Below are 227,156 nucleotides of genomic sequence, written 5' to 3' on the forward strand. Positions count from 1 at the left end.
CGCCTGGGAGGAGATGACCACGTCGTCGCCGTCGGTGCCGACCCAGACGACCGAGGTCTGCGGACCGCCGCCGGGGTTGAGAGTGGCGAGAACGCCGAGGTTGGGAGCCTTGAGGAGTCTCCGGGCGCTGTCGCTGAGAGGGATGCTCATGATCGGCAGCATAGAACCCAGGGACCACGCCGCGCCGATGACGCCCTGACCTGGGACGTCGTCAGCCGGTGGTGACGGTGAGGCCGCGGATCTCGTAGCCGCCGATCTCGTCCTTGAAGCCGACCGTGGGCGCCGCCGCCATCCGGATCCCCGGCAGCGCGAAGAGCCGGGTGAGGAAGACGTCCGTCTCCAGGATGGCGATGCCCGCGCCGGGACACCGGTGCGGGCCGTCGCCGAAGGAGAGCACCGCCGGCCCGGCGCCGGCGTCGAGGTCCCGGCCGGGGCACGCGGACAGCGCCCCGGAACCCACCGCCCGGGGGTCGGCGTTCACCTCGTCGACGAGCAGTTCGATCACCTCGCCCGCGGGAACCGTGACCTGCCCGGGGAGTTCGAGGTCCGCGGTGGTGCGCCGCCGCAGCCGCGCCACCGCTGGGTCGAGCCGCAGGAGTTCGTGCAGCACGGCCAGCCGTTCCGGCTCCCCGGCCTTCCGGTAGCGGTCGAGCAGCGCCTCGTCGGTGAACAGCTGCCACGCGGCGACGCAGATGAACTCCCGCGTCGTCACCATCCCCGCCGCGGCGAACGTCAGGCACTCGCCGAGGATCTCGGCGTCGGTGCATCCTTCGGCGATGAGATGGGAGATGAGGTCGTCACGCGGCTCACGGCGGCGCGGCCGGACGGCGGGGCGGACGTCGGCCAGGTAGATGCTGCCCCAGCTGTGGATCTGCCGTCCCATCCAGTAGATCCCGCTCAGGCTGGTGAAACCGGGTCTGCCGAACTTCTCCGGGAAGAAGCGCTCCAGCCTGCGGCGGATGCCCGGCCTGCTCTCGGTGAGTCCGACGACCGCACCGGCCACCCCGATCGCCATGCCGAAGCTCAGATCGGACAGCTGCGCCGAGCCGTCCGCGCGCAGCCTGGCGAGCTGGCGGTCGGCGATGTCCGCCATCAGTCCGCGGTAGTGCTCGTCCACGCGGCGCGGCGTGAAGTAGCGCGCGGTCTGCCGCCGGTGCTCGCGGTGCTCGGGGCCGTCGCGGTAGAGGACGGGCCGGCGGATCCCGGCGGGCGCCTTGTCCACCGTCTCGACGCCCAGCCCGGCCTGCACGGTGGCGTCGGCGCGCAGCACGGCCCGCGCCTCGGCGAAGCCGCGCACCTGCCAGGTGCCGTCGGCGGCCCGGCTGACCGGGCAGGTCCCGGGGGCGGCGGTCCGCCTGATCTTGCGGGCGTCGTCCATCACCTGATGCGACTCCTGTCTCGGCGTCTGAGCACACGGATATCACCGCATCGGATCGTGAACAAGGGCCGGTCGCCGCCCAGGCGGCGGGGGTTGACCTCAACCGAGGTTGAGATCGCACGATGGCGGCCGAGCGCGGTGTCACCGGCGTGCCCGGCCTGGTGGTCGACGGCCGCCCACCGGTTCCGGGCGTGCGGCCGGTCGCGGACCTGCGACGGCTGCTGGACGACGGGTCGCTCAGTTCGGGACGATGACGGCGCGGCCGGTGAGCTCGCCGTTCTCCAGACGGTGGTAGGCCTCCACGGCCTGGTCCAGCGGGAACGTGGTGACCTCCGCCCGGATCAGCCCGCGTGCCGCGAGGTCGAGCACCTCGCTCAGCTCCGGCCTGGTGCCCCAGTACGTCGACTGCACCGACACCTCGTACGGCGGCGAGCCGAACGTCACCGGCAGTGCGCCCCCGGCGATGCCGACGATGGTGATGTCACCGAGCATCCGCGCGATGGCGCCCGCCAGGGCCAGCGTCTCCTGCGCGCCCACGCAGTCGATGATCACGTCGGCGCCCCGGCCGCCGGTGGCCTCGCGGATCTCGCCGGCGGCCCGCTCGCCCGGCGCGACCGCCTGGTCGGCGCCGTGCCGCAGGGCGCTCTCCCGGGCCTGCTCGCGGGTGTCGACGACGATCACCCGGGTGGCCGTGGTCGCCTTGAGGATCTGCACCGCCAGGTGCCCGAGGCCGCCCGCGCCGATCACCACGGCGGTGCTGCCCGGCGGCAGCTTGGCCCAGGACCGGCGCACGGCGTGGTAGGGCGTCAGCGCGGCGTCGGTCAGCGGGGCCGCCGCCACCGGGTCGAGCCCGTCGGGCAGCGGCACCAGGAACCGGGCGTCGGGCACGAGCATGAACTCGGCCATGCCGCCGTCGAGGCCCAGCCCGCCGCCGCCGGCGGGCACCGGCGCGCCCGCCGGGTTCTCGCAGTAGGTCTCGACGCCGAGCCGGCACCGCTCGCAGACGCCGCACCCCCACGGCCCGTAGACGGCCACGGCCGTGCCGGGCTCCAGGCCGGTGACGCCGTCGCCGACGGCGTGCACCCAGCCGGCGTTCTCGTGGCCGAGGGTGAAAGGCGGCGCCCAGGGCAGGCCGCCCGTGAAGTCACGCATCAGGTGCAGGTCGGAATGGCAGGCGCCGGCTCCGCCCACCTTGATCACCACCTGCCCCGGACCCGGCTCCGGATCGGGCACCTCGACCAGTTCGGGCTCCGACTTCCAGGCCGGCAACCGCAACGCGCGCATCAACGCCACCTCCTGTCAGCCCTTCTACCCGTGATCACGCCGTGTGTAGCGCGGCGTGATCACGGAGGGTCAGCCCGCGGACCAGCCGCCGTCGACCGGCATGATCGCGCCGTTGACGAACGAGGCCGCGTCGGAGGCGAGGAACAGGGCGGCGTCGGCCATCTGCTCGGGCTGGGCCAGCTGGTCGCCGAGCGCCAGCACCGGGCTCAGCCGGGCGGCGCCGGCCTGGTCGAACGTCGCCCCGTCGGCGATGTTGGTGAGGGTGGCGCCGGGCAGGACGGCGTTGCAGCGGACGCCGTCCTTGGCGTGCGCCCAGGCCACGCTCCGGGTCAGGCCGACGACGCCGTGCTTGGACGCGGTGTAGGCGGCGCCCGCCGCGCCGCCGCGGATGCCGGCCTCCGAGGCGATGTTGACGATCGAGCCGCGCCTCTGGCCGAGCATGTGCGGCAGCACCGCGCGGGTGACCAGGAACGTGCCGGTCAGGTTGACGCGCAGGACGCGGTCCCACAGCTCCGGCGGGATCTCGGCGGGCAGGGCCATCGTGTCGATGATCCCGGCGTTGTTGAAGAGCGCGTCGATCCGGCCGTACGTGTCGATCGCGGTCCGTACGAGCGCGGTGACCGCGGCCTCGTCGGCGATGTCCGCGGTCACGGCGACGGCGGGGCCGTCCGGCGCCGAGCCGTTGATCTCCTTGGCCGTCTGCGCGGCGCGTTCGGGGTCGAGGTCGCCGACGACGACGCGGCCTCCGGCGGCGGCGAAGGCGACGGCGATCGCCCGGCCGATCCCGGAGCCCGCGCCCGTGACGAGGGCGACGCGGTCGTCGAAGGTGGTCACAGGGGCCGTCCTCTCGTCCGACACTAACCGGACAATATTGTCCGGTTGTTACGATAGCCGCCATGCCAGCCGAGCGTCGACCCAATCGCGGACCCAGCGCCGCGGCCGCGAACCGGGCGGCGCTCATCGCGGCGGCGCGCGAGGTCTTCGCCGGAGCGGGTTACGACGCGCCGCTCAACATGGTCGCCCGCGCGGCCGGCGTCGGGCAGGGCAGCCTCTACCGGCACTTCCCCGACCGGGTCAGCCTCGCGCTCGCCGTGTTCGAGGACAGCCTGGCCGAGCTCGAGGCGCTCGCCGCCCGGCCCGACGCCACCCTCGACGACGTGCTCGCCCTGATCACCGAGCAGTCCATCGCCTCCACCGCGTTCGTCAGGATGGTGACCGTGCCGACGCAGCCCGACGAGCGCATCCTCGACGTGCGCGAGCGCGTCGCCGGGCTGCTGGCCGGCCGGCTGCCCGAGGCGCGCCGGGCCGGCCGGATCCGCGAGGACGTGACGGCCGGCGACCTCATCATGGCCGTCGGCATGGTCGCCCTCCTGCTCGCCGAGATCCCGGCGCGGGAGCGCCCCGCGACCGCCGAGCGGATGTGGGCCCTGCTGCGCCGGGGCATCGAGCCCTGAGCGGTGGCCCGGCCGTCAGCGGGTGGCGGCGTGGCGCGCGGCCAGATAGCCGAAGACGACGGCCGGCGCGATCGTCGAGCCGGGGCCCGGATAGGTGCGGCCCATCACCGACGCCGTCGTGTTGCCCGCCGCGTACAGCCCGGCGATGACCGAGCCGTCCTCGCGCAGCACCCGCCCGTGCTCGTCGGTGAGCAGACCGCCCTTGGTGCCCAGGTCGCCGGGATACACCCGGATGGCACGGAACGGCCCTTTCTCCAGCGGGCCCAGGTTCGGGTTGGGCTTGACGCGCGGGTCGCCGTAGTAGTTGTCGTAGGCCGTGCGGCCCCGGCCGAAGTCCTCGTCGACACCGGTGCGGGTGAAGCCGTTGAACCGTTCGACGGTGGCGCGCAGCCGCTCCGGACGCATGTCGATCCTCTTCGCCAGCTCCTCCAGCGACGGGGCCTCCATGAGCAGGCCGGCCCGCGCCCACTCCTTCTTGCGGCCGAGCAGGGTGGTGTTCAGGTAGCGCCGCGCGTGGCGGGCCTCGGTGATCAGCCACATCGGCCCCGGCACGTCGTGCTGGAGCATGTGGTGCCCCAGGTCGACGTACGACTCCGACTCGTTGGCGAAGCGGTCGCCGTTCGCGTCCACCCTGATCCCGAAGGGCATGGACCGCTCGGCCAGCATGAAGTGGGCGCCGCCTTCAGGGCCGAGCGCGCTCCCGCCCCACCAGGCGTCGTCCATCAGCGCCAGCGCGCCGCCCGCGCGGGCGCCGGCCTCGATGGCCGTGCCCAGGTCGCCTTCCGGCGCGGAGGAGTAGCCGGGGATGCCGTGGTGCTTCTCGCGCCACTCCCGGTTGTGGGCGAAGCCGCCGGAGCCGAGCACCACGCCGCGACGGGCGCGGACCCTGCGCCGGCTGCCGTCCTTGTCCACCACGGCGCCCACCACCGCGCCGTCCTCCACGATCAGCTCGACGACCGGGGACGAGAGCCAGACCGGCGTCTGCTGCGTACGGACGATGTGCATGAGCGAGCTCACCAGCGCGCCGCCGAGGCCGACGGGCCGCTTGCCGCTCGCGTACGCGCCGATCGAGCGGAAGACGAACCGCGCGCCCCGCACGAAACCGGAGGGCGTGGACCAGGCGCGGGCCAGCAGCCACACGTCGTCCGTCATGAGGGGGAGCGGGATGCCGTCCTTGGCCCGCGAGGAGGCGTACCAGTCGCCGAGCAGTCTGGTGTCGAAGCCGGCGACCTCCAGCGAGCGGCCGATCTTGCCGCCGGGCCGGTCCGGGTAGTAGTCGGGGTAGTCGGCGGACCTGCGCCAGCGGACGCCCTTGCGGCCGAGGAACCGCACGACCTCCGGGCCGGTGCGGACGAACGCCTTCCTGCGCTCCGGCGACGAGGCCGGCCCGGCGTCGCCGATGACGTCGTCCATGTACGTCAGGGCCTCTTCGGCGGAGTCACGGACGCCGTCCCGGATCATCAGCGGGTTCGCCGGCACCCACAGGCCGCCGCCGGAGACGGCCGTGGTGCCGCCCCACTTCGGGGTGCTCTCGACCATCAGCACGTCCAGGCCCTGGTCCGCGGCGGCGATCGCGGCGGTCAGCCCCGCCGCGCCCGTGCCCGCGACGAGGACGTCCACGAGGTAGTCCCACTGGTCGGTCATCCGGTCCTCCTGCGATCGCCCGTACCGGACATCACTGTCCGGTACGGGTCAGTCTGCGCGATCGCCGAGCGCGGAGTCAAACAGTGGCGGGCCACCGTGGAGCATGGCCGTCAGCCCAGCCGCGCCACCTCCTCCGCGCTCAGCTCCAGGGACGCGGCGGCGGCCGAGTCGCGGATCGACTCCGGCCGGCTGGAACCCGGGATCGGGACGACCACGGGACTGCGGGCCAGCTCCCAGGCGAGGCAGACCTGCTGCGGGGAGACGCCGCGAGCCTCGGCGACCTCGGCGAAGGCGGCGCGCAGCTCGCCCGTGCGGCCGATGCCGCCCAGCGGCGACCAGGGCAGGAACGCCAGGCCCAGCTCGGCGCACACGTCGATCTCCGGCTCGCTGGACCGGAAGCGCGGCGAGTACTGGTTCTGCACGCTCACCAGCCGCTCGCCCAGGATGGCGTGGGCGAGCCTGATCTGCTCCGGGTTCGCGTTGGAGATCCCGGCCATCTGGATCTTCCCCGCGTCGTGCAGGTCCTTCAGCGCGCCGATGGACTCCTCGTACGGGACCTTCGGGTCCGGCCGGTGGTGCTGGTAGAGCCCGATGCTGTCGACGCCCAGGGCCTTGAGCGAGCGGTCGCAGGCCCGCTTGAGATGGCCGGGGCTGCCGTCGACGTCCCAGCCGCCGCCCGGCGTGCGCACGTGCCCGCCCTTCGTCGCGACGAGCACCTCACCCGGGTCGCCCGGCCACAGCGACAGCGCGCGGGCGACCAGCCGCTCGTTGTGCCCGGGGTCGTCGTGGACGGGCGTGTAGGCGTCGGCCGTGTCGATCAGTGTCAGGCCGGCGTCCAGGGCGGCGAGGACGGTGCGGACGGACTGGTCCGCGTCGGGCATATGGCCGGCCACCGACATGGGCATCGCCCCGAGCCCGATGGCGCTCACCCTGCGGCTTCCGATGGTACGAGTCTGCATACGACCAGCTTGTCGGCTGGAGCGGGCTCCAGGTCAAGCGACGCCCCCGGCCGCTCATCCTGGTCAGGGCGATGCGTACCGTAGCGAGCATGTCCAAGCTGAGCAGGTGTCACCTTCAGGTCCCGCCGAAGCCGGGAGCACCGGCATGACCGCGCTGGACGGGCTGCTGGTCGCCGACTTCAGCAGGGTGCTGGCGGGACCGTACGCCACGATGCTCCTGGCCGACCTCGGGGCCGACGTGGTCAAGGTCGAACGGCCCGGCGCGGGCGACGACACCCGCCACTGGGGCCCGCCGCACGCCCCCGGCGGCGAGGCCACGTACTATCTCGCCGTCAACCGCAACAAGCGGTCGATCGCCCTCGACCTGCGCGACGAGGCCGGACTGGAGGTCGCGCGGGCCCTGGCGGCCCGCGCCGACGTGCTGGTGGAGAACTTCAAGCCGGGCACCATGGACCGGCTCGGCCTCGGCCACGAGACGCTGCGCGTGCTCAACCCCGGCCTCGTCTACTGCTCGGTCACCGGGTTCGGGTCGGGCGAAGGGGCCGGGCTGCCCGGCTACGACCTGATCGCGCAGGCCGTCGGCGGGCTGATGAGCGTCACCGGCGAGCCCGGCGGGGAGGGCACGAAGGCGGGCGTCGCCGTGGTCGACGTGATCACCGGCCTGCACGCCGCGCTCGGCGTCCTCGCGGCGCTGCGCCACCGCGACCGGACCGGCGAGGGCCAGCGGGTCGAGGTCTCGCTGCTGTCGTCCCTGCTGTCGGCGCTGGCCAACCACTCCTCCGCGTACGCCGCCGCCGGGGTCGTGCCGAAGGCCATGGGCAACCGGCATCCGAGCGTCGTCCCGTACGAGGTGTTCCAGGCCGCGGACCGGCCGATCGTCATCGCGGCGGGCAACGACCGGCAGTTCCGGGCCCTGTGCGCGGTGCTGGAGCGGCCCGACCTGGCCGGCGACGAGAAGTACGCCACCAACGCCGGCCGGGTCGCCGCCCGCGACCGGCTCGTCGGCGAGCTGAACAAGGCGCTCGCCGCGCGCACCGCCGACGAGTGGTTCGGCCTGCTCACCGCCGCCGGCGTGCCGTGCGGGCCGATCAACGACCTGGCCGCCGCCTTCGCCCTGGCCGAGGACCTCGGACTGGAACCCGCGGTGGAGATCGACGGCGTCGGCCAGGTCGCCAACCCCATCCGCCTCAGCGCCACCCCGCCCTCCTACCGGCTGCCGCCCCCGGCCCTCGGACAGGACGGAACGTGGGTCCGCGAAATCCTGGGAAGATGAGCGCGGATCACGACGCCGCGCGCCGGCTGTTCTTGGCCTACTGTGCATCCCAAGGGAGCCCTGAACGACAAGGGCCCGGATCGACGCGCCCGACACGGAGGATGACGTCCGCGAATGAGCACGCAGACGCAGGAGCAGCTCGGCCCCTACTGGCTGATCAGGAAGATCGGCGAAGGCGGCATGGGGACGGTGCACCTCGGTCTCGACCATGCGGGCCGGGAAGTGGCGGTGAAGGAACTGCACCAGCACGTGCGGGCCGACCTCAAGGCCGGCGACCGGCTGTCGCGTGAGGTGGACGCGATGCGGCGGGTCCGCAGCCGGCACGTCGCCCAGCTGATCGACGCCGAACTCGCGGGTCAGCGCCCGTACGTGGTGACCCAGTTCGCCCCCGGCCGCACACTGGAGGACACCGTGCTGACCCGAGGGCCGCTGGAGGCGCGCGAGGTCGTCGGCCTGGCCGTCGGGCTGTGCCGGGCGCTGGTCGACATCCACGCGGCCGGCGTGATCCACCGCGATCTCAAGCCGTCCAACGTCATCATGGTCGACGGTCGGCCGCTGGTCATCGACTTCGGCATCGCGCACCTGGTGGACGCGGTCAGGCTGACGCGGACGGGCATGTTCGTCGGCACGCCCGGCTTCCTCGCGCCGGAGATCATCCGGGGCACGCGCATCACCCAGGCGGCCGACGTGCACGCGCTGGCCTCGACGGTGTTCTTCGCCGCCACCGGCCGGCCGCCGTTCGGCACGGGACCGTTCGAGGCGGTCTGCTACAACACCATGGAAGGACGGGCACGGCTCGACCTGGCCCCCGCCTGGCTGCGCGGCTGGCTGGCGCGGGCGCTGGAGATCGACCCGGCGGCCCGGCCCGGCGCCCGCGAACTGCTGCGCACGGCGGAAGCCCTCGACCCGGCCGCCGCGCCCCTGCCGGACCGCACCTTGACGCTGAACACCGTCTCCGACCTGCTCCCACCCGTCCAGTACGCGTCCGCGCCGGCCAGGGAACGGGCCCACCCGCCGACCCGCCACCTCGACCAGCCACAGGACCAGCCACAGGACCAGCCACAGGACCAGCGGCGTGACCGGTCGCGTGACGGCGGCCCTTCGCCGTCGCAGCCCTTCGACCTCCGGCGGTTCCTGGCAGGCAGCGACTTCGTCGGCGTGCTCGCCCTCGTGACGCTGATGTGCGTGACCATCATCAACCCGGTCACCGCGGGCATGGCGGTGGCGGCGCTCGCGCTGGGGCTGCGCGCCGCGGACCACTTCCTCGGCCCGGACCGGCGCACGCCGGCCAGAGCCGCCCTCGTGGCGCTGGGCCACACGCTCCTCGCCCTCGCGTTCGGCATGACCGCCGCGATCCTCCTGCACCGGGTGGGCCCGCTGAGCGCCACCGACGTCGACTCCCTGGCCGCGGGCGCCTTCACCCTGGGCCTGTTCGTCCTGCCGGGCGCCGGCCCGGTACGGCGATCCGCCTCACGCGCCCTCGCCCGCCTGCTGCCCGGCCACCGCGCGATCGTGGTGTCGTCCGCCGTGATGGGACCGATCGCGCTGATCTCCCTCATCGCGGTCCTGCTCCCGCGGTGAAGCAGGGTCATGGACGCTCCGGCACAGCTCAGGCCGGCAGCCGGGCGCACTCGGCGACGCGGGCGGCCAGCTCACCGAACGCCACGGCGTCCGGTGTGATCATCCGCAGCCGCGCCAGCGAGATCCTCGTCCGGCTGCCCAGAGCCGTGTCCAGCGCCGCGGTCGGCGTGACGTAGAACTCCCACTGATCCAGGTTGAGCGGGTCGACCGTCTTCTTGTCGGTGTGGTGGAGCAAGCAGAAGACGTACACGCCGCTGGGCCGGTGAGGCTCGGCAGCCACGACGTCTGTCGTCGCATCCCAGCCTCTGGCGGGGGCGACGTCGAACCCGATGCGCGACAGCCGCTGCTGGCTCCACGACTGCACATACGCCGCCGACTTGACCTCAACGGCAGGCCCGTCGGGGAGCCGCAGGTCGACCGCGTCCCACTCCGTGCGGACGTCCTCGCCGAGTTTCAAGGCGGAGGCGACGATGTACTCGGCGAGGACGCCACGCAGCCTGTTGCTCATCACGTCAGAGCACGCCCATGCCCAGAAGTCGGCAAGAGTGGGACCCGCCGCCGCCCCGTTCACGATGAACGGCTCACTGCCCGACTTGCGGGTAACGGGGAGAGCGTCGAGTGACAATCCGCCGGGTCACCGCCGTGCGCGCGAGGATCGGTCAGCGGCCCGATCATGTCCAGGAAGTCCACGAACGAGCCCGGCCAGCCATGGCAGAGGATCAGCGGCAGCGCATCCGGCTCGGGTGAGCGAACGTTCAGGAAGTGGATGTCCTGGCCGCCGATCGTGGTCACGAACTGCGGGTGCTCGTTCAGCGTCTTCTCCTGCGCGCGCCAGTCGAAGCCGTTCGCCCAGTAGACCGCCAGTTCCTGGAGGTAGTCCACAGGAACGCCGCGCTCCCACCCAGTTTCACGGATCTGCCGGGGCCAGCGGGTGCGAGTGAGACGATCCCGCAGGTCCTCCAGTTCGGACTGCGGGATGTCGACACGGAACGGCCGAAATGTCGGTGTTGTTATCCATGCCGGAGAAGCTAGGAGCGATACAGGAACTTCACGTTCCTACATCCGGAGGCCCGCGACCGACAGGAACTCCCACAGACTCGGATGGCCTATGGAGGGTCTGATCATCTCGAGGTCGTGCTCCGCCGGGATTCAGCCGAGATCAAGACACGCCCTCTAAGCTCGCCCCCATGCGAAAAGTGAGCGTGGCGCTGACAGCGTTGCTGGTCCTGACTGGATGTGGGCAGCGTGCCGGCGACAGCGGCCTGATGGACGCGATGGCCGCCGTCTCCGGCGATGGACCTGCCGCCGCGTACTTCGAGTACGGCGAACCGGCTTGGTGGCGTGACCTGGGTGTCAAGGCGGGTGCCGGCGAGGCTCGCCGCTGGTTGAGCGCGGCGAGCTCCGGACTGGGCGGCCTCGCCGTTGTCGCGGAGGCCCTGCCGGAGGCCACGGGTGTGACCCCTGGCGCCAGTACGCGGGCGATCTCGATCGGCCTGCCTCCGCGGCAGGCGTTCCGGTTCGACGGTGACGTCGATGCGGACGCCGTACGCGAGAAGCTGACCGCCCTCGGCGCCAAGCCTCGTGAGATGGGCGGCCACGAAGGGCTCTCGTTCTTCCCCGGCGCTGAGATGGACCCGTCCCGGGCGATCGTTCCCGGCGTGACCAACCAGCTCAACCAGGTGGTGGTCACCGACTCCCTGGTGGCCGCGGCCTCGACCCCCGACGTGCTCACGACCGCCCTGGGCGGGGCGCCCGCACTGGCCGACAAACCGGAGTACGCGGCCATGGCCGCCTGTCTGGGCGACGTCGCCGCGGCCACCATGATGACCCCGTCACCTGCCGGCGGGGCCGTCACGCTGTACGGCGTGGGGCTGCGTCGTCCGGCCGGCCTGAACGACCGGCCCGTCAACGTCATCTGCGTGCTGCCGGCGGCATCGGCCGCCGCCGGCGTCGAACGCGCCCTGACGACCCGCCTCACCCCGACAGGGAGTATGAGCAACGGCCGGACATGGGGAGAGCACGCTCCGGAGATCACGCACGACCGGGTCAGCTCGGACGATCACACCGTGCTGCGGGCCGTCCTGACCCTGAACGGCACCACGAACGCGATGCTCGCCAACCACATGCTCATCCGGGGCGACCTCCAGGCCCTGACGGCCCCGTGAGGCGAGTGGCCACGGTGAGCACCGGCCACCTGTGACCATCGGCCGCGGAACGGTCCGCACCGCTCAGTCCAGCCAGCGGCCGACGCCGCGCACCGTGACTTCGAGCAGCTCCGCCGGATCGTCCGGGTCCGGATAGTAGATGATCATAGTTGTGCCGGCAGGGAGCAGGAGTTTGACAGCCTGGACGCATCCCGCCACGGCCTGCCGCCGCTGGTCAGGTCCGGTGCCGTCGATCGGCACCGCGTCACAGACGCCGCCCGGGTTGTCCATGACGAGCCGGAGCGTGTTCTCGCGCAGCGCCACTTCCCGCGTGGCGACGCGATAGGCGAGCTGCGTCTCCAGGTGCCAGGCCGGAGGCGCGACCGGCAGGCCGAACTCCTGCCGGTACAGCAGGCCGAGGCGGTGTTCGAGGGCGGCGAGGTCGTCGTGCAGCCCGCTCTCGACGGTGTACCGGGCCCACTTCTCCAGGTCGCTGTCCGGCGGCAGGGTCGCGATCGGCAGTCCGCTCGCGTCGAGCACCCGTCCGGACGCGTCGACGAGGTAGCCCTGGTTGTTCAGTAGTTTGATCGAATCACTCACCTCTCTCAGCTGCGACGCGGCATCGGCGTACGGGCACTGCCCGCCGTCCTGGACGCATCCGATCGGAAGGGTGCGCAGCAGCGATGTCGCCAGCTCGGATTCGTGCAGCGCCGAGAGGATGGTGCGGTCCGACAGGTGTTCGCGCAGGTACATCGTCCCCAGGACCGAGTTGTACTCGGCGAATCGAAGCTCCTCGGGGACGAGCGACTCCACGAAGGTCCCCTTCCACTGGCTCGAGTACTTGTCCCAGTCCGGTTCCTCGGTCAGCTCCAGGGCTCCGGTGATGCAGTCCGAGAACGCCTTGCTTCCGCGTGCGGCGGCTTTCCCCGCGGCGTTCTTGCACTGGTTGATCAACGACAGCTGGGAGGCGCCGTTGAGCAGGTCCAGGCCGGTCAGAGCCATGTACTCCTCGGCGAGACGGTGGGTCTCGGTCTCCCGGTCGGCGATCCCTCGTGCCGCGAAGTAGAAGAGCGGGCTGAGGACGACGGACATGCAGGCGTCCTGGGCCTTGCCGACGAACTGCTTCTTGCAGTGCTCGATGCGGTCCTTGGCGTAACCGTCCGGGTCGTGGAGCGGGCCCTTGGGGTCGTTGAGGATCTTCTCGACGTGGGCGTTGCAGTCGTGGTAACCGGGCAGGCCGTCCTCGGGCCCCCACTCGCAGTGTCCGTACCACTCGGCTTTGAGCTCGTCGAGGCGCTGTTCGGCCTGTTCCCGATAGTGGTCGAACACTTCGGCGGCGATGCGCGCCGCCTCGGACGCGCTCTTGCCGGCCGCGAGCTGCGCGGCGTACGCGGTGTCGTAGGCGGCGTAGGCGCCGGCGGCGTCCTGTGCCGCGGAGACGGCCGAGGCGCGGGCCCACCGTGCCGAGAGGGACGCCTTCCTGGCCGATTGGTGGGCCTGCTGGGCCGCGGCCGCGGCGGTGCGGACGGCCTGCGCGGCCCGTTCGGCGGACGTGGCGGCGTCGCGCGCGTGGGCGACGGCCTCGGTCGCGAACGTCCGCGCCCGCTCGGCCGCCCGGCCGGCTTCGTTCGCGTACCCGATGGCCTCCTCCGCCGAATCGCGGGCCTCCGCCGCCGCGGCCTGCGCGGTGCGCGCGAAGTCGACGGCACGCTGCGCGATCTGTGAGGTCTCGATCATCAAGGACGTGGCGATGTAGTTGTGCGTCGCGGTCGCGTAGTCGCGTTCGGCCGCACGGTGCCGGCCCACCTCCAGGAAGTCGGCCTGCATCGCGGTCGTGCCGGCGAGAGCGATCTGCGCGCCGTTGCGCACCTCGGTGCCGTGGGAGTCGTCTCCGGCGATCGCGCCGACCTTCGAGCGGACGTCGATCGTGTACGCGGTGTTGTGCTTCACCTCCAGGAACTCCTCGAGAGCGTCCGGATCTTCCGAGCGCAGGGCGATGTTCGCCGCCTCCTCGGTCTGGGCGTGGCCGGCGTCGCGGGCCTCGGCGAGGATCCGGCCGACCTGCTCCCGCTGTTCGGCTGCCCGCTCCGGGTAGTCGGGGTCGTCGAGGAACGCGATGACGTCCGGCCACCCGCCGTCGAGGGCGTTCTGGGCGGCGGCTCTCATGGCCGGGGTGCCGGTGACCATGAGACCTGTCAGGGTCGTGCGGTCGTCCTGCTCTTCCGCGGCTGCCAGACCGGTCCTGGCGAACGCGACGGCGAGGACGTCCTCGTCCTCGCCGAGAGCCTCCATGGCCGCCGAACTGGTCCACGTGCCGGGCACCGTCGCGAAGTACCGGGCCACCTGCCGCGCCTTGCGGGCCGCCGTCGCGGTGCCGGTGCCGGGGTCGGCGGCCTCGGCGATCAGGGCGTCGATCTCGGGGGTGTGATAGCGGCCGATCGGCACTCCGAAACCGCGAGCGTCCCCCAGGCGGGCCCGGGCGGATTCCTGGCTGATGTGCCGGGCGAAGGACAACTCGAGGTCGAGCTCGTTCTTGAGTCGTTCGGCGTCCGCCTCACGTGCCGCCTTGTACACGATCTGGGCCGTCTCGGCCGCCCGCAACGCGTCCTCGGCCGCGCGGTAGGCGTTGTTCGCGTGCTGTGTCGCCAGCTCGGCCGCGTTGACGGCGCTGCCCGCGTGCTGGGCCGCGCTCGCCGCGGCGCTCGCGGCCGCTTCCGCGTAGGACACCGCGCGCGTCGCGGCGTCGCGCGCCTTGCGGGCCGCGTCCTTGGCGATGTCCGCCTGACGCACCGTCTCCTCGGTGGCTCGCTTCGCCCGTGCCGCGCTCGCGCCCGCGCGCGAGGCCGCCGCGAACGCGGCCTTGGCCTCGGCGCTCGCCTCTCCCGCGTAACGGCCGGCGGCCTCGGCCGCGCGGCCGGCGGCCTCGGTGTTCGCCCGCGCCGAATCGGCGGCGGCGACCGCGGCGTACGCCTGCTGCGTCACGGCGGTGATCTGGTCGATGGGGGAGAGCCAGGCGGAGATCTGCGGGCCGATCTGCTGCATGACCCGGTTGTGGTTGGCCGCCGCGGCGGCGGCGTCGGCGTCCAGCTCGGCCGCGGCCGCGGCCGCCCACGCCTCGTCGGACTTCGTGTGCGCCCGCGCCGCCGCGGTCGCGGCGCGTCCCGCGGCACCGGCCGCCGCCCGCGCGGCCTCCGCGGCCGCGCGGGCGGCCCGTACGGCGACGTGGGACGCGGCCACGGCACGGTCGGCGGCCTCAGCCGCGCGCCGGGCCTGACGCTTGGCCTCCGCCGACTCCTGCCCGGCCAGCGCGGCCAGGCGTTCGGCCTCCTGCGCGTCGGTCTTGGCCGCCGCGGCCTCGGCTTTCGCACGCTCGGCCTGCGCGACCGCGGAGACCGTCTCGAACGCCGCGCGGCGGGTCGCCTCTGTGGCACTGGCCCGCAGGTCGTTCAACGTCTGGCTCTCGTTGTCCCTGGCCTGGGCCACGCCCCAGTCGATCTGGACGAATCTCTCCTGCATCTCCAGGCTGCCGTCCTGGAGCGCCCGATTCGCCGCGGCCTGCACCTGCGGGCCGCCGTCGGCCATCGCGCGGTTGACCACGGCGCGAAGGTCGAGCTTGTACGGCAGCCGCCAGCCCGACTCGATGAACTGCCCCATGGCCGTGCGTGAACCGTTGCGCAGCACCGTGTTCGCGGCGGCCGTGACCTCCGGTCCGCCGGCCGCCTTCATCTCGTTCACGCTGGCGCGCAGGTCGATCTCCCGGGCGGTCTCCCAGCCGCCGTCAAGGAATCTCGCCACGGCGTCGGAGTCGTCCGAGACCAGGGCGGCGTTGGCGGAGGCGGCGACCTCGGGCCCGCCGCGGGCCTTGATGCGGCCGACCTGTTCACGATCGTCCTGGGCCGCGAGCCGGGGAAGCGCGGCGAGCACAGCGCAGATCGCCGCTCTGTCCCCGAGCAGGGCCTGCTCAGCGGCCGGACGCACGTTCACGCCGCCCGTGACCCACGCTTCCAGAACCATTTGACGTTCGCACACCGGGTCGGCGGGCGGGTCCGCCACCGCGGCCCGGGTGATCGGGCTGCCTGTGAGAAGCAACGCGAGCACGGTGCCGATGACCCCTGCCGTCCGCCAGGGAGTCCTGTCGCGTAACGCTTGAATCGTATTCACTTCCACCATTTCCGGTCGATGTGGTCAATGCCTGGGCTGAACGGCCGGCCGCGTGTCCGCCGCCGGCCGGCCGTCCAGTTCTCAGCTGACGACCCGCAGCTCCAGGAGGGTCTCTCGGCAGTTGTCGGGATAGTCCGGGTGACTCTCGTCGCAGGTGGTATCCGTACGCCCGAACTGCTCGCTCTCGTCCCGCTCGACGCGCTTGGTGCGTTCCGTTCCGGAAGACTCGTTCACGACTGTCGCGTCCACGTCATGGCCGGCCCCGGGCGAGCGGCCGTCTCCCTGGACCTCATAGACGTTCGGGATCCGGAGCTTCACCCATCCTCCGGAGCCGAGGACCTTGAAGCAGACCGCCGTCACGCCGAGGTGCGGCTCGCCGATCTCGCTCTCACCGTTCAGCAGTCCCGGGAACACCTTGACCACGCCGACCCCGTTCTCCGGGGAGGAGGTGCACGAGACCCAGATGATCCCGCCGTTGCCGGAGATCAGCTCGAAGTTCTTCGCCTCGGCCTCGTCCGTGCCCCAATCGACCTGGCCGGAGGTGCCCGCGAACGCGTGCCGGAAGTCCTCGGGATAGGCGAACCTCTCCACGATGGAGTCCGGGCCGAGGGCGGGCGACACGGTGACCGGGGTGACCGCCGAATGCGGCAGGGTCCGTCCCGCGACGTAGGTGATCTGGTCGCCCGGCCGGTAGAGGAACAGATGACTCTGCCCGCCGGTGCTCCTGTAGTCGAAGGCGATGATGCGGTCCTTCGCCATCTCCAGGTCGTAGCCGCCGATGCCGGCCGAGCTGTGGAACACCGCGGCGAAGGAGTTGCCGACGCCGTGTTTCAGGATCCACGCCGTCTTCCCGCCGGGTCGGTAGAGCAGCAGATGGTCCAGTTTCCCCGTGTGCTCGTAGTCGAAGGCGATGACCCTGTCCGCCGTACTCTGCAGGTTGTAGCCGCCGATGCCGGCCGAGCTGTGGAAGACGGCTCTGAACGTGTTGCCGGGACCGTGTTCGAGGATCCAGGCCGTGTGCCCGCCCGGACGGTAGAGCATCAGGTGGTCCTGCCTGCCCGAACTCGTGTAGTCGAAGGCGATGACGCGGTCCCGGGCGTCCTTCAGGTTATAGCCGCCGATCCCGCCGTCGGCCGTGGCGTAGACGGGCGTGAACGTGGCGCCACCGCCGTGCTTGAGCACGCTGGCCATCCCGGTCCCCGGCCGGTACAACAGCAGATGGTCCAGTTTCCCCGTGTGCTCGTAGTCGAAGGCGATGACCTGGTCCTCGGCGCTCTGCAGGTCGTAGCCGCCGATGCCGGCCGAGCTGTGGAAGACGGCTCTGAACGTGTTGCCGGGACCGTGTTCGAGAATCCAGGCCGTGTTCCCGCCCGGACGGTAGAGCAGCAGATGATCCAGCTTCCCGGAGCCCTTGTGGTCGAAGGCGATGATGCGGTCCCGGCCGTCCTTCAGGTCATAGCCGCCGATCCCGGTGGTCGAGGAGTAGACCGGGGTGTAGGAGCCGTTCGCGTTCCGCTTGACGATGAAGACGATCCCCGAGCCGGGGCGGTAGAGCACCAGGTGATCGAGCTTTCCCGCATGCTCGTAGTCGAACGCCACCACCTGGTCGCGGTTGTCCTTCAGGTCGTATCCGCCGATCCCGGTCAGGCTTTGCGCGTACCGGGTGAAGGACGTGGCGGGCTCGACCGCGACCGAGCGGATCCAGCTCGTCAGATCGTCCACCCGCACGGCGTCGCCGCCGCGGGTGCCGTCGGCGGCCGCGCCGAGGCAGCCCCCCTGTCCCGAGCGGGAGCCGATCCCGACGAGCTCCGGACGGCTTCCGCTCGTGCGGAGCACGGGCGCCCCCGCGTCGCCCTGACAGGCGCTCACGTCGCCGCCGTCCGCCCCGGTCCAGCCGAACGAACCGGCGGCCACGTTCCCGGCCACGACCGGCGCGGCGTGCGGCCGGCGCGGCGCCCACTCCTCAGCGGTCCGGCCGTGGCCGGCGACCCGCAGCGCGTCCCCCGGGGCGGGAGCGGTGGCGCCGATCGTGACAGGCGCGACCTCGGGCACCCGCAACGCCAGCTTGACCAGCACGACATCCCGGTCGCGGTGCGGGTGGATCCACTCCACGGGCAGCACCCGCCCGCCCGGACCGGACAGGCCCGTCCCGCCGACCGTCACCGTCGTCGCGGTCCTCGGCGCCCCGCTCGTGACGGACTGTCCCTGAGTGGCGAAACAACCGGCGGCGGTGATCACCCACTGCGGGCTGATCAGAGCTCCGCTGCAGCTGTGAGCCTCGCCCACGTTCACCTTCGCCACGAAGCCCCAGGTGCCGTCGGCGACGGGGTCTCCGCCTTTCACCGCCTGGGCCGGCGCCGCCCAGAGCGCCGTGGAGACCACCATCAGGAGTGAGAGGGCGGTGATGGGTAATGACCGGATCATTCGCTGGAGGTTCACGGCACGAGTGTGCGAGTAGAGACCTGGGTGAACCAGGGCATTCACCGGGCATCAAGCGGACATTCGCCAGGTGACGCGGAGCCGCCGGCGCTCTCGGCCACCGGCCTCAGCCCGTCCCGGGCGCCACCGGCCTCAGCCCGTCCCGGGCGCCAGCGGAAGCCGCATCACCAGGCGAGCGCCGCCGGGCTGGTCGGCGGCGTACAGGTCGCCCCCGTACGCCTGGGCGATCTCCCGGCCGATCGCCAGGCCGAAGCCGGACCCGCCGGGGTCCCGCGTGCGCGCGTCGAGGCCCCGGTACGCGCGCTGGAAGATCTTCTCCCGGTCCTCCGGCGCGATGCCGGCCCCGTCGTCGACGACCTCCAGGAAGGCGAACGGCGGCTCGGTCCGGACGAGGATCTCGATCCTGCTCGTGGTGTGCCGTTCGGCGTTGGCGACGAGGTTGGACAGCACCCGGGCGAGCCTGACCCGCGAGGCCCGGACGACCACGCCGGAGTCCAGCCGGGTGATCACCTCCGCGCTCGGCGGGTGCGTCTCCAGTTCCTCCATGACCAGGCGGGCCAGGTCCACGCGGTCGGTCACCGGCGGCGTCGCCGTGTAGAGGCGGGCCAGGACCAGCAGGTCGGCGACGATGTCGTCGAGCCGTTCGACGTCGCGGCGCAGCTTGTGCAGGACCGGACGCAGGTCCGCCTCCGGCTCGGTGAGCGCGACCTCCAGCTCCGTCATCAGCCCGGTGATCGGGTTGCGCAGGTCGTGCGTGGCGTCGAACAGGAACCGCTGCTGGTGCTCGATGGCCTCGTGCAGCGCCGACACGGTCCGCTGCTCCTGCCGGTACGCGCGTTTCAGCCGGGTGCTGAGCTCCAGCAGGTCGCGGGCGCGGTGGTGGAGACGCGTCTCCGGGTCGCCGTGCTCGTCGACCGGCGGCGTGCCCTCCAGCAGGGGCGTGACGTCCTCGGCCCAGCAGACGATCCAGCTCAGCTCGCCGTCCCGGCCGAACACCGGCACGTGCACCAGCGTCCAGTAGCGTTCCTCGTACGCGCCCCGCCGGCCGGACTCGACGTCGTGCCGCAGCAGCGGGACGACGTCCACGGTCCCGGTGCGCGCCACGTGCTCCAGCGAGGCGCGCAGGGTTTCCACGAAGGCCGAGGGACTGGAGAAGGCGGTCAGGACGGACCGCCCGATCACGTCCGGCCGGCTGAGGTGGGTGGTCCTCAGGCAGGCGTCGTTGACCGCCACGATGGTCAGATCCGGCGTCACCACCGTGCAGGGCGTCGGCGTCGCGTTGAACACCGCCGCGTAGTCGAGCGCGTCCCCCATCAGACATCCTCCGCACCCTCACCTACCCCGAAATGCCGCTTAACCTGCGGAAACACGGGGAACCGGCCGGCGGGCGCCTCCTCCGGGCGCGAGAGGGCGCGAGAGGGCGGGGGAGAACGGCGGCGGCTACGCCTCCTGGATCTCGATCGCGGCCCCCGGGCAGACGGCGGCCGCCTCGCGGACCACGGCGTGCCGCCCCTCGTCAGGCTCGGCGTTCAGCAGGACGACGATGCCGTCCTCCTCGCGCTGGTCGAACACCTCCGGCGCGAGCAGCACGCACTGACCGGCGCCGCAGCAGCGGTCCTCGTCGACGATGACCTTCATGGCGGGCTTCCTCTCTCGGATTCGGGATCACCAGCGGACCGGGACCGTGCGCAGGCCGCCGACGGCCAGCCCTTCCACGCGCTCCAGCTCCGCCGGGCTCACGGCCAGCTCCAGCGACGGCAGCCTGCGCAGCAGCACCTCCAGCACGACCTGCAGCTCGGTGCGGGCCAGCGCCTGGCCCAGGCAGGAGTGCGCGCCGGCGCCGAACGCCAGGTGCGGGTTGGGCTTGCGGGCCAGGTCCATCTCGTCGGCCGCGTCGAAGACGCTCTCGTCGCGGTTGGCCGCGGCCATGCTGCACACCACGGTGGTGCCGCGCGGCAGCGCCGTGCCGCCGACCTCGATCCCCTCGGACAGGTAACGCGGCAGGCCGAAGCCGGAGTTGGCGTCCATGCGCAGCGACTCCTCCACCGCGGTACGGATCAGCGACGGGTCCTCCAGCAGCCGCTCCCACCGGGTGCGGTCGGCCAGCAGCATGGCGACCATCTTGCCGATCATGTTGGCCGTGGTCTCGTGCCCGGCCACCAGCAGCCCCATCCCGGTGACCAGCACCTGGAGCTCCGACAGCCCGCCCTCCTCGGGGCCGCCGGCCGCGATCAGCTCGCTCAGCAGGTCGTCGCCCGGCTCGGCGCGCTTGGCCGCGAGGTGGGCCGACATGTACTGGAAGAACTCGTGCTGGGCCGCGTCGATCTCGGCCTTCTCGTAGCGGGTCAGGTTGAGCAACGTGTCGGACCAGTACGAGAACCGCTCCCGGTCCTCGGCGGGCACGCCCAGCATGTCGCAGATCACGTACACCGGCAGCGGGAAGCCCAGGTCGGCCCGCAGGTCGCCGGGCGCGCCCCGCTTGACCATGTCGTCGACGAGCCGCTCGGCGATCTCCGCCATCGCGGGCCGCAGCGCGGCCATCCGCTTGGCGGTGAACCACTTGCCGACCAGGCGCCGCCAGTGCAGGTGCTCCTCGCCGCCGTCGGGGAGGATCTGCGCCATCTCGCTGTTGAACAGCCCGCCGTCGTCGGTGGCCGACAGCCGGGCGGCGTCGGGCGCGGTGAGCAGCCGGGTGAAGCGCGGGTCGGCGAGCACCTGCTTGACGTCCTCGTGCCTGGTCAGCAGCGTCGCCTGGTCACCGCTGGGCAGCTTCACGCGGGCCACCGGGCACTCGCCGCGCAGCTCGGCCCACTCCGCGGGCGGCTCCAGCGCCGCGTCGCTGGGGATGGGGTAGCTCAGATCCTGCTTCATTCGGCTTCTCCTCTGTGGGGATGGTTCCGTTCAGGCGAGTTCCCGCTGTCTCAGCTGGATGACGGTCCTTTCCCTCGTCTTCCTTCGCACGTTACCCTACAGATGTAGGAAAACCTTCAAATGTAGCCAGAAAGAACAGTGGAAGCCGTGGCTCTGCCCTCTGCCAACGTCCCCGGCGACCGCCGGGTGCGCCGCACCCAGGCCGCCCTGGCCCGCGCGATCATTCAGCTCGTCGAGGAGCGCGACCTGCCCCGCGTCACCGTCGCCGACGTGGCCGTGCGCGCCGGAGTGAGCCGCTCGACCTTCTACGACCACTACCGCGACGTCCACGAGCTGGCCGAGGCCGCCTGCACCGCGATGATCGACACCCTGATCGAGTCCCTGCCCAGCCCGCACCCCGGCACGGCCGACCCCGGGCCGGAGGCGATCCGGTCACTGGAGGAGTTCTTCACCAGCCTGGCCGAGCACGCCGGCCTCTACCGCGCCCTGCTCGGCCCGCAGGGCAGCGCCCGCGTCTGCGACCACATCCGCCGCCGCATCATCTCGGCCATCCAGAAGCACCTGCAGCCGCCCACGCCCCCGGGGGACGACCGCGTCGACGTCGCCGCGGCCTTCACCGCCGGGGCGCTCATCGGCGTGGCCGCCGACTGGCTCCAGCGCGGCTGCCACCGCACCCCCGCCGACATGGCCGCCCTGACCTGGCCGCTGGTCCGCGCCCTCCAGCCGCTGTACGTCCCGGAGCGCGCCGGTCAGGAGGAGTCGGGCCGGGCCCGCCACAGCAGGTAGACGAAGTACGGCGTGCCGATCAACGCCGTCACCAGCCCCGCCGGCACCTGCGCCGGAGCGATCACCGTACGGCCGAGCGTGTCGGCCAGGCTGACCAGCAGCGCGCCGAGCAGCGCGGCGACCGGCAGCACCCGGTTGTGGTGCGCCCCGACCAGGGCGCGCGCCGCGTGCGGGGCGACCAGCCCGACGAAGCCGACGACCCCCACCGCCGACACGGCCGTGGACGTGAGCAGCACCGCGCAGGCGAGCGCGGTCAGCCGCACCGGCTCCAGCGGCACGCCCAGGATCCGCGGCGTGTCCTCGTCCAGCGACAGCAGGTCGAGGTCCCGGCGCAGCCAGGCCAGCAGCGGCACCGTGACCACGAGCGCCAGCGCCACCGGGATGAGCTGCGCCGGCACGCGCCCGTACGTGGAGCCGGAAAGCCAGGTCAGCGCCTTGGCCGTGTTCCACGGGTCGGACAGCACGATGATCAGGACGATGATGGACGTGCACGCGTACTGCACGCCGACCCCGATCAGCACCAGCCGGTCCGAGCTCAGCCCGCCACGCCACGACAGCCCGTAGACCACGGCGAAGGCGATCAGCGCGCCCGCGCCCGCCGCCGCCGACATCGTCCAGATCCCGGCCATCGGCACCACGGTGAGCAGCGTGATCGCGCCGATCCCCGCCCCGGCCGTCACGCCCAGCACGCCGGGCTCGGCCAGCGGGTTGCGGCACACGGCCTGCACCGCGGCCCCCGCCACGGCCAGCGCCACCCCGGCCAGCGCGGCGGCCGCGACCCGGGGCCACCGCTGGTCGAGCACGAACGTCAGCGCCCGCCCACTGCGCCCCTGCAGCCAGTTGACCACGTCGCCGGTCAGCAGCCACCGGTCACCACCGAGCAGCCCCAGCACCAGCGCCCCCACCAGGAGCACGACACCGGTCGCGACCACGGCCAGGAAGGCCCCCCGCGACCGCGACGCGCCCGTGCGCGCCTCCGGCGGCCGCCGGGTCGGCCCCGCGTCACGGTAACGACGCGCCAGCCAGATCATCACCGCCGCGCCGAACACGGTGGTCACCACGCCCGGCGGCACCTCCACCCCCGCCTGCGCGCCCAGCACGGCCCGCAGCGCGATGTCGGACCCCAGCACGACCAGCACGCCGACCAGCCCCGCCAGCGGCAGCATCGTCCGGCTCCTGTGCAGCCCGGGGATCGACCGGGGGAGCAGCCGCACGATCACCGGCGCGCACAGCCCGACGAACCCGATCGGCCCCGCGATCGTCACCGCCGACGCCGCCAGCAGCACCGCCAGCATGGTCAGCCACAGGCGCAGCCGAGGCACGTTCACGCCGAGCACGGTGGCGGTGTCGTCGCCCAGGCCGAGGATGTCCAGCCGCGGCCCGGCCAGCACCGCCACGACCAGCGCCACCGCGATCACCGGCCCGAGCTGCGTGACCGCGTTCAGATCGGTCTGGACGAGCGAGCCGCTGCCCCACGCGAACAGCCCGGTCGTCTCCTGCTCGAACAGGATCATGAGCAGGTTCGTCAGCGAGCTGAACGCCAGCGCGGTGGCCGTCCCGGCCAGGATCAGCCGCGTCGTCCCCGTACGCCCGCCCGACGACAGCGCCAGCACCAGCGCGGCGGCGGCCAGACCGCCGATCAGCGCCAGCGCGCCGGAGACCGGCACCGGCAGCGCCAGCCCGAGCACGCTGCCCGCGACGACCGCCAGGTAGGCGCCCGCGCTGACGGCCAGCGTGTCAGGCGAGGCCATCGCGTTGCGCGCGATCGCCTGCAGCAGCGCGCCCGCCACGCCCAGCGCGACGCCCACGCAGACCCCGGCCAGCAGCCGCGGCAGCCGCGAGGCCAGCAGCACCCGGGCCGCCTCGTCGCTGCCTCCGAACGGCAGCGCCAGCAGGTCGAACGCGCCGACCGAGGAGGTGCCCTGCGTCACGTGCACGGCGGCCACCAGGACGACGGCCGCCAAGGCCAGGAGAAAGACCCCGGCGGTGCCCAGCCGCCGCAGCGGCGTGTCGGGCACCGCCGAGGTCAGGACTTCGGTGCTCAACCGGTGAACGCCTTGACCAGCGCGTCGGCGTACTGCTGGGCGGAGAGCGGCCCGCCGAACGTCCAGATGCCGTCGGGCATCCGGGTGACCTGCTGCTTCTCCACGAACGGCAGCGACTTCCAGATGGCGTTCTTGGCCAGGCCGTCGGCGAAGACGTCCTCGTCGTCGGAGGCGTTGTAGAAGAAGCGGGTGTCGGGGTCCTTGAGCACGGTCAGGCCCTCGACGTCGGTGGTGCCCAGGCCCCACTGCTTGTCGACCTCGCCCTTCCAGGCGTTCTCCAGCCCGAGCCGGCCGCCGATCTCGGACACCAGCGAACCCTTCCCGAACAGGCGGATCGAGATCGAGCTGCCCTGCTTCCACCCGTCGGCCATCACGAACGGCTTGCCGGCGCCGCCCGCGGCCTCGATCTTCGCCTTGCCGTCGGCCAGCGCCGCGTCGAAGTCGCTCAGCAGCTTGGCGCCCTCGTCGCTCTTGCCGACCGCCGTCGCGATCATGTCGACGTCCTCGCGCATCCGCTCCAGGTTGCGCGTGGCGTCGCTGCCCTTGGCCACCAGCACCGGCACGAACTTCTCCAGCTGCGCGGCCAGCTCGACGTCATCGGACTCCATGACCACCAGGTCCGGGTCGAGCGCGCTGATCGAGTCGACGCTGGGCTCCTGCCGCATGCCGACGTCCTGCACCGAGGGGTCGAGCTTGACGGCGGTGTCCCAGACGGCGAACCCCTTCACGTCGGCCGCGCCCACCGGCATGACGCCCAGGCCGGCCAGGATCTCGGTCTCGGCCCACTCCAGGCTCACGACCCGGGTCGCCGGCTGGTCGAGCTTGATCTCCTTACCCCGGCTGTCGGTCACGGTCACGGGACCCGCCGACGGCTCCGCGCTCGCCGGCGCCGCCTGCTCGGGTACGGGTGCTTCGGTCGTGCCGCAGGCGGCGAGAAGGGCGATGGCCGCGATGGCCGTCAGGGCACTGCGCATGGTGGTTCCTGTCATGTCGTTGCGTGAACGGTCTTGCTGTGCCGGCCGATCGGCCGGGTGGTCACGGTCCCGCTCACCGGGTCATGGCTGACCTCGATGCGGATCCCGTACGTGTCACTGAGCAGGTCCTCGGTGAGGACCCGCGCGGGCGGCCCGTCGGCGCGGACCCGCCCCTGATGGAGCAGGACGACGTGGTCGGCGATCTCGGCGGCCTGGTTGAGGTCGTGCAGGACGACCCCGATCGCCACGCCGTGCTCGTCGGCCAGGTCGCGCATCAGCTCCAGCAGCTCCACCTGATAGCGGAGGTCGAGGAACGTGGTGGGCTCGTCCAGCAGCAGGACGCCGGTGTCCTGCGCCAGGCAGGTGGCGAGCCAGACGCGCTGCAGCTCGCCGCCGGACAGCTCGTCGACCGGCCGCTCGGCCATCGCCGTCACGCCGGTCAGCTCCATCGCCCGCGCCACAGCGGCGGCCCCGTCAGGATCCGCCGCCTTCCAGCGCTTCCGGTACGGGTGCCGCCCGTACCCGACGACGTCCGACACCCGCACCCCGCCGGGGGTGGGCCGGCTCTGCGCCAGCAGCGTCACCCGGCAGGCGAAGTCGCGCGCCGACAGCCCCAGCGCGTCGGCGCCGTCGCCGAGCGTCACCGCGCCGCTGTCGGGCCGGTGCAGCCGGGCGAGCGCCCGCAGCAGCGTGGACTTGCCACTGCCGTTGGGGCCCACCAGCGCGGTCACCAGGCCCGGCCGCAGGGTGATCCGGCCGTCGTGCACCACGGTGGCGCCGTGATAGCTGAGGCACAGCTCCGCCCCGCGGAGGGAGATCTCCTCGGTCATGGGAATAAGGTTAGGCTAACCTTGCTGGTCGCGATAGGGCGGGATGCCCTTTACGTAGTGTGACGCCCGCCGCATCACACCAGACCGGCTCGGCATACCGGCCCCATGACCTTGGAGAGCGGCTACCAAGGAGAAGCCGCGGCCCCGGTGTGGCCCGCCGGCAGCAAGCCGGTGATGCGGCAGGGGAAGCGCGGCGTCGAGGTGCCCTACGCCGGGACGATCCTCGAAGGCGAGCGTCTGTACGGGGACTCGCACGCTCCCCACACCGCTGACGGCTTCGACCACCTCGACCTGCCTGATGCATGCGTTCCGCCAAACCGCGCCTACGTCTTCATCACCCCGGACCAGCCGGGCCGCGATCGACCAGGCCCTCGGCCAGGGCACCGATCCGGAGCTGATCCGGCCAGAAGGGTCCTGACAGGCGACTTTGGAAATCCAGGTCAATGGCCAGGTGTTGGTATCAGCCTAAACCCCTTTTAAACGGCACTGGCCCCCGCCGGCGCAGGGATATCCCGGAGTAACGGCGATCTACGACTGAAGGATCCGAAAGAGCGAAAATCAGGTTCACATGGATCCTAGTGCAATTCAGGTTCGAGAAGCGGGCGGCCCAAGGAAGGCTTGCAGAGCATTATCGTCGAGAGGGGCGGGCGGTTCAGTGATGAGAGAATAGTCAGCTAACTCGCGCCCTCCCAGGATGAGGTCATCCGACAACTCGGCTCCCGAAAGGTGTCCCAAAAGCACTAGAGCTGATTCGCGCCGGCTTGTCTGCCATGCGAGGTCAGCCATGTGGGTGTCAAGAGCGTCAACCGCCCAGCCGATGCGTCTTGACTCTCGCCTGGGATCGAACGCGAAGGCTAGCCGATTATCACTCACATATGCAACAATCCTGCGCCAGCCGTGCCATCCTGGAATCTTCCCGCTTTGCCAACAGGCCACCATTGCCTCATGGCCTGCACTGGCAATTTTTGCCAACGTCTCCGGTTGGGCGCCCAGACAGCCGTCATTAACCTCTGAGACCAAAACGCCCTGACCCCAATCGCTCACAGTCGCAAGGCGAGGGTCTTCCGACCAGTCGCTTCGAGTGATGCCATCAGAGATGGGTTCGTATGCGTCCGGCCTCAACTTATGTGCGCCGATCAGCCTTCCTGTCTCTGCCGAGCTCGCACCGATGACGTAAAGCAAGCACGCTTGTTCGAGAGACTCTGCTCGGACATTCATCGCGGTGGTTCTTTCTATGTCTAGGCTGAGGTGCGGAAGCATAGACCCCGACCTCACGGAACCTACTCGAATCCCGGCAACTTACCGTGGTCGTGGGAATAAGGTTGTCAACCTTGCTGATCGCCCTACAAGGGATGCTCTTTGTGAAGCCTTCTCACGGACCAGACCGGCTCGGCATACCGGCCCCATGACGACCTCCGCGAGATGAACCTGGGCACCCATCGAACCCGTACTCCTCGCTGACCGATCCAGGCGGCGAGGTATCGTTTGCGGTCCTTCGCGTAGTAGAACGTGCGCGTCGCGGTCATCGATCCGCGGGTGTACAGCGCGATGTCACCTCTGCGGCTGGATGTCCAGTTCGTCCACGACCTTGACGTCGATCTGGATCTCGCTGTCTGCCGGAAGCGTGGACCTGGCACCTCGCCGAGATCCTGCCTGACCTCCTGCAGGGTCGTCTCCGCTTCGACCTCGATGCTGACGGTGCCCTTCTCCGCGTCGAACGACGCGCCCACGTCGCCTGCCCCCGGCCGCCCGGTCAGGGCTTTCAACGCCTTGGTACGCGCCGCCTCCACCTCTCGCTCGGAGATTGGTCAGGAGCGCGGCCTCCGATAGTGAGGTCAGCGGCCGGGGCGGAGCTACCGCATCAGGCGCTTTCTCGACGATCGACAGCAACTTGGACGGACCGTCCGCAACAACCTCACGGCCAGCCAGGTGACTCATCAACTGGTTGGCCAGGTGAATCTGCTCTTCAGGGTTTTTAGCGTGGCGAAGGCGCGGGCAGCAGCTTGTCCGACGAACCGGCCAAGTAGGTGAGCGACCTCCTCACCATCCACCTGCGTGGTCTCCACGAGATGACCAGCCTGACGCCAGAGGTCCGCTTGTTCCTGAAGCCTCCGGGTGAGTAGGGAGTCGTACAGGCCGGCGACCGGGGTGTCGTGCACGGGCGGATGCCTCCAGTGAGGGTCTTGCTAGGGGCGTTGGCCAGTCTGGCGTTCGTCCCCGCCTCACGCAATGCCTCATAGCAGTAGCTCCAATGAGACATATGGATTGCGACAAGACGGTCATATGTGGACGAATGAGATAATTTCCTGATTTGGTTAGACTCTGCCTGATTACTAGAACCTTGCGAAAAGTGGACCAGGAGGAGGTAGACTGTCCGGGATAAGGGGAAAGGCGGGAGCATGAGCGACCAGGACGAGGCGGACATTCGCATCTCTCAACTTGAAACGCAGTGGGGTGACGTTGAAGACGATGAGGAGCCGGTGGCGCCCGACGCCGTCTCACAGGCAGTGGTCACGGACACCGACTGGACAGCTGAAACGATCCTGAGTCAGTTGCGCCGGGGAAACATACAGCTGAATCCGAGGTTTCAGCGAAGAGATGCATGGGACCTTAAACGGAAAAGCCGGTTCATCGAGTCGCTGATTCTTGGCCTCCCCATACCTCAGTTGGTCCTTGCCGAGGATAAGAGGCGGCGAGGCTCATTCTTGGTCTTGGATGGCAAACAAAGACTTCTCGCGCTTCGCCAGTTCGCAGAGGGGTCGTCCTTTGCTGCACATGCGGAGGAGGAATTCCGCAAGTTCAGCCTTCGAGGCCTGGATGTGCGGACTGATCTCAATAGGCAGACGCTGGCGAAAATGGAGAATGATGCTGCCCGCGTGGAAGATCTGAATTCCTTTCTCAATCAAACCGTCCGCACTGTAGTGGTTCGGGCATGGCCGAATGAGGAATTTCTAAACCTGGTCTTCCTGCGCCTGAATACTGGTAGCGTAAGCCTATCCCCGCAAGAACTACGGCAGGCGCTTCACCCTGGCGAGTTTACCGACTTCCTTGATGACTACGCGAGCGAAAGCACTTCTCTCCAGAAGGCCCTGAAGCTCAGTGGCCCAGACTTCCGTATGCGAGACGTCGAGATCCTGTTGAGGTACTTCGCCTTCTCCTATTATCTACCAGAGTATCGAGGTGACCTTAAGAAATTCCTCGATGGGACGACGGAGAAGCTTAACGAGAAGTGGCCTGCAGAGGCAGCTGGGATCCGTGACGCAGCACTGCAGTGTGATCTCGCGATTGATAGCACAGTAGCTATCTTTGGTTCTGATGCCTTTCATAGGTGGGATAAAGACCATTACGAGAACCGCTTCAACAGGGCGATATTCGATGTGATGACTTATTACTTCTCCTCGCCATCGGTTCGGTCCGCTGCACAAGCACGAGCCGCTGACGTTAGAGAGGCTTTCCAGGACCTCTGTGATTCGGATATGGAATTTGTCAAGACAGTACAAAGTACCACGAAATCTATAAGTGCAACTCAGTATCGACTCCAGAAGTGGGGAGAAGCGATCGCGCCGGTTGTCGGCGAGGGGAATGTGCGTATTCCCTACTTGAGCGGCGATGAAAGAATCATTTTCAGGGAAAGCTGATGTCGTCCCCTCGATTTCAAACTCTTTCTGCGCGCCTCCTAGAATTACGTAGCAACCTTCTCCCAGAAGAGTTCGATCCAACTGGTCTGTACACAGTTCAGGTTCATGAGAGTGCGAGGGCGTTTCGCTTGCTCGCTCATGCCGAATTTGAGGCGTTCATCGAGGATCGGGCGCAGCAGATCGTCACACGTGCTGTTAGCGAGTGGCTGGGTCAGGGCACTATTCGGCCAAGCTTGCTTGCCTTGGTTGCTTTTGAGAGTAGTTTAGGCTGGAAAGAGACGACCATTCTTTCTGCTGGCGAGAGGCAAAAGAAGGCTCCTGACCTTTCCCAGCGAATCGATGCTGCACGAAAGACATATCTTCATTATGTTATTATGCAGAATAACGGCATTAAGGAAAAAAATTTACTGCGCATTCTTCTTCCGCTGGGAGTGCGAGAAGAAGACATCGATGAGCAGTGGCTGAGCGCTCTGGAGGCATGGGCGACAGCTAGAGGAGAACTGGCGCATAAATCAGGCAAGCCCCAGAAGCTGCTGGACCCTCAGGTGGAATTCATCACAGTACAAGAATTGCAAGATGGATTTAGAGGAATCGATGAGCTGCTCGACCTTTTGTGAGCTTCGCGATGGTGGTTACGGCGGAACCTATCTCTCTCGAGAATGGACGATGAGGAGGCCGGCGCAGGGAAGACGGTCGCGCACTTACAGCAGCGGCCGACCTTCACGTAGCTCAGTCTCCTCGCGCATCTCCCACACCGGCACGTCGGCGGACAGTTCTCCGGCTCTACCTTCCAGCCAGGCAGCGACCAAGAACCAATCTCCATGTCTTGATACAGCAGCCGGCGCAGATCGTCGTCGATGAGAATGTCGGTTACTCAGATGTGATCAGGCCGGTCACGTATCCCACCACTCAGGGCTCGCCTACGGTGCGCTGGATAAACTTGCCTCTCCTGTGAGGATCGAGTACCACATCGTCTCGGCCGCGCATCGTGACCAGGGTCCGGCGTAGGCGACTCGTGGAGGAGTGGTTTGGTACGTACGGCGAATCACGTACATCCCGCCGGACGCAAGCAACTCGTACACGATCGTTTGACACGAGCAGGTGTAGTCCAGCACCCGCGACCGAAACGGCCGCTCGGCCGTCCAGTCGAGCGGCATCGTCGGCAAGCCGACGCGTCCGGGCGGATGCGGGGCGAGCTGTGGGCAGTCCCAGTCGTCCGGGTCGATCATGACACCTCGCCCAGCATGGCCCAGACGATCTTTCCGCCTGTCTTCGGCCACCGATACCCCCAGGTGATCGCCAGAGTGTCGATCACGAGCAGCCCTCGGCCGCCGATTGCCTCCGCGTCCGGCCGGCACAGTTGCGGAGGACGCCGGCAGCAGTCCCAGACCTCCAGGACGACTCCACCGGCTGCCCGGTGGAGTCCTATCCGGACCCTCCGATAGGAGCTGGCGAGCATCCCGTACGCCTCAATCTCGTCCTCGCTTGGGTTTGAAGCCTTGATGCCGTTCGTGACCAACTCGCTGATCACGAGTTGGGCGTCGTCGATGAGGGTGTCGCGTCCCCAGTCCGTCAGCACGCACACCACATATCTACGAGCGAGAGACACCGCGATCGGGTGGACCGGCAGCTCCGTGTAGTTCTGTCGGGTCGCCAACGGGTTCGCGTTCATGCCGACCTCCCGTGACAGGCAGTGCGTCTAGTACGACTGCGTGAACTCTCAGCATGAGCTTCTGGAGCGTTCTGCAGGGCCTTTACCTGGCCTAATCCGGCGACGGAAGTAGACACGAGAATCCTGATGGACGTCATGCCTCCGTAGTTGTACTGTCACACTCAGTATGGACTTGGCAGGGTCTCAGCGACGTGTCTATGAGGAGTGGCGTGGACAACGGCATCAGTGACCAGATGTCTCCTCGGGCGCGCTTCGCGGCGGACCTGACGCGCCGCCGCAAGGAGGCGGGGATATCCCAGACTGCTTTGAGCAGCAGGGTTCGATGCCATACCTCACTGATCAGCCACGTCGAGCGAGGGCGTCGGGCTCCCACGGTGGAGTTCGCGGCGGCATTGGATCGCGCCTTTCAACTCGACGGACACTTCGTGGACCTGTTCATGCAGATTTCGCATTCCCCGACCCTCGGCTGGTTCGCCCGCTGGGTGGAGGAGATCGAGCCCCAGGCCGCCATCCTGCAGTCGTGGGACCCGCTCGTGATCCCCGGCCTGCTGCAGACGCCCGAGTACGCGCGGGCCATCTTCGCCACTACGGTCCCGGTCGAGCAGGTCGAGGAACGAGTCCAGGTCCGGATGCGGCGCATGGAGATCTTCGATGTCCCGAGCCCTCCGGTTTTCCTTGCCATCATCGACGAAAGCGTGCTGCACCGCCCTATAGGTGGTCCAAAGGTTCTCGCCGAACAACTCCGTCAGCTGCTGGAACGCGTACAGGATTCACGAATCACTGTCCAAGTAGTGCCTACCGCGACCGGTTGCGCGGCTGGCATGATGAGCGCGTTCGCGCTGGCACGGCTACGCGACGGAACGGAAGTCGTATCGGCCGATTCCGTGCTATCGGGTCTGGTCACCGGCGACCATGACTCAGTCGTACGCCTCAAAATGAGGTACGACACCATCAGAGCGGACGCCTACCCACAAGCAATGTCACTGCAGGTCATAGAGGATGCGGTAAGGAAATGGACTCCGTGAATCTCGAAAATGCGGAATGGCGCAAAGCGACTGCCAGCGGCGACAACGGACAGTGCGTGGAAGTGGCGACCAACCTTCCCGGTGTCGTCGCCGTACGAGACAGCAAGAACCCCCACGGCCCGGCGCTGGTCTTCACCCCTGGCGAGTGGAGGGCGTTCGTCGGCGGCGTTCGGGACGGCGAGTTCGACCTGGCCTGACCTCGGTCGGCTCCTGGAAGCTCGACCAGGCCCACGTCAACTCCAGTCCCGCGCCCCAGCGGGTCGCGTAGGCCCTGGTCGCGACTTCAAGGGGCCGGCGTCACGGGGCGCGATTCACGCCACGATCATCATTCCGCGTGGAGCCGCGCCAGGTGGTAGTCGAGCAACGCCGCGACCCCCTCGGGTGTGTAGTGCCCGACCAGGGTGGTGTTCACGATGCCCTGCGCGAACGCGTACAGGATGCTCGCTTCCTTCTCCGCATCCAGGTGGGCGGCGAGCTGCCCGGCGGTCTGGGCGGCCCTGATCTGCTCGGCGAAGAGGGACAGCAGGGCCGGCACCCCGAGCCGCATCGCCGCCGCCTGGTCGTCGTCCACCACCGAGCTCGCCTGGAATGCCAGCCCGATGCGGTTCAGGTAGCTGCGCTCCTCGTCCAGTGGCAGCAGCTCCAGCACGATCGCCCGCAGCACGTCGAGCGGTGTGGACTGGCGCGCTGCCACGGCCGCCACCCGGTCCCCGATCCAGACCGCGATGCGCTCCAGGGCCAGCAAGAGCATCTGGTCCTTCGTGGTGACGTAGTACTGCACCGTCCCCATGGACATCCCGGCCTCGGCGGCGACCTCTCTCAGGCTGACGCGCTCCATGCCCTTGTCGTGGATGACGCGGTGCACGGCTTCGGCGATGTGCCGCCGCCGGGCGTCGTGGTCGACGATTTTCGGCATACCCCGCCACTTTCTCATGCACTCGCATGATAAAGTCTTTATCATGCGAGTGCATGATAACCGAGGATGACGGAGGTCCGGATGCGGGTTGTGATCATCGGGGTCGGCACGTACGGGGACGTGGCGCCGTACACCGGGCTGGGTGCGCGGTTACGCGAGGCCGGCCGGGCACGAGGTGACCATCGCCGCGCACGAGCCGTACGCGAAGCTGGTGACCGATGGTGGCCTGGAGCATCTGCCACTTCCCGGGGACCCGCTCACCGCGCTGACCGGCCGCTTGTCCATCAGCGCCTTCAAGGAGTACGGCGAGCAACTCGTGGAGGGCCTGGCCGGGATCGCCGAGCGGGACGCCGACCTGCTGCTGCTCGGCGTGGCGGGCGCGCCGGGCCTTCACGTCGCCGAGGCGATGGGCGTGCCGAGTATGGGAGTGCACCTGCAGCCGATCGAGCCTACGGGGGACTTTCCGCCGGTCCTGAGCCTCTTCCAACGGTCGCTCGGGCGATGGGGGAACCGCAGGGCGGCCCGGCTCGCGTTCGAGTCGCCCGTCGCGGGCCCGGTGCTCGTCGGGTTGAGTACGAAGATGCGGGCCCGGCTTGGGTTGCCCCCGACGACCCCTCGTACCCTCTACCGGCGCCGGGAGAGCACGCGCTGGCCGGTCTTCCACGGGGTCAGCCCGCTGGTGGTGCCGCGCCCGGCCGACTGGCGGCCGGGACTGGAAATCACGGGTTACTGGTGGCCGCTCCGGCCGCGGGGCTGGCAGCCGGATCCGGTGCTGCGCGACTTCCTGACATCGGGGCCCGCACCGGCCTTCGTCGGCTTCGGCAGCCTGGCGGGCGCGCGGGCCGAGAAGTACACGGAGCTAGCCGTGCGGGCGCTGCGGCGGGCCGGGTTGCGCGGCGTGTTGCAGACCGGCCTGCGGGGGCGCATGTCGGATGACGTGCTGGGGGTCGGCGACGTGCCGCACGACTGGTTGTTCCCCCGGGTGACCGCCGTCGCCCACCACTGCGGCGGCGGCACCACCGCGGCCGGGGTGCGGGCGGGCGTGCCGGCCGTGGCCGTGCCGGTCATGAATGACCAGCCGTTCTGGGCGTCCAGGCTGATGGCGCTCGGAGTGGCTCCGGCCGCGATCCCGTTCCGCCGCCTGACGCCCGCACGACTGGCCGCCGCGCTCTCCGCAGCGGTCACCGACCCGGCCTACCGGCAGCGGGCCCAAGCCCTCTCGGCCCGGGTCTCGGCGGAGGACGGCGCGGCGCCCGTCGTCGAGGCGGTGAACCGGCTCCGAGAATGACCGAGGGCCGCGCCCATGACGCTTTCTGGCGCCGATGACGGCTCGGCTGACGTACGGCCATCAAGGACGCCCAGAACACCCGCCCTGTGACCGACGGCCACCCGCTCACCATGAGCTCTGGCTACGGCGTCACAGCCCGATGTTGGCCTTGTCGCCCATGTACGAGCCCGCCTCCGGCCATCCCTCCTGGGCCAGCTCCACGAACCGCGAGCCGAACCCCAGCCCCGGCAGCTCGACCAGCGGCACGAAACGCACACCCCGGATCCGGTTGGTGTCGACGCCTTCGGTGACGACCCCCAGGGTGCCGCCGACGCGGATGACCTCGAACGTCATGTGGACGACGTGGAGGCCGCCATCCGGAAAGTGGTCGCACACGTACAGCAGCCGGCCCACCTCCACATCCAGCCCGGTCTCCTCGCGCATCTCCCGTACCAGCGCGTCGGCCAGAGGCTCGCCCGCCTCGACCCGCCCGCCGGGCAGCGTCCAGGAACGGGCGTCGGTGTCCTGATCCAGCAGGAGGATCCGTTCGTCCTCGATGAGGATGCCGGTGACTCGTACGACGATCATCCGAGCACCCTGGTCGACGCCCGCCTGCCGACCAGCAGCAGCAATCCGATGGCGGCCAGGATGCCGACGGCGATGGCCGGGACGAGCGCCCCGAAGCCCAGCCCGGCCGCCACCAGGCCGAACAGCGGCGGGCCGAGCAGTGATCCGAGGCTGCCCGCCTGGGCGACCACGCCGTTGCCGACGTCCGCGTGGTCGAGGCGCTCCAGCACCAGCGGCAGGGCGGCGAAGCCGAGGGCGCCCAGGAACCCGTTCTCGATGGAGACGATCGCCGCGCCCGCCAGCGCGGCTGACGGCGAACCGTGGTCGCCGAACAGGATCCAGGCGGCCGGGAGGGTGAGCAGCCCGGTCAGCGCCAGGGCGCCGACCGGGATGCCCCGGCGGAGCAGGACTCCCACGGCCAGCCCGCCGAGCGCGCTGAGCACGGAGATCGCCGAGGTCAGGGCGCCCGCGGCGGCGGCCGAGTAGCCCTGCTGCTCGATGAGGAGCGTGGGCAGGAGGACGATCACCGGGAGGGTCACCAGGATGGCCAGGCAGAAGGCCGCGGCGAGCACCAGCGGCCACCACAGCGCCCCGGCCCGGGGGCGCGGGCCGGCCGCCTGCCGTCCGGGCCCCCGCGGCAGTCGCGCCCAGAGGACCAGCGCCATCGCCAGCGTCAGACCGGCGACCAGCGCGATCCAGCCGCGCCAGCCCAGAGCGGAAGCCAGCGCGCCGCCCGCGAGCGTGCTCGCCCCGAGTCCCACCGGGACGAACGTGGCCCAGATCGACAGGGCGGTGCCCCGGTCGCGTCCGGTGGCCAGGCGGACGACCAGCGCCGGACAGGTGATGATGATCAGGAGATACCCGATGCCTTCGGCGAACCGGGCGGCCAGCAACCAGCCGAAATCGGGCGCGGCCACGCTCGCCGCGCTCGCCGCCGCGGTCAGGGCGAGGCCCGCGACCAGCGATCGCTCCGCGCCGACGCGGCGTACGAGGTAGCCGGCGGGCAGACCGGCGGCGGCGCCGACGCCGACGACGGCCGAGATCACCCACCCCAGCTGCGACAGCGACAGCCCGAGCTCGCCCGCGACCTCCGGCCCGACCGGGGAGAACTTGCCGAAGCTCATCGCCGCGACGACCCCGCCGAGGTAGATGACGGCGATCGTCAGCCACGGGGTGCGCCGTGCGGACTCCCCGGCCGGCTCCGACGTGTCCGGCATCGAGGGAGAGTCCATCGGGCTCCTTCGCGTCGTCGCGGCACGTCTCCACGTCGATCATGGCTGTGTCGGTTGTCCGGTTCAACCTGTTTGCCGGTAGAGGTGATGATCTGACGGAAGGTCGGTGCGGCAGAACGGCCGGGGTGAACATCGTCGGTTCATTACCGGTACGCGGTGATGCTCCGGGTACGTCCGTGGAATGAAAGCCATCAACGTGTGTTTCGGCATAGATGTGGACGCCGTGGCCGGCTGGATCGGCTCGTACGGCGGGCAGGACTCGCCGAACGACATCCAGCGGGGCGTCTTCGCGGCTGAGGTGGGGACGCCGCGGCTGCTGCGGTTGTTCGCCCGGGAAGGCATCAGGACGAGCTGGTTCGTACCAGGGCATTCGCTGGAGTCGTTCCCCGAGCAGATGGGGAAGATCGTCGAGGCGGGGCATGACGTCGGCGCCCACGGCTACATGCACGAGAACCCGGTCGCGATGTCCGCCCAGCAGGAGGAGGACGTGCTCGCGCGCAGCGTCGAGCTGCTCGACAAGCTGCTCGGCGTCAAGCCGAGCGGGTACGTCGCGCCGTGGTGGGAGATGTCGGAGCGCACCATCGACCTGCTGCTCCGCTACGGGTTCACGTACGACCATTCGCAGTCGTACCGGGACTTCCAGCCCTTCTACGCCCGCCGCGGCGAGAAGTGGACGCGCATCGACTACGACCAGGACGCCTCCACCTGGATGAAGCCGCTGGTCCACGGCGAGGAGGTGGACCTGGTCGAGTTCTCCGCGAACTGGTATCTCGACGACCTGCCGCCGATGATGTTCATCAAGAGGTCGCCGAACAGCCACGGCTTCGTGAACCCGCGCGATCTCGAGGTGCAGTGGCGCGACCAGTTCGACTGGGTCTACCGCGAGCTCGACTACGCGGTCTTCCCCATCACGCTGCACCCCGACGTGAGCGGCCGGCCGCAGGTGCTGCTCATGCTGGAACGGCTGATCCAGCACATGCGCGGGCACAAGGGGGTGCGGTTCATGTCGCTCGCCGAGGCGGAGAAGGACTTCCGGGCCCGTTTCCCGTTCGAGGGGAAGGCGCGTCCGATCGACGTCCATTGAGCCGGGGGGGCTGTGCCGGGCGCGCCGCGGGTGAGCGGGGCGCCCGGCGGTGGTCAGGACGTCGGCGCGGGGGTCGCCGGCGCCTGGTCGGGGCCCTGGTCGGGGCCGTGGTCGGGGCCGTGGTCGTGGCCGTGGTGGCCGCGCTTCTCGCCCTTCTCGGCCTTGTCGTGCGGGCCGTGGGGGCCGCGCTCGGCGAACGCCGTCAGGTCACGGATCGCGACGGCGGTGGCCGTGCCGCCCTCCACCGTGGCCCTGACGCCGACCTTCTGGCCTGCCTTCAGCGCGTCGATCTTCGCGTCGCGGTTGATCCTGGTGTCGGCGTTGACCGCGTAGTCCCTGGTGTAGCCGTCCTCGCTCTTGACCGTGACCGAGTCCTGGCCGACGGCCGTGACCTCGCCGTACTGGGTGGCGAGGGTCAGGTACGTGCCGTCCTCGCCGGGCACCACGAACTCGCCGTGGAGGCCGAAGCCCATGGGCGGGCCGCCCCAGCCGCGGCGGTCCTTCCTGTCGGCCTTCTCGCCGGACCGGTCCTCGGACGGCGTGTCCGACGGGGTCGCGCTGCTGGTGGCAGTGGGGGTGGGAGTGGCGGACGGCGGGGTCGAGAGCACGGCCGCGGTGGCGACGCCGCCGCCCGTGACGACGACGAGGCCGGTGGCGGCGGCGAGCAGCAGGGATCGGGGGAAGCGGCGCCGGGGCGACTCCTTCTTCGCACTCTGAGCGGCGTCGAATCCGTCTGGTCCAGTGGTCATCCTTGTTCCTCCCCGAAGGTGTGTACTACCACAAGGATGCATACGGTTACTTAAAGCTGCGATAAGTGTGTTTGTGCAGCTCAAGCTAGGCGAGCTGGGAACGCCTCAGTGGGATCGGGCGTAACGGAGGATCGCCGCGCCCGCGAAATAGGCCGCCAGGGCCGGGACCGGCAGGCCGGTGAGACCGTGGTCGCCGGGGCCGCCCACGGCGGCGGCGAGCAGGCCCGCCAGCACGCCCGCCATCCCGGCGCAGGCCGGCACGACCGGCGAGCGGCGCGGATCGGGCCGCGGGCCGGCGCGCTGCTCCACCGGCCCGAACACCGCCACCAGGGCCGCCAGGAACAGGGCCAGCACGAGCAGCCACGGCACCCGCCACGCCAGCCAGGCCGGCGAGCCCGGCGGCGGCTCCGGCAGCACGCCCGTCGGATACAGCGCCAGCACGCCGAGGAGCGCGGCCGTCATGTGCCACAGGAACGCCGTCATGATGACGGAGTTGACGGCCACCACGACGGTCCACGGGCCAGAGCGCCGCAGCCACCGGTTGGCCGGCTCGCGCACCCACAGGGCCAGCCCGGTCTGGGCGGCGGCCAGCGCCATCAGGGCCAGGGTGGGCGGGGCGGTGTTCTGCATCTCCTCGCCCGCGGCCGCCACCATGCTGATCGGATAGGGCCCGGCCACCGTCAGCGCCACCAGGGCGGCGAACCCGCCCAGGGCCAGCGCCGGCCCCGTGCCCCGCCAGGCCGTCAGCCGCCCGTCCTGCCAGGAGAACCCGAGCTGGTAGACGGCCAGCCAGGCCAGCAGGTAGCTCGCGTACCCGGCTTGGCTGACCCCCGTGGACAGCCGGGCCGCGTCACCCACGCCGACGAGCACGGTCAGCAGGAGCGGCACGTACAGCCCGTACCTGCGGTGCAGGCCGTACATGAACGGGGTGAGCGACACCACCGCCAGGTAGGCGACGAGGAACCAGAGCGGGATCGCCGCCAGCCAGACGGCGGTGCCGATCAGCCCGGGATCGACCCCCGCCGCCCGCGCCGTCACGGCACCCGCGGCGAGCACGGCGAGCAGGCAGGTGGTCGGCCGGACGAGCCGGTCCGTACGGCCCAGCACCCAGCTCACGGCGGTGCCGCCACGGCCCCTGTGGGCGTCGAGCGAGGCCGCCCCGGCGAACCCGCCGACCAGGAAGAAGATCGGCATCACCTGGAACAGCCAGGTCAGCCACCGCGTCCACGGCGCCACGTCCAGCACGCTGCCGCCCCGGAAACCGCCGTCGTACGTCACGTACACGGCGAGCCAGTGGCCCGTGATCACGGTGACGATGGCGACCGCACGCAGCAGATCGGCCTGGCGATCCCGGTGCGCCGGGGTCTCCTCGGCCAGCTTGCTGATCCGCCGCAGCGCTCGCATGGCCGACGACCTACCCCGTGGGCTGTGCTGTCACGCCGACGGAGTCCGGGGCGCTTCTCGGAGACGGTGCGCGGGGTGAGGCCGCTCGCGGGACGTCGCTCAGGAGCCGAGCGCGTGCCCCGTCGTCGCGTCGACGTGGTCGGGGATCTCGTCATGACGGTCGCCGACCGAGGGGGTCCCCGTGGGCTCGAACATGAGGATCTCGGCGCCGGCGGGAGCGGCCGGCTTGTGCTCCGTGCCGCGGGGGACGGTGAACACCGCGCCCTCGGGGAGCAGGACCGTGCGCTCCCCGCCGGGCTCGCGCAAGGAGATGCGCAGCTCTCCGTGGAGCACCAGGAAGAACTCGTCGGTGTCGTCGTGGACGTGCCAGATGTGCTCGCCCTCGACCTTGGCGACGCGTACGTCGTAGTCGTTGACGCGCGTGACGACGCGAGGGCTCCACAGGGCGTCGAAGGAGGCCAGGGCGTCGCCGAGGGCGATGGGTTCCTTGCTCATGCCGCACATCCTGGTCCGCCCGGCACACCCGGCGTGAGTGCTAGGAATAGCACATGTCGCAAGGATCCTCGCACGCTGCCCCCGCCGCGGGCCCGCACCGGGTCGTCGTGATCGTGGACGAGAACTCCAACCCCTTCGAGCTGGGCTGCGCGACCGAGGTCTTCGGCCTGCGCAGGCCCGAGCTCGGACGCGATCTCTACGACTTCCGCCTGTGCTCCCCCGAGCCGCGCACGCTGATGAGGGACGGGTTCTTCACCGTCACGGGCGTCGCCGGCCTGGAGGCGGCCGAAACGGCGGACACGTTGATCGTCCCGAACCGTCCCGACGTCGAGGTGCCCCGCAGAACCGCCGTGCTCGACGCCGTCCGGCGGGCGCACGCGCGCGGCGCGCGGCTGGTCGGCTTCTGCAGCGGCGCCTTCACCCTGGCCGAGTCCGGGGTCCTCGACGGGCGCCGGGCCACCGCGCACTGGCAGTGGGCGGACGCCTTCCGGGCCCGCTTCCCCTCCGTCCGGCTCGAAACCGACGTGCTGTTCGTGGACGACGGCGACATCCTCACGGCCGCGGGCAGCGCGGCCGCGCTCGACCTGGGTCTGCACCTCGTCCGGCGCGACCACGGCGCGGAGGTCGCCAACGCGGTGAGCCGCCGGCTCGTCTTCGCCGCCCACCGCGACGGCGGGCAACGGCAGTTCGTGGAGCGGCCGGTGCCCGAGCTGCGGGACGAGTCCCTGGCACCCGTCCTCGCCTGGGCCCAGGAGCGTCTGGACGGCCCGCTCACGGTGACCGGCCTCGCGGCGCACGCCTCGGTCAGCCCGGCGACGCTGCACCGCCGGTTCCAGGCGCAGCTGGGCACCACGCCGCTGGCGTGGCTCACGGGGGAACGGCTCGCCCTGGCGTGCCGGCTGATCGAGCGGGGCGAGTCGAGCTTCGAGAACGTCGCGCGGCACAGCGGGCTGGGCACCGCCGCCAACCTGCGTGCGCTGATGCGTCGCAAGATCGGGCTCACTCCGTTGGAGTACCGGCGCCGGTTCGGTCCGCGGACCGGCCTGCCCTCTCCATCGGGGACATGAGGACCCCGGCAACGCCCAGTCGATCCAGCCCACGGTGGGTGGGCCGGATCGCGGGGGCGTGAGCTCATGGCCGCTCGTCGGGCGGGGGAGCGAACTGGCCGAAGCGGACATTGCGGGTCCGGTCCCCGTAGGGCGGCTGAGGGCCGCTCTGCGGAGGCGCGGGGGGTCCGTACGGGCCGCCGCCGTGTTCGGGGGCGCCGTGGGGGCCTCCGTACTGACCGTTGCTTCCGTACTGGCCGCCTCCGTACTGGCTGCCTCCGTACTGACCGTTGCTCCCGTACTGGCCGCCCCCGTACTGGCTGTTCCCGTACGGGGAAGCGCCGTGCTGAGGAGTGCCGGGGTGGGGAGCGCCTGGGTGGCCGCTCGCGGGCTGGTCCGCGCCGTACGGTGCGCCGTGGTGCGGGGAGGACCCGTACGGGGCGTGCGGCGGGTGCTGGCCAGGGGCGGCGGGCAGCTGGTGCATCGGGTACGGCGACACCGGGGCGTAGCCGCCGCCCGGTCCCGGGGAAGGCGGGCCCTGACGCCTGCGGCCGCGCAGGACCTTGACCAGGATCAGCGCGATCACCAGGGCGACCAGCACGCCGGCTCCGATCAGCACCCACAGGAGGATCGGCCTGGGCGACTGGTCCTTGCCCGCGGAGATCGCCTGCTGAGACTCGGAGATGTACTTGGCCACGTACGGGTGGTTCGGGAACAGCGCCTGCACCTCGCGGAACTTGGGCAGCGCGTCCTCGTAGTAGTGCCGGAAGAAGTCGTTCAGCGCCTCGTTGTACCGGGTGGTGGTGAGGGCCTGGGCCGGCTTGACGTTCTTCTCGCCGAGCTTCTCCTTGACGATGCTGACCGGCAGGACGAAGCTCTCGTTCTCCGACGCCTCGCCGCCTTCGCTGACCGTGCCGGCGATCAGCATGCCGATGACCTTGCCGTCCTTGCTGAACACCGGGCCGCCGGAGTTGCCGTGGTAGGAGGGCGCCTGGGTCTGGATGTACGGCACGCCGGTCTGCGTGGCCCGCGTGGCGTTGTACGGGCCCTCGGTCAGCGCGGGCTCCAGCCTCGACTCCAGGCTGAAGAACGCCGTGTTGGTGACCAGACCGGGGAAGCCGCTGATGTAGAGGGTGTCGCCGGTCCGCACGTCGCCGTCATTGCCGAGCGGCACCGTGGGCAGGTTCTGCTGCCCGTTGACCTTGAGCAGCGCGAAGTCCTTGCCGGGGTAGTTCTCGCCCACCGACACCAGCTCGGCCGGGACCGCCTTGGCGGTCTTGTCCACGCCGCCGCCGGGCAGGCTCTGGAGCACCGTGAGGCTCTGCTGCAGGTTGCGGATCTTCATGTGGTTCGTGTTGAACGTGACGAAGATCTGCTGCGCGAGCTTGAGGATCTCCTCGTCGGTCTCGATGCCCTGCAGGCCGCTGACGATCCCCTGGGCGTCCTCCTGGTTGAACTTGGCGAGCGCCTGCCGGGCGAACGTCTGCGCGAGCTCCGTCTCGCCGAGCTGGACGCAGTGCGCGCCGGTGACCATGTAGCCGTCGGGGGTCACCCACCAGCCCGTGCACATGCCGCCGACCTCGGCCTCGACCGTGCGCTCAGGGGCGCTCACGCCCAGGTAGGTGTCCACGTCGGCGGCGATCCGCTGGAAGATCCACTTGGCGATGCTGCGCTCGTCCGCGGAGATCTTGCCGGAGGTGACGGCGTCCGTGGCCTGCTGGACGAGCCGGTTGAACGCGGCCTGGTTGAGCACGCTGGACGGCACGGCCACCGTGCCGGTGTAGGTGAGGCTGGTCAGCTGCACGGCGGGCTGGGTACGGGCGGCGAGCCAGGTGCCGACCGGGATGTCGGGGCGTTCGTCGGCCCCCTCGTCGGCGGCGGCCGGCAGGGCCGGCATCGTGACCGCCATGATGACCGCCGCGACCGCAGCGATCCACTTCTTCCTACGTTTTCCACTCACAACGGGCCATGGTGTGGGACGGCTCTTGTACCTGACTTGGAGCCGAATGGCACCTTATGTCCCCAGCGTGACGGCCTCGGGCCCCGGAGGCGGACGGGGCCGATGGGCTCGCGTGACGCGGCCCGCGGGGGTGCCGGATACTATCCGGCGGTCACGTGGTGACCGTCCGGTCGCGTAGCAGGAAATGGCCGACGCCGTTGGCGTGCAGGTAGGCGTGGAACTTCAGCGCCTTGGACTCGGCCGTCCTGTCCGTGGTGACGATCGTGGTGACCACATAGTTCTTCGACGGGTGCGTGAGGATCTGCCCGTACGCGAACGTGCGGAAGGTCATGTCCCGGCGCGTGTTCACCGCGGACGAGTCCAGCTTCGCCAGCCGCGCGGCCGCGGCCTTGGCGGCCTTCTCCGAGGGGAACGCCATCGCGACCTGCACCGCCTTGAGATGCCCCCGGTAGGCCGTGTAGGCGACCTGGATGGCCCGCCGGCACTTGTTCCCTGCCAGCACGCCGCGGCCGTCGACCGGATCGCACGTCTCGTACGTCCAGCCGCCGACCTTCTTGGCCGAGAACCGGACGCCCTCCCACTCGAACCGCCAGTCGTCGAACTCGGTGTGCGCGATCCCCGATCCCGCCTCGGGGCGGGCGGAGGCGGACGGTGAGTCCGTGGGCTCGGCGGCCGGCGTCCCGTCGTCCGTGGGCTGGTCCTGCGCCGGCTCGTCGGACTGCCAGGGCGCCGACGTGGGGAGCGAGGGCTTGGTACGGGGCTCGGCGGGCGCGGATCCGGCGCCGGTGGCGTTGACGTAGGAGACCACGCCGACCGCGCCCCCGCCCAGCAGCGCCACGGCCAGGCCGACGGACAGCCCGACGACCAGGCCGGTGCCGCGCCTCGGCCGCGGATCGAAGTCCTGCGGACCCGCGCCCACCCCGAACCGGTCCTGCCAGTGCCGCGAATCCCGCGGGTCCGCCCAGGACCGCGGGCCCGGCCAAGGTTGCGGGCCCGGCTGGTCGGTCCAGGGCTGCGGCTGGTCGGGCCACGCTTGCGGATGGCGCTGGTCGGTCCAGGGCTGCGGGTCTGTCTGGTCCGGCCACGGCTGCGGGTCCGGCTCGTCCGGCCAGGGCCGGGGGTCCTGCCGGTGCCGCGGGTCCGGCCAGACCTGGGAGTCGGGCCGGGGCGGCGGGTTCCGCGGCTCTTCCCACGCCTGCCGGGCGAGGGGGTTGCGCGGGGCCTCCCCGGCGTACGGGTTCTGGTAGGAGCCGGGTCGCCGGTCGACGTCGGACGGCGGGCCTCCCTGTCTCGGCTGCGGCCCGTTCTCCGGACGGCCGGGTCCCGGCGGTGACTGCTGTGCCTGGCCCCACGGCTCTTCGCGGTGGGGCTGTCGAGGGTCGGTCATCGCCCCATTGTGAGAGGGCGCATTGCCACGATTAAGACGACGTTGGAGAAGAGCATGAGAATGAACCCTCGCCTTCCTCTCCTGCGTATCCTGCCTGCCGTGCCGGTTGGCTCCACGAATAGTCGAGGCTGACGTGTTCGTGATCCCGGCGTGCCGGCGCGGGCCGGGCGGCCTGTCAGGTCTGGAAAGGTTTGGCTAACCTTATTCGGGAGCCGGTCGTCTCGTCGGCTAAGGCTGATGAGATCCTGGGCCGGGCCGCTCCCCGACGCCCGCACCCCCGCTGGTCCCCACGCAACCAGGAGAGACGTTGTCCGACAACCCCTTCCCCGATGAGAACGGCGTGCGGCAGACCCAGGGGCGGAAGGGCCCGCGCGAGAGCCCGGCCACCGGGCGGTGACCCGGCCCATGACCGGCCGGCGGGTCCTGTGGCGGGCGCTGACCCGCAACCGCCGGCGGCTGAGCGCCGGCACCGCCCTGATCAGCCTGCACCAGGTCTGCGAGTCGCTGGTGCCGATCCTCATCGGGGTGATCGTCGACCAGGCCATCGCCCCCGGCGACGGCGGCGCGCTGGCGATCTGGGTGGCGGCCCTGGCCGCGCTGTTCACGGCGCTGACCATGTGCTACCGCTTCGGCGCCCGCCAGCTCATGATCGCCATCGCGGACGAGGCGCACACCCTGCGCGTCGAGGTCGCGTCCAAGATCATGCATCCGCGCGGCATCAGGACCGACCGGCGGGCCGGCGACCTGCTCACCGTCGCCATCAACGACACCGGCAACACCTCCTACCTGCTCGACCACGTACCGCGCGTCGCGGGCGCGCTCACCGCGACCACGGTGAGCGCCGTCGCACTGCTCGTGATCGACCTCCAGCTCGGGCTCGCCGTGCTGCTCGGGACGCCCGTGGTGCTCCTCGTGCTGCAGGCGGCCACCCCGCTCATCACCAAGCGGGTGGCCGAGCAGCAGGAACTCGCCGGCGAGGCCACCTCGCTGGCAGCCAACCTGGTCAGCGGGGCCCGCCCGCTGCGCGGCATCGGCGCGGAGCGGGCGGCGGCCCGCCGCTACGACGAGGTCAGCGGGCGCTCCCTGCGGGCGGCCGTGCGCGCGGCCCGCACCCAGGGCTGGTACCTGGCCGCCTCCACCTCCGGCGGCGCGCTGCTGGCGTGCGGGGTCGCGATCCTGGCCGGGTGGTTCGCCCTCAACGGGCGGATCACGGTCGGCGAGCTCATCACCGTCATCGGGCTCGCGCAGTTCCTGATGGAGCCCATCGGCCTGCTCGCCGTCGTGCCCAGCTGGGTCGCCGACGCCAGGGCCTCCGCCGACCGCGTCGCCGGGGTGCTGGGCGCCCCGCCGCTGCTGCCCGAAGGTACGGAGGAGGTCGCCGGTCCTCCCGGCCTGGAGCTGCGGGGGTTCCGGTACGGCCCGCTGGACGGGGTCGACCTGCACGTGCGCCCCGGCGAGTTCGTCGGCGTGGTGACGCACCGCGCCGCCGACGGGGAGGCGCTCGTCAAGGTGCTGGCCGGGCAGGTGGCGCCGGAGGAGTACGAGGGCGAGGTCCTCGTCGGCGGCACCCCGCTGGCGCGGCTCGACCCGGCCGGCGCCCGCGCGGCGATGCTGGTGGAACCTCACCTCACGGACCTGTTCACCGGGACCGTCGAGGAGAACGTCACCGCCGGCGGGCCGCTGGACGAGGCCGCGCTGGCGGCCTCGGCGGCCGGTGAGGTCGTCTCCGCCCACCCGGCCGGCCTCGCGCACGTGGTCTCCGAGCGCGGCGCCGGCCTGTCCGGCGGGCAGCGGCAGCGCCTGGCGCTGGCCCGCGCGCTGACGGCGCGCCCGCCGATCCTCGTGATGCACGACCCGACCACCGCCGTCGACGCGGTGACCGAGCACGAGATCGCCCGAGGGCTGCGCGACCTCCGTCGCGCCGGGGAGTTCACCACCGTGGTGGTGACCAGCAGTCCGGCGCTGCTCGCCATGACGGACCGGGTCGTGGTCCTCGACGACGGCCGGGTCGCAGCCGAGGGGACGCACGCCGGGCTGGCCGTCACCGACGACGACTACAACCGGGCGGTGCTGCGATGACGACCTCCGACAAGTCGCCCGACCCCGGCGCGGGGGGCGGGGGTGACAGGCTGCCGGTCGCCGACGCGCGCAGGACGTGGGCGTGGCTGCGCCGGGAGCTGCGCGCGCGGTGGGTGGCGGCCACGCTCGCCGTGCTGGTGGGCGCCGTGGGCGCCGCCGCGTCGGTGGTGCCCGTGTACGTGCTCGGCACGCTCGTCGACCTGGTCGACGAGGGCGCTCCGGGGTCGGCGATCGTCCCCGTCGCGCTGGTGATCCTGGCCGGGGCGCTCATCGGCGGGCTGGCCACCGGTCCGGCCATGTACCTGGTCAGCCGCGTGTGCGAGCAGATGCTGGCGGACCTGCGGGAGCGTACGGTGGCGCGGGCGTTGTCGCTGCCCGTGACGGCCTTGGAACGGTTCGGCAAGGGAGACCTGCTGTCGCGGGTGAGCACCGACACGGCCGCGATCGGCAAGGCGGCCTCCACCGTCGTGCCCGCCATGATCTCCTCGTTCCTGCTGGGCGTGGTCAGCGTCGGCGCGATGGCGGGGCTCGACTGGCGGCTCGGGCTGGCCGGCGCGGTCGCGATCCCGCTCTACGCCCTGGGGCTGCGCTGGTACCTGCCGAGGGCCGCGCCGAAGTACGCCGCGGAGCGCCGGGCGGTCGCGGACAACTCGCAGCTGCTGGTGGAGAGCATGCAGGGGGTGCGCACCGTGCAGGCGTACCGGCTGGAGGGGCGGCGGCTGCACCGCATCGGCGGCGCCTCCCGCGAGGTGCACGACATCAGCGTGTCGGTCTTCACGCTGTTCACCCGGTTCGTCGGGAGGGTCAACCGGGCGGAGTTCTTCGGCCTGGCCGCGATCCTGGTGACCGGTTTCTTCCTGGTCCGTCAGGGGTCCGTGACCGTGGGGGAGAGCGCCGCGGCGGCGGTCCTGTTCCACCGGCTGTTCAACCCGATCGGCATGCTGCTGTTCACCTTCGACGAGATCCAGGCGGCGGGGGCGAGCCTGGCCAGGCTCGTCGGCGTCATCGACCTCGATCCCGGCGCGGACCGGGCTGAGCCGGCCGCCCGCCCGGTCAGGCGGTCGACGGCCGCGCGGGCGCGGAGCGCCGGGCACGCGCGGATCGCGTCCACCGCCCGCCCGGCCGGGCCCCGCGACGCCTCGCTGGAGCTGAGCGACGTCCACTTCAGCTACGACGGCTCGCCCGAGGTGCTGCACGGGGTGTCCATCAGCCTGGCCGCCGGGTCGCGGGTCGCGCTGGTCGGATCGACCGGCGCGGGCAAGTCCACCATCGCGGCGATCGCCGCGGGCATCCTGACGCCCGGCAGCGGCGCCGTACGCGTCGGAGGCGTCGAGCTCGCCCCCGACCGCCTGCGCGAGCACGTCGCGATCATCACGCAGGAGGTCCACGTCTTCGCCGGGCCGCTCATCGAGGACCTGCGCCTGGCGCGGCCGGACGCCTCGCCGGAGGAGGCCGCCGCCGCGCTGGCGGCCGTCGGCGCCCTGGAGTGGGTGACCGCCCTGCCCGGCGGCCTCGACACGGTGGTCGGCGAGGGCGGTCACGAGCTCACCACGGCCCAGGTCCAGCAGCTCGCGCTCGCCCGCCTGATGCTCGTGGACCCCCCGATCGCCATCCTGGACGAGGCCACCGCGGAGGCGGGCAGCCTGGGCGCCCGTACCCTGGAGGAGTCCGCCGCCGCGGCCACCCGGGGGCGCACCACCCTGATCGTCGCCCACCGCCTGACCCAGGCGGCCTCCGCCGACCGGGTGATCGTCCTGGAGCACGGCCGGATCGTGGAGCAGGGCGGGCACGCGGAGCTGGTCGCCGCCGGCGGCCGGTACGCGGAGCTCTGGCGGGCCTGGGAGGCGCGCACCCCGGCGTCCTCACCACGTCAGGCGGTGACGGGGATCGACCTCACCCGCGCCCTGCCTGAGAAGTGAGCATGGCTCACAGAAGGGCCGTCCGCGGGTGCCGCTGCTGCTGGGAGCGCTCCCAACCGTCGTCCTAACAGAAGCGAAGATGGCGATGAAAAGGTTGACTAGCCTGTCAGTTCGCGCCTAGCGTTCCTTGTGGGAGCGCTCCCGTGATCTTGTCATCGGAGAGCGTGAACAGCTCGATGCTGAACCCCTTCGCAGGCGATGGTGCCGATCGAGGTGCACGGTTCCCTCTCTCGTCCCTCTCTCGCCCGGACGACGGGTGTCCTTCCCGCACTATGAGGAGTAAGTGTCATGGCTGTGCTCGGCGTGCTCGAAAACGAGGTCATGCGGTTGTGGTCCGAGATCCTCGGCGTGGAGGTCACGTCCCCAGACCAGGACTTCTTCGAGCTGGGCGGCCAGTCGCTGGCGATGGTCCAGTTCCTGGCCACGGTGGAGGACGAGTTCCGGGTCGAGCTGCCGGTGGAGGTGCTCTTCGTCGAAGGGCTGACGGTCGCCGAGGCCGCGCGCGCGATCGAGGAGGGCTCCCGGGCCGGCGCCTCGGCCGGGGAGGGCTCTTGACCACCGTCGTCATGGTCACCCACGGCACGCACGGCGACGTGCTGCCGTTCGTGGGCCTGGGACGCATCCTGCGGGGGCGGGGGCACCGGGTGGAGATCCTCACCCATGCCCCCTTCGAGGGAGTGGCCCGGCGCGAAGGGCTGGAGTTCACGGCCATCGACACGGAGCGTGAGTACGAGCGGTACCTGGCCGACACGCCGATGCTGCTCGGCGCCGGCATGCAACGCTGGCGGCGGTTCTACGACGCCACCGGGCTGTTCGACCAGATCCGGTTCGAGTGCCAGGTGCTCAAGACCCGGCACGTGCCGGGGGAGACGGTGTTCGTGGGCCGCCACACCACGGCGATCTCGACGCTCTTCGCCGGCGAGCTGCTGGCCGTGCCGACCGCGTGGGTCGCGGTGACGCCGGTGCAGTACATGTCCGAGCGTCCCGCCGTGCACATGTACCGGGAGACCATGAGCGACCGCCTCGACGCCGTGCGCGCGACGCTCGGGCTGGCGCCGGTCGACGACTGGGCCTCCTGGTTCACCTCGGCCCAGCTCCACCTCGGCCTCTGGCCCGAGTGGTTCGACCGGGCCGGGATCGCCGCGCCGTCGCGGGCGCGCCTGACCGGGGCCCCGTACGGCGACGACACCTTCCAGGGCGCGGTCCCGCCGGAGGCCGAGCGCCTGCTCGACCAGGGCGCGGTGATCGTGACGGGCGGCACCGGCCGCATGATCCACGAGCGGTTCTACCCGGCCGCCGTGGCCGCCTGCGCGGCCGCGGGGGTGCCCGCCCTGGTCGTGGCCAGACACCGGGACCTGGTGCCCGACCCGCTGCCGCCGGGCATCTCCTGGTTCCCGCACCTGCCCTTCCACCAGGTCATGGGGCGGGCGCGGGCGGTGCTGCACCACGGCGGCATCGGCACCGTCGTCAGGGCCGTGGCGGCGGGGGTGCCGCAGGTCCTGCTGGCGCACGGTTTCGACCGTTCTGACAACGGCATGCGCCTGGCCCGGCTCAAGCTCGGGTCCTGGCTGCCCGAGCGGCGCTGGACGCCGGAGGAGATCGTCCCCCTGCTGCGCGCCGCCCTGAGCGACGACGGCTACGGCGAGCGGGTGGCCCCGTACGCGCTGGCCGCGCGGCCCGGGCTGCGGGCGGCCGCCGAGGCCGTCGAAGAACTGCTGAACGTCTGACCGCTACCTTCGGAGTTGAGCCATGCCTGTATTGGGAGCGCTCCCAAACGTGGTGCAGTTATTCCGGCGCCAGGCGGCGAGCACCCCTGACCGGGTCGCGATCGTCGCCGGCGCCGAGCGCCTGACCTACGCCGAGCTGGACGCCGCCGCGGACCGGCTGGCCGCCCGGCTCGCCGCGGCCGGCGCGGGCCCCGGCGCCCTCGTGGGGATCTGCGCCGCCAAGTCGGCGGCCTGCGTCACCGCGATGCTCGCCGTCCTGCGGACCGGCGCCGCCTACCTGCCGCTCGACCCCGGCCACCCGGCGGCCCGCGTCGAACTCGTCCTGACGGACTCGGGCGCGCACCTGCTGCTGACCGACGGCGACCCCGTCACCACCGCGGTCCCGGTGGTACGGCTGGACGAGGAGCACCCCCCGGCCCCGCCCTTCCCCGCCGTCCCTCCGGACCCCGCCGCCCCGGCGTACGTGATCTACACCTCGGGCTCGACCGGCCGCCCCAAGGGGGTCGTCGTGCCGCACCGGGCGCTGGCCAACCTGCTCACCGGGATGCGCGCCCTGACCGGCTCTTCGGAGGACGACGTCTGGCTCTCGGCCGCCTCGCTCACCTTCGACATGTCCGTGCCCGAGCTCTACCTGCCGCTCGTGACCGGGGGCCGGCTCGTCCTGCTCGACCCCAAGGCCGCGATCCTCGGCAAACGGCTCGCCGCGCTGATCGAGCGGGAGGGCGTCACCCACATGCAGGCGACCCCGTCGGGCTGGCGGGTCCTGCTGTACGCCGGGTTCCGCGACCCGCGGCTGACCGCGCTGATCGGCGGCGAGGCGCTGCCCGCGGCCCTGGCCAGGGAACTGCGGCCCAGGGTCGGACGGCTCGTCAACATGTACGGCCCGACCGAGGCGGCCGTCTGGGCCACCTCGTGGGAGGTGCCGCCGGAACCGGAGACGATCTCGATCGGCGACCCGCTGCACGGCGCGAGCGTGCACGTCGTGGACGACCGGCTGAACGAGGTGACCCAGGGCGAGCTCGCCATCGGCGGCGTGGGCGTGGCCAGCGGCTACCTCGGCCGCCCCGCCCTGACCGCCGAACGCTTCGTCCCCGACCCGTACGGCGAGCCAGGAAGCAGGTTGTACCTGACCGGCGACGTGGTGCGGCGCACCGGCGCCGGGCTGGAGTTCCTGCGCCGGGCCGACACCCAGGTGAAGGTGCGCGGCTACCGGGTCGAGCTCGGCGAGGTGGAGGCCGCCATGGACGCCCTGCCCGGCGTGGGGCAGTCCGTGGCGGCGGTGTCCGGCGACGCCCTGGTGGCGTTCGTCGTCGGCGACTGCCCGGACCTGCGCGGCCGGCTGGCCGAGGTCCTTCCCTCGTACATGGTCCCGACCAGGGTGGTCCCTCTGGACGCCCTGCCGCTCACCCCCAACGGAAAGATCGATCGGCGCGCTCTTGAGGAGACCCTGTGAGTGACGTGCTGGTGGTGGTCAACCACGAGGAGCAGTACTCCATCTGGCCCGCGGGCCGCGAGCTGCCGCCCGGCTGGCGGGCCGGCGGCTTCGCCGGGACCCGTGAGGAGTGCCTGGCGCACATCGAGACGGTGTGGACCGACATGCGCCCCCTGAGCGCGCGCGGCGGGAGGTGACGCGGACATGGAGCCCACCGTGGAGCCCACCGCGAGCCCCGAGGCCGTCATCGTGGGAGCGGGCCTGGCCGGCCCGCTGCTCGCGAGCCTGATCGCCCGGCGCGGACACCGGGTCGACCTGGTCGAAGGCCGCCCCGACCCGCGCGCCACCCGCCACCACGGCGGCCGGTCCATCAACCTCGGCATGTCGGCGCGGGCCATCGCCGCCCTGCGCGAGGTCGGCCTGTGGGAGGAGGCGCGCCGGCTGTCCGTGCCGATGCGCGGGCGCATGGTGCACACCGCCGGCGGCAGGTCGTCGGTCCACCCCTACGGCAAGGACCCGTCCCAGATCCTGCACTCCATCAGCCGGGAGGCGCTGGCCCGCCTGCTGGTCGAGCACGCGGAGAAGCAGCCCGGCGTGCGGCTGCGCTTCGACTCCCGGTGCGTGGCCGTCGACCGGGACCGCGCCCGCGTCACCCTGGCGGACGGCGACGAGCTCGCCGCGGACTTCGTGGTCGGTGCCGACGGCGCGTCCTCGATCGTCAGGACCGAGATGCAGCGCGGCCTGCCGGCCGCCTTCAGCCGCGAGTACCTCGAATGGGGGTACAAGGAGATCACCATCCACCCCCTGTCCGACGGCGCGCCCGCGGTGCCGCTGGAGGCGCTGCACATCTGGCCGGGCGAGCGCGGCCTCGGCGTGGCCCACCCCAACATCGACAACAGCCTGACCTGCACGCTCTTCCTGCCCCGCGACGAGCCGCCGGACCCCGTGTCCGAGGCGTTCCCGCACCTGGCGGAGCTGGTGCCCGACCTGGACGAGCAGGCGGACGCCGCGCCGATGAGCCACCTCACGACCGTGCGCACCGCGCCGTGGCACCACCGGGACAAGGCGGTCCTCGTCGGCGACGCCGCCCACGCCGTCTACCCCTTCTACGGCCAGGGCATGAACGCCTCCTTCGAGGACTGCCTGGTCCTCGACGGCATGCTGGCCCGGCACCCGCACGACCGGGAGGCCGCCTTCGCGGCCTACGAGCGCGCCCGCAAACCGCACACCGACGTGCTGGCCGAGCTGTCCGCGCAGAACTTCCTGGAACTGCGCGACGGCATGCGCTCTCCCGTACGCCTGGCCAGGAAGCGGCTGGACCTGCTGCTGCACAAGGCGTTCCCCGGCACCTGGGTGCCGCTGTACACGCTCGTCTCGCACACCACCGTGCCCTACGGCGAGGCGCTGCGCCGCGCCCGGCGCCAGGACCGGGTGGCCGCCGCACTGGCCGCGACCGGTGCCGGCCTGGGTATCGCCGGCCTGCTCGCCGCGCTGGGGCGGCGCCACCGGAGGAACCCCCGATGATCACACATCCGCACGACGACGCCCTCGTCCTGTTCGACCCGGTCGACCTGGAGCAGGACCCCGCCCCCCACCCCTTCGTCGGCGAGCACCGGGCCGACCTGCTGGCCGTCGTCGCGTGGGCGCGCGCCTACCTGTGCCGGCCGCATCCGGACCTGGGCCGGGTGGGCCCGGTGTGCCCGTACGCGCAGACGTCGCTGGACCGCTCGGCCTTCCGGCTGGCCGTCCGGCCGGGCGGCGGCCACTCCGTCGAGTCGCTGAGCGGCCTGCTGGCGCCCTACCGCGACTGGTTCCTCGACCTCGCGCCCCGGGGGAGGCCCGGCTCCCACTCGGCGACGATCCTCGTCCTGCTGCCCGGCATGCGCGACGCCCGGGAGGTGGTCGACGCCGCCCAGCGCGAGCTCAAGGACGCCTACGTGGCCCACGGCCTGATGATCGGCGAGTTCCACGACGGGCCGCCGGACAAGGCCGGGCTGTGGAACCCCGACTTCCGCCCGCTGCGGAGCCCGGTGCCGATGCTGGTGATCAGGCACATGGTGCCGACCGACCTGCCGTTCCTGATCTTCGAGGAGGCGCACCTGGCCGCGTACCGGGACCTGTTCGGCGAGCAGGTGCCGGGCCATCTGCGCAACCTGGTGGCCAAGCCGTGACCGCCCCCGGCTTCCCGCTGACACCCGCCCAGGAACGGCTCTGGTTCCTGCACGAGGCCGGCGCGTCCGGCTACCAGGTGAGGGACGGGCACCGGCTGCGCGGCCCGCTCGACCCCGGCCGTCTCGCCGCGGCGCTGAACCGCCTGGCCGCCCGGCACGAGGCGCTGCGCACCCGGCTGGCCGACGGCGGGGACGGCCGCCCGGTCCAGATCGTGGACGACGAGGCCCGCGTGGACCTGGAGGTCGCCGAGGTCCGCGGCGAGGCCGAGGCGCGCGCGGTGTGCGACGCGTTCGTGGCCAGGCCGTTCGACCTGGGGCGGGCACCGCTCCTGCGGGCGCTGCTCGTCCGGCTGGCCCCGGACGACCACGTGCTCGTCCTCTGCCTGCACCACGCCGTCTGCGACGGGCGTTCGCTGCAGATCCTCTTCGGCGAGCTGTACGCCATGCTGGCCGGGACGGACGGACCCGAGGCGCCCGCCGTCCCGTTCTCCGCCTACGTCGCCAAGCTGGGTCAGGCCGGTCCGGGGCGCGCCCGCGCCTCCCGTGACTACTGGCGCTCCCGGCTGGCCGGCGCGCCCTCCCTGCTGGGCCTGCCGACCGACCGGCCGCGCCCCGCCGCGCCGAGCGGGCGCGGCGCCCGCCATCGGTGGAGACTGTCCCCGCAACTGCGCGACGCCCTGATGGAGAGCGCGCGCGGCACCAGGACGACGGTGTTCGCCATGGTGCTGGCGGCGCTCGGAGCCACCCTGGGCAGGTACGCCGACCAGCGGGACGTCGTGGTCGGCAGCCCGATGGACGGCCGCGCGGGGCGGGAGTTCGGGCAGACCGTCGGCATGTTCGCCAACACCGTCGCGCTGCGGCTGGACCTCGGCGGCGACCCCACCGTGGCCGAGCTGCTCCGGCGGTGCCGGCGCACCGTGGCCGAGGCGATCATGCACGGCACCACCCCGTTCGACGAGGTGGTGGAGCTGGCCGGAGGCCGCCGCGACCTCAGCCACAACCCGCTCTTCCAGGTCATGCTCGTCATGGACCATCTGGAAAGTCCCCGGCGGACGGCCGGCGACCTGCTGATCGAGCAGTGGGATCTGGCCGCCCTCGAGGCCCGCTTCGACCTCACCCTGTTCGTCACCGTGGGCGACGACGTGGAGCTGTACCTCGACTACGCGACGGACCTGTTCGACGCGGAGACCGTGGCGGCCCTGGCCGGCCACCTGACCGTCGCGATCGAGGCCGTCGCCGGCGACCCCGGCCTGCCGGTGAGCGGCGTCCCGTTCGACGACGGGACCACGCGGGCCGGCGGCCCGGACGGGTCTCACGACGGGACCGGGCGCGCTGCCCGGCCCGCCGCCGCGACCGGGGCGTGGGAGAGCGTCGCCGACCTGGTCGTGCGCCGGGCCCGCCAGACGCCGGACCGGCCCGCCGTCCTGACAGAGGGGGAGTGCCTCCCGTACGGCGACCTGGTCTCGCGGGCGCGCGAGCTGGCGGCGCGGCTGGAGCCGTTCACCCGCGACGACCGCCCGGTGGTCGGCGTGGCCCTTCCCGCGGGACCGGACGGGATCGCCGCGATCCTCGGCGTCCTGCTCGCCGGCGCCGCGTACCTGCCGCTGGACCCCGCCCACCCGCCCGCGCGCCTGGCCGGCCTGCTGCGGCGGGCGGGGGCGGTCGCGGTGGTCGCCCGGCCCGGCGAGCCGGCCGGGCTGGACGCGTTCGACGGGGCCAGGCTGGAGGTCCCCGGCCCCGCGGCCCCGCCGGGCCGGGGCGCCGAGGCGTCGCGGCCCGGAGACCCGGCGTACGTGATCTTCACCTCCGGGTCGACCGGGACGCCCAAGGGGGTGACGGTGTCGCACGGCGCCGTCGCGGAGTTCAGCCGCTCGTTCGTCGACGCGCACGGCTTCGGGCCCCGGCACCGGGTGCTCATGCTGCCGCCGCTCACCTTCGACGCCTCCGTCGGCGACCTGTTCCCCGTGCTCAGCTCCGGCGGCGCCCTGGTCATCCACCCCGAGCCCGCCCGGCTGGACGGCGCGGAGCTCGTCCGCTTCTGCGCCGAACACGGCGTCACCGCCGTCGACGCGCCCGTGGCGCTGTGGCGGCGCTGGGTCGCCGACCTGGCCGCGACCGGCGTCCCCGAGGACTGGCCCGTCGAGATCATGATGGTCGGCGGCGAGGAGGTGCCGGTCGAGGACGCGCGCGCCTGGCAGCGCGTGACCCGCGGCAGGTGCGCCCTGTTCAACCACTACGGCCCCACCGAGGCCACCGTCTGCGCCACCGTCCACCGCGTCGACGGCACGGACGACCTCGGCGGCCTGGGCCGGGTGCCGATCGGCACGCCGCTGCCGCACGTGCGCGCCCGCGTCCTGGACCGGGCGGGCCACGCGGTGCCGGCGGGCGGCGTGGGCGAGCTGCACCTGGGCGGGGCGGGCCTCGCCGACGGGTACGCCGGTGAGCCGGCGCTGACCGCGGCGGCCTTCGTCCCCGACCCCGACGGGCCGCCGGGCGCGCGCCTGTACCGGACGGGCGACCTGGCCCGGGTACGGCCGGGCGGCGCGGTCGAGTTCCTGGGCCGGCGCGACCGCCAGGTGAAGATCCGGGGCCACCGGATCGAGCCGGCCGAGGTCGAGCACGCCGTCAGGGCGCATCCGGCCGTCACCGACTGCGCCGTCGTCGTCTCCGGCGACCACCTCGTCGCCTACGCCGCGACGGACCTGACACCGGCCGCGCTCCGCGCCTTCCTGCGTGAACGGCTGCCCGGATACCTGGTGCCGTCCGCGTTCGTGCCGGTCGCCGCCATCCCGCGCACCGCCCACGGCAAGGTCGACCAGGCGGCGCTGCCGCCCCTGCCGGGACCCGCGGGGGAGTCGCCCGCGACCGCCACCGAGGCGGCGCTCGCCGCGGTGTGGCGGCGGGTCATCGGCGTTCCCGACGTGCGCAGGTCGGACAACTTCTTCGAGGTGGGCGGGCACTCGCTGCTCGCCGGCCGGGTGGTGGCCGAGATCAGGCGGGAGCTCGGCGCGGACGTGGCCCTGCGCGCGGTCCTGGAGACGGCCGACCTGGCCGAGCTCGCCGCCGCCGTGGACCACGGCGGCGGCGAGCCGGAGCACCTGGACCTCGCCTCGCTCGCCGTCCTGCCGTCCGACCTCACGGTACGGCCGAGACCCGCGCGCCCGGCCCGGCGCACCAGGGCCATCCTGCTGACCGGCGCCACCGGCTTCCTCGGCGCCCACCTGGTCGGCGAACTGCTGGCCCGCACCGGCGCCGAGATCATCTGCCTGGTCCGGGCCTCCGGCGATCGCCAGGCGGAGGAGCGCGTGCTGGGCAACCTGCGCGCGTACGGGCTCGACGCCTCGCCGGGCAGGGTGCGCGGGCTGGCCGGCGACCTGACCGCGGCCCGGTTCGGCCTGGACCGGGAGCGGTTCGCCGAGCTGGCCGGCGCCGTGGACGTGATCTGCCACAACGGCGGGCAGGTCAACTTCTACGAGAGCCTGCACCGCATGCTGCCGGTCAACGTCGGCGGCACCGTCGAAGCGCTGCGGCTGGCCGGGCTCGGCGGCGCCCGGCTGCACTTCGTCTCCACCCTCGGCGTCTTCCTCGGCTCGGCCCACCGGGGCCGGGTGGTGACCGAGACGACCGCCCCGGACGACCCGGCCGGCCTGGAGACGGGCTACGACCAGAGCAAGTGGGTGGCCGACCGGCTGGTGCGCCTGGCCCGCGACGAGGGGATGGCGGTCGTGGTGCACCGGCCGGCGCGCGTCAGCGGGCACAGCCGGAGCGGCGCGGGCAACCCGGACGACTACTTCGCCCGTCTGCTGGCCACGTGCGTCCGCCTGAACATGGCGCCCGACCTGCCGCTCGAGGAGGACCTGTCGCCCGTGGACCACGTCGCGGCGGGCATCGCCCACCTGATCACCGATCCGGACACGGCCGGCGACTTCCACTACTTCAACGGCGCGACGATCTCCTACCGGGAGATCGCCGAGGCGCTCGGCGCGGACCTCGTACCGTGGGACACCTGGCGGGCGCACGCCGCCGGCCTGGGCGCGGACAGCCCGATGGCGCCGTTCGCCTCGGTGCTGGACGTGCCGGCCCCGCAGCCCCGGCGGCCCGTCTTCGACTGCGGCCGCACCGAGCGGGCCCTGGCCCGCGCCGGGCTCGTGTGCCCGCCCGCCGACGGCGCCCTCATCCGGCGCTACGCCGGCCGCCTGGCCGAGGCGGTGCACGCGTGAACGTCGTCAGGTTCGCCCTCATCTGGACGGCGTCGCTGCTGTCGTCGGTCGGCTCCAGCCTCACCACCTTCGTGCTCGGCGTCTGGGTGTACCAGACCACCGAGTCGCCGACGCAGTTCGCGCTGGTCGTGCTCTGCGGCATGCTCCCCGGCATCCTCATCGGGCCGTTCGCCGGGGTGGTCGTCGACCGGTTCGACCGGCGCGCGGTGATGATCGTGACCGACTGCCTGGCGGCGTTGTCCACGGCCGGCCTCGCCGTGCTGATCTGGACGGGGTCGCTGGCCGTGTGGCACGTCGCGCTGGCGGGAGCCGTCAGCGGCGCCTGCGGCGTCTTCCACCTCACCGCCTACCAGGCCATGACCCCGCTGCTGATCCCCGAACGGCACCTGGGCCGCGCCAACGGGCTCATGCACCTGTCCACCGGTGTCCAGATCGCCGCGCCCGTCCTCGGGGCCACGCTCCTGGCCACGGTCGGGACGGCGGGGGTGGTGGCGATCGACCTCGGCACGTTCGGCGTCGCGATGATGGCGCTGCTGCTGATCCGGCTGCCCGCGGCGGTGCTGCGGCCCAACGCCGCCGTCACCGAGAGGCCCGCCGTGCTGGAGGATCTCGGCGCCGGGTGGCGCCACCTGCGCGCACGGGCCGGGCTGACGGCGCTGGTGGCGGCGCTGACCGGGTTCAACTTCACCTTCGCCGTCGCCGGGGTGCTGGTGCAGCCGCTGATCCTGTCCTTCGCCGGCCCCGGGGTCCTGGGCGTGCTGATGTTCGCCGGAGGCGCGGGCATGCTCGCCGGCGGTCTCCTCATGGGCGCCTGGGGCGGGCCGCGCCGGAAGATCACCGGGATGACGGCCTTCATGGCGCTCGGCGGGGTCTTCCTCGTGCTGCACACCCTGAGCCCCTCCCCGCTCCTGGTGGGGCTGGCCGCCGCCGGGTTCCTGTTCACGCTGCCCGTGGTGAACGGCTGCGCGCACGCCGTCCTGCAGAGCCGCGTCGAGCCGGCCCTGCTGGGGCGGGCCATGGGCACCGCGCACACGCTCGGCTCGGCCGCCGTCCCGGTCGGCTACCTGCTGGCCGCGCCGCTGGCGGAGCACCTGCTGAACCCGGCGCTGCTGCCCGGCGGCGCGCTGGCGGGGAGCGCGGGCCTGATCGTCGGCGTGGGGGAGGGCCGGGGGATCGCCCTGGTGCTGTTCCTCGACGGCCTGCTCCTGCTGGGTCTGGCCGCCGTGCTGGCCGCGATGCCCGCCCTGCGCCGGCTGGACCACACCCGTTCAGTCCCGGTCCCCGTCACCTGAGAGGAACCTCATGCCGGTCGACCTGCCACCCGACGAGGTGGCCGCCTTCCGCCGGGGCGAGGCTCCGGCGCCGATGCTCGACCTGCTCGGCCTGATGGCCTGCCACGCCGTCGGGGCCGCGCGCTCGCTCGGCGTGTTCGACGCGCTCGCGGCCGGGCCGCTGACGACGGAGGAGCTCGCCGCGTCCGCAGGCGCCGACCCGGCCGCGCTGGAGCACCTGCTCGGCGTCCTGAGCACCACCGGGTACGTGCGGCGCGACGACGGCCGGTACGCCAACACGCCCGCGAGCACGGCGTGGCTCTGCTCGGACTCGCCCACCGACTACGGCCGGATCCTCGGCCTGTGGCAGGCCATCGTCGAGGAGCGGTGGGCCGGGCTCGCCGGCGCGGTGCGCTCCGGGACCCCGGCGGGCGGCTTCTACGACTGGCTCGCCGGCCGCCCTCACCTCTCCGAGGCCTTCCACGACCTGCAACGCGGGCTCGCCGAGTGGCTGGCGGAGGAGGTCGTCTCGCTGGCGCCGCTGCCGGAGGGCAGCACGAGCCTGCTCGACCTGGGCGGCGCGCACGGGCTGTACGCCGGGGCGTTCTGCCGCGCCCACCCCGGGCTGACGGCCACGGTCGTCGACGCCGCCGTCGCCGAACGCTCCGAAGGGCCGCTGACCTGGCGCGTCGGCGACCTGCTCACCTGCGACCTGCCGGGCGGGCAGGACGTGACCGTCCTGTTCAACGTGCTGCACGGCTTCGGCGCGGCCGACGCCGCCGCGCTCGTCGCCAGGGCGGCGGCCACGCTCCGGCCGGGCGGGCTGCTGGCCGTCATGGAGAGCGTGGCCGAGCCCGGGAGCGGCGCCGCCGACCGGGCCTTCGGCGCGGCGTTCTCGCTCAACCTGTGGCACACGCAGGGCGGCGCGCTGCATTCGGCCGAGACGATCCGGGGCTGGCTGGAGGAGGCGGGCTGCGCCACCGGCCCGTGGCGGGCGCTGACCCGCTCGCCGTCGCACGCCCTCGTGACGGCGACGGCTCCGAGCCGGGCGACGCTGCCGGAGCGGTCCGCCGCCGGGCGGTGAGCAAGGGGGCATTCCCCCGCCGTCCGCCCGTGCGCACCGGCGGTCAGGACCGGTCGGGGAAGGCGGGGCGGACGGCGGCCCGCCTGCCCGTGCGCGCGAGCGTCACGGGCAGGCGGGAGGGGTATGCCCCCGATCGGGGGTTCCTACCGGTAGGTGATGTCGGACGGGGAGTAGAGGCAGTTCACGCCGTCGGCGCCCTCGCCGATCTTCGTGGGCTCGCTGCCCTTGGGCACGCCGCGGTACTTCTCGCAGATGACGGCGCTGCCGTAGACGGTGATCCGGCTGAACCTGGCGGTGTCACCCCAGTTGGTGTTGATGCCGGCCAGCACCTTGGTGGAACGGGCGGTGACGCCGTCCATCACCACGTGCCGCTGGTAGGAGGTCGAGCAGTTGCCGCAGGCCCGGTAGAGCTTGCCGGCGCTGTGCACCTGGAAGTCGCGGATGGTCAGGGTGCCGGCGCCGTTGTGCTGGAACACCTTGTCCGAGGCCGACTTGGCGCCTCCGCCGTCCACCAGGTAGCGCGCCGAGGAGCTGGAGCTGCGGAAGGTCGCGGCGTCCTCGCCGACGTCGTTCCACCACACGTTCTTGATCGTGCACGAGCCCTCGCAGTGGATGCCGTCGCCGGCCGGGGCGTCGATGATGACGTTCTGGATGGTGCCGCCGTTGGCCACCACGAACATCGGGTCCTGGCTCTCGCCCTGGCCGCCGTCGCCGATGCCGTAGTAGCGCTTCATGCCGCCGTCGAAGAACGTGCCGACGTCACGGGTCACGGTCTGGTGGACGCTGCCGGTGTTGGACGGCCACGGGCCGCTCCCGTCGCCGCCGCCGCTGGTCGGCGTGACGGTCGGGGTGGCGGTCGGCGTGGGGTCCGGGTCGCCGCCTCCGCTCGCGGGCCGCAGCGTCCACTGCTTGGTGGCCACCGAGTCGCAGGAGTTCTGCTGGAGCACGGCGCCGGAGGAGGTGGAGTTGTCCTTGACGTTGAGGCACTTGCCGCTGTTGGCGTTGACCACCCGGTAGTTGCTCCCCGAGGCGGTGAACTGCCAGGTCTGCGAGGCGGCGGAGGTGCACGACTCCTGCTGCACCGCCTTGCCGGCGCTGGTGGAGGCGTCGCGGACGCCGAGGCACCTGCCGCTGTGCGCGGCCTTGAGCTGCCCGCCGCTGAGCGCGAACACCTGCCCGGCGGTGCCGGCGCAGGCGGTCTGGACGAGTTGGACGCCGTCGCCGGTGCTCGCGCCGGGCACCGCGGCGCACAGCCCGCTGGCGGCGTTGACCAGCGTGTAGCTGCCGTTGGCCGGGGCCGCGGAGGCGGTCCCCGTCAGCACGGCCACCAGCCCGCCGCTGGTCACGAGTGCGGCGGCCAGCGAGAGCGCCCATCTTCTTCTTCTGCGCACGGTGAACTCCACTTCGGTGTACGGGGGATGCCCCCGGATGAGGGAGAGGCGTCGGTGGCGGCGTCGCGGAGAGTCCTAGGTAAGCGCTTTCCCGGACGACGTTCGCAGTGAAGCACAGTGCGCCGCCGCCCGGGAAGGCCCAGGCGTGGGACCGCCCCGCCCGCCCGCTCTTCCCGCTGGTCAGGCGTCGCGGAGGCGGGCGTGAGGGGGTGGGAGGCGGTGAAAGTTTCATCCGGGGCGCTACAAGCGGTTGCCGGAAACGCCCAGGGCGTTGCGCGCGAAGCTGCTGGCAGCACCTGTCTCGTGCGGGCGGGTGGCGACGGTCTGAGCAGGTGACGACAATCGCTTGCATCGATGGCGTGGCGGGGGCCGCGAGCGGCGGCCCCCGTCAGCCGGTGGCGTTCAGCATGGGCACCAGGAACCGCCGCGCCACGGCGGCGAGCTGCTCGTCGTCGTCGAGGTCGACGAGCTCGCTGGGGGTCGACAGGAAGGAGGCGGAGATCCGTACCATCAGCTCGGCCACCAGGTCGGCGTCGAGGTCGGCGGGCACGTTGCCCGCGCGCTGCTCGCGGCGGAGCTGACCGGCGACGAACTGGCGGACGATCGCGAGGGTGCGGCCGCCATCGGTGATCATGGACGGGATGAGCAGGTCGGGCTCGGCGGCGATCAGGCCGCCGATCAGCGGGTTGTCCCGGATGGTGCGCAGCGAGCTCACGAAGCCCAGCACCACGCGGTCGGCTGCGGTGCCGGCCTGTTCGATGTCGATGAGGAACTGGTCGAAGTAGCGGCGGAACTCTCGCCGTACGACGTGCTCCACCAGCACGTCCTTGGTGGCGAACCGCCGGTAGACGGTGATCCGCGAGACCTTGGCCCGCCGGGCGACGTCCTCCATGGTGGAGCGCCGGATGCCCGTCCGGCTGAACTGCTCGTAGGCCGCGTCGAGGATGCGCGCACGGGTCTCGTCCAGGTCGCCGACCTGTTCGACGGCGTCGAGGTAGGCGCGCTCCAGCAGGGACTCTGAGTCTGTCGGGGTTGACGGCGACATGAGCGATGGCGATATGAGCATGGTCAGCGCGGATTCCACGACCACCTCCCAAATCGATTATGCCTATTGTGATGGTCCTCACAGTGTGCTGTCATGATGCTGATACGCAGATCTGACATCTGTTTCATCGTATCAGGTACGTGCTCTCGGATCTCAATTAGCGGCTCCCGACCAGGAGGAGGAACGACGGCATGGACAAACCCACCAGACGCAACCTGCTGAAGGCAGGCGGCGCGCTCGGCGCCCTCGGCGCCCTGAGCGCCGCGACCCCCGCGTACGCGTGGACCTGGTCGCCCAAGGGCTCGGTGGCGGGCACGGGCGTCGGCGCGGACCCGCGATGGGTGTGGGACGCGGAAGCGGACCCGCTGGTCGCCTCGCTGCTCGACCGCGGCGACGTGCCCATGGTCAACCAGCTCTTACGCAACTGGACCAAGAACGGCCAGCCGCTGCCCACCGGGCTCCCGGCGGACCTGCGGGCGTTCATGGAGCGCGCCCGGCAGCTTCCGGCGTGGACCGACCACGGCAAGCTCGCGACCTCGTTCAGGTTCACCGAGAAGCGGGGACTCTACCTCGGCGTCCTGTACGGGATGGCCAGCGGCATGATGAGCACGGTCATCCCCAGGGAGGCCCGCGCCGTCTACTACTCGCAGGGCGGCGCGGACATGAAGGACCGCATCACCAAGACCGCCAAGCTCGGTTACGACATCATGACGCGCAACGCCTTCGATCCCGACGGCGAGATGATCGTGACCTGCGTGAAGACCCGGCTGGTGCACGCCGCGGTGCGGCACCTGCTGCCGCAGTCCCCGCACTGGCCCCCGGTCGCCGACGAGGAGATCCCGATCAGCCAGGCGGACATGATGGTCACCTGGCACAGCCTGGGCACGACCGTCATGCAGAAGATGGTCGACTGGCGGGTGCCGATCCCCTCCTCCGAGTCCACGGCCTTCCTGCACTCGTGGCAGGTGACCGCGCACATGCTCGGCATCAGGGACGAGTACATCCCCGCGTCGTGGGCGCAGGCGAACTCCCAGGCGGAGCAGGTTCTGACCCCGATCCTGGCGCCGACCCCCGAGGGCATCAAGCTGGCCGACATCCTGCTCAACCTCGGCGCCTCGGTCGACGGCGCCATCCTGTCCAAGCCGATCCTCGGCGCGTTCACCCGCTACGTGCTCGGCGACCAGATCGCCGGCTGGCTGAAGATCCCGAGGGAGCCCGTCTGGGACTCGCTGCTCCGGCTGTCCTGGCGGCCGTTCATCGCCATCCGCGAAGGTCTGCTCAACCTCCCGCTGGCGCCGGAGACGTACTGGCTCTTCGACGAGTTCCTGCGCAAGGCGACCCTGCTCTTCCTGTCCGAAGCGAAGCCGATCAGGATCGAGATCCCGGAAACCAACCGGCCGTCCTGATCGACCACTTTCATCCGCGGCACGGAGAGGAGTACGGGCGATGACAGAACTGAGCAGGCGCAAAATCCTGATCTCGGGCGGAGCGCTGGGAGCGCTCGGCGCGCTCGGGATCACCGCTCCAGCGCAGGCGCGCGTCCAGGACTGGCCCTGGTCGCCCCGCGACTCGGTCGCGGGCTCCGGCACCGGCGCCGACCCGCGGTGGGTATGGGACGAGGAGGCCGACCCGCTGGTCGCCTCCCTGATCGAGCGCGGCGACGTGCCCGAGGTCAACCGCCTGCTGTGGGACTGGAACCGCAACGACCAGCCGTTACCCGAGGGCCTGCCGGCCGACCTGCGCGACTTCATGGAGCGCGCCCGTCAGCTGCCGTCGTGGGCGGACCGGGGCAAGCTGGAGACCGCGGCGAACTTCAACAAGTCCAGAGGGCTGTACCTCAACCTGCTCAACGGCGTGGGCGGCGGCATGCTGAGCACCGCCATCCCCAAGGAGGCACGGGCGGTCTACTACTCCAAGGGCGGCGCGGACATGGAGGACCGCGTCGCCAAGACCAGCATCCTGGGGTTCGCCGTCGGCGCGCTGAACGCCTACCGGCCGGACGGCTCGTGCGTGGTCGAGGCCGTGAAGACCCGGCTGGTGCACGCCGCCGTGCGGCACCTGTTGCAGCAGGTGCCGCCCTGGCCGTACGGCATCCCGATCAGCCAGGAGGACATGCTGGTCACCTGGCACACCCTGCCGACCTTCGCCATGCGCAAGATGCTCGAATGGAAGGTCCCGATCAGCGCCGCCGACTCCGCCGCGCACCTGCACGTGTGGCAGGTGACCGGGCACATGCTCGGCATCAGGGACGAGTACATCCCCGCCACCTGGGAGGCGGCCAACGCGCAGTCGGACCTGGTGCTGCCGCGCAACATGGGGCCGACGCCCGAGGGCGTGGCGCTGACCGACATCCTGCTGGACCAGCTCGCCGAGCAGACCAGCCCGTCCAGCATCAGCCGGCCTCTCTGCAACGCGCTCGCCAGGTATCTGGTCGGCGACCAGGTGGCCGACTGGAACGGCATCCCGCGCGAGCCGGTGTGGGACCCGCTGATCCGCTCCGCGTGGCCGAAGCTGGTCAGGTTCCGTGAAGGGCTCATCCCGCTGCCGCTGGTGCCGCAGGTCGCCTGGGTGATCGACGAGGCCATCCGGCAGTACATCATGTGGTTCCTCACCAAGGGCAAGGAAACCAAGATCGAAATCCCGACGACCAACCGCCCGAGCTGAGGAAGACGATGACGCAATCCACCGGCGAGGCGCCGGACAGAGGCATCGGGCGGCGGCGGTTCCTCGGGTACGTGCTCGCGGCCCCCACCCTGGTGGCCGCGGCCGAACTCGCCCCGGCGCCGGCCGCCGCCGCCCCGCTGCCCTCGGCGGCCCTCACCGAGCTGCTCGACCTCAACGACCTGATGACGGCGGCGGCGCTGCCGACCGCGAACCTCATCGCGGTCGAGGTCCGGCAGGACGGCACGGTGGCGTTCGCGCTGCCCCGGGCCGAGGTCGGCCAGGGCATCACCACCTCGACGGCCATGCTGATCGCCGAGGAACTGTCCGTGCCGCTGGACCGGGTGCGCGTCACGCTGGCTGACGCCCGGCCCGAGCTGGTGTTCAACCAGCTCACCGGCGGCTCGAACACCACCATCGCCACCTACGGCCCGATCCGGGTCGCCGCGGCCATCGCCAGGCAGCGCCTGCTGGCGACCGCGGCGGCCGAGCTCCGCACCGACGTCGCCGGCCTGACGATCGAGAACGGGACGATCAGGGACGGCTCCGGCCGGAGCCTCGACATCGGCGCGCTCGCGGTGAAGGCCGCGAGCGCGCGGACCGAGCGGGTCTCCGTGGAGCTCGCGCCCCGGTCGAGCTTCACCGTCATCGGCAGACCGCACAGCCGGGTCGACGCCCTGGACGCGGTGACCGGGCGCAAGAAGTTCACCATGGACCTCGACGTGCCGGACGCCAAGCCGACGATGGTGTGCCGCCCGCCGACCATCAACGGCACGGTCCGGTCGGTGGCCAACCTCGCCGAGGTCCGCGCCATGCCCGGCGTCACCGACGTGGTGACGATCGCCACCGGGGTCGCGGTCCGCGCCGAGACCTTCGGCCAGTGCGTCGACGCCGTGCGCGCGCTGCGGGTCACCTGGGGGCCGGGCACCGCGCAGGGCAAGTCCGACGCGAGCGTGCTGCGGGAGCTGGCGGCGGCGGAGCTGCCGATGGGTCTCAGGCCGCCGACCCCGGTGGTCGAGGGCGCCTTCACCTTCTACTTCCGCAGCAACAGCGCACTCGAACCCAACTGCGCGATCGCCGACGTGCGGGCCGACCGCGCCGAGATCTGGTCGTCGCTGAAATCGCCGATCGTCGCCCAGCAGGCCATCGCCGCCAAGCTCAGGCTGCCGGTGAGCAAGGTCACCGTGCACGTCACCGAGGGCGGCGGCTCCTTCGGGCGCAAGCTGTTCTTCGACGCCGCGCTGGAGGCGGCCGAGGTCTCCCAGAAGATCGGCAAACCGGTCAAGCTCATGTGGCACCGCGCCGACGACTCCCGCCAGGGCCGCACCCACCCGATGGCCACCTCGCGGGTTCGCGTTTCGTACCTGGGCGACACCGTGCTGAGCTACAAGCAGCGGCACACGAGCGTGTCCACGGACCTCGGCCACGGGCTCGGCGAGATCATCACCGCCCTGGCGGCGCGGCTGCCGGTGGGCGACATGGGGTTCGCGCAGACGTTCTTCCATCTGAGCCAGACGATGTCCTACCGGTTCGGGGTCAGCAGCCAGCTGCTCAACGAGACCGACAAGGACTTCAACACCGGCAGCATGCGCAACGTCTACTCGCCGGACGTCACCTGCGCCCGCGAGCTCATCGTCGACCAGCTCGCGGCGCGGATGGGCAAGGACGCCTACCGGTTCCGGCACGACTTCCTGCGGGACGACCGCTCCCGCGCGGTGCTGCAGAAGGTGGCCGAGGCCGGCGGCTGGGGCCGGTCGATGGCGCCGGGCACGGCCCAGGGCATCGCCTTCCACGCCGAGTACAAGTCCGTCAGCGCCGCGCTGGTGGAGATCGACTGCCGGCCCGCGACCGTCAACCGGCCCATCCGCGACGGCGTGACCGGCCCGCGCGTGACCCGGGTGGTGTTCGCCGTGGACGTCGGCCTCGCCGTGAACCCGCGGGGCCTGGAGGCGCAGATGATGGGCGGGATCATGGACGGCATCGCGCTGGCCCTGACCTCCAGCCTGCACCTGCGTGACGGCTACTTCCTGGAGGCGAGCTGGGACAACTACTTCTACACCCGCCAGTGGAACACCCCGCCCGACCTGCGGGTCATCGTCATGCCGAGCACGTCGGACGAGCCCGGCGGCGCGGGTGAGCTGGCCGTCGCCGCTTCCATGGCCGCGGTCGCCTGCGCGTACGGCCGCGCGACCGGGACGATGCCGACCAGCTTCCCGATCAACCACGGGACGCTCTCCTTCACCCCCAAGCCCACCGTCCCGCCGATCCCCCCGTCGCCCTCCGACGGCCTCGACCACGCCCGCTGACACCCCCCGCCGCAGCCCCCGCGCCCCGCAAGGAGATCCGAGTGCCCGAGCACACGTTCCGCGTCAACGGCGAGCAAGTGACCGTCAACGTCCCCGGCGACGTGCGCCTTCTGTGGGTCCTGCGCGACCTGCTCGGCATCACCGGGCCGAAGTACGGCTGCGGCATCAACGTCTGCAAGGCCTGCACCAGCCACCTGAACGGCAAGGCGGTCAACCCGTGCGCCATCCCCGTCGAGGCGCTCCAGCCGACCGACGAGGTGACGACCATCGAAGGGCTGGCGGCCACGGCCGGCGAGGACCTGCACCCCATGCAGCGGGCCTGGCTGGAGTACGACGTCGCCCAGTGCGGCTACTGCCAGCCCGGCCAGATCATGGCCGCGGTGGCGCTGGTCCGCCGCGTCGCAGCGGAGGGCCGCGCGATCACGGAGGAGGATCTCGACGGCCTGCGCAACATCTGCCGGTGCGGCACCTACGTGCGCATCCGTGAGGCCATCAGGGCCGGCGCCGAGGAGATGTGACGCCGTGCCCCCCGTCAGGGGCGGGGGGCACGGCGTCCCCGTGCGCCATTTTCATGTAAACCTAGTAGGAAATATTGACTTTGCTCTGACCGGGACCTAACGTCGAAGGCATGAGGCAGGGTCTCCTCCTGACCAGGCGCTCCCACGTGGATTTCTGCCACGTCGCCAGCGCGCAGTGTCGTTGATCACGCATCCGTAGCCGACCTTCCGTGCTCACGGCGCGGCCGAAGCCGCCCGCGCCCTCATCGACGACGTCTCTTCAGCCGCGCCCCCGGGCTCCCCGCCGGGGCGCCGCGCGAGCATGCCCTTCTCCCGTGAGGAGCTCCTGTGACCGTTTCACCCGTGACCGTTTCACCTGTGCCCGCCGGCCGGGCCGTGGAAGCCGGCCGGTTCAGGCGGGCGCTGGCCGTGCACGCCAGCGGCGTCGTGGTCATCACCGCCCAGAACGACGGCGTCCCCGTCGGGCTCACCGCCACCTCCTTCTCCTCCGTCAGCCTCGAACCGCCCCTGGTCTCCTTCTACGTGGACCGTTCCTCCACCACCTGGCCCCGGCTCGGCGCCGCCGACCACTTCGCGGTCAACATCCTGGCCAGCGACCAGGCCGACCTGGCGGCCCGGTTCGCCCGCAAGAGCGCCGACCGCTTCGCCGAGCCCACCCGCTGGCGGCCCGGCCCGCTGGGCGCCCCGCTGCTGCAGGACGTCTCCGCGCACCTGATCTGCCTGCCCTACGAACGCGCCGAGGTCGGCGACCACGTGCTGGTCGTCGGCCTGGTCGCCGAGGCCGACGTGCACCGCTCCGGCCGCCCGCTCCTCTACCACCAGGGCCGCTTCGGCCGCTTCCTGGCCCACCCCGACGCCTGAACCCCTGGAGAACCCCTGTGCCCACACCCACCCGGACGCGGGCCTACGCGAGCCCCGTCGACCACGTCGCCTACGGCCACTACGGTCCCGGCCGCCTGCACCTGTCACCCCAGTGGAACCGCCCGGTCTACCCGTTCCAGGGCCGGATCAGCGCCGACGGCTCCACCGGCTTCCGCGCCGAGCCCGGCCGCTACCACCTCTACGTCTCCTGGGTCTGCCCGTACGCCCACCGCGCCGCGATCGTCCGCAAGCTCAAGGGCCTGGAGGAGGTGATCTCGCTGTCGTACGTGGACGACGAGCGCGACGGGCGCGGCTGGGCGTTCCGTGAGCGCCGTGGCGCCGACCCGGTCAACGGCTTCACCCTGCTGGAGGAGGCGTACGAGGCCACCGAGAAGGGCTACGGCGGCCACATCTCGGTCCCGGTGCTCTGGGACCGGCGCACCGGCGCGATCGTCAGCAACCACTTCCCCGACCTCACGATCGACCTGGCCACCCAGTTCGAGCAGTGGGCCGGGACCGACGCCGACCTCTACCCCGACGCGCTCCGGCCGGAGATCAACAAGCTCAACGCCTGGATCTACCACGACGTCAACACCGGCGTCACCCGGGCCGTCCACGCCGTCACCGAGGCCGGCAGGGAACGGGAGCGGCGCGTGGTCGTCGCGGCGCTGGAACGGCTGGACGCCCTGCTGGCGGGCCGGCGATTCCTGACCGGCGACACGATCACCGAGGCCGACGTGCGGCTGTGGGTGACGCTGGCCAGGTTCGACCGCGAGCACAACCGCGGCCACCTGATCAGCGAGCGGGACCTGACCGGCTTCGAGCACCTCTGGGCCTACGCCCGCGACCTGTACCGGCGCCCGGCCTTCCGGGAGACGACCGAGGGCCTGCCCGCGATCTGGGACGAGCCGCACGGGCGGGACCGATGAGCCGCAAACAGGTTCACCTGGCGGCCCACTTCCCCGGCGTGAACAACACCACCGTGTGGACCGACCCCCGCTCCGGCAGCCAGATCGACTTCGCCTCGTTCGTCCACCTCGCCAAGACGGCCGAGCGCGGCAAACTCGACTTCTTCTTCCTGGCCGAGGGCTTACGGCTGCGCGAGATCAAGGGCCGCATCCACGACCTGGACGTGGTGGGCCGGCCCGAGTCGCTCACCGTGCTCAGCGCCCTGGCCGCGGTCACCGACCGGCTCGGCCTGGCCGGGACGGTGAACACCACCTTCAACGAGCCGTACGAGCTGGCCCGGCGCCTGTCCACGCTGGACCACCTGAGCGGCGGCCGGGCTGCGTGGAACGTGGTGACCACGTCCGACGCCTTCACCGGGGCGAACTTCCGCCGCGGCGGCTACCTCGATCGGGCCGACCGGTACGAGCGGGCGGCCGAGTTCGTGCGGCTGTCGCGGCGGCTGTGGGACTCCTGGCAGCCGGACGCGGTCGCCGCCGACCCGGAGACCGGCACGTTCGTCCGGCCAGGAGCCATCGGCCACGTCGAGCACCGGGGCGCGCACTTCTCCGTCGAGGGCCGGTTCACGCTGCCGCGCGGCCCGCAGGGCCACCCGGTGATCATCCAGGCCGGGGACTCGGGCGAGGGCCGCGAGTTCGCCGCCGCCCACGCCGACGTGATCTTCAGCCCGCACGGCAGGCTGGAGGAGGGCAAACGGTTCTACGCCGACGTCAAGCGCCGCCTGGCCAGGCACGGCCGTGAGCCGCACCAGCTCAAGATCATGCCGGCCGCGACGTTCGCGCTGGGCGACACCGCCGAGGAGGCCGCCGAGAACGCCGCCGCCATCCGCCGCCTGCAGGTCGGGCCGCAGACCGCGATCGCCTTCCTGGAACAGGTCTGGGGCCGCGACATGTCGGACCACGACCCGGACGGCCCGCTGCCCGACATCGAGCCGGACCTGTCGGAGGGCGTCTCCCTGGGCCGGGTGCCGATCAAGGACAGGGCCGCCGTCGCCGCCAAGTGGCGGGCGCTGGCCGGGGAGAAGGGCCTGTCGATCCGGGAGCTGGTCATCGAGGTGACCGGGCGGCAGACGTTCGTCGGCACCCCCGAGGGCGTGGCCCGGCAGCTCGACGCCTACGTGCAGGCCGACGCCGCCGACGGGTTCGTCCTCGTGCCGCACCTGACGCCCGGCGGGCTGGACGAGTTCGTCGACCGCGTGGTGCCCCTGCTGCAGGAGCGCCGCGTCTTCCGCGCCGACTACACCGGCGCCACCCTCCGCGACCACCTGGAGCTCACATGACGGTGCACCTCGCCGTGGCGCTGGACGGCGCGGGCTGGCACCCCGCCGCCTGGCGCGAGGCCCGCCCCGACGTCTTCTCGGCCCGCCACTGGGCGGGACTCGTGACCGAGGCCGAGCGGGGGCTGCTCGACTTCGTCACCATCGAGGACGCACTCGGCCTGCAGTCCACCCTGCCCGACGGCCCCGACGAGCGGACCGACCAGGTGCGGGGGCGGTTCGACGCGGTGCTGCTCGCCGCCCGGCTGGCGCCGCTCACCAGCCGGATCGGCCTGGTGCCGACCGCCACCACCACGCACACCGAGCCGTTCCACGTGGCCATCGGCATCGCCACGCTCGACCACGTCAGCGGCGGGCGGGCCGGCTGGAGGGCGCAGATCTCCGCGCGGGCCGCCGAGGCGCGGCACTTCGGCCGCCGCGGCCTCCCCCCGCTCGACCCGCACGCCTCCGACCCGTCGACCGAACCGCACGTGCGCGACCTGTTCGCCGAGGCCGCCGACGCGGTCGAGGTCGCCCGGCGGCTCTGGGACAGCTGGGAGGACGACGCCGAGATCCGCGACGTGACCACCGGCAGGTTCATCGACCGGGACAAGCTGCGCTACGCGGACTTCACCGGGCGGTTCTTCTCGGTCAAAGGCCCGTCGATCACGCCCCGGCCGCCGCAGGGGCAGCCGGTGGTGACCGCGCTCGCCCACTCGCGGCTGCCGTACGAGTTCGCGGCCGGCAGCGCCGACGTCGTGTACGTCACCCCGCACTCCGACGAGCAGGCCCGCGCCGTCGTCGAGGAGATCCGGGCGCTGTCGGACGAGCTCAGGATCTTCGCCGACCTGCTCGTCTTCCTCGGCCCGGACGCGGCGCGGCGCAAGGCACGGCTCGACGAGCTCGACGGGGCCGAGCTCGCCTCCGACGCCGCGATCTTCACCGGGACCGTGCGCGAGCTGGCCGACGTGCTGCTGGAGTGGCGCAGGGCCGGGGTCCAGGGGTTCCGGCTGCGGCCCGGCGCGCTGCCGCACGACCTGGAGCAGATCACCCGCGGCCTGACGGCCGAGCTGCGCGGACGCGGCGTCTTCCGGCACGCGTACGAGGCCGCCACCCTGCGGGGACTGCTCGGCCTGCCGCGCCCGGCCGGCCGCTACGCGGAGGCGTCATGAAATTTCTGGCCATCACGTTGATCGTCCACAACGACGACCGGTCGCCCACCGAGCGCTTCCGCGAGGTCGTCGAGAACGCGGTGCTGGCCGAGGAGCTCGGCTTCGACGGGTTCGGGGTGGGGGAGCGGCACGAGCGGCCGTTCATCTCCTCCTCGCCGCCGGTGGTGCTCAGCCACATCGCCGCCAGGACCTCCAGGATCCGGCTGTTCACCGCGGTGACGACGCTGAGCCTGCTCGACCCGGTGCGGGCGTACGAGGACTACGCGACGCTCGACCACCTGTCGGAGGGCAGGCTGGAGCTGATCATCGGCAAGGGCAACGGCGCGGCCCAGGCCCAGCTGTTCCACGTCACGCCCGAGGACCAGTGGGAGCGCAACCGGGAGGCGTACGAGCTGTTCCGCCGCCTCTGGCGGGAGGACAAGGTGACCTGGCAGGGCCGCTTCCGGCCGTCGCTCACCGAGGCCGAGACCTGGCCGCGGCCGCTGCAGCGGCCGATCCGCGTCTGGCACGGCAGCGCCACCAGCAGGGAGTCGGTGGACCTGGCCGCCCGCTACGGCGACCCGCTGTTCTCCGCCAACGTCACCCACCCCGCCGGCCCCTACGCCGAGCTGATCGACCACTACCGGGAGCGCTGGGCGCACTACGGGCACGACCCGGCCGACGCGCTGGTGGGAGCCGGGACCGCGGGCTACTACGCGGCCAGGACCTCCCAGGAGGCCCTCGCCACGTACCGGCCGATCTTCGACGCCCGGGTGGCGTTCCAGCGCGAGCTCGGCCTGCCGGTGGTCTTCCCCACCCTGGAGGACGCCATCGAGCGCGGCTCCATCCTGGTCGGCAGCCCGCGGCAGATCGTCGACAAGGTGCTGCGCTACCACAAGCGGTTCGGGCACGAGGTCATGCACCTGCACGCCGACGCCGACGGGCTCACGCCCCGGCAGCACCGGGACGCGCTCGAACTGTTCCAGGCCGAGATCGCGCCCGTGCTGCGCGCCGAGATCCCCAGCAGGCCGTTCCCCGGAGGTGCCGCGTGACGCTGTCCATCCTCGACCTCGCCCCGGTCGTGTCGGGAGGCACGGTGGGCGACGCCCTGCGCCGCACCCTCGACCTCGCCCGGCGGGCGGAGGGCTTCGGCTACCGCCGCTACTGGCTGGCCGAGCACCACTTCTCGCCCGGCGTGGCCGGCTCGGCCCCGGCCGTGCTGATCGCGCTCGTGGCGGCCGCCACCTCCAGGATCCGGGTCGGGTCCGGGGCCGTCCAGCTCGGGCACCAGACGCCGCTGTCGGCCGTCGAGCAGTTCGGCCTGATCGACGCACTCCACCCGGGCCGGATCGACCTCGGGATCGGGCGTTCCGGGCAGCGCCGCGCCGAAATCACCGCAGGTCCCGCCGCCGGTGCCGCCGCGGACCAGCAGGAGGCCAGGCTGGGGGACAGGGTGGTGGACGGGTTGCTGATCCCGCCGCCGTTCGACTGGTCGGCGCTCGCCAGGCGGCCCGAGCTCGCCCGGCAGGCCGCGCTCCTGCAGCAGCCGGGCGCGCGGACCCCCGACTTCGCCGAGCAGATCGACGACGTCCTGGCCTTCCTCGGCGGCACGCACCCGCACGCCCGCGCCGTGCCCGGCGAGGGCGCCGACCTGGAGGTGTGGATCCTCGGCAGCAGCGGCGGGCAGAGCGCCCAGGTCGCGGGGGAGCGGGGGCTGCCGTTCGCCGCGAACTACCACGTCAGCCCGTCCAGCGTGCTGGAGGCCGTCGAGGCCTACCGGGAGGCGTTCAAGCCCTCGGACGCGCTCGCCGAACCGTACGTGATCGTCTCGGCGGACGCGGTCGTCGCCGGGACCCGGGCCCGGGCCAGGGAGCTGGCCAGGGGGTACGGCCTCTGGGTGCGCAGCATCCGGACGGGCGCGGGCGCGATCCCGTACCCCACCGGCGCGCAGGCCGACGCCCACGCGTGGACCGACGCCGACCGCGAACTCGTCCGGGACCGCGTCGACACCCAGTTCGTCGGCGACCCCGGCGAGGTGGCCGAAGGGCTGCGCGTGCTGCGCCGCGTGACCGGCGCCGACGAACTGCTGATCACCACCATCACCCACGCCCACGAAGACCGCGTGCGCTCCTACGAGCTGCTCGCCGACGCCTGGAACCGCCCGTGAAGCGCATCGTCCCCGCCCTGCTGCTAGCGCTCGCCGCGTGCGGCGCGCAGCCCGCCCAGACCGCCCCGGCCGGCGCGCTGACCTGGGCCGTCGAGACCCAGCCGGTGACCCTGAACCCGCAGCTGTGGTCGCAGAACAAGGCCAGGCTGCTGGTGTTCAACCAGTTCGACGCGCTGCTGTCGAAAGCCGCGGACGGCTCGTTCGGGCCCTGGCTCGCCAAGGCCTGGACGGTGTCGGACGACGGGCTGACCTACACCCTCGACCTGCGCGACGACGTCACCTTCCACGACGGCACCGCGTTCGACGCCGCCGCCGTCAAGGCCAACCTCGACCAGTTCCAGGTGCCCGGCTACAACCCGGCCGTGGCCGCGATCCAGCTCAGGGCCTACGACAAGGCCGAGGTCGTGGCGCCGCACCGGGTGCGGATCACCCTCAAGGAGCCGGACGCGCTGTTCCCCGACTTCCTCGCCTCGCCCCTGGCCGGGCAGGTCTCGCCGAAGTCGCTGAAGAACGCCAGGGACCTCAAGTTCGGCGGGCCGGACCTGGTCGGCACCGGACCGTTCATCCTCGACCGGTACGTCCAGGGACAGGAGATCCACTACCGCCGCAACCCCGGCTACTCCTGGCCCCCGGCCGGAGCCGCCCACCAGGGCCCCGCCCACCTGTCGGAGATCACCTACCGGTTCCTGCCCGAGGCCGCGGTCCGCGTCGGCGCCCTCACCTCGGGGCAGGTGCAGGTCATCGAGGGCGTCCCGGCCACCGACGTCGCCCTGATCGAGCAGGACCCGGACCTCACCCTGCGGACCTCGCTCAACTCCGGCACCGCCTACGCGTACTACTTCAACACCTCCCACGCCCCCTTCGACGACCGGCGCGTACGGGAGGCGTTCCGCGAGGCCGTGGACGTGGACGCGGTGCTGAGATCGGTCTACCAGGGCACCGCCACCAGGGCGTGGAGCGTCGTCGGCAGCAGGAGCCCCTTCTACGACGCGAGCCTGGAGAGGTCCTACGGCGGCGACGCGGCCAGGGCCAACGCCCTGCTCGACGCCGCCGGGTGGAAGGACCGCGACGCCGAGGGCTACCGGGTCAAGGACGGCAAGCGGCTCACCGTGCGTGAGGTCGCCGCCGCCCCGTTCGTCCGGGACCGCCGCGACATCCTCGGCCAGGCCATCCAGGCCCAGGTCAAGCAGAACGCCGGCATCGACTTCCAGGTCAAGATCGTGGACCAGGGCAGCGCGCAGCAGGCCGTGGACGACGACGCCTACGAGGTGTTCGGCAACTCCCGGGGCGACTCCGACGCGGGCGCCGCGCTCAACCTCATCCTGCCGTCGGACGGCGCCATCAACCGCACCCGGTTCGCCGACCCCGAGGTGGACAAGTGGCTGGCCGCCGCCTCGGCCACCGCCGACCAGGCCGAAAGGAAGAAGCTCTACGCCGACGTCCAGCGGGTGGTCGTGGCGGACAGCGCCATCGTGTTCCCGCTGTACGTGCCCGCCGACCAGATCGCCGCCCACAGGAGCGTCCAGGGGCTCGGCTTCGACCCGGCGTCCGGCACCCCGGCGAGCGCCTACGACGTGCGGATCGACACGTGATCAGGAGACTCGGCGCGGGGCTGGCGGTGCTCTGGGCCGCCGCCACCGCCTCCTACGTCGCGCTGCTGGTGGCGCCGGGCGACACGGTCGACATCCTGATCGGCGACGGCGCCGACACCCCGGAGATCCGGGCCGGGATCACCGCCGAGTGGGGGCTCGACCGGCCCGAGATCGTGCAGTACCTGTCGTACCTCTGGCGGCTGCTCCACGGCGACCTCGGCCGCTCCTACCAGCTGCAGCGCGGCGTCGGCGAGGTGCTGGCCGGGCAGGTCGGGCCGACCGCGCAGCTCACCCTCGCCGCGGCGGCCACCGGCGTGGCGCTCGCGGGCGTCATCGCGATCGGCACGGCGGGCCGGGGGCGGTGGCCGCGCGCCGCCGCCTCGGCCGCCGAGCTGGTGTCGGTGTCGGTGCCGCCGTTCCTCGTGGGGATCGTCCTGCTGTCGGTGTTCTCGTTCACGCTCGGCTGGTTCCCCGTCTCCGGCGCGGACGGGCCGGCGGCCCTGGTGCTGCCCGCCCTGGCGCTCGGCCTGCCCATCGCTGGCGTGCTCGGCCAGGTGCTGCGCGGCGGGCTGGAACGGGCGCTGGAGCAGCCGTTCGCGGTGACGGCCAGGGCGCGCGGGCTCACCGAGCGCGCGCTGGTCGCCCGGCACGCGCTGCGGCACGCGCTCCTGCCCGCCGTGACGATGGCCGGCTGGCTCACCGGGGCGCTGCTGGGCGGCGCGGTGATCACCGAGGTGCTGTTCGGCAGGCCCGGCCTCGGCCAGGTGGCCATGCAGGCGGTGACCGGCCAGGACATGCCCGTCGTGATGGCCGTCGTGCTGCTGTCGGCCGTCGTGTACGTCACCATCAGCACGCTGCTCGACCTCGCCTACCGGGTCATCGACCCGCGGATCCGGAGCTGAGCGGCGATGCGCCTGTTACCCGTCGCCCTCCTCGCCCTGCTGGCGGTCGCCGTCGCCGCGCCGGGCCTGCTCACCGCGGCCGACCCCCTGGCCGCCGACCCGCTGGACGCGCTGGCCCCGCCCGGCGCCGCCCACTGGCTCGGCAGCGACCACCTCGGCCGGGACGTGCTGGCCAGGATCGTGCACGGCGCCCGCCACTCGATCAGCATCGGCGTGGGCGCCACCGGCCTCGCCGTGACCGCCGGCGTGCTGCTCGGCCTGGCCGCCGGGCTGTCGCCCAGGTGGCTGGACGAGGCGCTGGCCCGGACCTTCGACGTGCTGTCCACCCTGCCCGAACTCCTGCTCGCCCTGCTCATCGTGGCGATCACCGGCCCGGGGACCGTGAACGTGATCTTCGCGATCGCGGTCGCGCAGATCCCCGCCTACGCCCGCGTGATCCGCGCCCAGACCTTCGTGGTACGCCGCTCCGGCTACGTCGAGCAGGCCGTCACCTTCGGCCGCTCCCGCCTGGCGATCAACACCGGGCACGTGCTGCCGAACGTGCTCGGCCCGATCCCCGTCCTGGCCACCATCGGCCTCGGCCAGGCCGTGATCGCCAGTTCGGGGCTGAGCTTCCTCGGCATGGGGCCGCAGCCGCCCGCCGCCGAGTGGGGCGCGATGCTCTCCGAGGCCCGCAGCTACCTGCGGGTCGCCTGGTGGGAGGCGCTCTTCCCCGGCCTGGCCATCACGCTCACCGTCGTCTGCCTGACCGTCGTCGGGCGCCGCCTGCAACGCCGTTTCGAGGGGAGAACACCGTGACCTCGCTGGTGACCGTGGAGGACCTGCGGGTGAGCTTCGGAGGCGCCGACGTCGTACGCGGCGTCTCCCTGTCCGTGGCGCCCGGCGAGTGCGTGGCGCTCGTCGGCGAGTCCGGCTCCGGCAAGAGCGTCACCGCCCGCGCCCTGCTCGGCCTGGCCGGGCCCGCCTCGGCGGTGCGCGCCGAGGCGTTCCGGGTGGCCGGCCGGGACGCGCTCGCCTTCACCCCCGCCGACTGGCGGCGGCTGCGCGGCGGGTTCGCGGGCCTCGTCCTGCAGGACGCGCTGGTCTCCCTCGACCCGCTGCGCACCGTGGGCGCCGAGATCGCCGAGGTGCTGGCCACGCACGACGTGGTGCCCCGGAGCCGCCGCGCGGAGCGCGTCCTGGAACTGCTGGAGGCGGTGGGCGTGCCCGACCCCGCGACCCGGGCCGGGCAGCGCCCGCACCAGCTCTCCGGCGGGCTGCGGCAGCGGGCCCTGATCGCCTCGGCCATCGCCGCCGACCCTCGGCTGATCATCGCCGACGAGCCCACCACGGCGCTCGACGTCACCGTCCAGGCCCAGATCCTGCGGCTGCTCGCCGAACGCCGGGCCGCCGGCACCGCGCTGCTGCTGATCAGCCACGACTTGGCCGTGGTCGCCTCGATCGCCGACCGCGTCCTGGTCATGAAGGACGGCGGGATCGTCGAGGAAGGACCCACCCGGGACGTCCTCGCCGAGCCCGCCCACGCCTACACCCGCACGCTGCTGGCCGCCGTGCCGTCCGCCGCCTCCCGCGGCACCCGCCTCACCACCGGCGAGCCGCGCGGACGTCCCACACCCGACCGGTCCGCCCAGGTCCTCGCCGGAACCGGGCTCACCCGCTCGTACGGCACCCGCCGGGTCGTCGACGACGTCTCCTTCACCCTGCACGCCGGCGAGACGCTCGGCGTGGTCGGCGAGTCCGGATCGGGCAAGACCACGCTCACCCGGCTCGTACTCGGCCTGCTCGAACCCGACGCCGGCCAGGTCACCCTGCACCGGCGGCCGTGGAGCCACCGGCGCGAACGCGAGCGCCGCCCGCTGCGCCCGCGCGTCCAGCTCGTCTCCCAGAACCCGCTCGACTCCTTCGACCCCCGCCACACCGTCGGCCGCCTGATCGCCGAGCCGCTCCGCCTGCCCCGCGACGCCCGCCGCGAGCGCGTCCTCGACCTGCCGGCCCGCGACGCCCGCCGTGAGCGCGTCCTCGACCTGCTGGCCCGCGTCGGCCTGCCGCCGGAGACGGCCGCCCGCCACCCCCGGGAGCTGTCCGGCGGCCAGCGCCAGCGCGTCGCCATCGCCCGCGCCCTCGGCCCCCGGCCCGACGTGCTGGTCTGCGACGAGCCGGTCTCCGCGCTCGACGTCTCCGTCCAGGCCCAGGTGCTCGACCTGCTCGCCGACATCCAGGCCGAGTACGGGACCGCGATGGTCTTCATCTCCCACGACCTCGGCGTCGTCCATCACGTGGCCGATCGCGTCCTGGTCATGAAGGACGGCCGGGTCGTCGAGGAAGGCGACGTGGCGGAGGTGTTCGCCCGGCCGCGCCACCCCTACACACGCACGCTGGTGGACTCGGTGCCCCAGCCGGTCCCGTCCCCCCGCCGCCTCGACGCGGCGGGCGCCGCCTGACCGGACCCGCGCCCGCGACGAAGGGCTCGCCGATGGCCGTGAGCAACGTGCTCAACAATCCCGAGCTGGTCGCCGAGGAGACCCGGCGGCGCGTCCACGCGGCCATGGAACGCGTGGGCTACCTGCCGAACGACGCCGCCCGGCGGTTGCGGGGCGTGCCCAGCCCGCTGGTGGCTCAGCGCCTCGATCGAGGTGCAGCAGACCACCGAGCGGCACGCCGGGGTGCGCAGGGCCTTCCGCAAGCGGGAGCTCGGCCGGGTGGTGGCGGAGCTGCTGCTGGACGAGGCCCGGCCCGGTCACCGTCACCAGAAGCTGGTCTACCGGCCACGCCTGGTCGTCCGCGAGTCCACGGCCCCGCCCCGCCGGTGAGCGAACGCGCCCTCGTGAAAGGGGGCGCGGTCGGGTGAACGGGCCGGGTGCGGTCCGCTGTACGGGTGACTCCTCGAAAGTTTCACGAACCGGGGCCGGGTCCGGTCGAGGCATGTCGCCTCTGACCTGAAAGGTAACAACCCGGCCCTCGCCGAGGCGCTGAGGCGTCATTGACCGTTGATCAGGGGGTTCCTACCGTGAAGGCGCTCCGTCGTTCAGGGGATCCTCCACTCTGATTGGACGCTCGATGAAACGTTCATCCCGTTCGACCTGGCTCTGCGCGGTGATCGGCAGCACCGTGTGCCTGGCGGTCGCGGGCACGACCGGACTCCAGGCGTCCGCGGCAGCGGTGGCGTGCGAGGTCGACTACGTCGTCGCCACCCAGTGGCCCGGCGGATTCACCGGCGACGTGACCATCCGGAACGCCGGGGAGGCGATCAACGGCTGGCACCTCGACTGGTCGTTCACCGCGGGCCAGCAGATCTCCCAGGCGTGGAACGCCACCACCACGCAGAACGGCCCGGCCGTCAGGGCGGAGGACGTGGGCCACAACGCCGCGATCCCCGAGGGCGGCACCGCGAGCTTCGGCTTCAACGCCTCGTGGAACGGCTCCGCCAACCCGCCGCCCGTCTCGTTCGCGCTCAACGGCGTCACCTGCACCGGCGAGCCCACCCCGACCGTCACCCCGACCGTCACCCCCACCGTCACCCCCACGGTCACCCCCACGGTCACCCCCACGGTCACCCCCACGGTCACCCCCACCGTGACTCCCACGTCCGGCCCTGAGGGCGTCAAGCAGGCCGAGGACCTCGACCGCGGCCTGATCAGCGTCCGCTCCGGCGGCGGCAACCTGGTCTCCTGGCGGCTGCTGGGCACCGAGCCGCGCGAGACGTCCTTCGCCGTCTACCGCGGCGGCACCCGCGTCGCGACCGTCACCGGCTCCACGAACCACCTCGACGCCGGCGCCGCCGCCGACGCCTCCTACACGGTCCGCCCGATCAGCGACGGCGTCGAAGGCCCGGCCTCCGGGGCCTCGCTGCGGTTCGCCAACGGCTATCTGGACGTGCCGATCAGCCCGCCCAGCGGCGGCCACCACGCCAACGACGCCGGCGTCGGCGACCTGGACGGTGACGGCCGGCTGGACCTGGTGCTCAAGTGGGAGGCGAACAACTCCAAGGACAACTCCCAGTCCGGCGTGACCGACCCGGTCTACCTCGACGGCCTCACCCTGGACGGCACCCGCCTGTGGCGGATCAACCTGGGCCGCAACATCCGCGCCGGCGCCCACTACACGCAGTTCCAGGTCTACGACTACGACGGCGACGGCAGGGCCGAGGTCGCGATGAAGACCGCGGACGGCACCGTCGACGGCCGCGGCGCCGTCATCGGCGACGCCGGAGCCGACCACCGCAACTCCAGCGGCTACATCCTGTCCGGCCCCGAGTATCTGACCATGTTCGACGGCCGGACCGGCGCGGCGACGTCCACGGTGGCGTACGACCCGCCGCGCGGCACCGTCTCCTCCTGGGGCGACAGCTACGGCAACCGGGTGGACCGGTTCCTGGCCGGCACCGCCTACCTGGACGGCCGGCGGCCCAGCCTGATCATGGCGCGCGGCTACTACACCCGCAGTGTGATCGCCGCCTGGGACTTCCGTGACGGCCGGCTCGTCAAGCGCTGGACGTTCGACACCAACGCCTCCGGCAACGGCTCGTACGCGGGACAGGGCAACCACTCGCTCACCGTCGGCGACGTGGACGGCGACGGCCGCGACGAGATCGTGTACGGCGCCGCGGCGATCGACGACAACGGCGGCCGCCTGTGGAACGTCGGCTGGGGCCACGGGGACGCCGCCCACCTGGGCGACCTCAACCCCGCCAGGGCCGGCCAGGAGTACGTGAAGATCTCCGAATCGGCGAGCCGGCCGGGGCTGTACATGGTCGACGCCCGTAACGGCCAGGTGCTGTGGCAGACCGGTACCGGCTCGGGCTCCGACGGCGAGGGGCCGGGCCGCGGCGTGGCCGGGGACGTGTACGCCGGCAGTCCCGGCGCCGAGTCCTGGGCCGCCGGCGCCGGGCAGAACGGGCTGCGCGACACCGCCGGCAGAGTGGTGGGCCGGCAGCCGTCCTCGGCCAACTTCGTGTCCTGGTGGGACGGCGACCCGGTGCGCGAACTGCTGGACCAGACCCGGATCGACAAGTACGGCACCGGCGGCGAGACCCGCCTGCTGACGGCTTCCGGGGTGCACAGCAACAACGGCACCAAGGCCACCCCGTCGCTGTCGGGCGACATCCTGGGCGACTGGCGCGAAGAGGTCATCTGGCCCACCACCGACGACCGCGCACTGCGCATCTACAGCACGCCTCACGTCACCAGCACCAAGATCCACACGCTGCTGCACGACCCGCAGTACCGGGTGGCCCTGGCCTGGCAGAACACCGCCTACAACCAGCCGCCGCACCCGAGCTTCTTCATCGGCGACGGCATGGGCACGCCGCCCCGGCCCGACATCCATGTGCGCTGACCGTCACCCGCAACCAGGCCCCGGTCCGACAGCGCGGCCGGGGCCTGGTTCTTGTCAAAAGGCGCGGCCGCCATCAGGGCCGGATCGATTCTCTCGTTCGTAATCGTGAATTCCGCATGACCCGTGGGGGCGGAATTCACGACAACGCGTGCTCACGGCACTTACCGGCCCCCGGCGTCCTTGACATGGTGGAAAAGGTCAGCTCCGACACACATGTTGAGGGGACGCCGCTTCGATGGAGATCAAGGTACTGGGTCCGCTGGTCGCCCATGAGAACGGAATGTCGATCACTCCCATTCCGCGCAAACCCCGGCAGGTCTTCTCCCTGCTGGCATTGCAGGCCGGCACCATGGTCACGGTGCCGGCGTTCATCGAAGAGCTGTGGGGGATGCATCCTCCCGCCAGCGCCCTGTCGACGCTGCAGACCTACATCCTGCAGGTGCGCCGGGGGCTCGCCGCCGCGCTGGGCGCCAACTGCACCGACTCGGCCAAGGACGTCCTGACCACCTCCTACGGGGGGTACCTGCTGGACATCGACCCCGACGACGTGGACGTCAACCGGTACGAGCGCCTGGTGGCCGCGGGCAAGCAGGCCTTCGAGGCGGGCCGGTGGGAGCCGGCGTCCGAGCTGTTCAGCCAGGCGCTGGACATCTGGCGCGGGGAGGCGCTCGCCGACGTGCACGCCGGCCTGCGCATCGGCGTCGAGGTGGCCCGCCTGGAAGAGAGCAAGCTCGGCGTGCTGGAGGCGCGCATCGAGACCGACCTGCGGCTGGGCAGGCACGTGGGCCTGCTGGCCGAGCTGTCGGCGCTGACCGCCCGCTACCCGATGCACGAGAACTTCTGGGCGCAGTTCATGATCGCCCTGCACCGGGCGGGCCGGAAGAGCCAGGCGCTGGAGAACTTCATCAAGCTGCGCACGACGCTCGTGAACGAACTCGGCGTCGAGCCGTCAGCCCGCCTCCAGCATTTGCAGCAGGCGCTCCTGCGTTCAGATCCGAAACTGGACGCGGGCCGGGTCTTCGTTTGAGGAGGAGGTCGTGCCGACCTATGTATGGAATTACCTGACCGAATATCAGGAAGAACGCGCCGACATCCTGGACGCTGTGGAGAAGGTCTTCTCATCCGGCCAGTTGGTGCTCGGCGAGAGCGTGGCGTCGTTCGAGGCGGAATTCGCCGCCTATCACGGTGTCGCCCATTGCGTGGGCGTCGACAACGGCACCAACGCGATCGTCCTCGGACTCCAGGCGCTCGGCATCGGGCCCGGCGACGAGGTGATCACCGTGTCCAACACGGCGGCGCCCACGGTGGTGGCGATCGACGCGGTCGGCGCGACGCCGGTCTTCGTCGACGTCAGGGCTGACGACTACCTGATGGACACCGCCCAGATCGAGGCGGCGATCACGCCGCGGACCCGCTGCCTGCTGCCGGTGCACCTGTACGGCCAGTGCGTCGAGATGGCGCCCGTGCTGGAGCTGGCGGGGCAGTACGGGCTGCGGGTGCTGGAGGACTGCGCGCAGGCCCACGGCGCCCGCCACCACGGCCGGCAGGCCGGCACGATGAGCGACGCCGCGGCCTTCTCCTTCTATCCGACCAAGGTGCTCGGCGCCTACGGCGACGGCGGCGCCACGATCACCTCCGACGCGGGCGTCGAGGCCGCGCTGCGCCGGCTGCGCTACTACGGGATGGAGAGCCGCTACTACGTGGTCGGCACCCCCGGGCACAACAGCCGCCTCGACGAGGTGCAGGCGGAGATCCTGCGCCGGAAACTGCGCCGCCTCGACGCGTACATCGAGGGCCGCCGCGCGGTCGCCCGCCGCTACCAGGAGGGCCTCGGCGACATCCCCGGACTCGTGCTGCCCTCGCTCGCCGACGGCAACGACCACGTCTACTACCTGTACGTGGTCAGGCATCCCGAGCGTGACCGGATCATCAAGGCGCTGGAGGCGCACGACATCCGCCTCAACGTCAGCTATCCCTGGCCGGTGCACACGATGACGGGATTCGCCCATCTCGGCTACGAGGAGGGGCGGCTGCCGGTGACCGAGAAGCTGGCCGACGAGATCTTCTCGCTGCCGATGTACCCGTCGCTGCCGGTGGACACCCAGGACAAGGTGATCACTGAGCTGCGTGCCGTGCTGGGCGCCTGACCGCCCGGCGGGGGCGGCCCTCCTCAGGCCGTCCCCGCCGCGCGCGACCCAGCGGCGGCCCCAGCGGCGGCCCCCGCCGCATGCCCCGCCGCCTCTCCCGCCGCCTGCCACATCGCGTGCACCGACTCGCGCAGGCCGATGCGCGGCTCCCACGACAGCGCGCGACGCGCCAGGCCGATGTCGAGCCGGGTCCAGTCGCCGCCCTTGCTACGGACCTCCCGGCCGAGCAGCTTGACCCGGTCGCGGGGGAAGCCGGAGGCCTCGATCAGCCAGTCGACCAGTGAGCCGATCGGCACCGCCTCACCCCTGCCGAGGTTGACCACCCGGTCGTCGAGCGACGCCGTGGCCGCCCGTACGATCGCGGCCGCGACGTCGCGTACGTCGATGAAGTCGCGCCTGGCGTCGGCCACGCTCAGCTCCAGCACCTCGCCCGCCGCCAGCGCCCGCTCGACGCGGAGCATGAGGGCGGCGAGGAAGCTCTCCTTCGGCGGGTGCGGCCCCGACATGTTGGCCGCACGCAGCACCACCGCGTCGAGGCCGCGCCCGGCTCCCGCCAGCACGGCCAGCGACGTCGCCAGCTTGGTCTTCGCGTACGGCGTGACAGGCCGGGGCACCGTGTCCTCGCGCAGCAGGGTGCCGTACGGGACGGGACCGTACTCGTGCACCGAGCCGACGTGCACCAGCCGCGGCCGGTGCGGCGCCAGGGCGAGCGCTTCCACCAGCCGGTCGACCAGCCTGATGTGCGAGTACGTCATCTCCTCGGCCGTGTCGCCCCACCCGCCCGCCGCGTTGACCACGGCGTCGGCCCTCGGCTCGGTGAACAGCGCGGCCAGGTGCCGCGGCTCGGCGGCGGTGACGTCCAGGGCCGCGAACGGGACGCCGGCCAGGTGCGGAGCGGCGGACCTGGCCACGGCGAGCACGTCCCAGCCGTGCCCGGCGAAGGCCGCGCACACCTGCCGGCCGACGCTGCCGGTGCCGCCCAGCACCACGACGCGCGGGTAGCTCATGACCACAGCCTCCGCTCCACGGTCCGCGAGGCCCGGTAGCCGGGCAGCAGCCCCGCCCGCCGCGCCTCCTCCAGCGTCGGGGCCGCCCGGTCGCGCTCGGACAGCAGCGGCCGGTCCCACGCGTCGGGGATCGGCAGCCCCAGCGCCGGGTCCAGCGGCGACAGCGCCAGCTCGTTGTCCGGGATGTACTCCTCGGAGAGCATGTAGGCCATCACCGTGTCGTCCTCCAGCGCGATGAAGGCGTGCCCCACCCCGACGGGCAGGTACGTGCACCGGAACTCGTCCGGGTCGAGCAGCGCCGACTCCCATCTGCCGTACGTCGGCGAGCCCACGCGGATGTCGACGACGATGTCGAGCGCACGGCCGCGCGGGCAGTAGACGTACTTGGCGGTGCCCGGCGGGGTGGTCGTGTAGTGGATCCCGCGCACCACGCCCCGGCGGGACCTGCTGTGGTTGGTCTGCCGGATCGGGAACAGGTCGTGGCCGACCGCCGCCTCGAACGCGGTGTGCTGGAACGGGGAGACGAACAGGCCACGATCGTCGGGGAAGACCTGGGGCACGAACTCGTAGGCGCCTTCGACGGCCAGCTCGCGGGCCTTCATCGCAGCGCCTGACCGCTGAGGTAGTCGACCCCGTCGGCGTAGTTGTAGGGATGCATGAACCCGCCCGCCCTGACGTTGCGGTAGATCCGCGACAGCGGGTGGGAGCCGGTGTAGGCGATCCCGCCCACCACGCTCAGGCAGTCGTCCACGACGTCCACCGCGTGCCGGTTGACCAGCATCTTCGCGTACTGGAACGGCGTCATCATGGCCCGCCCGCGCTCGGCCGGGTCGCCGCTGTGGTCCTCCGCCAGCCGGTCGGCGTTGTCCAGCGCGGCGGCCACCGCGCACCGCATCGCGTACAGCCGGGTGTCGATCTCCGCGAGCCTGGTCAGCACGGCGGGCGCCGCCCGGCCGCGACCGCGCACGTGCGCCACGGCGAGCTGCCGGGCGGACGCGGCCAGCGCGGTGTAGATCCCGAGCATCGTGATCGAGCTGACCGTCTGGCCCGCGAGCGCGGCGTCGTCCTGCTCGCCGACGGGCCCGCGCGGCAGCACGTGCTCGGCGGGCACGGGGACGTCGTCGAAGGCGATCTCGACGGTGCCGGACGAGCGCATGCCCATCCCGTCCCAGTCGTCCCCCACGGTCAGGCCGGCGCTGTCGCGCGGCACCACCGGGGCCGCCATCCGCACCGGCCCGCCGTTCTCGTGCACCTGCGCCGAGACCACGAAGTGGGTGGCGATCGGCGCCATGCTGACCAGGGTCTTGCGCCCGGTCAGCGTGTAGCCGCCGTCGCCGTTCCTGGTCAGCACGGTGGTCCGGCCCATGTCCTTGACCGCGCCGCAGACCACGGCAGCGCCCGTGGCCATCTGGCGCAGCAGGCCGGCGGCCAGCTCGCGGGAGGCCGGCGGGCCGTGCCTCCACTCGTAGGTCAGCGTCAGTCCCCGGCTGAACTGCATGTGCAGGGCCAGCGCCACCCCGGCGTCGGCCTGGGCCACCTCGCCCAGCGCGACGGCGACGTCGTGCATGGAGGAGACGCCCAGCCCGCCGTGCTCGGCCGGCACGGTGGCGCCGAGCACCCCGTCCTTGCCCAGCCGGTCGAACAGGTGCGCGGGCAGTTCCGCCGCGCGGTCGTGCGCCTCCGCCTCCGCCGCCAGCACCGGGAGGTGGGGGCGGAGAAGTTCGAGGAGCCGCCGTCCCTCAGGGGTCACGGGCGCTCGCAGGTCTGCCATGGTCGCTCCGTAGGCTCGTCGGGTGGGCCGTCGGGATCAGCCTGGGCGACGGCGCTGGAGAAGCGGTCCCGGGCGTGTGGTCCACCGGCGCTCCAACCACACTCCAGTGCCACCCGCTGTGCTGGAAGGCAGCCCAGGCGCTCTGTCGCCGTTTCCGCGGAATCCACCATGGAGCCCGATGTGAGCAAATCCGATGTGAGCAAGTCCGATGTGAGTAAATGTCGCGTCTGTGCGGGTGAAGTGCGGAAATTCTTCGACTTCGGTACGCAACCGCTGTCCGACGCCTTCCTCACCGAGCGAGAAGCGGACCAGGCCTTCCACTTCCGGCTGGCCGTGGGGCTGTGCACCGCGTGCACCATGGTGCAGCTGCTCGAAGAGGTGCCCAGGGAACGCATGTTCCACCACGACTACCCCTACCACTCCTCCGGCTCTCGGCACATGCGGGAGCACTTCGCCCAGACCGCCCGCGAGCTGCTGGCCACCGAGCTGACCGGCCCCGACCCGTTCTGCGTGGAGATCGGGTCCAACGACGGCGTCATGCTCGGCGTGATCAAGGACGCCGGCGTGCGTCACCTGGGCGTGGAACCGTCGGGCGGGGTCGCCGAGCTGGCCAGGAAGGACGGCGTCCGGGTCCGCACCGACTTCTTCGAGGAGTCGACCGCCCGGCTCATCGCCGCCGAGGACGGCCCGGCCGACGTCGTCTACGCGGCCAACACCATCTGTCACATCCCGTACCTGGACTCGATCCTCCGGGGGGTGGACATCCTGCTCCGCCCCGGCGGCGTGTTCGTCTTCGAGGATCCGTACCTGGGGGACATCGCCGAGCGCAACACCTTCGACCAGATCTACGACGAGCACTTCTACCTGTTCACCGCCCGGTCGGTGCGGGGCGTGGCCCGCCGGTTCGGCTTCGAGCTGGTCGACGTCCGGCGGCTGCCCGTGCACGGCGGCGAGGTGCGCTACACCCTCGCCCGCCAGGGCGAGCGGGAGGTGAGCCCCGCGGTCCCCGCGCTGATCGAGGAGGAGGCCGGGCGAGGGCTCGCGGAGCTGGAGACGCTGGAGAAGCTCGGCCAGGGCATCGACCGCATCTGCGCCGACCTCGTCGCGCTGCTGGAGGACCTGCGCCGTCAGGGGCGCAGCGTCGCGGGATACGGCGCGACCGCCAAGAGCGCGACGGTCACGAACTACGCGGGCATCGGCCCGGAGCTGCTGCCGTGCGTGTACGACACGACCCCGGCCAAGATCGGGCGGCTGATGCCCGGCTCGGGCATCCCGATCAGGGCGGCCGGCGAGTTCTCCCGGCCGTACCCGGACTACGCGGTGCTCTTCGCCTGGAACCACACCGACGAGATCCTGGCCCGGGAGGCGGAGTTCGCCGCCCAGGGCGGCAAGTGGATCGTCTACGTCCCCGAGGTGCGCGTCCTGTAGCGGGGTCCCCGCCTCAGACGTGCTGAAAAGGGGAGACGTCACCCGGGTGGCGTCTCCCCTTCGTCACGGCAGCCGGACCGACAGGGCGTGCCGGAACACGTCGAGAGGGTCGAAGCGGGCCTTCACCCGCTGCAGCCTCGGGTAGTTGTCCCGGAAGTACAGCCGGTGCCAGGGAACCCCGCTCCCGTTGAGCCCCGGATCGGTGAAGTCGGCGTCGGCGTAGTTGACGAACGCCCCGCCGTGGCCGCGGTCCGGGTCGGGGACGCCGCCCGTCCCGGCGAACAGGTCGTGGTAGGTCTCCCGGATCCAGCTCAGGTGCAGGTCGTCCTCGCGGCCGTCCCACCAGAACACCGACCCGTACGCCTTGAGCACCGCGTCGCGGTGGGCCATCGCCGTGTCGGCCGGTCCGGCGGCGTTGACCGCCCCGCCGTGGGAGAGCAGGTAGAAGGCGGCCGCCGGATTCCGGTACGACGACTGGTCGGTGAGCCTGCGGTAGAGCCCCGCGATCCTGTCCTCCGGCCACGCCGAGCGCAGGAAGGCGGCCTTCGACTTGAAGCGCCCCCTCACCCCGGCGTACTCGTCGGGGACGAGCGTGGCGGCCAGGAACGGGCTGGTCGAGACCTCGGTCTCGGGCGTCGCCCGCACGGCGCGGCAGACCTCGGCGACGAACGCGCCGGCGACCTCCGGCCCGGCGCCGCCGTCCTCGGCCGCGGTCTCCAGGGTGACCGGCCCGCCGCCGGCACGCGGCAGGGTCAGGCTGTTGTCGAGCAGGGCGCCGGGGGCGCCGGGCTCGCTGTTGCGCTCATGCCAGTGGGAGAAGGCGCGCACGAGCGCGACGAAGCCGTCCTCGTCCAGGTCGGCCCACTGCCAGCGCACGGTCTTCCTGGTCACCGCGGCGGGCGGCGCGGGCAGCGCCCGCTCGCTGCCCGGCGAGCGGAACAGGAACCGGGTGACGACGCCGAAGCCGCCCGCGCCGCCGCCGGTGCAGGTCCACCACAGGTCCCGGTGGGGGTCGTCCGGCTCTCTGGTCGCCCGTACGGCACGCGCCCGCCCGGAGTCGTCCACCACGACCATCTCCACGCCGTACAGGTGGTCGACCGACAGCCCGTGGCGGCGCGAGAGCGCGCCGCCCCCGCCGCCCGGCACGTGGCCGCCCACGCCGATCTCGGGGCAGCGGCCCGCGGGCACGGTGACGCCCCAGCGCAGGAACAGGGTCCGGTACATCGACCCCAGGGTCGCGCCCGGCTCCACCGCGAACGCCCCCGTCTCCGGGTCGAGGCCGACGGCCTTCATCTCCGACAGGTCCAGCACCGTCCGCGTCCCGGGGTGGTCGACGAGCGCCTCGAAGCAGTGCCCGCCGCTGCGCACGGCGAGCCGCTCGCCCGCGGCCACCGCCTCCTGCACGGCCCCGACCACCTGCGCGGTCTCACCGGGAACGACGATCTTCGCGGGGTTCGCGGTGAATCGGGCGTTGATGCCGCGGCCGGCCAGGTCCGGGTAGCGGGGGTCGGCCTTGTCGACGATCAGGTGGGTCATGTCACTCCTCGTGGCGGGCACGCCGTCCGGGGTGGTCGGCGTACCAGCGGACGGTCTCGGCCAGCCCGGACTCGAAGCCGACCCGTGGCCGGTAGCCGAGGGCGCGCAGCTTGGCGTCGTCCAGGGAGTAGCGCCGGTCGTGGCCCTTGCGGTCCTCGACGTGCTCGATCATCTCCCAGCCGGCGCCGCACTCCGCCAGCAGGCGTCCGGTCAGGTCCAGGTTGGTCAGCTCGGCCGTGCCGGCGACGTGGTAGACCTCGCCCGGCCGGCCCTTCTCGGCGACCAGGCGGATCGCCGCGCAGTGGTCGCTGACGTGGATCCAGTCGCGCACGTTGCGGCCGTCGCCGTACAGCGGGACCTTGCGCCCGTCCAGCAGGCGGGAGACGAACAGCGGGATCATCTTCTCCGGGTACTGGCACGGCCCGTAGTTGTTGCCGCAGCGGGTGATGGACACGTCCAGGCCGTGGGTGACCGCGTAGGCGAGGGCGAGCAGGTCGGCGCCCGCCTTCGAGGCCGCGTACGGCGAGCGGGGGCGCAGCGGGGCGTCCTCGGTCCACGATCCGGCGTCGATCGAGCCGTACACCTCGTCGGTGGAGACCTGTACGACCTTCGCCACCGCGGCCTCCAGGCAGGCGTCGAGCAGCGTCTGGGTGCCGAGCACGTTGGTGCGGACGAACACGGCCGCGCCCTCGATCGAGCGGTCCACGTGCGACTCGGCGGCGAAGTTGACCACCAGGTCGTGCCCGGGGACCACCTCCTTCAGCAGTCCGGCGTCGCAGAGGTCGCCGTGCACGAACGTGTGCGGCACGCCCGCCAGGTTGGCCCGGTCGCCCGCGTAGGTGAGCTTGTCCAGCACGGTGATCTCGGCGTCGGGCAGGGACCGGGCGAAGTGCGAGCCGATGAAGCCGGCGCCGCCGGTGACCAGGATCCGTCTCATGAGCTCAGCTGGACCTGGCTGTGGTCGCCCAGCACCAGCCGGTGGGCGCGGGGCGTGTCGGGCGCGGGGGTGACCTGGACCTCGTGGCCGATCAGCGACGCCTCCACCCGGGAGACCCCGGTGATGGAGGCCCGGGGCAGCATGATCGAGTACTCGATCTCGCTGGCCACGACCGCGCAGTCGGGCGAGATCGAGGTGAACGGCCCGACGTAGCTGCCCGAGACCCGGGAGCCGGTGCCGATGATGGCGGGGCCGACGACGCGGGAGCGCTCGACGACCGCCCCCCGCTCGACCACGACCCGGCCGATCAGCTCGCTGTCGCCGTCGACCCGCCCGTCCACCCGGCTCTCCAGCGACTCCAGCACCAGGCGGTTGACCTCCAGCATGTCGGTGACGTTGCCGGTGTCCTTCCAGTAGCCGGAGATGGTGAGCGACTCCACCCGGCGGCCCTCCTCGATCAGCCACTGGATGGCGTCGCTGATCTCCAGCTCGCCGCGCGCCGACGGCTTCAGGTCGGCGACCGCCTCGTGGATCTCCGGGGTGAACAGGAAGACGCCGACGAGCGCGAGGTCGCTCTTGGGCTGCTGCGGTTTCTCCTCCAGGCCGACCACCCGGCCGGTGTCGTCGAGCTGGGCGACGCCGAACTGCCGCGGGTCGTTGACCCTGGTGAGCATGATCTGGGCGGACGGACGGTCCCTGGCGAACCGGGCGACGATGTCGTCGATGCCGCCGACGATGAAGTTGTCGCCGAGGTACATGACGAAGTCGTCGTCCCCGAGGTAGTCGCGGGCGATCAGCACCGCGTGGGCGAGCCCGAGCGGTTCGCGCTGCCGCAGATAGGTCACCTCGAGACCGAACCGCGAGCCGTCGCCGACCGCGTCCTCGATCTCGGCATGGGTGTCGCCCACGATCATGCCGAGTTCCCGGATTCCGGCGGCGGCCAGCGCCTCCAGGCCGTAGAACAGCACGGGTTTGTTGGCGACCGGCACGAGTTGTTTGGCGGAGGTGTGTGTGATGGGGCGCAATCTGGTGCCCGAACCTCCGGCGAGCATGAGTCCCTTCACCTGAACAAGGATAAAAATCGCTGCCACCGCGCGTAATGGGGCACATTCATCTCCACGCGTGAAGGAATCATATTGACGAATATTTCCCGATGAATCGCGGCCGGATTCTGACCGCGATGCGTGTCACGATGGCGTCATGGCCAACACGCCTCAGCGCATGCTGCGTCTGCTGTCCCTGCTCCAGCACAGCCGCTACTGGTCGGGGGCCGAGCTGTGCGAGCGTCTGGAGATCAGCCCCCGCACCCTGCGCCGCGACATCGACCGGCTGCGCGAGCTGGGCTACCCGGTGCACGCGACGCCGGGCGCGCACGGCGGCTACCAGCTGGAGGCGGGCACGGCCATGCCGCCCCTGCTGCTCGACGGCGAGGAGGCGGTGGCCGTCGCGATCAGCCTGCGCACCGCGGCCGGCGGCTCGGTGGCCGGCATCGAGGAGACCTCGGTGCGCGCCCTGGCCAAGCTGGAGCAGGTGCTCCCCGCCCACCTGCGCAGACGGGTGTCCACACTGCAGGACTACACCGTGCCGATCACCGTGCCGGGCCCCGTCGCGGACCCCGAGTGCCTCATGGTGATCGCGCAGGCGTGCCGCGACCGGGAGCGGCTCCGGTTCGGGTACGCCACCCGCGACGGGGCCGAGAGCAGCCGCTTCGTCGAGCCGTACCGGCTGGTGCACGTCGCCAGGAAGTGGTACCTGATGGCCTGGGACCTCAGGCGGGACGACTGGCGCACCTTCCGGGTCGACCGGCTCTCCGCGCCCTACGCGACGGGGGAGCGCTTCAGCCCGCGCGAGCTGCCCGCCGCGGACGTGGCCTCTTACGTGGCCGAGTCCATCACGTCGTCGCTGGCCCGCTACCGCGCGCTGATCACCTTCCACGCGCCGCTCGCCCGGATCGCCGAGCGCGTCAGGCCGCGCGACGGCATCCTCACCGAGGTCGACGCGGACACGTGCATGCTGCGCACCGCCGCCGACTCGCTCCAGTGGCTGGCGCTCACCGTCGGCATGTTCGACGTCGAATTCGAGGTGCACGAGCCCCCGGAGCTGATCGAGTACATCCGCATGCTGTCGGGCCGGCTCGACCGGGCCGTTTCCGGCGGGGGCGGATAAAGCGGTCGAATATCCGTGGAGAATCGCTGGAGAAAACACTCCGCCGGACAATGCGGCCAGGAACTGACCGCGCCCGCGGCTATGGTCGGAAACATGACGAGTAACGGCACGCCAGCTATACGAACCGCAGGCCTGCGGAAAAGCTTCGGCGAGACGAGAGCCGTCGACGGGATCGACCTTGAGATCCCGCCCGGCGTCGTCTACGGCGTACTCGGCCCCAACGGCGCCGGGAAGTCGACGTTGATCCGCATGCTCGCCACGCTGCTCCAGCCCGACGGCGGCAGCGCCTCGATCTTCGGCCACGACGTGGTCGGCGAGGCCGACCGGGTACGGCGGCGCATCAGCGTGACCGGGCAGGCCGCCTCGGTCGACGACGCGCTCACCGGCACGGAGAACCTGATCCTCATGGGCCGGCTCCAGGGCTACGGCCGGCAGCGGGCGCGGGAGCGCGCCGCCGAACTGATCGCGGCCTTCGACCTGGGCCACGCCGCCGACCGGCTGGTCAGCACCTACTCGGGCGGCATGCGCAGGCGGCTCGACATCGCCGCCAGCATGACGGTCACCCCCGACCTGCTCTTCCTCGACGAGCCCACGGCCGGGCTGGACCCGCGCAGCCGCAACCAGGTGTGGGACATCGTCAGGGCGCTGGTCGAATCCGGCACCACGATCCTGCTCACCACGCAGTACCTGGAGGAGGCCGACGAACTGGCCGGCCGCATCGCGGTGGTCGACCACGGCAGGATCATCGCCGAAGGCCCGTCGAGCGAGCTGAAGGCGTCGGTCGGCTCGGCCACGCTCCACGTGCGGCTGCGCGACCCACGGCAGCGTCCCCGGGCCGGGGAGCTGCTGGCACGCGAGCTCGGCGTGCCGGTGCACCTGGCGGCCGACCCGGCCCGCCTGTCGGCCGGCGCCGGAGACGGCGCACGCGTCATCCAGGCCCTGGGCGCCCTGTCCGGGGAGTCGATCGAGACCGTCGAGTTCGCCGTGCGGCAGCCCAGCCTCGACGAGGTGTTCCTGACGCTCACCGGCCGCAAGGCCGAGGACGCGCCGGTCAGGGAGGAGAGCAGAGCATGACATCGTCCACCCCGCGAGTCGCGGACCCCGTCCGGGCGGCCGTGTCGGTACGCGAACGGCCGCCCCGCGCGAGCGCGCTGTCGGCCACGGTCACCCACCTGTGGCGCGGCGCCATGGCCTTCAAGCACTTCCCGGCCCAGCTCATCGACATGATGCTGCTGCCGATCATCTTCCTGCTGCTGTTCACCTACATGTTCGGCGGGGCCTTCGCCGGTTCCACCCAGGAGTACCTGCAGTTCTTCCTGCCGGGCATCGCGGTGCAGAGCGTCATCCTGATGACCGTCTACACCGGCACCGCGATCAACACCGACATCAACAAGGGCGTCTTCGACCGGTTCCGCACCCTCCCGTTCTGGCAGCCCGCGGCCATCGCCGGCAACCTGCTCGGCGACGTGGTCCGCTACGTGATCGCCCTGTCGGTGACCATCGGGCTGGGGCTGCTGCTCGGCTTCCGGCCCAGCGGCGGTCTGCCGGGCGTGCTGGCTGCCATGGCCGTGCTGATCGTGTTCGGGTTCAGTGTGAGCTGGATCTTCGCCGCGATCGGCGTGGTGGCCAGCGTCCCCGAACGGGTCTCGGGCACCAGCATGATCGTGATCTATCCGCTGGTGTTCACCAGCAACATCTTCGTCCAGCCGGACACGATGCCGTCGTGGACGCAGACCCTGGTGCAGCTCAACCCGATCAGTCACGCGGCCACGGCGTCGCGCGCGCTGATGCACGGCACGGCCGGCTTCTGGGACGTCATGTGGGCGTTGGTCATCTCCGCGGCGATCACGGTGGTGTTCGCGCCGCTCGCCGTCCGTCTCTACCGGAACAAGAACGCGCGTTGACGCCCTTTGCCGGGGACCGGAAAAGCAGGCCGACGGCCGACCTCCCGGTGTTCTCGCAGGACCTCGCGCATTTTCCGCTCTCCATTTCCGGTCCGCACGAATACGCCGCTTTCCTGTCCGGAAGGCGCCGCGCGCCGACGTTTTCCGCGTCACGTTTAACCTGCTCCGTCGCGGATAATTGTGGATGGTTGTCCATGTAGCGGCCGAGGTGAACCCACGGCCGGCCACCTACGACGGAGAGCCCCCCTCCATGAGCGCAGACATCAACGATCGCGAAAGGAATCTGGGCGGACTGCCGCGGTTGTCACAGGCGGACTCGGTGCGAGAGGTCCGCGGAAGCGGAACGTACGGCCGGGGCCGGCTCGGGATGGACACCGGCGTCCAGGCGGGCGCCGTCGAGCTGCGCATGCCGATGGGCCTGACCCTCGAATCGTGGCGGCGCGTCGGACAGCACCTGAAGAGGATCACGGAGTCCTCCGCGTGGTGGCTGGGGGACTGGCTGGTGTACGGGGAGCGGGCCTTTCCCGACCGCTACCGCCTGGTGATCGAGGAGACCTCTCTCGACTACCAGACGCTGCGCAACTACGCCTGGGTGGCGCGGAAGTTCCCGGCGTCCCGTCGACGGGACGGGCTCAGCCTGCAGCACCACGCCGAGACGGCCTCCCTGCCTGAGCACGACCAGGACTGCTGGCTGACCCGGGCGGAAAAGGAGAAGTGGTCGGTGAAACGCCTTCGCCGGGAGCTGCGTGAACGCCGCAGACTGCGCACGGGCGGCGAGCGGCGGCCCGAACAGGTCGTCATACCGTTGAACACCGATCGCGCGGAGCGCTGGGCGCAGGCCGCGGACGCCGCCGGACTGCCCCTGGTCGACTGGATCGCGGAGACCCTGGACGAGGCCTCGACCGACGGCTGACCGCGCAATATCGAAGAAACCGGGCCGCATTCTCGGCGGCCCCTTTCCGGCTGCCTTTCCGATGAAAACTAAAACACCTTCACGGGAACCGTCCGGGCGCTTGACATTCCAGAACGGGCGATGTTTGCATTGCATTCCGATAACAAGTGAACCATTAACGGAAAATGCGGAGCATTGCGATGACCTCAGTCGCGCAGCAGATTCGCGACATCGACGTCCGCCGCCGCATCGACATGCTGGCCGACCCCGGCTCCTTTCTGGAATTCGGCAGTCGCGCCCGGCATCGGGTCACAGCATTCGGCATGGATGCCAAGCGGCCCGTCGGTGACGGGGTGGTGACGGGAAACGCGACCATCGGCGGCCGCCCGGTAGGGCTGTACGCACAGGACTCGGCCGTCCTCGGCGGCTCGCTCGGGGAGATGCACGCCGCGAAGATCGTGGGCGTCCTCCGCCAGGCGGAGCGGGCCAGGATCCCGGTGGTCGGGCTCCTCGACTCGGGCGGCGCCCGCATCCAGGAAGGGCTCGCGGCGCTGGACGGCTACGGGGCCATCTTCCGGGCCAACGCCCAGCTCTCCGGCCGGGTGCCGCAGCTCAGCCTGATCCTCGGCTCGTGCGCCGGCGGGGCGGTCTACTCGCCCGCGCTGACCGACGTGGTCATCATGCTGCGCGACGGCGCCCACATGTTCCTCACCGGTCCCCAGGTCGTCAAGGCCGTGACGTTCGAGGACGTCACTCCGGGCGAACTCGGCGGATCAGAGGTCCACACCCGCCAGTCGGGAGTGGTCCACCTGGTGGCGGACGACCCCGCGGAGGCGATGAACCTGGCCCGCAGGGTGCTGTCGTACCTGCCCGACTCGTGCTGGTCCGAGGCGCCCATGGCCGAGCCGGCCGAGCCGGGAGTCCTGCCCGCGCTGCCGGACAACCCGCGCACCGCCTACGACGTGCGCCGGGTGATCGACGGGATCGTCGACGGCGGCAGCTTCCTCGAACTCCAGGCGCGCTTCGCCCGCAACCTGGTCATCGGCTTCGCCCGGATCGAGGGCCGCGCGGTCGGCGTCGTCGCCAACCAGCCGCAGGCCCTCGCGGGCGCGCTGGACATCTCGGCCTCCGAGAAGGGGGCGCGCTTCGTCCGCCTCTGCGACGCCTTCGGCGTGCCGCTGGTGACGCTCGTGGACACCTCCGGCTTCCTGCCCGGCACCAAACAGGAGTCGAACGGGGTGATCCGCAAGGGCGCCAAACTGCTGTACGCCTTCTCCGAGGCGACCGTGCCGCGGCTGACCGTGGTGCTGCGCAAGGCGTTCGGCGGGGCCTACATCGTGATGAACTCCAAGTCGCTCGGCGCCGACGCCGTCTTCTGCTGGCCGCGGGCCCAGATGGCCGTCATGGGGGTCGAAGGGGCGGTGGACATCGTCTACCGGCGGGAGCTGGGCCGCGACCCGTCCGCCCGCCAGGACCTCATGGCCGACTACGAGCGCGAGGTGATGGCCTCCCACCTCCCCGCCGAGCGGCTGTCCGCCGACGAGATCATCGAACCCTGGCAGACCAGGTCCGTCCTGGCCGCCACCCTGCGCACGCTGGCCAGTGCCGTGCGCCCCCGCTTCCGCCACGACAACCTTCCGCAGTGATGGGGTATCGACATGCCGGCCAGAAGAAACGACGTCATCCGGGTCATCGTCGGTGAGGACATGGACCTGGTCAGGGGCGCCCTGGTCGCACTGCTGGAGCTGGAGTCCGACATCGAGGTCGTCGGCGCGGTGCCCGCGGGCAAGGAGATCGTCGCCACGGCCAGGCACCGCAACCCGCGGGTCGCCGTCATCGACGCCGACCTCAACGGCAAGGACGGCCTGGAGGCCGCGGTCGAGCTCAAGCGGAACCTGCCCGGCTGCGAGACCCTGCTGATCAGCAGCCTCGCCAAGCTCCCCACCGTACGGCAGGCGCTGTCGGCCGGGCTGGGCGGGCTGATGCTGACGAAGTCGTCGCCCGAGCGGCTGGCCGACGCCATCCGGCGGGTCGCGGCCGGCGACCGGGTCTTCGATCCCGACGTGACGCTGGCCGCGTGGGAGTGCGTCGACTGCCCGCTGACCGAGCGCGAGCTGGAGGTCCTCCAGCTCACCGCGGAGGGCGACGAGGCCAAGGAGATCGCCGGCCGCCTGTTCCTGTCGTCGGGGACCGTACGCAACTATCTGACGGTCATCGTGAGCAAGCTGAAGGCCCGCAACCGCATCGACGCGATCCGCATCGCCAGGGAAGCCGGCTGGATCTACTGACCTACCGGGTGTCCCCGTCCGGGATGAACTGCCCGAAGCGTCCCCGGTGGTAGAGGAGCGGCTCCCCGGCCCCGGCGATCCGCGTGCCGATGACCAGGCCGACGACCAGCACGTGATCCCCGATGTCCGTGGAGGTGTACGGGGCGCAGGTCAGGTGGACGGCGACGCCGTCCAGCAGCGGAGTGCCCAGGGGGTCGGTGTGCCAGTGCGTCGGCGGGGCGAAACGGTCGCCGTTCGTGCGGGCGAAGCGGGCCGCGAGATCCGCCTGGCCGGCGGAGAGCACGTTGACCGCGAACCGCTCCGCCTTGCGCAGCCACGGCCACGTGGACGACGACCGGCCGATGTAGAACGACACCAGCGGCGGCCGCAGGCTGACCGAGGAGAACGAGGTCGCGGTCAGCCCCACGGGCACGTCCCCCACCGCGGCCGTGACGACCACGACCCCGGCCGCGTGCCCGGCCAGCGCCCGGCGGAACTGCTCCTCCCCGGCGTGGCCGTGCGGCAGGTCGTGGTTCATCGGCGGGTCGCCACTCATCAGCGGGACGGGCTCAGCGGGGCACGGTGATGGGCCGCCGTCAGGTCCTCCAGCGTCGGCACCACCTCGTTCGGCGTCGGGCAGCCGAGCATCTCGTCGCGGATCCGCGCCGCGCCCTCCCTGAAGGAGCTCTCGCTCAGCAGGTGGGCCAGGCTGTCCCTGACACTGGCCGCCTCCCTGGCCGGTCCCGGCGGCAGGTAGATGCCGGCGCCCAGCTTCTCCAGCCGCCGGGCGCGGTAGACGTCGTCCCACTGCCAGGCCAGGTTCAGCTGGGGCACGCCGTAGAAGACCGCGCTCGACCAGGTGCCCGCGCCTCCGTGGTGCAGCACCGCGGCGCAGTCCGGCAGCGCCACGTGCAGCGGGACGCTGTCCACCACCCGCACGTTGCCCGGCAGGGGACGCAGCCGCTCGCCCTCCGCGACCGTCGCGAGCACCTCCACGTCGAGCTCGGCGACCGCCTCCAGCAGCTCGGCCACCGCGTCCAGCCCGGAGAAGCCCGTCGTGCGCGCGGTCATGCCCTGCGTGACGCACACCCGGGGGCGCTCCGGGGCGGTCCGAGACCACGGCGGCACCACGGCCGGCAGTGGCCCGTTGTACGGGATGTGCCGCATCGGCACCAACGGCTGGTCCAGCTCGAAGCGCACGCCGGCGGGCATCTGGTCGATCGTCCACTGGCCGGTGACCACCTCGGGGCTGAACCCGCACCCGTGGCGGGCCAGCGTCCAGGTGAGCCACTCGCGCAGGCCGTCGTCCCGGCGCTCCTCGGGCTCCGGGGCCAGCAGCTCCTGGAATCGCTCGTACGCCTTCAGGAAGAGGTCGGGCCCCCACAGCAGGCGCGCGTGCGCGGCCCCGGTGACGTGCGCCGCGATCGCCCCGGCGAACGTGAACGGCTCCCAGATGACCAGGTCGGGCCGCCACCGGCGGGCGAAGCCGACCAGATCGTCGATCATGGAGTCGTTGTTGATCTGGGAGTAGAAGGTGGCCGTGAGCATCGTGGTCGAGGCCTCCAGGAAGGCCCGGTCCAGCAGCTCGGTGCGGCCCTCCAGGTAGTCCGCGTTCTGGTGCAGGGCGAACACCCCCGGAGCGGCGGCGGCCATCACCTGCTCGACCCGGTGGTCCTCGCCCACGGGCACGGCGGTCAGCCCCGCGCCCGTGACGCTGCCGGTCAACGCCGGCTGGCTGGCCACCCTGACCTCGTGCCCGGCGGTGCGCAGCGCCCACGCCAGCGGCACCATCCCGTTGAAGTGGGCGTCCATGGCGAACGCCGTGAGCAGCACGCGCATCGTCATCTTCCCTTCGCCATCGGCAGCTTCAGCACGGCCCGCGCCACGGGCGAGCGCATGCGGCGCAGGGGCGGCCCGTCGGTCTCGATGCCGGGCAGCCGCTCGGCGACGGCCCGCAGCACCTCGGTCGCGATCACTCTGGCCGCCGGGGCCACCAGCGACTCGTATCCGCCGCCGGTCAGCGACAGGCTCGGCCCCGGCTCCCGGGCCAGGTCGAAGTCGCCGGCGCCGGGGCCCGACGAGGGGTCGCGGTTGGCGGCGTCCACCAGGATCACCACGTGGTCGTCCGCCTCGATCTCCTGGCCCGCGACGGTGAGCCGCCGCTGGGCGATCCGGCTGACCAGGCGCACCGGCGGCGCCCAGCGCAGCGTCTCCTCGACGGCGCGGGCGGCCAGGTCCGGGTCCCGCCGCAGGGCCGCCCACTGGCCGGGACGGCCGAGCAGCGCCTCGACGGCGCCGGTCAGCGTGCCTGTCGCGATCTCGGCCCCGGCCACCAGGTGCAGCAGGCAGACCTCGACGACGTCGGCTCTGTCGTACCCGGTGGCCAGCAGGGCGCTGACCGCGTCGTCCCGCGGCTCCACCGCCCGCTCCGCCACCCGGGCGCGGGTCAGCTCGCGGACCCGGCCGAGGGCTTCCTCCAGTTCCAGGGCCGCGGGCAGGCGGGGCGGGCAGAGCACGGCGTCGAGGGCGACCCCCAGCGCGGCCAGGTCGGCGGCCGTGACCGGCAAGCCGAGCACCGTCGCCGCGGCCGCGGCGACGGCGGGCCTGACCAGGTCGGTGACCAGGTCGAAGCGGGGGCCCAGCCGGTCGAGCACCGGCAGGACCGCGCCGCGCACGTCGGCGCGCCACGCGCCGGCCGAGCGAGGGCCCAGCACCGGATCGTCCAGCTCGGCGAGTCTCGCGTACTCGGCCAGCGGAAGCGTGAGCGGCGCCCCGCCCGCCGGGGTGACATGGCACGTCCGCCAGGTCTCCCACAGGTTCTCCCGTACGTGATCCTGCCCCGCGTCCGGGTGGCGCGTGTCCAGGCCAGGCTCGGTCAGCAGGGCGGCGGCGACCCCGGCGTCCGCGGTGACCCAGGCGCCCAGCTCGCTGCGGTGGAGCGGGCCGCGCTGCCGGATCTCGGCGCCGAGGGCGTCCGCGTCGTCGCCGTCCCCGCTCAGCAGCCGGGCGAAGGGATCGCCGAGGGCGCCGAGCACGAAGTGGAAGCCGCGGACCGTGAGCAGGTGGCGGCCCAGCTCGCTCTCGGTGACGGTGGTGGTCATGGTGATGCTCCTTCCTTGACGGCCGGCCGGCCGGCGCGGCGGGCGTGCTCGCCGATCGCCGAGGCCAGCGGCCGGTGGACGGCGGCGGCCAGCGCGTGCCCCATCTCCGGGATGTCCAGCGCCCGGGCGCCGGGGATCAGCTCGGCGACGTGCCGGGCGTGCGGCGGGGGCGCCGCCGGGTCCTGTCCGGCCTGGATCGCCAGCGTGGGCACGGTCACGTGCGCCAGCTCCGCCCCGCGCGAGACCGGCGGCTGGGGGATCAGGTGGTGCGTGACCGGCTCCTGGAAGGTGCCCGCGTGGGCGACGGCCCGCAGCTCGCGGCGGCGGAACTCGTCGGCGTCGAACGGCACGCCCGTCCCGTTGAGCAGCCGCCACTTCTCCACCCGGCGTTCCAGCTCGCCTTCCGGGCCGTCCACCGGTTCGGACATGAGCGCGATGACGTCGAGGAAGCGCCCGGTGGGCGGCGGCAGGCCGTCCCCGGCGGGCCGCCCGGCGGTGCTCCCGTCGGCGGCGTTCCCGGCGTCGGTGCTCCCGTCGGCGGCGTTCTCGATGGCGGCGTCGAAGTCGACGTCGAGCGCGCCGCCGAGCATCACGGTGAGGCTGAGCAGCCGCCCGGGGTGGTCGACGGCGAGCAGCTGGCCGATGGTGTGGCCCAGCGACATGCCGACGACGTGCGCGGCGGCGACGTCCCACCCGTCGAGCACGGCGAGCGCGTCCAGGACCAGCTCGTCGTACCCGTACGGACGGCTCTGGAAGTCGCACCGGGTCGAACGGCCGGTGTCGCGGTGGTCGTAGCGGATGACGTGGAACCCGTCCCCGGCGAGCAGCTCGACGAACTCGTCCGGCCAGGACATCGCCGACAGGTTGCCGCCCGCGACGAGCAGCATGGGCGGGCCGGCGGGGTCGCCGAAGTCCTCGCTCCACAGGGTGACGTCACCGCGGGTGATCAGGCGCGTGCTCATGGGGCCTCCCCGGCCGGAGCGAGGACGAGCAGGGACAGGTCGAAGGGGACGGTGGGGGAGGGCAGGCGGTGCACGGACTCCACCTCCAGCCCGGCCCGCGAGGCCAGGTCCCACCAGGCGTCCCGGGTGCGCAGCCGGCCGCCCAGGAACACCAGCATGCGCAGGTCGAGCTCGGTGAACAGCTCGTTGCTCGCGTTCTCCTCCAGGTCGTCCCGCTCGTAGACGAGGATCCGGCCGCCGGGCTCCAGCGACTCGGCGCAGCGTTCCAGGATGCGCACGGCCTCCTCGTCCGGCCAGTTGAGCAGCACGAACGAGAGGATCATCACGTCGGCCGTGCACGGCAGCGGCTTGAAGAAGTCGGCCTCGACGACCTCGGCCCGCCCGCCCAGCCCCGCGGCGGCCAGCTGCTCGCGGGCGGCGGCCGCGGTGCCGGGCAGCTCCACGAGGGTGGCCGTCACGTGCGGGGCCAGGCGGGCGATCGCGATCAGGAAGCCACCGGTGCCGCCGCCGACGTCGCACACGTGCCGGACGCGGCTCCAGTCGAAGGCCGCGGCCGGGGCGTCGTAGGCGACGTCCTGGTCGCAGGCCATCAGGCCCTCGAACGACTCGCGCAGATCGGGCCGGCCGGCCAGGTCGTCGTAGAACGGCCTGCCGTAGACGTCGGCGTAGGTCGGGCGGCCTTCCCGGACCGCGTCGAGCAGCCGGATGAACCCCACGTCGGCCCTGGCCACGATCTGGTCCATGTCGTGCCAGGCCCGCTGGGCGGCCGGGTGGTCGTCGGCGAGCATCAGGCCCACCTCGGTCGGCGCCAGGCGGCCCGGCGCGGGCTCGCGGAGCACGCCGACCGCCACGAGATGGCGGGTCAGCCGGGTCAGCGCGTCGGGGTCGGTGCCGGTCTCGGCGGCCAGCTCCCGCGCGGTGCCGGCGCCGGCCTGGATGCGGTCCACCAGCCGGAGGGTGGCGGCCACCCGCACCGCCATCGGGGTGTGCAGGCTGCCCAGGCGGATCAGCGTCCTGAGGGCTTCGGTGTCCTTCATCAGGGGCGCCAGCCGCCCTGCTCCGGCCAGGGCTCGCCCAGCTGCCGGTACGTGCCCTGATAGTCGGGCCAGTCACGGTGGTCGCGGATCTTGCCGTCGACGATCCTGATCAGGTGGATCTGCTCGCCGGCGAACTTGCGGCCGGTGGCCGGCATGCCGACCAGGTTGCCGACGTGGCGGCCGTAGAGGACGAGCTTGGCGCGCACCCACTCGCCGTTCTCCTCGTAGCCGACCTCCTCCAGATGCGCCTCGGGGGAGAAGGCGTACTTCAGCCATTTGACCGCGCCGGCGAACGCCTCCGGGCCGCGCGCGTCGGGGTAGTGCTCCAGGGCGCCGGGGTTGAGATATTCGGGATGGATGTACTCCGCGACGTCGCCGGTTTCTCCGCTGTTGTACGCGTGCACCATTCGGCGTACGGTGTCGATCTGGTGACTCATGGGAACTCGCTTTCCGCGGGGAAATGTCCCTTCGATTATTCGCATCGTCTCCGGCGGGGGACAATGTGGCTGAACCCGTTCTCGACCGGTTCTCCAGGACCGCTCGAATACTGATGAACGTGGACACATCGACGTACAAGAAACAGGTCGCGGACGTCTTCGACACGTCGGCGGCGACCTACGACAGGATGGGCGTCGAGTTCTTCACGCCCATGGGCGGACGACTCGTCGAGCTGGCCGCGCCCGCCCGCGGCGAGCGGGTGCTGGACGTCGGGTGCGGCAGGGGCGCGAGCCTCTTCCCGGCCGCTGAGCGGGTGGGCCCGAGCGGCTACGTGCTGGGCATCGACGTGGCCCCCGCGATGGTGGCCGAGGCGCGCGCGGAGATCGAGGCCCGCGCCCTGGACAACGCCGCGGTACGGGTGATGGACGGAGAACGGCCTGAACTGCCGGACCGGTCCTTCGACGTCGTGCAGGGCGGTTACAGCATCATTTTCCTGCCGGACGCCCCGGCGGCGCTCGCGCGCTACGGAAAACTGCTCGTGAAAGGCGGGAGAATCGCTTTCAGCAGCCCCGTGTTCAGGACCGGGATATTTCCGTTCCTGCCTCCCGAGTTCACCCCGCTCATTCCCCGCGAACTCCTCGCCTATCTGCCGCCGGAATGGCAGCCGGAATCGCTGGTGCGCCGGTTCAACAGCTGGCTGGAGCGGCCGGAGGACCTGGCCGCGACGCTGGAGCGGGCGGGCTTCGGCGACGTCGCCGTGCTCGACGAGCCGGTGCGGATGACCGCCGCGTCGGCCGAGCAGTGGGTCGACTGGTCGCACACCCAGGGCATGCGGCTGCTGTGGCAGCACCTGCCCGGGCCGCAGGCCGCCGAGCTGCGCGAGCGGCTCATCGGCGGGCTGGAGGCGCTGCGGCGCGACGGCGGGCCGCTGGTCATCGACGTTCCCGTCCGCTTCGTCACGGCCCGGGTCGCCCGCTGACCGCTGGTTCACCACCGCCAGGGCCGCTCGCCGGGTTCGTCCCCCGCCAATCAGGGCGGACAGGAGGGCGGACAGGTCAGGGCGGACAGGGCGGTGGCGAACGCCGACCTGTCCGCGTCCGGGCCGCCGGCCCGCGCGGGCAGCAGCGGCACCACCGTGCCCGGCCCTCTGCGCACGGCGGCGTGCCGTCGCGCGATCGTGCTCAGCCCCTGGCCGGGGCCCGCCTCGACGCAGACGGTGCCGGGAGGGCCGGCCGAGAGGATCTCGTCGAGCGCCGGCCAGAACCGCACCGGCGCCACCGGCTGCCGTGCCCAGTACTCGGGGTCGGCCGCCAGCTCCAGGGTCAGCGGCCGGGCCGCGTACCCCGAGTACAGGGGGATCCGCGGCGCGCTCACCGGCGTGGCCGCGAACCCCGCCACGGCGGGTTCGACGGTGTCGGCGAGCGACGGGCTGTGGAAGGCGATCAGCGTGGGCACCGGGGCGCAGGTGAACCCCTCGGCCCGCAACGCCCGCTCCACCTCGGCCAGCGGCCCGCTCGGCCCGGCCACGATCGTCTGGCGGGGCGCGTTGACCGCCGCCACCACGACGTCCTCGGTCAGCACGCCTTCCAGCGCCGCCACCCCGGCCGAGACCGCGAGCATGCCGCCCGGCGGCGCTCCCGTCAGGAGCCGGACCCGCTCACGCACGAGGGCGGCGGCGTCGGCCAGGGTGAAGACCCCGGCCAGGACGGCGGCGGCCACTTCGCCGATGCTGTGTCCCAGCATGACCCGGGGGCGCACGCCGTACTCCAGGAGCGTCCTGCCGAGCGCGTAGTCGACGGCGAACAGCAGCGGCTGCGCCCGCGTGACGTGGTCCAGCGGCACCCGGGGGCGCTCGCTCAGCCAGTCGCGGCGCAGCGCGTCGCCTTCCTCGCCGAAGGCCGCGAGGGCCTCGTCCATCGCGGCGGTGAAACGGGGCTCCCGGCCGTACAGCCCCCAGGCCATCCGCGGATGCTGGGAGCCCTGCCCGGGGAACATCAGCAGGACCGCGTCCGTACCCATCTCACGTCCTCTCGTCCGACGCCCACGCGGGGCGGTCCAGCATCTCCACGACCGCGCAGGACCAGCTGAAGCCCGCCCCGACGCTCGCCAGCAGGCACAGCCCGCCCGGCCGGAGCGCCCCGGCCGACACCAGGTGGTCCAGCCCGGCGATCGGGTCCCCGGCGCCGAGGTGGCCGACGTCCCTGCTCCACGGCCAGGTGGTCCGCTCGGGCGCGATCCCGAAGGCGGTGAAGAAGGCCGCCTTGAGCCGGCGCAGGCCGAGGTGCGGCAGGGCGAAGCAGTCGATGTCGTCCAGGCCGGCCCCGGCCTCGTCCAGCGCGCCGCGCAGCGCGGCCTCCTGGCCGGCGCCCACCCGCGCGGCCGTCGCCGCGGTGCCGGTCTCGCGCACGTAGGCGCGCTTGTGCAGGCCGAGGTCCACGGTGGGCTGCTCGTCCGGCGACGGGTCGCCGTACGGGTCGCCGCCCCGGTGCATGCCCTCCAGCTCCGGGTCGGAGACCGTCACCAGGCTGCGCAGCCTGGCGAACCCGGCCGAGCGCGACACGACCAGCGCCGTGCCGCCGTCGGCGTAGACCGTGCCGGGGTCGCTCCGCCAGCGCTCGAAGCCCGGCGGGGTCATCCGGTCCCCGGTCGTGATGAGCGCGCCCGTACGCGTGCCGCGCCGGGCCAGCTCCAGCGCGGCCATGCCGCCGTTGGAGACCTGCCTGACCTCCATCGCCGGGCAGGCGTTGCCGACCGCGACCCGCTGGACGTACGAGGCGGGCGCCCACAGGTGATGACCCTGGAAGTACAGGCTCGCGTGCAGCACCAGATCGATGTCCTCAGGTCCCGCGCCGGCCCGGCCGAGCGCCGTCCGGGCGGCCCGCGCCGCCATCTCGGGCCCGGTCTCCTTGCCCGCCGTGGCCACCGCGCGCATGCCCGTCGAGGCGGCCAGCGCGACGTCGCACGCGCCTGACGCCAGTTCCTCCTCCACCGGGACGGCCGGGGGCAGCCAGGTCGCGCAGCCGGCGAGGTACAGGTCCTCGTTCATGCGCGCACGACCATCGCGCTGTTGAACCCGCCGAACCCTCTGGCCACCACCAGCGCGGCGGTGCCCTCAGCCGGCCGGGGCGCGCCGGTCACCAGGTCCACGGGCAGCTCCGGGTCGGCGTCCGTCACGTTCGCGGTCGGCGGCACCACGCCGTCGCGCAGCGCGAGCAGGGCGGTCAGCAGGTCCAGCGGCCCCGCCCCCGAGTACAGCCGGCCGGTCAGCGTCTTCGGGGCGGTCACCGGGACCCCGCGCGGCCCGAACACCGCGGCCAGGGCCTCGGCCTCCGCCGCGTCGAGCTCGGGGACGGCCGCGGCGTCCGCGACCACCATCGCCACCTCGCCGGGTGTCACGCCCGCGTCGTCCAGCGCGGTCTCGACGGCCCGGACCAGGGTGGACGGGCGGCCCGAGCCCGGCGGCGGGTCGAAGCTGGCGCCGTAGCCGGCGATCCGCCCGTACCCGCGCGCGTCCGGCCGGTCGGCCTCCAGCGTGAACATCGCGCCGCCCTCGCCCGGCACGTGCCCGCGCGCCCGGCGGTCGAACGGCAGGTAGGCCGTGGCCGGGTCCTCGCCGGTGCTCAACCGCCCGGACCGGACCTGGGCGGCCAGGCCGTACGGGCACAGGGAGGAGTCCATGCCGCCGGCCACCATCAGCCGCGCCCCGGCGGCGACCTTGCGCCGGGCGTGCGCGACCGCGTCCAGGCCGCCCGCCTGCTCCGCCACGAGCACGCCGACGGGCCCGCGCAGGTCGTTCCGGATGGAGATCTGACCGGTGTTGACGGCGTAGAACCAGGCGAAGGACATGTACGCGCTGACGTGGTCGGGGCCCTCGCTCCACAGGTTCTGCAGCTCGCGCTGGCCGAAGTCGAAGCCGCCCGAGGCGCTGGCGGTGATCACACCCATGTCGAGCGGCGCGTCCCGTCCGGCCCCGGACTCCTCCAGGGCCCGGTCGGCGGCGAACAGGGCGTACCGCGTCATCACGTCGGTCTGCGGCAGCAGCCGCGCGGGCAGGTGCTCCTTGGCCACGAACGCGTCGGCGCGCCCGCTCAGCGGACAGGGCGGCCCGTCCGGGCCGGTGCGGGGCGCTGGGCTGATCCCGCTCCGCCCCTCCAGCACGGACGCCCAGTAGTCGCCGGGGCTCAGCCCGTTGGGGGCGACGACTCCCGCCCCGGTCACCACGACGTCGGTCATCAGGCTCACCCCTCGAATCGGCGCAGCAGCATGGCGCTCTGGAACCCGCCGAACCCGCTGCCCACGGTCAGCGCCGTGCCGACGGGCTGCTCCCGTGCGGTCACCGGCACGTAGTCCAGGTCCAGCTCGGGGTCGGGCTCGCGCAGGTTCGCGGTGGGCGGGATCGCGCCCCGGGCGACGGCCAGCGCGACGGCCGCCACCTCCAGCGAGCCGATCCCGCCCAGCGAGTGCCCGATCATGGACTTGATCGAGCTGATGGGCACCCGGTAGGCGTCGGGGCCGAGCGCCCGCTTGAAGGCCGCGGTCTCGTGGCGGTCGTTCTGCTTGGTGGCCGTGCCGTGCGCGTTGACGTAGGAGACCTCGGACGGGTCGCAGCGGCCCTCGGCCAGCGCCGCGGTGATCGCCGCCGCCATCTCCGCGCCGTCGGGCCGCAGGCCGGTCATGTGGTACGCGTTGCTGCGCGAGGCGTAACCGGTGATCTCCGCGTACACCTGCGCGCCCCGGCGCCTGGCGGACTCGGCCTCCTCCAGCACGAGGACCGCGCCGCCCTCGCCCAGCACGAACCCGTTGCGGGTGAGGTCGAAGGGCCGCAGGGCGGTGGCCGGGTCGTCGTTGCGGTTGGAGGTGGCCTTGATCGCGTCGAAGCAGGCGACGGTGATGGGGGCGATCGGCGCGTCGGTGCCGCCGGTCACCATCACGTCCACCAGACCGTCGCGGATCAGCTCGACCGCGTACCCGATCGCGTCGATGCCCGAGGTGCAGCCCGCCGACACGATCGACACCGGCCCCTCGGCGCCGGTGGCCCAGGCCAGCTCGGCCGCCATCGAGCTCGGCACGAAGTAGTCGTAGAGGTACCGCGAGGCGAGCGTGTGGTCCACCTCCCAGCCGGCGCCGCCGTGACTGATGGCCACGTACTCCGACTCCAGCTTCTGCGTGCAGCCCACCGCGCTGCCGAGCGCCACCCCGGCGCGGTGCGCGGCGGCCTCGTCGATGCGCAGCCCGGCGTCGGCGACGGCCTCGCGGCAGGCGACCACGGCGAACTGAGCCGCCCGGTCCAGCCGCTCGGCGTCCGCCGCGGACAGCCCGGCCGGCTCGGGGTCGAAGTCGCACTCGGCGGCGATCCGCGAGCGGAACGGGGACGGGTCGAACGTGCTGATCCCCCGGGTGGCGGTGACCCCGGACAGCAGCAGGTCCCAGAACGCCTTGACCCCGACGCCGCCCGGGGCGACGACGCCCAGCCCCGTGACGACCACGCGCCTGCTCATGCCGGCTCCGTGACCGCGGTGCGGGTCTGGCGCGTCTCGTACAGGACGGGCTCGCTCGTGGCCAGCGCGCGCAGCGCGGCCGCGTGCGGCGCGAAGCCGGGATGGGTCACCGCGGCGCGGAACGACTCCTCGTCCCGCCAGGCGGCCACGTTGACGTAGCGGCTCCCGTCCGGGCCGGGTTCCTGCGGGCCGCGTTCGAGCGGGCCGCGTTCGAGGGGGCGCAAGAGCTGGTGCCACAGGAAACCCGGTCTCGCGGCCATGAACTCGGACGTGGCGGCGAACGCCCGCTCGAACTCCTCCGCCGGCGCGTGCAGCAGGAACGTGTTCACGAAGGTGACGTGTGGCATGCGGGCTCCTCGGGCTCCTCGGTCGGCAGCGGGTCCATACGGCACGACGCTGCCGCGCCGCTCTCGCGGCCCGGTCGAACCCAGGTCGTCCACCGCCATTCGAGCGCCCGGTGCGAGGCTGGCGCCCACCGAAGGGAGAACTCATGTCCGACCAAGGCCCGCACGCGCTGGTCACCGGCGGCACCAGCGGCATCGGCCTCGCCGTCGCCCGTGTCCTGGGAGGCAGCGGCGCCAGGGTGTTCCTGTGCGCGCGTGACGGCGACACGGTCGCGCTGACCGTCAAGCAGCTGCGAGAGTCCGGGATGGACGTCGACGGGACCACGTGCGACGTGCGCGACCCCGCCGCGATCCGGAACCTCGTCCAGGCCGCGCGCGACCGCTACGGCCCGATCGACATCCTGGTCAACAACGCCGGGCGCGGCGGTGGCGGGGCCACCGCCGAGATCGCCGACGAGCTGTGGCTCGACGTCATGGAGACCAACCTCAACGGCGCCTTCCGGGTGACCAAGGCGGTGCTCACCACCGGCGGCATGCTGGAGCGCGGGCACGGCCGCATCGTCAACATCGCCTCGACCGGAGGCAAGCAGGGGGTCGTGCTCGCCGCGCCCTACTCGGCGTCCAAGCACGGGCTCGTCGGCCTGACCAAGGCGCTGGGCCTGGAGCTGGCCAAGACGAACATCACGGTCAACGCCGTGTGCCCCGGCTACGTCGAGACGCCGATGGCGCGGGGAGTGCGACAGCGGTACGCGGACTTCTGGGGGATCACCGAGGAGGAGGTGCTGACCCGGTTCGAGAACAAGATCCCGCTCGGCCGCTACTCCACGCCGGAGGAGGTCGCCGGGATGGTGGGCTACCTGGTCTCGGACACGGCAGCGTCGATCACCGCGCAGGCGATCAACGTCTGCGGCGGACTGGGGAACTACTGACAGACCGGAGAGGCTCATGGCGACGTCCGCCATCCACCAGACCGAACACCAGATCACCGTCGCCGCGGAACCGGCGGCGGTCTACGCCGTGCTCGCCGACGCGGGCGCGTGGCCGGCGGTCTTCCCGCCGACCGTGCACGTCGAGGTGCTCGCGCACGACGACCGGCAGGAACGCGTCCGCATCTGGGCGACCGCCAACGGCAAGCCGAAGAGCTGGACGTCCCGGCGGGAGTTCGACCGCGAACGGTGGCGCATCCGCTTCCGCCAGGAGGTGCCGGCGCACCCGGTGGCCGCGATGGGCGGCGAGTGGATCGTCGAGCCCGGCGGGGACGGGAGCACGCGGGTCCGGCTGACCCACGACTTCCGCGCCGTCGGCGGCGACAGCGCCTCGGTGAGCTGGATCGCCAACGCGGTCGACCGCAACAGCGAGTCCGAGCTCGCCGCCCTGCGCCGGGCGGTGGAGACCCCCGGCCGGCTGATGGCCTTCGAGGACTCCGTACGGGTGCGGGGGGACGCGGCGGACGCCTACGCGTTCCTCTACCGCAGCGACCTGTGGCACGAACGGCTGACGCACGTGGCCGCCATCACGGTGACGGAGGAGACGCCCGGCCTGCAGGCGATGGACATGGAGACGCGTTCGCGTGACGGCTCGACGCACACCACGAGCTCGGTGCGGGTCTGCTTCCCCGAGCACCTCATCGTCTACAAGCAGCTGCGCACCCCGCCCCTGCTGTCCCTGCACGCCGGCCGGTGGACGGTACGGCCCGACGGCGACGGAGCGGTGGTCACCTCGGCGCACACGGTGGCGATCGCCGACGACGCGGTCACCGCGGTGCTCGGCCCCGACGGCACCGTGGCGCAGGCCAGGGAGCTGGCGCGCAAGGCGCTGAGCGGCAACAGCATGCTGACGCTGAGCGCGGCCAAGGAGTACGCCGAGAGCCGCCGCCGGACGGCGTCGGTCTGAGCGCCACCGCACAGGGGAAGCCGCCCGCCACGCGGCGGGCGGCTTCCCCTGGTGTTTCCCCTGGTGTTTCCCCTGGTGTTTCCGCTGGTGTTTCCGCTGGTGTTCCGCGGGTCAGGTGACGGACAGGGCGCCGTCGATCGCGATCACGGTGCCGCTGGCGTACGCGGCCTCCGGGGCGGTGACCTGCGTGATCCACCAGGCGACCTCCTCCGGCGTGCCGATTCTGCCGACCGGGACCCGCGAGCGCATCCCGTCCAGGAAGGCGGTGTAGTCGGCGCGGGGCATCCCGGCGCGCACCCCGGCGTCGGTGTCGATCACGCCGGGCGCGATCCCGACCACGCGGATCCCCCGCGCGCCCAGCTCCACCGCCCACGACCTGGTGAGCAGGTCCAGGCCGGCCTTGGTCGCGCCGTACACCGCGTTGCCCGGCCAGGAGCGCAGCCCGAGGGCGCCGGCGGAGCTGACGTTGACCACCACTCCCTCGGCGGCGGTCAGCGGCTCCAGCAGGGCCTGCGTGAGCAGGATCGGCGCGACCAGGTTCGTGGCGGTCTGCGTCTCGATCCGGGCCCGGTCGAGGGTGCCGAGCGCGCCGAAGGCGCCTGCGCCGGCGTTGTTGACCAGGACGTCCACCCGGCCGAACCGCCGCATGGCCGCCTCGGCGACGCTCTCGGGGCCGCCGTCCGCCGTCAGGTCGGCCTCCAGCGGGTGGATGCCGTCATGACCGGCGGCGGTCTCCTTGAGCGCGCCGGCGTCACGGCCGGCGATCAGCACGCCGCACCCCTGACGGGCGAAGGCATGTGCGGTGGCGCGGCCGATGCCCGACCCGCCGCCGGTGACGATCACGATCCGGTCCATCCGTCTCTCCTCAGCTCGGTTCAGCTCGGTTCAGGTACGGTTCAGCGCCGTCAGCCGTTCCAGCACCGGCACGACGTCGTTCGGGGCCGGGGTGGCCACCATCTCCGCGCGCAGCCGCGCGGCCCCCGCCGCGTAGGCGGGATCGTCCAGCAGCGTGATGATCCGCTCGCGCAGGTGGTCGGGGGAGAGCTTCTCCTGGTCCTCGATGACCAGGCCGGCCCCGGCGGCGGTCAGCGCCAGCGTCTTCTCCCTGGAGTCCCACATCAGGTCGGGCACGATCAGCTGCGGCACGCCGTGCGCCAGCGCCGTCATGAAGGTGCCCGAGCCGCCGTGGTGGATGATCCCCGCGCACGACGGCAGGAGCGCGTCGAGCGGGACGAAGTCGACCGCGCGCACGTTGCCCGGCAGCGCGCCCAGCCGGCCCCGCAGCTCCGGTGCGAGCGCGGCGACCACTTCCACGTCCAGGCCGTCCACCGCGGCCATCAGGTCGCCCGCGGCCACCGTCCCGCCGTCCTCGACCTCGCCCAGCGAGATCCCCAGGGTCAGGCAGACCCTCCTCGGGTACGGCGGCGTCTCCCGCAGCCAGCCGGGCAGGGCCGAGCGCCCGTTGTACGGCACGTACCGCACGTTCACGTAGTGGAGCCCGAGCGGGGCGCGCATGGAGGGCGGGGTCGGGTCGATCGTCCACTGGCCGAGCACCAGCTCCTCGTCCCGCTCGCGGAGGCGTTCGCCGTGCCGGGCCAGGGTCCAGCCCAGCCACTCGGTCAGCGGGTCGTCCCGCAGTTCGGCGGGCCGCTCGTCGAGCAGGGCGCGGAAGGCCGTCCGGTTGCGGGCCATCTGGTCCGGGCCGAACAGCAGCCGGGCGTGCGCCGCCCCCGTCACCCTGGCCGCGACCGGCCCCGCCAGCGTCAGCGGGTCCCAGATCACCAGGTCGGGCCGCCAGTCGCGGGCCACCTCGACGAGGTCGTCGATCATCTGCTCGGAGCAGACGTTCTGGAAGACGAAGGCGGTCATCGCGCTGAACATGCCCAGCGCGCGCTCCCACGGGTACGGGTCGTGCCGCGAGTTGCTCATCGCCAGCCCGCCCAGATTGCGGTCACCGGCGAAGCTGGAGGTGGCCTGCTGCGTCTCGGGCTCCAGGTCCAGCACCGGCCCGACGGGCACGGCGGTCAGACCGGCGGCCGTGATCGTGTCGACCAGCTCGGGCTGGCTCGCGACGATCACCTCGTGGCCGGCCGTGCGCAGCGCGGACGCCAGCGTGACCTGGGCGTAGAAGTGGGACGGGGCGGCGAACGTGGTGAACAGGACTCGCATCGACGACTCACCTTCTGGCCGTGGCGGCCACGGACGGCGCGGACAGGCTCTGCAGGCAGGCCACCAGGCTGCGCGCCTGGACGTTCAGGTAGTTGCTGTGCTTGAGCAGGTCGGCCAGCTGGTGCAGGGGCATCCAGCGGTAACCGGCGTCGTCCTCCACGTCCGCCTCGACGACGAGGTAGGTGTTGATCGCGCGGTAGAAGCGACCGCCCTCCTCCGAGAGCGCCACCGCGTACCGCACCTGCTCGGAGGGGGCGTCCAGCACCGTGTCCAGATACTTCGGCCTGGCCGCCGGCGGCAGCGCCCGCAGGTTGCCCGGGGTGCACTGCACGGTGGGCGCCAGCTCCACCACGTTGACGTAACCCGGCTCGACCCTGGCGTGCACCAGCGCGTGCAGCACCCCGCCGATCCGGCGGACGACGAACGCCACGACGCCGTCTCCGATGGGCTCGATCATCGGCTGGCTCCAGCCGGTCACCTCGCGCGACCCGGCGGCCACGTCGACGCCGATCACGTCGAAGAACAGCCCGCTCTCGTGCGAGATCCGGCCGTCGTTGCGGTGCCAGGCCGGCAGCCCCGCGAGCGGCACGACCCTGGTCGTCACCTCCGACTGCGCCCTGATGCCGGTGATCCAGCTCAGGATCTCCGGCATCGGGTGCAGGCTGCCTTCGGCGCTGCTGCACGAACGGGCCAGCGCGAGGCGGAAGTCGTCCTCGGCGGCGTCGCTCAGCGGGTGCCGGTCGAAGCCGGTGAACGGCAGGCACGACAGCACCGTGCGGGCGTCCATGTTGATCAGGTTCTGCACGCCGAACAACCGGTGCAGCTGGCCGAAGGTGAGCCAGCGGAAGTTCTCCCCGACAGGGACGTCCCCGTCGACCTCCACGATCATGTTGCGGTTGCACTTCTGGTAGAACCAGGCCCCCTGCTCCGACTGGAGCACGTCGGCCAGCACCCGGTGCCGGGCGCTGTCGCGGAAGTACTCCAGGTACGGCACGGCCTTGCCCCGGTGCACCCGCTGGAAGTTGCTCCGCGTGGCCTGGACCGTCGGCGACAGTTGCAGCCCGTTGGCGTTGCCCGGCTCGAACTTGGCCTGCATCAGGCAGTGCAGCACCCCGTCGAACTCCTTGACCAGGATGCCGAGGATGCCGATCTCGGGCTGCACGATGATGGGCTGGCTCCAGCGCGGCACCGCGGCGCCGGGGACGTGCACGTCGATGCCCGTCACGCGGAAGAACTTGCCGCTGTGGTGGGCGTAGTCGCCCGTCCGGGCGTCCCTGCTCCAGCCCGCCAGCTCGTCGAGCGAGGCCCGCTCCACCCGGTGGGCGGTCCGCTCGGACCGTTCGGCGAACCAGGCCCAGAACTCGTCCAGCCAGTCGCCGGCCAGCATGGACCGGACGATGCGCGCCGTCAGCCTGCCGTTCGGCCGGGACCGGATCGCGTGACCCCGGTGCGGGCTCATCCCGGGTCCATCCCGTCCCGGGTGATCCGCCGGTGCTTGACCCGCCAGCCGTCCGCCGACCCGACCAGCAGGTCGGCGCAGACGGTGCTGCGCCGCGGCACCACGTCGCCCCCTTCGGCGATCTCCAGCACCAGCGCGTAGCTGCGCGCGGTCAGCCCTTCGGGGTGCGGCCGCACGTCCAGCATGCCGATCCAGTGCCTGCGGGTGATCCCTGCGGCGGCGAACTGCGCGGTCGTCTTCCTGGCCGCCTCGGCGATGTCGTCCGCGCCGCGGACGACCGTGTCGCCGACCTCGAAGACGCCGTCGTCGGTGAACGTGCCGGCCCACTCGTCGGTGGCCCCGGAGTCGAGCAACTGCATCTGGCGCGCGTAGAACCGCTGCGCCTCCTCATAGTGCGCATCCATGCCGCCACGGTCGTCGGCCCGGCTGGAGGGCCGCCTGACTTGTGTTGGTCCATCGCCGTTCGAGCGCTTCTGCACGGCGTGGGGTCAAGCTGGGCGCGGGCGGACCGGAGGGTCCGGGCATCGCCGAGGACGAAAGGGCAGGAAAATGGCTCAGCTCAGCCTCGAGGAACTGAAGCAGACCATGCGCCAGGTCGCGGGCGACGACGACATCGAGCTGGACGACGACTTCGAGACCGCGACGTTCGAGGAGCTCGGCTTCGACTCGCTGGCCGTGTTCGAGACCGTGCACCGCGTCGAGCGCGCCTGCGGGCGCAAGCTGCCCGAGGGCGAACTCGCCGAGGTCACCACCCCGAAGGAGTTCCTGGAGTTCGTCAACGACCTGGAACGCGCGTGACCGCCACCGACCCCGCCGCCGAGCCCGCCGCCGACCGGGAGCTCGCCGGCCGCACGGTGGTCGTCACCGGCGCCACCTCGGGCATCGGACGGGCGGCCGCGCTCGGGTTCGCCCGGCGCGGCGCGCGCGTGGTCGCCGTCGGGCGCGACCAGCCGCGGCTCGCGTCGCTGCTGGGCGAGCTGCGCGCGCTCTGCCCCGTCCGGCCGTACGGCCTGCGCGCCGACTTCACCCGGCTGGACGAGGTCCGCGAGCTGGGCGACCGGCTGCGCGACCGCTTCGAGCGCGTCGACGTGCTCGCCTCCAACGCGGGCGGCATGTTCCGGTCGAGGGTCACGACGGCGGACGGCTTCGAGACCACCATCCAGACCAACCACCTGGCCGGGTTCCTGCTGGCGTGCTCGCTGCGCGACCGGCTGGCCGGCGGGCGGCTGATCCTCACCTCGTCCGGCGCGTACACCGACGGCAGGCTCGACCCCGCCGACCTCAACGGCGAACGGGGCCGCTACAGCGCGGGCCGCGCCTACGGGGCGTCCAAGCAGGCCAACATCCTCTTCGCGGCCGAGGCGGCCAGGAGATGGCCGGACGTGCTGCCGGTCAGCTTCCACCCGGGCCAGGTCCGCACGCTGGTGGGCCGGGGCACGATCGCCTCCTGGTACTTCCGCTACAACCCGTTCCTGCGCACCCCCGAGCAGGGCGCCGACACGCTGCTCTGGCTGGCCGCCGAACCCGCCGAGCGCATAGAGCGCGGCGCCTACTACGCCGATCGACGGCCGGCTCCGGTCCGGGGACCGACGGCCGAACCCGACCTGGCCGCGCGCCTGTGGGACGCCAGCGCGGCCGCCGTCAGTGAAAGGGAATCCTTGTGAGCACCTACGTTCCCGGCTCGCCCTCCTGGTTCGACCTGGGCTCGCCGGACGTCGCCGCCTCCGTGACGTTCTACACCGGGCTGTTCGGCTGGACGGCGAACGAGGTCAGCGAACCGGAGGCCGGCGGCTACACGACCTTCCATCACGACGGCAGGCTCGTCGCCGCGGTCGCCTACCACCAGATCGACACCCCGTACCACCGGCCCTACGGCGACGGCGAGCACGGCATGCCCGCCATCTGGACGGTCTACTTCACCACCGACGACGCCGACGCCCTGACCGAGCGGGTGAAGGCGGCGGGCGGAGAGATCATCATGATGCCGATGGACGTCATGGACCTGGGCCGGATGGCGGTCTTCGCCGACCCGGCGCAGGCGGCGTTCGCCGTGTGGCAGCCGCTGAGGATGCAGGGCGCCGAGGAGATGGGCGTGCCGGGCTCGGTGCGCCGGGTCGACCTGGTCACCGCCGACGCCGGACGGACCGCCGCCTTCTACCGGGACACGCTCGGCCTCGCCGCCGTCTCGGGGGAGTGGCAGGTGGCCGGCCGGACGGTGGGCGGCACCTGGGAGCTGGGCGTGACGGGCGCGGTGCGTCCGCACTGGGCGGTCACGTTCGGCGTCGGCGACGTCGAGGCGACCGTGCGGCGGGCCGTCGAGCTGGGCGGCCGGGTGGAGAACCCGCCCGCCGTCACGCCGCTGGGCGTCCGGGCCGACCTGGTCGACCCGCACGGCGCCGGATTCTCGGTGCTGTCATGAGCGCCGAGCCCGTCCTGCGGGTCGACCCGTTCGCCTGCCCGGCGCAGCCGATGCGCGGCAAGCCGCACGTGCACGACGAGCTGCGCGCGGCCGGCCGGCTCGTGCGGGCGCAGGCGCCCGCCGGCGGGCCGGCCTGGGTGGTCACCGACTACGCGCTGGCCAAGGAGGTGCTGGCCGATCCGCGGATGGTCAAGGACCCCACGCTGGCGCCCGAGAGCTGGCACGGGGTCGAGGACGGCCTCGACTGCCCCGTGCCGGAGCTGCGCCCGTTCACGCTCATCGCGGTCGACGGCGAGGACCACCGGCGGCTGCGCCGGGTCCACGCGCCCGCCTTCAACCCGCGCAGGCTGGCCGCCGCGGACGCCCGGCTCGCCGCCATCGCCCGTAACCTGTTCCGCGACCTGGCCGACGCCTCGGCGGCGAGCGGCGAGCCCGCCGAGCTGATCGACGGCTTCGCCTACAACTTCCCGCTGCTGGTCATCTGCGGACTGCTCGGCGTCCCGGTCACCGATCCGGTCACGGCCAGGAAGGCCGTCAGCGCGATGAAGGCCATGGCCCTGGGCACCGCCGACGAGGCCGAGGACGACACCTCCTCGCTGGAGGAGCTGCTGGGGCGGGCCGTGCGGGCGGCGATGGACGGCCGATCCGACAGCATGACCCGGGTGCTGTACGAGCGCGCGCGGGCCGAGTTCGGCGACGTCTCGGCTGATGAGCTGACCTACATGATCATGGGGTTGATCTTCGCCGGCCACGACACGACCGGGTCGTTCCTCGGCTTCCTGCTGGCCGAGACGCTCGCCGGGCACCTGGCGCCGGACGCCGACCCGGCGGAGTTCGTCGAGCGCATGCTCAGGGAGCACCCGCCCGTGCCGTACACGCTGTGGCGGTTCGCCTCGCGGGACCTGATGATCGACGGGGTGCCGCTGCCCCGGGGCGCGCCCGTGCTCGTGGACATCGAGGGCATCAACGCGCGCAGCCGGGACAAGCGGCTGACCTTCGGTGACGGCGCCCATTACTGCATCGGGGAACAACTGGCGCAGCTGGAGTCGAAAATCATGATTTCCGTGTTGCGTGAGGAATATCCCGAGGCGCGACTGGCCGTGCCTTTCGAGAAGTTGCGCTGGGGGCGTACGGGGTCGCAAACAGCGAGGCTCACGGAACTGCCTGTCTGGTTGCGGCCATGAAGTGACCGCGAAGGTGTCTAACGTGGCAGGTATGCGACCCACATTCATCACGATCGCGGGAGCCCGGGAAAACAACCTGAAAAATGTCTCGGTCGAGGTGCCGAAGCATCAGATAACGGTTTTCACCGGGGTGTCCGGTTCGGGGAAATCCTCACTCGTGTTCGACACCATCGCGGCCGAGTCCCAGCGGCAGCTGAACGAGACGTTCACCGCCTTCGTCCGCAACCGGCTCCCCCGGTACGGCCAGCCGGACGCGGACGTCATCGAGGGCCTGTCGACCGCGATCATCATCAACCAGAAGCGCCTCGGCGGGAACTCCCGGTCCACCGTCGGCACCATCACGGACCTGTACGCGCTGCTGCGGCTGCTGTTCTCACGCGCCGGTGAACCCCACGTCGGCTACTCCAACGCCTTCTCCTTCAACGACCCGGCCGGCATGTGCCTCGACTGCGAGGGCCTGGGCCGGCGCATGCAGGTCGACCTCGGCAAACTGCTCGACACGTCGCGCTCGCTCAACGAAGGCGCCATCGACCACCCCGCCTTCTCCGTCGGCGGCTGGTTCTGGAAGCTGTACGCCAACTCCGGCCTGTTCGACAACGACAAGAAGCTGGGCGACTACAGCCGCGAGGAATGGGACGCCCTGCTCCACGGCGCCGACGGCTCCATCGCCCTCGACTGGCAGGGCGGCCAGATCAACTCCAAGTACGAAGGGCTGCTGGAGAAGTTCGACCGCCTCTACCTGCGCAAGAACCCCGAGGAGATGAGCGCCAAGAACCGCGCCGCGCTCGAACGCGTGGTCTCGGTCTCGGTCTGCCGCACCTGCGAGGGGCAGCGGCTCAACAAGGACGTCCTCGCCTGCAAGATCAACGGGCGCAACATCGCCGAGTTCGCCGCCCTGGAGGCCGACGCCCTGGTCGAGGCCGTCAAGGAGATCACCGCCCCGCAGGTGAGCACCGTCGTGCGGAACCTGCTCGAACGGCTGGGCCACCTCGTCGACCTGGGCCTGGACTACCTCACCCTGGACCGCGAGACCTCCACCCTGTCCGGCGGCGAGTCGCAGCGCATCAAGATGATCCGCCATCTCAACAGCTCGCTGGTCGAGGTCGCGTACATCTTCGACGAGCCCACGATCGGCCTGCACCCGCAGGACGTGCGCAGGCTCACGACGCTGATGCGGCACCTGCGCGACAAGGGCAACACGGTGCTCGTGGTCGAGCACGACCGCGACGTCATCGAGGTGGCCGACCACGTCGTCGATCTCGGCCCGCGCGCGGGCAGGCACGGCGGCGAGATCGTCTACCAGGGCGACGTCCAGGGGCTCCACTCCGCCGACACCCTCACCGGCGCGTGCATGCGGCGGAAGCTGCCGATCAAGGAGGAGTTCCGGCGGCCGTCCGGGCACCTCCAGGTGACCGGCGCGTCGCTGCACAACCTCAAGAACCTCACCGTCGAGATCCCGACCGGGGTCCTCACGGTGGTGACCGGGGTCGCGGGCTCCGGCAAGAGCACGCTCATCCACCAGGTCTTCCTCGCCCAGCACCCCGACGCGGTGATCGTCGACCAGTCCGCCGTCACCACCAACCGGCGCTCCAACCCGGCCACCTACACCGGCGTCATGGACGAGATCCGCCGCCGGTTCGCCCGGGAGAACGGCGTCAGCGCCTCGCTGTTCAGCTTCAACTCCGCGGGGGCCTGTCCCAACTGCCAGGGCGAGGGCGTCATCTACACCGACCTGGCCTTCATGGACCCGATGATCACTGTCTGCGAGGTGTGCTCCGGCAAGCGCTTCACCGAGGAGGTGCTGCGACACACCCTGCGCGGCCGCGACATCAGCGACGTGCTGGCCATGAGCGCCGCCGAGGCGGCCGAGTTCTTCACCGAGCCGAAGATCGCCGGGAAGCTGGCCTCCGTGGTGTCGGTCGGGCTCGGCTACCTCCAGCTCGGGCAGCCGCTGAACACGCTGTCGGGCGGCGAGTGCCAGCGCATCAAGCTGGCCACCGAACTCGGCAGGTCGGGCACCGTCTACGTGCTGGACGAGCCCACCACCGGTCTGCACATGTCAGACATCAGCGGCCTGCTGGGCATCATCGACACCCTGGTGGACCACGGGAACTCGGTGATCGTCATCGAGCACAATCTGGACGTGGTGAAGAACGCCGACTGGATCATCGACCTCGGTCCCCGGGGCGGCCGGTCGGGCGGGGAGATCATGTTCGAGGGCACCCCGCGCGAGCTGCTGGCCGCCGGGAACTCGCTGACGGCGGAGTCGCTCAGGGACTCCCTGCCCGCGGATCGAACGGGGGACCGGGTGCCCGGTTGAGCGGTGCACCAATGCGGTTCGATCGCGGCTATAGCGGCCCGGGTGATGCTGGTCGGTGATGGACGGCCGGAACATCCGGAAGGTGTGGAATGAAGATTCTCTCCAAGACCATTGGCTGCGAGATCGCCGCCGGCCCCGGTGAGCGGCTCGCGGACATCGACCCCGCGATCGTCGTACAGCTCCTGAAGAAGGACGGCTACGTCTACTTCACGGGGTACGAGCCGGCGCTGGCCGAGTTCGAGGCATTCACCGAACAGTTCGGCACGTGCGCCGGGTCGCGCCACGTCCACTACCCGGAAGGCGGGGAGGCCCTGGGCTTCCACGCCGAGGACTCCTACAACCCCTACAGGCCGGACGCCCTCTGGTTCATGTGCCTGTTCGAAGGCAGCGACGGCGGGGCGCCCACCGGCGCGGTCGACGGCGTGCGCCTGCTCGCCGAGCTGAGCCCGCGCTGGCAGGAGTTCTGCCGGGCGAACACGCTCCGCTTCGAGCGCCACTGGGCCGAGGAGACCTGGCGGCTCGCGACGGGCCCCGCCGCCCGGGAGGAGATCGAGCGGGTGCTCGCGTCCCTGCCCCGGTTCGGCCACCGGTTCCTGCCCGACGGCACGCTCTACACCAGCTACGAGTCGCCGATCGTGGTCACGACGGCCAACGGCGACGAGAGCTTCAGCAACACCATGCTCCAGGCGATGACGGAGCAGACGTTCTACGGCATGACGCTCGGCGACGGCGCTCCGGTGCCGGAGGAGCTGGCGGAGACCGTGCGGCGCTGGACGCTGGAGCACGAGATCGAGATCGGCTGGTCGGCGGGCGACGTCGCGGTGATCGACAACTACCGCATGATGCACCGGCGGGCCGAGTACCACGGCAAGGACCGTGACCTGCGGGCCAGGCACTGCGAGAACCTGTTCGGCACCCGGTTGCCGGACGACTCCACCACGCTGGCGGCCGGCGTCAAGTCGCTCATCCAGAGCGACGTGGGGCTGCCGGTGGCCACCGGTCCTCTCCCCACGACGGTGTGATCATGGACATCGAGTTCGCCAAGTACACCTCGTTCGGCAACACCTTCATCATCGTCGACGAGACCGTCACCCCGCTGGCCGACGACGAGCAGCGGGCCGCCTTCGCCCGCTGGGCGCTCAACGGCGACTTCGGCATCGGCGGCACCGACAACGTCCTGTACCTGTCGGAGGCGCCGGGCCGGGCCGACTACCTCTTCCGGATCTTCGAGGTGGACGGGTCGGAAACGCTGTCCTGCGGGAACGGCCTGCTGTGCACCGCCGCCGCGCTGCGGCGGGCGCACGGCGGCGACCGGTGGGAGGTGCTCACCGAGCTCCCCACCGGCCGCCCCCGGTCGGTGCGGGTCGGCACAGCGGATGGCCCGCCGGACGGTACAGCGGAAGGCCCGGCCGACGGTACGGGCCGGAGCCCGGCGGAGGACGCCGTCGGGGGCGACGGGCACGGCGGGGCCTGGGTCGACATGGGCCTGACCCGCCCGGTCCCGGCGGAGCTGATCAACAGGAGCGGACCGCCGCCGGCCGACGGGATCGACCACATCACCGGCCTCGACGTCCCCGGCGTGGGGAAACTCGCCGGCTACCTGACCTTCAGCGGCGAGCCCCACCTGGCGCTGTTCCGCGGGCACGGCCTGCCGGACGGGCTGGCGGAGCGCCTGTTCATCGACGCTCGGGGCGCACTCGGCGAGCCGGACGGCCCGGCCATCGAGGAGTCGGTCGCGCTGGCCCACCACATCGGCACGCACGTGAACCGCGCCTACCGCGAGCTCTTCCCGCAGGGCGTGCACCTCAACTTCGCCCGCGTCGAGGGGCGCCGGGTCGAGTACCGCACGTGGGAGCGCGCGATCAACTGCGAGACGCTGGCCTGCGGCTCGGGCACGGTGGCGATGGCGCACGTGGGGCGGGAGCTCGGGCTGCTGCCCGAGGGCGAGATCACGTTCTGGCCGCACCGGTGCCGCTGGTACCAGCCGGACGCCGCCCTCACCGTCACGAGCACCGAATCCGGATATGTCGTGACTGGTCAGCCGCGCCTGGTCTGCGTCGGCGTCGTTCCCCGGACGTCGTACGCCTGGGCGACCCAGACACTCAGCAACCGATCCGCGAAGGACCTCAGCCATGCGCTCACTGCGACAGCAGGTTGACCCGGCCGCCAAGCTCCGCGAGGCCGGCCTCGACGTGCGGCGGCTGCCCCGCCACGACGACCCCGCGCCCGCCGCGGTGCGGCAGGCCATCGCCGACCGCTCGGGCCCGATGGTGTTCCCCGGGCTCACCGACTCCTGGCCGGCCCGTACCCGGTGGACGCCAGAGAACCTGGCGGTCACGCACGGCGGGCGCACCGTCACCGCGCTGATGAACCTGCCCGCCAGCGGCGTGCTGTTCCCCCACGACCAGCGGAACTACGAGCGGACGCTCCCGTTCGCCGAGTTCGTCCACGAGATGCTGGCCACCTCCGCCGACTCGCCCTGCTACCTGGCCTACACCAGGGCGGCCGAGCTGTTCCCCGCCCGCGACTACGACTTCGCGCCGCTCACCGGCGACCTGCCGTACAGCACGGACACCCGGGTGTGGATCGGCTCGGCCGGCACCCGGTCGATGCTGCACTCGGACCTGAAGGACAACTTCTTCTGCCAGATCTGGGGCGAGAAGCACGTGGTCCTGGTGCCGTGGGAGCACGCCCGCGACGTCTACCCGTTCCCAGGCAACCTCGTCAACAGCCAGGTCGACGTCATGGAACCGGACCTGGACCGGTTCCCCCGGCTGCGCCGCGCCACCTTCTACGCCGGCACCGTCGAACCGGGCGACGTGCTGTACATGCCGCGCGGCTGCTGGCACGACATCAGGTCGCGGACGCCGTCCGTCTCCGTCAACCACTGGTTCGGCCCCCCGATGACCGCGGCCGACTACGCCTCGCTGCTGCTGCGGAGCGGTCCCCGGTACTGGGCCGCCACCGCGCGCGACTTCCTCGCGCACGGCCTGCTGCGCCGCCGCGAGAAGACGACGTTCTTCTTCAGTCCGCCGTCCACCGGCAAGCGGCTGTTCGACCTGCTGCGCTGGGGCGACTTCTCACGCGAGAACGACCCGTCCGCCGACCGAACCAGGAGCCCGCGGTGACCATCATGTCCAGCCCACTGAAGACGACCGTGGACTCCTCCTTCGAGCTGCGGCTCGTCGAGGCGATCCGCCCGATCACCGAGCACTTCCTCGCGGTGGGCGTCCACCACCTGTTCGACACCGGCCTCTACGACGCGCTGGCCGGCCGCCCGCCGACGCCGATCCCGGCCCTGGCCGACGAGCTGTCCATGGCCGCCGACCGGCTGCGCGGCTTCCTGCTCTACCTGGCCAACGAGGACATCGTGCGGGTGGAGGACGATCACGTCGCGCTGACCGACAAGGCACGCGGCCTGAACGAGTTCCGCGCCTGGTACACCTTCCTCATCGGCGGGTACGCCGGGACGATCCAGCAGATCGGCGGCGCCCTCACCCGCGGCGCGCCCGACTGCACCCGCGACGGCGAGCACGTGAGCGTGGGCAGCTGCGAGATCAGCCGCTACGACGGCATGCCGATGACCCTCGACCTGCTGGAGCAGGGCGGCGTGGACGCCCGCGAGCTGCTCGACCTCGGCTGCGGCAACGCGCTGTACCTCACGGAGTTCGCCGCCGCCGTCCCCGGCCTGCGGGCCGTCGGCGTCGAGCCCGACCCCGACGGCTACCGCGCCGCCGTGGGCCTGGTGGAGCGGGCGGGCATGGCCGACCGGGTCCGGCTGGTGAACGCCTCGGCCACCGACTTCCTGCGCGACCCGCCCGCCGACTGCCGGCCCGACCTGATCGTCCTCGGCTACGTGCTGCAGGAGATCCTGGCCCAGGAGGGCGAGGAGGCGGTGCTCGGGCTGCTGCGCGGCGTCGTCTCCCGGTTCCCTCAGATCAACGTCGTGGTCATCGAGGTGAGCGACGAGATCGCCAACCCGGCCGTCATGCGGCACGGCGTGGCCAGGAACTTCTGGAACCCGTACTTCCTCATCCACTACTTCACCCGCCAGCGCCTGGCCAGGAAGGCCTACTGGGACGAGCTGTTCCGGCGGGCCGGGCTGACCGTGGCCGCCTTCACCTCCACCGACCCGCACATCGACTCCAGCGGCGTCGAGCTCGGCTACCTGCTGCGCGGTCCCGCCCACCACTAGAGGAGCCGTCATGCTTTCCCGAGAGCTCGCCGGCGAGGTGGCCGGCTGGGCGGAGCAGGAGGGCGTCGGCACGCCGGCGTTCCTGTTCGCCCCCGCGACGCTGCGCGCCGGGGTGGCCGAACTGCGGACCCGGCTCGGCGCCCGTATCTCCTACGCCACCAAGGCCAACGCCCACCCGCTGGTGCTGCGCGCGCTGGAGCCGCTGGTGGAGGAGTTCAACGTCACCAACCCCGGCCACCTGGCCACCCTGCTCGACCTGGGCGTCTCGCCGGGGCGCATCGCCTACCTCAACCCGGTCCTCACGCCGCGGACCCTCGAACGGGTGCTCGCCGCCGGGGTGACCCGGTTCGTCGTGGACGACGCCAGGGGCCTGGAGATGCTGCCGGAGACGGCCAGGATCACGCTGCGGCTGCGACCCCCGGACGCCGGGGAGTCCACCCGGTCCCTGGTGCGCTTCGGCAACACCCCCGACGTGCTCGCCGGCCTGGCGGAACGGGCCGCGGAGCGCGGCATGGAGATCGAGGCGCTGTCGTTCTTCGTTGGCACCGCCGGCGAGGGGATGGAGCGAGGGCTGCCCTACCTGGGCGGCGTCGACCTGCTGATGGGCCTGCGCGACCGGCTGGCCCAGGCCGGCGTCACCGTGCCGGCGATCAACATCGGCGGCGGGTTCCCCGGCTCCCGCGACCGGTTCCACCACGACCACCCGGACTTCTTCCAGCGGATCGCCGCGGCCCTGCCCACCGGCGTGGACGTGATCTGCGAACCCGGCCGGTACCTCTGCCAGCCGGCCATGGCCCTGCTGAGCCGCGTCGTGGCCGACCGCGTCGTGGCCGGGCGGCGTCTGGTCCACCTGGACGCCAGCGCGTACGCCGGCCTGTTCGAGACCACCTTCATCGAACCGGAGGCCGGCCTGGAGATCGCCACGCGGCGCTCCGGCGACCCGGCGCCCGCGGCCGTGCTCGGCCCGGTCATGGACTCCTTCGACGTGATCGCCAGAGACGCGGCGCTGCCCCCGATGACCGAAGGAGACCTGGTCGTCATGCCCAACACCGGGGCGTACGCGTGGGGCTACACGGCTCCCGTGGAAGGGCTGTCACCCGCCGAGGTCGTCGAGCTGCCACCCGATCTGTCCGAAGGATTCGCCAAAGCCTGGTTCGGGAGCTCACTGTGATCACGAGAACGGACGCGCCCATCGTCATCGAGCCGACCGTGTCGCCCCCGCCGGGCATCGGGGTGCGCGAGTGCGGCGAACCGCTGGAGGAGGTGGCGGGGGTGCCGGGCGTGCACGCCGGCCCCGCCTACCACCGGCGCGGCATCGCCGCCGCCGGCAGCCGGATCTTCCTGCGCCGCCGCGTGCTCGCGGCGCTGCGGAGCGCCTCGGCCGCCCTGCCCGACGGCGTCGACCTGCTCGTCTGGGACGGGCTGCGCACCCTGGAGACCCAGGCAGAGATCGTCGAGAGGTTCCGCCGGACGCTGCCCGACCCCGGCGACGACGCCACGGTCGAGATGTACCTGGCGCTGCCGCCCGCCGACCGGGAGGAGTTCACGGCCTCGCCGCCGCCGCACGCGACCGGGGGCGCGGTGGACGTCACCCTGTGCGACCCGTCGGGCCGCGAGCTGGATCTCGGCGCCGAGTTCGACGAGTTCAACGAACGGTCCTGGCTCACGCATTACGAGAACGACTCCAGGTCCGAATACAGGCGGCTGCGCAGAATGCTTTATTGGACGATGCTCGGCGCAGGTTTCGCGCCGTACTCGTGGGAATTCTGGCATTACGAGTTGGGCACCATGGTGAGCGCCGCTTTTCACGGTGAACGGTTTGCCGAATACGGCGCCGCCGTACCGTGGAGGAACCCATGACCATGCCATACATCACCCATCGCTCGCGTACGGTGTTCGACACCGACGCCTGGCTGGCGGCCTGGGACGGCAACACCGTCGAGCGGCGAGAACCCACCGGCCACCCCCTGCTCCAGCGCCTGGAGTACTCACCCTTCTGGCACGGCTACGAGCTCGACACCGACCTCGGCCGGATCTGGGACCGGCCCATACTGACCGTCAGCTCGCTGTACGCCGGCTACGGCCCCGCCTACCTGGCCGGGCGGCCGGAGGACGTGGACCGGCTGATGGACCACGCCTCCGGCCTGCTGCCCGGCACCTGCGGGCTGCTCGTGCTCAACCTGCCGCTGGAGGCGGCGCTGGAGTGGGCCACCGTCGCCCAGCCGGACGGCATGATCCGGCTCGACCACGCCTACCACCGCGTCATCGGCACCGGCCCCGAGCCCGACCTGCGCGACGTGCACAAACGCACCGAGTTCCGCAGGCGGTGGCGCCGGTCCGCCGAGAAGGGGCTGCGGCTGGTCATGGAGACCGACCCCGCGCCCGAGCGCGTCGACGAGGTCGTCGAGCTGGCCAACGGCTCGGCCGAGCGGCACGACTGGCCCGTCCTGTACGACCGGGCCGGGTTCCTGGCGGTGGCCGGCATGCCCGGCGGGCGGCTGGTGCGCGCCGAGTGGGACGGCCGCACCGTCGCCGCCTTCGTCGGGATGGAGCACGACCGCCGCTTCTACCTGTGGGCCGGCGGCATGGACCACACCGTGGTCCAAGAGGTCAGCCCCTACCTGTTCACGCTCTACGAACTGCTCCGGATCGGGCTGGAACGCGGGTGGGACCGGCTGGAGCTCGGCAAGGGCAACGACGCGTTCAAACGGCGCTACGGCTTCACCGGCGTGGAGCTGTGGTCGCTGTGGTACGCGGCGGACCCGTCCGACGTGCCCGCGTACCGCCCCAAGCTGGCGGCCCTGCACCAGAGGCTCGGCGCGGCCCAGGGGGCGTGATGGCCGGCCTCTGGCGCCACGGCGACTTCATGAAGCTGTGGGGCGGCGAGACGGTGTCGCAGTTCGGGGCCCAGATCACCGTGCTGGCGCTGCCGCTCACCGGCATCCTCACCCTGGACGCCAGCGCGGGCGAGCTGGGCGTCCTGACCGCGATGCAGTTCGCGCCGGTGCTGCTGATCACCCTGTTCGCCGGGGTGTGGCTGGACGGCAACCGCAAGCGGCCCGCGCTGATCACCGCGAACGTGGGCCGGGCCGTGCTGCTCGGCGCGGTGCCCGTGCTCCACCTGGCCGGCCTGCTGTCCATGCCCGTGCTGTACGCGGTCGCCTTCCTGACCGGCCTGCTCACCGCCGTCTTCGACGTGGCCTACGTCGTCTACCTCCCGTCCCTGGTCTCCAAGGACCAGCTCGTCCAGGCCAACTCCCGGCTGGAGGCGACGTACTCGATCGCGTCCATCGGCGGCCCCGGCGCCGGCGGCCTGCTGGTGCAGTGGCTGACCGCGCCGGTCTCGATCGTGGTCAACGCCCTCACCTACGTGGCCGCCGCGATCAGCGTGGCGGCCATCCGGCACCGCGAACCGCCCCCGGAACGGCCCGCCGACCGGCCCTCCACCTGGGCGGAGATCAAGGAGGGCCTGGCCACGACGCTGCGCGACCCGCTGCTGCGCCCCCTCACCGTCGGCTCGGCCTGGTTCAACCTGTTCGAGCAGGTCATCCTCACGCTGTATCTGCTGTACGGCGTGCGCGAACTGCGCCTTTCCACCGGCCTGCTCGGCGTCATCCTGGCCATCGGCAGCGTCGGCGCGCTGGCCGGCTCGTTCCTCGCCGACCGGGCCGGCCGGGTCCTCGGCATCGGCCGGAGCATGGTGTGCACGATGATCCTGGGCTCCGCCGCCCTGGGCCTGGTGCCCGCGGCCGCCGGGTCCCCGCTCGCCGCCGGCGCGGTCCTGGCCGCGGGACTGTTCGTGTACGGCCTGTCCATGGCCCTGTTCAACGTGCACAGCCTGAGCCTGCGCGGCGCGATCGTGCCGCCGGAGCTGCTCGGCCGGGTGACCGCGACCTACCGGTTCTTCGTCTACGGGACGATCCCGGTGGGCGGGCTGCTGGCCGGGCTGCTGGGGGAGCGGCTCGGCGTCCGCACCGCCATGGCCATCGCCGTGGCCGCCCTGCTGGCCGGAGGCGTGGCCTTCGCGGCCACCCGCATCCGGTCGGTCGGAGACGAGATCTTCGGCAGGAAGGAGACGCTGTGCTCGGCGGACTGACCCCTGAAGCCTGGGACGGGCTGGCCGGCCCGCACTTCTACTCCACCAGCGCCTGGCTGCGCTTCTGCGCCGCCGAGTACGGCGGCCGGAGCGACGCCGTGGTCCGCGACGGCGCCGCGGTGCCGTACACGGAGCTGACCGGACCGCCGATGCTGCCGCTGTACCGGTGGACCGAGCAGCTCTCGGCGCGCGGCCTGCCGGCGCCCCCGCCCGAGGGCCTGCTGGTCGGGCCCCGCGAGGGCTACCAGACGCACTTCCTCGGCGCGCCCGAGGGGGTGCCCGCGCTCGTCGAGGAGCTGCGCGGGCGCGCGGCCGGCCGGCCCTGCGTGGCGATGTACCTGCCCCCGTCCGAGCTGGAGTCCGTCCGCCGCGCCGGGGTCACCGCCCCGGCCGTGGTGATGGACGCCGACGCGTGGATCGCCGTCGACGACTGGCCCGGCTACCTGTCCAAGCGCAAGCGCTACCGCGTGCGCGCCGGCCGCCGCGCCTTCGAGGAGGCCGGCTACACGATCAAGCACGTGCCGCTGGCCGAGTGCGTCGACCTGCTGGCCGTCCCGGCCTCCAGGACCCTGGCCAAGTACGGGGTCGACAGCGAGCCCGAGGAGGAACGCGGGGCGCTGCGCGGCCACGTGCGGAACATGGGCGAGGCCGCCCGGGTGGCGATCTGCTGCCGCGACGGCGGCGACCCCGTCGGGTTCTGCCTCTACTACGTGGGCACTGACACGATCTTCCTGCGCTGGGCCGGCTTCGACTACGACCGCCTGGCCGACGCGGACGAGTACGGCAACGTCGTGCTCGTCAGCCAGCTCGACCTGGCGGCCGAGCTGGGGCTGCGGTGGGTGCACGCGGGCCTGAAGTCGTCGGCGGCCAAGGCCCTGTACGGGGCCACGCTGCGCCCGGTGTGGCTGGCCGACCTCTCCGCGGACAGCGTGCTGGAGGGCGCCGCCGACCAGGTACGGCGGCACAACGCGGACGTCTGCCGCGAACTGCGCGAGGACCCGCGCACGGCGGGCGCGCTCGACCCCGAGACCTGGCGGAGCATCGATGAACAGACCGGCTGAACGCAGAGTGATCGTCACCGGCGGCGCCTCCGGCATCGGCGCCGCCATCGCCCGCCGCTTCGCCGGCGACGGCGCCAGGGTGGCCGTCCTGGACCGCGACGAGGCGGCCCTGGCCCGGCTCGACGACCTGGTGCCCGGCGCCGAGCTGAGGCTCGTGACCGACGTGGGCGACCCCGAGGCGGTGGACGCGGCGTTCGAGGAGCTCGACCGCCGCTGGGGCGGGCTGGACGTGGCCGTCAACAACGCCGGCGTGAGCAGCCCGTGCGCCTTCACCGACCTGCCGCTCGACGACTGGGAACGCATCCTGCGGGTCAACCTGACCGGGGTGTTCCTGGTCGCCCAGCGGGCCGCCCGGCGGATGCGCGGCGCCGGCGGGTCCATGGTCAACATCGCCTCCGTCAGCGGCATGGTCGGCATGCCGGACTACAGCGCGTACAACGTCAGCAAGGCGGGGGTGATCGAGCTGACCAAGACGCTGGCGCTGGAGCTGGCGCCGGAGATCCGGGTCAACGCCATCTGCCCCGGTTACGTGCTCACCCCCATGCAGGAGGCGGAGTACTCGCCCGCCCGGCTGGCGGAGTGCGCGAGCAGGATCCCGCTCGGCCGGCTCGGCCGGCCGGGGGAGATCGCCGCGCTCGCCGCCTATCTGGCCGGCGACGAGGCGGAGTTCGTGACCGGCCAGACCTTCGTCATCGACGGCGGCGAGACGGCCGGCGGGCTGGCGAGCTGAGGTCTCTCAGCGCCGCTGGATCGACGTTATAGCGCCGCCGCCGACGATGGATGAGGTCGTGATCCACGACAGAAAGGGCGTACGAGCCATGACCGTGTCCTCGCTTGCCACGACCCGCCGAAACGGCCGCTCACCGGCCAGGGCGGTGAGCTCCTACACCGAATGGGACCCGCTGGAAGAGGTGATCGTCGGGCGGCTGGCCGGCGGCGTCTTCCCGACCTGGCAGGAGTCCATGCGCGCCACGATGCCGCCCGGCTCCTGGCGGCTCTTCCAGGAACGCGGCGGGCAGCCGTTCCCGCAGGACCTGGTGGACGCCGCGGACGAGGAGCTCGACGGGCTCGCCCGCGCCCTGGAGGACGCCGGCGTCACCGTGGTCAGGCCGGAACCCGCCGACCACCGCGCCTCGTTCGGCACGCCGCACTGGACCAGCTCCGGCGGGTGCTACGCGGCCATGCCGCGCGACCACCTCATCGTCGTCGGCGACACCATCGTGGAGTCCCCGATGTCGTGGCGCTGCCGCCAGTTCGACGGCGACGCGTTCCGGCCGCTGCTCAAGTCGTACTTCGACCGGGACGCCCGGTGGCTGCAGGCCCCCCGCCCGCAGCTCACCGAGGAGCTGTTCGCCACCGGCGACCACGACGAGTGGGCGATCACCGAGTTCGAGCCGGTCTTCGACGCGGCCGACTTCATGCGCTTCGGCCGCGACCTCGTGGCGCAGCGGAGCCACGTCACCAACGCGTCCGGCATCCGGTGGCTGCAGCGGGCGCTGGGCGGCGCGTTCCGCGTCCACACCATCGAGGTGAACGACCCGCACGCCATGCACATCGACGCCACGCTGCTGCCGCTGGCGCCCGGCAAGCTGCTGGTCAACCGGGAACGCTACGTGCCCAACGAGCTGTTCGACGGCTGGGAGATCCGCAAGGCGCCGCAGCCGGCGCTGCCGCCGGACTGGCCGATGTACTTCTGCAGCCCGTGGGTGAGCATGAACATGCTCTCCGTGGACGAGCGGACCGTCGTCGTCGAACGGCAGGAGGAGCCGATGATCGAGCTGCTCACCGACTGGGGCTTCCGCTGCATCCCGGTGGACTTCCGCCACGTCTACACCTTCGGCGGCTCGTTCCACTGCGTGACCGTGGACGTGCGCCGGCGCGGCGGCGACGACCGGTACCTGGCGCCGGTCCGATGAAGGTCGCCCAGATCACCGGCCCTCGCGCCTGCGCCATCGCCGAGAAGCCGGACCCCGCCATCCGCCGCGACTACGTCCTGCTCAAGGTCGAGGTCGCCCCCATGTGCAACGAGTACGTCGCCTACCGGGACGGCGTCTACCTGGAGCGCAACCGGCCCGACTCGCTGGGCCACGAGATGGCCGGCGTCGTGGCCGACGCGCCCGAGGGCGCCCTGCTCAGCCCCGGCGACCGGGTCGTGGCGCTGTGCGGCTACCCGTGCGGCACCTGCGAGCTGTGCCGGCGCGGCTACTACTCCCACTGCGCCACCACCGAGGACCCGCTGGAGGTGTGCAAGAGCGAGTCGGGCGAGTGCGGCTTCGCCCAGTACGCGATCAAGCCCGCCCGGCTGTGCGTGCCGGTGCCGGACGGGATGCCGCTGGACCACGCCGCCATGGCCTGCTGCGGCCTCGGCCCGACCTTCGGCGTGATGCGGCGCATCGGCGTGGACTCCTCCGACACCGTGCTCATCACCGGGCTCGGCGCGGTCGGCCTGGGCGGTGTGATCAACGCCCGGTACCGCGGCGCGACCGTGATCGGCGTGGCCCGCACCCCGTACCGGGCCGGGCTCGCCCGCGACCTGGGCTGCGCCGCGGTCCTGGACCCCCGCGACGGTGACGTGCGCGAGCAGATCAGGGCGCTCACCGGCGGCGGCGTGGACGTCGCGATCGACTGCTCCGGCCGGCCGGAGTACCAGCGGCTGTGCGTCGACGCGATCAATCGCCTGGGCACGGTCGGCTTCCTGGCCGAACCCGGCGAGCTGACCGTGCGCGTGGACGACGACCTGGTGCAGAAGGGGGCCACGCTGATGGGCAGCCTCGACATCAACCTGGCCGACGCCGGCCCGCTGCTGCGCATGATCAGCCGGGTCCCGGACCAGATCGAGCGGTTCATCACCCACCGCTACCCCCTGGACCGGATCGGCGAGGCGTTCGAACGGCAGTCCCGCTACGAGTGCGGGAAGATCGTCCTCTATCCGTGGAGCTGACGCCATGACGCTGGCCGCCCACCTCCTGGACCTGGCGGCGCGGCACTCGCCGCTGGTCCGCGACACGCTCCGCCGCCTGGCCGACGCGCCGCTGGCCGACCTGCTGGCCGGGCTCCGGCCCGGCCGGTCCCGCCCGTGGCAGGACCGGGACGACCTGTGCGCGGCCGTCGCGGACCTCGCGGCGCGCTCGTACGGCCCCGAGGTGGCCGCCGAGGTGGCCGCCGACCTGCGCGCGCAGCCGATCGTGCCCACGTCCAACCACTTCGGGGTGGACACCTTCGCCGACTCCGTCCAGGGCACGCTGCTGTTCGCGCTGCGGCCCGGCGCGCCGCGCACCGTCGTCGTGCTCGGCTTCGGCACGGTCAGCCTGAACAACCTGACCTACCCCATGGGACTGCGGCTCTACGACCCCCGGCACGGCGAACTGGACGCGCTGCCGCAGCGGCTGCCCATCCAGCCGAACCGCGACAAGCACCGGACGGTCCTGACCGCGCGGCCGTTCGACGCCGGGATGATCGAGCGGGCCCGTGCCCGGCTCGCCCGCATGCGGCGGGCCGGGGAGGTCTCCGCGTTCTGCGCGCGCAGCGCCGACGACGTGCTGCACCGGGTGTACGGCGCGCCGGAGACGCTGGCGCTGCCCTCGCACGGCCTCCAGGCCACCCGCGTCAACACCGCGCTGTGGCGGGGCCTGTTCCAGGGCGAGCCGCCCGCCCGGCTGGTGCAGGTGGCGATCGAGCCGATCTGCGCCGCCCTGCTCGAATCGGACCTGAACGACCCCGGCAGCCTGATCCACCAGCTGTTCTTCGTACCCCAGGTGCGTGAGGCGCTGCTCGACGGGCTGGACGGGGAGCGGGCCTGCTGGGAGCGGAGCCGCTCGCGCGGCACGGTCTTCTTCTGGGGGCTCGGCGCCGAGGGCCGCCGGGTGCCGCTCGCCCTCCACGGCGAGCTGCTCACCGGTGTCGACGAGCGCGGCCGGCGGCTGGAGTGGAAGTTCAGCCCGGAAGGGCTGGCCCCGGCGCTGCGGGCCGGGCTCCTGCTGCCCTCGCTGTTCACCTGCTTCGCCACCCTCGCCTTCGCGCGCGGGCTGAGCTGCGTCGGCGGCTACTACCAGGCCACCTACCTGCCCGTGATGCAGCGGGGCGTGGTGGCCGCGCTGGGCGTCGGCGAGGAGTTCCGCGACCTGGCCGACGCGGTCGCCCAGGTGCCCACCGGCCTCCACCTGGCCAGCCTCCAGGCCGCCGCCCGGTCCCTGCCCGGCGGGGCGCTCATCCCGGCGGGACCGGTGGAGATCGCCGGCGCGGGCGGGCTCGCACCGGCCGACGTGGCCGCTCTCACCCGCGTCCCGGTCCGTGAGGCGCACGTCGTCGCCTTCCCCGACGTGCTCGATCACCTCGTCCCGGCCGACGAGCTGCCGCCCGGCTGGGCCGCCCGGCTCGCCCTGGAGAGCGGCGCCGCGCGGGCCGTACGGCTGGAGACCTCCTGAACGACGGCGGCCCCCCGCAGGGGGTCGTCCGCGCTCACCGGAGCAGGTTCACCCGGAGCAGGTTCACGACGCCAGGTCCTTCGGCATGCCGGCGGACAGCAGCTCGCGGTGGAGCTCCTGGATCTCCGGGGAGGGCGCCAGGCCCAGGTCCTCGTCGAGGAGGTCACGCAGGTGCCGGTAGGCGTCGAGCGCCTCGTTGCGCCGGTTGCAGCGGCCCAGGGCGCAGATCAGCTGGCCGTGGAACCCCTCGTTGTACGGGTGCGTCTCGACCAGCAGGCGCAGCTCCGGCAGGAGGTCGCGGTGGCGGCCCAGCTCCAGGCCAGCCTCGATGCACATCTCCTGGGCGCAGACCCGCTGCTCGTCCAGCGCGACCACGTGCCCGCGCAGCACCGGCCCCGGCAGCACGTCGGCCAGCGCCCGCCCGGACCACATGTCCAGCGCCTGGCGTAACGACTCGGCCGCAAGCGCCATGTCCCCCTCGTCGAGCGCCTGCCGCCCCTGCCGGATGAGCCGGTCGAACCGGAAGACGTCCAGGTCGTCCTCGCCGGCGCGCAGCAGGTAGCCGGCGGTCCTGGTCTCGACCAGCTCCTCGCCGTGCGGGCACAGCCCGTCGCGTTCTAGATGCTTGCGCACCTGGTAGACGTAGGTGTGCAGGATGGTCCGCGCGTTCTTGGGCGGATCCTCGTCCCACAGCTCCCGGATCAGCAGGTCGGTGTCCACGATCTGGTTGGCCCGCAGCGCCAGCATGGCCAGCACCTGGCGCAGCTTGTGCTGGCCGAGCGTGTGCGGGTGACCGTCTACGACGATCTCCACCGGGCCGAGGAGTTGGAATGTCGCCATGGGTGATCTTCCTTGTGGTCGGCTGTGTGCGTTCACGAGGCTCGCGCGTTCTCCGATCCCTTCGCAGCGTCACCCTCGCGGCGGGCCGCCCACAACAGGAAACCTCCGCAAGCAGCACCCCGCTCAGCCGAAATATCCCGGGACCGGACCGGGAGGAGTAACACCCGGATGTAGTCCTGTCCCGGGGCCGGCCGCCGGGTGCGGGTTTTTCCCTCCTCTCACCAGCTCTGATAGGCCGGAGTGCGCGGGGCCGGGTTCGGGCGCTCCGGTCAGGGGAAGAGACCTCCGGTGGCCCCCCGCGATCGATGCCGTTCCTCACGGGAGGCGCTGGCCGGCTTTCTCGACGCCGAGCGGCCCGCGCTCCTGCGCGCGTACCTCGCCCGGCTGGAAGACGCGCACCCCCCGCTGACCGGCGATCCCGAGCTGCGGCGGCAGGCGCTCACGCACGCCGGCCGCACCATCGCCGACGTCGCGCGAAGCCTGCGGCTGGGCCGCCCCAGCGCCTGCGACGACGGCAGGGCCGGTCCCGGTACGTCCGGGGCGGCGGGGCGGCTGCACCCCCGGGTCTCGCTGCGGGCCGCGACCTGCCTGGCGGACGTCACGCTGAACGCCGCCAGTGAGTATCTCGCCGAGCGCGAGGACGGCGGGGAAGCCCTGGGGCTCGTCATGCGCTCCCTGACGGAGAGCGTCCTGACCCGCGTCCACGAGACGGCGCTCGCCTACTCCTCCCGGCTTCTGCACGACCTCGACGCCGCGTACGCCGACGAGCGCCGCAGGATCGCCCGCGACCTGCACGACCGGGTCGGCTCGGGGCTCGGGGTCGCCCACCATCAGCTGGAGCTCGCCGAGGCGTGCCGCACCGACCCCGCCCACGCCATGAACCGGGTGGTGCTGGCGCACGAGGCCATCCAGGACGCCATGGTCGGGACCCGCTCCATCGTGACCGGCCTGCACACCGACGACCAGGTGCGCCACCTGGAGAAGGAACTGGCCAGGCTCGTGGAGACCGTGGCGTCCGATGACGTGATCATGCGGTTACGGGTGGACGGCGACGAGGCGTGGGCGTCAGGGAAGGTCCTGGGCGAGACGTTCCTCATCGTCAGGGAGGCGGTGCGCAACGCGGTCACGCACGGCGCGCCGGGCATGGTGCTCATCACCGTCGACATCACGCCCGGCAGGCTGCAAGCGACCGTGGACGACGACGGCCGCGGCTTCGACCTGGACCGGGCGCTCCGGTCACCCGGCCTGGGGCTGACGTCCATGCGGGAACGGGCCGAGCTGATCGGCGGCCGGGTGACCCTGACGCCGGTGGCCGACCGCGGCACCCGCGTGGAACTCGTGGTACCGCTGTCGGAACGGCGTGGGGGTGATCGTGATGGATGACCGCACCACCGTCCTCATCGTGGACGACCACTCCCTGTTCCGCGAGGGACTGAAGGAGCTGCTGGAGAGCGACGACGACATCGCGGTGGTCGGCGAGGCCGGCGACAGCGAGAGCGCCGTCGAGCAGGCCGCGTCGCTGCGACCGCACGTCGTGCTGCTCGACGTGGAGATCCCCGGCGACGAGGCGACCACGACGGTGAGCCGCATCCAGGCGGCCTCGCCCCGCTCCGAAGTGATCATCCTGAGCATCTACGACGGTCCCTACCTCGTACAGAGCCTGCTGGCGCAGAACATCCGCGGCTACCTGCTCAAGACCGTGCGGCGGGCGGAGCTGCTCGCGGCGGTCCGCACCGCCAGGACGGACCACGACCGGGTCATGCTCGTCATCTCCAGGGAGAGCCTGGTCCAGGTGCAGCCGAACGCGGCCAACCCGCTGTCCGCGCGGGAGCTGCAGGTGCTCGAACTGGTGGCCGAGGCGCTGAGCAACGGCCAGGTCGCGAGCCGGATGAACCTCACCGAGTCCACCGTGAAGCGGCACCTGCGCAACATCTTCCTGAAGCTCGGCGCGGTCTCCCGGGTCGACGCGGTGAACAAGGCCGTGGCCGCCTCCCTCATCAAACCCCCGTCCATCCCGCACCAGCCATGACCTGCTCCTAGTGCGGCGGGAAGAGGGTGTTCAGGCGGGCGAGCGGCACGGGGTCGACCTGGACGTCCGCCGTGCTGGCGTTCATCTCCAGGTGCACCCGGTTGCGCGTGCTCGGCACGGGAACGATGTCGCCGCCCTGCGCCAGCAGCCACACCAGGGCCAGCCGGGCCAGGCTGAGGTGGAGCTGCGCGGCGACCTCCTCGGCGGTCCGCACCGCCCGCACGGCGGCCCGCGGGTCGACGCCAGGGCCGGACCCGACTCCGAGGCCGAGCGGCCGGCAGGCGACCACCCCGAGCCCGTGCGCGCGGGCCGCCGGGATCCGGTCCAGCTCGGCGCGGCGGTCCCACAGAGAGTACTCGCAGGCGATGGCGGCGATCGCGGGTTCCGCGGCGGCCCGGCCGATCTGACCGGCCCGCGGCTCGGCCAGCCCGAGGTGGCGGACCTTGCCCGCCGTGACGAGCCGGGCCAGCTCGCCCACTCCGTCCTCGACGGGCCCCGGCCAGGCGGGGCAGTCCAGGTAGAGCAGGTCCAGGTGGTCGACGGCCAGCCGGCGCAGGGCCGCGTCGCAGGAACGCGCCAGCCCCCGGCCGCACGCGCGCGCCCGCGCCGCCAGCACCACCTCCTGGCGGCGGCCCGCGATCGCCCGCCCGGCCAGTTGCTGCACCTGCTCCTGCCGGGACCGGCTCGTGGTGTCGAGCAGGGTGATGCCGAGATCGAGGGCGTGACCGATGACCCGTGCGCCCGTCCTGGCGTCGGGGCCGCCGGCGAGTGCCGTCCCGCCCAGGCCGATGGCCGAGGAGATCGGGCCGGCGCGACCGAGCCGCCTGGCGTCCATCGGTCACGGGATCCCGCGCGGGCGGAGCCCGCCGGGCTCGGTCACGGGAGGGTCGGGTCGATCCATCTCGGCCGTCCTTTGGCTGCGCGAACGCCGGGACACACCTCTTCACCATGCGCCGGGCCGGTCGAAGCGATCTCAACCCCGGATAGAGCGGCGATGACGTCGTACGGGGAAATCCCGGTTGACCAGACCGGAAATATAGGCAATAGTGCGGGGAGGACGCTCCCGTCAGAGAGGCCGGGTATGACGCACTTCTATGGGGCTGGCCGGGAACCGGGCAAGGTGCGCGTCCCGCCGCGCGCCGTCGCCTAGTGTCGCGCACATGTGGATCGACGAGCATGTGGTGCTGCCCGACCCGGACCGGGCCGTGGTCGCGGTCGGACCGCCGGCCGCCGGGGACGGACACTGGGCCGGAGCGCCGAGCGCGGTCGCCGCGGACGGGCTGATCTATCTCGCCTACCGGCTGCGCCGCCCGATCGGCCGGGGCCGCGGGTACGCGGTGGTGGTCGCCCGCTCCTCGGACGGCGAGCGGTTCGAGACGCTGACGACCGTCACCCGCGAGGAGATGGACGCCGAGTCGCTGGAGCGGCCCTCGCTCGTGCGCCTGCCGGACGGCCGCTGGCGGCTCTACCTGAGCTGCGCCACCGAGGGCACCAAACACTGGCGGGTGGAGGCGCTGGAAGCCGCCGACCCGGCCGCGTTCGACGCCCGCTCGCGGGTCACCGTCCTGCCGGGCGACCCCAAGACCGGGGTGAAGGACACCGTGATCGTACGGCGCGGCGGCCTCTGGCACCTGTGGGCCTCCTGCCATCCGCTGGTGAACCCGGAGGAGGCCGACCGGATGGTGACCGACTACGCCACCAGCGCCGACGGCCTGGAGTGGACCTGGCACGGCACCGCGCTGAGCGGCCGGCCGGGCCTCTGGGACGAGCGGGGCGTCCGCGTGAGCGCGGTGCGGTGGCGGGGCGGCCGGGTGCTGGCCTACTACGACGGCCGGGCGAGCGCGGCGGAGAACTACGAGGAGCGCACCGGCGTCGCCGTCGGCGCCGATCCCGCCGCGCTGACCGCCCTCGGCGACACCCCCGCGGCGGCCTCGCCGTACGGCAGGGCAGGACTGCGCTACCTGGAGTTCGTGGACCTGCCCGGCGGCGCCGTCCGGCTCTACTACGAGTTCACCCGTCCCGACGGCGCTCACGAGCTGCTCACCGAGCTGCGGTGATCAGCGGCGCCGCCCGTTGCGCGACTGCCGCTGCCCGGGCGGCCGGGTGCCGACCAGGCCCCCGGCCCGCTGCCTGGGCAGCAGCCAGTCGCCGAAGTCCGCGCCGGTGACCCGCTCGAGCAGGCGGATGTCGTCGGCGAAGTACGGCAGGAGCCGCTGCCGCTGCTCCCACGACAGCGGGCGGCGGGAGGCGCCGCGGTGCTGGAGCAGTCCTTCGAGCGGCGCGCCAAGAGCCGTGGACAGGCGCCTGCGCATCAGGGACAGCACCCGGTGCCGCAGGCCGGGGTCCGGATGGGCGGTGACGTTCTCCCGGGGCAGCTCGGTGAGCAGCCCCTGACGCACGCCGAGGAAGGCGCAGATGCGGTCGAGCGTCTCGGCGGGCCGGTCCACGAGGTCCCGGTAACGGAAGATCAGCACCTGGTCGCGGGGGAACAGACTGAACAGGTGCTCCAGCTGCTCGCCGTAACGGCCGAGCCCGATGTAGTGCCAGAAGTGCGCCCACCCCTCGCGGACGCGGTGCGGCTCGGCCTCGCACGCCCGTACCAGGTCGCCGATGGGCTCCAGCCCGGCCGACCACAGGTGCGTCCAGTTGGAGTGCGCCCGCTCGACCGGGTCGCGCAGGCTGATGATCAGCTTCACGCCGGGGACGGCGGCGTGGATGCGCCGCTGGGCGGCGGTGTCGTAGAGGTAGAAGGGGGTGGACTCGCCGGCCGGCGTGCCCGGCGGAGCGTCGGCGAACAGCGCCTCGTAGTCGGCGCGCCGCCAGACGTGCTCCCGGTAGGTCTCCACGTCGCCCGGCCCGCCCCTGTCCGGAGGCGGGCCGTCGGTGAGGAAGAACTTCGGTTCCTTGATCCGTGACAGGAACAGGCCGGGATGCTGCCGCAACGCGGTGTGCAGGGCCGTGGTCCCGGCTTTGGGCACACCTGCGATCAGGAAATCGGGCAGGGACACCGTCTTCCCTCCAGTGGCGGAACGGACCTCTGTAGGGGGTCAGCATAACAAGGTTATCCGGTAGGAAATGTCCCTTATGTGGCGAGAGGGGCTATCCCCGCATTTGTGGATCAGACGTAACTTGTCTGCATCTTCCGGTGCACGGCACCGCGCGGCGGGTCAGGCTGGCGGCGAGGAGGCCCGAGAGCCATGGCAGATCCCGCACAGGCGAACAGCGACCGGCCCGGCACGACCCCCGCCCCCGCGCGGACCCCCGCGTGGCGCTACGCCATCGGCATGCTCGGCACGTCCATCCCGATCAACATGATCAAGGGATCGATGATCCTCTACTACGTCGACATCCTCGGGCTCGACGTGCGCGCCTACGGCGTGGTGATGGTGGTCTACGCGGTCATCGACGCGATCGACAACCCGGTGCTCGGCCACCTGTCCGACCGCACCAGGAGCCGGTTCGGGCGGCGCAGGCCGTGGCTGATCGTCGGCGCGCCGATGCTCGCGGCCTGCATGATCGCCTTCTTCTCCGCGCCGGCCTCGCTGGACGGCCTCGGTCTCGTGCTGTGGTTCGCGGTGTTCGCGATCCTCTGCGAGGCCTTCGACTCCATGCTCAACGCCAACTACGGCGCGCTGCTGCCCGAGCTCTACCCGCGCGAGCGCGACCGCGCCGTGGCCAACGCCCTGCGGCAGGGCTTCCAGTTGGTGGCGCTGGTGATCTCGCTCGCGGTCACGCCGCTGCTCACGACGGAGGTGTTCGGCACGGCGGACTCCACCCAGGGCTTCCAGACCACGGCGATCGTGTACGGCGCGATCGCGGTCGTGGTGATCGTGTTCATGGCTCTCGGGGCGCGCGAGAACCCGCGCTACGCCACCCGCGAGCGGCCGCCGCTGCTGCGCAGCGTCTGGTCCATCGTGCGCACCCCACTGTTCTGGACGGTCGGGCTCACCGGCGCCTGCTACGGGATCGCCATGGCGCTCGTCCTCACGGGCCTGCAGCTGTACGTCCGCTACTCGCTCGGACTCGACGTCGGCAAGGCCCTCTACCTGCAGGGCGTCGTCATATTGGTCGCGGCGGGCGGCCTGGTGGCGTGGACGAGGGTCGTCGCGCGCCGCGGCGCCCTGTGGACCTGGCGGCTCGCCTTCGCGGTCCTCGCGGTCAGCTTCGCGGCGCTGTTCCTCGCCACCGACCTCGTCACCGCGATCGCCGCGGGCGTCCTCGTCGGCGCCGGGTGGTCGGGAATGCTCGCGACGAACGACCTCATCGTCGCGCGGGTGCTGGACGCCGACGCGGCGCGCAACCGCGAGCACCGCGAAGGGCTCTTCCTGTCGGCGTTCGGCTTCTTCGGCCGGCTCAACGGGGTCGTGACCGGGCTGGCGCTCACCTCGCTGGGCGTGTTCTTCGGCTACAACTCCGGTGCCGACCCCGGCGCCGACCCCGGATTCGCGTTCCGGGTGTACCTGTGCGTCTACCCGTTCGTCCTGGTGACCATCGGCGCGGTCGCGGCGCGGCTCATCACGGTCCCGCACGAGACGCCGCCCGAGGCCGCCGACCCGTCGGAGGACACCAGGTGACCCGCAGCCCCCTGATCACGGCCGGGCGGCCGTGGAAGGACCTCCGGTGAGCCGCCGTCTCGTGATCACGGCCGACGACCTCGGCAGGGAGCCCGGCACCACCGAGGTCGTCCTCGGCCTGCTGGCCGAGGGACACGTCACCGCGACGACGCTGATCTGCGTCTCACCGGCCGCCGGGCGGGCGGCCGAGCGGGTCAAGGAGCTCGGCGTGCTGCCGCGCCTGCACGTGACGCTCACCAGCGAGCGCGACGTGCCGCGCTGGCGGCCGCTCGGCGGCCCGACCGGCCTCACCGACCCCGACGGCACCCTCAGCGACGACCCCTTCGTCCTGGGAGCGCGCGGCGAGGCCGCGGACGTCATCCGGGAGGCGGACGCCCAGCTGCGCTGGATGCGCGCGCGGGACCTCGCGCCGGTGGCCGCCGACTCCCACGCCGGCACCCTGTACGGGCTGCACGGCCGGTCGTGGCTCGCCGAGACGCTCCACTGGTGCGCCCGCCACGGTTTCGCCTTCAGGCTGCCCCGCGACCCGGAGCCGTACGCCGGCGGTCCGCTGCCGCCGCCGCTCGCCGCGGCGCACGAGCGCGCCGTCGCGCTCGCCGACGAACTGGGCGTGGCCATCCCGCGGACGATCGCGACCAACCGCCGGACCGCCCACGAGCTCGGCTCCTACGAACGACTCCGGGACGACTACCTGCGCCGGCTCGCCGACCTCCCCGAAGGGACGAGCGAACTGTTCCTGCACCCGTCCCGCGAGGACGCGGTCGCCGGGCCTGACGGCGTCGTGCGTGCCTGGGAGGCCCGGCTGCTGCGTGACCCGGCCTGGCACACCGCCCTCGCCCGCGAGGACGTCCGGCTCACCGGGGGCTGGTGGCCCTGAGTTCCACCGTCCGCCCGCGCCGGCGGGGGCGGCGTCCGGGTCGTCGTCAGGCGCCCGCCGCGTCGAGGCGGGCGAGCTGGTCGGCGGTGAGCCGGACGTCCAGCGCGGGCAGCGCCGCCTCGAACTGTCCGAGCGTGCGCGGACCGATCAGCGGCACGACCGAAGGCGACGTCTGGTGCAGCAGCCACGCGAGCACCAAGGTGTTCGGCGTCACTCCCACCTCCGCGGCCACCTCGGCGACGGCGGCGAGCCGCGCCTCGGCGTCCGGCCCGGCGTACGGCTCCATCGCGCCGTGCCCCCGCCGCTTGGCCGCGTCGTCATAGACGCCCTTGAGTATCGGGGAGTACGCGACCAGCGTCAGGTCGTCGTGCGCCGCCAGGTAGTCGAGCTGCTCGTCGTCCACGATCGAGACGTGCCGCAGCCCGGCCCGGCGGCGCAGGTAGGAGTGCTGCTGCTGGAGCGCGACCGGGGCCGGCCAGCCGTTCGCCGCGCACAGCTGCCGGATGCGCTCCAGCCGCCAGGTCCGCGCGTTCGACCAGCCGATGTAGCGGGCCTTGCCCGCCCGCACGATGCCGGCCAGCGCCTCCAGCGTCTCCTCCAGAGGCGTGGCCCGGTCGTCGACGTGGACGTAGTACAGATCGACGTGGTCGGTGCCCAGCCGGCGCAGGCTGCCGTCGATCGAGTCCCGCAGGGTCTTCGCCCCGGCCCCGACGAACGTCCGGTAGGCCACCTCCCAGTCCGGCCGGCCGTCGGCCCAGACCGCGTCCAGGTCGCGCACGACGGCGCTGCCCTTGGTGGCCAGGAACACCCGGTCGCGCCGTCCGGTCCTGGCCAGCCAGCGGCCGATCAGCTCCTCGCTGTGGCCGCCGAGGCTGCCCCGCCGCTCCCACCAGGCGTAGCAGTCGGCGGTGTCCAGGAAGGCGCCGCCCGTCTCGGCGTAGCGGTCCAGGATGGCGAAGGATTCGTCCTCCGGGGTGACCGTACCCATGATCATGCAACCCAGGGCGAGTTGGCTGATCTGTTCGCCGGTACGGCCAAGCTGCACGGTCTTCACGTGAGTCGTTCCCTTCCTCGGCTCTCAGGTGCGTCGACGCGCACGCTAGGAGCTGGAGCGCGCTCCAGGTCAAGGCCGGGGTGGACTCGTCATGATTCGTGCCGATCGGCGGGGCCGGCGGCGCGGGACGGGAGGAGCAGCGCGGTGATCACCACGATCACGGACAGCGCCGCGCCGATGACGAAGGCCACCCGCATGCCGCCGAGGGTGGCGAGCACGTCGGTGGTCCCCGCCGATCTCAGCGCGTCGGCGCGCGCGCTCATCACGGTGATCATGAGCGCGGTGCCGAAGGCCGCGGCGACCTGCTGGAGCGTGCTCAGGATCGAGCTGCCGTGGGAGTAGAGCCGCGAGGGCACCGCGCCGAGCCCGAGGGTGAACACCGGGGTGAAGGTCGCCGCCAGGCTCACCGACAGCAGCGCGTGCAGGCCGAGGATCTGCCAGTAGGGCATGGTCATCGAGACCTGGGTGAAGCCCGCGAGCGCCAGCATGACCCCGATCGAGCCGGGGATGACGAGCACCCGGCCGCCGTAGTGGTCGAACAGGCGGCCGACGGCCGGGCCCAGCAGCCCCATCGCGAGGCCGCCCGGCATCACCAGCAGCCCGGTCTCCAGGGCGCTGAGCCCGCGGACGCTCTGCAGGTAGAGCGGCAGCAGGATCATCGAGCCGAGCATCGCCATGAAGGCCACGGCCATCATGATCAGCGCGACCGTGTAGGTGCGGTGGCGCAGGGTGCGCAGGTCCAGCAGCGGGACGCCGCGCTTCTGCAGCCGCAGCTGGCGGAGCACGAAGACGGCGATGGTGACCAGCCCGGCCGCCGTGATCGAGGCGGCGACGCGGGCGTCACCGCCCTCGAACCGGCTGAGGCCGTAGACCAGGCCGCCGAAGCCGGCCGCGGCGGTGACCACGCTGAACCAGTCGATGCCGCCGGCCTCGGGGGTGCCGACGTTCTCCAGCCGCTTCAGTCCCTGCCAGGTGATCAGGGCGGCGATGGGCAGCACCACGGCGAACAGCAGGCGCCAGGAGCCGAACTGGAGGATCACCCCGGAGACCGTCGGCCCCATCGCGGGCGCGACCGAGATGGCCAGGGTGACGTTGCCCATCACCCGGCCCCGGTCCTCCTGCGGCACGACCTGCATCAGCGTGGTCATCAGCAGGGGCATCATCACGGCGGTCCCGGACGCCTGGACGATGCGGGCGCCCAGGAGCACCTCGAACGACGGCGCGACGACGGCCAGGGCGGTGCCGGCCAGGAACAGGCCCATCGCGGTGGCGTAGGCGCGGCGGGTGGGCACCCGCTGCAGGAACCACCCCGTGATGGGGATCACCGCGGCCATGGTGAGCATGAAGGCGGTCGAGAGCCACTGCGCGGTCTGCTCGGTGATGTGCAACGCGGTCATCAACTGGGGGATCGCGTTGATCATGATCGTCTCGTTGAGAATGACCACGAACGTGGCGAGCACCAGCAGCCGGATCACCGGTGGTGTGCGTCCCCGGGCATGTGCCTCGGGTCTGGCGGGCGGGTCGAGCAGTCGGCTGGACATGGCACCTCGTGGGTCGTCTCGGGTCTTCGGGGGAACACGGCGAGGGCCGGAGCCCCGGCCCTCTTCCGCGCGAGAAGTCATCGTCATGGAAAGGATGACCGTCGCCACCGACAAATCTCGTCGGCCGCGCCCACGATGCGGCATCCCCCGCGTCATGTCACCCGGTTTTTCCGTCCCGTCGGCGACGTGAGGGCCGGTGTTCAGGGCGGGCGCCGAGGGTCGCGGGCGCCCTTGCCTCGGACGTTCGTGCGGCCGTTGCCGCTGGTCGAGTCCGTGGTCAGCGAGAGAGACGGAGAGAGCGATGAGCGCCTGCGCGACGGCCCGCCTGGAGACCATGGGCACGCCGACGTCCTGACGTCCCCGGAGCGCACCCGTACGGCGGCCTGTCCCCGGTCCGCGGAAGCGCCGTCGACCCGGGCGAGTGGCCGGGGGCCGTCGTCATCGCCGAGTCCGGCGACACGCGCCTGGTACGGCTCGCCCGCCTACCAGGAGATCCCGCCGCGCACCGGCCACATCGGCGGCGCGGCGACCCTGGTCGAGGGAATCGAACCCGGCCACGAAGCCGCCAGGCTCGCGGCCGGGCGCGAGGCGGCCCGGCCGTGGCGGCGCGTCACACCTTGACGGGGAAGTGGCCGTCGAGCCCGGTGATGCGCAGCAGTCTGGAGACGCGCGGCGGGACGCCGGTCAGGACGAGGGTGACGCCGCGGGCGCGGGCGCGGCTCTGCACGCTGATCAGCACGCTCAGCCCGTCGGCGCCGAAGAAGGTCACCTGGGACAGGTCCAGGACGAGCCGGCCGGTGCTGTAGCACAGGGCGTTGAGCAGTTGCTGCTGGAGCCGCGCCGCGGTGAGGATGTCGATGTCGCCCGACAGGTGGACGAGCGTCGAGGCGCCCGTGCCGCCGAGCGGGACGGTGTCCTTGGTGATCATCAGATCTCCTTGGGATGCTGGAACGGATGAGGCGCGTGCGGGCCGGTCCTTCGTCGTACCTCCTGCGGTCGTGTCGCGGGCGACGGGACGGAATGCGGACGTCGCCGGGCTTCGGCCGGTCGCGAAGCCGGATGTGATCACCGCTCGCCGGTCCGGCGGGAAGGCGGCGAGGCCCGGCCCGAGCGGCCGGGACGAGCGGTGCGAATGAAGAAAGAAGCGTCGGAACATGGTCGCCTGACCCCGTCCGGGCCCCGGTGGGCCGGTAGTGGTTCGCCGGGGGCGACGCAGACCTGGAGTCGACGCGCGAAAAGTCCTCGGTACCCTCAGCGTACCTCACGACCGGTCATCGGCATCTTGACCCGGAGCGCGGCGCGGGCGCGGCGGGCTACTGGAGCCCGCCGCGCACGGACGTGATGCGCTGGGTGTTGAAGCCGAGCCAGTGCATCCGGCCCACGTAGCGGGCGTGCTCCACCTTGACGCAGCGATCCATGATCACCGTCAGGCCGCCGTCCTCGGCGATCGCGGCGCCTTCCTCGTCGACCACGCCGAACTGGGTCCACAGGGCGCCCGCCCCGATCGACACGGCTTCCCGCGCGATGCCCGGCAGCGCGGACGGCGCGCGGAAGACGTTCACGAGGTCGACCGGCACGGGCACGTCGAGCAGGCTCGGGTAGCTGGTCTCGCCGAGGATCTCGGGCTCGCGGGGGTTCACCGGGATCACCCGGTAGCCGTGACGCCTGAGGTAGTAGCCGACGAAGTAGCTGGCCCGCAGCTCGTTGTTCGACAGGCCCACGACCGCGATCGTCCGGGTGGAGTGGAGCACGCGCTGGATCGTCAGCGGGTCCTGGTAGCGGTCGGGGACGTTCATGCCGTGGCCGCCTTCCCGCCCGTGGCGGCCGCGACCCGGGCGAAGCCCTGTTCCAGGTCCCAGATGAGGTCGTCGACGGATTCGAGGCCCACCGACAGCCGCACCGTGCCCGGTCCGACGCCGGCCGCCCGCAGTTCGTCGTCGCCGAGCTGGCGGTGGGTGGTGCTGGCCGGGTGGATGACCAGGCTCTTGGCGTCGCCGACGTTCGCCAGGTGGGACCAGAGCGTCAGGCCGCCGATGAGGCCCTGCCCGCCGGCCCGCCCGCCGGCGCAGTCGAAGGAGAACACCGCCCCGGCGCCGCGCGGCAGGTACTTGTCCGCCAGCGGCCGGTATCGGCTCTCCGGCAGGCCGGCGTACGTCACGCCGGACGCCAGCTCGTGCGCCTCCAGGAACGCCGCGACCGCCCGCGCGTTGGCGACGTGGCGGTCCATCCGCAGCGAGAGCGTCTCCAGCCCCTGCAGGAACAGGAAGGCGTTGAACGGCGAGAGCGCCGCGCCGAGGTCGCGCAGGGTCTCGGCGCGGAGCTTCATCAGATAGCCGTACATGCCGAACGTCTCGTGGAACCTCAGGCCGTGGTAGGCGGGCGACGGGTCCGCGATCACCGGGAAGCGCCCGTTGGACCAGTCGAACGTGCCGGCCTCGACGACGACGCCGCCGATGCTGGTGCCGTGGCCGCCGATGAACTTGGTCGCCGAGTGGATCACGATGTCGGCGCCCCACTCGATCGGGCGGCACAGGTACGGGGTCGCGAACGTGTTGTCGACGATCAGCGGCAGCTCGTGCTCGTGCGCGATGGCCGCCACGGTCTCGATGTCGAGCACGTTGCCCGCGGGGTTGCCGATCGTCTCGCCGAAGAACGCCTTGGTGCGGGGCGTGACCGCCTGCCGCCAGGCGTCGGGGTCGTCCGGGTCGACCCAGGTGAGTTCCACGTTCATCTTGCGCAGCAGGTGCTTGAGCTGGTTCACCGTCCCGCCGTAGAGCGCCGAGGACGACACCACGTGGTCGCCCGGCTCCAGCAGCGTGAACAGGGCGGCCGCCTGCGCGGCGATGCCGCTGGCGAACGCGACCGCGCCGCTGCCGCCTTCGAGGTTCGCCACCCGCTCCTCGAACACCGCGACGGTCGGGTTCATGATGCGCGAGTAGGTGTTGCCGTACTCCTGCAGGTTGAAGTAGGCCGCCGCGGATTCCGGGTCCTCGAAGACGTAGCTGGTCGTCTGGAAGATCGGCACCGCGCGGGCGCCGGTGTTGGGATCGGGCCGCTGCCCGGCGTGCAACTGCCGGGTGTCGAACCCGAACGCGCGGGCCTGCTCGGCACGGGGGAGATGGTCGGTCACGAAAGCCTCTTCCATGTCACGCGGCCAGGAACCGGCGGATGATGGGCGTCTGTCGCGCTTCCTCCAGCAGGAAGCAGTCATGACCGTACGGCGCGTCGATCACCTGGAGCTCGACCGGCTTGCCGAGGGCGCGCAGCGCCTGCTCGACCTCCCGCGACGCCGACGGCGGATAGAGCCAGTCGGAGCTGAAGGCGATCAGCAGCGTGCGCGCCGAGACGCCTTCGAGCGCCCGCGCGAGCGAGCCGCCGCCGTGCTGCCGCGCGAGGTCGAAGTAGGTCAGGGCGCGCGAGGTGTAGAGGTAGGTGTTGGCGTCGAAGCGCTTGACGAACGAGGCGGCCTGGTGGCGCAGGTAGCTCTCCACCTCGAACTCCGGCTCGGTGATCGTGTAGCGCAGGTCGTCGGCGAACTGCAGCCGCCGGCCGAACTTGTCGTCCAGCGCCGGCGCGGACAGATAGGTGATGTGGCCGACCATCCGCGCCACCCCCATCCCGGCGTCGGGCGCCTGGCCGGTGCCGTGGTAGCGGCCGCCCTGCCACGCCGGGTCGCGCATGATCGCGTCGCGGGCTATCGCGTTCCAGGCCACGCCCTGCGGGTGGAGCGCGTGCGTGCTGGCGATCGCCACCACGGCGTCGACCTGGTCGGGGAAGAGGATCGCCCACTCCAGCGCCTGCATCCCGCCGAGCGAGCCGCCGGCCACCGCCGCGAGCCGCTCGATGCCCAGGACGTCCAGGAACGCGCGCTGGGTCCGCACCATGTCCGCGACCGTGATCACCGGGAAGTCCGGCCCGTACGGCTCGCCCGTCGCGGGGTCGATCGACGACGGGCCCGTGGTCCCGCGGCAGCCGCCGAGCAGGTTGGTCGCGACGACGAAGAAGCGGTCGGTGTCGAACGCCTTGCCGGGACCGATCATGCCGTCCCACCAGCCGAGCCCCTGGCCGCGCCCGCCGTCGCGCTCCTCGGCGCCGAACCCGTCGCGCGCGCTCTCCGCGGCCGGCGCCTTCGACAGGCCGGCCGCGTGGGCGTCGCCGCTGAGCGCGTGGCACACCAGGATCACGTTGTCGCGCTCGGGGGCGAGCGTGCCGTAGGTCTCGTACGCGACGCGGACGGGGTGCAGCTCCCGGCCGCAGTCGAGCCGTACCGGCCGGGGGAGGTCGAGGTACCGCGTCTCCACGACGCCGACACTGCCGGCCGGGCCGGCCGGGCCGGCTGGGCTTGCGGGGATCGCCGGGGCTGGCTGGGACATGGGGCCCATGGTAGCCACCACGGCCTGTGTATGGTCAAATACCTATCGGTATTCCATGAAGCCGGAAGGGGTGCGACATGACCACCGCCGCCAACGGAGTGAACGTACAGGCGCTGCTGGACGCGCGCGAGGCGCTCAAGGGCTCGCCCGAGGCCGCGCAGTTCGTGTGGCGGGCGACCACCAAGTGGCGCAACGGCGTCCACAGCACCACGACGGTCAAGGAGTACTTCGGCCTCGGCCAGGAGCAGAGCCACAAGACCGAGACGGTGTTCGACGCCGACCACCCCGAGGTGTTCGCGGCCGAGGACAACGGCATCACGCCGATCGAGTACCTCCTCGTCGGCCTGGCGAGCTGCCTGACCGCGGGCGTGGCGTCCGTCGCGCAGAACCGCGGCATCCAGCTCCGCTCCGTCGAGGCGACGCTGGAGGGCGCCCACGACATCCGCGGCATCCTCGGCGCCGACAGTGACGTGCGCAACGGCTTCAACGGCATCAAGGTGACCTTCACCATCGACGCCGACGCCTCGAAGCAGGAGATCGAGGCCCTGGTGGCGCAGTCCCAGAAGCGCTCCGCCGTGTTCGACGCCCTCACCAACCCGACGGACGTCACCGTCGAGGTCGCCTGAGAGGCCGGACGATCATCGAGCGCTTCACCGCAGTCGTCGTCGGAGCGGGGCACGCGGGCCTCGCCGCGAGCCACTTCCTCACGGAACGGTCCATCGACCACGTCGTGCTCGAACGCGGCGAGGTGGCCAACTCCTGGCGGCGCGAACGCTGGGACTCCTTCCGGCTGCTGACCCCCAACTGGCAGACCCGCCTGCCGGGCCTGTCCTACGAGGGCCAGGACCCCGACGGCTACATGACCATGGACGAGGTCACCGGCTTCGTCGAGCGCTTCGCCGCCGTCTCGCGCGCGCCCGTCAGGACCCGTACCGAGGTCACGTCCGTACGGCCCGCGGCCGGCGGCTACCACGTGACGACGAGCGGCGGCGAGATCGGCTGCCGGACGGTGGTCATCGCGAGCGGGGCGTGCAACCGGCCGGTGGTGCCGCCGTTCCACGAGGCGGTGCCCTCGTCCGTCGAGCAGCTCACGCCGTTCGGCTACCGCGAACCCGGTCAGCTCCCCGACGGCGGCGTGCTCGTCGTCGGGGCGTCCGCGACCGGCGTCCAGCTGGCCGCCGAGCTGCGGCGGTCGGGCCGGCCGGTGATCCTCTCGGTGGGGGAGCACGTGCGGCTGCCGCGCACCTACCGGGGCCGCGACGTGCTGTGGTGGATGGACGCCTCGGGTGTGTGGGACCAGCGCTACGACGAGGTCGAGGACCTGACGCGGGCCCGGCGGCTGCCCTCCCCCCAGCTCGTCGGCACCCCGGAGCGCACGACCCTCGATCTCAACGCGCTCACCGCCATGGGCGTCGAGCTCGTGGGCCGGTGGGCGGCCGTCCGCGACGGCCGGGCGCTGTTCTCCGGCGGCCTGCGCAACGTCTTCTCGCTCGCGGACCTCAAGATGGAACGCCTGCTCGGCACGTTCGACGAGTGGGCCGGGGCGACCGGCCGCGACGCCGAGGTGGGCCCGCCCGAGCGGTTCGCGCCGACCGCCGTGCCCGCGTCGGCGCGGCTCCAGCTCGACCTGCGCGGCGGGGAGATCCGCTCGATCGTGTGGGCGACGGGGTTCCGTCCCGACTACGGGTGGCTCGACGTGCCCGTGGTCGACGAGAAGGGCCGGCTGCGCCATGACGGCGGCGTGGTGGACGGCCCGGGGATGTACGCGCTGGGGCTGCCGGTGCTGCGGCGGCGCAGGTCCACGTTCATCCACGGCATCGAGTCCGACGCCCGCGAGGTGATCGACCATCTCGCGCGATATGTGGCTCAAGGCAGTAATATCCGGAAATAACGAGTGTGCCGGGCCGGGCGGCCCCATCTCCGCACACCCTCATTTACATGCCGCTCACCCCCGGAAATGGGTGTCACCCCTGATGGCGCCCCGGTGAAGTCCCCGTCAGACTGGTAAGTGGATGGACCAGATGACGGTTCTCCGCACCGACGAATGTCGATGGGGATGAGGACATGTTCGCCCTGGGCGGTCAGACGGCCTCCACCTGGCAGGCGCTCACCACGGTGGAGCCCGGAGTGTGGGTCGTCGCGGGCCTCCTGCCGGCGGCCCTGATCGGCTCGCGGACGCTGCGCGTCGTCGGCGAGGACGAGCGGCTCGCGGGCCTGGACCTGTTCGGCAGGGAGGCGGTCACCCGTGACGGCGTCAGCGTGCGGGTGCGGGCCGGGGCCATGGCGGTCGTGGACGACCCAGCCCCGGGGCCCGCCCGGCGACCGCGCCCGCCTAGAAGCCCCCGCCACCGGCCCGACGTGAAAGGAGAAACCGTGAAACTCACGCACCACACCGTCCCCGGCACCGGCACCGTGCACCACGGCGACACCGTGCGAGGTGAGCACCTCGCCGTCATCGTCACGGAGACGGGACGCACCCTCCTGCTCTACGACCAGGCCGACCCCGACACCCCGGCGCACACCCTGCGGCTCGACCAGCGGGAGGCCGACCAGCTGGCCGACCTGCTGCACAGCCGCCCCGCCGCCGACCGGCTGGCCGAGGTGGAGCGGCGCCTGGCCGCCGTCGAGCAACGCCTGGCCGCCTGATGCCCCCGGCCAGGGGCGCCGCCCCTTGTCACGGTTCCGGCATCACACGCGCATATCAGATGCGTCACCGTTGCGGCGATCACCCTTGCACGCCACCGCGCCGCTCCCCGAAAGTCGGGGCGACGGGGTGAGGGGGATGGATGCGCGTGCCGCTGGTCGTCGTGCGGGCGTTCAGCGAGCCGCTGCTCCTCCTGGCCGCGTTCGGGTCGATCCTCCTCGCGACCACCACGCTCGTGGCGCTGACGATGTACGTCTCCTCCATCGGGGACGCCGGCGTCCGCCGGGTGCTGGAGACGGCCCCGTACCGCGAGACCACCACCACGGTCAGCGCACTGGTCAACGCCGAGACCTTCCAGCGGTACGACCGCGCCGTGCGCGACGATCTCACCGCGGTCCACACCGCGCTCCCCGCCCTCACCACCAGCCTGCGCTCCGACTCGTACGTCATGCCGGGCCAGGACGGCGAGAAGCAGCCCGAGCTGCTCAGGTTCGCCAGCCACGACGGGCTCGACCGGCACGGCCGGCTGGTCTCGGGCCGATGGCCCGAGACCGGAGGAACCGTCGTCGAGGCGGTGATCTCGCAGCCGGTGGCCTCGGCCACCGGGTTCGAACCCGGGCGCGAGTTCGTCACCGAGGGGCGGCTCGACCGCCGCCCGGTCACGGTGCGCGTCGTCGGCGTCTTCCTGCTCGACGACCCCGCGCACGGGCGCTGGGCGGGGGAGGAGCTGCTGAGCAGGGGCGTCGAGCACGGCGACTACACCACGTACGGCCCGCTGATCGTGGCCGAGGAGACGTTCCTCGCGCGCTTCGCCACCAACGTGCGGGCCACCTGGACGGCGGAGCCGGACTTCGGCGCGCTGACGGTCGAGCGGCTGCGCCCCCTGGCGGCGGAGATCGAGCGCACCCGCGAACGGCTGGCGGCGGCCGGTTGCGTGAACTGCCTGACCGCCGGCGGCCTGCCGGGCCTGCTCACCCAGCTCGCCACCGCGTCCCTGGTGGCCCGATCGACCATGCTGATCCCGGTGCTGCAGGTGCTGACGCTGGCCGCGTACGCGCTGATTCTGACCGCGCGGCTGCTCGCCGACCACCGCCGCATGGAGGTGGCGCTGCTGCGCTCGCGCGGGGCGGGCACGGTGCGCCTGACGGCGCTGGCGGCGGGTGAGGCGCTGCTGGTCGCGGTCCCGTGCGCGGTCGTCGCGCCGTTCCTCGGCCCGCCGCTGCTCGCGCTGGTCCATCAGCTGCCGTGGATCAGGACCTCAGGGGTGAGCCTCGCGCCGCCGGTCGATCCCGGCGCCTTCCTCGTGTCGTCCGGCGTGGCCCTGGGCGCCGCCGCGCTCTTGGCCCTGCCGTCCCTGGCGGGCACGCGGCGCACGTACGTGGAGGAGCAGTCGGCGCGCGGCCGCGGGGTGCGCGGGCTGATCGAGAAGGCGGGCGCGGACCTGGCGCTGCTGGCGGTGGCCGCGCTGGCGGTCTGGCAGCTGCGGCGCTATGGCGCGCCGGTCACCGCGACGGCGGCGGGCGGGCTCGGCATCGACCCGCTCATCGTCTCCGGCCCGGCGCTGGCCCTGCTCGCAGGCGGCATGCTGGGCGTGCGGCTGGTGCCGCGGGTGTCGCGGCTGGCCGAGCGGCTGACGGCCCGGAGGCCCACGCTCGCCCCCGCGCTGGGAACCTGGCAGGTCAGCAGGCGGCCGCTCACGTACGCGGGCCCCGCGCTGCTGCTCACCATGGCCGTCGCCATCGGCATCCTGTCCATGGCCACCGTCTCCACCTGGCGGGCCTCGCAGCTCGACCAGGCCGCCCACCAGGCGGGCGCCGACCTGCGCCTGTCCGGGCCGTCCGCCGGGTCGGAGCTGGGGGTGCTCGGACGGGGCACGGCGTTCACCGCGCTGCCCGGCGTCACCGCGGCCTCCCCGGGGCTGCGCCGGCAGACGGAGGTGAACGGCGAGCCCGCGCTGCTGCTCGGGCTCGACGCCGGCGCGCTCGGCGAACTGTTCGACCTGCGTCCCGACCTGTCGGCACAGCCGGTCGCGCGGCTGGCGCGGGCGCTGCCCGGCGACCTGGCGGGCAGGCTGGACCTGCCCGGACGGCCGGGCACGCTCACCGTGCGGGTCGAGGCCCCGGCTCCCGCTCCGGCGCGGCTGGTGCTGTCGGACGCCCTGGGCGTGTGGATCGATCTGCCGCTCGGCGGGCTGCGGGCGGGCGGGAACCGGATCGAGCTCGACCTGGCGGCGGCGGCCGGGCGGGCCGGGAAGATCACGTACCCGCTGGCGGTGCGCGGCCTGGTCGCGGATCCGGCCGCCGGGCTGAGGCTGGCCGGGCTGAGCGCGGACGGAAGGGACGTGCCGGTGCCCCCGGCCTTCGTGTCGCCGCGGGAGCCCGGACCGCTGCCCGTCGTGCTCACCGCCGGTCTGGCCGCCTCGCTCAAGCTGGAGGCGGGGCAGACCGGCCCCGCCACCGTCGCCGGCCGGGTCGTGCCGGTCACCGTGGCCGGCGTGGTGGCGAGCATGCCGACGAGCGCCCCCGGCCAGCAGGCGCTGCTCGCCGACTGGGAGACGTTGCAGGCCCGCGAACTGGCCGCGGCGCAGCCGCCCCTGCCGGCGGCCGAATGGTGGCTCGCCGTCCGCGACACCGCGCCGGCCAGGGAGATCCTGCGCGCGAACCCCCAATGGGACGTGACCGTGACCGACCGGCGGGAGCTGACCGCGAAGCTGCGGGACGACCCGCTGGCCGGCGGGCTGCAGGGGGCGCTGATCCTGGGCTTCGCCGGGGCGCTGGGCTTCGCGCTGCTCGGGTTCCTGGCGAACGCCGTGGTCGCGGCGCGGCAACGCGGGGCCGAGTTCGCCGTCCTTCGGGCACTCGGCGCCGGCCCCCGCCAGTTGTTCGGGCTGCTGGTGACGGAGCAGGCCTTCGTCGTCGGGCTGTCGCTGGCGACCGGCACCGGGCTCGCCGTGGCCGTCGGGAACCTGGTCGTCCCGAACCTCGTCCTGACCGGGCAGGCGTCGGCGGTCACGCCCGGCGTGCTGCTGCACATCCCGCCGGCGGCGACTGCCGCGATGCTGGCGCTGGTCGCGGGGATGCTGCTGGCGATCGTCGCCGGGCTGGCATGGCGCCTGCGGCGCGCGCGGACCCTGGAGGAGCGGTGAGGATCCCCCTGGGCGCCCGGGCGCACGCCGGCACGTCGGTCCTGCTCGCCGTGCTGACCGTGGCCGCCTGCCTGCTCGTCTCGGGGCTTCCCCGTACCACGCAGGCGTCCTTCGACGAGGCGCTGCGCCGGGCGCTGGCCGCGGCCCCCGCCGTCGAGACCGACCTGACGGTGGTCGGGGAGGTGGCCGTGCGGGAGGGGGAGCTGCGCGAGCGCGCGCGGTTCGAGGCCGCGGACCGGCGCTGGCGCGGGTTCCTGCCGGCGACGCTGCGTCCCCTGATCCGGCCCGACGGTCACATGAGCGCCAAGACCGTCCGCACCCCCGTGACCGGCTCCAGCGGCACCACGTTCGTCAACCTCGGCTGGCTGTCCGACGCCGACCGCCGGGTGGACTGGGTGGCGGGCCGCCGGCCCGGCGCGCCGTCCACCACCAGCGTCGCGGGCACGACCGTCCCGGTGATCGAGGTGGGCGTCGCCGAGGAGGCCACGCGCACGATGGGCCTGCGGGTCGGCCAGACCCGGGCGCTGGGCGACAGCACGCACACCGTGGTGCGGATCGTCGGCGTCTTCAGGGCCGTGGACCCGGGCGACCGCGCGTGGAGCCACGACCAGGACATCCTGCACGTCGGCCACGTCGTGTCCCAGCTCGGGGCGGAGGAGTTCCACACCACGACGCTGATGTCCGACGAGGGACTGGCCGGGCTCAGAAGCATCGGGCGCAACCTGACCTACCGCTGGATCCTGCCCCTCGACGAACGGGCCGTGAGCGCGCAGGACGTGCAGGACGTCAGCGCGGCCGTCGCCGAGTTCAGGCGGTGGCCGGCGTTCGAGAGGACCGGCACCACCAGCTACCGCGTGATCACCGGGCTTTCCCCGCTGCTCGGCGACTTCCAGGGCGCGCTGTCGGCCGCGCAGACGGTGATGTACCTGACGCTCGGCGGGCTGCTCGCGGTCGCGCTCGGCGTGATCGCGCTGGGCGTGCGGCTGCTGACCGACCGGATGGCGGACACCCTGGCCGTGGCACGGGCGCGCGGCGGGTCGCTGCGGCAGGTGGCCGCCGCGGGGGCCGCGCTGACCGCGCTCGCGGTCGGGCCGGCCGCTCTGGCCGGGTACGCGCTGGCGTTCCTCCTGCCCGGTCCCGCGCCGCCGGTCGTCCATGCCGGGCCGGCACTGGTGGTCGTGGTCGCCGTGGCCTACGCCGTGACGCGGGTGGTGCTCGCCCACCGCACGCCGCTGCCGGAGCGCCGTGACGACGTGGTGGCCGCCCGGCCGTCCGCACGGCGGCTGACGTCGGAGGCGCTGGCCGTCGTGCTCGCGCTGGCCGGGGTGTACCTGCTGCGGACCCGGGGGCTGTCCGGCGACGCGCGGCAGGACCCGTTCCTGCTGCTGATCCCCGTCCTGCTCACGGTCGCGGCCGCGCTGGTCACCATGCGCTGCTACCCGTACCCGCTGCGGCTGCTCGTCCGGCTGTCCCGGAGCGGCCGGGCGGCCGTGCCGTTCCTGGGACTGACCAGGGCGGCCAGGGCGCGCTCCACCGGCGCGCTGCCGGTGCTGATCCTGCTGCCCGCGCTGAGCGTGTCGGTGTTCGCCGCGACGATCGCGGAAGGGATCGCCGCCACGCAGCTGGCCGCCTCCTGGCAGAAGGTGGGCGCGCCGATCAAGCTGACGTCGGACGTGGACATCCCCGCCGACGCCATCGCCCGGGTACGCGACGCCGCCGGGGTCGAGCAGGTGGCGCTCGCGCTCACGGGACGGGCGCAGATCACGGCGACGGGGGAGCGGCCCCTGGCCATCGCGGTGGAGCTGGAGGAGTGGCGGCGGGTGGTCGGCGACGCGCCCGTCGAGCTGCCCACGCTGTCGGGGAGCGCCTCCGCGCTGCTATCGCCCGGCCTGGGCGGGCGGGGCACCTTCGAGATCATGTGGCTCGCTCCGGCGGAGCTGACCACGCAGGGCCTGATCGACTCGCTGCCGGGGTTCGACCCCGGCGGGCAGTTCCTCCTCGTGCCCCGGGAGGTGCTGCCCTGGCCCGCCGCGAACACCCTGCTGATCAAGGGTGACGCCGCGCCCGCCGACCTGGCGCGGCTGGTCCCGTCGGCCACAGTGGAGACCCAGGAGCGGGCCCTGGCCGCCATCCGGGCCGACCCGCTCACCGGCACCGTCCGCACGACGCTGCTCGTGGTGACGGTGGCGCTCGGCCTGTACGCGCTGGTCGCGATCGCCCTGTCGCTGGTCGTCGGGGCGCCCGAGCGGGCCAGGGCGGTCTCGCTGCTGCGCACGCTCGGGCTGTCCGACCGGCAGGCCGTACGGCTGACCCTGCTGGAGTCGCTGCCCCTGACCGTCATCACGGCGCTGGCGGGCCTGGCCCTGGGCCTGGGGCTGCCCGCCGCTCTGGGGCCGGGCGTGGACATGTCCTCCTACGCCGGCGGCCTGCCCGTCGGCGACTTCCCGCCGGGCCCGCTCACGCCGCTGGCGCTGACTGCCGGGCTGGTCCTGTGCGCGCTGGCCTGCGCGCACGCCCACCATGCCGCCGTCCGCCGGCGCGACCTCGGCGCCGTCCTGCGGGTGGGGGACCGGACCTGAACCCGGCCCCCACCTCGCGGGGTCAGCGGGTGCGGCGGCCGGGGAGCATGTCGTCGTCCGGGATGTCGGCCGCGACACGCTGGGTCGCCTGGGCGCCCGCCACCCCGGCCCAGCGGAGCAGGGTCGCGGTGGCCGCCTGGCGGTCGGCCTCCGGCAGGCGGGAGATGTTCGCCCCGTGGTTGGCGCCCGGCGCGACGTACAGGTAGGAGTCGTCAGCGCTGGGCGTGAACCGCTCCGCGCTCCACGGGTCGTTCTCACCGTAGACGAACATCATCCGGCTCGACTGCTTGCGCACCCAGTGGTCGACGTCCAGCATCGGACGCGGGTCGTGGTGGGAGCGCAGCTCCGCGGGGATGACCGAGTTGGGCTGGTAGAGCCCGGGGTAACGGATCAGGCCGCGCAGGTGGCCGAACTTCAGCGAGGGCCAGCCGAGCTGGGTGGCGGCCTGGTAGTAGTACGGGACGTAGTAGGCGATGCCCTGGTCGGTGTAGAACGAGAAGCCGGCGACCGTGTCGATCCAGTCGTAGATCTCGTCGTCGGTGGCCGTGGCGGGCGGCACGCTCGCGCACTGGCTCACGTCGGAGTACTGCCAGAAGGCCCATACCGCGTCCAGCACGGTCATCTCGAACGACCGGTCGGCGCTGCCGAGAGACTGGGTGAAGGTGTAGCCGTTGCGCGCGGCCTCGTCCTCGAATCTGGCCACCAGCCTGTCGCGCCGCTTGAGTGCCTCCTTCTGGACGCCCTCCAGCGCGGCCCGGCAGTCGGCGTCACCCACCTGCTCGAAGAACTCGTCGTAGGCGCGGTCGGCCGGGTTGACCCGGTCGTTCGGCGCGACGTAGGCGACCACGCCGTCCACGTCGCCGGGGTAGAAGCGGCGGTGGTAGACGGAGGTCATGCCGCCCTTGCTGGCGCCGGTCTGGATCCACTTGCCGCTGTAGACGGTCTTGAGCGCCTGGACGATGCGGTGCTCGTCGCTGGCCTCCTGCCAGATGTCGAGCTTGCTCCAGTCGGCCGGGTCCGGCCGCGAGGTGCGGAAGAACCGGTGCTCGACCGAGACCTGGTTGGCGCCGAGCAGCCGGGTCGGCTCGGTCTGGGAGGCGGTCGGGTTGACGGGCAGGCCGTAGCCGCCGGTGTAGAGCACCACGGGGGCGTCGTCGGACCGGTGCAGCAGGGTGAAGCGCTGCTGGAACGTGCCCTTGTGGGGGCGGCGGTGGTCCACCGGCTGGGCGAGGGTGAGGACGAAGAAGCGCAGGCCGCTCGGCCGGGTCTCGGAGACGACGGTCAGGCCGGGGATGGCGGTGAGCTTGTCCAGCAACGGGTCGGCGGTGGTCGTGGTGGTCGTGGCGGCCGCGGGTGCCGCCGTGGCGGTCGCGGCGGCCGAGGCCGGCTGGGAGATCACGCCGGTGGCGATCAGGGCGAGGGCGAGGGCGGCGGGTGCCAGCCGGGTGCGGGGGGGCATGCTTCTCCTGATGATGCTGGATGATCGAAATGCGAGCCAGACGTCCTACTTATACCGATTTGCCGGTTGAGGTGCGACCCTCACCCGCGCCACGTCCGCCCCGCGCACGCTCACCCGCGCCACGTCCCCGCTGTCAGCCCCACAGGGCCAGCACCACGAGGCCCAGCCCCAGCACCAGGTCGAGGACCAGGCAGAACTCGGCCATCGACACCGCCACCACCTGCTTGGCCCGCAGCACCACCAGATCATGCGCGGCGTGCCCGATCAGCGCCGCCGCGACCAGCAGACCGCCGGCCTGCGCGGGCAGGGACAACGCCAGCACGGCCGCCCCGCCGAAGACCGCCATGGCCGGCACCTGCAGCGCGATCAGGGCCGGCTTGCGCGGCAGGCCCCCCGCCAGCCCGAGCAGGATCAGGGTGACCGCGCCGCCGACCAGCCCCGGCCAGGGCTCGACCGGGAGCAGGTTCAGCACCGGCCACACCACCAGGGAGACGACGAACAGCACCCAGGCCGAGCCCGGCCTGTCGAGCACGGCCGCGGCCAGATAGATGAACGCGGCCGCGAAGACGACGAACGCCGACCCGCGGCCGTCACCCCCGCCCGCGAGGCCCACGGCGGCGAAGACGAGCCCGAGCAGGGTCGGCCAGCGATGGACGACGGACGGCAGCGGGCGGGGGAGCGTCGGCTTCTCGATCATGCGGCCAAGACTCCCCGGACCGGCCGCCGGCGTCCCATCCCGTACGTCCCCGTTGTCCGAAAACTTGGTGATCCGGTCTTTTCGGCCAGCACTCCGATCCGGGCCCGCCACGGCGCCGCTCGCCCGTACGCTTCGCGGGAGCGTTCCTTGTCACACCGGTGCGGAGCCGGGACGGCCCGGATGACCGTCTACGGTGGGTGGCGTGTAATTCTCGGGAAGGCGTGCGTGGTGACGAGCGATGACGACGGGATGCTGGGTGGCCTGCTGGGTGGCCTGCTGGAGGTCAACCATCTGTCCGTGATGGAGGACCTTCCGGCCCGGATCGCCGAGCACGCGCGGCGGGCGGGCTTCGCGCAGACCGTCGTCTACGTCACCGACCTTCAGCAGCAGCACCTCGTACCCCTGCCCGGACAGTGTGACGCGCACGGTGATCCGCCGAAGCTGATCCGGATCGACGGCACCGTGCCGGGGCGCGCCTTCCGCGACGTGGAGATCGTCCGCGCCCGGCGCGCGAGCGGCCCGGTGGCGGAGGAGGGGACGCGGCGATGGTGGGTGCCGTTGCTGGACGGCACCGAGCGGGTGGGGGTGCTCGGCGTGGACGTGCCGCTTGGCACGCGGGCCGCCGAGCCGCTCGCCGGCCGGCTGGCGGCCCTGGCGTCCCTGGTGGCGCTGCTGGTGGTCAGCAAGCGTCCGCACAGCGACTCCCACGCCCGGGCGGTACGGGTCCGGCCGATGAGCCTGTCGGCCGAGGTGCTGTGGAACCTGCTTCCGCCGGGGACCTTCGCCAACGACAGGGTGGTGGTCAGCGCCGCGCTGGAGCCCGCCTACGAGGTGGGCGGCGACGCCTACGACTTCGCCGTCGACGGCGACATCCTGCACGTGTCGATCTTCGACGCGATGGGACACGACACCTCCGCCGGGCTGACCGCCACCATCGCCGTGGGCGCCTGCCGCAACAGCCGCCGCAAGGGCGAGGGCCTGCCCGCGACGAGCGAGGCCATCGACGCGGCGATCGCCGATCACTTCACCGGGCGGTTCGTCACCGGCATCCTGGCCGCTCTCGATCTGCGGACGGGCCGGTTGACCTGGGTCAACCGAGGACACCCCCCGCCGCTGCTGATCCGCGACGGCCGGCGGGTCACCGCCCTGGACAGCAGACCCGACCCGCCGATGGGGATCGGGCTGCCGATCGGCACCGGCCTCCTGAGCCACCGGCTCGAACCGGGGGACCGGCTGCTCTTCTACACCGACGGCGTCGTCGAGGCGCCGAGCCCGGACGGGGAGGCCTTCGGGCTGGAGCGCTTCATCGATTTCGTGGTCCGCCGCGAGGCGGACGGCGTGTCGGCCCCGGAGACGCTGCGCCGGCTGATCCAGAACCTCCTCGAATACCATCGCGGGCTGCTCCAGGACGACGCCACCGTGCTGACGGTCGAGTGGTGCGGCCAGCGGCACCGGATCCTCACCCTGTGACCCCCTGGCGGACGACATTTGGAGTGGACGGGGTTTAGCGGACGGGACAGCGGATAGGGTAGAAGGATTGGTCCTGGCCTTCAGCAGTGAGGGGACGCGACCGGTACCTACATCGGAGCTGAACATCGACCCCGACCTGTTCGCCCTCTCCCTCCCGACGGCCTTCTCGCGGCTGTCCATCATCACGACCCCCGGCGCACAGCCGGGAAGCCTCACGATCAGAGCCTGCGGAGAGGTCGAGACCCTCACCGCCGCCGCACTGCGGCACGCCGTCGTCGACGGCCTGCGCCGCCACCAGCCCGCCCGCATCGACCTCGACCTGTCCGCCGTCACCTTCTTCGACGCGCGCGGGGTCAGCACCCTGCTGATGAGCCGGCAGGACGCCGAGCGGCTGCGGTGCCGGCTCGCCGTCGTCGACGCCAGCCGGATCGTCCGCCGCGTCCTCGACATCGTGGGGCTGCTGGAGTGGTCCGGTCTCCCGTCCTCCTACGTGCCCGCGCCGCGCGCCGCGTCGCCGGCCGGCTGACCGGTCCTGCGCCCGGCGAGTTCCCCGGTGTCCACCAGGTGCCGGGCGATGTCGGCCAGCTTGGTGTTGGTCTGCTGGCTGGCGCTGACCAGTAACGTGAACGCCTGGTCGGCGGTGAGCCGGTGACGCTCCATGAGGATGCCCTTGGCCTGGCCGATGAGGTCGCGCATGGCGACGGCCAGGGTCAGGTGCTCCTCCTGCTGGGCGCCGGACACGGCGACCGCGGCGTGCGCGGCGAACAGCAGGCCCACGTGCTCGGACTCGTCGCCGAAGGCGTCCGGGCGGCCGGCGTAGAGGTTGAGCGCGCCCAGGTTGTCCTCATGGACGTACAGCTGGAACGACAGCATGCTCCTCACACCGAGCCCCCGCGCCTTCTCGACGAACGCGGGCCAGCGACGCTCGGACCTCATGTCGGACACCCGCACCGTGCGTTGCTGATAGATGGCGTCCAAGCATGGGCCCTGGCCGGTCTCGTACTGGGCGCGGTCCGCCTCCCGGACCACCTCGCCGGTGGCGGCCTTGGTCTCCACCATTCTGCGCCGCCGCACGACGGTCACTCCCGCGTGCTCGGCGCCCGCGATCGTGTCGACCCCCGCCCGCACGATGGCGTCCAGCGTCTCCTGGACACCGTCTCCCTCCCGCAGGCGGCGGGCGAGCTCGCTCAGCTTGACGGCCAGGTAGTCGGCGGTCGCCTGACCCCGGTAGTCCGCGGACGGCCGCCCGCGCTCGCCCCTGTGCTCACTGTCCTCCGGCATCCCGTACCGCCTCCCATCGCGTACGCCCCCTACCCCGGAGAACCGATCTAGTACGCCGCCGGCTCCGACGTCATCGGCAGACCGCGGGCCCGGTGAGGGCGGGAGGACGCCCGGGTGTCACGGTGGTCAGGCCTACCGCGGACCGGATTGTGGAGGCGGACGCCGCGGCGACTCCGGCCGCTGCGCCGTCAGGAGGTGTTCAGCCGCTGACACGCCCATCAAGGCGGGGCTGATCTCTCTGCGCCACTTTCACCTTATAGCAGATCCGCGCCCCTCATGAGGCGCCGAAAAGTACCCCATACTTGCCCGTTGCGAACCGGTCCCGATAACGATGGGAGCAACGGACCTTGGGCTACGTGCTGGATTTCGAGCGGATCGACTCGGCGGACGTCGCGGACGCAGGCGGCAAGGGGGCGCATCTCGGCGAGCTGTCACGCCTCGACGGCGTCCGGGTGCCCGACGGGTTCTGCGTCACGACGGACGCCTTCGAACGGGTCGTGGGGCCGGCCATCGACGCCCGGCTGGACCTGCTGGCGCGGGCGGAGCCGGACGACCACGCGGCTATCCGCGCCCTGAGCGCCGACGTCCGCCGCGTCGTCGAAGGTCTCACGATGCCGGCCGACCTCGCGGCGGAGATCGGCGCGGCGCTCGCCCGGCTCGGGGAGGGGGCCCCGTACGCGGTGCGGTCGAGCGCCACGGCCGAGGACCTGCCGGCCGCGTCCTTCGCCGGCCAGCAGGACTCGTACCTGAACGTCGTGGGCCGGGAGGAGATCCTGCGGCACGTCCGGCGGTGCTGGGCCTCCCTGTTCACCGAGCGGGCCGTGACCTACCGCCGCCGTAACGGCTTCGACGAGCGCGAGGTGCGCATGGCCGTCGTCGTCCAGCGGATGGTGTTCCCGGACGCGGCCGGGATCCTCTTCACGGCCGACCCTGTGACCTCGAACCGCAAGATCGCCACCGTGGAGGCCGGCTGGGGGCTCGGCGAGGCGCTCGTCTCCGGCCTGGTCCCCGGCGACGTCTACACGGTGCGCGACGACCGGATCGTCAGCACGGCGGTCGCCGCCAAGCCGCGGCTCGTCCAGGCGTCGCCGGAGGGCGGCACCCGGGAGGCGCCGGTCGACCCGGGCCGGCAGAGCCTGCCGGCTCTCACCGACGCGCAGGTCCTGCGCCTGGTGCGGCTGGGCCGGCGCATCGAGGCGCACTTCGGCCGGCCTCAGGACATCGAGTGGTGCCTGACCGGCGACGACTTCCACATCGTGCAGAGCCGGCCGATCACCACGCTGTTCCCCGTCCCGGAGGCCGGTGACCGGGAGAACCACGTCTACGTCTCCGTCGGCCACCAGCAGATGATGACCGACGCGATGAAGCCGCTGGGACTGTCGGTGTGGCAGGCGACCACTCCGCGGCCGATGTACGAGGCGGGCGGGCGGCTGTTCGTCGACGTGGCCCCCGAACTGGCGACCCCGGCGGGCCGCACGCGCATCCTGGAGACCTTCGGCAAGGCCGACCCGCTCGTCCGGGACGCGCTGACGACCGTGCTGGAGCGCGAGGACTTCCTGCCGGCGCCCGCCGACGAGCCCGTCGCACCCGCCGCCGCACCTGCCGGTGGCCCGCCCGCCCCGATCGAGGCCGATCCGGGCGTCGTCACCGAACTGATCCGGCGCAACCGGGAGTCCGTCGCCACCCTGCGGCGCGAGATCCGGGACCTGTCCGGGCCGGCGCTGGTCGACTTCGTCCTGGCCGACCTCGCGGAGCTGAGGCGCCTCCTGTTCGAGCCGCGCGGCGCCCAAGTGATCATGGCGGGGATGGAGGCGGCCTCGTGGCTCAACGACCGCCTCGCGACCTGGCTGGGCGAGAAGAACCCAGCCGACGCGCTCACGCGGTCCGTCCCCCACAACGTCACGTCGGAGATGGGGCTGGCGCTGCTCGACGTCGCGGACGCGATCCGGCCGCACGCGGACGTCGTGACGTTCCTGCGCCGCGTCGCGGACGAAGGCCGTGAGGGCGACGGCTTCCTGGACGAGCTGGCCGGGCTGGCCGGCGGGCGGGAGGCGGGCGACGCCATCAGGGGCTACCTCGACGCGTACGGCATGCGCTGCGCGGGCGAGATCGACATCACCAGGACGCGCTGGAGCGAGAACCCCGCCATGCTCCTGCCCGCCATCCTCGGCAACGTCGAGAACTTCGAGCCCGGGGCCGCGGCGCGGCACTTCGACCGCGGGCTCCAGGAGGCGCGGCGGAAGGAACAGGACGTGCTGGCGCGGCTGCGCGCCCTGCCCGGCGGGGAGCGGAAGGCCGAGGAGACCAAGCGGATGATCGACCGCGTCCGCGCCTTCGCCGGATACCGCGAGTACCCCAAGTACGGCATGGTCAGCCGCTACTTCGCCTACAAGCAGGCGCTGCTGCGGGAAGCCGATCGCCTCGTCCGGTCCGGCGTCCTGAGCGAGCGGGACGACCTGTTCTTCCTCCGGCTGAAGGAGGTGCGCGAGGTCGTGCGCACCGGGGAGGCGGCCGCCGCGCTCATCCGGGAGAGGCGGCAGGCGTTCCGGTCGTACGAGGCGCTCACCCCGCCCCGGGTCCTCACGTCGGACGGCGAGGCGCTCAACGGCCGGCACCGGCGCGCCGACGCCCCGCCCGGCGCGCTGCCCGGCCTCCCGGTCTCGGCCGGGACCGTCGAGGGCCGGGCCCGGGTCGTCATGGACATGGCGCGGGCCGACGTCGAGGCGGGCGACATCCTGGTCACCGCCTTCACCGACCCGAGCTGGACCCCGCTGTTCGTCGCGGTGGCCGGGCTGGTCACGGAGGTGGGCGGTCTCATGACGCACGGGGCGGTGATCGCGCGGGAGTACGGCCTGCCCGCCGTCGTGGGGGTGGAGCGGGCCACCCGGCTGATCCGGGACGGGCAGCGGATCCGCGTGCACGGGACCGACGGGTACGTGGAGATCCTCGGCTGAACGCCGAATCCTCCCGGCCGCCGGGCCGGGAGGACGGTCCCCGGTCAGTCGGTGATGGGGGTGGGGTCGTAGCCGCGCCAGCCGTCGTTGCGGCGCAGGAACAGGCCGGACAGGAAGCTCAGCAGCCCCCCGGTCATCGTGCGCCCGGTGATGGTGGACACGTCGCGCGCGGGGTCGTGCTCGACGAAGTCGATCGCGGCGACCTTGGGGTGCTGGCCGAGCGCGAACAGCGCCTCGTACAGATCGAGCGGGTGCAGGCCCTCCGGCGAGGCGCCGCCCGTGCCGGGGGCGTAGCCGAGTTCGAGCACGTCGATGTCGACCGTCACGTAGATCGCGTCGGTGCCGTCGCCGGCGATCGCCAGGGACTGCTCCACCGCCGCGTCGATGCCGCCCCTGCGCACCTGGCGGCCGGTGATGATGGTGCCGCCGTGCCCCTCGACCCACCGCTTGTAGTAGCTGGCGTTCATGAAGCCGTGGATGCCGAGCTGCACCAGGTTCTTGCCCGAGAAGGGGAGGCCGGATTCGAGGAGCTGCCGGATGGGGGTGCCGTTGGTCGGGCCGTGGTCCATGACCCGTACGTCGTTGTGCGCGTCGAAGTGGATGAGGCCGAGCTTCTGCCCGGGGTGGGTGCGGGCGAAGGCGCGGGCGGCCGGCGCCGTGATGGCGTGGTCCCCGCCGACCAGCACCAGGAACGAGTCGCCGCTGGCCCGCCAGAGCGCGGACATGGTGTCCTCGATCTGCGCCAGCCCCTTCTCCTGGTTCAGGATCGGAATGGCGATGTCGCCGAGGTCCCGCGCGGTCATCGAGGTGATGTCGACGTCGAAGTCGGGGCTGTAGGTGGTGAAGGACGGCGTCGACAGGCGCAGCGCGTCCGGGGCCGCGAAGCAGCTCGTGGGCAGGATCGACGTCGACGACAGGCCCACGCCCACCAGGCCGACGTCGAAGGACGAGGCGAAGTCCCACGGGCGCAGCCAGTTCCACACCCGGGGCTCGAAGCGGTCCTCGAACTTGCCGTTGAGCACGACGCCGGGCTCCTTGAGGTGCGTCACCCCGTGGTCGCGCAGCCACTCCTCGCGTGCGGTCATCATCGTCTCCTTCCTGGCCCGGGCTACAGGACCCGGCGCAGGAACGCCTGGGTCCGTTCGTGGCTCGGGCGTTCCAAGATCTCGGATGGGCTGCCCTGTTCGACGAGCCGCCCCTGGTCCATGAACACCACGCGGTCGGCGGCCTCGCGGGCGAACCCCATCTCATGGGTCACCACGATCATGGTCATGCCGTCCTTGGCCAGGTCGGCCATCACGGAGAGCACGTCGCCCACCAGCTCCGGGTCCAGCGCCGACGTGGGCTCGTCGAAGAGCATCAGGCGCGGGCGCATGGCCAGCGCGCGGGCGATCGCCACCCGCTGCTGCTGGCCGCCGGAGAGCTGCCTCGGGTACGCCGACTCCTTGTCGGCGAGACCGACCCGGGCCAGCAGTTCGCGCCCCGCGGCCTCGGCCTCGCGCTGCTTGGCCTTGCCGAGCCGTACCGGCGCCTCGACGACGTTGCCGAGCACGGTCATGTGGGGGAAGAGGTTGAACTGCTGGAAGACCATGCCGATCTGCTCACGCTTGCGGCAGATCTCGCGGTCCTTCAGCTCGTAGACCTTGTCGCCCTTGCGGCGGTAGCCGACGAGCTCGCCTTCCACCTCGATCCAGCCGCCGTCCACCTTCTCCAGGTGGTTGACGCAGCGCAGCAGCGTCGACTTGCCCGAGCCGGACGGCCCGATCAGGCAGACGACCTCGCCGGGCCACACCTCCAGGTTGATGCCGCGCAGCACCTCCAGCCGGCCGAAGGACTTGCGGACGCCGCGGATGCGGACCGCGGGGGCGTCCGACGGGGTTCGGGGCGTGGTCATGGGCGTGGTCATGGGCGTTCCCTCCTCGTGATCGCCCGCCTGTCATGGACCCGGAGGTGGCGCCGCAGCCCGCCGAGGAAGGCCTCGGGGTTGCGCTGGTCGCGGGACATCCTGCGTTCCAGGTAGGCCTGGCCGACGGTGAGCACGCTGGTCACGATGAGGTACCAGATGCTGGCCACCAGCAGCAGCGGGATCGTCTCGTACGTCCGCGAGTAGATGACCTGCGCCGAGTAGAGCAGCTCCGGCATCGCGATGACGCTGATCAGGGAGGTGTACTTCAGCATCGAGATGGTCTCGTTGCCGGTGGGCGGCAGGATGACGCGGATCGCCTGGGGCAGCACGACCCGCCGCATGATGACCGACCGGCGCAGGCCGAGCGCCTGGGCGGCCTCGGTCTGGCCGTGGTCGACGGACTTGATGCCGCCGCGGACGATCTCGGCCATGTACGCGGCCTCGTTGAGCGACAGCCCGACGATGGCCACCACCGCCGGCGTCAGGATGTCGTTGGCCGGGATCTCGAAGAACTGGGGGCCGAACGGCACGCCGACGGTCAGCACGGGGTAGAGCGCCGAGATGTTGAACAGGAAGATCAACTGGACCAGGAGCGGGGTGCCGCGGAAGAACCACGTGTAGAGGTTCGCGCCGCCCTGCAGCACCGGGTTGGGCGACAGCCGCATCAGCGCGATGACGATGCCGAGGACCACCGCGATCGTCATGGACACCGCTGTCAGCCAGAGCGTGGTCCACAGGCCGGACAGGATCGCCGAGGAGAAGAAGTACTCCCCGACGACGTCCCACTGGAACCGCTCGTTGGTGACGAGGGAGGAGACGACCGCCGCCGCCACGACGAGCACGACGGCCGAGGCGACCCAGCGGCCGGGGTGCCGCAGGGGCACGGCGCGCACATCGTCGCCGTGTCCCCGCGGGTCCGTGCCGCCGTCGCCCTGGAGGGTCATACGGTCAGCTGCGGGCATCGTTCACAGTGATCTTGGTGAGTGCGCCGTGGGCGACGCCGTACTTCTCCAGGATCTTGGTGTAGGCGCCGTCGTCGACGAGCTTCTGCAGGGCCTTCTGCAGGACCGGGACGAGCTTGCTGCCCTTGGGCAGGGCCATGCCCACCGGGGCCTCGTTGATCGGCTTGCCCACCTGCTTGATCTTGGAGTCGGGCTTGGCCTCCAGGTAGGCGTTCTGCAGGCTGTCGCCGCACAGCGCCTCGATGCGGCCGCTGGTGACGGCCAGCATGCCCTGCTGGAGCTGCTGGAACACCTGGAGCTTGACGGCCGGCTTGCCCTCCTGCTCGCACTTGGTGCTCTGCTCCGACAGGTACATCTCCTCGGCGCTGCCCCGGACCACGCCGATGGTCCGGCCGCAGCTGGTCTCCAGCGTCAGGTCCTCGATGTCGCTGTCGGTCGGGACGACGAAGCCGGAGGAGTCGATGATGAAGTCGACGAAGTCCACCTGCTCCTGGCGCTTCTTGTTGTCCAGCATCGCGGAGATCGTCACGTCGTAACGGCCCGCCGCCAGCCCGGGGATCAAGCTGTCGAAGCTGGTGTTCTGCAGGTCGATCTTGGTGCCCAGGACGTCACCCAGCGCCTCGGCCAGGTCGATGTCGAGCCCGGCGGGCTTGCCGTCCTCCTCGACGGCCCACGGCATGCCGATCGTCAGGTCGGTCGCGCCCTTGATCTCGCCGGTGAACCCGGCCGCCTTGAGCTCCTCGGCGAGCGCGGGATCGGCGCTGGCCCAGGTCCCGGCGGGCTTGGCCGTGTTCTGGTCCGCGGGGGCCCCGGCGTCGCCGGAGCCGCCGCCGTTGCCGCCGCACGCGGTCAGGGCGAGCGTGACGGTCAGAGCCAGGCCGAACAGTTTCGTACGCTTCATCGTCCGCCCCTACCTGGAAACCGACAGTGGAACGGAGAGCGCCCGCGTGGGCGGGATCCAGGAGAGAGCAGTCATGGGGGACCTCCAAGCAGGGGTGGAATAGCGGGAATCCTCGCAGAACGACCTGCGGCTATCTGCCGACAGATGTTGCACGTCAGGACGTGGGAGACGACATTTGTCAACGCGGCCGCTGTCAACGCGGCCGCTGTCACGCGGCCGTCGTCACGCGGCCGTCGTCAGGCCTCGTCGTCTAACGCGGTGGTGGCGCCGGCCTGGTCCACGCCGCCGGGGCGCCGGAACCTCAGCAGGCGTGCGAGTTTCAGTTCCAGGTGGGCGACGAGCCGGTCGTGGCCGTTGCCCAGGTCGAGGCCGGTGAGCTCCTCGATGCGGCGCAGCCGCCCGTACAGCGAAGCCCGGTGCAGGTGGAGCTGCTGGGCCGAGCGCGCCACGTCCCCCGCGTTGTCGAGGAAGACCTCCAGGGTCTCGGCCAGCGGGGCGCCCTCGTGCTCGCGTTCGATCAGCAGGCGGATCCCGGGGTGCAGGCCGATCTCCTTCGGCTCGTCGTCGACGAGCCGCGCGATGCGCGCGTACACGCCGAGGCCGGTGTGGTGCACGGTCTGTCCGATGGTGCCCAGGGAGGCGGCGACCTGGGCGGCGCGCAGCGCCTCCCGGTAGGAGGTGACCAGGTCGCTGAGCTGGTAGGCGTTGCCGATGCCCGCCCAGACGGTGAACGGACCCGTCGCCGACAGGGCCAGCTGGACCTTCTCGCGGGCGGTCTCGGCGAGTTTCCTGTCCAGGGTGTGCCGGGGCGTCGCCCGGTCGTCCGGCCTGGCCACCACCAGCAGCCCGTGGTTCTGCCGGACCAGGCTGAGGCTCTGCCGGAGGGGAAGCGTCATCCGCACCGACTCCAGGGCCGCCGACAGCTTCGTCCGCTCCGCCTCGCCGAGCACCGCCCCGGCCTCGGAGAACGGCAGGAACACGGCGACGGCGGCGGGCCACTCGTGGCGGAAGATGTCCGCGTCGACGATGCGCTCGACCGCGCGGAAGCGGGCCCTGGCGCTGCCGGACAGCAACTGGATGAGGCTCTCCCGCTCGCTGAGGCTGCGCAGCTCGTCGATGTGGCGCTGACGCTGGAACACCTCGGCGACGCTCTCGGCGGCCGCCTCGATCTGCCGCCGCTGCGGCTCGCCCAGCTCGGGGTCGTCGACCTGGACCCAGATGTACGCCACGGCCTTGCCGCCGACGCGGACGACCCCGCCCCAGCGGGGGCAGGTCATCCCGATCGAGGGGTTGGCGGGCAGCAGGAAGGCGCTTCTGCGTTCGGGCGCCCGGTGCGCGGCGACCCAGCGCAGGATGTCGGGGCTGGCGTGCCGGCGCAGGATGGACTGCTCGCGCGCGGGGTCGTTGCCGCTGGGGTGGTAGGTGTAGACGTACTGGCGGAGCTGGGTGTCGTCGATCGCCACCGGCCGGTCGAGGGCGGCCCCCAACCGGTCGGCGATGCGCTGAAGCGCGGCAATCATGCCGTCATGATATGGTGCGTTTCCCCCTAAATAGGACAAATGGGTTTGACGTGCGCTCAGCCCAGACGGTCGAACTCCTCGGGCGTGGGGTCGTCCTCGGTGAGCAGCCCCGGCACGGTGAAGCGGAACCTGCAGACCTGGTCGCCGCGCGACTTCACCGACGTCCACCGCACCTCGGTGTCCGGGTTGTAGCCCTGGAACAGCCCGCGATGGTTGGAGGAGTCGAACAGGTAGCCCAGCCGCAGCCCCTCCTCGCCCTCCGACGACCAGATCTCCGCCAGCGGGCAGTAGGTGCAGTCGAGGTAGTACGCCCCGTCGCTGATGTGCTGGCGCTCCTTGAAGACGAAGACCGCCTCGCTCGGGTCGCGCTCCTGCAGGCCGTCGGTGCTGCCGAAGTTGGCCATGGTCAGCGGCTTGCCGAGCGCGAGGATGCGGTCGCGGATGGCCTCGCCCCGGTCGGCGCCGAACCGGTACGCCGCCTGCCGGACCGTCTCCTCGCCGGAGGCGTCGTAGGCCCGCACCAGCTCCCGCGACACGTACATCTGCATCGCCGCGAGCAGGCCGGTGGTACGGCGGGTCACCTCGATCAGCCGGAACGGGTCCGCCGCGAGGGCGCCGAGCCGGGGGGCGCGCTGCGCGGGGTCGGTGCCCGTGACGCGCAGGCGCCAGGGGGCCGCGGCGGCGTCGTCGGCTTCGAGGACCACCCCGGCGCCGTAGCCCGCCGAGATGCCGGCGCACAGCTCCGGCCAGTAGAGGCGCAGGGCCGACAGCGCGGCGGCCTCGCCGATCAGCTCGCTCAGGTAGGCGAGACCGGGAACCCGCGGCAGGGTCAGCACGACGGCCGGACCCTCGGTGGTGACCGTGAGGTCGCCCTCGGCCGCGGCCAGCTCCCATTCGCCGCTGTCCCAGTGTTCGAGCAGCGCGGCGGGGTCGCGGCCGGTGACGAACGCGGCGGGCTGGTCGCGCATGGCCGTGCCGCGGAAGACGCCTTCCTGGCGGACGCCCCGGGCGATCGCCGCCATTCCCGCGGCCCCGTGCCGGCTCTCCACCGCCTGGTGGAACACCTTCAGCATCAGCCAGTGGTAGTCCTGGAAGGAGCGCAGCGACGCCAGGGACGACGCTCCCCCCTCGTCCGCCCCGGTCGCAGTGATCTCTTCAGCGGTCATCGCGGGCCACCGTCCTCTGCTCGTTCGTACACGCGGCGGCCTGACTGCCACGTCTCGGTCACCCGGCCCCGCAGGCCGGAAAGATCGGTCAGTTCGCCCTCCAGCAGCACCAGGTCCGCGGTCAGGCCCGGCGCGACCCGGCCGATCCGGTCCTGCAGGCCGAGCAGTTCCGCGGCCCGCGAGGTGGCCGCGGCCCACACCGCGTACGGGTGCAGCCCGCACTCCGCGAGCAGGGGGAGCTCGCGCAGGTTGTCGCCGTGCGGGCCGATGCCGGTGTCGGTGCCGAGCGCGACGTTGACGCCGGCCTCGATGGCCCGGGTGACGGCCTCCCGGTGCACGGACGCGACCTCCAGCGCCTTGTCGAGCACGGCGGGCTCGTGCAGCTCGCCGCGTTCGGCCGCCTCGATGACCGACATCGGCGCGATGAGCGTGGGCACCAGCCAGGTGCCGCGCTCCAGCATGAGCTCGATGGCCTCGTCGTCGAGGAAGATGCCGTGCTCGATGGAGCGGACCCCGGCGCGCACGGCGTTCTTGATGCCCTCTGCGCCCTGGGCGTGCGCCATCACGTGCACGTGCGCGGCGTCGGCCTCGGCGACCAGGGCGGCGAGCTCGTCCGGGCGGAAGTGCGCGTGGCGCGGGTCGTCGGAAGGCGACAGCACGCCGCCCGTGGTGGCCACCTTGATGACGTCCGCGCCGGCCCGCAGCATGGTACGGACCGTCCTGCGCATCTCGTCGGGACCGTCGGCGATCCCCGAGGGCACGCCCGGGTGCTCGGGGAACAGGGCCAGGTCCAGGCCGCAGCTCAGGTGGCCGTCGTTGTGCCCGCCGGTCTGACTGATCATGTTGACCGCGATCAGCGCGCGCGGGCCCTCGATCAGCCCGCGCGCCAGGGCCTGCTTGAGCCCGAGGTCGGCGCCGGCCGCGTCGCGCACGGTCGTGATGCCGGTCTCCAGCGTCTTGCGGCAGTTGACGACCGCCTGGAAGAAGTGCAGGGAGAACGGGTTGGAGACGCGGTTGACCAGGTTGATGTCGGAGAGCGTCAGGTGAACGTGCGTGTCGATCAGGCCCGGCAGGATGATCCTGCCGGTCGCGTCCACCACGCGGGCGCCGTCGCTCGCGGTGAGTCCGGCGCCGACCGCGGCGATCACACCGTCCTCGACGAGCACGTCCGCGTGCTCGGGAGCGGCGCCCGTGCCGTCGAAGACCCGGCCGCCGGTGAAGAGGATGCCGGCCATCAGACGTGGAACCCCCGGCGCGGACCCGTCTCCAGCGGCCGGCGCGGCGGCGTGGAGTAGACCGGCTCCAGCGGCTCCCACGCCCAGGTGCCGTCGCACGCGTCGAGCGTGTAGAACCAGTACATGCGCAGCTCGGAGTCGGCGGTGTCGATGCCGTGCGGCGCCCACGCCGGCACGTAGACGGTGTCGCCGGGCGCCACCTCGTAGGCGTCGTCGCCGACGTAGATGGTCGCGGTGCCCTCCAGCACGTGATAGATCTCCGCCGGGGCGTGGCGGTGGATGGTGTAGTGCAGGTGCGGGTCGACGCCCGCCGTGCCGATCACGAACTCCTTGGTGCCGGTCGCCGGTTCGAGCAGGTAGCGGCAGCGCAGCCGCATCCCCTTCGACGGCTCGACCGGCACCCACGTGATCATGTCCTCGGCGACCGCCCACCGGTCGAACAGGCCGGAGGACGGCGCCGTGTTCGGGTTCACGCCCGCTTCCAGCGCGGTGTCGGGCAGCAGCCGCGAGGTCACGGTCTTGTCGTGGCCGCCGGTGGCGTAGGCGACGAAGAACCGCGCGGGCCCGGTGCCGATGTTGGCCAGGGAGTGCGCCTCGCCGGGCGGGAAGTAGGCCGCGCCGGGGGCCGACAGCTCCACCGAACCGCCCGGACGCCAGAGCCGCAGCGTCCCCTCGGCGAGGAAGATCGCTTCCGCGTGCCCGTTGCTGTGCGTCGGCACGACCTGACCGGGCGCGATCGTGACCTCGCCGAAGGTGATGTCCGCGTCGGCGCCGAGCGTGTCGGGCAGCAGCCCGAGCACCTGCGCGTCACGGAACTCGGGCAGTTGATGAAGGTTGTCCCCGGAGACCGAGGCGGCTGACCGCGGAAAGTGCATCGAAGCGGGCAACAAAAGCTCCCATTGCGACAGTTATCGGGCATATAACCCATTTGCGCCGACATGCTAGGCCGGGAGCGCCATCATGGGGACTGGGTATTCGTCGTGAGGATCCGGCACGTGGCCCAACATCTGTCGAGCCCGCCCATGGGCCGGACCGGTCAGAGGTCCTCGACGGACCTCGCGACGACACCGCCCGCCCGCAGGGGGATGCGACGGCCGCTGATCTCACGCAGGGGCAGCCGTACGAACACCGGCTCGCTCATCGCGGCCCACGGAGCCCCGATGAACCGCTCCAGGCGGCGGACCTCCTCCGGGTCGGCGACGACCTGGGCACGGCCGCTCACGACCACGCTCCAGCCCACGCGCAGGGCGGGCTCCACGTCGTCGGCCTCGAAGGTCAGCGGCGCGCCGTGCTCGATCGCGGCGAGCTTGCCGCCCCGATCGGTCCTGAACGCGAGGCCGTCGCCGTCCAGCACGAAGTTCACCGGGACGATCCTCAGGTCGTCGTCGGCGGTCATCCAGGCGACGCGGCCGATGACGACCGTCGCCAGCAAGGCCAGGCAGGTGTCACGGTCCAGGGTCTGGACACGACCGGCAGCCCGCTGCTCCATGTGTCCCAGTTTCTCATGGCGGCCGGCGGCCCTCCCGGGAACGGGCCTCGACGGCGGCCTGCTCGTCCGGGCGGCGGCTGAAGGCCGCCTCCGCCGAGCCAGGCGAACATGGTGACGGTGATCGCCCCCATGATGGCGAGGGTGTTCGCGGCGTTGTCTTGACGCGGCGGGCGGCTATGAGGGGTGCGCCGTCCCGCCGGCCGGGGGAGAGGACCGATGCGGGTCGGCGTGGATGTGCGTGCGCATCCCCTGCGGGTCGAACAGGATCAGGAGCTCGACCACGCCGCCGTCGGCGCTGCCCAGCCAGTGCGGCAGGGACGTGTCGAACTCCGCCGCCTCGCCGGCCGGTAGCGTCAGGTCGCGCTCGCCGAGGACGAGCCGCAGGCGCCCGTTGAGCACATACAGCCATTCGAAGCCGTCGTGGGTCTTCAGGGCCGGCGCCCGTGGTTCCGGCTGCGCGGGGATGATCATCTTGAACGCCTGCACGCCGCCCGGCCGCCGGGACAGCGGCACGAAGGTCATCCCGAACCTCCGGATCGGCGTGAGATGGATCCGGGGGTCGCCGGTGCGCGGGGCGCCCACCAGGTCGTCCAGCGGCACGTTGTAGGTGCGCGCCAATGGCAGCAGCAGCTCAAGGGTCGCCCGGCGCTGCCCGCTCTCCAGCCGGGACAGGGTGCTCTCCGAGACGCCGGTCGTCGTCGCGAGGTCGGCGAGGGTGATGCCGCGGTGGCGGCGCAGCGCGCGGAGCCGCGGCCCCACGGCGTCGAGCACCTCGTTCAGTTCGTGGTCCACGACCATCACCTTGCCATAACCGCAACTTTTCGTGCCATATTCGGTGTTCCTGGCGAGACTGGGCGGACACCGACGAAAAAGGAGTCGAGATGAACGCCACCGACGCGGTCACCTTCTGGGACGGCGTTTACGCGGCCCGGCCGCCCGCCACCGACCCGCGGCCGAACGCCCGGCTCACCGAAACGGTCGCGGACCTGCCGCCCGGCGACGCGCTGGATCTCGGATGCGGCGACGGCGGTGACGCCCTGTGGCTCGCCGGCCGGGGCTGGCGCGTCACCGCCGCCGACCTCTCCGCCGTGGCGGTCGAGCGACTCACGGCCCTCGCCCGCGCGCGCGGCCTGGGCGACCGCGTCACCGCCGTACGGCACGACCTGCGCGGTCCCTTCCCGTACGGCGCGTTCGACCTGATCAGCGCCCACTACCTGCACACCCCGTTCGACCTGGACAGGGCGGCCGTCCTGCGCTCGGCCGCGCACGGGCTGCGCCGCGACGGGCGGCTGCTGGTCGTCGACCACGGCTCGACCGCGCCGTGGTCGTGGAACCAGGACCCCGGCGTCCGGCACCCGAGTCCGCGTGAGGTCGCCGCGGACCTCCACCTGGACGCGGCGACCTGGACGGTCGAGCGGGCCGACGCGCCCCGCAGGATCGCCACCGGACCGGACGGGCGCACCGCCGAAGTCACCGACCACGTCCTCCTCATCCGCCGCGTCACCTGACCGCAGGAGCAGCCACACCATGCCCGCCACCACGCCTCACCCCGCGCCCGACACCACGACCGACACCACGCCCGACACCACGCCCGACACCGCGCCCGACACCACGACCGACACCAGGCGGCGTCGCCGCGACACCCCGCCGCCGCGGACCGGGGGTGGCGAGGCCGAGGTCCTGCGCGGCTTCCTCGACTACCTCAGGGCCTCGGCCGCCGCGAAGGTCGACGGCGCCCCGGAACAGGCGGCGCGAACGGCCGCGGTGCCCTCGGGCACCAGCCTGCTCGGCCTGCTCAACCATCTGACCTTCGTCGAACGCTGGATCTTCCTCGGCGAGGACGTGCCCGACTGGCAGGCGACGTTCGTGGCCGCCCCGGCCGACAGCGTGGCCGGCGTCGTCACCCGCTACCGCCAGACGGTCGAACAGGTCAACGACGTTCTCGACGGGTGCGCCGATCTCGCCGCGCCGGTTCCCCGGCCACGGCCGGGCCGCCCCGCCCCCAGCCTCCGGTGGGCGCTCACCCACATGATCGAGGAGACCGCCCGCCACGCGGGCCACGCCGACATCCTGCGCGAACTGATCGACGGCACCACCGGCCGCTGACCCCCGCCCTCCAGGGTGGGAACCCTCAAGATCACCGCAGCGCCCGCGCCCCGCTCGCCCTCCCGGGGGCCGACCATCACCCCGCCCCCGTTGACTTTGTCGCAAGCTATGACTCACTATGATGAGACAAAGCTTGCGACAAAGGAGGCGCTATGTCCCGTGACCCGTCGCCGGACTCCGGTCCGCCGGCGCGTGCGGCCGAGCTGCGGCTGGCGAGCGAGTGGCTCGCCCAGCACGACCTGGCCGGCGCCCGCCCGACCCCGCTGCTGGCCGGTCGGCTGGCGGTCCGCAGGCGCGCCCGCCTCGCCGCCCACGTCCTCCTGACCGTGCTGATCCTGGCGAGCACGCTCGCCGCGACCTCCGCCTTCGGCGGGGTGACGACGTCCCGCCCCCTCGTGGCCCTTGCCGCTCTGGTGGCCGGTCTGCTGCTCGCCCAGTCGCTGCTCGACCGGTGGGTGCGGCGCGTCGACCGGCGGGCGGGCGCGACGCTGTCCCGCAGGGCCGCCCACCTGATCCAGCCCGGCTGGCGGGCCGTGCTCGGCCGGCCGTTCGCCGTCTTCGCGGCGGCCACGTTCGCCGGCGGTATGGCGCTGGCCGGGAGCGCCCTCACCGTTCCCGACCCGGCGGTGCGGCAGTCGGCCGTCGTCCTGCTCATCGGCCTGCTCGGCGTGACGGCCGTCATCGCCCTGCAACTGCGCCACCTGATCAGGCATCCGGTCGTGGCGGAGGACGCCGAGTCGCTGACCGCCGACGTCATCATGCGGGTCGAGGACGCCCGCGACCTCACCGTGCCGAGCGTGCAGTGGTCGCTGCCCGTCCTGATGCTCTTCGGCGTCGCGCCCGGCTGGTGGAGCGCCGCCGCGGTCGCGTACCTGCTCGCGGCGCTGGCCGCGGGCATCGTGCTGCACGCCAGGACGCCGCCGAGCGCGACGGTGGCCCGGCGGGTCGTGGCCCTGCGATGATCGTCATCGACGCGGCGTCGCCGGTGCCGCCGTTCGAGCAACTGCGGGCCCAGCTCGCCCGGCAGATCCAGGACCGCACGCTGACCGTGGGCGCCCGGCTGCCGACCATCCGCAACCTCGCGGCCGACCTGGGCCTGGCCGTCAACACGGTCGGCCGGGCCTACCGGGAGCTGGAGGAGGCCGGGCTGATCGAGACGCGGGGGCGGGCGGGCTCGTACGTGTCGGCCGCGGGCGAGGCGGGCCGGGAGCGGGCCCGCCAGGCCGCCGCCGACTACGCGGCCGTGATCGCCGGCGTCGGCATCGACGCGGACGAGGCGATCCGCATCGTACGGGCGGCTCTGACCTCGGGCACGTGACCCCGGCCCGTGACCCCGGCATGTGGTTCCAGGGGTCACGGGCGCCGAAGCTGGTCGCCGCGCGCTCTGACTCGGCCTGTCGAGGCGGGAGCGGTCCAGAAGTCACAATCGGGTGACGGGCCGGGACAGGATCGCCGTGGGACCGCATGCTTCGGGCGGGGGCCGACATGAGGAGAAAAAATGGGGCGATTCGCGGTATCGATCGCGACCGCGGTGGCGGTCTTACTCACAGCTCTGTCAACCGGCACGTCCCACGCGGACGCGCCTGAGCCGCGCGACGACTATGCGGGGTTCAGCCCTGGACTGCGAGCGCTGCTGGAGGACGTCCGCGACGGCAGCCTGAACGAGCAGGCGTTCGTCAACCACGGGTACGCGAAGCTCGGCTGGCAGGGCAACCCGCCACAGCGCTATCGCGACGACAGCATCACCGAGCAGGAGCGGTCCGTCCTCGGGCTCGCCATCGACAGCGTCATGGAGCGGCTTCCGCACTCCGTACGCAACGGCATCCGCAACCGCATCGCCAACCACGCCTTCGACGAGGACAAGCCGAGGGAGCAGGCGCGTCCGGTGCCGGAAGGGTGGGCCGGGACGGGCGAAGGCATCGAGGCGACGCAGCGGGGAGAGGCTGAGACGCTGGCCGTGCCGCCGATCCAGTGCGGTCAGAGCCTGCGCGCGGGGGCCATCGGGACGTTCAGCTGCCGGCACCTCACCGCGAACTTCGAGCTCTGGTACAACCTCGACGGCCCGCGCCCGGTCAAGGGGTACGACGGCGCGGTCCCCCACTTCCGTGAGGGCTTACCCGACGACGGCATCCCCAACTACATCCAGCGGGCCGCCGTCTCCTTCGAGATGGCGCTGGACACCTACAGCGCTCTCGGCTACCGGCGGCCGGGCACCGACAAGATCCTGGTGGTGTTCGGTCCCGAGGGGGCGGGCCCGAAGGACGGGTTCACGCCGCCGACCGACCTCCTCGGCCGCAGTTCGATCTTCATGGGCCACGAGGCGGACGAGTGGTCGACCGCCAGGCACGAGGTGTTCCACGTCATCCAGTACGCCTACAAGCCGCCGAGGTCCGTCGCGAACATCCCGGGCAACCTGATCCCGCTGCAGGCGTGGATGGAGTCGACGGCGGAGTGGGCGACCCATCAGGCGGTCAAGGACGACCCCTTCATGCCGTCCACCGGCGTGCGCTACGCCTATGCCTCGGCCATCGGCGAGTTCCTCGGCCGCCCCCACCAGTCGATCACCCATTGGGACGGACTGGCCAAGGGGCGGCAGTACGGCGGGTTCATCTTCGCGGAGTTCCTGGAGGAACGCTTCGGCGCCGTGGCCATCCGCAGGATCTGGGAGCGCATCGACACCTCCGAGGACGCCGACCCCGGCCTCGTGATCACCGCCGTGGTGGCCGAGCTCGGCAGTGACATCGTGCATGAGATGATCGACTACGGCATCGCGACCTACCAGCTCTGCGGGCAGGCCAGAGGCGGCCCCTCGCCCGGGGCCGTCTGGCACATGACCGACCCGGACATCCCCGCCTGGTGTGACCGGCTCGACAAGGACAACAGGACCAAAGCCGCCGACCCGTTCCCCCGCGTCCCCCGTCCCGCCCGTGACGTGCACCGGCTCAGCGGCGACGGCAAGGCCTCCGGCGACATCGTGCTGGAGGAGGGAGGCAGCGCGTACGTGGACATCATGGTGCCGGGCCCCACCTCCGCGGGCGCCTGGAAGACCTGGATCGTCGACATCAAGGCGAAGGTCGAGGAGCAGGCAGGCAGCGTACAGCTGACGCCGATCCTCTGGGGCGAGTTCCCCGCCAGAGCCGCCCCCGACCAGGGCAGCACCCCGATCCCCGACGCCCACCACCGCTTCACCATGGGCCCGTGCGCGAGCCAGGTCCAGGCGCTCACCCTCGTCTTCACCCATTTCAGGGCCGACCTCGTCGACCACAGGCAGCCGAACGCGAAGATCCACTGGGAGACCGCCTTCGACGGCATCGAAGCGGCCGGCATCTCCAACGGAACCGTCGCGCTCGGCGTCAACAAGTACGGCACCCTGCACGAGCAGGGCTGCGCCCCGTCCTCGGGCGAGGGCACGACCGCGATCGGCCTGCGCTACCTGCCCACCGGCGGCGAGGGGCTGGCGCACGTCGACCAGGACGAGGAGTGCAGGTGTGAGGGCTGGGGCCTGAACGTCTCGCACCCCGGCGGGGTCCCCGCCTACTCCGGGTGGGCCCGCGGCCCCTGGGTCTCCGGCGCGCCCGGGATCGCCCACCCGGTCAGACCGGTGAGCTTCGTGTCCACCGACACGAGCGCGGTGTCCGTGTCCACCATCGAAAGCCCGTACGGGAACACCATCCTCGAACAGGAGTTCAGCCCTTCGCCGGTCAAGGAGCTCTACCAGGTCAAGGTGACGGTGCGCACCACGGGCGAGGCCGCCGACCTGCCCCATGTCACCCTGCGCAGGGTGATGAACTGGAACGCCGACCCCACGCCGCGCCAGGAGTACGTGACGGTACGGGCAGGCGACCCGCAGGTGGAGTACTCCAGCGACGACGGACTGGCCTCCGCCGACCCGCAGGCGGGCCGTACCAAGATCCGGGAGGACGGCGAGTTCACCGACGCCGGGCCCTATGACCAGGGCGCCCTGTTCGACCTGGCGATCCCGATGAGCCACGACCCCGTCGAGGGTCTCGTCGGGCGGGTCACCCTCTACTACGGCGCCGCCCCCGACCAGCCCTCCGCCTACGCGGCCCTCGACCGGCTCGGCATCAGGACCTGGTCCATCGCCAAGCCGGTGACCTCCGGCGATCCCGGAACGCCGAACACGTACCTGTTCGGCTTCAAGCCCTGACCGCCGGGCCCTCCGTCCCTCTCCCTCAGGTCAGGGGGAGAGGGACGGCCCCGGCTGACGCTCACCCGACGTACGGCGGGGTGTGCCTGAGCTCCATGCGGGCGATGGTGCGGCGGTGGACGGCGTCGGGGCCGTCGACGATGCGCAGGGCCCTGGCCCAGGCGTAGAAGTAGGCCAGCGGGGTGTCGTCGGAGATGCCGGCGGCGCCGAACAGCTCGATCGCGCGGTCAATGACGGCACAGGCCATGGCCGGCGCGGCGACCTTGATGGCGGCGATCTCCTTGCGTGCGCCCTTGGCGCCGTTCTGGTCGATCTTCCAGGCGGCGTCGTAGACGAGCAGCCGGGCCTGGTCGATGTCGATGCGGGACTGCGCGATCGCGTCCTGCACGTTGGCCTGGTCGGCGAGGCGCTTGCCGAAGGCGACCCGGCTCTTGGCGCGGTCGACCATGAGGGCCAGGGCGCGCTCGGCCATGCCGATGGCGCGCATGGCGTGGTGGATGCGGCCCGGCCCCAGCCGGGCCTGGGAGATCAGGAAGCCGTCGCCCTCTCCGGCGAGCAGGTTGGCCGCGGGGACGCGGACGTCGCGGAAGACGATCTCGGAGTGGCCGTGCTGGTCCTGGTAGCCGAAGAGCGGCAGGTGCCGTTCGATGCTGAGACCCGGGGTGTCGCGGGGGACCAGCACCATCGACTGCTGACGGTGGGTGTCGGCGTCGGGGTCGGTCTTGCCCATCACGATGAAGATCTCGCAGCGGGCGTCGGCCACGCCGGTGATGAACCACTTGCGGCCGTTGATGACGTACTCGTCGCCGTCGCGGACGATCCGGGTCTCGATGTTGGTGGCGTCCGAGCTGGCGACGTCGGGTTCGGTCATCGCGAACGCCGAGCGCATCCGCCCGTCCAGGAGCGGCTCCAGCCACCCTTCACGCTGCTCGGGAGTGGCGAACAGCTCCAGGGTCTCCATGTTGCCGGTGTCGGGCGCCTGGCAGTTGATGGCCTCGGGGGCGATCACCGGCGACCATCCGGAGATCTCGGCGACGGCGGCGTACTCCAGGTTGGACAGCCCCGACAGCTTGGGCAGGAAGAGGTTCCACAGCCCGCGGCGACGCGCCTCGGCCTTGAGGTCCTCCATCACCGGAGGGTGCTCGTGCGGCCCGTGCTCGGCGAGGTACGCCGCCCACACCGGCTCCGCGGGGAACACGTGGGACCGCATGAAATCCCACATCTCATCGCAGGTTCGCCGAGCCTTGGGGGAGAGGGCGAAATCCATCTCAATGCTCCTTCAGATGGTCGAGTCCTTCGGCGCCCAGCCGGAGGACGAGGTCGTCCAGGTCGCCGAAGTCCTGCCCGCCCATCGCTCCCGCTCTGGAGCGTACGGAGACGCCCTGGGCGATGACGGCGAACTTGAAGCGGGCGAACGCCAGGTACCACGTCATGTCGGTGAGGTCGACCCCTGCCGTGGTGGCGTACCGGTCGAGCATCTCGGCGCGGGTGGGGAAGCCCGGCAGGTGCGAGACGCCGGGGATCAGGCTGATGCCGTCGTCGCCGGCCTCGCGCCAGTAGAGCATCAGCAGGGCGACGTCGCTCAGCGGGTCGCCGAGTGTCGAGAGCTCCCAGTCGAGGACGGCGTTGATCCGCCCGGGATCGGCCGCGTCGTAGATGACGTTGTCGGCCCGGAAGTCGCCGTGGACGATCGTGGCTCGCTGCTGATCCGGCACGCCGGCTGCCAGGCGCCGGGCGAGCTCCTCCATCTCGGGGACCTCGTGGGTGCGGCTCTTCTCCCACTGGCCGGACCAGCGGCGGACCTGGCGCGCCATGAAGCCGGCCGGGCGGCCGTAGTCACCGAGGCCGACCGCCGTGCAGTCGACGGCGTGCAGGGCGGCCAGCGTGTCGGCGAGGGCGAACGCCATCGCCCGCCGCTCCTCGGACGTCCGCGCCCAGCCGTCGGGCAGCCGGTCGCGGACGACGTGGCCGGGCACCTTCTCCATCACGTAGAACGGGACGCCGATCAGGCCGCCCTCGTCGACCAGCACGACGCGGGGCACCGGAACCGCCGTCCCGGCCAGCCCGCGCTGGACCCTGGCCTCGCGGGCCATGTCGTGGGCGCTCGGCAGGAGCTCGCCCGTCGGCGGCCGGCGCAGGACGAGCTCGCCCGCGTCGCTCCGCAGGATGAAGGTCAGATTGCTCTTCCCGCCGACGACGAGCTCCGCGGCGCACCTGCGCCAGCGGTCGTCCTCGGTGGTCTTGGCCAGGGCGGGCGCGAGCCGGTCCAGAGCGATCAGCTCGGCGGGGTCGATGCTGCTCATGGCCGTATGGTACCGAACGACCGTTCAGCTCTCCAGCAGGGGCATCTCATAGAAAGGGGCAGTTCACTACTTGTGGTCGCGTAGTCTGTTCGGTATGGCTGAACATACCCCGGGAGCCGCCGTACGGGCGGCGCGGCTCGCGCGCGGGCTGAGCCTGCGCGCCCTGGCGGCCCGCGTCGGCGTCAGCCCGGCGACGATGAGCGCCATCGAGACGGGACGCACCCCGCTGACGGTCGACCGGCTGGTCGAGGTGGCACAGGTTCTCGAAGTTCCCCCGGCACGCCTGCTGGCCGACGCCGGCGCCCCCGCCCCCGCCCCCGCTCCGGCTGCGGCCGCTACCGTCGCCGGCCCCGGGGGAGGCGACTGGCGGTCCTTCGGGGCGCTGGCGCTCGGCCCGGTGCTGACCGCGGCGCTGCGGATCTTCGTGGCGCGTGGCTACCACGCCGCCACGATGCGCGAGGTCGCCGCCGAGGCCGGGCTGAGCGTGGCGGGCGTCTACCACCACTACGCGAGCAAACAGGACATGCTGGTACGGCTGCTCGACCTGACCATGGCCGACATCCGGTGGCGGCTGCTGGCCGCGCGTGACGCGGAGGAGAGCGAGCTGGGACGGTTCGCGCGGATGGTCGAAGCGCTGGCGCTGTTCCACGCGCTCCGCGGCGATCTCGCCTTCCTCGGCGCGAGCGAGATGCGCAGTCTCGCGCCCGGAGAGCGCGTCCGGATCGCCGCGCTGCGCGACGAGGTCCAGCATCTCCTCGACGAGCAGGCGGAGCGGGCGGTGGCCGCGGACGGCGGGAAACCGGTGGACGTGCGGACCGCCACCCGGGCCGTCGCGACGATGTGCACCGCGCTGCCGTCGTGGTTCCGCCCCGGCGGCCCGCTGTCGGCGCGGCAGGTGGCGCGGCGGTACGCCGACTACGCGGTCGCGCTGCTGCGGACCGGTTGACCGGGCCGGGCCGGGCCGGGGCCCGGCCGATCGGCCGCACCGCTCAGGCGGAACCCCCGGCGACCAGCAGCCCGCCGTCGATGGTGAGGACCTGGCCGGTGACCCAGGCGGCGTCGTCGGAGACCAGGTAGGCCACGGCGCCGGCGACGTCCTCGGGGGTGCCGAGGCGCTTCATGGGGTAATGCCGGCCGGTCTCGGTCTCCTTGCCCTCGTACAGCGCCCGGGAGAATCGCGTTCTGATCACCGCCGGTGAGACGGCGTTGACGCGCACCCGTGGCCCGAGTTCCGCGGCGAGGGTCCGGGTGAGGTGGGACACGGCGGCCTTGGAGACGCCGTACATCCCGATCCCCTGCGACGGCACCTCCCCGGTCACCGAGGAGACGTTGACCACGCAGCCCCCGGCCTGGCCCAGGCCGTGGACGACGGCCTCCTGAGTCCAGGCGAGGGCGCCCAGGACGTTGACCTCCATGGTCTTGCGGGCGACGGCCAGGTCGAGGTCGGCGAGCGGGCCGTACGCAGGATTGATGCCCGCGTTGTTGACCAGCACGTCGAGCCGGCCCCACGCGGCCAGCACGCGGGAGAACACCTCGGACCGGTGCGCCGGATCGTCGGCCCTGCCGGCCACGCTCAGCACCGAGCCCTCCGGGAAGGACGCCGCCGCCTCCTCCAGAGGCTCCGGCCTGCGCGCTGTGACGCACACCCGCGCGCCCTCGGCGACGAGCCGTCGCGCGATCGCCAGGCCGATGCCCCGGCTGGCCCCGGTCACGATCGCGACGCGCCCCGCGAGCCTGTCCGTCACCGCGTTCGGCCCGGTCACTGTTCCGCTCCCGTGGCTCCGTGGTCCCGCAGGACGTTGCGCCGGATCTTCCCCGTCTGCGTCTTGGGCAGGTCGGTGACGACGTGGATCGCGCGCGGGCACTTGTAGGCCGCCAGCCGTTCGCGGACGAAGGCGATCAGCTCGTCCGCACCGGCCGACTCGCCGGCCTTGAACGACACGTACGCCACGACGACCTCTCCCCGGTAGTCGTCCGGCTGCCCCACGACCGCCACCTCGTGCACCGCCGGGTGGGTGTAGAGCGCGTCCTCGACCTCGCGCGGCCACACCTTGTAGCCGGAGGTGTTGATCTGATCCTTGAGCCGGTCCACCAGGTAGACCCAGCCCGCCGCGTCCATGATCGCCCCGTCGCCGGTGTGCAGCCACCCTCCGGGCATCGTCGACGCGGTCGCCTCGGGCTGCCGCCAGTAGCCGGGCACCACCTGCGGCCCGCGCAGCACCAGTTCGCCCTGCTCGCCGGGTCCGACCGGCAGGTCCGAGGAGTTCACCACCCGTGCGTCCAGCCCCGGCAGCGGCACGCCGATCGACAGCGTCCCACTGGCCTCGTCCACCGGCGCCTCCGTGCCCAGCGGCACGGCGATCACCGCCGAGGACGTCTCGGTCATCCCGTAGACGTTGTGGATGTAGACGCCGAACCGCTCCCGGAAGCGGTCGATCGTCGACGGCGGGATCGGCGCGCCGCCGCTGTAGACCGACCTCATCGACGCGAAGTGCCGCCGCGACGCGTGCGGCAGCTGGTAGATCGCGTTGAACGCGGTGATCGACCCCACGGTGAACGTCACGCCGTGCTCGACGAAGGTCTCGATCGCCACCTCGGGGTGGAACCGGCCGGCCAGGACGAGTACGGCGTCGTGCAGCATCGCGATGGCCGCGTTGATGACCGAGCCGGTGATGTGGAACAGCGGCGCCATGGCGTACACGGCGTCGCCGGGCCGCAGGTCGATCCAGGAGGCGAAGGCGCCGGTGACGGAGAGCACGTTGCCGTGCGTGTTCATCGCGCCCTTCGGCGGCCCGGTCGTGCCGGAGGTGTAGGTCAGGAGCGCGACGTCGTCAGGTGTCAGCTCCGGCGGCTCGACGGTGGCGCCGCGGAAGGTCTCGATCAGTTCCTCCAGGTCTCCGTCCGCGGCAGGAGTCCTCCGTTCGGTGTCGCTGAACACCCGGGAGTCGTCGCGGCTCTGGAAGGCCGCCGGAGAGGTGCTCACCGTCCAGTGCGCCGAACTGCCGGACAGCGCCTCGGCGACCTCCCGTACGTCGGCGTCGGAGCACACGATCCCGACCGCGCCGGAGTCGTCGACCAGCCGCCGCAGCTCCTGCCCGCGATACATCGGGTTGAGCACCAGCGCCGTCGCCCCGAGCTTCCACAGCGCGAGGAACGACAGCGCGAACTGAGGGATGTTCTGCAGGTAGATCCCCACGCGGTCACCCCGCCGGGTGCCGAGCGAGCGGTACGCCGCCGCGAGGGCGTCGGTGGCCTCGTCGACCTCCCGGACGGTCATGGCGGCGTCGAAGTACGCGATCGCGCGGGCGTCCGGCTGCCGCCGCACCCGCGCGCGCCAGGCCTCGGCGAGCGAGGCGTGGCCGGCGGGTTCCGCCTGCGAGACCGCCTGTGGATAGAGAGCCGTCCAGGGCCTTTCGTTCATCCCGCTACCTCCCCGGCTGATGACGCCGACTGAGTGACCGTTCGGTCGGTGATACATATCATGGAGCCCCCGGTCCTCATCAAGGCCCTGCGCCGAAGCCGCCCCAGTGGTGCCGGGCTCCTGGCTACGCCGGCGGGCGCAGCAGCAGCCGGACGATGTGCTCCACCCGCTTGTCCTGGAACGCCCGCGCCCAGGCCCGCTGCCCCATGCCGGCCACGATCGTGGCGTCGTGCTCCAGCGGGAAGTAACACATCCCGATCAGGCTCAGGAAGAGCTGTTCGGGGGCGTCCTCCGCCTCCACCACCCCGGCCCGCGCCAAGATCCGGATCATCCGCTCGGCGAACCTCTCGGAGTGCCGCGGCTGCCCCTCTCGACGGCCGATGCGCTCCAGCGCGTCCCGCGTGAGCAGCGAGACGAAGGCCGGGTTGTCGAGCAGGAAGTCCACGTAGCCGCCGACCAGCCGGCGCAGCGCCGCCTCCCCGTCGTCCGGAGACTCCTCCAGCAACCGCTCCGCCTCGGTCGCCACCGCCTCAAGCGCCGCGTCGCGCCGTGCGAAGACCCGTTGCAGCACCTCGTGGTACAGGTCCTCCTTGGAGCCGAAGAAGTAGCCCGGCAGGCCCACCGAGACGTAGGCCTGCTCGGCGATCGCCGCCAGAGAGGCACCCTGAAAACCTGACTCGGCGAAGAGCCGCTCCGCCGCGTCAAGGATCGCGATCCGTGACCGCTCCGCGTCGCGGATCCTCCGGGTCCGCTTGCCGGGCGTTCCTGGCGCAGGCGTCTCCCGTGTCGTCTTCATCCTCGTCCTATGGGTCGTGTGCTTCCCTGTCGGGGATCCGCCGCGCCGTCGCCGGGCGGTGGATCTCGCTCGGCCAGCCTAAGGGTCGCAAGGGCCGTTGACCTGACTTCTACCCAAAACTAGTTGTGCATGTAGTAAGTACTACCGCTATCGCAACTTCTCGGCTAATGTCCAGCGTCACGAGCCTGAAGACGCGCCAGAAGGCCGCCAGTCAGTGCTGTATGAGTGTTCAGTTCCAGGACTTGCTGTCTAGGCGTTCAGTTCCGGGACGGTGGCACGGACCGAGCCGGTCGGCATCCTCCCGTGCGAGCGGATTCCTGGACGGCACCCCGAGGAGGATCGAGTTGTTCACCATCGAGCCGATGGTCGTGGCCTACGGACCGCACCGCGAGAAGAGCCGCTTCACCTACATGCACAATGCGGGCGTCGCGATCGACGTGCCCTACGTCTCCTGGCTGGTCCGCGGGCAGGGCTTCGCCGCCCTGATCGACGTCGGCTGCAGCGCGCGGGACTACCACGAGCACATCCGCCCGGTCGACCGGGAACTCGTCCACGTCGGCCAGGTCTTCGCCGACGTCGTCGACGTCAAGCCGATCGAGTCCCACCTGCGCGAGCGCGGGATGAAGCCCTCCGACATCGACGTCACGGTCCTGACGCACCTGGACTGGGACCACTGCATGACCATGGAGCCCTTCGGCGACAGCGAGATCCTGGTCCAGCGCCGCGAGTGGGACAACACCCCGTCCCACGAGATGTTCGCGACGTCGTTCGCCCCGGCCGAGTATTACCAGCGCGTCGAGGAGATGGGCCTGACCAAGCTCGACGGCGACCACCAGATCGCCGAGGGCTTCGACCTCATCCTCACCCCCGGCCACACCCACGGCGGCCAGTCGGCCGTCATCAAGACCTCCGAAGGCACCTTCGTCATCGCCGGCATGTGCGTGCTCAAGGAGAACTTCTACCCCTCGGAAGAGGAGTCGGAGCACTTCAAGGTGATCCCGCCCGGTGGACACACCGACCTGTTCGAGGCGTACGACCAGATGATCCGCATCAAGGAGATCGGCGGCGACAACGTGCTGCCGCTCCACATGAGCGAGGCCTTCGACATGGCTCGCATCGGCACTTTGCCCGAGTGATTCCCCCCAGCCACTCATAGGGAGCCGTGGATGCCGGCTTCCGGATCAAGGAGATCCGATGAGGAAGAAGATTCGCACGTTCGTGGCCTGCTCTGCCCTCCTGGCCCTGTCGGCCTGCGGCCTGGGCGACTCCGGGGCCGGTGACGGCGGCGAGACCATCAAGATCGGGACCCTGTTCTCCGTCTCGGGAGCCGGCGCGAAGCTCGGCGACAAGATGCGCAAGGGCGCTGAGCTTGCCGTCGAGAAGGTCAACGCCGAAGGCGGCATCGACGGCAAGAAGATCGAGTGGGTCTTCTACGACCCGGCCGGCGACACCTCCACCGCCGTGCAGCAGACCAACCGGATGCTCGACAGCGACGGCGTGGAACTCGTCGTCGGCGGTGGCGGCTCGTCGGGCATCGCCCTGGCCATGGCCCCCATCACCAGCGGCAAGGGCATCGCCTTCATCGCCACCGAGGGCGCCCGCCAGATCGTGGAGCCGGCGGCGGACCACCCGCTGACCTTCAAGACCACCTTCAACGACACCGTGATGATCGAGAAGCTGATCGACTACTGGAAGTCCAAGGACGTGACCCGGGTCGCGTTCATGCCGGACACCTCCAGTTTCGGGCAGTCGGCCCAGGAGGAGCTGGAGCGGCTCGCCCCCCAGGCCGGCATCGAGGTGTTCACCGCGGCCTTCGACCCGGCCGCCAACGACCTCACCCCCCAGGTCAAGCGGCTGGCCGGGAACGACCCCCAGGCATTCCTGGCCTGGACCATCCAGCCGTCGGGCGTGACCTTCCTCAAGAACGTCCGCAGTGTGCTCTCCGACCGCGACGTCATGGTCATGCACGGTTTCGGCTTCGTCGACGACCGCTACATGCAGCAGGCCGGCGCGGCGGCCGAGGACACGATCCTGGTCTCGCCCAAGCTGCCGATCTGGGACAAGATCGACGGCGGTGACCAGCAGAAGGCGGCGATGGAGTCCTTCGCCTCCAGCTACGCCGCCAAGTACGGCGGGGAGCAGCCGAACGTCTACGCGGGCCAGGCCTACGACGCGATGATGGTGGCGTTCGAGGCACTGCGCGCCACCGGCGGCGACCCCGACGGCGCGAAGGTCGCCAAGGCGATCGAGTCCCTCGACTCCCACATGGGCGTGACCGGCGTCTTCAAGTTCTCTCCCGACGACCACAGCGGGCTCACCGTCGACGACGTCGCCGTCGTCCGGTGGGACGGTTCGCGGTTCGTTCCCGCGGAGTGAGCATGGAGACCGGTCTCTTCATCCAGGTCCTGCTCTCGGGGCTCAGCGTGGGCGCGATCTACGCGATCGTCGCCCTGGGCTTCGGCGTCATCTTCAACGCCACGGGAGCCATCAACTTCGTGCAGGGCGAGTACGTCATGGTCGGCGGCCTCAGCGCCGCCATGCTCTACGAGGCGTGGGACGTCCCCATCGCCATCGCGATCCTGACCGCGATCGCCATCACCACCGTGCTCGGGCTGCTCACGGAGATGGGGCTGCTCGGCTTCGGCCGCCTGCGGACGCCGGCAAGCATCACCATCGCGACGATCGCGATCGCGGTGATCGTCAAGGGCGCGGCGATGCTGATCTCGGTCCGCGACACCTACGCGCTGCCCTCCGTGCTCGGCTCGGAGCCGGTGCAGGTCCTCGGGGCCTCCACCAGCCGGCAGACGATCCTCAACCTCGCCCTCGCCGTGCTGGTCGTGGTGGCGCTGACCCTGTTCTTCCAGCGCACCAAGCTCGGCACCACGCTGCGCGCCGCCGCGGGCGACTCCGAGACGCTGCAGACGTTCGGCGTCTCCTTCCGCACCACCGCGCGCTGGGCGTTCGTCATCGCGGCGGCCCTCGGCGCCCTGGCAGGCGCCGGGCTGGCCCCGCTGACCGTGATGTCGTTCGACTCCGGAACCCTGCTGGGCCTCAAGGGGTTCGCCGCGGCGATGCTCGGCGGCCTCGGCAACCCGCAGGGCGCGCTGGCGGGCGGCCTGCTGCTCGGCATCGCGGAGGCGGTCGTGGCGGGGTACGGCACGTCGGCGTACGCGGACGTGGTGGCCTTCGTGGTGCTGCTCGCGATCCTGACGCTCAAGCCGACCGGCATGTTCGGCACGGCCCGGGCGGTGCGCACATGATCAGCCGCCTCACGGCCTCCCCACGTCTCCTGCGCAGGACGAACTCCTGGGAGCTGTGGATCACCATCGGTCTGCTGCTCCTGCTCCCGATGCTGATGGCGACGGACTACGCGCTGCACATCTGGACCCGGATGGCGATCTACGTGATCCTGCTGACCGGTCTGAACTTCATCAACGGCATGGCCGGGATGATCTCCCTGGCCCAGGCGGGATTCTTCGGCCTCGGCGCCTACGCCGCCGGCATCGCGGCGGCACGCTACGGGGTGCCGCCGGTGCTCGCGCTGGTCATCGCCCCTGTGGTGGTCACCGTCGTGGCGCTGCTGGTGGGCATGATGTCGATGCGCCTGAAGGAGATCTACTTCAAGATGGCGACCCTGGGCGCCGGGTTCGTTCTCTTCCTCCTCTTCGGGCGGATGGTCGAGCTCACCGGCGGCCCCAACGGTCTCGTCGGCATCCCGCCGTTCTCAGTGTTCGGCTTCGCGTTCACCGAGAACATCGTGAAGTACGCCTTCGCCGCGGCCCTCGCCATCATCGGCGCGATCGTGGCGCACAACCTGCTGGTGTCGCGCACCGGCCGGGCGCTGCGGGCCTACGGCGCCTCGGAGCCGGCTGCCCTGGCCGTGGGCGCCAGCCCGTTCAGGCTGCGCCTGCTCGCCTTCGGCCTGAGCGGCTTCTACGCCGGCGTCGCCGGGGCGCTGGAGGCCTTCGACTCCCGCTTCATCAGCCCCTCCACCTTCGACTTCATGATGGCCGTCCTCCTGGTCGTCGCCCTCGTGCTCTCCGGGGCCGGCCGGATGATCGGCCCGATCCTGGGCGCGCTGCTGCTCACGGGCATCGAGGTCTTCGCCGCCGACTACGCCGACTACGAACCGCTGATCATGGGCGTGATCTTCCTGGTCGCCGTGCAGCTCTTCCCCCGCGGCCTCGCGGGCGAGCTGGCCGCGCGCCGGGAGGACCGCCGCGAACGAGCCAAGCGTCAGGCGGCCGAGGAGGCCCGATCGGGCGAAGGGGCGGTGCGGGCATGAGCACGGCTGATGAGCGTCACGGCCTGCGGGTCACGGGCGTTTCCAAGGCCTACGGCGGTCTGCAGGTGCTGAAGGACGTGACCCTGCGGGCGCCCGCGGGATCGATCACCGCGGTGATCGGGCCGAACGGCGCAGGCAAGAGCACTCTGGCCAACGTCATCTCCGGCTTCGTCACGCAGGACGAGGGCCAGGTCTTCGTCAACGGCGTCGAGCTGCCCGCCGGCAAGGCTGGCACCCGCGCGACCCACCGCCTGGGGCGGACCTTCCAGAACCTGGAGGTCTTCACCGGCATGACGGTGCTGCACAACGTCGTGATGGGGGCCTACTCCCGCCAGAAAGGCAGCCACCTGGGCGACCTGATCCGAGGCCCCCGTACGAGGCGCAACGAGCGGGAGGCGGAGGAGTCCGCCCGCGCTCTGCTGCGCAGGTTCGACCTGGAGCACCGGGCCGACTCGCTGGTGGAGTCGCTGCCCTTCGGCGAGGCGAAGCTCGTCGAGATGGTCCGCGTGCTCGCGATGGAGCCCGAGGTGGTCGTCCTCGACGAGCCGGCCGCCGGGCTGCCCCCGGCCAGCGCCATGCCACTGGCCCGGACCATCGCCGGGATGGCCGCGGAGGGCATCGGCGTGCTGCTCATCGAGCACAACATGAAGCTGGTGATGAGCATCTCCGACCGGGTCATCGTCCTGGACCAGGGGCAGGTGCTGACCGAGGGGTCGCCCAGCCAGGTGCAGCAGGACCCGAGAGTGATCGAGGCCTACCTGGGTCCCGGTCACGCCAGGAACGAGGAGCTCCCGCTATGAGCGACACGCACACCGCGGACGACCGGGGCGAGGGCCTCGTCGTGGACGGGCTGACGGTCCGCTACGGCCGCGTCGAGGTCGTCCACGAGGTCAGCTTCCGGGCACGGCCGGGCCAGGTCACCTGCCTGGTCGGCAACAACGGCGCGGGCAAGACGACGACGATCCGCGGCATCCTGGGGCTGCAGCCCAGCCGGGCGGGCAAGGTGACGTTCCGGGGCAGGTCCCTCGCCGGGCTGCCCACCCACGCCATCGCCCGCCACGGCATCGCGCTCGTACCGGAGGGCCGCCGGGTCTTCGCCGACCTGACCGTACTGGAGAACCTCCGGATGGGCGCGGTGCGGCGCCCCGGCGGCTGGAAGGACGGCGCGAAGCTCGACGAGGTCTTCGACCTCTTCCCCGAGCTGAGGGAGCGCATCACCGGCAGGGCCGGCCTGCTCTCCGGCGGCCAGCAGCAGATGCTCGCCATGGGACGGGCGATGATGGCCCAGCCCGAGATGCTCGTCCTCGACGAGCCGTCGATGGGACTCAGCCCGGTGCTGGTCAACCGCATCTACGAGGCGCTGGTCGCGCTGCGCTCGCAGGGCTACACGATCCTGCTGTCGGAGCAGAACGCCAACCTGGCCCTCGACCTGGCCGACCACGCCTACGTCCTCGAAACCGGACGGATCGTCGAGGAGGGCGCGGCCGCCGAACTCGCCCGCTCCTCCAGGGTGCAGGCAATCTACCTAGGAGCGTGAGGATGAACGACATCTATCTTGAGCCGACGGCCCTGGCCGGGCTGCTCGACCGGCCCGGCGTCCGCGTCGTCGACACCCGCGCCTCGCTCGCGGACGGGCCCGCCGGCCGCGACCTGTGGGCCGCCGGCCACATCCCCGGCGCGGTGCACGCCGACTGGATCGAGGACTGGGGCGCCACCGTCGACGGCGTCGAGGGCATGCTGCCCGAGCCGGAGGAGTTCGCGAAGGCCATGTCGCGGCTGGGCGTCGACCATGACACCCTCGTGGTCGCCTACGACGACAACTCCCTGTTCACCGCCTCCCGGCTGGCCTGGGCACTGCTGCACAACGGCCACCAGAGGGTCGCGATCCTCGACGGCGGGTTCCCCGCCTGGCAGCAGGCCGGCCTGCCGGTCTCCACGGACGAGGCCGACGGCCGTCCCGAGCCGCGCCGCTACCGCCCCGGCACCCCGCAGGGGCTTCGCCGGGAGATGGCCGACATCCGCGCCCTGCTCGGCCGCGACGACGTCACGCTGGTCGACTGCCGGATGGAGGAGACCTTCTCCGCCTCCGAGGGGCGGATCCCCGGCGCCCGCCGGCTGCCCTCCCCGACCCTGATCGGCGAGGACGGCCGCTTCAAACAGGGTGAGCAGGTGGTCCGGCTGGCCGAGGCCGCCGGCGTGGAGAAGGAACGTTCCACGGTTCTCTACTGCGGCGGCGGAGTCTCGGCCGCCGCCGTGCTCATCGCCCTGCGCAACGCCGGCTACGACGACGTCGCGCTCTACGACGGCTCGTGGTCCGAGTGGTCCCGGCACGCCGACAACCCCATCCAGAGGCACGCATGAATCAGCAGAAGGGCCCGGCGCCGCTGGGCTCCTACGTCCAGACCATGACCGTCAACGGCCTGTGCTTCGTCTCCGGACAGGTGCCGGTCGGCCGGGACGGCGGCCACCCGCCCGCCGACGACCTGGCCGCCCAGGCCGAGCAGGTCTTCGCCAACCTTCAGGACTGCCTGGCCGACGAGGGCCTGGCCATGTCCGACGTCGTGTCGATCACGACCTACCTGCGGGACATCGCCGACGGCCCCGAAGTCACCGCGGTCCGGAACCGCTTCTTCGCCGGCCATCGGCCCACCAGCACCGTCGTCGAAGTCTCCGGGTTTCTGGATCCGGCGTGGCGCCTGGAGGTCCAGGCGATCGCCGCGGCCCGCCCGCCCGGCCTGTAGTGACAGAGGAGCCAGCGTGCGCATCGACAACCAGTTCATCGTCCCCGCGGACGCCGAACGAGCGTGGGACTTCCTCACCGACCTGGCCCGGGTGGCGCCCTGCGTGCCCGGCGCCACGGTGGAGTCCATCGACGGCGGAGCGTTGACCGGACGGGTGGCGCTCCGCGTCGGCCCGATGAACATGACCTACGCCGGTGACGCCAGGTTCGTCGTCAAGGACGACGTCGACAAGGTCGCCACCATCGAGGTCAACGGGCGCGACGGCCGCGGCGGCGGCTCGGTGAAGGCCAAGATCAAGGCCGGCCTGACCGAGGTCCCCGGCGGCACCCAGGTGACCCTGTCGACCGACCTGGGTCTCACCGGCCGGGTCGCCCAGCTGGGACAGGGCCCGATCAACGACCTGAGCTCGAAGCTGATGCGCCAGTTCGCCGACTGCCTCGCCTCCCGGATCGAGGCGCAGGCCCCCGCCCCGGCCCTCGCCGCGGCCGCCCCCGCGACACCGCCGGCTGAGCCGATCAACCTGCTCGACGGCTCCCTGCTGCCCACGAAGAAGATCGCCGGCGTGGCCGCGGGCGCGGTCGCCCTGGCCCTCGCCGTACTGCTGGGCCGGTGGCTCGGAAGGAGGGAGACCCGCTGATGGCCGACGTGCTCACCACCATGGCCTACGAGCGGGCCCGCAGTGTCCCGGAGGCGCTCACCCTGCTCGCGGAGGGAGGCGAGGACACCCGTCCGATCTCGGGGGGCCAGAGCCTGGTGCCGATGATGAACCTCGGCCTGGCGGCGCCCGCGTTCCTGGTCGACGTGTCCGGCATCCCCGCGCTGCGCGCCATCCGCGTCGAGGAGGGCGCCCTCGTCATCGGCGCGGCGGCCACCCACGCCGACCTGACCACCGACCGGCTGGTCGCCGAGCACGCGCCGCTGCTCGCGATGGCGGCGGCCCACATCGGCAGCCCGCGGATCCGCAACCGCGGCACCATCGGAGGCTCCGTCGCCCACGGCGACGCCGCGGCCGAACTGCCGGTGGCCTGCCACGTGCTGGAGGCCGACTACCGGGTGGAGAGCCTCGCCGGCGCGGCCTGGCGCCCGGCCAGGGGTTTCTCGCTGGGTTACTACCAGACCGACCTCGCCCCGGGTGAGCTGGTCACGGCGGTACGGGTGCCGCTGCGTCCCCGCCATGGCTGGGGCTTCCACGAGTACTCCCGCCGAGCCGGTGACTTCGCCCTGGCCTCCGCGGCCGCAGGCGTCGCGCTGGACGGCGACCGGATCGCGAGCGTGGCCATCGCGGTGACCGGAGCCGCCGACCGGCCGCTCCGGCTGGAGGCGGTCGAGCGGCGGCTCACGGGCGTCGCGGTCGCGGAGGCCGAGCGGGTGGCGGCCGGTCTGGCCGACGACCTGGACATCGCGGACGACCCGTACTGCAGGGGTTCGGACCGGGCCCGGCTGATCGAGGCGATGGCGGTGCGGGCGCTCAGGGACGCCTGCGCCGACGCGAGGAGGGATGAGGCATGAGCGACGTCGAGACCCGGATGACCCTCAACGGCAGGGAGGTCACCGGCCGGGCGCCGGCGGACACCACGCTGGTGCGCTGGCTGCGCGAGCGGGCCCACGCCTACGAGGTCAAGGAGGGCTGCAACGAGGGCACCTGCGGGACGTGCACCGTGCTCGTCGACGGCCGGTCGGCGACCGGCTGCACGACCCTGGCGGTCCAGGTCGACGGCGCGCGGGTGGAGACCAGCGCGTCCTTGGCCGACGGCCAGGAGCTCGGCCCGCTGCAGTCGGCGTTCTGGGAGACCGGCGCGGCCCAGTGCGGCTTCTGCACGCAGGGGATGCTGATGTCGGCCGTGGAACTGCTCCGTTCCGGCGAGGAGGTCACGCCCGCCACGGTGCGGGAGCACCTCCATGGCAACCTCTGCCGGTGCACCGGCTACCAGGCGATCGTCGACGCCGTGGTCAGAGCGGCACAGGAGGGGATCACCCGATGACCGAAACGGTTGCGCACCGTACCCAGGAGACGACCCGCGTGGTCAACACGGCGGTCAAGCGGCAGGACTCGCGCGAGAAGCTGCTCGGCAAGACCCGCTACGCCGGTGACTTCGACATCGCCGGGCAGCTCTACGCCCGGCTGGTCCGGTCGCCGCTGCCCTCGGCGCGGATCGTGTCCAGGGACGCGTCCGCCGCGCTGGAGGTGCCCGGCGTGGTCGCCGTGTTCTTCGGTGAGGACGTGCCCAACAACGAGATCCCGGCCAACACCGCCGGGATCAAGGGGCGGCCGCTGCCACCCTCCTGGGTGCTGGCCACGACCCGGGTGCGCTACCACGGCGAACCGGTCGCCCTGGTGGTGGCGGAGAACCTGCGGGCGCTGGCCGCGGCCGAGGCGCTGGTGGAGGTCGAGTACGACGCGCTCCCGGTCGTCTCGGACCCGGAGGCCGCGCTGGAGGCCGGTTCGGCGGAGGTGCACGAGGGCGGCAACCTGCTCAGCGAGTGGAACATCGACCGCGGGGACGTCGACAGCGCGTTCGCCGAGGCGCCGGTCGTGGTGGAGGGCCGCTACGAGGCGCAGGTCGTCGACCACGCCTACTTGGAGCCGGAGACCGGCATCGGGTGGCTGGACGACGAGGGTGTGATCAACATCAAGGTCTCCACGCAGGAGATCGAGCACTACCGGCGGATCGCGCACGTCGTGGGCCTGCCGGACGCCAAGGTGCGCGTGCAGGCGCCGTACCTCGGCGGCGGTTTCGGCGGGAAAGAGGACATGACCGTCGAGCCCTACATCGCGCTGGCGGTGCAGCGGACCGGCAGGCCGGTGAAGATGACCTGGAGCCGCGGGGAGTCGCTGACCGCGCGGGCCAAACGGCACCCCGTGCGGATGCGCTACCGGACCGCGGCGACCGAGGACGGGCGGCTGCTGGCCCACGACATCGAGATCGTCTCCGACGCCGGCGCCTACCCGCTGCTGAGCGGTTTCGTTCTGCTGTACATCACACTGAACGCGGCCGGGCCCTACCGGTGCGACAACGTACGGGTGCGCTCACGAGCCGCGTACACCAACAACACGCCCGGTTCGGCGTTCCGCGGATTCGGCGGGATGCAGCCGGTGCTCGGCTACGAGGCGCAGATCGACAAGGTCGCCGACGCCACCGGCAGGGACCGGATCGAGGTCCGCAAGCGCAACGCCTTCAAGGCAGGCGACCGGATCCCCGCCGGGCAGCGGATCGAGACCGCGGTGTGGCTGCCGCAGTGTCTCGACGCGGTGCTGGAGGCGATCGGCCCGCGCCCCGAGCCGTCCTCTCCCGAGCACCGGGTGGGTCTGGGCGTGGCGTGCAACGTGCAGCCCTACGGGCGGGTGGCGTGGATGAACGACTCCGCCTCCGCGTGGGTGGGATGCGAGCGCGACGGCGGCGTCGTGGTCCGCTGCGGCGTGCCCGACGTGGGCGGCGGCCAGGTGTCCTCGCTGGCGCAGATCGCCGCGGAGGTGCTCCACGTGCCGGTCGAGAACGTGACGGTCCACTTCGGCGACAGTGCCCGCACTCCGCTGGCGGGGCGGACCACGGCCACCCGGCAGCTCTACATGTCCGGCAACGCGGTGCTGACCGCCGCCCGTGAGCTGCGCGCCCAGCTGGTGGAGGGCGTGATGAAGGCGACCGGCCTGGCCGAGCGCGACCTGACGCTGGCCGAAGGCGGCGTGATCACGCCGGACGGGGTGGTGCCGCTTCCCGAAGTGGTCGCGATGTGCATGGCGAACGGCGTGGCGATCAATGCGATGAGGACGTACTTCGCGCCGACGGGGAAACCGGTGACCCAACTGGTCGACGCCGAGCGGATCGTCCCCGACTTCACCTTCGGCGCCCACGCGGCCTACGTCGAGGTCGACACGCGGACCGGCCAGGTCCGGCCGCTGCGCTACGTCGCCGCTCACGACGTGGGACGGGCGATCAACCCGCTCAGCGTGCGCGGGCAGATCGAGGGGGCGATCGTCCAGGGACTGGGATACGCCCTGTCCGAGCGCATCGTGTACGACGAGGGCGTCAACCTCACCGGCGCCTTTTACCAGTACGCCATCCCGACGGCCGCCGACTGCCCCGAGATCGAGGTGAAGATCCTGGAGTCGGGCGAGGGCGTGGGCCCGTTCAACGCCCGCGGCATCGGGGAGCCACCGATCGGACCGTGCGCGGCCACGATCGCCAGCGCGGTCGAGGACGCCGTCGGCGCCCGGCCCACCACCTTGCCGATGCTCGCGGAACGGGTGCTGGCCTGCGTCGACGAAGGGAGCCGGGCATGACGGCGAACGGCTTCGACGGGCGGCCGGCGGCCCCCGGGGTGTCGGTCGTCCCGATCGACACCCCGAGCCTCGGGGACCGCAGCTACCTGGTGCACGACGGATCGGTGGCGTTCGCCGTGGACCCGCAGCGCGACATCGACCGGGTGCTGGAGCTGCTGGACCGCGACGGCCTGTCGTTGACGCACGTCTTCGAGACCCACATCCACAACGACTACGTCACGGGTGGAGCGGCGCTGGCGAAGGAGACCGGCGCGGCCTATCTGCTCAACGGCAGGGACCAGGTCGCCTTCGACCGGGAGCCGCTGCACGACGGCCAGCGGCTCGGGATCGGTGACCGGCTGCGGGTGGAGGTCGTGGCGACACCTGGGCACACTTTCCACCATCTCTCCTACGTGCTGCACGACCAGCGCACGGAGCGGAAACTGGCGGTCTTCTCCGGAGGGTCGCTGCTGCACGGCTCGACGGGACGGCCCGACCTGCTGGGCCCCGAGCACACCGACCGGTTGGTCCGACTGCAGTACGGCTCCGCGCGGCGGCTCGGCGAGCTGTTGCCGGACGACGCGCTCCTCTACCCGACGCACGGGTTCGGCTCGTTCTGCGCGGCCACCCAGTCGAACGCCGCGCAGTCCACGATCGGGACGGAGCGGGCCGTCAATCCCGTGCTCCTGCATGACGAGGACACCTATGTCCGTCAGCTGCTGGCAGGGCTCGGCGACTGGCCCGCGTACTACGTCCACATGGCTCCACTGAACAGCGCCGGTCCGGCTCGGCCCGATCTGACGTACCCGCGCGAGGCGACGGCGGAGGAGATCCGGCGCCGCATCGACGCGGGGGAGTGGGTGGTGGACCTGCGGAACAGGACGGCCTTCGCCGCCGGCCACGTGCCGGGCAGCCTCAGCTTCGGGCTGGACGGCTCGTTCGCCACCCACCTGGGCTGGCTGATCGACTGGGGGACCCCGATCACCCTGCTGGGGGAGTCGCCCGAGCACATCGCGCAGGCGCAGCGTGAGCTGGTGCGGATCGGGATCGACCGCCCGGCGGCCGCCGCCACCGGGCGTCCCGAGCAGTGGACCGGGCAGGTGGCCGCCTTCGGCCAGGCCGGCTTCCGCCACCTCGCCGAAGCGCTGAGGGAGCGGGCGGCCGTGGTTCTGGACGTGCGCAGGACCGAGGAGTTCGACGCGCGGCACATCACGGGCGCGGTGAACGCTCCCCTGCACGAGCTGCGGTCACGCATCCCGGAGCTGCCCGAGGGCCGGCTGTGGATCCACTGCCAGAGCGGCTACCGCGCCTCGGTCGCGGCGTCGCTGCTCGCCGCGGCCGGCCGGGACGTGGTGGCGGTCGACGACCACTTCGACCGGGTCGCCGACGCGGGACTGCCGGTGACGAGCGCGGCGGCATGACCTTCGCCGCCGTATCGGTGCTCTCCGTGCTGGTCGGCGTCGCGCTCGGAGCCCTGGGAGGTGGCGGATCGATCCTGATGGTGCCGATCCTGATCTACGCCGCCGGGCTGGAGCCGAAGCAGGCGATCGCCACCTCCCTGCTGGTGGTGGGCGCCACCTCGGCCGCCGGGCTGGTCACCCACGCCCGCGCGGGCCGGATCCGGTGGCGTACGGGGACGCTCTTCGGCGTCAGCGGCATGATCGGCGCCTTCGCCGGCGGCATCCTCGGCGGCCACCTTCCCGCACGGCTGCTGCTGGCCGGCTTCGCGCTGATGATGATCGCCACCTCCGTCGCGATGCTCCGCGGCCGGCGGCCCGAGCGGGCGCACACCCGCGACGACGTGGCAGGCGTCCGCGCCCTGACGGACGGCCTGGTGGTCGGGCTGGCGACCGGCATGGTGGGCGCGGGCGGAGGGTTCCTCGTCGTCCCCGCTCTCGCGCTGCTCGGCGGGCTGCCGATGGCGGCCGCGGTCGGCACCTCCCTGCTCGTGATCGCGATGAAGTCGTTCGCGGGCCTCGCCGGCTACCTGACCAGCGTCTCCATCGCCTGGGACCTCGCCATCGGGGTCACCGCGGCCGCCATCCTCGGCAGCGTGCTCGGCGGCAGGCTCGCCGGCCGGATCCCCGAAGCCCGGCTGAGGCGCGTCTTCGGCTGGTTCGTGCTCGCGATGGGGGCGTTCGTGCTGCTGGAACAGGCTGTCCCGGCATCCTGAGCACTCCCTGCGCGGCGGTCGCGTTCAAGCACTGATCAACGGGTCGCGCTCTGTCGGTGACACGGCTCGGCCGCTCGCAGCAGGTGCGGGTGCAGGAGTTCGGCCCGCTGCCGGGGCAGTCCGCCCGCCCGGGCGGCGTCGGTGAGCGCGGCCGTGACCCAGCCGGTGTCCACCAGCGCGCCGTCGGGCCGCCTGACCAGCGGCTCGTCCCCGTTCCGCCCGGCGCACTCCGCCCCGAGCAGCGGGCGGACCCGCTCCGGGACCGGGTACGCCACCCGGCCGTCCCCCTCCTCGCGCAGGACGACCACGACGAGCGGGTCGGCGCCGGGCAGGACGTGGACGTCGCGGGTGACCAGCGCGGCCAGCGCGTCCGGGGTCGCGCCGGTGGCCTCCAGCAGCGCGACGGCCAGGGCCTCGGTGCGCCGCCCGTCGCCGGCCAGCCGCGCGACCCCTCGCCGCAGCAGGCGCCGTTCCTCCGGGGTGAGCCGGGAGGTGCTGTTGGTGAGGCGCTGGGCGTGAACAGCGCCGCTCCGCGCGGCGTACGCGTAGAAGGAGGCCAGCGTGGCCCGCCTGCCGGCGACGGTCGCCGGAGCCAGGGGCCTGCCGCCTCCGGCGCCGGTGGTGAGGGCGGCGTAGCAGTAGGCGTCCAGGTGGGCGCCGGAGGCGGCGAGTGGTTCGAGGTCCGGTTCGGTCGCGTACAGCCAGCGCAGCCACGAGGTCAGCACCCGCAGGCAGGTCCGCCGCCGGGCCGCGGACGGCCGGTCGTCGAGCCAGCCCGCGACCGCGCGCCGGGTGATCGGGTCGAGCGCGTCGACCGGCTCGCCGTCCCGCGGGCGCGGTCGCTCCAGCTGTCCGACGGCGGTCAGCTCCCTCATCAGGCGAGCACCGCCGGGGCGAGCGGGGAGATGTCGTACGCCGTGGAGACGCCGGAGCGCCGGAGACGGCGGCCCGTGCCTGAGGAACCCATCACGAGCTAGATCATCCCACGATCCGGCAGGCGGCAGCAGGGGCGACGACGTGTTCGTCGCTCTGGCCGCCCGCTGACCGAACCCCGACCAGGAAGACCAGGAAGACCTTCCCATGACGACCACCGCCGTACCCGTCCCGCGTACCCTGCCGGTGACCCTCGCGGCGATCGGCCGGTCCACCCGAGCGATCCTGCGTTCCCCGGCACTGCTGATCGCCCCGCTCGCCCAAGCGCTCTTCTTCCTCGTCGTCTACGCCGGCCAACTCGGCGCCGTCGGCAGCGGCTACCTGGCCGGCGGCAGCTTCATCGCGTTCCTGCTCCCGCTGATTCTGCTCACCGGGGCCGCGACCGGCGCGGGCGCCGCCGGGAAGCTCCTCCTCAGCGACATCACCAGCGGGTACCTCGACCGGCTGCGCCTCGCGCACGGCAGCTCGCCGGCGCGGCGCTCATCGGTTTCCGGCCGGGCGACTGGGCCGGGCTCGGCGGCATGATCCTGGTGCTGATCACGCTCAGCCTCGGGATCGCCCTGCTGAGCATCGCCGTCGCCATCCGGACCGCGTCCGCCGCCGGCACCGGCCTCGTCCCGCTGGCCGTGTTCGGGCTCTCATTCTTCACCGGGTTCTTCGCCCCCGTCGACGAACTCTCGCCCTGGATGCGCGCCGTGGCGACGGTCAACCCGCTGAGCTACGTGATCGACGCGGCCCGCCAGCTGGAGAGCGGCGGCGCGCTCACGGCGTTGCCGGTCGCGCTCATCGTCCTCGGTACGCTGGTAGCCGCCGGGGTGGCCGCCTGCGCCCTCGCCTCCCACCACGCACGGAGAAACCGATGAGCCCTGCCCCCGACACCCGGACGCAGATCATGGACGCCTTCGCGCGGCAGCTGGCGACCTCCGGTTACCTCGGCGCCTCGCTGATCGACGTCGGCCGCGCTGTCGCCATCCGCCGGCCCTCGATCTACCACCACTTCCCGGACGGCAAGGAAGAGGTGTACGCCGCGGTCGCCATGAGGTTCATCGAGGAGGCGCACGAACGCATCGCCACGGCGATCGCGACCGAAGGCACCCTGAGCGACAAGCTCGCCGCTCTCGTGGCGGCCTCGGCCGGCCACGCGCACCCCGTCTCGTTCGAGCAGCGCGTCTACGAGGCGCTGGACCACGTGTCCGACGAGACCAGGGCCGCCGTTTCCGGCCAGTACGTCGCCCGGCTCCTCGACCCGGTCGTCGGCCTGTTCGCCGACGCCGTCGCGGCGGGGGAGGTGACCGGCGATCCGGGATTCCTGATGAACGCGTTCCTGCACCTCGCCCGCGCGACCGACCTCATGGAGACCCCCGACCGGGCTTCCCGCATCGTCGAACTGTTCCTGAACGGCGCCAGAGCCCGGTAAGCCCTTCACGGTCACGGGCCGTATCGCCCCTGGATTTCTGGGTATGGGCTCCCGCGGACCCATGACCGCCACCGGCAGGAACGCGGCCCTCCCTCGCAGACGAACCAGACGCCGCCCCGGGACCACCCTCACACGCGCAGGAGGGTGACCTGACGGCCGGACGGGGTGGCCGCCTGCTCGAAGCTGCCGCGTTCCTTCCAGGACGGGGCTCGGGGGCGGCGGTCGAAGATGACCAGGACGCCGGTGGCGAGAGTGAGGCGGTCGAGGTAGCGGTCGAGTTGGGCCAGGCCCTCGGACAGAGGGTCGTCTGCGCCGGGTCGCCACACCTTCAGTTCCATGGCTTCGCGCTGCATCAGGCGTTCGCCGTCGGGGCCGGTGTAGGGCCATCGGACGAGGACGTCGAGGCGTTTGGTGCCGGCGGCGTATTCGCGGTCGAGGTAGCCGCCGCCGTTGACCAGGCGGTGCAGGAAGGCCATGAGAATGATCTGGCACGCGGCCTCGTGGTAGCCCTCCTGCTGGATGAGGACTTCGCCGTGCTCGCGCCAGAACACGACGAACTCCTCCAAGAGGCGGGGCAGGTCGAAGCGGCCGTCGGGGAGCACGAAGCTGTGCGGGTCGGCGTGGATGTTCTGCTCTGTCAGGTCGCCCAGCACGCGCAGGATGACCTCCCGGTAGATCGGGTTTGCCACCTGCGGCGGAGGTTGTTGCGTGATCAGGCCCAGATCGCGGGCGTAGGACAGGTCCTCGGAGTTGCCGCGGTCGGTGTAGGGGCCGCCGGCCACGATCGGCTCCATCACCCGCTTGACCCGGGGCTCGTACAGTCGAGCCGCCAGGGCGTCCAGGTGGGTGGCGCGCGCCCGGATCAGCCGTTCTTTTGCTTCCTCCACCTGCCTGTCGCCGATCGTTCCTGTCACTCTCATCTCGGTGATGATCTCATCAGCGAGGGCGTTGACCAGCCAGGGTTGTCCCTGGGTGAGCTCGAAGGCGCGGTCCACGGCGTCCTTGGTGAACTGCTGGCCGGTGGCCTGGGTGTGCCGGTCGTACAGTTCGGCGATCTGGTCAGTGGTGAAGTCGCCCAGGCGCAGTGATTTGCGGAGGATGTTGAACGGGCTGGCCGCGTTGAACCGGTCGGGGGCACTGCCGGAGGCGACCTTGTAGTCACGCAGGTCGCGCAACCCGCACAGCACCACCGACGCGGGGAACGGATAGCCCTTCGATCGCTTGTTGTGCCCGTCGCGGAGCTGGCCGAGGATGCTGGCCAGGCTGTTGCCCTGCAGGGCGTCGATCTCGTCGAGGAACAGCACCACCCGGCGCGGGCAGCGCCGGCACCACTCCCGCAGCGCGGCGCCGAACCGGCTACCCGGCGTGACCCGCGGCCAGGAACGCGGCGGTAGCAGCTTCTTCGGCCAGCCCGATAGATCGGCGGCTTCGCGGAGGGAGTCCAGCAGAAGCGACTCAGCCCAGGCGACGTCGTCGCCGGCCGCCTTGGCGCGCTCACAGGAGAACATCAGGGCGGCGGTGTCGCCCTCGGCGGTCAGGCCGGAGGCCAGAGCGTCCAGGACGGTGGTTTTCCCGGTCTGCCGGGGGGCGTGCAGGACGAAGTAGCGGTCCATCTCGATGAGCGTCCGCGCTTCGGGAAGCCGTGGTGTGGGGGGAAGCATGTAGTGGCGCTGGGGATCGCAGGGACCGGTGGTGTTGAAGTATCTCGCCCGGAGTGGTGGCACGGTCACATTCTGCCACTGTTCTGATCTGAGGACCTGAAGATCCTCAGGCATGCCTCGGCCGGCTCCTCGTCGGTGAAAGGTCCGTACTGGTCCCGGTTCAGCAGGTCGGCGAACAGGAGCCAGTGCGCCCGGCGGTGTTGAAGAATTTCGCTCCGGGTGATCGCACGCTCACAGCCTGCCATTCTCGTGGGTGTCGCGCCCGGGACAAGCCCTCTCTGACGGCGACGACTCGTTCATGGGGCCTCGCCGGAGCCCCGCGAACGGGTGCGATCACGGGTTGCGTGCGTGGTCCGCCCGCAGGTGGCCGTCGGCGGCCATGTTCATCACCCGCAGGGTGACCAGTGAGGCCCATGACCATCCGGTCAGCGCGAGGGTCCGGAGGAGAAGGCTGAACGGCTGGGGGTCGGCGCCGCGGTCGGACAGGACTCCCGCCAGCACATAGATCACCGGCAGGGCCGTACCGACGACCACGCAGAAGATCGTCCATCCGCGAGCTCCCCGCGCGGCCCATCCGCGGGCGAAGACGAAACAGGCTGCGACCAGCGATATGAGCACCACGAAGAAGGAGACGCCGTGCAGGACGTGGCTGACGCTCGTGTCGACGGGAACCCCGGGCGGCGCTCCCTGCGGATAGCCCCATCCGGGCGCGGTCGGGAACGCTCCGGCGCCGACCAGCCCGAGGCCGAAGGTGCCGATGAGCAGGGGGCCCCAGGTGCCGGCGGGCCCGGGACGCAGGGCTCGCCGCAGCCCCAGGGCGCCGGCGGCGTACAGCAGGCCGGTGGTCACGAAGGTGGCGATCTGGATCCATCCCAGGTCGCCCAGGCTCAGCAGGCTCAACGCGTGCCGCCGGGGGTCGAAGCCGGGGCGTGTGTAGTCCTGGACCAGCACGGCGAGGATGAAGAACGGTCCCGCGACGACGCCGCAGCGCAGCAGTGCTCTGGTCGACACGACTCCTCCTTAGCAATGCTAAGGACAGCTTAGCATTGCTAAGCTGTCAACCGATGAGCGAGAACAAGCGGCCGGGCATCACCAGGAAGGCGATGATCGAGACCGCGCTCCGGCTGCTCGACGAGGTGGGCCTCGACGGGCTGACCGTGCGCAGGCTCGCCACCGAGCTGGGCGTGCGGTCACCCGCCCTCTACTGGCACATCCGCACCAAGCAGGAACTGCTCAACGGCATGGCCGACGCCGTCATCGTCGCGGCCGGGATGGGGCCGCCCCTGCCCGGGGAGGGCTGGCAGGACTGGCTCCTGCGCAGGGCCCGCTGCTATCGGTCCTCGCTGCTCGCCCACCGTGACGGCGCACGCCTCGTCGCCAACGCCTCCGCCCTGAGTCCCGCGACCGTCAAGCTGTTCGACGAGGAACTCGCCGCCCTGGTCTCTCGCGGGTTCACGCCGGTTCTGGCCCTCCGTACGATCGCGACGTGCACCCGCTACATCAACGGGTTCGTCCTCCAGGAGCAGATGGAGCGCCACGGTGAGCCTGTCACCCTGCCCGGCCTGGCCGCGATGCTGGAGCAAGGCATGCGGGCGCCCCTCATCACGGCGATCATCGACGGCGGCGACCCGCTGGGCGAGGAGGCCTTCGAGCACGGGCTCCGCCTGCTGGTCGACGGGACCGCCGCCGTCCTGGCGTCGCACCGGGCCGGATGACGGCTGTGAGTCGCTGGTGACTCACCTGCCCGCTTCCGCGGCCGGCGGCGCGTCGCGGGCGGAGCGCAGGACGCGGGCGGCGTCGCGTTCGTACGGGCCGCGCGCCGTCAGCGTGAGCAGCCCTCCGGCCAGTACGGGCAGGGTCATGAGGAGCAGGGCGGTGGTGAGGGAGCCGGTCCGGTCGGAGACGATGCCCACGATCAGCGGCCCGACGGCGACGGCGCTCCCGCCGACGAGCTGGGCGAGGGCGAAGGCGATGCCCCGGGAGGAGGCCCCGATCACGTCGGCGAGCGACGCGGTCAGGTTGGGGGTGGCCGTCGACATCAGGATGACGGCGACGGCCGTCAGCAAGGTGAACGGGACCAGGGCGCGGGGGGCGGCGAGCAGCGCGGTGGCCATGACGACCGCGCCGGCGACGACGCCGCAGCCGCCGACGAGCACCCGGCCGCCCTTGCGGGTGACGTGCGCGCGGCGTCCCAGCCACGCCCCGGCGAGGGTGCCCGTGACCACGCCGATGACGGTGACCAGGCCGCCCAGCGCTCCGGCCTGCCCGGGGGTCAGGGCGAAGGTGCGGCCGATCAGCGTGGGCATCCAGTAGAAGAGCCCGGCGACGCCCATGCCCAGGGTGGCCAGGCCGACGGTGACGATGACGAGCGTGCGTACGGCGAGCACGTCCCGGACCTGCCGCGCTAGCCGCGGCGTCGCCGGGCGCGCCCCGGCGTCGTCACCGACAGCACCCCCGACAGCACCCCCGGCGGTGACCTGGTCGAGGAGGCCGCGGGCCGGCTCGCGCAGCCGCAGGCAGATCAGGGCGGTCAGCAGGCCGGGGATCGCCATCAGCAGGAACGCCGCCCGCCAGCCGAACGCCTGCCCGAGCACCGCGCCCAGCACCGTGCCGATCCCGCCCAGGTGCGCCGACATCCGCGTCCAGCCGAACGCCCTGGCCCGGCTGATCGGCGGATAGTAGTCGGCCAGCAGGCTGCCGGTCGCCGGGTTGTCGACGTGCTCGGCGGCGGCCAGGGCCATGCGGGTCAGGAAGAAGACGGCGAAGCCAGGGGCGAGGCCGCTGCCCGTCGTGGCCACGGCCCAGAGCAGGACCATGACGGTGATGACACGGGTCCGGCTGAACCGGTCGGCGAGGTAGCCGGCGGGGACGGCGACCGCCGCCGCCGCGATCGCCGAGCCGGTCGGGATCGCGCCGGCGACGGTGTCGCCGATGCCCCATTCGGCCTGGATCAGCGGGAGGAGGCCGCTGAGCAGGCCGGCCTCGACCCGGTCCACCAGCCCGACCAGGAACAGGATGACGAGCGGCGCCCAGCCGTAGGGGGCGGAGTCACCGGCGCGGACGCCGCCGGGAGGGGGAGCCCCCCAGCGGCGTCGCGGCAGGGGGCGGACCTCGTCACGCATGACCCACCGGCCGTTCAGGAGACAAAGTCGCGGACCTTCGCGTAGACCGAGGCGTCGGTCAGGAACGCGGCGTGCGACAGGCATCCGGCGTACGTGTTGACGGCCCCGGCGAGGGACACGCTGGAGTCGGGGTTGACCACCGTGTCGCAGTCGGACCAGAGCGTGCCGTACGCGACGTCGCCCGGGGTCTCGTCACCGCTGTTGAGCTCGGTCAGGAACGGTGAGCCGATCCGCATCTCCTGGCAGGTCGGCCGGTCCTGCGGGCAGAACCGGGTCGCGGTCGTGCCGTGGTTGGGGCCCGCCAGCGAGATCCAGGTGCTGACGGCCGTCGTGCCGCCGAGGAACTTGAGGTAGTGGCGGCTGTTCAGCGAGCCCATCGACATCGCGACGATCGTCACCTTGGCCGCGCCCGTGGCCGACCGGATGGCGTCGACCCTGGCCCGGATGTCGGCGGCGATGGCGACGTTGGACCTGGTGCTGTCGTAGTCGATGGTGAACAGCCGGTCGGCGGGCCATCCGTCCGCCTCGAAGCGGTCGATCATCGTGCTCCACCGGCCGCCGTTGCCGCCGTAGCCGTGCACGAACAGGATCGGTTCGGTGTCCGCCCGCGCTCGCGGGGCGCCGGGGACCAGCACGGCCAGACACGTCAGCAGCGCCGCTGTCAGGGCGGTCCCGGCGCGAGCCATGGTGTTCATGGGCGACCTCCTCGTGGAGTCCGACGAATGCCACCTGATTGTGCGCGACCAGAAACTTAATGGCAACAATTAAAGTGGATTCACGTGATGGACGGCACAAGCTTGACCGGGTCGCCGAAGACCCTCTATCATCCGGCCGTCTAATGGCAGCCGTTAACTCATTCCCGAGGGATCGCCGCGAGAGTCTCCGCCGAGGCCGGGGCGGTCAGGCCGGCGACGAGCATGTCGAGCAGGTTGCCGGAGAACAGCTCCGCCGTCACCGGCGGCTCGCCGGGGGCCGACTCGTCGAGGAGCTGGGCGCGCAGGCCGAACAGGCTGATGAGCTGGGAGCGCAGCATGGCCAGCCGCTCCAGCCGGAGCGGGCGGGGGAGCGGTTCGAGCGTCGCGTGCAGCCATCGCGCCACCGCGAGCCCGGCCGGCGCGTCCACGATCTGGAACGGCCGCCGATAGGCGAGCGAGGGATAGCTGAGCCTGGCCACGATGCGCAGATGGGCCCGGCCCAGCTCGGTGCGGAGGTCCTCGTCCATGGGGGCGGCGAGCGCGTGCACCAGGGCCCGCGGGTCCGCGGTCCTGTCGCCGGCGGCGATGGCGGCGACCAGCGGCGCGCGGCGCGCCTCGACCGCCTCCAGGTGTGCTCGCAGGATGGCCTCGACCAGGCCGTCCTTGCCGCCGAAGTGGTAATGCAGCGCCGACTCGTTGCGCGCCCCGATGGCGTCGTGCAGCTGCCGGGTGGTCACGTCGGCGACCCCGTGCCGGGCGAACAGCAGCGCGCCCTGGCGGAGCAGCGCGTCGCGGGTACTTGATCTGGACACGGCGTCATACTATCGTCCAGCGAGTATTAATGAGATCCATTAGAAGTCGGGAGGTAGAACGCATGACGTACGCCCTCGCGGCCTGGAGGCGGCTCGTGCGCGCGCTGGACGAGGCGGGGGAGACCGTCGCCGGCCTGGCCGGGCCCGACGCGGGCGTCGACGTCGCCGAGGGCTTCCGCTACGTGCTCCACGTCCTGGCCGACCAGGCCGACCGGGCCGGGACCCGCGACTCCGGCCGTCCGCTGTTCCTGCCGTCCGTCACCCCGGTGCGCAAGCTGTTCTTCGACAACCCCGACACCGAGTACGACATCGCGCTCATCTCCAGCCGGCGCTCGTACCGCATCCGGGGAGAGCGCGGCACCGTGCCGTACCTCGCCTTCTGCGTCTACGGCGCGAACGGCTCCGACCGCCGGGCGACCCGCGTGACCAACCTCAACGACGAGCGGATCGCCTTCGGTCCCGACGGCTCGTTCGAGATCACGCTCTCCCCGGACGAGCGGCCGGGCACCTGGATCCCGCTCGAACCGGGGGCGCACACGGTCATCGCCCGCCAGTACTTCCTCGACCGCGCCCGCGACCGGCCCGCGCGGTTCACCATCGAGGCGCTCGACGACCCGGGGCCTGACCCGGTCTTCGACGACGCCCGCTTCGCCGCCTTCGCCGGGTCGGCCGCCGCGTTCGTCACCGCCGCGACGGGCATGGCGCGCCGGCGCGCCGAGCAGGCGGAGGCCACGCCCAACCGCTTCGTCCACCACCAGGGCCACGGCCTGTACGGGACGCCCGACGCCGGCTACGTCATCTGCTGGTACTCCCTCGAACCGGACCAGGCCCTGGTCGTCGAGGCCGTGCCGCCGCGATGCCGCTACTGGGGCGTCCACCTCGCCAACCGGTGGGGCCAGTCGCTCGACCATCGCAGCCGCCGCACCGCGCTCAACGCCGGCGGCGCGACGCTCGCGCCCGACGGGAGCCTGCGCGTCGTGGTCGCCCACTCCGACCCGGGCGAGCCCAACTGGCTCGACACCGCCGGCCACCCGCGCGGCTGGGTCCTCTTCCGATGGCTGCTCACCGACGAGGTCGTGATCCCCGAAGGACGCGTCGTCCCGCACCCCTCACCTGGAGGAACGCCATGAGCTCGCCCGTCTGGCACCGCTCCAACGCCACCGACCCCCGCGTCACGGCGGCCAAGAACGCCTTCCTCGCCGGCTTCCCCCTGGTCACCACCATGCGCATCATGCAGGGCATGGCGCAGCGGCTGGGCGTCAACCGGATGTGGGCCTCGCGGCGGCTGTCGGGCCCCGACAGCCGGGCCATCGTCGCGCCCAACCTGGACACCGTCTACGCGCTCGCCGTCCTGGACCTGCGGGCGGGCCCTGTGACGCTGACCCTCCCCGCCATCCCGGACCGCTACCACAGCGTGCAGCTCCTCGACGCCTGGATGGGCGGCTTCGGGCTGCTCGGGACGCGGACCACCGGCGGCCGGGGCGGCTCCTGGGCCATCCTTCCTCCCAGCCACTCCGGCCCGGTCCCCGACGGTCTCGAACCGCTACGGTGCCCCACCGGCCACGCCTTCCTCCTCTGCCGGATCCGCGCGCTCGACGCCGCCGACGCCGCCGAGGCCGGCGCCCTGGCCACCAGGATCGACCTGCGCGCCCCGGCCAGGACCGGCGAAGGCCTGCCCCTGCCGCCTCCGGCCGGCCGCGCGCACGACACCGGGCGCGACGGCCTCGGCTTCTTCGACGAGCTCTGCGCCGCCCTCCCGGCCAACCCGCCGGTCACCGCCGAGCAGCGCCGGGCCCTCGACGCCGTGGCGGGCCTCGGCGTCGCCGCCGGCCGGCGCCCCGGCGCCGAACTGGACGAACCCGGCAGAACGGTCCTCGCCGAGGCGGTCGCGGAGGGCATGCGCGAGCTGGAACCGCCCGCCGCCGCCCCGCACACCGTCAACGGCTGGACCGCCAACCTCGGCCTCGGCACCCGGGACACCCGCGGCGGGCTCCGCGAACGGGCGATGGTCGCCCGATACTTCTGGGGCCCCGTCCCGGCGGAGGAGGCGATCTACCCGCGGACCTCCACCAGCGCGGACGGCCTGCCCCTGGACGGCTCCAAGCGCTACCGCATCCGCTTCCCCAAGGACGGCCTGCCCCCGGTCGACGCGTTCTGGTCCCTGACCGCGTACGGCCCCGACATGTTCCTCGTCCCCAACAGCCACGGCCGCTACTCCATCAGCGGCGACGACCCGGGCCTCGTCACCGGCGCGGACGGCTCCCTCGACCTGTACCTGTCCCACCATCCGCCCGCGGGACCCGAGGTCAACTGGCTGCCCGTCCCGGCCGGCCGGTTCAGCCTGATCCTTCGTCTCTACCTGCCCCGCCGCCCGGTCCTCGACGGCGCGTACGCGTACCCGCCCGTGACCGTGCTCGATCACCGGACGCGTTTCTGACCGGCCCGTACGGGGTCGTCACTTCCGGCCGAGGATCTTCGCCCCGAACCTCACCGAGTGCCCGACCCCCTTGCATGCCCGGCATTTGCCGAAAGCCCCCTTGAAAGTGGTCGAATGCGACTCTTTCGAGCGATTGCAGCGCGGGCACTTCATGTACGGATGGAAGTAGCAGGACCCCAGGTAGACGACGGATATGACGAGGGCCAACCAGATCAGTGGGTGCATGCCGCCAGCGTGCACACAAAGTGATGACTTCGTCACGGGAATCCCCGGACAAGGTCATCACTTCATGCATCCACAGGGTGACAATACGCTCACCCCGCTGAGCTAGGCGCCCGTTGTCGCGGCCACGCCGTCCCGGCCGAGTTGGTCACGCAGCCGTACGCACTCGCGCGCGAAACGGCTGCGGCCCCCGGCCGCCGCGTACGCCGTCACCTGAGGGATCGCGCCCCGTGCCGCCGCCCAGGTCGCCGTGTCCGCCGCGAGCGCCATCGCCTGGGTGTGCGCGACGCCCGGCCGTTCGCCGGGATCGGGCAGCAGGGCGGGCAGCAGCGTCGTGAGCAGCCGCCAGACCGCCGCGTGGGCGCCCTGCCGTGCCGCCTCGGCCAGCACCCGCACCACCGCCCGCTTGTCGAACCGCGCTGTGCGCCGCAGCAGCAGCGCGACCTGCTCACCCACCGCCTCGGCCGGCAGGTCCCCCCTGGCCGCCATCCGCAGCAACAGGGGCGGCGCCTCCGGATGCCCGGCGGCCACGAAGTAGGCCAGGGTGAGGGCCAGCGTCTCTCCCACGGGGCCGTCCGCGTCGGCCAGCGCCGCCACGAACACCGGCGCGATCGTCGGGTGGAGCAGGAACGGCAGGTAGTTGACGGCCACGACCTCCCGGTGCGACGGCAGGACGGCCGGCCACCAGCCCATCGCGCCGCCGTGGTCGTCGTAGCTCCAGTGCGCCGGCTCGCGCAGCAGGTCACCGAGCAGGTCGTCGAGCGGTGCGTGGCCGACCGGTTCGGCACGCAGTATGGGCTTCAGCCTGACCTCGTACTGCGGGCGATCGGGCTCGTGCTCGTCGAGGTAGCGGTCGACGGCGCCGTCCAGGTAGGCCCATCGCAGCCCGGTCTCCGGGTCGGGCAGCCCTTCACCCGCCAGCCAGGCGGCGGCGGTCGCGGCGGCCTGCGAGCCGGTCCGCGCCGCTCTCGCGGCCGCTCCCGGGTGACGTCCCCTGGGCAGCCGCACCAGTGCCTGGACCAGGTCGGCGGCCAGCGGTTCGACGCCCGCCGCCGCGCACTCCTCCAGCCGGTCCACCAGCACGTCCGGGTCGAGGTGCCCGGTCGAGCGCGTGGGCGTGGCCAGCAGGACGGGCGGCAGCGTGCCCGCCCGCAGCGCCTCGTAGACCTCGCTGAGCCGGCGCAGCACGAACAGGTGCGGCGGTGAGACCTGCCACGGCTGCGGCAGGCGACGCCGGCGGCGCGACTCCACCGCCGGGTCCGGCGGCTCCGGCTTCATGAACATCGGCCCGAACCCGAAGTAGCCGATCTGGACGCGGAAGTCTCTCGGCTCGCCGGGTCCCGGCGGGGGGACCCGCAGCCCGTCCCGCATGGCCGCCACCCGCTCCTCGGACACGCCGATCTCCAGCACCTGTTCGAAGATGTCCTCGCGGACCCGCTCCGGCAGGTTCCCGAACATCCGCTCCGGCTCGCCCTCCTCCTCTTCCCGCTCCCCGTCGTCGCTCTCGGGCTCCGCCACGGGCTGGACGCTCACCTTGAAGCTCGCTCCCGCCCACGGGTCGACGGGCTCGGGCTCGGGCGGACCCGGATCGGTGCCGGGCGCGATCACCTCCAGGGCCAGGGCGCTGAACCATGATCGGGTATCGGTCCAGCTCGTCTGCTGGAACAGGTAGGGCTCGTCGCCGTAGCCGCTCAGCGCCCGCCGCAGCTCCTCCCGGTCACCGCTCGCCTGCCGCGTGAACGCGGCCAGCCACCGTTCGTGATCGGGCCAGTGGCACATGCCCGAGGGCAGGTCCAGGGTGGGCTCCGGGAACGGCTCCGGCTCGTACGGCTCCGGCAGCGGCGGCGGGGTGAACACCTCGGGCGGCTCCGGGGCCGCCGCCTCCCCGCCGTGGACGGCCGCCACCCGGGCGCCGAGCGTCGGCGGCAGCATCGGCACGGCCTGGGCCAGCGTCTCCCGGGCCGGGGCGAAGGCCGCGGCGTGCTTGAGCGCGATCCTGGCCGCCCGTCCCTGGACCTCGTACGAGGGGTGCCCGAACGCGGTGGCCAGCGCGGGCGCCAGCTCCACGGCGTTCGGCAGTTCGCGCTCCAGCCAGCGCAGGCCCTCCAGGGCGAGCTTGGCCTCGGGGCGGAAGGTCAGCGCGCCGATCGCCTCTATGACCTCGGCCTCCTCGTGCGGTCCGCCCTGCCTGACCTGGGTGAGCGCCGGCTCGGCGACCGTGCCGGGAGCGGTGGGCAGCAGCCGCAGGTAGTCGCGGGCCCGGGCGGCGGCCTCCTGCGGAGTGGGGTCGAGCAGCTCGTGCAGGCGGATGAAGAAGCGCAGGCCGAGGGCGTCCCCGCCGCGCAGGAAGCGGGACAGGCAGCCGTCCAGCAACTCCGCGCGCGACACCCGGCCGCTTTCCCGCAGCCGGTCGAGCAGGGACAGCCAGTGGGTGGGGACGGGTTCCAGCCGTTCCCAGCGCAGCGCGCGACCGGCGCCCTCGGCCTCGAAGATCCTCGGCAGCAGCGCGTCGATCAGCGGGTCGTCGGGGCCCGGCCGGGAGCTGAGCCAGGCGGTCACCAGCGGGTCGTGCTCAGGAGGCGGGACGCCGCAGGCCCGCAGCAGCGCCAGCGCCAGCGGACCGTTGGGGTCGTCGGCGGTGCGGATCCTACGGGCCAGCCGCACGGCCACCTCGGCCTGCCAGCCGGCCGGGCGCGCGGCCAGCGTCCGGACCAGGTCCGTCACCCCGGCCTGGCGGTCGGCGAACTCCCGCCGGGTCAGCCAGGAGACCGTGGCGGCGGGACCGGACAGCACGCCCGCTCCCGCGATCCGCAGCACCGCACCGTGGCCGCCGACGGCATCCAGAGCCGTGTCCCACGGATCCGTCGCGGGCCCGTCCTCCTCCCACAGGTCGTCCCCGTCGCCCAGCCGGAGCGACCAGCCCGCCCTGGCGCGGCGATCGGCGGCCGCGCGCAGTTCGCGGCGCAGGTCCGGCAGCTGCCGGGCGACCTCGGCGCGCTCGGCGCCGGACAAGGCGATCACCAGGTCGGCCAGCCCACCGGTGTCGCGGGCGATGATGCGGTCACGAACCCGCGCCCAGGCCGTCATCGGAGGGCGCTCACGGAGGCAGTCGAACACGTCATGCGCCGCACCCTAGAGATCGCCTCCGACAAACGGCAGGCGGCGCCCGACGCCAGGGCGGCGTGCCCGCCTCGCGGCGGCGCGGGTCCCGTCTCCCGGCCGCGAAGGCGCCCCCGCGCGGGTCAGCTTCTTCCGTACGTCAGCCGCCGCAGCGCGGCCTCGGCCGGCCCTCTGCGCCCGCCGGGTGCCAGCAGCGCGGCGAGCACCACGGTGGCCAGCCAGGTCACCACGGCGATGCCGGACGCCGCGGCGTCGCCGACGCGCGTGCCGAGCCCTCCCGCGTAGGGGGCGAACACCGCGACGAAGATCACCGACTGGAGCAGATAGCAGGTCAGCGACCATTGGCCGCAGGCCGCGAGCGCCCTGACGAGCGGGCCGGGACGGCCGCGTCGCGCCCGGCCGGCGACGAGTCCGATGATCGCCGCGTACGCGAGCCCGCCGGCGATGCCGGTCACGCTGTGCAGCGCGTACGCCGACACGGAGACCAGGTCCGACGGCGTCCAGATCCGGGTGTCGACGAGCATCAGCGGAACCGCGCCGACGACGGCCAGCGCCGTGCCCGCGACGGCGACCCGGGAGAGCAGGTCCCGGTGCGGCGTCGGGTCCTCCAGCACGTGCCGCCGGGCCGCCCAGATCCCGAACAGGAAGGCGGGCACCACGCTGGCGGCGAAGTAGGTGGGCGTCATTCCTGACCATCCGATGAGCCGCATCACGAGCGCCTCGACGGGATCCGCCATGGCTGCGGGCGTGTCGCCCTTGGGCGCGGAGACGGTGAGCAGCCCGAAGCCGAACAGCACCACGACGTGCACCGCAAGCCCGATCACCGCGGCCCGCAGCACGGCCCGGTCCTCGCGCCGGACGAAGCCGACGAGCACGAGCCCGACCAGCCCGTACGCCCCGAGGATGTCACCGAAGAACAGCAGCAGCGCGTGGCAGAACCCGAAGGCCAGCAGCCACAGGCTCCGGCGGCGCAGCACGGCGCGCACCTGCGGCCAGCTTCTGCCGGTGGCCAGTTGCCGGTCGGCGAGCTGGACCAGGCCGTAGCCGAACAGGGCCGCGAACATGGGCAGCGCCCGCCCGTCCACGAGGAGGATCTGCGTCCCGGCGACCAGCCTGTCGAGCGCGGCGCCGTCGAGGGCGTAGCCGCGGAAGCCCGCCTCGTGGCCGGACAGGTACATGTGCGCGTGCGCCAGCGCGATGAGCAGCAGCATCAGCCCTCGCGCGAGGTCGGGGGCGAGGGCCCGGCGGGTGACGGGGGTGGCCCCGGGAGCGGGCGGAGCGATGGACATGGGCGACCTCTCACATCGAAGGACCCCGCCCTTTTCGCCTGTTCAGGAGTACGCAAGAGAGGGGTGTCGCGTTGTCCCGGCGGTGTGCGTCCAGCCGGAACCGTCCAAGCAACAGTAACGTAGCTACATAAATATAGCTACAGTGTCGTAGCTTGGCGCGCGCGGCCGGCCCGGTCGCGGTGCGCCGGCCTGCTCCACGAGTAAGATGCGGCCCTGGGATCGAACAAGGGGCGACGATTGGGAGATCGCAGCGGCCGGACGCGGCGGAGCGCCGACGAGGTGGCCGACGCCATCCGCGCCGCGGTGCTGGAAGAGGTGGTGGAGGTCGGCGTCGGCCGGCTGACCATGGAAGGCATCGGCAGGCGGGCGGCGACCGCCCGCACCACGCTGTACCGTCGCTGGTCAGACCCGATCGACATCCTCCTGGACGCGCTCTACCACGCGCATCCCGTCGAGGAGCCCACCCCGGGAGCCGGCGATCTGCGCGGCGACCTGATCCGGTCACTCCAGCTCATGCGCGCCTGGATGCTCAGCCCGGCCGGGCGGGCGGTCGCGGCCATCCTCACCGATCCGCTGGGTGCCGCGCAGGTCTCCGACGCGCTCTTCGAGAAGGTCTTCGCCCGGCGAGGGGGCACGTTCACGAACACGGTGCTGCAGTATTACGCCGACCGCGGCCACTTCCCGGCCGCGTTGCTCACCCCCGTGGTCGCCGACATCGGCGAGGCGCTGGTCACCAAGCGCCTGCTGGACGGCACGCAGCCCAGCGACGAGGACCTGGCCGACATCGTCGACCAGGCCATCCTCCCGGCCATCGGACTCCGCGCCCATCACCCGCAGGGCGACTGACCTATCGGCCTTCGTCCTCGCCGTGATTCCTCTATTGGCGATTGTAGATGTAGCCGTAGCAATTGCGGTTGCTGATGGTCAGGTAGTACGCGTTATACAGACCGTGGATTCTTTTCTCTTCCGAGGCCCAGGTGGTGCCCGAGTCGACGACAACGTGGTTGTTCGCGTCCCGGACGGTCCACTTGCAATATCCCAGGCCCCTGTCGTTGATCACCAGCACGTCGATGTAGTTCCCGGGCCTGTTCGACAGGATCGCGCCGGTCGCGCACTCGCCGCGGCAGCCCACGGTCGCCGCGCTCGCGGGACTCACCATCATGACCGAGGCGGCCATCATCGCGCCGGCGACAGCAGCGGCCTTTTTGAAAAATCCCCGCATGTACATTCCTTCCCAGCAGAACGTCTCCGTACGGCGCGCACCGATATCGATGCAGTACGAAGAGTGCGGAAATGGTCACTATGGGCCATTTAGTACAATCAAGATCATAGCGATCTAGATACGTTGATGGCTACTGCTTCAGTGACAATTCACGCTCATGGGTCGGATGTGCACGGGCAGTGGTCAATTCCTCCAGGTCAGCCGTACTCGCCTGCCTAGAGCCCGGTCAGTGTGAGCCTGACGTGGCAGGAGCAGAAGGTCTCATCGGTCAGGTGCGGGTCCATTTCTGGTTGGCGCCGCCGTGGCAGGTCCAGATCTGCGTCCTGGTGCCGTTGGCGGTGGCGCTGACGTCCAGGCACTTGTTCGCGCCCACGGCGGTGATCGTGCCGTCTGTGTTGTGCCGCCACTTCTGGTTGTTCTGGCCGTTGCAGTCCCAGATGATCACCGCGCTGCCGTCGGCGGTCCCGCCCCCGTTCACGTCCAGGCACTTGCCGCCGTAGACCCGCAGTTCCCCGGCGCTGGTGACGGTCCATTGCTGGTTGGCCTGGCCGTTGCAGTCCCAGATCAGCACCTGCGCCCCGTTGGCCTGGGACGCGCCGTTGACGTCCAGGCACCGGTTCGACGCCACACCCCGGAACGCGCCCGTGTCCGGCGGGTTCGGGTCGCCGCCTCCCAGCCGTGTGAAGAAGTCCCAGACCACCGGCCTGGTCCAGGAGTTCTCGCCGGGCTCGAAGTCGCCGGGCCTGCCGTCCACGGGACCGGGGGTGTGGCCCGCGTCGAAGGCCGCCCATGCGACCGGATACCCGGTCCGGCACCCCGAGTAGTAGGTGACGATGTGCGTCAGGCTGCCCTGGGCGGGCTCCGGCGGGTTCTGGGGGGTGCAGCCGTTGTTCCTGACGAACCTGTCCCGCAGCGAACGGCCCGAGGAGATGTTGAGCACCGAGTCCCTGAGGCCGTGCAGCCCGATGTACGCGACGGGCTCCGTGCCGCCGCTGCAGCCGCTGAGCTGCCCGCCGGCGTACACCGCCACCGCGCGGAACACCGTCGCGCGGGCGCACGCGAGCGCGTAACTCATGCCGCCGCCGTAGCTGAAGCCCAGGGCGAAGCGCTGTGCGGTGTCCACGCAGAGGTCCGCCTCGATCCGCCGGATCAGGTCGTCGACGAAGGTGACGTCCTCGCCGCCCGAGTTGGCCCAGCCGTTGTTGAGGCCCTGAGGCGCGACGAAGATCGCGGTTCCGTTCGACAGCGCCCTGAGCCCGTAATAGGACCACGGGTAGCCGCTGGTCCCGCCGGAGTCGACGTCGTTGGCGGTGCCGCCGTTCCAGTGGAATCCGAAGATCAGCCGGTAGGGCGTCGTGTTCTGGTAGTTGTCCGGAATCCTCAGGATGAAGCTGCGATTCCTGCCGTTCGTGGTGATCGATTGAGCGCCGCTTCTGAGGGTCGGCGTCTTGCCGCATCCCGCGGTGGGCGCGAGGGCGCTCGGCGCCGTGCGCGACGGGGTCGTGCTGTCGCCCAGCGCCGGCTGCCCCGTGGCCGGAACGACGAGCAGTGCCGCCGACGCGATGGCGGTGAGGAGGAGTCTGAGCCTCGGCATCACGCAATGTCCTTTGCCGTTGTCCTGGTGACACAGGTGAACGGGAAGCGTTCGGGCGTCGCGCATGTTAGCGCTAACTCAATCCCGCCTGAATCGGCTCCCGCTCTTCTGCGGTGGCTGACAGCGATGGTGCAGCGGAGTGAATACGCCGCGAAAAGATCTGTCAAGCGTCAGGCCGCCCGGCACCGGGGTCTCCCGCCCGGGCGGGCCTCGTCGCTCCTCCACCTGACCAGGACAGGCCGCCCGCCGGCCGGCGGGCCGCCGCTGATCTGCCGCGATGTAACTTTCACCCGGTTCCAGGGGCGTACTAGCGCCGCAGCCGCACCGGATCGGCCGTGCCGCTGCGGCGGACGATCCAGGCGTCGGTGATGTGCTGGAACATCGCCTCGGCGGCGCCCTCGGGGTCGTGCGCGGCGATGCGTTCGTAGACGCGGCGGTGGCCGAGGTTCGACGCCACGCACAGGGCCCGCTCGGTCCGGCCCATGTACCGGGCGGTGTTGACGACCTGACCTTCCAGCGACCGTACGACGGCGCGAGCGATGCGGTTGCCGGAGGCGCGCATGATGGTGTCGTGGAAGGCGCGGTCGCTCTCGGCGTAGGTGGCGGGGTCGCCCACGAGCTCGTCCATGTGGTCCACCAGCGCTCGTAGCCGGTCGATGGTGTCGGGTCCGGCCAGGCGGGCGGCGACGTTGGCCATGTCGGACTCCAGCACGCGCCGGGTGACGACGAGGTCGTCGAGGATCGTCAGGCTCTCGTCCTCGGCGATGGTCGCGGTGAGGACCAGCTCGTCGAGCATGTCCCACGTCGCCGGTGGGGTGACCATGGTGCCGGAGCCCTGGCGGACCTGCACCAGCCCTTTCTCCTGAAGGATCTTGACGGCCTCCCGCACGACGGTGCGGCTCACGGAGAAGGCCTCGCACAGCGCGGGCTCGGGGGGCAGCGGGGTGCCCGGCGGGTGGACCCCGCGCACGATGCGCTCCACCAACTCGGCCGTCACCGCTCTGGCGAGACTCGGCGGGCGGTGGACCCAGGCCGGCGCCGGGCCACTGCCGGCCGTTTCCCGCGATGCCGTCATGTCGCCTCCGGTGACCTGCCAGGTGACAGCGTCACCGCGCACAGTATACGCGAGATCTCTTGCCGTAATACGTCATACGAATTACGTTTACGGCAGACGGCCGGATCCGTCGGCCGCTCCCGAAAGCGGGCAGCGATGAGACACCGAGCGTTATGGTCGGCCTGGATGGCCGTCGCACTGACCGTGGCCGGCTGTGGCAGCGCGACCCGGACGGACCCTCAGTCCGCAGGGGCGCGGCACAAGCTCGTGGTCTGGGACTGGAAGTCCGGCGAACCGGCCGCCGCCGCGTACGTCGCGAAGGCGAAGGCGGTCTTCGCGCAGCGGCATCCGGAGGTCACCGTCGAGTTCGTCGCGCAGCCGTTCGACCAGTACTACACCCTGCTCGGCACGGCGAGCCGGTCGAACAAGGCGCCCGACGTCATGCTCTTCAACGGAGGCGGGCAGATCCGCGACCGGACCGACCTGCTCCTTCCGCTGGACCCGTACGTGGCCGGGGACAGGAACCGGCTGGCGGGCTGGGAGGCGTTCAGCGAGGGCGGCAAGGTCTACGCGGCGCCGGTGACCCTGCAGGGGCACCCGATCTACTACAACAAGTCGCTCTACGAGGCGGCCGGCCTCGACCCGGCCGACCCGCCCGGGACCTGGGACGAGTTCGTCAGCGGCTGCGCCGCCGTCAAGCGGGCGACCGGGGCCGCCTGCTTCGCGCTCGGCAACAAGGAGGGCTTCGGCATCCAGTTCTTCCTGTCGGGCCTCGGGTCCGGGATCCTCACCCCCAAGGAGTACGACGACTGGATCGCCGGCAAACGCGACTGGACCTCTCCTCGCGTACGGCGGATCTTCGAGCTGTGGAAGGACGCCGGCGACAAGGAGCTGAACAACGGCGGCGCCAACTCCACCGCGATGTTCACCGACATCTTCCGGGTCTTCGAGACCGGGAAGGCCGCTCACATCATCGGGCTGATGTCGGACATCGGGCACTGGAAGGACTTCGGCGAGTTCCTGCCGCCCGAGAAGCTCGGCGTCATGCCGGCCCCGGTCGTCACCGACGGCGCCACCCCGAGCCTTCCGTATGACGGCGGCATCGGCTACGCGGTCGCCAAGGGGACGAAGGACCCCGCGCTGGCCGCCGACCTGGTGCGGGCCCTGACCTCGGCCGAGGCCTTGACGGCGTTCTACGCCGAGGCCGGCGCGATCACCTCCGACACCACGATCGACGTCTCGAAGGCCGGTCCGGCCGCCGCCGCGATCGCCTCCCGGATCCGGACCGGCAGGCCCGCCCTGCACGTGGCGCTGTCCTCCAAGACCCTGGACGCGATGGGCAGGCTGTCCCAGAAGCTCCTGAGCGGGTCGATCACCGTGGACGGAGCCCTGGAACAACTGGCCGCCTCCGACCGGACGGGCTGACCCCGTGCGCGCCGAGCGCCTCGCGCCGTACATCCTGGTGGCCCCGGCCGTGCTGATCATCGTGGCTCTGCGCCTGTGGCCGCTGGCCCTGGGCGTCAACTTCTCCTTCACGGGCGACGGCGAGCTCAACGGCGCCTTCGTCGGGCCGGGCAACTACCTGGAGCTGGCCGGCGACCCGTTGTTCCACACCGCGCTGCGCAACGTCGGGCTGCTGATGCTGCTGCTTCCCGTGGCGGTGGCGATCCCGGGGCTGCTCGCGACCTTCGTCTATCTGCGCGTGCCGGGACACCGGGTCTACCGCAGCGTCTACTTCTTCCCGGCCGTGCTCTCGCCGGTGATCGTCGGCGCGATCTTCAACCTCGTGCTCGGGTACGACGGCCCGCTGAACTCCGTCCTCGCGGCGTTCGGCGCCGGTCCCGTCGACTGGCTGGGCGATCCGGGCATCGCCATGGTCACGGTGGCCGGCGTGCACATCTGGGCGACGTTCGGGATGGCCCTGGTGGTGTTCCTCGCGGGGTTCAGCACCCTGGACGGCTCGCTGCTGGACGCCGCCAGGGTGGACGGCGCGTCGCTCCGCCAGGCCATCCGGCACGTGATCATCCCGGGTCTGACGCGTACCATCCAGTTCGTCTTCGTGACGACGACGATCGGCATGCTGACGTCCATGTTCGGGCTGCTCTTCGTCATGACCAGCGGCGGCCCTGAGGGGTCCACCTACCTGCCGGAGTACTACATCTGGCACCAGCAGGGACAGCTGAACCGGCCGGCGCTCGCCTCGGCCGCCTCGACGGTGCTCTTCGTCGTCATGCTCGTGGTGGGGCTCCTGCAGGTCAGCCTGCTCCGCCGAGCCGGGAGGCAGGACTGATGGCCGGGATGCGGGCGGCCAGGTGGGCGGCCGCCGTTCCGATGGCCGGTCTCGCGCTGGCGACGGTCTATCCGCTCGTGTTCACCGCCAACGTCGCGATGAAGACCCGCCGCGACTACACCCTCGACCGGTTCTCCCCGGCGGCCTCACCGCGGTGGGACAACCTCGCCGAGGCGTGGTCCGGCGCCGGCATGGCGGGATACTTCGTCAACTCCTTCGTCGTCGTGGCGTGCGCCGTGGCACTGCTGCTGCTGTTGGGGTCGATGGCGGGCTTCGCTCTGGCCCGGCTGCGGTTCCGCGGCTCCTCGGTGATCTTCCTGGGATGTCTCGCGGGACTGTTCATCCCGTTCCAGGTGATCATGGTCCCGCTCACCAGGGTCATGGCCGACAGCGGGCTCCTCGACACCTACCCGGGACTGATCCTGGCCTACGTCGCCCAGTTCCTCCCGTTCACGGTCTTCCTGATGACGAGCCACTACAGGACCATCCCGGCGGAGATCGTCGACGCGGCCAGGATCGACGGCAGCACCGTGTACGGCGTGTACCGGCGGATCATGCTCCCGCTGGGCACCCCGGCGCTGCTGTCGGTCGGCATCCTCGACACCCTGTTCTGCTGGAACGACGTGCTCATCGCCCTGCTCATGATGCCGTCGCCGGAGAACCGCACCCTCATGATCGGGGTCAACGCCCTGCGCGGGCAGTACTCCGGCGACATCCCCGTCTTCGCCTCGGGTGTCCTGATCGCCGCGGTGCCCGTGCTGATGATCTACCTCTTCCTCCAGCGCCAGATCACCGACGGGATCACCGCCGGCTCCACGAAAGGCTGACATGCGGATCACTGGTTATCGCACCATGACGACCGTCCAGGAGTGGGGCCGGCCCGTCGGTGACGTCAACGGGGTCTTCGCCGACGGAGTCGTCCCCGTGCCGCTCGTCCTGGTGGACACCGACGAGGGCATCACCGGCATCGGCCTCGGGCCCCACGTGGAGATCGAGACGGTGTTCGCCGCGATCGAGGGAGAGGATCCGCGCGGCGTGACGGCGCTCTACGACCGCATGCTGCGGCGTACCTTCAAGGCGGGTCACGCCGGCGCGGTGTTCGGCACGATCGGCGCGCTCGACACCGCCCTGTGGGACATCAAGGCGCGGGCGGCCGGCGAGCCGCTCTGGCGGCTGCTCGGCGGGCGCGACCGGGGGGTGCCCGCCTACGCCTCCGGCCTCGACATCGGCCTGTCCGACGACGAGCTCGTCTCCGTCTACCAGACCTACGCTGGGCACGGTCTGCGTGCGGCCAAGGTCAAGGGCGGCCTCGACATCGAACGCGACCGGCGCCGCCTCACCCTGGTGCGGGACGTCCTGACCGAGGCGGGGCGCGGCGCGCGGCCGGGCCTGATGCTCGACGTGAACGAGGCCTGGAACCGCAAGCAGGCGGTCCGGCACGTGTGCGAGCTCGAACGCACGCTGGACCTCACGTGGATCGAGGAGCCGGTGCGGCGGTGGGACGCCGACGGCCTGGCCGTGGTGGGCCGCGGGATCCGCGCCTCCGTCGCGACGGGGGAGAACCTCACCGGGCTCGAACAGTTCCGCCCGCTGCTGGCGGCGGGGGCCGTGGACATCGTCCAGACGGCCGTCGTCTGGGGGGTGTCCCACTTCCTCCGGGTGTCCGCGCTGGCGCACGCCCACGACCTGCCGGTGAGCCCGATCGGCGCCACGCCCGTCGCGCTGCTGCACGCCGCGACGTCGGTGCCGAACCACCTGGCCAGCGAGCTGCAGGACCTGCGCCCGCCGCTCGGGCTGTCGCTCGACCTGTACGTCGAGGACGGCGCGTTCGTCCTCGGCGACTCGCCGGGGCTGGGCATCACGCTCGACGAGCGGGCGATCGGCGCGTCCGCCGGCCGTCCCCACGTCAGGACGGCCGAGGGCCCCCACATCCGGCCGGAGCACGCCGGGCGGCGGCTGCTGGCGGTCGACGGCAACTCACCCGCGACGCGGTCCCCGGGATGACCCGAAGCCGGGCGCCCGCGCCCCCGTCAGGGCGACGAGAAGAGACGCTGCTGGATCTCCTTGCGGTAGTCGTCGAGGGTGTTGTCGATGTGCAGGGCCGCGGACTGGGCGGCCGCCTCGGGGTCGCCGGCGCGGATGGCCTGGTAGATGGCCTCGTGCTCCTCCACGGCCTTGGCGGCGTGGCCGCCCACCGAGCCGCGCAGGCCGATGAGGCTCGACTGCCCCTGCAGCCTGCGGGCCTCCCGCACGGCGACCTGGAGGAACATGTTGTGCGAGGCGGTGGCGACAGCGGTGTGGAAGGCGTCGTCGCCCTCGTTGAACAGGTCCTCGCGTCCGGTCTCGAAGCCGCGGCGGCACAGGTCGGCCGCCTCCTCGATGGCCCTCAGCTCGGCGGGGGTGGCGCGCCCGGCGGCCAGCCGGCTGGTCTCCATCTCCTGCGTGCGGCGGAACTCGAACAGCATGTAGACGTGGTCGAGGTCGGTCGGGAGGAAGAAGGCCCCCCAGCGCCCGGTGCCGAACATCCCCTCGTCGTCGGCCACGTACAGGCCGCGGCCCTTCTGGGCGCGTACGCGGCCGAGCGCGGAGAGGATCTTGACCGCCTCGCGCACCACGGTGCGGCTGGTGCCCAGCTGCTGGGCGAGGTCGTTCTCGGTCGGCATGCGGTCGCCCGGACGCAGGCCGAGCCTGACGATCAGTTCAAGGACCTGCTCGGCGGCCACCTCGTAGCCCGGCCGGTATCCGCTCTCACGCGGGGCCTCAGTCACGCTGCATCCTCCTCGCCGTTCCCTGCAAGTATGACGGAAGAGCCGACCCTTGACCGCCACGGATGCCGCCTGATGAGTACGAAACATATGAACGGTTCATCCGGAGGCCGGGGGTGCGGACGTGGGTTAGCGCGGGTGTCCCCGCTGGTGAAGCCGGAAATCGAGCCTACCGGAGCCGTGCTCCCGGTGTCCGAATCGTGAAATAGGAAGGCTTAAGGGTTGACGGCTTTCCCCGCTCCGAAGGTAATGGGGAGCGATGCCGGCGGCGCACGTCCGCTCCACCCCGCCATGGCGTCACCTGCCTATGACCTGGGCGTGACCTGGCCGTACGCCGACCCCCGAAGGAACGACTGTGCCCTCACCGCCATTCGTCACGATGCTGAGACCGGTCCTGATCGGCGTCCTCACCACCGCGCTGGCCGCGGCGTGCGTCCTCCTCGCCCCCGTCGCCCCGGCCCGCGCGGCCACCACGACCCTGTACGCCTCACCCGGCGGCACCGGCACCGCCTGCACCTCCGACCAGCCGTGCTCGCTGACCGCGGCGCAGGCGGCGGTACGGTCCCTGAACGCCGCGATGACCGGTGACCTCGTCGTGGAGCTG

The 227,156-nt window shown here is 72.1% G+C and carries 203 protein-coding genes and 1 pseudogene (2 of these 204 cut by a window edge); 117 read left to right on the forward strand and 87 right to left on the reverse strand.

The genetic code is table 11. The features are described from left to right. Together ACQEUU_RS13940 and ACQEUU_RS13945 are read right to left on the reverse strand one after the other, a co-directional pair. Nucleotides 1–150, reverse strand: the 5' end (the start) of a protein-coding gene (locus ACQEUU_RS13940; protein WP_433065295.1) for a PPOX class F420-dependent oxidoreductase. The gene continues 261 nt to the left of window position 1, outside the view; only the first 150 of its 411 coding nucleotides appear in the window; its start codon is at nt 148–150; its stop codon lies off the left edge, out of view. 61 nt (nt 151–211) lie between these two features. Then, nucleotides 212–1,378 (reverse strand): cytochrome P450, encoded by a 1,167-nt coding sequence (locus tag ACQEUU_RS13945; protein WP_433065298.1) that lies wholly within the window; start codon nt 1,376–1,378, stop codon nt 212–214. A 122-nt stretch (nt 1,379–1,500) separates the two neighbouring features. On the opposite strand from ACQEUU_RS13945, the gene ACQEUU_RS13950 reads away from it, so the two are divergent. Further along, a complete protein-coding gene (locus ACQEUU_RS13950; protein WP_433065301.1) occupies nt 1,501–1,632 on the forward strand; it encodes a hypothetical protein in 132 nt (43 codons plus the stop codon). On the opposite strand, the gene ACQEUU_RS13955 is transcribed toward ACQEUU_RS13950, so the two are convergent. Both ACQEUU_RS13955 and ACQEUU_RS13960 read right to left on the reverse strand, forming a co-directional pair. Further along, a complete protein-coding gene (locus ACQEUU_RS13955; protein ID WP_433065304.1) occupies nt 1,616–2,662 on the reverse strand; it encodes an NAD(P)-dependent alcohol dehydrogenase in 1,047 nt (348 codons plus the stop codon). The genes ACQEUU_RS13950 and ACQEUU_RS13955 overlap by 17 nt on opposite strands. A 69-nt stretch (nt 2,663–2,731) precedes the next feature. Beyond that, entirely contained in the window at nt 2,732–3,496 is a 765-nt protein-coding gene (locus tag ACQEUU_RS13960) for an SDR family NAD(P)-dependent oxidoreductase (RefSeq protein WP_433065307.1), read from the reverse strand. 62 nt (nt 3,497–3,558) lie between these two features. Between ACQEUU_RS13960 and ACQEUU_RS13965 the strand changes: the two genes are divergently transcribed. Next, nucleotides 3,559–4,116, forward strand: coding sequence for a TetR family transcriptional regulator (locus tag ACQEUU_RS13965; RefSeq protein ID WP_433065310.1), 558 nt, complete (start codon nt 3,559–3,561; stop codon nt 4,114–4,116). Nucleotides 4,117–4,131: 15 nt separating this feature from the next. On the opposite strand, the gene ACQEUU_RS13970 is transcribed toward ACQEUU_RS13965, so the two are convergent. Together ACQEUU_RS13970 and ACQEUU_RS13975 are read right to left on the reverse strand one after the other, a co-directional pair. Then, nucleotides 4,132–5,760, reverse strand: a complete 1,629-nt coding sequence (locus tag ACQEUU_RS13970) for an FAD-dependent oxidoreductase (protein ID WP_433065312.1) — start codon at nt 5,758–5,760, stop codon at nt 4,132–4,134. 110 nt (nt 5,761–5,870) lie between these two features. Continuing rightward, nucleotides 5,871–6,719, reverse strand: a complete 849-nt coding sequence (locus tag ACQEUU_RS13975; RefSeq protein WP_433065315.1) for an aldo/keto reductase — start codon at nt 6,717–6,719, stop codon at nt 5,871–5,873. A 145-nt stretch (nt 6,720–6,864) separates the two neighbouring features. Here ACQEUU_RS13975 and ACQEUU_RS13980 point away from each other — a divergent pair, with 145 nt between their 5' ends. Together ACQEUU_RS13980 and ACQEUU_RS13985 are read left to right on the forward strand one after the other, a co-directional pair. Then, complete coding sequence (locus ACQEUU_RS13980) at nt 6,865–7,992, forward strand: CaiB/BaiF CoA transferase family protein (protein ID WP_433065318.1); 1,128 nt, start codon at nt 6,865–6,867, stop codon at nt 7,990–7,992. A 114-nt stretch (nt 7,993–8,106) separates the two neighbouring features. Next, on the forward strand, nt 8,107–9,573 hold the full coding sequence (locus ACQEUU_RS13985; RefSeq protein ID WP_433065320.1) for a serine/threonine-protein kinase: 1,467 nt from the start codon (nt 8,107–8,109) through the stop codon (nt 9,571–9,573). Between the two features lie 28 nt (nt 9,574–9,601). On the opposite strand, the gene ACQEUU_RS13990 is transcribed toward ACQEUU_RS13985, so the two are convergent. Further along, nucleotides 9,602–10,081, reverse strand: coding sequence for a hypothetical protein (locus tag ACQEUU_RS13990; protein WP_433065322.1), 480 nt, complete (start codon nt 10,079–10,081; stop codon nt 9,602–9,604). Nucleotides 10,082–10,140: 59 nt separating this feature from the next. Next, entirely contained in the window at nt 10,141–10,587 is a 447-nt protein-coding gene (locus ACQEUU_RS13995; RefSeq protein ID WP_433071838.1) for an epoxide hydrolase N-terminal domain-containing protein, read from the reverse strand. Between the two features lie 173 nt (nt 10,588–10,760). Between ACQEUU_RS13995 and ACQEUU_RS14000 the strand changes: the two genes are divergently transcribed. Then, nucleotides 10,761–11,738 carry a hypothetical protein gene (locus ACQEUU_RS14000; protein WP_433065324.1) on the forward strand — a complete coding sequence of 326 codons (978 nt, stop codon included), beginning with the start codon at nt 10,761–10,763 and terminating at the stop codon, nt 11,736–11,738. A gap of 63 nt (nt 11,739–11,801) precedes the next feature. Here ACQEUU_RS14000 and ACQEUU_RS14005 read toward each other — a convergent pair whose 3' ends face one another. The 5 genes from ACQEUU_RS14005 to ACQEUU_RS14025 form a co-directional block, all read right to left on the reverse strand. Further along, nucleotides 11,802–15,701: a hypothetical protein gene (locus ACQEUU_RS14005; protein WP_433065327.1), complete on the reverse strand. Its 3,900-nt coding sequence runs from the start codon at nt 15,699–15,701 to the stop codon at nt 11,802–11,804. A 258-nt stretch (nt 15,702–15,959) separates the two neighbouring features. Further along, nucleotides 15,960–18,317 carry a S1 family peptidase gene (locus ACQEUU_RS14010; protein ID WP_433065329.1) on the reverse strand — a complete coding sequence of 786 codons (2,358 nt, stop codon included), beginning with the start codon at nt 18,315–18,317 and terminating at the stop codon, nt 15,960–15,962. A gap of 132 nt (nt 18,318–18,449) precedes the next feature. Next, a complete protein-coding gene (locus tag ACQEUU_RS14015; RefSeq protein WP_433065332.1) occupies nt 18,450–19,631 on the reverse strand; it encodes a sensor histidine kinase in 1,182 nt (393 codons plus the stop codon). A gap of 126 nt (nt 19,632–19,757) precedes the next feature. Continuing rightward, on the reverse strand, nt 19,758–19,955 hold the full coding sequence (locus tag ACQEUU_RS14020) for a ferredoxin (protein ID WP_433065335.1): 198 nt from the start codon (nt 19,953–19,955) through the stop codon (nt 19,758–19,760). Between the two features lie 27 nt (nt 19,956–19,982). Further along, nucleotides 19,983–21,188, reverse strand: coding sequence for a cytochrome P450 (locus ACQEUU_RS14025; RefSeq protein WP_433065338.1), 1,206 nt, complete (start codon nt 21,186–21,188; stop codon nt 19,983–19,985). 147 nt (nt 21,189–21,335) lie between these two features. Between ACQEUU_RS14025 and ACQEUU_RS14030 the strand changes: the two genes are divergently transcribed. Continuing rightward, entirely contained in the window at nt 21,336–21,974 is a 639-nt protein-coding gene (locus ACQEUU_RS14030; RefSeq protein WP_433065341.1) for a TetR/AcrR family transcriptional regulator, read from the forward strand. On the opposite strand, the gene ACQEUU_RS14035 is transcribed toward ACQEUU_RS14030, so the two are convergent. From ACQEUU_RS14035 to ACQEUU_RS14045, 3 genes are read right to left on the reverse strand one after another with little or no spacing between them, the layout of a single operon-like run. Then, the gene (locus ACQEUU_RS14035) at nt 21,938–24,019 is read right to left on the reverse strand and encodes an iron ABC transporter permease (RefSeq protein ID WP_433065344.1); all 2,082 of its coding nucleotides are present in this window, start codon (nt 24,017–24,019) and stop codon (nt 21,938–21,940) included. The two genes, ACQEUU_RS14030 and ACQEUU_RS14035, sit on opposite strands and share 37 nt — an antisense overlap. Continuing rightward, nucleotides 24,016–24,993: an ABC transporter substrate-binding protein gene (locus ACQEUU_RS14040; RefSeq protein ID WP_433065347.1), complete on the reverse strand. Its 978-nt coding sequence runs from the start codon at nt 24,991–24,993 to the stop codon at nt 24,016–24,018. The genes ACQEUU_RS14035 and ACQEUU_RS14040 overlap by 4 nt, the downstream gene beginning before the upstream one ends. An 11-nt stretch (nt 24,994–25,004) precedes the next feature. Next, the gene (locus ACQEUU_RS14045; RefSeq protein WP_433065350.1) at nt 25,005–25,823 is read right to left on the reverse strand and encodes an ABC transporter ATP-binding protein; all 819 of its coding nucleotides are present in this window, start codon (nt 25,821–25,823) and stop codon (nt 25,005–25,007) included. Between the two features lie 2,399 nt (nt 25,824–28,222). Here ACQEUU_RS14045 and ACQEUU_RS14050 point away from each other — a divergent pair. Both ACQEUU_RS14050 and ACQEUU_RS14055 read left to right on the forward strand, forming a co-directional pair. After that, complete coding sequence (locus tag ACQEUU_RS14050) at nt 28,223–29,461, forward strand: DUF262 domain-containing protein (RefSeq protein ID WP_433065353.1); 1,239 nt, start codon at nt 28,223–28,225, stop codon at nt 29,459–29,461. Further along, complete coding sequence (locus ACQEUU_RS14055; protein ID WP_433065356.1) at nt 29,461–30,078, forward strand: HEPN domain-containing protein; 618 nt, start codon at nt 29,461–29,463, stop codon at nt 30,076–30,078. Before ACQEUU_RS14050 ends, ACQEUU_RS14055 begins: the two co-directional genes overlap by 1 nt. A 608-nt stretch (nt 30,079–30,686) precedes the next feature. On the opposite strand, the gene ACQEUU_RS14060 is transcribed toward ACQEUU_RS14055, so the two are convergent. Next, nucleotides 30,687–31,133, reverse strand: a complete 447-nt coding sequence (locus ACQEUU_RS14060; RefSeq protein ID WP_433065359.1) for an ATP-binding protein — start codon at nt 31,131–31,133, stop codon at nt 30,687–30,689. Nucleotides 31,134–31,342: 209 nt separating this feature from the next. On the opposite strand from ACQEUU_RS14060, the gene ACQEUU_RS14065 reads away from it, so the two are divergent. Together ACQEUU_RS14065 and ACQEUU_RS14070 are read left to right on the forward strand one after the other, a co-directional pair. Next, nucleotides 31,343–32,158: a helix-turn-helix domain-containing protein gene (locus ACQEUU_RS14065; RefSeq protein WP_433065362.1), complete on the forward strand. Its 816-nt coding sequence runs from the start codon at nt 31,343–31,345 to the stop codon at nt 32,156–32,158. Further along, entirely contained in the window at nt 32,146–32,355 is a 210-nt protein-coding gene (locus tag ACQEUU_RS14070; RefSeq protein ID WP_433065365.1) for a DUF397 domain-containing protein, read from the forward strand. Before ACQEUU_RS14065 ends, ACQEUU_RS14070 begins: the two co-directional genes overlap by 13 nt. 128 nt (nt 32,356–32,483) lie before the next feature. Here the strand turns inward: ACQEUU_RS14070 and ACQEUU_RS14075 are convergent, their stop codons facing one another. Next, a complete protein-coding gene (locus ACQEUU_RS14075) occupies nt 32,484–33,074 on the reverse strand; it encodes a TetR/AcrR family transcriptional regulator (protein WP_433065368.1) in 591 nt (196 codons plus the stop codon). Nucleotides 33,075–33,216: 142 nt separating this feature from the next. Between ACQEUU_RS14075 and ACQEUU_RS14080 the strand changes: the two genes are divergently transcribed. Then, entirely contained in the window at nt 33,217–34,362 is a 1,146-nt protein-coding gene (locus tag ACQEUU_RS14080) for a glycosyltransferase (protein ID WP_433065371.1), read from the forward strand. Nucleotides 34,363–34,491: 129 nt separating this feature from the next. On the opposite strand, the gene ACQEUU_RS14085 is transcribed toward ACQEUU_RS14080, so the two are convergent. Both ACQEUU_RS14085 and ACQEUU_RS14090 read right to left on the reverse strand, forming a co-directional pair. After that, the gene (locus tag ACQEUU_RS14085; RefSeq protein ID WP_433065373.1) at nt 34,492–34,929 is read right to left on the reverse strand and encodes an NUDIX domain-containing protein; all 438 of its coding nucleotides are present in this window, start codon (nt 34,927–34,929) and stop codon (nt 34,492–34,494) included. Next, nucleotides 34,926–36,140, reverse strand: coding sequence for an MFS transporter (locus ACQEUU_RS14090; RefSeq protein ID WP_433065376.1), 1,215 nt, complete (start codon nt 36,138–36,140; stop codon nt 34,926–34,928). The genes ACQEUU_RS14085 and ACQEUU_RS14090 overlap by 4 nt, the downstream gene beginning before the upstream one ends. Nucleotides 36,141–36,321: 181 nt before the next feature. On the opposite strand from ACQEUU_RS14090, the gene ACQEUU_RS14095 reads away from it, so the two are divergent. After that, nucleotides 36,322–37,224 (forward strand): polysaccharide deacetylase family protein, encoded by a 903-nt coding sequence (locus tag ACQEUU_RS14095; RefSeq protein ID WP_433065378.1) that lies wholly within the window; start codon nt 36,322–36,324, stop codon nt 37,222–37,224. Nucleotides 37,225–37,277: 53 nt separating this feature from the next. Here ACQEUU_RS14095 and ACQEUU_RS14100 read toward each other — a convergent pair whose 3' ends face one another. From ACQEUU_RS14100 to ACQEUU_RS14110, 3 genes are all read right to left on the reverse strand, one after another. After that, on the reverse strand, nt 37,278–37,973 hold the full coding sequence (locus tag ACQEUU_RS14100) for a hypothetical protein (RefSeq protein WP_433065381.1): 696 nt from the start codon (nt 37,971–37,973) through the stop codon (nt 37,278–37,280). Nucleotides 37,974–38,078: 105 nt separating this feature from the next. After that, nucleotides 38,079–39,377, reverse strand: coding sequence for an acyltransferase family protein (locus ACQEUU_RS14105; protein WP_433065383.1), 1,299 nt, complete (start codon nt 39,375–39,377; stop codon nt 38,079–38,081). A gap of 99 nt (nt 39,378–39,476) precedes the next feature. After that, on the reverse strand, nt 39,477–39,872 hold the full coding sequence (locus tag ACQEUU_RS14110; RefSeq protein WP_433065386.1) for a cupin domain-containing protein: 396 nt from the start codon (nt 39,870–39,872) through the stop codon (nt 39,477–39,479). Nucleotides 39,873–39,925: 53 nt separating this feature from the next. Here ACQEUU_RS14110 and ACQEUU_RS14115 point away from each other — a divergent pair, with 53 nt between their 5' ends. Beyond that, entirely contained in the window at nt 39,926–40,939 is a 1,014-nt protein-coding gene (locus ACQEUU_RS14115) for a GlxA family transcriptional regulator (protein ID WP_433065389.1), read from the forward strand. A gap of 64 nt (nt 40,940–41,003) precedes the next feature. Here ACQEUU_RS14115 and ACQEUU_RS14120 read toward each other — a convergent pair whose 3' ends face one another. Both ACQEUU_RS14120 and ACQEUU_RS14125 read right to left on the reverse strand, forming a co-directional pair. Then, entirely contained in the window at nt 41,004–42,878 is a 1,875-nt protein-coding gene (locus ACQEUU_RS14120) for a S1 family peptidase (RefSeq protein ID WP_433065392.1), read from the reverse strand. A gap of 151 nt (nt 42,879–43,029) precedes the next feature. Further along, nucleotides 43,030–44,265 (reverse strand): hypothetical protein, encoded by a 1,236-nt coding sequence (locus tag ACQEUU_RS14125; protein ID WP_433065395.1) that lies wholly within the window; start codon nt 44,263–44,265, stop codon nt 43,030–43,032. Between the two features lie 405 nt (nt 44,266–44,670). On the opposite strand from ACQEUU_RS14125, the gene ACQEUU_RS14130 reads away from it, so the two are divergent. From ACQEUU_RS14130 to ACQEUU_RS14180, 11 genes are all read left to right on the forward strand, one after another. Next, the gene (locus tag ACQEUU_RS14130) at nt 44,671–46,344 is read left to right on the forward strand and encodes an ABC transporter ATP-binding protein (protein ID WP_433065398.1); all 1,674 of its coding nucleotides are present in this window, start codon (nt 44,671–44,673) and stop codon (nt 46,342–46,344) included. Continuing rightward, nucleotides 46,341–48,263: an ABC transporter ATP-binding protein gene (locus ACQEUU_RS14135; RefSeq protein WP_433065401.1), complete on the forward strand. Its 1,923-nt coding sequence runs from the start codon at nt 46,341–46,343 to the stop codon at nt 48,261–48,263. Before ACQEUU_RS14130 ends, ACQEUU_RS14135 begins: the two co-directional genes overlap by 4 nt. 288 nt (nt 48,264–48,551) lie before the next feature. Next, entirely contained in the window at nt 48,552–48,818 is a 267-nt protein-coding gene (locus ACQEUU_RS14140; RefSeq protein ID WP_433065404.1) for a phosphopantetheine-binding protein, read from the forward strand. Continuing rightward, complete coding sequence (locus ACQEUU_RS14145; RefSeq protein ID WP_433065407.1) at nt 48,815–49,990, forward strand: glycosyltransferase; 1,176 nt, start codon at nt 48,815–48,817, stop codon at nt 49,988–49,990. The genes ACQEUU_RS14140 and ACQEUU_RS14145 overlap by 4 nt, the downstream gene beginning before the upstream one ends. A gap of 49 nt (nt 49,991–50,039) precedes the next feature. Beyond that, the gene (locus ACQEUU_RS14150) at nt 50,040–51,443 is read left to right on the forward strand and encodes an amino acid adenylation domain-containing protein (protein ID WP_433065410.1); all 1,404 of its coding nucleotides are present in this window, start codon (nt 50,040–50,042) and stop codon (nt 51,441–51,443) included. After that, complete coding sequence (locus ACQEUU_RS14155; protein ID WP_433065412.1) at nt 51,440–51,619, forward strand: MbtH family protein; 180 nt, start codon at nt 51,440–51,442, stop codon at nt 51,617–51,619. Before ACQEUU_RS14150 ends, ACQEUU_RS14155 begins: the two co-directional genes overlap by 4 nt. A 7-nt stretch (nt 51,620–51,626) precedes the next feature. After that, complete coding sequence (locus ACQEUU_RS14160; protein ID WP_433065414.1) at nt 51,627–52,946, forward strand: FAD-dependent oxidoreductase; 1,320 nt, start codon at nt 51,627–51,629, stop codon at nt 52,944–52,946. Further along, on the forward strand, nt 52,943–53,593 hold the full coding sequence (locus ACQEUU_RS14165; RefSeq protein WP_433065417.1) for a DUF6875 domain-containing protein: 651 nt from the start codon (nt 52,943–52,945) through the stop codon (nt 53,591–53,593). The genes ACQEUU_RS14160 and ACQEUU_RS14165 overlap by 4 nt, the downstream gene beginning before the upstream one ends. Next, nucleotides 53,590–57,813, forward strand: coding sequence for a non-ribosomal peptide synthetase (locus ACQEUU_RS14170; protein WP_433065419.1), 4,224 nt, complete (start codon nt 53,590–53,592; stop codon nt 57,811–57,813). Before ACQEUU_RS14165 ends, ACQEUU_RS14170 begins: the two co-directional genes overlap by 4 nt. Further along, nucleotides 57,810–59,105 (forward strand): MFS transporter, encoded by a 1,296-nt coding sequence (locus tag ACQEUU_RS14175; RefSeq protein WP_433065421.1) that lies wholly within the window; start codon nt 57,810–57,812, stop codon nt 59,103–59,105. The genes ACQEUU_RS14170 and ACQEUU_RS14175 overlap by 4 nt, the downstream gene beginning before the upstream one ends. Nucleotides 59,106–59,115: 10 nt before the next feature. Then, nucleotides 59,116–60,168: a methyltransferase family protein gene (locus ACQEUU_RS14180; RefSeq protein ID WP_433065424.1), complete on the forward strand. Its 1,053-nt coding sequence runs from the start codon at nt 59,116–59,118 to the stop codon at nt 60,166–60,168. Nucleotides 60,169–60,311: 143 nt separating this feature from the next. On the opposite strand, the gene ACQEUU_RS14185 is transcribed toward ACQEUU_RS14180, so the two are convergent. Next, on the reverse strand, nt 60,312–61,559 hold the full coding sequence (locus ACQEUU_RS14185; RefSeq protein WP_433065426.1) for a pectate lyase: 1,248 nt from the start codon (nt 61,557–61,559) through the stop codon (nt 60,312–60,314). A gap of 388 nt (nt 61,560–61,947) precedes the next feature. Next, entirely contained in the window at nt 61,948–62,604 is a 657-nt protein-coding gene (locus tag ACQEUU_RS14190) for a TetR/AcrR family transcriptional regulator (protein WP_433065429.1), read from the reverse strand. A gap of 191 nt (nt 62,605–62,795) precedes the next feature. Between ACQEUU_RS14190 and ACQEUU_RS14195 the strand changes: the two genes are divergently transcribed. The 19 genes and pseudogenes from ACQEUU_RS14195 (at nt 62,796) to ACQEUU_RS14285 (ending at nt 84,464) form a co-directional block, all read left to right on the forward strand. Beyond that, complete coding sequence (locus ACQEUU_RS14195) at nt 62,796–64,010, forward strand: oxygenase MpaB family protein (RefSeq protein WP_433065432.1); 1,215 nt, start codon at nt 62,796–62,798, stop codon at nt 64,008–64,010. Between the two features lie 40 nt (nt 64,011–64,050). Next, a complete protein-coding gene (locus tag ACQEUU_RS14200) occupies nt 64,051–65,268 on the forward strand; it encodes an oxygenase MpaB family protein (protein WP_433065435.1) in 1,218 nt (405 codons plus the stop codon). A gap of 8 nt (nt 65,269–65,276) precedes the next feature. After that, entirely contained in the window at nt 65,277–67,571 is a 2,295-nt protein-coding gene (locus ACQEUU_RS14205; protein WP_433065437.1) for a molybdopterin cofactor-binding domain-containing protein, read from the forward strand. 41 nt (nt 67,572–67,612) lie between these two features. Then, complete coding sequence (locus ACQEUU_RS14210; protein WP_433065440.1) at nt 67,613–68,089, forward strand: (2Fe-2S)-binding protein; 477 nt, start codon at nt 67,613–67,615, stop codon at nt 68,087–68,089. A 342-nt stretch (nt 68,090–68,431) separates the two neighbouring features. Further along, a complete protein-coding gene (locus tag ACQEUU_RS14215) occupies nt 68,432–68,950 on the forward strand; it encodes a flavin reductase family protein (protein ID WP_433065443.1) in 519 nt (172 codons plus the stop codon). Nucleotides 68,951–68,967: 17 nt separating this feature from the next. Further along, nucleotides 68,968–69,879 (forward strand): glutathione S-transferase C-terminal domain-containing protein, encoded by a 912-nt coding sequence (locus ACQEUU_RS14220; protein ID WP_433065445.1) that lies wholly within the window; start codon nt 68,968–68,970, stop codon nt 69,877–69,879. Next, nucleotides 69,876–71,195 carry an NtaA/DmoA family FMN-dependent monooxygenase gene (locus tag ACQEUU_RS14225; protein ID WP_433065447.1) on the forward strand — a complete coding sequence of 440 codons (1,320 nt, stop codon included), beginning with the start codon at nt 69,876–69,878 and terminating at the stop codon, nt 71,193–71,195. The genes ACQEUU_RS14220 and ACQEUU_RS14225 overlap by 4 nt, the downstream gene beginning before the upstream one ends. Next, nucleotides 71,192–72,343: an LLM class flavin-dependent oxidoreductase gene (locus ACQEUU_RS14230; RefSeq protein ID WP_433065450.1), complete on the forward strand. Its 1,152-nt coding sequence runs from the start codon at nt 71,192–71,194 to the stop codon at nt 72,341–72,343. The genes ACQEUU_RS14225 and ACQEUU_RS14230 overlap by 4 nt, the downstream gene beginning before the upstream one ends. After that, on the forward strand, nt 72,340–73,374 hold the full coding sequence (locus ACQEUU_RS14235) for an LLM class flavin-dependent oxidoreductase (RefSeq protein ID WP_433065453.1): 1,035 nt from the start codon (nt 72,340–72,342) through the stop codon (nt 73,372–73,374). Before ACQEUU_RS14230 ends, ACQEUU_RS14235 begins: the two co-directional genes overlap by 4 nt. Beyond that, nucleotides 73,371–74,489 (forward strand): LLM class flavin-dependent oxidoreductase, encoded by a 1,119-nt coding sequence (locus tag ACQEUU_RS14240; protein ID WP_433065455.1) that lies wholly within the window; start codon nt 73,371–73,373, stop codon nt 74,487–74,489. Before ACQEUU_RS14235 ends, ACQEUU_RS14240 begins: the two co-directional genes overlap by 4 nt. After that, complete coding sequence (locus ACQEUU_RS14245; protein ID WP_433065457.1) at nt 74,486–76,081, forward strand: ABC transporter substrate-binding protein; 1,596 nt, start codon at nt 74,486–74,488, stop codon at nt 76,079–76,081. Before ACQEUU_RS14240 ends, ACQEUU_RS14245 begins: the two co-directional genes overlap by 4 nt. Next, nucleotides 76,078–76,983 (forward strand): ABC transporter permease, encoded by a 906-nt coding sequence (locus ACQEUU_RS14250; protein ID WP_433065460.1) that lies wholly within the window; start codon nt 76,078–76,080, stop codon nt 76,981–76,983. The genes ACQEUU_RS14245 and ACQEUU_RS14250 overlap by 4 nt, the downstream gene beginning before the upstream one ends. Before the next feature lie 6 nt (nt 76,984–76,989). After that, a complete protein-coding gene (locus tag ACQEUU_RS14255) occupies nt 76,990–77,781 on the forward strand; it encodes an ABC transporter permease (protein ID WP_433065463.1) in 792 nt (263 codons plus the stop codon). Continuing rightward, nucleotides 77,778–79,424 carry a dipeptide ABC transporter ATP-binding protein gene (locus ACQEUU_RS14260; protein ID WP_433065465.1) on the forward strand — a complete coding sequence of 549 codons (1,647 nt, stop codon included), beginning with the start codon at nt 77,778–77,780 and terminating at the stop codon, nt 79,422–79,424. The genes ACQEUU_RS14255 and ACQEUU_RS14260 overlap by 4 nt, the downstream gene beginning before the upstream one ends. A gap of 32 nt (nt 79,425–79,456) precedes the next feature. Continuing rightward, nucleotides 79,457–79,543 (forward strand): annotated as a pseudogene (locus tag ACQEUU_RS14265) (LacI family DNA-binding transcriptional regulator); the annotation flags it as partial. A gap of 73 nt (nt 79,544–79,616) precedes the next feature. Continuing rightward, a complete protein-coding gene (locus ACQEUU_RS14270; RefSeq protein WP_433072027.1) occupies nt 79,617–79,793 on the forward strand; it encodes a hypothetical protein in 177 nt (58 codons plus the stop codon). A 247-nt stretch (nt 79,794–80,040) separates the two neighbouring features. Next, the gene (locus ACQEUU_RS14275; protein WP_433065468.1) at nt 80,041–82,317 is read left to right on the forward strand and encodes a cellulose binding domain-containing protein; all 2,277 of its coding nucleotides are present in this window, start codon (nt 80,041–80,043) and stop codon (nt 82,315–82,317) included. A 235-nt stretch (nt 82,318–82,552) separates the two neighbouring features. Then, a complete protein-coding gene (locus tag ACQEUU_RS14280; protein ID WP_433065471.1) occupies nt 82,553–83,344 on the forward strand; it encodes an AfsR/SARP family transcriptional regulator in 792 nt (263 codons plus the stop codon). A 10-nt stretch (nt 83,345–83,354) separates the two neighbouring features. Continuing rightward, nucleotides 83,355–84,464 carry a DegT/DnrJ/EryC1/StrS family aminotransferase gene (locus ACQEUU_RS14285; RefSeq protein WP_433065474.1) on the forward strand — a complete coding sequence of 370 codons (1,110 nt, stop codon included), beginning with the start codon at nt 83,355–83,357 and terminating at the stop codon, nt 84,462–84,464. A 23-nt stretch (nt 84,465–84,487) separates the two neighbouring features. On the opposite strand, the gene ACQEUU_RS14290 is transcribed toward ACQEUU_RS14285, so the two are convergent. Genes ACQEUU_RS14290 through ACQEUU_RS14300 form a run of 3 tightly spaced genes read right to left on the reverse strand, consistent with a single transcriptional unit; the run spans nt 84,488 to nt 87,242 of the window. Then, the gene (locus ACQEUU_RS14290; RefSeq protein ID WP_433065476.1) at nt 84,488–85,471 is read right to left on the reverse strand and encodes an NAD-dependent epimerase/dehydratase family protein; all 984 of its coding nucleotides are present in this window, start codon (nt 85,469–85,471) and stop codon (nt 84,488–84,490) included. After that, entirely contained in the window at nt 85,468–86,073 is a 606-nt protein-coding gene (locus ACQEUU_RS14295; RefSeq protein ID WP_433065479.1) for a dTDP-4-dehydrorhamnose 3,5-epimerase family protein, read from the reverse strand. Before ACQEUU_RS14295 ends, ACQEUU_RS14290 begins: the two co-directional genes overlap by 4 nt. Beyond that, nucleotides 86,070–87,242: an acyl-CoA dehydrogenase family protein gene (locus tag ACQEUU_RS14300; protein WP_433065482.1), complete on the reverse strand. Its 1,173-nt coding sequence runs from the start codon at nt 87,240–87,242 to the stop codon at nt 86,070–86,072. The genes ACQEUU_RS14295 and ACQEUU_RS14300 overlap by 4 nt, the downstream gene beginning before the upstream one ends. 168 nt (nt 87,243–87,410) lie before the next feature. Here ACQEUU_RS14300 and ACQEUU_RS14305 point away from each other — a divergent pair, with 168 nt between their 5' ends. Then, the gene (locus ACQEUU_RS14305; protein WP_433065485.1) at nt 87,411–88,670 is read left to right on the forward strand and encodes a methyltransferase domain-containing protein; all 1,260 of its coding nucleotides are present in this window, start codon (nt 87,411–87,413) and stop codon (nt 88,668–88,670) included. A gap of 63 nt (nt 88,671–88,733) precedes the next feature. Here the strand turns inward: ACQEUU_RS14305 and ACQEUU_RS14310 are convergent, their stop codons facing one another. The 3 genes from ACQEUU_RS14310 to ACQEUU_RS14320 are packed head-to-tail and all read right to left on the reverse strand — an operon-like array spanning nt 88,734 to nt 92,207. Beyond that, entirely contained in the window at nt 88,734–90,206 is a 1,473-nt protein-coding gene (locus ACQEUU_RS14310) for an FAD-binding oxidoreductase (RefSeq protein ID WP_433065487.1), read from the reverse strand. Nucleotide 90,207: 1 nt separating this feature from the next. After that, entirely contained in the window at nt 90,208–91,143 is a 936-nt protein-coding gene (gene rfbB, locus ACQEUU_RS14315; protein WP_433065490.1) for a dTDP-glucose 4,6-dehydratase, read from the reverse strand. Further along, a complete protein-coding gene (locus tag ACQEUU_RS14320; protein WP_433065493.1) occupies nt 91,140–92,207 on the reverse strand; it encodes a glucose-1-phosphate thymidylyltransferase in 1,068 nt (355 codons plus the stop codon). Before ACQEUU_RS14320 ends, rfbB begins: the two co-directional genes overlap by 4 nt. Before the next feature lie 136 nt (nt 92,208–92,343). Here ACQEUU_RS14320 and ACQEUU_RS14325 point away from each other — a divergent pair, with 136 nt between their 5' ends. The 6 genes from ACQEUU_RS14325 (at nt 92,344) to ACQEUU_RS14350 (ending at nt 98,393) form a co-directional block, all read left to right on the forward strand. Continuing rightward, nucleotides 92,344–93,309, forward strand: coding sequence for a helix-turn-helix transcriptional regulator (locus ACQEUU_RS14325; RefSeq protein ID WP_433065496.1), 966 nt, complete (start codon nt 92,344–92,346; stop codon nt 93,307–93,309). A 93-nt stretch (nt 93,310–93,402) separates the two neighbouring features. Continuing rightward, the gene (locus ACQEUU_RS14330; protein WP_433065499.1) at nt 93,403–94,383 is read left to right on the forward strand and encodes an ATP-binding cassette domain-containing protein; all 981 of its coding nucleotides are present in this window, start codon (nt 93,403–93,405) and stop codon (nt 94,381–94,383) included. Continuing rightward, complete coding sequence (locus ACQEUU_RS14335; protein ID WP_433065502.1) at nt 94,380–95,213, forward strand: ABC transporter permease; 834 nt, start codon at nt 94,380–94,382, stop codon at nt 95,211–95,213. Before ACQEUU_RS14330 ends, ACQEUU_RS14335 begins: the two co-directional genes overlap by 4 nt. A 319-nt stretch (nt 95,214–95,532) precedes the next feature. Further along, complete coding sequence (locus tag ACQEUU_RS14340) at nt 95,533–96,126, forward strand: LmbU family transcriptional regulator (protein WP_433065505.1); 594 nt, start codon at nt 95,533–95,535, stop codon at nt 96,124–96,126. Between the two features lie 179 nt (nt 96,127–96,305). Beyond that, complete coding sequence (locus ACQEUU_RS14345) at nt 96,306–97,751, forward strand: acyl-CoA carboxylase subunit beta (RefSeq protein ID WP_433065508.1); 1,446 nt, start codon at nt 96,306–96,308, stop codon at nt 97,749–97,751. Nucleotides 97,752–97,763: 12 nt separating this feature from the next. Continuing rightward, nucleotides 97,764–98,393 carry a response regulator transcription factor gene (locus tag ACQEUU_RS14350; RefSeq protein WP_433065511.1) on the forward strand — a complete coding sequence of 210 codons (630 nt, stop codon included), beginning with the start codon at nt 97,764–97,766 and terminating at the stop codon, nt 98,391–98,393. A gap of 1 nt (nt 98,394) precedes the next feature. Here ACQEUU_RS14350 and ACQEUU_RS14355 read toward each other — a convergent pair whose 3' ends face one another. The 6 genes from ACQEUU_RS14355 to ACQEUU_RS14380 are packed head-to-tail and all read right to left on the reverse strand — an operon-like array spanning nt 98,395 to nt 103,909. Further along, entirely contained in the window at nt 98,395–98,928 is a 534-nt protein-coding gene (locus ACQEUU_RS14355) for a flavin reductase family protein (RefSeq protein ID WP_433065514.1), read from the reverse strand. Further along, nucleotides 98,928–100,211: an activator-dependent family glycosyltransferase gene (locus tag ACQEUU_RS14360; protein WP_433065517.1), complete on the reverse strand. Its 1,284-nt coding sequence runs from the start codon at nt 100,209–100,211 to the stop codon at nt 98,928–98,930. Before ACQEUU_RS14360 ends, ACQEUU_RS14355 begins: the two co-directional genes overlap by 1 nt. Nucleotides 100,212–100,213: 2 nt before the next feature. Further along, nucleotides 100,214–101,473: a cytochrome P450 family protein gene (locus tag ACQEUU_RS14365; RefSeq protein WP_433065520.1), complete on the reverse strand. Its 1,260-nt coding sequence runs from the start codon at nt 101,471–101,473 to the stop codon at nt 100,214–100,216. Next, a complete protein-coding gene (locus tag ACQEUU_RS14370; RefSeq protein ID WP_433065523.1) occupies nt 101,470–102,435 on the reverse strand; it encodes an alpha/beta fold hydrolase in 966 nt (321 codons plus the stop codon). Before ACQEUU_RS14370 ends, ACQEUU_RS14365 begins: the two co-directional genes overlap by 4 nt. Then, complete coding sequence (locus tag ACQEUU_RS14375) at nt 102,432–103,472, reverse strand: methyltransferase (protein WP_433065526.1); 1,041 nt, start codon at nt 103,470–103,472, stop codon at nt 102,432–102,434. The genes ACQEUU_RS14370 and ACQEUU_RS14375 overlap by 4 nt, the downstream gene beginning before the upstream one ends. After that, nucleotides 103,472–103,909: a SnoaL/DnrD family polyketide biosynthesis methyl ester cyclase gene (locus ACQEUU_RS14380; protein ID WP_433065529.1), complete on the reverse strand. Its 438-nt coding sequence runs from the start codon at nt 103,907–103,909 to the stop codon at nt 103,472–103,474. The genes ACQEUU_RS14375 and ACQEUU_RS14380 overlap by 1 nt, the downstream gene beginning before the upstream one ends. Nucleotides 103,910–104,022: 113 nt before the next feature. Here ACQEUU_RS14380 and ACQEUU_RS14385 point away from each other — a divergent pair, with 113 nt between their 5' ends. Beyond that, a complete protein-coding gene (locus ACQEUU_RS14385) occupies nt 104,023–104,889 on the forward strand; it encodes a class I SAM-dependent methyltransferase (protein WP_433071840.1) in 867 nt (288 codons plus the stop codon). Nucleotides 104,890–104,939: 50 nt separating this feature from the next. Here ACQEUU_RS14385 and ACQEUU_RS14390 read toward each other — a convergent pair whose 3' ends face one another. From ACQEUU_RS14390 to ACQEUU_RS14410, 5 genes are read right to left on the reverse strand one after another with little or no spacing between them, the layout of a single operon-like run. Next, complete coding sequence (locus ACQEUU_RS14390) at nt 104,940–105,929, reverse strand: acyltransferase domain-containing protein (protein ID WP_433065531.1); 990 nt, start codon at nt 105,927–105,929, stop codon at nt 104,940–104,942. Between the two features lies 1 nt (nt 105,930). Then, complete coding sequence (locus ACQEUU_RS14395; RefSeq protein WP_433065533.1) at nt 105,931–106,956, reverse strand: ketoacyl-ACP synthase III family protein; 1,026 nt, start codon at nt 106,954–106,956, stop codon at nt 105,931–105,933. Further along, a complete protein-coding gene (locus tag ACQEUU_RS14400; RefSeq protein WP_433065536.1) occupies nt 106,953–108,143 on the reverse strand; it encodes a beta-ketoacyl synthase N-terminal-like domain-containing protein in 1,191 nt (396 codons plus the stop codon). The genes ACQEUU_RS14395 and ACQEUU_RS14400 overlap by 4 nt, the downstream gene beginning before the upstream one ends. A 5-nt stretch (nt 108,144–108,148) precedes the next feature. Beyond that, entirely contained in the window at nt 108,149–109,408 is a 1,260-nt protein-coding gene (locus tag ACQEUU_RS14405) for a beta-ketoacyl-[acyl-carrier-protein] synthase family protein (protein WP_433065539.1), read from the reverse strand. Beyond that, nucleotides 109,405–109,755 (reverse strand): antibiotic biosynthesis monooxygenase family protein, encoded by a 351-nt coding sequence (locus tag ACQEUU_RS14410; RefSeq protein WP_433065541.1) that lies wholly within the window; start codon nt 109,753–109,755, stop codon nt 109,405–109,407. Before ACQEUU_RS14410 ends, ACQEUU_RS14405 begins: the two co-directional genes overlap by 4 nt. A 143-nt stretch (nt 109,756–109,898) precedes the next feature. Between ACQEUU_RS14410 and fabG the strand changes: the two genes are divergently transcribed. Together fabG and ACQEUU_RS14420 are read left to right on the forward strand one after the other, a co-directional pair. Beyond that, nucleotides 109,899–110,681: a 3-oxoacyl-ACP reductase FabG gene (fabG, locus tag ACQEUU_RS14415; RefSeq protein WP_433065544.1), complete on the forward strand. Its 783-nt coding sequence runs from the start codon at nt 109,899–109,901 to the stop codon at nt 110,679–110,681. A gap of 16 nt (nt 110,682–110,697) precedes the next feature. Next, a complete protein-coding gene (locus tag ACQEUU_RS14420) occupies nt 110,698–111,645 on the forward strand; it encodes an aromatase/cyclase (protein ID WP_433065547.1) in 948 nt (315 codons plus the stop codon). A 111-nt stretch (nt 111,646–111,756) separates the two neighbouring features. Here the strand turns inward: ACQEUU_RS14420 and ACQEUU_RS14425 are convergent, their stop codons facing one another. From ACQEUU_RS14425 to ACQEUU_RS14440, 4 genes are read right to left on the reverse strand one after another with little or no spacing between them, the layout of a single operon-like run. Then, nucleotides 111,757–112,500: an SDR family NAD(P)-dependent oxidoreductase gene (locus tag ACQEUU_RS14425; protein ID WP_433065550.1), complete on the reverse strand. Its 744-nt coding sequence runs from the start codon at nt 112,498–112,500 to the stop codon at nt 111,757–111,759. Nucleotides 112,501–112,530: 30 nt separating this feature from the next. Continuing rightward, a complete protein-coding gene (locus ACQEUU_RS14430; protein WP_433065552.1) occupies nt 112,531–113,814 on the reverse strand; it encodes an activator-dependent family glycosyltransferase in 1,284 nt (427 codons plus the stop codon). A 7-nt stretch (nt 113,815–113,821) separates the two neighbouring features. Next, nucleotides 113,822–115,273, reverse strand: coding sequence for an NDP-hexose 2,3-dehydratase family protein (locus ACQEUU_RS14435; protein WP_433065555.1), 1,452 nt, complete (start codon nt 115,271–115,273; stop codon nt 113,822–113,824). Next, the gene (locus tag ACQEUU_RS14440; RefSeq protein WP_433065558.1) at nt 115,270–115,677 is read right to left on the reverse strand and encodes a nuclear transport factor 2 family protein; all 408 of its coding nucleotides are present in this window, start codon (nt 115,675–115,677) and stop codon (nt 115,270–115,272) included. Before ACQEUU_RS14440 ends, ACQEUU_RS14435 begins: the two co-directional genes overlap by 4 nt. Nucleotides 115,678–115,822: 145 nt before the next feature. On the opposite strand from ACQEUU_RS14440, the gene ACQEUU_RS14445 reads away from it, so the two are divergent. The 18 genes from ACQEUU_RS14445 (at nt 115,823) to ACQEUU_RS14530 (ending at nt 134,972) form a co-directional block, all read left to right on the forward strand. Further along, a complete protein-coding gene (locus tag ACQEUU_RS14445) occupies nt 115,823–116,071 on the forward strand; it encodes an acyl carrier protein (protein ID WP_433065561.1) in 249 nt (82 codons plus the stop codon). Beyond that, entirely contained in the window at nt 116,068–116,937 is an 870-nt protein-coding gene (locus tag ACQEUU_RS14450) for an SDR family NAD(P)-dependent oxidoreductase (protein ID WP_433065564.1), read from the forward strand. The genes ACQEUU_RS14445 and ACQEUU_RS14450 overlap by 4 nt, the downstream gene beginning before the upstream one ends. Next, a complete protein-coding gene (locus tag ACQEUU_RS14455) occupies nt 116,934–117,692 on the forward strand; it encodes a VOC family protein (RefSeq protein WP_433065567.1) in 759 nt (252 codons plus the stop codon). Before ACQEUU_RS14450 ends, ACQEUU_RS14455 begins: the two co-directional genes overlap by 4 nt. Beyond that, entirely contained in the window at nt 117,689–118,876 is a 1,188-nt protein-coding gene (locus ACQEUU_RS14460; RefSeq protein WP_433065570.1) for a cytochrome P450, read from the forward strand. Before ACQEUU_RS14455 ends, ACQEUU_RS14460 begins: the two co-directional genes overlap by 4 nt. Before the next feature lie 157 nt (nt 118,877–119,033). Next, nucleotides 119,034–121,196: an ATP-binding cassette domain-containing protein gene (locus ACQEUU_RS14465; RefSeq protein ID WP_433065573.1), complete on the forward strand. Its 2,163-nt coding sequence runs from the start codon at nt 119,034–119,036 to the stop codon at nt 121,194–121,196. An 89-nt stretch (nt 121,197–121,285) separates the two neighbouring features. Further along, nucleotides 121,286–122,218 carry a TauD/TfdA family dioxygenase gene (locus tag ACQEUU_RS14470; RefSeq protein ID WP_433065575.1) on the forward strand — a complete coding sequence of 311 codons (933 nt, stop codon included), beginning with the start codon at nt 121,286–121,288 and terminating at the stop codon, nt 122,216–122,218. A 2-nt stretch (nt 122,219–122,220) separates the two neighbouring features. Further along, on the forward strand, nt 122,221–123,354 hold the full coding sequence (locus ACQEUU_RS14475) for a hypothetical protein (protein WP_433065578.1): 1,134 nt from the start codon (nt 122,221–122,223) through the stop codon (nt 123,352–123,354). Further along, the gene (locus ACQEUU_RS14480; RefSeq protein ID WP_433065580.1) at nt 123,329–124,324 is read left to right on the forward strand and encodes a cupin-like domain-containing protein; all 996 of its coding nucleotides are present in this window, start codon (nt 123,329–123,331) and stop codon (nt 124,322–124,324) included. Before ACQEUU_RS14475 ends, ACQEUU_RS14480 begins: the two co-directional genes overlap by 26 nt. A 5-nt stretch (nt 124,325–124,329) precedes the next feature. After that, nucleotides 124,330–125,391: a hypothetical protein gene (locus tag ACQEUU_RS14485; RefSeq protein ID WP_433065583.1), complete on the forward strand. Its 1,062-nt coding sequence runs from the start codon at nt 124,330–124,332 to the stop codon at nt 125,389–125,391. A 10-nt stretch (nt 125,392–125,401) separates the two neighbouring features. Next, nucleotides 125,402–126,562 carry a hypothetical protein gene (locus tag ACQEUU_RS14490; RefSeq protein ID WP_433065586.1) on the forward strand — a complete coding sequence of 387 codons (1,161 nt, stop codon included), beginning with the start codon at nt 125,402–125,404 and terminating at the stop codon, nt 126,560–126,562. Continuing rightward, entirely contained in the window at nt 126,559–127,251 is a 693-nt protein-coding gene (locus tag ACQEUU_RS14495; protein ID WP_433065589.1) for a M15 family metallopeptidase, read from the forward strand. The genes ACQEUU_RS14490 and ACQEUU_RS14495 overlap by 4 nt, the downstream gene beginning before the upstream one ends. Further along, entirely contained in the window at nt 127,248–128,228 is a 981-nt protein-coding gene (locus tag ACQEUU_RS14500; protein WP_433065591.1) for a GNAT family N-acetyltransferase, read from the forward strand. The genes ACQEUU_RS14495 and ACQEUU_RS14500 overlap by 4 nt, the downstream gene beginning before the upstream one ends. Continuing rightward, a complete protein-coding gene (locus ACQEUU_RS14505) occupies nt 128,228–129,487 on the forward strand; it encodes an MFS transporter (RefSeq protein WP_433065594.1) in 1,260 nt (419 codons plus the stop codon). Before ACQEUU_RS14500 ends, ACQEUU_RS14505 begins: the two co-directional genes overlap by 1 nt. Next, the gene (locus tag ACQEUU_RS14510; protein WP_433065597.1) at nt 129,472–130,548 is read left to right on the forward strand and encodes a GNAT family N-acetyltransferase; all 1,077 of its coding nucleotides are present in this window, start codon (nt 129,472–129,474) and stop codon (nt 130,546–130,548) included. Before ACQEUU_RS14505 ends, ACQEUU_RS14510 begins: the two co-directional genes overlap by 16 nt. Then, nucleotides 130,532–131,278: an SDR family NAD(P)-dependent oxidoreductase gene (locus ACQEUU_RS14515; protein ID WP_433065600.1), complete on the forward strand. Its 747-nt coding sequence runs from the start codon at nt 130,532–130,534 to the stop codon at nt 131,276–131,278. The genes ACQEUU_RS14510 and ACQEUU_RS14515 overlap by 17 nt, the downstream gene beginning before the upstream one ends. Nucleotides 131,279–131,336: 58 nt before the next feature. Continuing rightward, nucleotides 131,337–132,464 (forward strand): hypothetical protein, encoded by a 1,128-nt coding sequence (locus ACQEUU_RS14520; protein ID WP_433065603.1) that lies wholly within the window; start codon nt 131,337–131,339, stop codon nt 132,462–132,464. After that, the gene (locus ACQEUU_RS14525; protein WP_433065605.1) at nt 132,461–133,489 is read left to right on the forward strand and encodes a zinc-dependent alcohol dehydrogenase; all 1,029 of its coding nucleotides are present in this window, start codon (nt 132,461–132,463) and stop codon (nt 133,487–133,489) included. Before ACQEUU_RS14520 ends, ACQEUU_RS14525 begins: the two co-directional genes overlap by 4 nt. A gap of 4 nt (nt 133,490–133,493) precedes the next feature. Continuing rightward, nucleotides 133,494–134,972: a hypothetical protein gene (locus ACQEUU_RS14530; RefSeq protein WP_433065608.1), complete on the forward strand. Its 1,479-nt coding sequence runs from the start codon at nt 133,494–133,496 to the stop codon at nt 134,970–134,972. 63 nt (nt 134,973–135,035) lie between these two features. On the opposite strand, the gene ACQEUU_RS14535 is transcribed toward ACQEUU_RS14530, so the two are convergent. Further along, nucleotides 135,036–135,812, reverse strand: a complete 777-nt coding sequence (locus tag ACQEUU_RS14535; RefSeq protein WP_433065611.1) for an AfsR/SARP family transcriptional regulator — start codon at nt 135,810–135,812, stop codon at nt 135,036–135,038. Between the two features lie 288 nt (nt 135,813–136,100). Between ACQEUU_RS14535 and ACQEUU_RS14540 the strand changes: the two genes are divergently transcribed. Both ACQEUU_RS14540 and ACQEUU_RS14545 read left to right on the forward strand, forming a co-directional pair. Beyond that, nucleotides 136,101–137,195, forward strand: coding sequence for a sensor histidine kinase (locus ACQEUU_RS14540; RefSeq protein ID WP_433065614.1), 1,095 nt, complete (start codon nt 136,101–136,103; stop codon nt 137,193–137,195). Continuing rightward, nucleotides 137,188–137,841, forward strand: coding sequence for a response regulator (locus ACQEUU_RS14545; protein ID WP_433065617.1), 654 nt, complete (start codon nt 137,188–137,190; stop codon nt 137,839–137,841). Before ACQEUU_RS14540 ends, ACQEUU_RS14545 begins: the two co-directional genes overlap by 8 nt. Before the next feature lie 7 nt (nt 137,842–137,848). Here the strand turns inward: ACQEUU_RS14545 and ACQEUU_RS14550 are convergent, their stop codons facing one another. Then, nucleotides 137,849–138,676, reverse strand: a complete 828-nt coding sequence (locus ACQEUU_RS14550; protein ID WP_433065619.1) for an aldo/keto reductase — start codon at nt 138,674–138,676, stop codon at nt 137,849–137,851. 325 nt (nt 138,677–139,001) lie between these two features. Here ACQEUU_RS14550 and ACQEUU_RS14555 point away from each other — a divergent pair, with 325 nt between their 5' ends. Continuing rightward, nucleotides 139,002–139,898, forward strand: coding sequence for a hypothetical protein (locus ACQEUU_RS14555; protein WP_433065622.1), 897 nt, complete (start codon nt 139,002–139,004; stop codon nt 139,896–139,898). On the opposite strand, the gene ACQEUU_RS14560 is transcribed toward ACQEUU_RS14555, so the two are convergent. Continuing rightward, nucleotides 139,899–140,849, reverse strand: coding sequence for a sulfotransferase family protein (locus ACQEUU_RS14560; RefSeq protein ID WP_433065625.1), 951 nt, complete (start codon nt 140,847–140,849; stop codon nt 139,899–139,901). Between the two features lie 189 nt (nt 140,850–141,038). Between ACQEUU_RS14560 and ACQEUU_RS14565 the strand changes: the two genes are divergently transcribed. Further along, complete coding sequence (locus ACQEUU_RS14565; RefSeq protein WP_433065628.1) at nt 141,039–142,415, forward strand: MFS transporter; 1,377 nt, start codon at nt 141,039–141,041, stop codon at nt 142,413–142,415. 46 nt (nt 142,416–142,461) lie between these two features. Beyond that, the gene (locus ACQEUU_RS14570; protein ID WP_433065630.1) at nt 142,462–143,292 is read left to right on the forward strand and encodes a carbohydrate deacetylase; all 831 of its coding nucleotides are present in this window, start codon (nt 142,462–142,464) and stop codon (nt 143,290–143,292) included. Nucleotides 143,293–143,338: 46 nt separating this feature from the next. Here the strand turns inward: ACQEUU_RS14570 and ACQEUU_RS14575 are convergent, their stop codons facing one another. Then, the gene (locus tag ACQEUU_RS14575) at nt 143,339–144,346 is read right to left on the reverse strand and encodes an aldo/keto reductase (protein ID WP_433065633.1); all 1,008 of its coding nucleotides are present in this window, start codon (nt 144,344–144,346) and stop codon (nt 143,339–143,341) included. An 89-nt stretch (nt 144,347–144,435) separates the two neighbouring features. After that, the gene (locus ACQEUU_RS14580; protein WP_433065635.1) at nt 144,436–145,887 is read right to left on the reverse strand and encodes an MDR family MFS transporter; all 1,452 of its coding nucleotides are present in this window, start codon (nt 145,885–145,887) and stop codon (nt 144,436–144,438) included. Nucleotides 145,888–146,118: 231 nt separating this feature from the next. On the opposite strand from ACQEUU_RS14580, the gene ACQEUU_RS14585 reads away from it, so the two are divergent. Further along, on the forward strand, nt 146,119–146,508 hold the full coding sequence (locus ACQEUU_RS14585; protein ID WP_433065638.1) for a hypothetical protein: 390 nt from the start codon (nt 146,119–146,121) through the stop codon (nt 146,506–146,508). On the opposite strand, the gene ACQEUU_RS14590 is transcribed toward ACQEUU_RS14585, so the two are convergent. From ACQEUU_RS14590 to metX, 4 genes are all read right to left on the reverse strand, one after another. Then, nucleotides 146,498–146,815: an STAS domain-containing protein gene (locus tag ACQEUU_RS14590; RefSeq protein ID WP_433065641.1), complete on the reverse strand. Its 318-nt coding sequence runs from the start codon at nt 146,813–146,815 to the stop codon at nt 146,498–146,500. The two genes, ACQEUU_RS14585 and ACQEUU_RS14590, sit on opposite strands and share 11 nt — an antisense overlap. 385 nt (nt 146,816–147,200) lie before the next feature. After that, entirely contained in the window at nt 147,201–147,683 is a 483-nt protein-coding gene (locus ACQEUU_RS14595) for a CoA-binding protein (protein WP_433065644.1), read from the reverse strand. Then, nucleotides 147,680–149,017 carry an O-acetylhomoserine aminocarboxypropyltransferase/cysteine synthase family protein gene (locus ACQEUU_RS14600; RefSeq protein WP_433065647.1) on the reverse strand — a complete coding sequence of 446 codons (1,338 nt, stop codon included), beginning with the start codon at nt 149,015–149,017 and terminating at the stop codon, nt 147,680–147,682. Before ACQEUU_RS14600 ends, ACQEUU_RS14595 begins: the two co-directional genes overlap by 4 nt. A gap of 16 nt (nt 149,018–149,033) precedes the next feature. Next, nucleotides 149,034–150,260 (reverse strand): homoserine O-acetyltransferase MetX, encoded by a 1,227-nt coding sequence (gene metX, locus ACQEUU_RS14605; RefSeq protein WP_433065649.1) that lies wholly within the window; start codon nt 150,258–150,260, stop codon nt 149,034–149,036. 77 nt (nt 150,261–150,337) lie between these two features. On the opposite strand from metX, the gene ACQEUU_RS14610 reads away from it, so the two are divergent. From ACQEUU_RS14610 to ACQEUU_RS14630, 5 genes are all read left to right on the forward strand, one after another. Next, nucleotides 150,338–150,886, forward strand: a complete 549-nt coding sequence (locus tag ACQEUU_RS14610) for an OsmC family protein (RefSeq protein WP_270153508.1) — start codon at nt 150,338–150,340, stop codon at nt 150,884–150,886. A gap of 14 nt (nt 150,887–150,900) precedes the next feature. Continuing rightward, nucleotides 150,901–152,151, forward strand: a complete 1,251-nt coding sequence (locus tag ACQEUU_RS14615; RefSeq protein WP_433071842.1) for an NAD(P)-binding domain-containing protein — start codon at nt 150,901–150,903, stop codon at nt 152,149–152,151. A gap of 173 nt (nt 152,152–152,324) precedes the next feature. Further along, the gene (locus ACQEUU_RS14620) at nt 152,325–152,906 is read left to right on the forward strand and encodes a hypothetical protein (protein WP_433065653.1); all 582 of its coding nucleotides are present in this window, start codon (nt 152,325–152,327) and stop codon (nt 152,904–152,906) included. A gap of 140 nt (nt 152,907–153,046) precedes the next feature. Continuing rightward, nucleotides 153,047–156,049, forward strand: coding sequence for an FtsX-like permease family protein (locus tag ACQEUU_RS14625; protein WP_433065656.1), 3,003 nt, complete (start codon nt 153,047–153,049; stop codon nt 156,047–156,049). Further along, nucleotides 156,046–158,628, forward strand: a complete 2,583-nt coding sequence (locus ACQEUU_RS14630) for an FtsX-like permease family protein (protein WP_433065659.1) — start codon at nt 156,046–156,048, stop codon at nt 158,626–158,628. The genes ACQEUU_RS14625 and ACQEUU_RS14630 overlap by 4 nt, the downstream gene beginning before the upstream one ends. Before the next feature lie 22 nt (nt 158,629–158,650). Here the strand turns inward: ACQEUU_RS14630 and ACQEUU_RS14635 are convergent, their stop codons facing one another. Together ACQEUU_RS14635 and ACQEUU_RS14640 are read right to left on the reverse strand one after the other, a co-directional pair. After that, the gene (locus ACQEUU_RS14635) at nt 158,651–160,087 is read right to left on the reverse strand and encodes a S28 family serine protease (protein WP_433065662.1); all 1,437 of its coding nucleotides are present in this window, start codon (nt 160,085–160,087) and stop codon (nt 158,651–158,653) included. A gap of 133 nt (nt 160,088–160,220) precedes the next feature. Continuing rightward, a complete protein-coding gene (locus tag ACQEUU_RS14640) occupies nt 160,221–160,784 on the reverse strand; it encodes a hypothetical protein (protein WP_433065665.1) in 564 nt (187 codons plus the stop codon). A 228-nt stretch (nt 160,785–161,012) separates the two neighbouring features. Here ACQEUU_RS14640 and ACQEUU_RS14645 point away from each other — a divergent pair, with 228 nt between their 5' ends. Both ACQEUU_RS14645 and ACQEUU_RS14650 read left to right on the forward strand, forming a co-directional pair. Further along, complete coding sequence (locus ACQEUU_RS14645; protein ID WP_433065667.1) at nt 161,013–162,254, forward strand: PP2C family protein-serine/threonine phosphatase; 1,242 nt, start codon at nt 161,013–161,015, stop codon at nt 162,252–162,254. 67 nt (nt 162,255–162,321) lie between these two features. Next, the gene (locus tag ACQEUU_RS14650; protein WP_433065670.1) at nt 162,322–162,780 is read left to right on the forward strand and encodes an STAS domain-containing protein; all 459 of its coding nucleotides are present in this window, start codon (nt 162,322–162,324) and stop codon (nt 162,778–162,780) included. Here the strand turns inward: ACQEUU_RS14650 and ACQEUU_RS14655 are convergent. After that, entirely contained in the window at nt 162,741–163,535 is a 795-nt protein-coding gene (locus tag ACQEUU_RS14655) for a GAF and ANTAR domain-containing protein (RefSeq protein WP_433065672.1), read from the reverse strand. The two genes, ACQEUU_RS14650 and ACQEUU_RS14655, sit on opposite strands and share 40 nt — an antisense overlap. A gap of 356 nt (nt 163,536–163,891) precedes the next feature. Here ACQEUU_RS14655 and rph point away from each other — a divergent pair, with 356 nt between their 5' ends. Next, a complete protein-coding gene (gene rph / locus ACQEUU_RS14660; RefSeq protein WP_433065675.1) occupies nt 163,892–166,489 on the forward strand; it encodes a rifamycin-inactivating phosphotransferase in 2,598 nt (865 codons plus the stop codon). A gap of 44 nt (nt 166,490–166,533) precedes the next feature. Here the strand turns inward: rph and ACQEUU_RS14665 are convergent, their stop codons facing one another. The 10 genes from ACQEUU_RS14665 to ACQEUU_RS14710 form a co-directional block, all read right to left on the reverse strand. Next, nucleotides 166,534–167,574: an agmatinase family protein gene (locus ACQEUU_RS14665; protein ID WP_270156942.1), complete on the reverse strand. Its 1,041-nt coding sequence runs from the start codon at nt 167,572–167,574 to the stop codon at nt 166,534–166,536. Nucleotides 167,575–167,597: 23 nt separating this feature from the next. Continuing rightward, a complete protein-coding gene (locus ACQEUU_RS14670) occupies nt 167,598–168,395 on the reverse strand; it encodes an amino acid ABC transporter ATP-binding protein (protein WP_433065678.1) in 798 nt (265 codons plus the stop codon). Further along, entirely contained in the window at nt 168,392–169,339 is a 948-nt protein-coding gene (locus ACQEUU_RS14675; protein WP_433065681.1) for an amino acid ABC transporter permease, read from the reverse strand. Before ACQEUU_RS14675 ends, ACQEUU_RS14670 begins: the two co-directional genes overlap by 4 nt. Before the next feature lie 4 nt (nt 169,340–169,343). Further along, nucleotides 169,344–170,258, reverse strand: coding sequence for an ABC transporter substrate-binding protein (locus ACQEUU_RS14680; protein WP_433065684.1), 915 nt, complete (start codon nt 170,256–170,258; stop codon nt 169,344–169,346). Nucleotides 170,259–170,494: 236 nt separating this feature from the next. Then, a complete protein-coding gene (locus ACQEUU_RS14685; protein WP_433065686.1) occupies nt 170,495–171,778 on the reverse strand; it encodes a PucR family transcriptional regulator in 1,284 nt (427 codons plus the stop codon). A gap of 56 nt (nt 171,779–171,834) precedes the next feature. Continuing rightward, nucleotides 171,835–172,944, reverse strand: a complete 1,110-nt coding sequence (locus ACQEUU_RS14690; RefSeq protein ID WP_433065689.1) for an L-2-amino-thiazoline-4-carboxylic acid hydrolase — start codon at nt 172,942–172,944, stop codon at nt 171,835–171,837. Then, nucleotides 172,941–174,179 carry an amidohydrolase family protein gene (locus ACQEUU_RS14695; RefSeq protein ID WP_433065692.1) on the reverse strand — a complete coding sequence of 413 codons (1,239 nt, stop codon included), beginning with the start codon at nt 174,177–174,179 and terminating at the stop codon, nt 172,941–172,943. Before ACQEUU_RS14695 ends, ACQEUU_RS14690 begins: the two co-directional genes overlap by 4 nt. Further along, on the reverse strand, nt 174,179–175,054 hold the full coding sequence (locus ACQEUU_RS14700; protein ID WP_433065695.1) for a dimethylsulfonioproprionate lyase family protein: 876 nt from the start codon (nt 175,052–175,054) through the stop codon (nt 174,179–174,181). The genes ACQEUU_RS14695 and ACQEUU_RS14700 overlap by 1 nt, the downstream gene beginning before the upstream one ends. A 161-nt stretch (nt 175,055–175,215) precedes the next feature. Continuing rightward, a complete protein-coding gene (locus tag ACQEUU_RS14705; protein WP_433065697.1) occupies nt 175,216–175,668 on the reverse strand; it encodes a pyridoxamine 5'-phosphate oxidase family protein in 453 nt (150 codons plus the stop codon). Between the two features lie 174 nt (nt 175,669–175,842). Continuing rightward, a complete protein-coding gene (locus tag ACQEUU_RS14710; protein WP_433065700.1) occupies nt 175,843–176,460 on the reverse strand; it encodes a helix-turn-helix domain-containing protein in 618 nt (205 codons plus the stop codon). 89 nt (nt 176,461–176,549) lie between these two features. Here ACQEUU_RS14710 and ACQEUU_RS14715 point away from each other — a divergent pair, with 89 nt between their 5' ends. The 5 genes from ACQEUU_RS14715 (at nt 176,550) to ACQEUU_RS14735 (ending at nt 181,942) form a co-directional block, all read left to right on the forward strand. Then, entirely contained in the window at nt 176,550–177,176 is a 627-nt protein-coding gene (locus ACQEUU_RS14715; RefSeq protein ID WP_433065703.1) for an SAM-dependent methyltransferase, read from the forward strand. 19 nt (nt 177,177–177,195) lie between these two features. Beyond that, nucleotides 177,196–177,774: a DinB family protein gene (locus tag ACQEUU_RS14720; protein WP_433065705.1), complete on the forward strand. Its 579-nt coding sequence runs from the start codon at nt 177,196–177,198 to the stop codon at nt 177,772–177,774. A gap of 152 nt (nt 177,775–177,926) precedes the next feature. Further along, nucleotides 177,927–178,736, forward strand: coding sequence for a hypothetical protein (locus tag ACQEUU_RS14725; RefSeq protein WP_433065708.1), 810 nt, complete (start codon nt 177,927–177,929; stop codon nt 178,734–178,736). Continuing rightward, on the forward strand, nt 178,733–179,092 hold the full coding sequence (locus ACQEUU_RS14730) for a GntR family transcriptional regulator (RefSeq protein ID WP_433065711.1): 360 nt from the start codon (nt 178,733–178,735) through the stop codon (nt 179,090–179,092). Before ACQEUU_RS14725 ends, ACQEUU_RS14730 begins: the two co-directional genes overlap by 4 nt. A 180-nt stretch (nt 179,093–179,272) precedes the next feature. Continuing rightward, nucleotides 179,273–181,942, forward strand: coding sequence for a hypothetical protein (locus tag ACQEUU_RS14735; protein WP_433065714.1), 2,670 nt, complete (start codon nt 179,273–179,275; stop codon nt 181,940–181,942). 61 nt (nt 181,943–182,003) lie between these two features. Here the strand turns inward: ACQEUU_RS14735 and ACQEUU_RS14740 are convergent, their stop codons facing one another. Continuing rightward, nucleotides 182,004–183,209, reverse strand: coding sequence for an acyl-CoA dehydrogenase family protein (locus ACQEUU_RS14740; protein ID WP_433065716.1), 1,206 nt, complete (start codon nt 183,207–183,209; stop codon nt 182,004–182,006). A gap of 1 nt (nt 183,210) precedes the next feature. After that, nucleotides 183,211–184,245, reverse strand: coding sequence for a phosphotransferase family protein (locus ACQEUU_RS14745; protein WP_433065719.1), 1,035 nt, complete (start codon nt 184,243–184,245; stop codon nt 183,211–183,213). Between the two features lie 94 nt (nt 184,246–184,339). Between ACQEUU_RS14745 and ACQEUU_RS14750 the strand changes: the two genes are divergently transcribed. After that, nucleotides 184,340–185,191 carry a TetR family transcriptional regulator gene (locus tag ACQEUU_RS14750; RefSeq protein ID WP_433065722.1) on the forward strand — a complete coding sequence of 284 codons (852 nt, stop codon included), beginning with the start codon at nt 184,340–184,342 and terminating at the stop codon, nt 185,189–185,191. Between the two features lie 43 nt (nt 185,192–185,234). Here the strand turns inward: ACQEUU_RS14750 and ACQEUU_RS14755 are convergent, their stop codons facing one another. The 3 genes from ACQEUU_RS14755 to ACQEUU_RS14765 all read right to left on the reverse strand — a co-directional run bounded on the left by ACQEUU_RS14755 (nt 185,235) and on the right by ACQEUU_RS14765 (nt 188,462). Beyond that, a complete protein-coding gene (locus tag ACQEUU_RS14755) occupies nt 185,235–185,990 on the reverse strand; it encodes an SDR family oxidoreductase (protein ID WP_433071844.1) in 756 nt (251 codons plus the stop codon). Between the two features lie 14 nt (nt 185,991–186,004). After that, nucleotides 186,005–187,666, reverse strand: a complete 1,662-nt coding sequence (locus ACQEUU_RS14760) for a class I adenylate-forming enzyme family protein (protein ID WP_433065724.1) — start codon at nt 187,664–187,666, stop codon at nt 186,005–186,007. Between the two features lie 124 nt (nt 187,667–187,790). Then, a complete protein-coding gene (locus ACQEUU_RS14765) occupies nt 187,791–188,462 on the reverse strand; it encodes a TetR/AcrR family transcriptional regulator (protein WP_433065727.1) in 672 nt (223 codons plus the stop codon). 344 nt (nt 188,463–188,806) lie between these two features. Here ACQEUU_RS14765 and ACQEUU_RS14770 point away from each other — a divergent pair, with 344 nt between their 5' ends. The 14 genes from ACQEUU_RS14770 to ACQEUU_RS14835 are packed head-to-tail and all read left to right on the forward strand — an operon-like array spanning nt 188,807 to nt 201,919. Next, complete coding sequence (locus ACQEUU_RS14770) at nt 188,807–189,598, forward strand: MBL fold metallo-hydrolase (protein WP_433065729.1); 792 nt, start codon at nt 188,807–188,809, stop codon at nt 189,596–189,598. Nucleotides 189,599–189,656: 58 nt separating this feature from the next. Then, the gene (locus tag ACQEUU_RS14775; protein WP_433065732.1) at nt 189,657–190,838 is read left to right on the forward strand and encodes an ABC transporter substrate-binding protein; all 1,182 of its coding nucleotides are present in this window, start codon (nt 189,657–189,659) and stop codon (nt 190,836–190,838) included. Nucleotides 190,839–190,840: 2 nt separating this feature from the next. Further along, nucleotides 190,841–191,722, forward strand: coding sequence for a branched-chain amino acid ABC transporter permease (locus tag ACQEUU_RS14780; protein ID WP_433065735.1), 882 nt, complete (start codon nt 190,841–190,843; stop codon nt 191,720–191,722). Continuing rightward, on the forward strand, nt 191,719–192,747 hold the full coding sequence (locus ACQEUU_RS14785; protein WP_433065738.1) for a branched-chain amino acid ABC transporter permease: 1,029 nt from the start codon (nt 191,719–191,721) through the stop codon (nt 192,745–192,747). Before ACQEUU_RS14780 ends, ACQEUU_RS14785 begins: the two co-directional genes overlap by 4 nt. Further along, entirely contained in the window at nt 192,744–193,547 is an 804-nt protein-coding gene (locus ACQEUU_RS14790) for an ABC transporter ATP-binding protein (RefSeq protein WP_433065741.1), read from the forward strand. The genes ACQEUU_RS14785 and ACQEUU_RS14790 overlap by 4 nt, the downstream gene beginning before the upstream one ends. After that, on the forward strand, nt 193,544–194,284 hold the full coding sequence (locus ACQEUU_RS14795) for an ABC transporter ATP-binding protein (RefSeq protein WP_433065744.1): 741 nt from the start codon (nt 193,544–193,546) through the stop codon (nt 194,282–194,284). Before ACQEUU_RS14790 ends, ACQEUU_RS14795 begins: the two co-directional genes overlap by 4 nt. Nucleotides 194,285–194,286: 2 nt before the next feature. After that, nucleotides 194,287–195,108, forward strand: coding sequence for a sulfurtransferase (locus ACQEUU_RS14800; RefSeq protein WP_433065747.1), 822 nt, complete (start codon nt 194,287–194,289; stop codon nt 195,106–195,108). Next, complete coding sequence (locus ACQEUU_RS14805; RefSeq protein ID WP_433065750.1) at nt 195,105–195,488, forward strand: RidA family protein; 384 nt, start codon at nt 195,105–195,107, stop codon at nt 195,486–195,488. The genes ACQEUU_RS14800 and ACQEUU_RS14805 overlap by 4 nt, the downstream gene beginning before the upstream one ends. A gap of 16 nt (nt 195,489–195,504) precedes the next feature. Continuing rightward, complete coding sequence (locus ACQEUU_RS14810; RefSeq protein WP_433065752.1) at nt 195,505–196,125, forward strand: SRPBCC family protein; 621 nt, start codon at nt 195,505–195,507, stop codon at nt 196,123–196,125. Then, entirely contained in the window at nt 196,125–196,997 is an 873-nt protein-coding gene (locus ACQEUU_RS14815; protein ID WP_433065754.1) for an FAD binding domain-containing protein, read from the forward strand. Before ACQEUU_RS14810 ends, ACQEUU_RS14815 begins: the two co-directional genes overlap by 1 nt. After that, the gene (locus tag ACQEUU_RS14820) at nt 196,994–197,470 is read left to right on the forward strand and encodes a (2Fe-2S)-binding protein (protein WP_433065757.1); all 477 of its coding nucleotides are present in this window, start codon (nt 196,994–196,996) and stop codon (nt 197,468–197,470) included. The genes ACQEUU_RS14815 and ACQEUU_RS14820 overlap by 4 nt, the downstream gene beginning before the upstream one ends. Continuing rightward, nucleotides 197,467–199,767 carry a xanthine dehydrogenase family protein molybdopterin-binding subunit gene (locus ACQEUU_RS14825; protein WP_433065760.1) on the forward strand — a complete coding sequence of 767 codons (2,301 nt, stop codon included), beginning with the start codon at nt 197,467–197,469 and terminating at the stop codon, nt 199,765–199,767. The genes ACQEUU_RS14820 and ACQEUU_RS14825 overlap by 4 nt, the downstream gene beginning before the upstream one ends. After that, the gene (locus ACQEUU_RS14830; RefSeq protein ID WP_433065763.1) at nt 199,764–201,167 is read left to right on the forward strand and encodes an MBL fold metallo-hydrolase; all 1,404 of its coding nucleotides are present in this window, start codon (nt 199,764–199,766) and stop codon (nt 201,165–201,167) included. Before ACQEUU_RS14825 ends, ACQEUU_RS14830 begins: the two co-directional genes overlap by 4 nt. After that, a complete protein-coding gene (locus tag ACQEUU_RS14835; RefSeq protein WP_433065766.1) occupies nt 201,164–201,919 on the forward strand; it encodes a sulfite exporter TauE/SafE family protein in 756 nt (251 codons plus the stop codon). Before ACQEUU_RS14830 ends, ACQEUU_RS14835 begins: the two co-directional genes overlap by 4 nt. Before the next feature lie 35 nt (nt 201,920–201,954). On the opposite strand, the gene ACQEUU_RS14840 is transcribed toward ACQEUU_RS14835, so the two are convergent. After that, entirely contained in the window at nt 201,955–202,794 is an 840-nt protein-coding gene (locus ACQEUU_RS14840) for a hypothetical protein (RefSeq protein WP_433065769.1), read from the reverse strand. 205 nt (nt 202,795–202,999) lie between these two features. On the opposite strand from ACQEUU_RS14840, the gene ACQEUU_RS14845 reads away from it, so the two are divergent. From ACQEUU_RS14845 to ACQEUU_RS14855, 3 genes are read left to right on the forward strand one after another with little or no spacing between them, the layout of a single operon-like run. Next, nucleotides 203,000–203,377: a hypothetical protein gene (locus ACQEUU_RS14845; RefSeq protein ID WP_433065772.1), complete on the forward strand. Its 378-nt coding sequence runs from the start codon at nt 203,000–203,002 to the stop codon at nt 203,375–203,377. Then, complete coding sequence (locus ACQEUU_RS14850; protein WP_433065775.1) at nt 203,374–203,715, forward strand: ABC transporter permease; 342 nt, start codon at nt 203,374–203,376, stop codon at nt 203,713–203,715. Before ACQEUU_RS14845 ends, ACQEUU_RS14850 begins: the two co-directional genes overlap by 4 nt. Further along, on the forward strand, nt 203,712–204,269 hold the full coding sequence (locus ACQEUU_RS14855) for a TetR/AcrR family transcriptional regulator (protein ID WP_433065778.1): 558 nt from the start codon (nt 203,712–203,714) through the stop codon (nt 204,267–204,269). The genes ACQEUU_RS14850 and ACQEUU_RS14855 overlap by 4 nt, the downstream gene beginning before the upstream one ends. A 128-nt stretch (nt 204,270–204,397) precedes the next feature. Here the strand turns inward: ACQEUU_RS14855 and ACQEUU_RS14860 are convergent, their stop codons facing one another. Both ACQEUU_RS14860 and ACQEUU_RS14865 read right to left on the reverse strand, forming a co-directional pair. Beyond that, on the reverse strand, nt 204,398–205,993 hold the full coding sequence (locus ACQEUU_RS14860; RefSeq protein ID WP_433065781.1) for an AAA family ATPase: 1,596 nt from the start codon (nt 205,991–205,993) through the stop codon (nt 204,398–204,400). Between the two features lie 270 nt (nt 205,994–206,263). Then, nucleotides 206,264–206,941 (reverse strand): DUF998 domain-containing protein, encoded by a 678-nt coding sequence (locus ACQEUU_RS14865; protein WP_433065784.1) that lies wholly within the window; start codon nt 206,939–206,941, stop codon nt 206,264–206,266. Nucleotides 206,942–206,994: 53 nt separating this feature from the next. Here ACQEUU_RS14865 and ACQEUU_RS14870 point away from each other — a divergent pair, with 53 nt between their 5' ends. Then, nucleotides 206,995–207,645 (forward strand): TetR/AcrR family transcriptional regulator C-terminal domain-containing protein, encoded by a 651-nt coding sequence (locus ACQEUU_RS14870; RefSeq protein ID WP_433065787.1) that lies wholly within the window; start codon nt 206,995–206,997, stop codon nt 207,643–207,645. 21 nt (nt 207,646–207,666) lie between these two features. Here the strand turns inward: ACQEUU_RS14870 and ACQEUU_RS14875 are convergent, their stop codons facing one another. From ACQEUU_RS14875 to ACQEUU_RS14885, 3 genes are all read right to left on the reverse strand, one after another. Next, nucleotides 207,667–209,052, reverse strand: a complete 1,386-nt coding sequence (locus tag ACQEUU_RS14875; protein ID WP_433065789.1) for an MFS transporter — start codon at nt 209,050–209,052, stop codon at nt 207,667–207,669. Between the two features lie 14 nt (nt 209,053–209,066). Beyond that, nucleotides 209,067–209,747: an esterase/lipase family protein gene (locus tag ACQEUU_RS14880; RefSeq protein ID WP_433065792.1), complete on the reverse strand. Its 681-nt coding sequence runs from the start codon at nt 209,745–209,747 to the stop codon at nt 209,067–209,069. A gap of 158 nt (nt 209,748–209,905) precedes the next feature. After that, nucleotides 209,906–210,559 carry a TetR/AcrR family transcriptional regulator gene (locus ACQEUU_RS14885; RefSeq protein WP_433065795.1) on the reverse strand — a complete coding sequence of 218 codons (654 nt, stop codon included), beginning with the start codon at nt 210,557–210,559 and terminating at the stop codon, nt 209,906–209,908. Between the two features lie 62 nt (nt 210,560–210,621). On the opposite strand from ACQEUU_RS14885, the gene ACQEUU_RS14890 reads away from it, so the two are divergent. Further along, nucleotides 210,622–211,689 (forward strand): DUF1214 domain-containing protein, encoded by a 1,068-nt coding sequence (locus tag ACQEUU_RS14890; RefSeq protein ID WP_433065797.1) that lies wholly within the window; start codon nt 210,622–210,624, stop codon nt 211,687–211,689. Continuing rightward, nucleotides 211,686–212,996 carry a DUF1254 domain-containing protein gene (locus tag ACQEUU_RS14895; RefSeq protein ID WP_433065800.1) on the forward strand — a complete coding sequence of 437 codons (1,311 nt, stop codon included), beginning with the start codon at nt 211,686–211,688 and terminating at the stop codon, nt 212,994–212,996. Before ACQEUU_RS14890 ends, ACQEUU_RS14895 begins: the two co-directional genes overlap by 4 nt. A 327-nt stretch (nt 212,997–213,323) precedes the next feature. Here the strand turns inward: ACQEUU_RS14895 and ACQEUU_RS14900 are convergent, their stop codons facing one another. Both ACQEUU_RS14900 and ACQEUU_RS14905 read right to left on the reverse strand, forming a co-directional pair. Next, nucleotides 213,324–216,305 carry a hypothetical protein gene (locus ACQEUU_RS14900; protein ID WP_433065802.1) on the reverse strand — a complete coding sequence of 994 codons (2,982 nt, stop codon included), beginning with the start codon at nt 216,303–216,305 and terminating at the stop codon, nt 213,324–213,326. 155 nt (nt 216,306–216,460) lie between these two features. Then, nucleotides 216,461–217,627, reverse strand: a complete 1,167-nt coding sequence (locus ACQEUU_RS14905; RefSeq protein ID WP_433065805.1) for a DUF418 domain-containing protein — start codon at nt 217,625–217,627, stop codon at nt 216,461–216,463. A 237-nt stretch (nt 217,628–217,864) separates the two neighbouring features. Between ACQEUU_RS14905 and ACQEUU_RS14910 the strand changes: the two genes are divergently transcribed. Further along, complete coding sequence (locus ACQEUU_RS14910; protein ID WP_433065808.1) at nt 217,865–218,473, forward strand: TetR-like C-terminal domain-containing protein; 609 nt, start codon at nt 217,865–217,867, stop codon at nt 218,471–218,473. A gap of 31 nt (nt 218,474–218,504) precedes the next feature. Here ACQEUU_RS14910 and ACQEUU_RS14915 read toward each other — a convergent pair whose 3' ends face one another. From ACQEUU_RS14915 to ACQEUU_RS14925, 3 genes are all read right to left on the reverse strand, one after another. Continuing rightward, complete coding sequence (locus ACQEUU_RS14915) at nt 218,505–218,849, reverse strand: hypothetical protein (protein WP_433065811.1); 345 nt, start codon at nt 218,847–218,849, stop codon at nt 218,505–218,507. 268 nt (nt 218,850–219,117) lie between these two features. Then, nucleotides 219,118–220,443 carry a ricin-type beta-trefoil lectin domain protein gene (locus ACQEUU_RS14920; protein ID WP_433065814.1) on the reverse strand — a complete coding sequence of 442 codons (1,326 nt, stop codon included), beginning with the start codon at nt 220,441–220,443 and terminating at the stop codon, nt 219,118–219,120. 307 nt (nt 220,444–220,750) lie between these two features. Continuing rightward, nucleotides 220,751–221,518, reverse strand: coding sequence for a FadR/GntR family transcriptional regulator (locus tag ACQEUU_RS14925; RefSeq protein WP_433065817.1), 768 nt, complete (start codon nt 221,516–221,518; stop codon nt 220,751–220,753). Nucleotides 221,519–221,683: 165 nt separating this feature from the next. Here ACQEUU_RS14925 and ACQEUU_RS14930 point away from each other — a divergent pair, with 165 nt between their 5' ends. The 4 genes from ACQEUU_RS14930 to ACQEUU_RS14945 are packed head-to-tail and all read left to right on the forward strand — an operon-like array spanning nt 221,684 to nt 225,791. Beyond that, nucleotides 221,684–222,922: an ABC transporter substrate-binding protein gene (locus ACQEUU_RS14930; protein ID WP_433065820.1), complete on the forward strand. Its 1,239-nt coding sequence runs from the start codon at nt 221,684–221,686 to the stop codon at nt 222,920–222,922. 4 nt (nt 222,923–222,926) lie between these two features. Next, complete coding sequence (locus tag ACQEUU_RS14935) at nt 222,927–223,787, forward strand: carbohydrate ABC transporter permease (RefSeq protein WP_433065823.1); 861 nt, start codon at nt 222,927–222,929, stop codon at nt 223,785–223,787. Further along, the gene (locus tag ACQEUU_RS14940) at nt 223,787–224,614 is read left to right on the forward strand and encodes a carbohydrate ABC transporter permease (protein ID WP_433065826.1); all 828 of its coding nucleotides are present in this window, start codon (nt 223,787–223,789) and stop codon (nt 224,612–224,614) included. The genes ACQEUU_RS14935 and ACQEUU_RS14940 overlap by 1 nt, the downstream gene beginning before the upstream one ends. 25 nt (nt 224,615–224,639) lie before the next feature. After that, nucleotides 224,640–225,791, forward strand: coding sequence for a mandelate racemase/muconate lactonizing enzyme family protein (locus ACQEUU_RS14945; RefSeq protein ID WP_433065829.1), 1,152 nt, complete (start codon nt 224,640–224,642; stop codon nt 225,789–225,791). A gap of 26 nt (nt 225,792–225,817) precedes the next feature. On the opposite strand, the gene ACQEUU_RS14950 is transcribed toward ACQEUU_RS14945, so the two are convergent. Continuing rightward, a complete protein-coding gene (locus ACQEUU_RS14950) occupies nt 225,818–226,555 on the reverse strand; it encodes a FadR/GntR family transcriptional regulator (protein WP_433065831.1) in 738 nt (245 codons plus the stop codon). Between the two features lie 376 nt (nt 226,556–226,931). On the opposite strand from ACQEUU_RS14950, the gene ACQEUU_RS14955 reads away from it, so the two are divergent. Continuing rightward, nucleotides 226,932–227,156 carry the start of a ricin-type beta-trefoil lectin domain protein gene (locus ACQEUU_RS14955; RefSeq protein ID WP_433065834.1) on the forward strand. 2,127 nt of this gene lie beyond the right edge of the window, so the window shows 225 of its 2,352 coding nt (coding positions 1–225); the start codon lies at nt 226,932–226,934; its stop codon lies beyond the right edge, outside the window.

Source organism: Nonomuraea sp. CA-218870 (assembly GCF_050936535.1).
Taxonomy (GTDB): domain Bacteria; phylum Actinomycetota; class Actinomycetes; order Streptosporangiales; family Streptosporangiaceae; genus Nonomuraea; species Nonomuraea corallina.

Excerpts from the sequence above, each read along its gene's own strand:
- ACQEUU_RS13945 (WP_433065298.1), bottom strand. The coding sequence starts at position 1,378 with ATGGACGACGCCCGCAAGATCAGGCGGACCGCCGCCCCCGGGACCTGC.
- ACQEUU_RS13950 (WP_433065301.1), top strand. The coding sequence starts at position 1,501 with ATGGCGGCCGAGCGCGGTGTCACCGGCGTGCCCGGCCTGGTGGTCGAC.
- ACQEUU_RS13955 (WP_433065304.1), bottom strand. The coding sequence starts at position 2,662 with ATGCGCGCGTTGCGGTTGCCGGCCTGGAAGTCGGAGCCCGAACTGGTC.
- ACQEUU_RS13965 (WP_433065310.1), top strand. The coding sequence starts at position 3,559 with ATGCCAGCCGAGCGTCGACCCAATCGCGGACCCAGCGCCGCGGCCGCG.
- ACQEUU_RS13970 (WP_433065312.1), bottom strand. The coding sequence starts at position 5,760 with ATGACCGACCAGTGGGACTACCTCGTGGACGTCCTCGTCGCGGGCACG.
- ACQEUU_RS13975 (WP_433065315.1), bottom strand. The coding sequence starts at position 6,719 with ATGCAGACTCGTACCATCGGAAGCCGCAGGGTGAGCGCCATCGGGCTC.
- ACQEUU_RS13980 (WP_433065318.1), top strand. The coding sequence starts at position 6,865 with ATGACCGCGCTGGACGGGCTGCTGGTCGCCGACTTCAGCAGGGTGCTG.
- ACQEUU_RS13985 (WP_433065320.1), top strand. The coding sequence starts at position 8,107 with ATGAGCACGCAGACGCAGGAGCAGCTCGGCCCCTACTGGCTGATCAGG.
- ACQEUU_RS13990 (WP_433065322.1), bottom strand. The coding sequence starts at position 10,081 with ATGAGCAACAGGCTGCGTGGCGTCCTCGCCGAGTACATCGTCGCCTCC.
- ACQEUU_RS14000 (WP_433065324.1), top strand. The coding sequence starts at position 10,761 with ATGCGAAAAGTGAGCGTGGCGCTGACAGCGTTGCTGGTCCTGACTGGA.
- ACQEUU_RS14015 (WP_433065332.1), bottom strand. The coding sequence starts at position 19,631 with ATGGGGGACGCGCTCGACTACGCGGCGGTGTTCAACGCGACGCCGACG.
- ACQEUU_RS14020 (WP_433065335.1), bottom strand. The coding sequence starts at position 19,955 with ATGAAGGTCATCGTCGACGAGGACCGCTGCTGCGGCGCCGGTCAGTGC.
- ACQEUU_RS14025 (WP_433065338.1), bottom strand. The coding sequence starts at position 21,188 with ATGAAGCAGGATCTGAGCTACCCCATCCCCAGCGACGCGGCGCTGGAG.
- ACQEUU_RS14040 (WP_433065347.1), bottom strand. The coding sequence starts at position 24,993 with ATGCGCAGTGCCCTGACGGCCATCGCGGCCATCGCCCTTCTCGCCGCC.
- ACQEUU_RS14045 (WP_433065350.1), bottom strand. The coding sequence starts at position 25,823 with ATGACCGAGGAGATCTCCCTCCGCGGGGCGGAGCTGTGCCTCAGCTAT.
- ACQEUU_RS14050 (WP_433065353.1), top strand. The coding sequence starts at position 28,223 with ATGAGCGACCAGGACGAGGCGGACATTCGCATCTCTCAACTTGAAACG.
- ACQEUU_RS14055 (WP_433065356.1), top strand. The coding sequence starts at position 29,461 with ATGTCGTCCCCTCGATTTCAAACTCTTTCTGCGCGCCTCCTAGAATTA.
- ACQEUU_RS14060 (WP_433065359.1), bottom strand. The coding sequence starts at position 31,133 with ATGAACGCGAACCCGTTGGCGACCCGACAGAACTACACGGAGCTGCCG.
- ACQEUU_RS14070 (WP_433065365.1), top strand. The coding sequence starts at position 32,146 with ATGGACTCCGTGAATCTCGAAAATGCGGAATGGCGCAAAGCGACTGCC.
- ACQEUU_RS14075 (WP_433065368.1), bottom strand. The coding sequence starts at position 33,074 with ATGCCGAAAATCGTCGACCACGACGCCCGGCGGCGGCACATCGCCGAA.
- ACQEUU_RS14085 (WP_433065373.1), bottom strand. The coding sequence starts at position 34,929 with ATGATCGTCGTACGAGTCACCGGCATCCTCATCGAGGACGAACGGATC.
- ACQEUU_RS14090 (WP_433065376.1), bottom strand. The coding sequence starts at position 36,140 with ATGGACTCTCCCTCGATGCCGGACACGTCGGAGCCGGCCGGGGAGTCC.
- ACQEUU_RS14095 (WP_433065378.1), top strand. The coding sequence starts at position 36,322 with ATGAAAGCCATCAACGTGTGTTTCGGCATAGATGTGGACGCCGTGGCC.
- ACQEUU_RS14100 (WP_433065381.1), bottom strand. The coding sequence starts at position 37,973 with ATGACCACTGGACCAGACGGATTCGACGCCGCTCAGAGTGCGAAGAAG.
- ACQEUU_RS14105 (WP_433065383.1), bottom strand. The coding sequence starts at position 39,377 with ATGCGAGCGCTGCGGCGGATCAGCAAGCTGGCCGAGGAGACCCCGGCG.
- ACQEUU_RS14110 (WP_433065386.1), bottom strand. The coding sequence starts at position 39,872 with ATGAGCAAGGAACCCATCGCCCTCGGCGACGCCCTGGCCTCCTTCGAC.
- ACQEUU_RS14115 (WP_433065389.1), top strand. The coding sequence starts at position 39,926 with ATGTCGCAAGGATCCTCGCACGCTGCCCCCGCCGCGGGCCCGCACCGG.
- ACQEUU_RS14125 (WP_433065395.1), bottom strand. The coding sequence starts at position 44,265 with ATGACCGACCCTCGACAGCCCCACCGCGAAGAGCCGTGGGGCCAGGCA.
- ACQEUU_RS14130 (WP_433065398.1), top strand. The coding sequence starts at position 44,671 with ATGACCGGCCGGCGGGTCCTGTGGCGGGCGCTGACCCGCAACCGCCGG.
- ACQEUU_RS14135 (WP_433065401.1), top strand. The coding sequence starts at position 46,341 with ATGACGACCTCCGACAAGTCGCCCGACCCCGGCGCGGGGGGCGGGGGT.
- ACQEUU_RS14140 (WP_433065404.1), top strand. The coding sequence starts at position 48,552 with ATGGCTGTGCTCGGCGTGCTCGAAAACGAGGTCATGCGGTTGTGGTCC.
- ACQEUU_RS14160 (WP_433065414.1), top strand. The coding sequence starts at position 51,627 with ATGGAGCCCACCGTGGAGCCCACCGCGAGCCCCGAGGCCGTCATCGTG.
- ACQEUU_RS14165 (WP_433065417.1), top strand. The coding sequence starts at position 52,943 with ATGATCACACATCCGCACGACGACGCCCTCGTCCTGTTCGACCCGGTC.
- ACQEUU_RS14180 (WP_433065424.1), top strand. The coding sequence starts at position 59,116 with ATGCCGGTCGACCTGCCACCCGACGAGGTGGCCGCCTTCCGCCGGGGC.
- ACQEUU_RS14190 (WP_433065429.1), bottom strand. The coding sequence starts at position 62,604 with ATGTCGCCGTCAACCCCGACAGACTCAGAGTCCCTGCTGGAGCGCGCC.
- ACQEUU_RS14195 (WP_433065432.1), top strand. The coding sequence starts at position 62,796 with ATGGACAAACCCACCAGACGCAACCTGCTGAAGGCAGGCGGCGCGCTC.
- ACQEUU_RS14200 (WP_433065435.1), top strand. The coding sequence starts at position 64,051 with ATGACAGAACTGAGCAGGCGCAAAATCCTGATCTCGGGCGGAGCGCTG.
- ACQEUU_RS14205 (WP_433065437.1), top strand. The coding sequence starts at position 65,277 with ATGACGCAATCCACCGGCGAGGCGCCGGACAGAGGCATCGGGCGGCGG.
- ACQEUU_RS14225 (WP_433065447.1), top strand. The coding sequence starts at position 69,876 with ATGAGCCGCAAACAGGTTCACCTGGCGGCCCACTTCCCCGGCGTGAAC.
- ACQEUU_RS14230 (WP_433065450.1), top strand. The coding sequence starts at position 71,192 with ATGACGGTGCACCTCGCCGTGGCGCTGGACGGCGCGGGCTGGCACCCC.
- ACQEUU_RS14235 (WP_433065453.1), top strand. The coding sequence starts at position 72,340 with ATGAAATTTCTGGCCATCACGTTGATCGTCCACAACGACGACCGGTCG.
- ACQEUU_RS14255 (WP_433065463.1), top strand. The coding sequence starts at position 76,990 with ATGCGCCTGTTACCCGTCGCCCTCCTCGCCCTGCTGGCGGTCGCCGTC.
- ACQEUU_RS14275 (WP_433065468.1), top strand. The coding sequence starts at position 80,041 with ATGAAACGTTCATCCCGTTCGACCTGGCTCTGCGCGGTGATCGGCAGC.
- ACQEUU_RS14280 (WP_433065471.1), top strand. The coding sequence starts at position 82,553 with ATGGAGATCAAGGTACTGGGTCCGCTGGTCGCCCATGAGAACGGAATG.
- ACQEUU_RS14290 (WP_433065476.1), bottom strand. The coding sequence starts at position 85,471 with ATGAGCTACCCGCGCGTCGTGGTGCTGGGCGGCACCGGCAGCGTCGGC.
- ACQEUU_RS14295 (WP_433065479.1), bottom strand. The coding sequence starts at position 86,073 with ATGAAGGCCCGCGAGCTGGCCGTCGAAGGCGCCTACGAGTTCGTGCCC.
- ACQEUU_RS14300 (WP_433065482.1), bottom strand. The coding sequence starts at position 87,242 with ATGGCAGACCTGCGAGCGCCCGTGACCCCTGAGGGACGGCGGCTCCTC.
- ACQEUU_RS14305 (WP_433065485.1), top strand. The coding sequence starts at position 87,411 with ATGGAGCCCGATGTGAGCAAATCCGATGTGAGCAAGTCCGATGTGAGT.
- ACQEUU_RS14310 (WP_433065487.1), bottom strand. The coding sequence starts at position 90,206 with ATGACCCACCTGATCGTCGACAAGGCCGACCCCCGCTACCCGGACCTG.
- rfbB (WP_433065490.1), bottom strand. The coding sequence starts at position 91,143 with ATGAGACGGATCCTGGTCACCGGCGGCGCCGGCTTCATCGGCTCGCAC.
- ACQEUU_RS14325 (WP_433065496.1), top strand. The coding sequence starts at position 92,344 with ATGGCCAACACGCCTCAGCGCATGCTGCGTCTGCTGTCCCTGCTCCAG.
- ACQEUU_RS14330 (WP_433065499.1), top strand. The coding sequence starts at position 93,403 with ATGACGAGTAACGGCACGCCAGCTATACGAACCGCAGGCCTGCGGAAA.
- ACQEUU_RS14335 (WP_433065502.1), top strand. The coding sequence starts at position 94,380 with ATGACATCGTCCACCCCGCGAGTCGCGGACCCCGTCCGGGCGGCCGTG.
- ACQEUU_RS14345 (WP_433065508.1), top strand. The coding sequence starts at position 96,306 with ATGACCTCAGTCGCGCAGCAGATTCGCGACATCGACGTCCGCCGCCGC.
- ACQEUU_RS14350 (WP_433065511.1), top strand. The coding sequence starts at position 97,764 with ATGCCGGCCAGAAGAAACGACGTCATCCGGGTCATCGTCGGTGAGGAC.
- ACQEUU_RS14355 (WP_433065514.1), bottom strand. The coding sequence starts at position 98,928 with ATGAGTGGCGACCCGCCGATGAACCACGACCTGCCGCACGGCCACGCC.
- ACQEUU_RS14360 (WP_433065517.1), bottom strand. The coding sequence starts at position 100,211 with ATGCGCGTGCTGCTCACGGCGTTCGCCATGGACGCCCACTTCAACGGG.
- ACQEUU_RS14365 (WP_433065520.1), bottom strand. The coding sequence starts at position 101,473 with ATGACCACCACCGTCACCGAGAGCGAGCTGGGCCGCCACCTGCTCACG.
- ACQEUU_RS14370 (WP_433065523.1), bottom strand. The coding sequence starts at position 102,435 with ATGAGCACGCGCCTGATCACCCGCGGTGACGTCACCCTGTGGAGCGAG.
- ACQEUU_RS14375 (WP_433065526.1), bottom strand. The coding sequence starts at position 103,472 with ATGAAGGACACCGAAGCCCTCAGGACGCTGATCCGCCTGGGCAGCCTG.
- ACQEUU_RS14380 (WP_433065529.1), bottom strand. The coding sequence starts at position 103,909 with ATGAGTCACCAGATCGACACCGTACGCCGAATGGTGCACGCGTACAAC.
- ACQEUU_RS14385 (WP_433071840.1), top strand. The coding sequence starts at position 104,023 with ATGAACGTGGACACATCGACGTACAAGAAACAGGTCGCGGACGTCTTC.
- ACQEUU_RS14390 (WP_433065531.1), bottom strand. The coding sequence starts at position 105,929 with ATGGGTACGGACGCGGTCCTGCTGATGTTCCCCGGGCAGGGCTCCCAG.
- ACQEUU_RS14395 (WP_433065533.1), bottom strand. The coding sequence starts at position 106,956 with ATGAACGAGGACCTGTACCTCGCCGGCTGCGCGACCTGGCTGCCCCCG.
- ACQEUU_RS14400 (WP_433065536.1), bottom strand. The coding sequence starts at position 108,143 with ATGACCGACGTCGTGGTGACCGGGGCGGGAGTCGTCGCCCCCAACGGG.
- ACQEUU_RS14405 (WP_433065539.1), bottom strand. The coding sequence starts at position 109,408 with ATGAGCAGGCGCGTGGTCGTCACGGGGCTGGGCGTCGTCGCCCCGGGC.
- ACQEUU_RS14410 (WP_433065541.1), bottom strand. The coding sequence starts at position 109,755 with ATGCCACACGTCACCTTCGTGAACACGTTCCTGCTGCACGCGCCGGCG.
- fabG (WP_433065544.1), top strand. The coding sequence starts at position 109,899 with ATGTCCGACCAAGGCCCGCACGCGCTGGTCACCGGCGGCACCAGCGGC.
- ACQEUU_RS14420 (WP_433065547.1), top strand. The coding sequence starts at position 110,698 with ATGGCGACGTCCGCCATCCACCAGACCGAACACCAGATCACCGTCGCC.
- ACQEUU_RS14425 (WP_433065550.1), bottom strand. The coding sequence starts at position 112,500 with ATGGACCGGATCGTGATCGTCACCGGCGGCGGGTCGGGCATCGGCCGC.
- ACQEUU_RS14430 (WP_433065552.1), bottom strand. The coding sequence starts at position 113,814 with ATGCGAGTCCTGTTCACCACGTTCGCCGCCCCGTCCCACTTCTACGCC.
- ACQEUU_RS14435 (WP_433065555.1), bottom strand. The coding sequence starts at position 115,273 with ATGAGCCCGCACCGGGGTCACGCGATCCGGTCCCGGCCGAACGGCAGG.
- ACQEUU_RS14440 (WP_433065558.1), bottom strand. The coding sequence starts at position 115,677 with ATGGATGCGCACTATGAGGAGGCGCAGCGGTTCTACGCGCGCCAGATG.
- ACQEUU_RS14445 (WP_433065561.1), top strand. The coding sequence starts at position 115,823 with ATGGCTCAGCTCAGCCTCGAGGAACTGAAGCAGACCATGCGCCAGGTC.
- ACQEUU_RS14460 (WP_433065570.1), top strand. The coding sequence starts at position 117,689 with ATGAGCGCCGAGCCCGTCCTGCGGGTCGACCCGTTCGCCTGCCCGGCG.
- ACQEUU_RS14470 (WP_433065575.1), top strand. The coding sequence starts at position 121,286 with ATGAAGATTCTCTCCAAGACCATTGGCTGCGAGATCGCCGCCGGCCCC.
- ACQEUU_RS14475 (WP_433065578.1), top strand. The coding sequence starts at position 122,221 with ATGGACATCGAGTTCGCCAAGTACACCTCGTTCGGCAACACCTTCATC.
- ACQEUU_RS14480 (WP_433065580.1), top strand. The coding sequence starts at position 123,329 with ATGCGCTCACTGCGACAGCAGGTTGACCCGGCCGCCAAGCTCCGCGAG.
- ACQEUU_RS14485 (WP_433065583.1), top strand. The coding sequence starts at position 124,330 with ATGTCCAGCCCACTGAAGACGACCGTGGACTCCTCCTTCGAGCTGCGG.
- ACQEUU_RS14490 (WP_433065586.1), top strand. The coding sequence starts at position 125,402 with ATGCTTTCCCGAGAGCTCGCCGGCGAGGTGGCCGGCTGGGCGGAGCAG.
- ACQEUU_RS14500 (WP_433065591.1), top strand. The coding sequence starts at position 127,248 with ATGACCATGCCATACATCACCCATCGCTCGCGTACGGTGTTCGACACC.
- ACQEUU_RS14505 (WP_433065594.1), top strand. The coding sequence starts at position 128,228 with ATGGCCGGCCTCTGGCGCCACGGCGACTTCATGAAGCTGTGGGGCGGC.
- ACQEUU_RS14515 (WP_433065600.1), top strand. The coding sequence starts at position 130,532 with ATGAACAGACCGGCTGAACGCAGAGTGATCGTCACCGGCGGCGCCTCC.
- ACQEUU_RS14525 (WP_433065605.1), top strand. The coding sequence starts at position 132,461 with ATGAAGGTCGCCCAGATCACCGGCCCTCGCGCCTGCGCCATCGCCGAG.
- ACQEUU_RS14530 (WP_433065608.1), top strand. The coding sequence starts at position 133,494 with ATGACGCTGGCCGCCCACCTCCTGGACCTGGCGGCGCGGCACTCGCCG.
- ACQEUU_RS14535 (WP_433065611.1), bottom strand. The coding sequence starts at position 135,812 with ATGGCGACATTCCAACTCCTCGGCCCGGTGGAGATCGTCGTAGACGGT.
- ACQEUU_RS14545 (WP_433065617.1), top strand. The coding sequence starts at position 137,188 with ATGGATGACCGCACCACCGTCCTCATCGTGGACGACCACTCCCTGTTC.
- ACQEUU_RS14550 (WP_433065619.1), bottom strand. The coding sequence starts at position 138,676 with ATGGACGCCAGGCGGCTCGGTCGCGCCGGCCCGATCTCCTCGGCCATC.
- ACQEUU_RS14555 (WP_433065622.1), top strand. The coding sequence starts at position 139,002 with ATGTGGATCGACGAGCATGTGGTGCTGCCCGACCCGGACCGGGCCGTG.
- ACQEUU_RS14565 (WP_433065628.1), top strand. The coding sequence starts at position 141,039 with ATGGCAGATCCCGCACAGGCGAACAGCGACCGGCCCGGCACGACCCCC.
- ACQEUU_RS14580 (WP_433065635.1), bottom strand. The coding sequence starts at position 145,887 with ATGTCCAGCCGACTGCTCGACCCGCCCGCCAGACCCGAGGCACATGCC.
- ACQEUU_RS14590 (WP_433065641.1), bottom strand. The coding sequence starts at position 146,815 with ATGATCACCAAGGACACCGTCCCGCTCGGCGGCACGGGCGCCTCGACG.
- ACQEUU_RS14595 (WP_433065644.1), bottom strand. The coding sequence starts at position 147,683 with ATGAACGTCCCCGACCGCTACCAGGACCCGCTGACGATCCAGCGCGTG.
- metX (WP_433065649.1), bottom strand. The coding sequence starts at position 150,260 with ATGTCCCAGCCAGCCCCGGCGATCCCCGCAAGCCCAGCCGGCCCGGCC.
- ACQEUU_RS14610 (WP_270153508.1), top strand. The coding sequence starts at position 150,338 with ATGACCACCGCCGCCAACGGAGTGAACGTACAGGCGCTGCTGGACGCG.
- ACQEUU_RS14620 (WP_433065653.1), top strand. The coding sequence starts at position 152,325 with ATGTTCGCCCTGGGCGGTCAGACGGCCTCCACCTGGCAGGCGCTCACC.
- ACQEUU_RS14625 (WP_433065656.1), top strand. The coding sequence starts at position 153,047 with ATGCGCGTGCCGCTGGTCGTCGTGCGGGCGTTCAGCGAGCCGCTGCTC.
- ACQEUU_RS14635 (WP_433065662.1), bottom strand. The coding sequence starts at position 160,087 with ATGCCCCCCCGCACCCGGCTGGCACCCGCCGCCCTCGCCCTCGCCCTG.
- ACQEUU_RS14640 (WP_433065665.1), bottom strand. The coding sequence starts at position 160,784 with ATGATCGAGAAGCCGACGCTCCCCCGCCCGCTGCCGTCCGTCGTCCAT.
- ACQEUU_RS14655 (WP_433065672.1), bottom strand. The coding sequence starts at position 163,535 with ATGCCGGAGGACAGTGAGCACAGGGGCGAGCGCGGGCGGCCGTCCGCG.
- ACQEUU_RS14665 (WP_270156942.1), bottom strand. The coding sequence starts at position 167,574 with ATGACCGCACGCGAGGAGTGGCTGCGCGACCACGGGGTGACGCACCTC.
- ACQEUU_RS14670 (WP_433065678.1), bottom strand. The coding sequence starts at position 168,395 with ATGACCACGCCCATGACCACGCCCCGAACCCCGTCGGACGCCCCCGCG.
- ACQEUU_RS14675 (WP_433065681.1), bottom strand. The coding sequence starts at position 169,339 with ATGACCCTCCAGGGCGACGGCGGCACGGACCCGCGGGGACACGGCGAC.
- ACQEUU_RS14680 (WP_433065684.1), bottom strand. The coding sequence starts at position 170,258 with ATGAAGCGTACGAAACTGTTCGGCCTGGCTCTGACCGTCACGCTCGCC.
- ACQEUU_RS14685 (WP_433065686.1), bottom strand. The coding sequence starts at position 171,778 with ATGATTGCCGCGCTTCAGCGCATCGCCGACCGGTTGGGGGCCGCCCTC.
- ACQEUU_RS14690 (WP_433065689.1), bottom strand. The coding sequence starts at position 172,944 with ATGACCGCTGAAGAGATCACTGCGACCGGGGCGGACGAGGGGGGAGCG.
- ACQEUU_RS14695 (WP_433065692.1), bottom strand. The coding sequence starts at position 174,179 with ATGGCCGGCATCCTCTTCACCGGCGGCCGGGTCTTCGACGGCACGGGC.
- ACQEUU_RS14700 (WP_433065695.1), bottom strand. The coding sequence starts at position 175,054 with ATGCACTTTCCGCGGTCAGCCGCCTCGGTCTCCGGGGACAACCTTCAT.
- ACQEUU_RS14705 (WP_433065697.1), bottom strand. The coding sequence starts at position 175,668 with ATGGAGCAGCGGGCTGCCGGTCGTGTCCAGACCCTGGACCGTGACACC.
- ACQEUU_RS14715 (WP_433065703.1), top strand. The coding sequence starts at position 176,550 with ATGAACGCCACCGACGCGGTCACCTTCTGGGACGGCGTTTACGCGGCC.
- ACQEUU_RS14720 (WP_433065705.1), top strand. The coding sequence starts at position 177,196 with ATGCCCGCCACCACGCCTCACCCCGCGCCCGACACCACGACCGACACC.
- ACQEUU_RS14725 (WP_433065708.1), top strand. The coding sequence starts at position 177,927 with ATGTCCCGTGACCCGTCGCCGGACTCCGGTCCGCCGGCGCGTGCGGCC.
- ACQEUU_RS14730 (WP_433065711.1), top strand. The coding sequence starts at position 178,733 with ATGATCGTCATCGACGCGGCGTCGCCGGTGCCGCCGTTCGAGCAACTG.
- ACQEUU_RS14735 (WP_433065714.1), top strand. The coding sequence starts at position 179,273 with ATGGGGCGATTCGCGGTATCGATCGCGACCGCGGTGGCGGTCTTACTC.
- ACQEUU_RS14740 (WP_433065716.1), bottom strand. The coding sequence starts at position 183,209 with ATGGATTTCGCCCTCTCCCCCAAGGCTCGGCGAACCTGCGATGAGATG.
- ACQEUU_RS14745 (WP_433065719.1), bottom strand. The coding sequence starts at position 184,245 with ATGAGCAGCATCGACCCCGCCGAGCTGATCGCTCTGGACCGGCTCGCG.
- ACQEUU_RS14750 (WP_433065722.1), top strand. The coding sequence starts at position 184,340 with ATGGCTGAACATACCCCGGGAGCCGCCGTACGGGCGGCGCGGCTCGCG.
- ACQEUU_RS14760 (WP_433065724.1), bottom strand. The coding sequence starts at position 187,666 with ATGAACGAAAGGCCCTGGACGGCTCTCTATCCACAGGCGGTCTCGCAG.
- ACQEUU_RS14765 (WP_433065727.1), bottom strand. The coding sequence starts at position 188,462 with ATGAAGACGACACGGGAGACGCCTGCGCCAGGAACGCCCGGCAAGCGG.
- ACQEUU_RS14775 (WP_433065732.1), top strand. The coding sequence starts at position 189,657 with ATGAGGAAGAAGATTCGCACGTTCGTGGCCTGCTCTGCCCTCCTGGCC.
- ACQEUU_RS14780 (WP_433065735.1), top strand. The coding sequence starts at position 190,841 with ATGGAGACCGGTCTCTTCATCCAGGTCCTGCTCTCGGGGCTCAGCGTG.
- ACQEUU_RS14785 (WP_433065738.1), top strand. The coding sequence starts at position 191,719 with ATGATCAGCCGCCTCACGGCCTCCCCACGTCTCCTGCGCAGGACGAAC.
- ACQEUU_RS14790 (WP_433065741.1), top strand. The coding sequence starts at position 192,744 with ATGAGCACGGCTGATGAGCGTCACGGCCTGCGGGTCACGGGCGTTTCC.
- ACQEUU_RS14795 (WP_433065744.1), top strand. The coding sequence starts at position 193,544 with ATGAGCGACACGCACACCGCGGACGACCGGGGCGAGGGCCTCGTCGTG.
- ACQEUU_RS14800 (WP_433065747.1), top strand. The coding sequence starts at position 194,287 with ATGAACGACATCTATCTTGAGCCGACGGCCCTGGCCGGGCTGCTCGAC.
- ACQEUU_RS14805 (WP_433065750.1), top strand. The coding sequence starts at position 195,105 with ATGAATCAGCAGAAGGGCCCGGCGCCGCTGGGCTCCTACGTCCAGACC.
- ACQEUU_RS14815 (WP_433065754.1), top strand. The coding sequence starts at position 196,125 with ATGGCCGACGTGCTCACCACCATGGCCTACGAGCGGGCCCGCAGTGTC.
- ACQEUU_RS14820 (WP_433065757.1), top strand. The coding sequence starts at position 196,994 with ATGAGCGACGTCGAGACCCGGATGACCCTCAACGGCAGGGAGGTCACC.
- ACQEUU_RS14825 (WP_433065760.1), top strand. The coding sequence starts at position 197,467 with ATGACCGAAACGGTTGCGCACCGTACCCAGGAGACGACCCGCGTGGTC.
- ACQEUU_RS14830 (WP_433065763.1), top strand. The coding sequence starts at position 199,764 with ATGACGGCGAACGGCTTCGACGGGCGGCCGGCGGCCCCCGGGGTGTCG.
- ACQEUU_RS14835 (WP_433065766.1), top strand. The coding sequence starts at position 201,164 with ATGACCTTCGCCGCCGTATCGGTGCTCTCCGTGCTGGTCGGCGTCGCG.
- ACQEUU_RS14840 (WP_433065769.1), bottom strand. The coding sequence starts at position 202,794 with ATGAGGGAGCTGACCGCCGTCGGACAGCTGGAGCGACCGCGCCCGCGG.
- ACQEUU_RS14845 (WP_433065772.1), top strand. The coding sequence starts at position 203,000 with ATGACGACCACCGCCGTACCCGTCCCGCGTACCCTGCCGGTGACCCTC.
- ACQEUU_RS14850 (WP_433065775.1), top strand. The coding sequence starts at position 203,374 with ATGATCCTGGTGCTGATCACGCTCAGCCTCGGGATCGCCCTGCTGAGC.
- ACQEUU_RS14855 (WP_433065778.1), top strand. The coding sequence starts at position 203,712 with ATGAGCCCTGCCCCCGACACCCGGACGCAGATCATGGACGCCTTCGCG.
- ACQEUU_RS14870 (WP_433065787.1), top strand. The coding sequence starts at position 206,995 with ATGAGCGAGAACAAGCGGCCGGGCATCACCAGGAAGGCGATGATCGAG.
- ACQEUU_RS14875 (WP_433065789.1), bottom strand. The coding sequence starts at position 209,052 with ATGCGTGACGAGGTCCGCCCCCTGCCGCGACGCCGCTGGGGGGCTCCC.
- ACQEUU_RS14880 (WP_433065792.1), bottom strand. The coding sequence starts at position 209,747 with ATGAACACCATGGCTCGCGCCGGGACCGCCCTGACAGCGGCGCTGCTG.
- ACQEUU_RS14890 (WP_433065797.1), top strand. The coding sequence starts at position 210,622 with ATGACGTACGCCCTCGCGGCCTGGAGGCGGCTCGTGCGCGCGCTGGAC.
- ACQEUU_RS14895 (WP_433065800.1), top strand. The coding sequence starts at position 211,686 with ATGAGCTCGCCCGTCTGGCACCGCTCCAACGCCACCGACCCCCGCGTC.
- ACQEUU_RS14900 (WP_433065802.1), bottom strand. The coding sequence starts at position 216,305 with ATGACGGCCTGGGCGCGGGTTCGTGACCGCATCATCGCCCGCGACACC.
- ACQEUU_RS14905 (WP_433065805.1), bottom strand. The coding sequence starts at position 217,627 with ATGTCCATCGCTCCGCCCGCTCCCGGGGCCACCCCCGTCACCCGCCGG.
- ACQEUU_RS14915 (WP_433065811.1), bottom strand. The coding sequence starts at position 218,849 with ATGCGGGGATTTTTCAAAAAGGCCGCTGCTGTCGCCGGCGCGATGATG.
- ACQEUU_RS14920 (WP_433065814.1), bottom strand. The coding sequence starts at position 220,443 with ATGCCGAGGCTCAGACTCCTCCTCACCGCCATCGCGTCGGCGGCACTG.
- ACQEUU_RS14925 (WP_433065817.1), bottom strand. The coding sequence starts at position 221,518 with ATGACGGCATCGCGGGAAACGGCCGGCAGTGGCCCGGCGCCGGCCTGG.
- ACQEUU_RS14930 (WP_433065820.1), top strand. The coding sequence starts at position 221,684 with ATGGCCGTCGCACTGACCGTGGCCGGCTGTGGCAGCGCGACCCGGACG.
- ACQEUU_RS14940 (WP_433065826.1), top strand. The coding sequence starts at position 223,787 with ATGGCCGGGATGCGGGCGGCCAGGTGGGCGGCCGCCGTTCCGATGGCC.
- ACQEUU_RS14945 (WP_433065829.1), top strand. The coding sequence starts at position 224,640 with ATGACGACCGTCCAGGAGTGGGGCCGGCCCGTCGGTGACGTCAACGGG.